Source organism: Brucella haematophila, assembly GCF_005938105.1.
In the GTDB taxonomy this organism is placed as follows: Bacteria; Pseudomonadota; Alphaproteobacteria; order Rhizobiales; family Rhizobiaceae; genus Brucella; species Brucella haematophila.
Genome location: NZ_VCPE01000006.1, coordinates 1 through 222,204, shown reverse-complemented (window position 1 = coordinate 222,204; position 222,204 = coordinate 1). Strand labels below are relative to the sequence as shown.

Here is a 222,204-nt window from a genome sequence, read left to right as displayed (position 1 = left end):
GGATTGACGCCCCTCCGCGCCGTTTTCTTACAAGCACTCCCTAAAACCTTGATTTCCCTGACAGTGTCAGGCGTTCTGACATTGTCAGGATATTCTACTGTTGCGCCTATCCAAAACAGGCGGACGGTTAGTAGTGAGCAAAATCGACAATTCAGATCGCTTTGATGATTTTGACGGCCTCACCATTTTCGAGATCCTTGAAGAACTCATAGGTGAGGATCAGGCCCTCAAACTGTGCCGGGAACACGGTGGGCGCACCGTCTACATTCCGTATAAAGCCGGGGACGATCATTGGCTTGTGCTTGCGATTGGCAGAAGCGCTGCGGATGCGATCATCAGTTACTTTTGCACCGGCAAAAGCGGAGTACGTCTTACGCTTCCTATGGGCGAGAATAAAAAAGGTGTGAGACTTTTCGCCACCGTCAGCCGTATGACGGATGAAGGATATGCGGCTGGGCGGATCGCAGTTGCCCTGCGTGTGCACGAGCGCACAGTTTATCGGCTGCGCAAGAGAATTACAGCGGCGCGCTGCAAGATGCTCGGTGTCCCCGTGCAGCGGATGCTACGAGAAGGTCTGTCGGCGGAAGAAATCGCAGCGAAGCTGCATATTCCGCTTGCCGGTATCAAACCGGTTATCGCGGAAGTCGAACGGCGCAATAATCCGGTTTCGTTGGCGGTGGTGCAATGAGCGGCGGCGCAATCATCCAGTGGGCGCAACTTTTGCCAGCCGGGCCGCATATCGATGCGCGTGACGGGCGTTCGTGGGCTTACGATCATGCAACCGTCATTGCGGCGTTTCGAGCCAATTCCGGTCCGCTGGCGGTCGATTACGAACATGCGCAGGATCTTCTTGCACCCAAGGGAACGCCCGCGCCCGCTGCGGGCTGGATCGTCGCCATGGAAGAACGCGATGGCTCACTATGGGGACATATCGAATGGACAGAGCGGGCCGCGCAACTCATTGCCGCGAAAGCCTATCGCTATCTTTCTCCAAGCATCCGTCATGACGCAGAACGCCGGATTACGGGCCTGAACGGGGCCGCTCTGGTCAACCGTCCAGCGCTTTATCTGGAACCGCTCGACATGGCGAACCGCGACGAGGACGCCGCCCGCATCGGACTTTCCATTGCCAGCCGTGCGCAAGCGTATCAGCACGAACAGACGGCTTTGGGCCGCTCAATTACCATTTCGCAGGCCGTGGCAGCGGTTATGTCCGATCCGTCCAGCTTGTCCGAAACCGACTGATTTTAAACAGGAGAAACCGCATGAACCGCCCCTTTCCAGTGAGTGCTACCTTAACCGCAATCGCCATTGGCTATAAAAATCCGAATGCAGGCATGATTCACAGCGGCGTGCTGCCGCCCGTTCCGGTCATGTCCGAACGCTTTTCATGGCTGACCTATCCGATCGCCCAGGCATTTACTGTTCCCGAATTGCAGGTAGGCCGCAAAGGTCGCGTCAATCAGGTTGAGTTCTCGACTGAACCGAACGAAGGCACGGTTCGGCATTATGGTCTGGATGATGTTATTCCCATCACCGATATAGACGAGGCGAAAAAGGCGCGGGAAACCAAACGCAGCACCTATGATCCTGAAGCTGCCGCGACTGAAGGATTGTCCCGCCTGATTGAACTGGGCCGCGAAGTTCGCGCCGCCCGGATCGTCCAGAAGCCGGATAACTACGATGCGCAACGGCGTATAGAGCTTTCCGGTGAACAGAAATTCTCCAACTTCGAGAAATCCGACCCGTTTGCCATGCTTAACGACGCGATGAACAAGCCGCTTGTTTACCGGGCAAACACGGTGTCGATGGGGCAGGAGGTCTGGGAGGTCATCAAGCGCCACCCGCGTCTGATCAAGGCTGCGAAAGGTGGCTTGACGGAAGACGGCGCAATCAGCCGCGAACAGTTTGCTGAACTCTTGGAGATCGATCCGAAGCGGCTGCTTATCGGCATTTCCATGGAGAACGCAGCCGCCAAGGGCCAGCCGGTCAATCTGGTGAAGGTGTGGGGCAACTCCATCCAGTTGCTTTATGTCGATACCTCCAAGGCATCGCCGGAAGACAATATTCTGACGTGGGGCTTTACGGCGGAATATGAAACCCGGATTGCCGGTTCAGTTCCCGCGCCGGAAGTCGGCCTGAAAGGCGGCGCTCGCATCCGCGTCGGTGAAATGGTGGAAGAAGTCGTTTGCGCCAAGTCGCTCGGCTGCATCATCCAGAACGTCATCTAACGGCTTGTCGCCCGGAATTGCGGGCGGCGCTTCCTCTTTTCTCATTGATCGGATACCGCCATGGATGTTTCGCTTCTGATCCGGCTTGTTGACCAATTCACCGGCCCTGCACAGAAAGTGCGGGGATCGCTGGAAAACATCGGCGCAGGCATAAAGAAGTTCGGAGACGGCTTCTCCGGTGCCATTAAGGACGGCTTCCAGATTGAAAACCTTGAACAAGCGACAAAGAATGCAGAAGCAAAGCTGACACAGGCGCGCAGCAAGCTCCTCGGTGCATTCGGTCAGGCGCTTGCTATCGGCGCGCCGGTCATCAAGGCAGCGCAGTTTGACCAGTCCATGAAGGGACTTGAGAAAGTCCTCAATGATTTGCCGGTCGAACGTGTCCAACAGTTGCGCAAATTCGCACTGGACACGAGCGCTCTTATCCCGGTCGCCGCAAAGGACATTCTTGAACTTATGTCGGAAGCCGCGCAGGGCGGCGTTCCGCAAGAGGAACTCGAAGCGTTCTCGACCTATGTGGCGAAAGCTGCTGTCGCCTTCGATATGGCAGGTCAGGAGATCGGGGAACGGTTCGCCAAGCTTCGCAACGTCTACAAGCTCAATCAGGAAGGCATTGAGGACCTTGGCGATGCCACAAACCATCTATCGAACAATATGGCCGCAAAGGCCAACGAAATCACTGATTTTACCAATCGGGCGAATGCCGCTGCGGGTACGCTGAAGTTATCCGCCGTCCAGATGGCTGCTATCGGTACAGCAATGGTTGCAGCCGGTTCCGTTCCCGAAACGGCGGCGCGTGGTATGGTTGCCTTCTCCACCCGCGTTCTGGCGGGTGGCAAGAAAATCGACGCCGCATTTGAAAGCATGGGGGTTTCGCGAGAGAAACTTCTGGATGATATCCAGAATGAAGGTCCAACGGCGCTTCTGAAATTCTTCGAAACACTGGCGGAAAAGGGCGACGAAGGCAAGGCCGCGCTCAAGGATATCGTCGGTCAGGACTATTTCAAGGATTTCGCCAAGCTGATCGACAACCCGCAGCTTCTGGCAAAGGCTCTGCAACTGGTCGCCAATCAAAGCGACTATGCCGGATCAGCGACCGAGGAAGCCGCCAAACAGGCAGAGGGCGCAGTCAAAAAATGGGAGTTGCTGGTCAATAAGCTCAATCGCGGTGCTATCATCATTGGTGACAAGCTGTTGCCGACACTGGTTGAGTTGGCCGAAAGCGTGGGCGGTGTTATTGATCGGTTCTCCGCCTTTGCCGACGCAAATCCCGGCCTTGTCAAGAAAATCGTTTCAACCGTTGCGGCTTTGATGGGGCTTTCGATTGCTGGAAAGGTACTTGGTTTTGCCTTTGCCGGAATGCGGGTTGGCCTCTTACCGCTGTTGGGCTTCTTCCTCAAGTTCAACAGCGCTGGACGCAATGTCGCCAAGGGTTGGCTTCTCATGCGTCTTGGTGCAGAGGGAGCGCGAAGGGTGTTCGGGCTGTTCGCCGCTTCCGCTCGTATAGTTGCAGCCGGGCTGCGTGGGATTGCTTCAGGGGCCGCTCAAGCTGCTCGCCAGATAATTTCTACGCAAGGACGTGCTCGCACGATGGCGACCGCGCTTCGCCGCGTCATGGCCGGTTCGTGGATGCTGTCCATGGGCTTCCAGATACTTGACGATCTCGGACGCACCCCGGAAGAACGCCTTGAACAATTGCGCAAGAATGCCGAGCGCTGGCAGAAGTTTGAACAGGACGTAGAGAAAAGCTGGTTCGGGCAGATGTGGCAGGGCGTGAAAGACCAGGCCAATGCCATGATGGGGCTTGAACAAGGCGTCATCCCTGCCGAGGCGCTTGCCGCTTGGGGCAAAGCCAAAGGGCAGCAATTCTATAATCTTGCCGGTGACTGGATCGACCAGTTGGCGGCGGGCCTGTCGGCATCGTGGCAGAAGATACGGGATTGGTTCACACAGAAAATCGAAGAACTGAAATCCCTGTTTACCTTCGATATGAAGATCAATTGGCCTGAGCCTCCAGCATGGTTGACCTATTTGATGGGGCTTGCCGGTAAAGGCGCAGAGACGATCAAGGGAGCGCTTACGCCGGACGCCGTCACGCCCTATGTGCCGAAGCCTTATAGCGGCCCGGATAGCCTGTCTTCCGTCCTTACAAACGGCAATATCGTCACGCTGGGCGACGATCAGTTGCGGCAGACGATAAGTGCGGAGATTGTCGATAAGCGACCACCACAGCAGACCATAAACAATAGCTTTGTCATTAACGGTGCTGCCGATCCTAAAGCAGTGGCAAACAAGGTGCTTGGACGCATCGGGCAATCCATCAGCAGCGGCAGAGCGGGCGCGCTGCATGGAGGAACTGAATAATGATGGCGGCATCTGAGAACGTGAAAGACCAACCGGTCACTGTTCCTGAGTTGATAGGCTTCTATACCGAGGTTCTGAACGGCATCAGCGCCAGTGATAAAACACTGGTGCGGGCGTTCCGCGACACGAGCAATCTTACCGCGGAACAGCGGGACGCATACGCTCAATGGCTCGATGCGCGGAACGCCTTCCTTCAGGACATTATCCAGCTTGCTATGGAACGGCACATCTTCGAGGTGGATAACAGGAATTAGCAAAGGAGATTGCTCCGGCTCTTTTGCTGATAGCGCGATGGGAAAAGCGCGACTGGCGGCGGCGGCTTTATGTACGGGAAGCCGCCGCCGCATTATTATTGATACAACCTGTCGTGGATTTGAGAGACTGAATAACGGCCCATGTCGGATTGGTTGCGCTCTCTTTGGCGAATTTATCCGGCAGGCTAAAAGTGGCTTCCGCCAGATGCGATTTAAAGATTACGTAAATGGTCTTTTAGAGACCTTTTAAACCGATGCACAAAAAACGGTTGCTGTAAAAACCAACGTCAAAAATCTCAAAACGAGCGTCACGCTACACCGCAAAATGCTTTACAGATGGCGACAGCAGTAACGCGTGCCCGAAACTTAGGTTCGATATGCTGGAAGGAGACGATGGTAGCGGAGGTCCGTCGCAATAACGTTAGCCGCAGCGAAATTATTGATTTGATTGCTTTTTCGCCGACGTCTGGAAGGCACGGTTGGAAGATTTTCCCACCGAGTTACAGGCATACGCCCGCAAGATTTACAGAAGGCCGCGTTTAGCGGCCTTTTTCATGCGCCTGCGCTGAAATTCTCGGCTGGTCTGAAATCGACGTTCGCGTTGGTTTCGACTTTGCCGACCTGACCACAGAATTTTTTGACAACGCGGCGATTTACCCCGCAAAGCAAGGCCGCTTGATGGCGGTCGGTGAGTTCCGGGGTGAGACGGTTATAGCGACGATTTTCGTCCTACTTGGAACTGAGGCGCTTTCGGTAATTTCTATGCGCCGCGCCAGCCGGAAGGAAAGGAAGTTATATGACGAACAATAAGCGAAAGGCGATCCGACCGCTGACAGATGCGGAGGAAGCGGAAATTCAAAGGGAAATCGCCTCTAACCCCGACGCGCCGGAATTGACGGATGAACAGGCCACGCAGCGCACGACGTTCGCGGAGGCGGTTCGGCGCACGCGAGGCCCCGGCAAGAAAGCCCCGAAAAAGCGGTCACGCTCCGGCTCGCCCCCGACGTCGTAGAAGCCTTGAGGCAGACGTGAAAGCGGCGCAGGAAGGCGCGGAAGCGCTGGCGGCTCGGAATACCGAGCTTGCAGCCAAAGCCAAGGCCCCAAAATCCGGCCCGGCTGTCGATATCGAAGCGATCAAGGCGAAAGCAGTGCGGAGGTCGAAGAGCATTCAAATCCACTTGTTATTGCAACATGCTTTGAGCATGTTCTCGGTATGGGCAAATACATCTACGACATTCGCGACTGCGATGTGACCGACAGAGTTTCGTTGCAAACGTTCCGTCAAAAGCGGGAACAATGGAGTACATGGCTTGACGATGATCCAGATCACGCCATCTGGAACGTCATCCATACTCTTGTCTGGAGAGACACAAATTTTGCAGCCATTAGTAAACTGGCTCTCGAAAATCCGACAGGGCCACTGCATACCACGCTTATCGGAGAAACACTCGTCAGTGGACATGTCACGATGCAGGTCATGGCACTCCGACGCCTTATTGATCGTCGTAAGGACGTTATTTCCCTGCCTCGATTGATTACTGACCTCAAAGCTAATTGGCAGTTATTGACCCGCGAGAATTTCGTTTGTTTCGACGGGTTGCCCTATGACTATGAAGCAGCGGCACGAGAGTTTTGGAAGGATAAGAAGCCGGAAGGCGCTATATGGGTGGATACGACCGGCCCCTGGCGTACGGAACATCGGAGAGATTGCATCGCCACTTTGATCGCCTTGCTGGTATTTCTCCGACCGACCGTAAAAGGCACGATGTTCTTCCGAAAACGCTGATTGCAACGGTTGAACGTTGGTTGCTCAATAGCCGAGCAATGGATGTAGCGGAATGGAGCCACGTACATGTAGCGCATGCAGCAAACGCGCAAAACCGTGAAGCGATTGCCCATGTGCAAGTAACAAATAACACTATTACGGCTGCTATCCGGGAAATTGCTCGTGTTACCGAAGCGATATCCGGTGAAATTCTATACATAGGAGGGCGATTAGGCGCATTAATGCCGATTGCGCAGTACGATATCTTTGATCGTTTGGAACGCCCCATTGCTTCAACGCCAATTCGCAAAGTGGCGGAAGAAGCATGGGATGCAAAGACACAGGAATGGGACGAGGCCGTCCGCGATGTGGCAGACGATCTTTTGAAATAAACGGTCTAGAAGACCTGAAAAATCCGCTTCGTTTTATCGATTGCGGCACGATTATTACTCCGGCGGGCCAGCCGCCGGAGACGTGTGGTGTTGGTTAAGCCAGTCCGCGAATTTTATCGAGCTTGGCTTCCGCATTCCGCTGACGCGCGACTTGGGCCAGTTCGGAAGGAACAACCCGACGACCAACCGGCCAAAACGAAATTCCTGCCAGTTTGAACGATTGAAGGCCGAACGGGATGCCGATGATCGTCATGCAGTTGAATACTCCTGCCACCAGATAGGTTAAGAATAGCACGATCCCAAACGTGCAGGCCCAAATAATGTTGGCGATGAACCCAATCGTACCTGTTGCCGCCGTCGTTGCAGATAGCTTTTTAGCGTCTAGCTCACGTACATGCACGACGTCTTTTCCAAATGGAAAAGCCGACATTTTAGCCATTTCAATAGCCGCACGGGAAATCGGCAGACCAATTATACTGATCGCAAACAAAACTGCGCCAATCAGCCAAAGGAACGCGATAAAGGCTCCCCCAAAAACAAACCATATAACATTGCCAGCAAAACGCATTTTATACCCCCTAATTTTGCAGTGAGTGACGTTCACTCCGCAAGCTGAGCTTTAGCGTATCCGCGTTTTGGTAGTCCAGTTGTGGTGCGATCAAATTCACATCTATTGCGTGCGATATTCTTAACGTCAAAGGGCTGTTTGTAGACGCCATTTCCCAAGCAATATTGCCGCGCCTTCTTTTGCTGCAATTTGAGCCGTTAACGAACCGTATTTCTCGCCAACAATTTCAACCCAATTTCGGAGTGTCGGCGGCAAGCTTTTTGGAAAAATATCAGCATCATTTGAGTTATGTTATTGAAGGACGTTTTAAAATGTGTTTATAGATCCATTTTATTGCTTGTTTTCGAAGTAATATATTGGAGATTATTTATACATTAACTTGAACCTCAGTATGGTTCCAGTGGTTATTCGGTCATTTTTATTGACTTTAATCGGCTTGTTGCTATCTTAATGCGCAAGGCCGACCAGTGCCCCTGTTTGATGGACTTAGAAACAATCAAGTTGTTCGTCAGGGAACGCACATGCCTACGTCCGAGCCTAATTTCCTTACCGCACGCGCAGTTTGCACGATGCCGGACGCTCCGCGCCGTTACGGGGGTGCGGCATGACCGTTCGTCTTATTCCTGCCACTCACCGCAAGCGTGAAGAACTGGATAAGCAAGCGGTGCGGCTCTTCGCGCAGGTGAAGCCGTACACCTATGCTTCTGTTCGTGGGTATCTGCTAGCGGAAGGGTTAGGCATGGGCGCGGATCATACCGAAGCCAACCGTTATGCTGATGAGGCCATGGCTTATATCCGCCGCCGTATCGAACAGATCGCGGCTATTACGATCTATGATCCCGATGCACGCATTAACTTCTGGAACCATTTTCACGAAGCCACGGGAGCGAACCGTTGAAAACGTTCATGGATCACATGGACGATGAAATCGTTCGTGACGACAAACAGAAAGCGCCATCGCCAAAAGGCGGTGACGCTGATGTGCGATTGATGCTCTTCATGCGAGCTTTCAAGGCCGGTCTGGTTTGCAGCGAGAAAGACCAGAAAGGCGCTATCGAAATCCTCGCTAATGCTTGCATCTACATTTCACGCTGCCGTAACGGCGTCAACGCTCGCGATAAGTTTGAAGCTCTTTGCAAGCGCTATTTCCCCGACGCCGACCGGGAATTGACCGACCATACCTATAATGAATGGCTGGAAGAGCGCGGTCTAATGACGGTCGAAGAAACCGGCGAACGCCTCAATATTACGCCAGAACAGCGCGAAAAACATCAACTTTGGCTTCTCGGCGCTCGCGGTGAAACGCAGGAACAGCGTTACGCCCGCCGCGCGGAGCGCGCGGCGGCGCGTGAAGTAGCGCGCAAGGCTCGGAAGAAGGTCACCGTTACAAGTATCGCCAAGGAACTCGGCGTAACGCGCATGACTGTCCATCGGTGGATAAAGACCGGAAAGCTAAAGGTCGAAAACGGTGAGACTACTCCCGGTTACACTCTTGTTTCCGTATATAATAAGGAGGAAGCGAAAAGTGTAACATCGGGTAGTCTCAATCAGTCTCAGCCTTGGATCGTCCTCGGCATTAGCCGCGCTACCTATTTCCGCAAGAAGCGCGCCGAAGGCGGACGGCTTCAAAGCCGTCCCGCCGATAATATCGCGCAGATTGATAAGACCGTCGCTGCGGCGATAGAGCCGAACGTTCTTCGGCCTGATTTCAATCTCTCTACAATCCGGTCCATTGTCATCATTGATGGCGTTGCAACCATCGTTGCTTCGCAGCAGCTTGCCGTTAGCTCTTCGCACTCGGCTTCGCCCGACATTCTGGCGAGGTCTTGCGGATGACTTTCCAGCGCCACTTCGCCCGCCATTACACGCCCCCCTGCAAAACGATCTTTTGCGGCCCCCGGAAGGGCGCGGGCAACACGGCCCCGGTTTTCGAGCGTATTTCCGATTTTGTAATCTCCGTTTTGTTTGAGGTTTATGCGCAGTGAGAACACCACAAAGATCGCCCGAAGTTAGCTTCATTTATCGCAAGTGTTGCGCGAGTAACCTCGCACTAGGCGCATGGGTCGAGGCTGTTAATGAGCCGCCAATTGGTCGCGGCGATGTTCTCGACGTTCCGTTGTCGACTTCTATAACGTGGCAGCGCGAAATCGGCGTTGCTCGCCACGAAGCCAGCCACGCGGTTACGGCCCACGTCCTTGGGGTATCGATTGCCTCAGTAAGCATCGACGTTCCCGCGCTAATCTCATATGTCCGCCCCTCCGACGACGCCGCCAAGCGCGTCGCGTTGGCGGTCGCGGGTCCAATCGCGGATGATTTGCTTGCAGGCGTCAAGCCCGGAACGGGCGTTGTAGAAATTCGAACTACCATGCGGCGTATCCGTTCTTGTCGTTTCGGGGCCTGTGATAGTTGCGCCGCTGCATTCGACGCATTGATTGCCGCTGGTGGAGCGCAGGCGTCTGACCGCGATGTATTCCGCATCATTCGCCGCATTGAGCGGCGCGTGATTGCTTTCCTCGAAAATCCCAAAACCCAAATCGCGGTTTCCGCACTTGCATCTGCCTTAATGGAAAAAGGTGTTCTGGATGGGGAAACCGCTCACGAAATTATTCGCGCAGCCGGACCGGCTGCGTTGGAGATTTAGAAAGATATTCGATGCCTGATCCTCATTTCAAACAACGCCGTGATGCAATCCGGGCAGAGGCAATTACTAATGCACTTCTGCATCGCGCCGATCCTGAAAATCACCCGCTGACTACAGAAGGCGCTCGCGACTTCGTAGGTTATTCACTTGTAGAGTTGGCGCGCGATACGCTGGAAAATGGCGGTGTTTCTACAAGAGGCATGTCGCGGCAAGAAATTGCCGAGGCAGCTATGCAGGTTCGCAGTAGCGGAATGCATACCGCCGATGCCTTCCCGACTATCTTGACGAACGTGCTGAACAAGTCGCTTCGCTCCGGTTACGAAGCCGCTCCGCAGACCTTCCGTCCGCTCTCCAAGGTCAGCTATATTCCCGATTTCAAAGAAGTGGCCCGCGTGCAGCTTAGTGAGGCACCAACGCTTGAGGCAGTCGGCGAACACGGCCAGTTTAAGCACGGCGATATGGGCGAGGCTTCCGAACGGTTCCACGTCGAGACTTTCGGTAAAATCGTATCGCTGACCCGGCAGACCATTATCAATGACGATATCGGGGCTTTCACCCGCATTCCGCGCGCCTTCGGCGTGCAGGCTGCACAGCTTGAAAGCGATGTGGTTTGGGCGCAGATCATCGGTAATCCAACGATGGGCGACGGGCTTCCCCTGTTCCATTCCAAGCATAAAAATCTTCTCGCAACGGACTGGATCAGCAAATCCAGCTTTTCGGAAGCTTTCCTTCGGATGGGGTTGCAGACGGGAACGGACGAAGCCACGTTCTTGAATTTCGCGCCTGTCTTTCTTATTGTGCCGAAGGCATTGCAGACGGATGCGGAAACCTTTCTTGAGCTATTCTATCCGGCAGGCCAACAAGACGCGGTTCCACCATCATTCCGCAACATCACGGTCATTTCCGAGGCACGACTTGATCAGGGTATCGAGCGCTTTGGTATCGCTGGAAGCGAAAAGGCTTTTTACTTCTCAGCCTCGCCATCTGCCGTCGATCTGGTCGAAGTTGCATATCTCGACGGCCAGCAAGGCGTTTTCACCGAAACTCGCACGGGCTTCGAAGTTGACGGCATAGAAATCAAATGCCGCCTCGACATTGGTGCGAAAGCCATCGACTGGCGAGGCTTCTCCAGAAATTCAGGACGTTAATCAATGGCCGCGCCTATGAGCGCGGCCTTCAAATTCATGAGGTCAAGAATGCTTGATACCATCAAAAAAATCATCAAAGGCGGCGACGCTCAGACGTCGGAAACACTGAAAGCCGCGCTTGCCAAAATCGACCTAGCTAAGTTGCAGTCCGATCTTGACGCTGCACGTGGTGAAAGGGCGCGGCTTCTTCTTGAGGGAACGGACGCCGATATTCAGACCGCTGAACAGAAAATCGACGCGGCCCGGATCGCTCTTGATCGCGGGCGAGCGGCTTCGGAAGAAATCACAGCCCGCATTGGCAAGGCGGAACAGAATGAAGCCGAAGATGCGTTTCAAGCCGAACGCGCAGCCGTCGAAAAAAAGGCAGATGACGCAGCCAAAAATCTCGCAAAGGTCTACCCGGAAGCCTCGAAAGTCATCATCCAAGCTCTCGAACTGCTCATGCAAGCACAGGCGGAAGTTGACAACTTCAACAGCCGTTGCATCGCGCGCGAGCGCGCCGATGACCGTATTGACGACGTCGAAAACCGTGCCTGGGGCGAAACGGACTGGCGGCGGTATCCGCAATACGGCGTGATTGCCAATACCAGTCTTCGTCCAACGCCGACGACGCCCGGCTTCGGTTCGGGACGCCAGCAACATAATCGTTAGTATAAGGCCGCGCCATTCGCGCGGCCCCTTTGATAGGGGGCCAACATGGCCAATCTTACATCTTCACTTCTCGTTCGGCTTGTCGATGGCATTTCCAAGCCAGCGGCAAAAGCGGCGACCGCCATGCGCGGTATTGGGAAGGCTGCGACCGACATAAACGGTATGCAGTCCCGTTTGCACTCGGCGATTGAGCGTAACAATAAGGCGCTCGACAACGCGCGTGGTCGCCTGTTTGATGCCGGTGCCGCACTTTATACACTCAAGGCGGCGCTTTCCGCGCCATATGATGCAGCGGTAAATCTTGAAACGCAGCTTGAGGATATCGGCCAGAAGGCCAATATTCCGCAAGAGCGTCTTGGCGCGCTTGGCAAGCAGCTTCGCCAAGTTGCTCGCGACACCAATCAGGCAACGTCGAAGATGGCGCAGGGTATGGATACCCTCGTCGGCTTCGGCGCAAATGAAAATGATGCGCTCGGCCTTCTCAAGCCTATTGGTCGGGCCGCGACCGCCTACCGCGCGGAAGTCGATGATCTTGCCAATGCGGGTTATGCCGCCCTTACAAATCTTCAAGTACCCGCAACGGACTTCGGCAAGGCGCTCGACGCCATGGCGCAGGCCGGTAAGGAAGGCGCTTTCGAACTTCGCGACATGGCGCAGTATTTCCCGTCGCTCGGCGCTGCATATGGAGCGCTCCAGCAAAAGGGTGTTCCCGCTGTTGCTGACCTTGCGGCGGCATTGCAGATTGCCCGCAAAGGTGCCGGTGAAAGCTCGGAAGCGGCTACCAATCTTGGCAACGTCCTTCAAAAGATCAACGCTCCGCAGACCCGCAAAGCTTTTAAAAAGATGGGCGTTGACCTTGAGAAGTCGATGAAACAGGCGGCGGCAAAAGGCATGACGCCTATTGAAGCCATTGCCGAAATCACCAACCGGACGCTTAAAGGCGATCTCGGCAAGCTCGGCGATCTTTTCCAAGATAGCGAGGTTCAAAAGGCGCTTCGTCCTCTTATCCAGAATATCGCGGAGTACCGCCGTATCCGCGCCGAAGCGATGAAGGCGCAAGGCGTCGTTGAAGAAGATTATCAGCGCCGCCTCAAGACGTCTCGCGGCTTCGCGGATCGCCTTCGCGCGACCATTGAAAACCTCAATGCCTCGCTTGGCGTCGCTCTTCTTCCAGCCTTAAACGATATCGCCGACAAGGTTTCCGAAGTGGCGAACAAGCTCGCCGCCTTCGCCGAAGCCAATCCGAAGCTGACGCGCTCTATCGTAATGGTGACGTCATCGCTGATCGGTATGCGCATCGCTCTTACGGGCCTGCAATTCCTTGGCCTGATGGGTAAAGGCGGTGCGCTATCTGTGGCATCCCTTGCCATCGGCAGTATCGGGAAGGCAAGTAGCCTTACGGGGCGCATACTATCGGGTACGCTTGGCAAGGCAGTAACAAGGGTTTCCGGGTACTTCGGCACACTTGCCTTTCGTTCAAGGCTCGCTACGGCGGCAACTGGCAAAGCGCCGGGCGTATTCGCCCGGCTTGCTGATGCTGGTATCGTTGCCGGTCGCGGCCTTCTTCGGATGCTCAATCCGCTCAATCTCCTGCGCGGTGGCTTCTCTATCCTTCGTGGGGCAGCGGTAGTCCTTCGCGGCGCTCTGATGTTTACCGGCGTCGGGGCTGTCCTAGCCGGGATCGCGGCGGAGGGCACGCTGATCTACAACAATTGGGAAGGTTTGAAATCCTTCTTCGTTGGTGTCGGCGAAGGCTTCATGAAGGCTCTTGAGCCGGTAAAGCCGATCATCGAACCCATCGCGAAGTTTTCGACCGATATCTTCAATTCGATTAGTAATCTCCTTGGACCGTTGGGCGCGACAAACGCCGAATGGAAGTCATGGGGTGAAACTGTCGGCGGCGTCGTAGGCGGCGCTGTTTCAACCATTATCGACAAGATCAGCACACTTGTAGGCTGGTTGCGTCAAGGCGTTGAAGCGGCAGGCAAGCTTATGTCTGCTTTGTCCGGGCCTATCGGTCCTAGCGGCCTTCCTTATACCGTTACTGGTGGCTCCGATGGTTCTGGCGGCGTCAATACGCCTTCCTACATGGGCGGGGCTATCGTACCGGACGGCAAGCGTGCAAAGGGCGGGCCAATCTCCGCCGGTAGTTCATATCTTGTCGGCGAGGAAGGTGCGGAAATCATTACGCCTAGCCGGAATGGCTACGTCCATCCGAACGGCCAAGCGCCCGCATTTGCAGGTCGGGGCGGAAACGCGGTGACAGTCACCAATCACAACACGTTCAGCATCAGCGGTGTCGGAAACAACCTGCGGCAAGTTGCCGAAGAAGTCGGGCGTTACCTAAACGATATGACCGCTACCGGACTGCGCGGCATTCACGCGGATTGGGATTAGCAATGACGATTGTCGATGACCTCAAGGCGTTGCAGCCGACTATATATCAACATGCGCTAGATGAATTTCAGAAAGCCATGGACGCCGGATTAACTTCGGAAGCCGAAATTCAGCGGGAAACGGGGTTCATGGATCGCGTCGCCAGTCGCGCGGCTTACTATTTTTACGAATTTGTCTCCCGCGATCCTGCGGACTTCAAAAGCGGCGCTGGTCACGGTTTCGTCTACGCGTGGTGCATGGCCGAACGTGAAACGCTTCGGCGAGCCGTAGCAGCGATTTCGAAACCAGACGCCAAGGGGCGAGAGGTCGAAATTCTGCAAGCACTGCTAGAAGACGGTCGCGTAGACGATGCGGTCAAGCAAACCGCGCCACTAGTCACCGCTACTGGCAATGTCGTCACGCTTCCTAGGAAACGGGTCACAGACCAATAAACGGAAGGCCCGCTTTATGCGGGCCTTTTTATGCTCGTTTCATCCGGTCAATGCTTTCGGCAAGATCGGGGAATACTTCACCGAAAGGCCGGAAGGCTTTCAATTTTGCCGTGTCGCTTGACGCCTAGGTGCGTCCCATTTCGAAATGCTGATAGCTTAACGCCTCAAGCGGCATAGACGCCATCGTTATTCTGCCCCCATCTTCATAGCCCACTCGGAATGCCTGTTCATATCGATCAGGACCTACAAGCCAAAGGAACGGCGGCTTGCGCTTGCGCAAAGCCGCAACCTTCTTGAAGGCATTCTTGGACGCATTCTTTTCATCGTGCAATTCATGCGGGTTCCACGCAAAATGCTTCATATATTCGGCCAAAGCATCAATTTCTTTCCGCGACTTCTTCACTTCGCAGGCGATGTACTCGTCCATGGTGTCGGGGTTCTTAGTCACAATCACATCAAAAGCCCAATCTCCTGCGGATTGCGTTCCTATATATTCTCGCGGCCAGCCAAGGTCGAAATGAAGGCGAGCCAGAAAGCCGAGCGTGATTACTGGCTCAATCCATAATGTGAATGTCCGTGGCGAAGCTTTTTTGCTGCCAGACCAGAAAAATTGTTCGGATGCACCGCTACGGGCTGCGCGATATTTCCCTGCTCCGATGTGGGTTACAAGCTGGCCGTTCCACGCTCGGATAAAATCAGCCATGTCGGTTTCTGACAGCCGCACGGATCGCGGATCAAAGCCGCTTGGCTGAAATCCGCCACCGTTTCCGGTGCAGAAATGCGGGATGAGCGCTTCGGTAAGAAGGTTCTGAAAAGAAAGTGAGGTGTCCGTTTTCAAATCGGCTTACTTTCGAAGTACGCGGCTTTCCCTGTCGCTCAGCCATTTCTTTCCATCTTTTTCGCTAGTCCACGGGTTGCCGAATTCCCGTTGATCGGGAATAGGCTCGCCAGCCTTAATAGCGGTGCGCACGGCACGGCGCTCGCGCCGATGCTCAGCTTCTTTAAAGGGCTTGTCGCTATCGGCGGTGGTTATGCCCGTGATAGGCGTCTTCTTTCTGGAACGGCTCATCGTCATTATCCCTAAGCTGTTGCGAAGCTAACGGGTTGCGATGAAGGCATCAAGCGCGCGTTCGCGGCAGTTTGTCAGGGGAATATAACATGCCCTTTGGCATCAGTTTCCGGTGAATATCCCTGGTTTCTGTATTGCAACACGACGCAAGGGGAGGTTGAAATAACCTGTACGCGGAAGTCAAGGGAGGGCAAAGTGGCGGGGTATAAAGAAAAAGCGCTTATTTTATGTAAAACTTATCCATCACCAAGTAGCAAGTATGTCGAATTATCTTGCGTTGCGGCAGCGCTCGAAAGTGGCGAGCTAATACGTTTATTTCCTGTTCCGTTTCGCTTGTTGAAGGACGACGCCAAATTTGCAAAGTGGCAGTGGGTTGAAGCTCGAATTGAACATTCAAAAGATGGTCGCCCGGAAAGTCACTATATTAAAATCGATACGATAGAGGTGAGAGATAAAATAGGCACTGAGAACTTCTGGCAAAAGAGACGGGATATATTAAGCAAGCTCCCAACCTTTGCCTCACCGGAAGAATTGGAAGCCAAAAGGTTGAAAACCAATCACAGTCTTGGCTTAATAAAACCAGAGAAAATAATAGACCTCTTGATTAAGCCATGCTCGGCTGAATGGGGAAAAGAAAATATTGAAAAACTTATGCAGGCGGAAAAGCAAGCGTCATTCTTTGAAGAAGAAAGACATATTCCTAGCAATATTCTTGAAAAGATACCGTTCGATTTTTATTACACATATAAATGCTCGGAAAGTGATAGAATTTATAAATCTAAAATAATTGACTGGGAGGCTGGTGCTTCTTATTTAAAATTCAAAAAATTGTATGGCGACATTTGGATTGAGAAATTCAAGCAAAAATATCTATACGAATTTCAAGAAAAAGACATTTACTTTATTATGGGAAATCACAACAGATTTAGGCACCAATGGATGATAATAAGCCTAATTTATCCTCCAAATACGCAGCCAAAACCGCAGACTATGGATTTGTTTGCTTAATTATTCAGCGGCGACTAGGCAGTAAGTAGGTAAGAAAGCGAGGTTTCTTTCATATTTCGCAGGGTCGTCGCCGTATAGGTCGAATGACGAAACACCGTAATCGACAAGCTTTTCAGCAATGATCGTGCGGTGACAAGTTTTAGGATCGCGCTCAAAGCACAACATACAGGTTATTTTTTTTGAAGCTGTCAACGAAAGCTCGGCAACTTTCTCCTTGGCTGCATCAGTTTCAATGTGATTTGTATAGATTTTGCGGAATTCATCAAATCGACCCGCACGGGCAGCATCTCTGCCCGGTTTGGGGTCCCCTAATCCCTGATAAGAATGATACTCAATACCCGCTTGCTCTAGACGTTCTCTAAGTACGTTTTTCGAGAAGCCCTTCTTGCGAGAAAGCGGTAATGCTCTAACGTCAGCAAGCACTTGTACGCCTACGACCTGAAGGGTTCGCACAAATTTTTCGATATCTGTGCCTTCATATCCGATGGTGTAAATTGTGCTCATGGTAGGTATCCTTTTCTGTGAAAACACCACAGTATGGTTAACATACCCTTATACAGTCCGGGGCAAACAACAATCCGTTAACTTTTTTTGCTCTGCTATCCGTGACAACTGAGGCGATAGCGCCACACTGTGAACGACGCTTTTTTAATCAGCTAATAATGAACGGACTAACTTGTTGTAATAGTGCGTCATCCGAAATGAGCGAGAAAATTCAAAATCCAGCCGGCTTTTACGGCGTATACAAAACTCTTTGATGCGCGAGTTACGATCCCTGCGAAATAGGCCGTTGGATTGGGTCGGCTTGCATGTACGATGAATACTGAGCCACCGCTAAGCCCGTCCGGTTCAAACGACATATTTTCCAATGGACGCAGCGTGATAACTGCTTGGTCATTTGAAGGGCGGTCGAGTTGAACAATCACCTTTGCCTTCACGGTGCCAATGTGGCTGGCGTCCATGTCGTAATTCTGAAGCTCAGTTGGAAAGCCGCTTACCTGTGCAAATGCGAACTCGTCGTAAGGCGCGTCTGGAGGGGCTACTCCAACGTTATAAAATCTTGACTGCAATCGTGGTAGTGATTTGCATGGTTCCGTGAAATCGAACGCGCAAAGATCGTGAAAATCACCATCATTAATCTCAATAAAATGCTTAGCCCCGCCTGAAGTAATTACATTCCCATCAGGACATAGCATTCCTATCTTAGAAAGTTCTAGTCCGTTGATTTGGTGACGAGTGCATACGACAAAATATTTATCGTGCCAATGCAGGCAGGTTGCAGAGCCGATTAGACTAATGGGGTAAGTTTCGTGGCCGGTTAGCACGACCAGATTAGTAGAGAATGCTGCTAATGCACTATCCAAAGCGCTGATAGGTACAAGAACGCCATTAACTTTAGTGCTATAATGAAACAAGCGATCTTTAATATTCTTCATATTTATCTGCGTAAGCGCTTCGCTGAGTGGTCCGTTCAGGAAAGGGGAGAACCGGGTGTTCGCCAGCTTCTTCTTATCCTAGTGGCCCGCCAGCGGGAGATTAATTCGTTTGGTTTCGCCGTCTGAATAAGTGATAGCGACGTAAGATTGCGGACGGAATTCCAGTGTAGCGAGTACCTTGCCCGCTTTCTGCAATGCGTCTTCGACATTGTCGGTATGGAACCGACAGGCAAAATAGCCGCCCCCGATTTCATGGCCGTCGAGACTTGCGGTATCCGCCATTGCCTCTTCCAAGGCATCTTCGAGAGGATAGAGATCGAACGTTTCACCGGATGCGCCGAAGGCGTCATCTGAAAGCTTTATATTGACGACAATAGTACCGGGGACTGGCTGCGCGGTGCCCTCGTTGGCAAATACAGATGCGCCCAAGAGAGAAGCAATAAATACAACGATAGATCGAAACATTTCGAAGCCTTGCTTATATGATAATGTTGTTCGAGCGGGTTAAATCGAAGATTACTACCACGATCCGCCCTCTACTTTTCCAGTAAGTAGGTCTACAGAGAACGGATACAATTTATCGTCCCTTGGATCAAAAGCTTCGCCTATAAGCGTATTGCCTTCAATTGATACATACTCAATTCCATCCCATGAGATGCGGCCACTTTTCCAAAGTATGCCGCTTTTAGTATGGGCGCTAACTTCAATGTCATCTGCAACGATCATAGCCTCAAGAGGCTTGTGATACCCCATCCAAGCGATAGGGCCGGGTAACATCTCAACTAATGTTTGAGATAACACATTGATTTTATAAGCATTCCCGTCAGCAAGAACAAATACCGCAGTTTCTCCTAATTCAGGATAAACGCCTGTTGCCATGGCCCAAGTACAATATCCGGGGTCAAAATTTCCAGTCCAAGTCTTGCTGTTTGAAGTCGTGAACTCGAAAACGATACCTTCGCGGAAACTACCGGGTTTAGGAAAACTCACTGCGATGTCGCCATATGCCGGTAATCCCGAAAGTCGCTTGAATGAAAACAAGTCAAAAATCCTCCACTGCGGGCTTGACTTTATAGAGAAAAATTAGAGTACGCTTTGCGCTTTTTCCTTTTTTACCTGGAGCGCAGACATGCCAAGCAATGAATTTCATATGCCCTCGGAGGTTCACAACACCAGCGCTTCGTTGCCGCAGACCTACCAAAACGCAAAGAACGCACTCGCGGAATGCGTTCAAATCGATGAATGCGTTTCGTGGGGTGACAAGGCGGCGGCGCTGGCTTCTTACGCCAAGCAAGCGAACGATGATGAAATGATGAAGATGGCAACCCGTATTCGGGATCGCGCCATTCGTCGCGCCGGGGAACTGCTCAAGCAAATTGAGCCAGCAAAAGGCGGCGACCGTAAGTCCGATGAATATCAAAGGGCGGACGCCCGCCCATTGGTTTCTCGCCAGCAAGTGGCGGCAGATGCTGGTATGTCTCCGCATCAGGCAAAGCAGGCCGTCCGCGTGGCGAATGTCCCACAGTCGGATTTTGAACGTCAGGTCGAAAGCGCCAACCCGCCAACGGTTACGAAACTGGCGGAACAAGGCAAGAAGGCCGCGCCGAAGCCTATCATCGACTTGAAGGGCCGCGATCCGAACGAATTCAATCAGTCGCTGCATTTCATTGCGGAGTTTGAAGACTACGCGAAGACGCTTTCCGCCTTTGATCTTGAAACGATCCTTCCGGGCCTGATCGCCGAAGAAGCTGCACGCGTTCGCGTAGCAATCGCCAAGATCGATGCAATTCATGATCGCATTGCTACAAGGATTTAGCCCATGTCTGAGAAAAGCATTCGTTTGAAGATGCATAGGAAAGACAATGATAATCTTTTAATCATTGCCCGCGAATATGTTTATGCCCTTGATTTACATGGCAAACCACCGGAGCGTTAGGCATCGCTTCAAAAGAAGCGATGCGGGTTAGAAGCCGCAAGATCACAGGGCGCTGACTGCGCCGCCGATTTCGATTGGGGCGGCTTTTATATGGTCGGGCGTAACGTGGGGCTTTCGTGCCGCCGTGTCCTGTGCACGGTCTTCTAACCCGTTAAGCCCGACCGCCAGTTTAGAAGCTGTCGGTCGGTTCTCAAACACAGGGAGCCGAACCATGACCAATATCGATCAAGTCAATTCCACGTCTGATACCGCCGCCAGCCTATGGGGCGTGTATGAGGCAATTTATGATGAGCTTGAAGTGCTTACCAATCCCGCGTTGACTACAGACAGCGCAGTAATTGCCAGCCTTGCAGACCAAGCACATTGTGTTCTTGTCGCTCTATCATACGCACGGCCTCTATCAAATAGCAGCGCGGCGGCGCTTCTGCGCGCCGCGAAAATCCTAGCTGAAAATGCTGCTGAATACGCCGACCCTGCCGAAGCCGCTGAATGTGGCGCGGCTCATGGGCGCTGCATGAAGACGGCAATAGCTTTTGTCGAGAGGCAAGCCGCTTGAATATGAATGCCGCTGCGGAACAATCAAGACCGCAGCGGCACGCTAACAAGAATAACAAGCACGGCGCAAATTTGCGCATCCTCAGGACTTACCCTTTTAACTCATAATCGGGGCCGGGATTGGCTTGGAAACGCCTCAAAATATCATGATTTCAATGGATTATGAATACAAAAACTGATGCGTGTTTCGCTGTTAACGCAGGAGTTGACCCGGTAAGATTTTGCCTCCTGCTATGGTTGATGGAGGGAATTTGAAGATGAGTGTTCGCCGCGCAGCCCTTTATGCTCGTTTCAGTACAGAATTGCAGTCTGATCGCTCCGTTGACGATCAAATCGCCCTTTGCAGGAATTTTGCAGAGCGAGGTGGTTTTGAAGTCGTTCGAACATATGATGACCGCGCCAAATCTGGCGCGTCTATGATCGAACGCGATGGCCTCCTGCGGCTTCTCGCGGACGCAAAGAACAACCAGTTTGACGTTGTAATTGTCGAAGCGCTTGATCGCGTTTCGCGCGATCAGGAAGACATGGCTGCAATCTATAAGCGGCTCAAGTTTCTCGGTATCGATATCATCGCGGTCCATGACGGCAAGGCCGACACCATTCAAATCGGTATCCGTGGCCTGATCGGCGCAATTTATCTTGAAGACCTCAAGCACAAGGTTCGGCGCGGTATGTCTGGCCGTGTTCGCGACGGCTTATCGGCAGGCGGCAAGGCGTTCGGCTATAAGCCGGTTCTCGGCAAGCCGGGCGAATTGGTCATTGACGAAGACGAAGCCGCTGTCGTTCGGCGCATATTCAGGGAGTATGCGTTGGGTAGAACGCCTCGGCAGATCGCGATTGATTTGAACCGCGACGGTATTGTCCCGCCGCGAGGCGCGGTTTGGAACGCTTCGACGCTTAACGGCTCGAAAGCGCGCCAGAATGGCATGTTGCGCAATCCCATCTATTACGGCGAACTGATTTGGAACCGCGTTACGATGGTCCGCGATCCTGAAACGGGCAAGCGCGTGAGCCGGAACAATCCCGAAAGCGAATGGCAGCGTAAGAGCGTACCAGCTTTGCGGATTGTTGATGAGGAAACGGCGGCAAAGGTGCAGGCCCGTATAGAGGAACGCACGTTTAATATGTCACCGGAGCGCGCGCCGAAGCGTCCGCGAATGCTGTCTGGTCTTCTCAAATGCGGAAAGTGCGGTGGCGGCATGACGCTTGACGGCTACAACCGGGGCCGAATGCGTGTCCGATGCGTCCGCACGCGCGAGACAGGCGCTTGCGATCATAAGCGCAAATATCACCTTGAGGACATTGAGGCCGGTACGGTCGAAATGCTGCGCCAGCAATTTTCAAAGCCTGAATTGCTTCAAGCCTATCTAGACGCCTTTCTTCAAGATCGGCGGCAGAAGGCCGCCGAAATCAACAACACGCGTTCTATCTTGGAAAAACGACTAGCGCGTCTTGAAAGCGAGTTGGAGCGCGCGATTGACCTCTGCATCAAAGGTGTCTTGTCGGAAGACAAGTTGATGGAGCGCAAGAAAGAAATCGATCCAGAGATTGTTCGCATCAAGGCTGATTTGTCGATGCAGCCACCGCCGCCGAAGATTGACGTGCATCCCGCGACGATTGCGGCGTTGCGCGGCGATATGGAAGAACTTGGGCGTATTTTGACGAAAGGGCCGGTGGAAATAACCGAAGCCGTTGTCCAGACGCTACGCAGCGTTGTGGATAGCGTCGTCGTTTATCCAACCGAACCGCGTACAGCGCCGGTAGTTCAAGTGCGTGGAAAACTCGCGCGACTGCTTGGAGAAGACATAGAAAACGGCTTTCTTCCGAAAGCGGCTAACAAAATGGTAGCGGAGGCCCGTTCTGTTCGAACTCCCCACTCGCTACCACACCAAAAACAAAGGATTTCGCACAAGATCGGCCGGTTTTACGCTTGATAATGCCAGAAAACAAAAAAAAGCCCCGCTCGGCGGTTAACCGAGCGGGGCTTTCTCTATTCTTTCTCTCGCGATTTTACAAAGCGCATAAGGCGGTCGGTCAGAATGTCGGTAATCCACATTGCAATGACGCCGACAATGAAGGCCGCTGCGTTGTTCGTGGCCTCGGGTGCGCCATCGGTTGGCATAGGCCAATTCATCATGCGGGCGTAGTGGATGATCGGCTCGGTTAGATATGCCGCAGCAAGTGCGCCACATATCGGCGAGAAGACGACTTCCCGAATTTTGAACTGCTTTCGGGATAGCGCCCGCAGAAAGCCGCCTGCCGTGCCCGCGACGATAAAGTTAGGGTTGAGGCCGAGGTTCGTAAGGAATTCATGAAGCGACATTGCACCATTCTTTCCGGGCGGCATTGCTGCCCTTAACTTCGATCCTCGTTTGTGCCGTGTCGCTCTTGCTCGACGAGATCGGCAGCCAGACTGTGCAAACTGCGTCCGTGTCCACATCTTGCTTAATCCCTTGTCCACTCGTCATCGAGCATCCCGCCGCGAGCATCACGCTCGGCAGAAGCACGAGCATCGGCAGCGCGGCCGATCCTTTCGATTTCCTTTTCATAGCTGTCCGCCTTGCCCCTTAAGTCTTCGGCGGATTGCACCTTTTTGCCCGCAGAAAACGCTTTGTAGAAAAGGGCGGCTATTGCAGCCGCCCCCGTTAGAATGCCGAGAAGGATCGTAGACATTGGCGCTACGCCTTCGGAATGAGTTTTGGACTGATAAGGTCGGTAATCTTATCGTCCGTCAGCTTGAAGAAGCCGACCGCATCGGGAACCGACTGCCGAACGTATTTGGTCGCGGCCAATAGTGCCGGGTTACTTCGGTCGACCGGCTTCCCGACCAGCTTGCTTTCAAGGTGCCCTATTGCCAGCCGTGCAGCGTTTTCGAGTGCCGATTGAAGCGCCTCGCGGTGCTTCGCCTCGATTGCGATGCCGGTCCAATCGGTAAACCGCTTGATCGCGTAGCCCACGCCGACGGCGATAGCAGCCGACACGAGGTTAAAGAGAAGCGGGTTCACGCTTTCGAAAAAGCCCGGCGGCGAAGAAGCCGCCTCGGCCGTCGCAACGGCCGGGAGCGCGAGAGCAAGAGCCGCAACCGCGCACACTGCCACACCGATCATAGAGAAAAATCTCATTCCGAATTCTCCTTCGGTTAGAGGATTGCTTTGACGGCGGCGCGGAATGCGTCGCCGACCTTGGCGGCCGTGTTGAGCGAAGGCTCAAACGGCAAGATCGCAATGTCCCATTTCCCCCGCTGCTGAATGCCAAGCGTGCGCTGCACTTCGGCATGCGAGAGCACGGTCGACGGGGTAACCGGGATCGAATAGCGGCGACAAAGGTCGGCCACGGCTTTAATCGCCGCCTCCCATTGCTGCCGGGTGATTGGATATTTGCCAGCGTTGAACGGCTTCTCGACCGCACCGGCCATGCCGCAGAGCGACAGGCCAATCGAGCCGCTATTACAATTCAGTGTGTGAGCGGCGTAGCCGGACGAAACCGGCGCTTGGTTTGCAGCGATCGACGGGTCGCCCTTCACCGGATTGCCGTCGCCTTCGATAAGCACATGATAATGAGCCTTATCGACCGCGCTCGCCTTGTTTGCCCCGGCGGTCCAATGGACGATGACACGTTGCATCTGCGCCCAAGGGAGCCATTCTTCCGGCAAAAAGCGAACCGCAGGGCTTGGCGCTGCGGCTCCCTTGCCCGCGAGGGCTGTAAGTGCCGCATCGATTGCGGTTAGCGTCTTTGGGCCGATCAAGCCGTCAGCCGCGCCCGGATTGTAGCCGAGCGAAGCCAACCGCCGCTGAATAGTCAGCACGGTAGTCATGCGATTTCCTTTCGGTGGGGAAGCCGCCGAAGCGGCGGCGCTTAAGCGATATTGCTGTCGGGATTGCCTGACAGGGACGGCGTGCCTGCCTGCCCGCTATTCGATGTTGAAGACGACGGCGGTGCGGCCCGACCGCCGGAGCGGCTTTTATTGGAGGACTTGCGCTTGTCCTTCCCCGCGTCGCCTTGCGGTTGTTTGACGTCGAGGCGGGTCACCCAACCCGTCGAGCGCGAAAAGTCATGATTGACGGTGTCAATGCGATACGTTCCGTCAATTCCGGGACGCGAACCGCTTAGATTGACCGTTCCCTCGGGCTGCGCATCGGCATTGCCGTCGATCGTGATCGAGCCTTCGCCCTTGGCGCGCTCGCTGTCCGCCTTTCGGCTTTCTGACAAGCGCTTGGCTTCGGCAGCATCTCCGGCCGGGTAACGGCTGGTGAACTCGGCCTCGGCCTTTTCGTCCTCAATCTCGACTTCTTCCGTTTTCCACGTGCCGGATTTGGCGTCGTACCAACGGGTTTTAGTTTTCGAGTATCGAGGGCGGCCGGTGACGGGGGCGATATCCCAAGCGATAAGATTGTCGCCGTAGGCCGCGTTGATGACAGCGAGCGGTTTCCCGCTGGCTGACTTGCCGCCGTTGCGTTTGGCGAGGATCGCAACGTCATTCGAGATTTTGAAAGTCCCGCCGACTTCACGCGCGAGACGTTCGCCAAAATGAATGAAGCTTTCCGATTGCATCGCCCAATAGGGCCGCACGATCGAGGCGAGTTCTTCGTCGACGCGAACGCTTTCGATCCCGCCGAGCTTTGCCGCCTCGCCGAAAACGTCGCCGAGCTTCTTTTCGTCCCAATGCTTTTCTTGCTGTTGCTTTGCCTTCCCCTGCGCGTCGAAGCCTTTTCCGCTGATCGACAGAACTCGGCCCTCGCTCCGCGAGCCTTTAGAACGGACTTCATCAACGACGCCACGAAAGACAACGCCTGCGCCTTTCCCGACCGTGCCAAGCGAAACAGAGATAGAAACGCCTTCGCTCGGGAGGAGGATCTTCCCGTCCGCGTCGTCAAGGTCGATGCGAACCGTGTCACTCGATGCACCCGCTTTATCCGAAATATTCAGATTAAGGAGCCGGGGCATTAGGGCGCTGGAAATGTCGCGCCCGTCGACGATGACAACGCACTCTGTTTTTTTGCTCGTTGTCATTCGATCAATCCCAAAGATGAACGGTGTCTCGTTCCTTCGTCTGCAATTCAGGCGCATCGATCGGGAACAGAATTTCGGTTCCGACCGGCAAGAAGGGGCCGAGGTCGGCAATGCCAGGGTTCAAGTCGAGAACGCGCTCAACAAAGCCGGTGGGCTGCCTTTTGAAGCGTCGCCAAACAAGAAGGGGAAGCGTGATAGCTTCCCCTTTGACGACGATCGTTTCCGCGTTGCCTTGGTAACTCATGCCAGCATCCCTATTACCGATGCGAAATAGTCTGCATCTTGTGGAGCATCGCCCCGCAGCAAACTGATTTCGACGTTGATTTGCTGCCCGACGCCCTTCGCCGAAAGGTAGGAACCTTGTTCCTTAACGCCCGTCACACCAAACCAGCCGAGTGGCTTCCCATCGCCTCGCATGAGGTATTGAGGAATGCCGCTTTTTCGAATGGCGTGAAGCTGGTCGAGCTTTTCAAGCCCGCCGAGCTTTTCGGGGAACAGTACGGCCGAGAACGAAAAGCTTTCGGTAGCTTCACCGACAAATTCGAGCGGCGGTCGTCGGCCCATGACCGGCTTTTCGACGTAGTCGCCGCCGTTCTCGCTATCGGTGCCGATGGGATTGAGCGGCCAAATCTCAAATGACAATGCGCCGAGAAGGAAAAGCATTATTCAACCCCTATATCAGCGTGAAGCCCCGAGATTGACGACGTATCAAGGCGCGGTGAAATCACCGGGCTAAGCGTCGTCGCCATCTTTTGCTTGATGCGCGCCATGAATGCATCAATTTGCTGCTCGGCGGCCGAAAGTTCGGTCGATAGCGCGGCGTTGTATCCGTCCATCGTTTGCTTGGCGGCCGCCGCAGCCTCGGCAGGCTGCGCCTGCGGTATTGCCGCATTGATTTGCTGGTCGAGCATCGAACGCTCGGTCTGCAAATTATCCCGCTCTATATTCGGCATGTCCCGCATGGCCGGGTGGGTGTTTTTCTCGATTTGCGCAAGTCGGGCGTCGATTTCCGCTTGGCGGGCTTGCCATTCGGAAATGTCATGTGTCCGGCCTTCCTCGGCGGTTGCTTCCGGGCCGACCCGCTGACTACCGCCGACCTTCGACGGGTTGATGCCGGTCTTGCTTTCGATCCATGCGTCAATGCCGCTCGTGAGGCCCCAAAGATTGCCCTCGGGGTCAACAGCGTCGAGCACTTCCTTGATGGTCCAGGCGGTGCCGATGATACCGGCACCCTTGGCAGCTTTGCCAAGAAGCGAGCTTCCCTTCGATGCTGCGCCAGCACCCGCCGCTGCACCTGCGGCAGCCGCTCCGGCTCCGGTAGCGCCAGCGACCCCGGAGATACCCATCGCAGCACCGGCAACACCAAGCGCGCCGCGCCCGATCTTCGTCACCAACAACAGCATTGCGAGAAGGGACGTGAAAAACGAAATCACGCCTCCGCCGACAAGAGCGATCGGCCCGAGCACACCCGCAATCATCAGGGCGTATGTCCCGAATTCGAGGAGCTTCGGGTTTGACTGTGCGAGCGACTTCAAACCGTCAGCGGCAAGTTTGAAGGCTTCGGACGCGGTTTTCAGGACGCCGCTTTCCGCAATCGACACAAATAGATTTTCGACCGACGCTTCGAACTCGGCCCAATCTCCGACGATGCCTTTCATCATCGTTTTAGCCATGCGGTCGGTTGCGCCCTTGGCGTTCTTCTCGACGTCGGAAAGAGCCTTGTCGAGGTCGCCCGCGAGAAGCGTAATCAGACGGGAACCCTGTCGAGCATCGAAGATGCGTGCAATGTCGCCAAGGTCGGCACCCTTTTCGCGCAGGGCGCGAATGAAGCCGAAGAAGTCCACTTCCGAACCGGCGGCCGTGAGAACGTCCGTAATCGTTTCGGCGAGCTTAGACTTGTCGACGGCCGTGCCGTCGCCGCCGATGATTTCGGCAAGCTTGGCCGAGAGCTTGCTCAAAGATGTATTTAGGCTCGGATCGTTGAGAACTTGCTCAATCTGTTTCGAGAATGAGCTTGCATCAATGCCGTCGATTGCAAGCGAGGAAACCACGTCTTGAGCGCTAATCTGTCGTCCGCCCTTTACGAACTTGTCAATGTCCACATTCAGGCGGCCAAGAGCTTGCAGCATTGGCTTTGTCGGCCGGACCATGCGGACGAGCGCGGATCGCATTGCGACGCCCGCCTCGCTTGCGCGGATGCCGTTTCGAGCCATAACCATCGAAGCCGCCGCGACTTGTTCGATTGACAGTCCCGCAGCGGCGGCCATCGGGCCGACGTACTTGAATGTTTCGCCCATCATGCGGACGTCGGTGTTCGAGTTCGACGCGGAATAGGCGAGGGCGTCGTTCACGCGGGTCAGGCTGTCCGATGCTTGCTCGACCGTCTTCATTGGAAGGCGCATCGCGGTCAGAATGTTCGTCGCGATATCGGAACTTTCCTTGATCGCTATATCGCCAGCCAGCGCGAGGTTAAGCATGCCCTTCATGGAACCCATGATCTGGTCATACTTGAACCCGGCTCGGCCGAGTTCGTAAGCGCCTTTCATGATTTCCGAATTTGTGGCCGGGAAAAGCTCGTTGAGTTCCTTCGCGTAGCTTTGGATAGATTTGCGCTGTTCATCCGTTATGTCGGTAACAGCTTGCAGAGCGTTCGACGTCTTTTCGAAGTCATAAACGGCGCGCGCGCCAAAGAACGTCAAGAAACCAGCGGGCATTGAAAGCCCGGTGGTCATGCTGTGAAGGTTCCGCTTTAGGATTTGCGTTTGCTTGCCAACGTCGGAAACCATCGTACTGACCGCCCCGCCAATGGCGAGGCGACGCGCGTTTGTGCTGTCAACGGCATTGCCGATGCCCCGAATTGAGTTCGCGGCGGCGCGAGCGGGACCGGCAACGGCATCGATCAGCCGAACAGTGAGAACGGAAGTAAGATTTGCCATTTAGATACGCCTCGGGGGTAGTTTCGATGCCGTTTCAAGCCAGTCGAGAAGTTCACCGACAGGAAGGTCGAGAAAGAACGTCAGGGGCGTGTTGGTAGCGTTGGCAACGAGAGCTATTGCTCGACGCCATTCGTCGCCGCCCCACGCCCCGGAGCTTCCCCCGTGTTGAGCGCCTTCGCAGCGATATCTTGAAGGTCGGCGACGTCCAGTTCCTCGGCGGCTTCACCGATCCCTGTCAAACGGCCGACGATGGCAACCATTGCCGTATAGACGCGGCTGTCTGGCGGCGTCATCTTCGATGCGATCTTGTCGAAATCAGGCTCGGAACCGGAAAGCTCTGCGGCCACCTGAGCGTTGTTGATTTCTTGGACCGCCTTCGCATTCGACGAATAGAAGCGCATCAGGTGAGCGACGTCGTCACCGATAACGACCATGTCGCCGCCTTTCGGCCTGCGGATCGTAACCGACGACACAGTCGAGCCGTTGATTTCGATCGGGTATTGGAGCGTGTGCTTTGTCATTTGGGAACCTGAAACAGAAAAAAAGGCCCGCATGAGAGCGGGCCGGGGGAGGGAAGCTATTCAGCGGTTACCCGCCGTTGCTGATACGCAGGATATTGTTGAAGTCCGGATCGGGATCGACGCCACCTTGTCGAAGCGTGTTTGTGAAGAAATCCCAATAGAATTCCTCCTTGCCGTCGAAGAAAACTTCGTAGTGCAGCACTTCGTTGATGGAATAATCATGCCCCATCGTTTCGCCGCGCTTGAACGCTTCGGGCGCAACCTTGGAAAGGCGTCCTTCCATGATTGCTTTTGCTTCCAGCGCGTCGCCCGTCTTTTTATCTCGCACGACGCCGTAGGCAGTGAATACCTTCCGCTTTGTCGTTCCGAGGCCGAAGTCCCGCAGGAGAGGAGCGTCCCATCCCTTGAGCTTGAACGTCGGTTCGAGCTTCTGGACGCCGACGGCAAATTCGACGCCAACCTTGCCACCGCCCGGCGTGTGATCGACGAGCGTCTCCTGCAAGTCGGGGAGCTTCAATTCATCAAGAGTGAGGAATTTCGAGTTCTTCGGATCGTGGTCGCCGACGAAAAGGTTCGCAGCCTCCATGATATAAATGTTCGACATTGGTGATTTCTCCGAAATCGAGGAACAAGAGGGAGCAACGGCGGCCTAAGCCGCCGCGCGAACCGGGTTAAGCTGCAACGTCGAGGCTCGTAAGCAGGTCGTCGAGGAGGGCATCAAGCGCCGGGCGATAGCGCGCCGACTGAATGCCGATGTAGCGCAGGACGGGCGGCTCCTCCGCCTGAAACGCCACAGTGAAGCGGCCAAGGCGAAGCTGTTCCGGGCTGTTCGCGTTCTTATTGAAGCCGACGCGGAAGCCGAGGAGGTCGCCGGTAGCCTGAATGTCGCGAAGTCCGCCCTTCATCGTTGCGAGAATGTCTTCGATAGTCCCGCGATCGATGTTGCGTCGGCCGAGGAAATAGCGAAGCGTCTTGATGAACATCAGGTGGATATAATCGCGGCCGCGCACCTGATTGTAGAAACGCCAAAGCGTATCTTCGGAACAAGTGTCCGTGCCGACGTAGACATATCCACCGTCGGCGATAGCGCCGTCGGAACTTTCGCCCCGGACGATAACGCCGATGTTCTTCGCCAAAAGCTGCTGACCTTCCGTCGCCCCGTCGAGGATCGAAAACTCAATCGGCCGCGACGGCCCGACGATCCCGTAAATCGGCTGGTTGGCCCACGAATGGAACGGCCGACCTTGGAACTCGTGATCCCGGCGAACTGCAACACCGATAATTGCAGGCGAGGCGGGAACGACGACGACTTCGCCTTCGTCGTTCATGTACTTGACGCCGCTATCAACCGGAATGATGCGTTCCGATTGGATGCTTGCCCGCCAAGCAAAAGCCGCCATCTGATCGGTCGACGGGCCGTCAACGACGGCCACGGCGAGAAGCCGGTCGAGAAGCGTCGGCAGGCCCGCAATAATTGCGTTGCTCGCCGTATCCACGGTTGCAGTGAGGGCGGCATTCTCGCCTGCGGTCGAAGTCACTTCCAACGTAGGGGCCGAGGTGTAGCCCGTTCCGCCGTTGGTGATGGTGACGGCAGTAATTGCGCCACCTGCGCCAATCGCCGAGACTTCGGCAGTGAAGCCGCTCCCACCGCCGCCCGTCGCGGTGACTGCATCTCCTACAACATAGCCGGTTCCTGCCGTGCCGACGGTCACGCCGCTGACGATGCCTGTCATCTGCGAAGTAAACCCGGGAACGCAGATAAGGCGTGGCGTAAGGCCAAGCTCTGCGCCTGCGTTAAGAAGCGCATACATGCCGGTACGGCTATTGATGTCGCCTCGCAGGTTGACGATCGTATCGGTGGCGTTTGCGCCAGCTTCGACACGAACGCCGATGATGGTTGCCGAGGCCTGAAACTCGCCAAGCTGCTGATTGATAAGCTCGACGGCAATGGGGCCGGTGCCCGTCTTGCCCATCTTCGCCAACATGGCCACGTCATCAGAATAGAACTGCACGACGCGGTTTAGTGGGAATGCGGTAGGGTCGGCATCGGGAGCCGTGAAGGGCATACCGACAATCGACATGTCGGTTAGAATAGCGGGCCGTGGCTCATTATCGACGCGAGTAATCGACAGGCCGAAAGTTGGATCGCTCATGCTCAAGTCTCCTTTGTGAGCAATGCAAAAACAAAAAAGCCCGGCGCGATGGCCGGGCTTTCGGGCATAAAAAAAACCGCCTCAAGGGCGGTCGTTGGGAACAGAAAAGCCGCCCGGAGGCGGCTCGTTTTCTAAGTGCGGATTAACCCAAGAGCGTATCCCGTCAGGACAATGACGGAGGCCAGAACGCCACGCCCTTCCAGTCGCAATCGTTCGCGCACGTAGGTTAGATTTCTGCGCTTCTTTTTGCCTTTTGCAGTCCAGACCGTCGCGCCGGGTTTGAAGGTCCAGTCGAGCCAGCCTGTTTCGGCGATGTCAAAAGTTCGCACATTTTCATTAGCCAAGTACGTGCGATAAAGCGCGTGTTGGTCAATGTAGTAACGTCTTTGGTTACGGTCGAGGTATTCGCCGACTTCATCAAAGAAAGACGCGCCCTTGGGATCGGCATAGACCATTGCTCCGAGAACCTGCATTCCTTCGCGTTCGAAGTCAGTCTTTCCCTTCTGATTGCCAAGCCGGAGGTATAGCCCTACTTCGGCGTCACGTCTGGCAGGAATTGGTTGCATGACCAAACTGTCAATGTCGAGGACAACAATCGGTCGGCAGTAGTTCCGAAGAAGTGACGGAAGGTAGAAGAAACGCAGCGATTGATAAAAAACCACGGCCTCGTTTTCTGTCATTTCTGCTGTAGCGCGAGGGTTCTCGACCACTTCAACAACCAAGCGGGCAATTTCAGATGCTGCAAATCGAGCAAGAAAGGGCGTAACGACGTCCTTTTCTATCTGCCTTGCACGCTTCGGAAGCCCCGGCCCCGGCGCAGGTGACACAACCAAATGAACATTGTGACCCGCCGCAAGTGCTGACTTTGCAAAACCAACTGCATGTTTTCGAAAGTAATGTTCGTCCGACGCAGCCATAACAATAGGCAACGCCGATGCGAAGTTTGACCCGTCCATGAAAGCCCCCAATAAGCAAAGCTTAAATAACTGCGGCCACTTCACATTTCAATCGAAAACAGAGCCTATTCGACTAAAGCTTAGAAGCTTCCAGCCAGAAATTATCCCGCTGTTCTTCGGTCCATTGCATAGCAAGCCGCACCGTTTCGGTTAACGGGTGGGTACGGTAGAAAGTGTCCGCGCCAACGACGAGCATTTCCGCGTTAAACCGGTCTTGTTCAGTCGGCAACGCATCGATGATCGCTTGCAAAGCCTGCGGGACCGCCCCCGATTTCATGGCTGCGAGGGCTTCTGCGTTCGTTATAATTCCAGCGACCGCCAGTTGCTGGAAGAATTGACGGCGGCTTATTTCCTCCGGCACGTTATCCGCAGCCTGCCGGATGATTTCAGAGCCTGTCCAAGTTGCTCCATAGACTGTTCCACCGGGGCCGAACGTAAAACCGAAATCATTATCAATCCCCACAAGATTGTAGTCAGCAATCTGTGAATGCTGATAGTCATCCGTCATCGAGATAACGCGGTTCTCATCGTCGAGAGCGATATAAAACGCGTGCGGATATTCTTTCGCTAAGTCGAACCAGTCCGCGCCGTTGACATCCCGGAAAATCAATACGGGTTGCTTCTGATCGGGGGCGAAAACTGGCTCCCCTTCTTCATTCACACCTATCTGTTCGCCGGGAATGTCGATAACTTCCCGCGAGGCAACCATTTTGCCGAAGTTCTTCATTAGAAACCTCCAAAGGCCCGCCATCCCTGATAGGGAATGTGGACCTGTAATTGACGCGCATAGAACGTATACTGATCACCGCTATTACGTCCCGCTGCCGTGAAGACATATCCGCTTGGCGCACTCCAGGTTGTGTCCTTTGCCATTACATTTGACACATATCCGGCAAAGCGAGTGTCGGTTACGCACCCATTCTTTCGGTCGTCGGCGAAGGCAGCCGCGCGGCTTTCAATTTGATTTATGATCGCCTGCGCGGTCCATCCCCCCACGTTTCCGGCTGTGCCCGCAGAATTTGCGTAATTCACGCTAAAGTTTGCGGGGTTCCAAACAAAATAATTGCCAGCGTCACCATCTGCGCCGCTGCCGCCCCAAACCCAAGTAGGCTGCCCGCCTTGGCCGCTCCAGTTAAAGTTGGCAACGCCGCCGCCAACCTTTCTTGGGTATGCGCGCCCGGCCATATTACCGCTTACAATAGTGTTCACGAGAGCAGTAATGGCAGTTTTGATGTTGCCCCATGTCGTTTTGAACGGGGTCGAACTGCCGGCGAGTACCCCCGCGAAAAAGTCCCCATCATCAGGCGTAGCCTTGCCATTCGCTCCGGCTAATGCGGCACCAACGGTTGCGGTCGTTGTCAGGGCGGGCAATTGAGCAGTAGGCACCTTGCCGGTGCTGTCGAGGCTGGCAACCCCGTCCGCCTTTCCCTTGTCGACCATTCCGAGCGCATCGATATTGGAACGGCCTTGCGCTTTTTCGGCTAAGCTAAAGGACTGCGCAGCGTCAACCCGGACGCGGACGCCCAAGGCGTTGCCGACAGTGGTCGCAAACTCCGGGTCATTGCCGAGCGCGTCGGCAAGCTCTTTCAGCGTATCGAGCGCAGCCCCGGAACCATTGATAAGGTCGTCAACCGCCGTTTTGATTGCCTGCGCAACCTCTTCGGCGGTCATGCCGTCCGTGATCCCGTAGCCGCCGAGCGTTGTCGGCTTTTCCTCCAACTCGGCGAATTTGTGCTTGTGATTGCTAAACGAAGTCTCGAATGCCTTGATCTTGGCATCGATCGCCGTGAATGAGGTCGCAATTTTAGCGACCTCATTCATCTGAATGCCGGATGGAGACGGCAAAGGCCAATTGTAGTTTGCCGTGTTGGCCATTTATCACACCTTTGAAAGTAACATGCGAACCGCCGACAACTCCGGCCGCGCCGCAGGCGTGCCGGTAATCGTAATCAACGTGCGCGCATCGAGGAGGGCCGCCGCGTAGGCGGATCGGATAAAGGTTTGCTCGACGAGGCCGTCGCCGAGTTGGGTTGCACTTGAAACCGGAATGTTCGGGTAGTCGCCCGGCATTCCAATCTGGACCGTCGCGGAGGAACCGGCAGGCAAGCGGGCGTCGAGCGTCACCAACACTTTGTTTGTGTCGGCGGCGTCTATTGCTCGCGTTGCATAGTTCGCGGTTGTCTGTAACTCGCCCTCGATAATCTGGATATCGGGGAACAAGAACGGCGTTATGCGTTCGGTTCCGCGCAAGACGGCCTCGACTTGGATATCCTCATTCTGGATATACTCGTCGAACCGGATCGTTTGCGATGGTGCCGAAGTGATTACTTCGCCGCTTGGTCGGCGGAGCCGGATCGAGATATCGACCGAAGGGTCGGGGTATTCGACGCCTGCACGAATAATCACGTCCGACATTTTGTTCGCCTTGAATGTGCCGATCGGGACAACCCGTTCGACAGGATCAAAGCGACAGCCGAGCATTTCAAACCAAAGATCGGCCTCGTTGTGAACCGTCCAAGTCGAAGCGTTCGACGATGAAAGCAGCACTCCAACCGTAAACGGTTGCTCTGAAATGACCGCGTTCGTGTCGAGGTCGATCTTGCCAATCTCAGCCACAAACAACGAATGCTCCGCGTCGTCCGTTAGCGCCACGAATGAAAATTCCCGGCCACCTTGGATGAAAACCGGGAAGTTGAAACGTGCCGTAAAGACTTCGCCTTCGACAAGGTCAGTACCGGGAACGAACGCCTCGGCAAGAACGGTTTGCGTCGGCATGCCGACCTCAACCGTTCGAAGCTGCACCGCAATCGAGTTGCTTCGCGAACCCACTTTTGCGCACATCAGTCGGATGCCCGACAAGCACCACGATTGAGCGAGCGTAAAAGTCTGCGCAAGCGGGTCGTGCCCGCCGCCGCCATCGCTGCCGCCCTCTCTGCGGATCGGCGTCGAGTTATTCGCCGCAACATTCGTTACGTTGGTGACATTCGTCACGTTATTGATGACGGTGTTATTGACGACGGGTTGGGGCATCGTGTCCGTCGTCGTTTCGAGCGACGACGTAAGGCGATACTCCTCAACCGTGATCGAACCGCGTCCGACATAGGTGCAACCGGCTTCCGTTCCGACCGAGCCTTCAAAGTAAATGGACTTCGAACCGGCCGGAATGTTCGGCGGCGTTGTGAAATGCCCCGTAATTACGCCGTCCTCATCGGCAGGCCCCGACACGGTAGGCACAACGGGCACGCCATCGAACTCGACGAGCACCAAAGTTTCATTTTCGATGAAGCCTTCCAGCCGGAAGTTAACGTCTCGCTGCCGGATGAATTCGGCATTGACGACGCGCTCGCTGACTTTCTCGACCCTTTGCTCAAGCGAGATGCCGCTAATGAATTCACCTTCGCCAGCTTCAAAAGCCTGTGTTTCCGGCGACGTCCAGACCGTCTGCTTGTCGGTCCAAATGTCGGTTGAAGGCTCGACGCTCGCGCGCCCTGGCATCGGAGTGAACGTCTGATATGGATTGATCTTCATCGCCTTGCTTCGCCGTGGCTGGCGAATGACAGCGACTTCGGAGAAATCCAAATGACGGATACCAACGAATGCCGGAAATTCGTGCATGCGAGCGTAAATCGGCAAGGTCATCTTGCCGCCGAAAACGGCCGCCGTCTGCGCGATGCCTTGATCCCGCATGGCGTCATTGCGAAGCGGATCGACGAACAGGCCACGCTTTGCGCCAACATCGCGAGCGGAGACGTCGTTCTTAAGACGTTCCTGCGCAACGAGGTCGTACACGTCGAGCAACATCGTTCTAATGTCCTGAATTTCGCTGTAAGGCACATTCCGGACGCCGGTAACCTCGACGAGGGGCTTTTGACCCCAATCGTTCGAAATCCGGGCGAGTTCGATCATGCTGTCCGACACAATCGGAGGGCGGGGGCGAGACACCGCAGAAGTGCCCGTCACGTAAACCATAGACCCGGTCATATCCATGCAAACAGCGTCTATGCGAGGCAGCTTGTATGCATAGTCTATAAGAACATTCGTATCCTTGGCGGCCCCGGTCACCGTGACACTGTCGCGGGTGACTTCGTCCGGCTGGATATTCTCGTTGTACCGATATTTGACCGTATAAGTCGTTCCGGGCGCGGGTTCCACGCCGGAAGGCGACCAGTCAATTTGCCCTTGCGAAAGCAGCCAGCTTGCGGGCGAGGTATAGACCGTACTGCCCTGTTTGATTTCAAGGATCGCAGTGACCGACGGGTGTTCCAGCGGATCGACGACGCCGGAGTACGGCCCGTGAAGGACGCTTTCGGTGACCTCCTTTTCCACTGTTACCCGACGAACACTCGAAATCGGTGCCTTGGATACCTTGAACGTCTGCGTTCCGCCGGTCGCCTCGGTAAAAGGGTGCGGCTCGGCGTCAACGTTGCGAAGGTCCGGCTTTTCCTCAACATCAAACGGATATGATTGTCGCCGCACGATGCGGCGGCCGTTCACGTAGGCCGTTCCTTCTGAAACGGAGAACCCCTGTTTTCCGTCCGGCTTTGGGCCGAGCGCAGTAATCAGGAAGCCGTTGAAGACATACGACCCGTTGCTCTCGCGCGAATAGCCTTCGATCGCCTTGTAGATTTCCGAAAAGTCGATGTTTGTTGACGTCGTGAGGATAACGCCGTCCCGGACCTGATAAACCGAAACAAGCGGCTCGGGGTCGCCGTCCTGCGAATGTCCCCAAAGGACCGTAATTTCAATCCGGCTCGGACCTTCCTCCATGTAGGCTTCCGTGCCGGGGATCGAACCTTTCAAATCCACGTCGACCACATCGGTTACGAGGACTTGCGAGCTTCTGACACCGATCGTCAGGTCGCCTTTGTTTGGAAGAACAAAGGTCGCGGCAGGCACGTCGTGGACGATACCTTCGATGTAAATCGGGCAGGCCGGGAGGCGCACGCGAATATGGTCGTCATCCTCAATTTCGACGACGGGGTCTTGACCATCCATGACGCGGCCGTCTTGAAGGATATAATCAAACCCGCGCCGCATGTGATCGATATTCATCGACTGCATTTCGTTCAAGTCGGTCGATTGAAGATAGATACCCTTCTTGTCGCGGCCGACGTCCTGAAACGCGATTGCGTGGCGACGTAACGCGCGATCAAACCGATCACCGTAACCGGCGCGCTTAATGATGCTGCTCATGGCACCTCACATTGTCAGAACGAAAGTGAATGTCTGGCCGATCGAGCCATCGCGAATGATTGGCGAGAAGCGATCGACCTCGATCATTTTCCCAAGATCGACGACGTTGGCGACGGGGATATACATCTCACCGGCGGGCACGCTCTCGGCCAATTTTGTGCCGACATACATGCCCGTTTCGCGCAACGTGTTTGTGCTGGCGTCGTCGAGGTCGAGTTGAAACCGGATGAAGATGAACCCGGTCGGTTCGGAGCTTTGGGAAAACTTCGCACCGTCTGCCATGACGATTTCGCCGTTGGGATCGGGCACCACGAAATACTTGTCGCGGGTTCTCGTCATGCCGACTGCATTTTCGAGGCCGGTCAGGATTGACCATGCGGCGTCTTGAGCCGCTTGCTCTTCCGGCGTTGTCGGGCGGGGCTGGTCATCCCATTCCGGCAGGCCCTCGCCGACGGCGAGAAAGAGCGTCATGTCGTAGAGCGCTTTCGCCAATGCGACGCGCCCATCTTGGGTAAAGACAGCCATTATTCTGATCCTGTTTGGACACGCGGCACCGGAGCGCCGAAAGGTTGATGAACAAACGGCGCATTCTGGAATGCGACCGTTGCGCGGTTGCGGTACTCGACCCGAACCGCCGCCAGCGATGCGAAACGCGCTGAAAGCTGGCTCACTGGAATGATTGATTTGACGGTGCGAACCGTCTCAATGTGTTGGACGTCTTTGACGTCGACACGCCCGCCCGTCGGGACAATGACTTGCTTGCGGTGATTGACGCGGATCGAAATCACCGGGCCGCCGGGTTCCTTGCGGGTGCCGGACCATGTGTTCAGTCCAGCCCCGCCGTTGAGCCGGTGCTCATTGAGCCGAAATGCGCGAACGTCCCATCCCGCAGTCAGGCGCGCGAACTCGGAGCGTAAGGGCTTCGAAGATTGAACAAGCTGCGTTGTCGGCCGCAAGAATTGAGTGTTGGTCGGTTCAAACGGGAGGTGGACTTGAAACCACCACCATTTGCGCGCCGTCGCCGGAAACTCCTCAATATCACCGTCGTGATTTATCCAGCGTAATGCCTTGTGGATCGCTGCGGGCGTTCCAATAATTCGCTGCCATTGGATACCTTCGCGAATGACGTCCCGCAGGTTGGGGATGAACTCGGCGACCTCTGACAAGCCATACTCCGCGACGAGATACGGAATAACACTGTCGATTGGATGAAACTTGAACCCGCGCAATTCGACGATGCCGGGCGACAGTTCCGGGGTTCGGTCAAGAGCCTCCGAGAATGCCGTTTCCAGCGCCGTCGCATTGCCCGGAAGCAATGCGATACGTTCGATCATCAGTAATCGCGCCCCATGTAGTTGAGTTTTATCTCGCCTATGGCGATTGCAGTGCCGGGCGCTGCGACGAGAGGGGCGCTCGGACTAAGCATTTCCACACGCTGAACGCCTGCCATATGCAAGCGCGCCTCAACCCAAGACGGCACGAGGTCGAAGCCGATCCCGGTTTCCGTTGTCCAAGCCTTCCGCAGAGCATCTTGAAGCGGCGTCAAATCCGCGAGCGGAGCCGACGGAAGTAGCCAAACATTCGCCTCAATGTCCGTCCGGTTCTGGACAGCCGCTTCGACGACAACCGTATCGTTTAACGGCCGCACGTCGTCGCTCGTGACGATCGTCCGAACCGCGTCAAGCATAGCAGCATCGGGAATGCCGTCGTTTTCGCGGGATAGAATGGCGACGTGAATAATCGGCCAGAAATCCTCACGATAGACGGCAACGTCCCGGATACGAACGTCGGCGCGTCTGGCCGCCGCTTTATACCAGTTCGCACCCCCCGCAGGTGAACGGGCTTGGATGGCGAGAACTGTCCGGCTGCGGAAAGCTTCGTCGTCTTCCCCTTCCAATTTCTCGACATCGTAGAACGCCGCAAGGTGTTCAAGGTCCGCACCCGTTGCAAACGCCAAGAGGTTTGCCCGGGCTGCATCATTGACGCGAGCACGGACAAGGATTTCCCGGAATGCCGCAACTTGCAGCAACTTATTTGAAAGCGCGCTTTTCAGCGCGAGCGTAGGTTCGATTGCAGGAAACAAACGAATTAGCTCATCCTGCATGTCGGCAAGTATTTGCTCGAACTCAATCGGTTCGATCACGTCCGGCGACGGGTAACTTTCGAGATTGATTGTCATATCAAAACAAGCCCCCGGCCCACGGCCCCACTAATGGTTAAATGCTTCGGGCTGCCCGACGAGAAATTGCCGATCAGCGCGAGGGGGCGATAGTCGCCCTCAATACGAACTTGGAACTCGCCGCTCCGGTTTACGGAGAGCGGCGTAATCCTCGCGATCTTAAAGCGAGGCTCCCACTGGTCGATTGCTGACGTCACCGCCGCAAAGAACCGGACTATCGTTTCGGTTGTGAGATTTTCGCCCATCAATGGCGGGACGATCGAACCGTACCACTCACGCATGACGCGCTCACCGAAGAATGTGGATAGAAAATCACCGATGCATTGCTCGACATGCGCCCAACCTTCGATGACTTCCCCGGTTTGGCGATCGATATCGATGCCAAGGGCAGAGTTAAGCGACATGGCAATCCCTCCGGCTACTTTCCGGCCTTTCGCCGTTGCTTCTTCGGTTCTGGCCCGGTGTCAGGCGGCGCTAGCATGATCGAGCCGAGCGCAAGTTCGTAGGCAGCTTGGTCGTCGGAAAGTTCGAGCTTTCCGTTTTCTGGCCGTCGCTGCCCGGCAACCCATTCGCCCGCACGTTCGGTAACGAGGTAGTTTCTTTTCATCGGTGTTTCTCCTAGTTGGCCGGGCCGCTAGTTCTTGCCCCGCCTTTCTCAACCCCGCCGTGAATATGGTCGGAACCGATATTCTTTTCGTCGTGCTCGATCTTTCCGCCCGTGGTGTTCAAACCGTCGGCTGAAATTTTATGAGTGACGCCTCCGATGGAAAACGTTGCCCCGGATGCTTTGAACGAAACGGAAAAACCGCCGATTGTGAGCAACAGTTCGTCGCCGCGAAGTTCGATCCGCGCATCGCCGAACGTCAGTACGTTTTCGTTGCCCTTTTCGCTTGGCGACTTATTGCTGTTGCTCCACGTCATCGGGACGGCAAGCCCTTGCCGGAAATCGCCCGATCCGCTTAGGACAGTCATTTGCTGGCCGACCGTGGGCGGCGCGTGAACCTTCAAGCCGCCTGCAATTTGCGCATATGGGATGGGAGGCGAGAGCATCGGCTCTTTGTCGCTCCCGCCAAGGCGAACGCGAACCGTCCCGGATTTTGGATCAACTTCCGCGACCGGGCCTTGCTTGACCATGCCGTCGAAGCGCCGCTCTATTTCTGCGGTCCGTCGTAGCACTTCGACGAGGAGCTTATCCAATCTCATTGTGGCTCCTCCGGCCCGTCGACTTCGACGGCCTTTTGCTCGTCGACGGTAAAGCCGTCTGACATATCAACGGCGGCGAGAGGAACAATCTCGGCTATTCCAACGGGCTTGCTCCCGATGATACCCGTCTCATCGTTGGCAAGGCCAAGCTGTCCGCGCGCGATTTCCCAAGGTAAGTAATCACCGCCTGAAATCTCCGCTTCGATGATCTTGGCGAGCTTCGCTAAATCCGGATCGGATTTCATGGCGTCGAGCACCTTCACCCATACGCCGGAGGGCTTTTCGCCCGGCGTTGGCTCGTTAATATGGTCAATCACATAGATAAACTGGCGGGCGGCGTATCGGACGCCGTTTGCATCGTCCGCGCCTCGTCGGCTTGAAATTGAATGAACCTTAGTGACGAGGGTCCGCCAAATGTCGCCCCAAACGCCACCATCGGCCGATAAGGCTTTTGCGATCTGGTAGCCGATTATTCCGACAGTAGTTTCAAGACCAGCGTCGGTTGCCGGGATAGTTGCGACTTCCGTCGCTTCGCCGTCCGCAACATCGACGGAAGCCTTTTGCGTAACTGCCGTTTCGATCACTAGTTCAAGTTTATGGTCGCCCGCGCGCAGGTCGCGCCCCGTTATGTCGACGTTGTCGTCGTCGGTCGTGACGACAATAACGTTCCGCTCCTTGTCTTTGGCGACAAGATTGACCGGATTTATCTTGCTGTCGAAAACCAGTTCCTCGGCAAAGGTGCGCCCACGTAATGCGCGAACCGTGGCGATACGGATAACGAGGGCTACGAGGCTCATTTGTTTCTATCCAGTACAAGAGAGACGATAACGTCGCCACGGTCGGAACTTTCCGGCGCGCGGGATACTTCATAAGGCGGCTCATTTGGCCGCTCGATTAGGAGAATTTGATCGCCTTCGCGAAGCTCGTATTTCAACGCTTCATAGATCGAAGGATCGAACCATATGGCCGCCTCACGCTGTGAAAGTCGCGTTGAAGTGTTGATCTTCGTGCCGCGCCGCGAACCGTCAAAAGGTGCGGTTTCCGGCGTCAATGAGACGACGACGAAAACTTCAACAATTCGACGATCGGGATCGGGAGAAGGTTCGCTATAATCGCTTTGAATGCGAGGTGTGACCCGAACAAATTCCCCAAGCTCACGCTGCACCGCCCGTAAGGCGGTGCGCGCTGCGATGCTGTTGAGGCGCATTGCGGCTAGGTCCGCTTGCCCTTCAAGAGCACCTTCGGCCGCGTGCAGTATTGAAGCGCGTTCATCTGCGTATCAAGATTGCGACCTTTGCCATTCTGCATTTGCCACTGTCGGTTATAAAGGCGCTGGCCCATGTTGTTGACCGTATCCTCGTAATCCGCAGGCGCGTAGGCTGTTTTGAACAAGCCAGGCACCCCAACCGGGAACAGGTGACAGCTATCGGCGTCGATAAAGGTCGTAGAACCAACCGAGCCGCGATAGTTTTCCCAAACGATGCCGCCGAACTCAAAAATGCCGTAGCTTGAACGGTTCGGGCCGATATAACCGTCGCGCAGGATTTGCGCTTCAGACCAGCCTTTATAAGTTTCGCGAACTTCACGATGCGACAGAAGGTCATCGAAGAAGTTGTCACCCACAAAAGCATGTATTCCAGTGAATGGGACACCGCCAAGACTGTCGGCCGATCGACGGACGACGGACGCACATTTCTTGCGAAGAATGCCTTCTCCCGGGTTCGCTGCATCGAGATCGAAATCGATTGCAGCCGACTGCTGAACACCGAATTCGGTAAACAGGTTCAATGTTGAACCGTCGGCATAAGTTACGATGCCCTGTACGGCCCCCATGCGCGCGAATTCTTCGGTCGCTGCCATACTGTTGACGTGCGTTACCTGTCGCTGCCCAACCTTCTGCATGACGGTCATCAAGGCGCGCTCTTGGCCGAAAGCGCGGACATTTTGCACTTCTTCGGCGTAAATTGCGTCGTTAATTTCGAAGTGTGGAATAATCAGCGAGCGAAGGTCGCGCTTTTCCTTGGCAATAGTCGTGCCCGGTCCACCGCGAGGAGTTGGCGGGACGATAACCAGAATATCGCCCTTCTTCTCGATGGCGATTGTGGTCGTATCGACGCTTTCGACCCCAAACAGACCCATTTCGCCGATGCGACCGGGTACAAATTTCAGTTCGTTGATGGCGTCGGTCAGGCTCGTCGTCGAAAACGCCGCGTCGTTAAAGATTTCCAACATTTAAGTTGTCTCCAAATTTTCGGAATGTGGTGCGTTGCTGCGGCGGGATGCGCTAGCGAACAATGATGCCGAGGGCGGCGAGAGTGGAAATTGCGGCGGCCTTTTTCTCCGCGACAATTTCGTCCGGCCAAGCGAGGCAATGAGTATTCACCTCGGCGTCACGGCGGAGCGCCGCAATCTTGACGGTTTCGCCCTCGCCAGTGAGGGCCGGATAGATTGCGATGGCGGCGGGCTTTTCACTCCCGTCGTCCCCGTCCGGATTGTAGGCAACTGCCTGATAATCCCCGGCCTCAACGCCGACGATCACCTCAAAGCGGTCACCTGCGGCAAATGCAGTGCCACCGGCCGCGATAGTGAACTTGACCTCCTTATTGAAGGCGGTGCCTACCGTGGCATTGCCGATGTTGACGCCTTTCGGGTCCTCGACTGCAAAGGCTGTGTCCGAAGTCGCGATCACGACATAGGTGCCATTCTTGGCCTTGGACGAAACTGGGGTGCTCGCCATAGTCAGAGTGCCGTTACCGGCATTTTCGGCGCCTGCGACAACCGTTGCGGTTACGTCGGTCGCCATCGCGAGAAACGCCAAGATCGTTCCCGCCTCAATGGCTTGTTCCGCAGCGACCGTCACGTTTTCGCGCGAGCGGTGGCCGTTGGCCTCGCTCAAGATAAATTCGCCCGCGTGGCGGGGTTCGATGAACACTTTCGACATTGTTCAATCTCCAATGAAAGCGATTTTGGAAGAAGTGGGAGGGCGCTTGAATGCGCCCCGCGATCACATGCGGGCGTTGAGCTTGCTTGTGACTTCACCCCACGCGGCTTTTGTCTTTTCCGCCTTGTTCGGCTGTTTGTCGGCCTTGGGGTCATACACTACGAGACCACCGACGGCTTCATGCGAACGCTGCCCTTCGATATCGGCGTCGTTGTCGGGTTCTGGTTTGGAGGCTTCCAACCCGGACAGCACGCCTTTTGCCGTTTCCGCCGAAAGGTCCGTCGTAAATGCGAGGTGCATTGCCGAGGTTTCGCGACCCTTGGCTTCCGGCAGGTTGAGAATGGCCTGAATGCGGGTCCGCTCGGCGGTCGCTCCCGCCTTTTCTCCGGCCGTCTGCCCCTCGGTCCGGGCGGCTGCTACGGCGGCATCGTGATCCGCGCGAGCGATCATTGGTTCATTCATGGTATTGCTCCTGAATTTGGAGGTTGTGGAGGGGGATCGCCCGTCCAGTTCTTTGATGACCGCCTCGAAATTGCCGATGCGATCCGCCATTCCGGCCGCAACTGCGGCCGATCCGATAAGCACGTCGCCGCCGCCAAACTTGGCAATGACGTCGTCGGGCTTGACGCCTCGGCCATCTGCGACCGTGGCGATGAAGACTTCGGCGAGCGCATCAATCGTGCGCTGAATGCGCGCTCGCCCTTCATCTGTTGAAAGGTCCGTTCGCTTCCCGGGGGATTGAGAAGAAATGAACTCGATCCGTCCGGCCTCGGCGTCCTTTTTGCTGGTGTCCTGCAAGGCTGCGCGAACACCAATCGAGCCGAGCAAAGCAGTGTCGGCGATTACGATTTCAGTCGAATTTGACGCGAGCCAATAACCCGCCGAGGCGGCGGAACCGCCGACATAGGCGACAATTGGTTTTATTGCCTTTCCCGCCCGGATTGCCTTTGCGAGTTCGTCGACGTTGGTCACCGATCCGCCCGGCGTGTCGTAGGACATGACAATCGCCCGGATCGACGGGTCATCGAGCGACGCTTGAAGATCACGCCGCAAGACGTCGTAGGAGGTCGCGCCAGATATTGCCGTAAAAAGATTTGCACGGCTGACAAGAGGTCCACGAACGTCAAGGATTGCAACCGGTCCGCGACGGGTAAGGCGTTCGGCGGTCGGGACGTGCTCGGCACGATAAGCCTCAAGGGCATCAATCGAGACGTCATTTTCGCGGGCGGCAACGGAGAGGACGAGTTCCAGCCCTTCGGCTGTGATCGCCCACGGCTCCGCAAGCGCCGCCCGAAGGGCGCGCGTTGCTGGCATAGTGATTTTCCTTGTGATTTAACGGCGGCGAGAGCCGCCGACGATTGCGAAACGACGGTTCAAAGGTCGAAGGCCGTTAAGCTCGCGGCATTCATCCTCCGCCCTTTGCATTTCTTGCCGCAGCAACGCGAGGTTGCCTTGCAGAACAGAAGTTTGAACCTCCTGTTCGTTATCGCCGTGCCGGAAGCGCACCCGTTGGGCGGTGCCTCCGGCAAGCCTGTCGAAATAGGCTTGCCGAAGTGCTTTTGCTCTCGCGCAAGGATCATCCCAATCAATGGCGACAGGTCCGATTTTTTCGACCATTATTTTTCGTCCTCAGTTACGAGTTTGTCGCCGAGCGGATCGGGCGTCATGGTATCGCCGTCAGGGAGTTTAAGCACCTTGCGCTTGGCGTCTTCGCGCGCCCGTTGATCGTAAACGTCTTCCCAATCGACCCCGAGGTCGTTGCAAATCATTTCGTCGGAGGCGACGCCCATGCGCTTGTAAATCTCGTGCGCCTTGGCCGATTTGAGGTCGTCAGCTTGTGGCTTGGGTGGCCCGCGCCAGTCTGCGGAACAGGCTTCGGCCCGTTGCGCGCGAAATGCGCGCGGTCCACCGGGGAAGGGGATTGTTCCTCGTTCAATTTCTTCCTCAAGCCATGCCTCATAGACATGCTGTAAGAAACGGCCGCAGATATTTGCCCGCCGCGAAAGCGTGATGGGCCATTTTTCCGCCGTGGACATGCGCACCGACGAGTATGTCGCCCCGGTGTAATCTCCCGTGAGAGTTTCCACGGTCATGCCGAGGCAAGCCGCAATTTCCCGCAGTAGAAACTTGGTGAAAGCCTCGTATGTGTCGTTCGGGTGCTCCGAACGGTTCATTTTGAGACTTTCGCCCGGGAACAGGTGAGCGATACGCCCGCCGACCCCGAGGTCGATTTTCGTCTGATTGTACCAAGCTTGTTTGAAACCGAATAAAGTTTCGGCCTGGCTGCTACCAGAGGCGGCTTGCTCCGTCGGGTCTTGCAATGCCTGCAAGAGTGCGTCCGTGGGAGCCTCACTCTCGACAGTCGCGGCAAAAATAGACTGGATCAGCGCCGCGGTGAGCGTGGCGTCCGCAAGCTGGTCATACTGGCGAAGGACGCGAAGGATCGGGGCAAAGGGAGTTATGCCGCGAATTTGTCCCGGCGCGCCTTGGTAGATATGAAAAACCTGCGGTCGCCCCGCCCCATCGCGCGCGGCAATATCGACGGTGTGCCGAAACACCCCGTCGCGCATGAAGCGATATGAGAGCGGAAAGCCGAAGTCGTCCGTTTTTACGCCCTGATAGAGTTTGGACAACGGTTCTGTGTCCTGCACCAATCGGTGTGGAAGAACCAATTGAACCTTTGTTCGGGACTGCGAAATGCTTCGACGAATGGACGGGAGCAATCCCGTCGCTTCGCCATAAGCGTACCACGTCTTAAGCTCCATTGCCGTAAGCTCGCCCATAGTGTGCTTGCCTGCGGCGTCGCACTCGACGGGGTTTTCGCTCCACAAAATCCAGCGGCGTTCGACGATACTCGTCCACTCGTTGGCTTGATTTTCATCCCAACCGAGCGCGATGCGATCGGGCCGAGGCGACAGTCGTAGCCCCGTTCCGATCGTGCTTGCGACGGCCTGCTCAATCGCTCCGGCAATCCAGCCGGAGTTATGAAGGGCATCAATCGCCCGAGCCGCAGCCTCAAGATAAGATTTCGCGACGTCGTCCCGAGCATCCCGAAGTGCAGGACGCCAAGCGAACAATGCCGCAGCGCCACCGCTTCCCGGGGAGCGAAAATACTCGGCCGAATGCTGTGGTGACGTCTGCGGAACAGCACCCATAATGGTCCCGTCCGTGCCGACGCGAATGCGCGGTTTCGTTTGTGCGTTCATCATCACAACCCGTTAAATCGAGCCGCGATTGAAGCGATACGGTCGAACTTCGACCCTTTCGTCTCTTGCGGCTGTCCATTTGCATCGGGAACCGCAATTTGCGGTTCCGCTCGATCGTCGTCGTCACGTCGTCGAGCATTCGGGCCGAGGCGGTGCGCATTGAGTTGGTAACCGGCGGCGGCGGCCAGTGCCTCGCAGTCAAGCAAGTGGTTTTCGCGCGATCGCTGCACCCAAACCGGCGTGCCGGAGGGCGAAGTTGTTCGAGCTTCACTTACAATTTGCTGGCAATAGTCGTCCGTGGTTTTGGAGTGGAGATACCACGCACCTAGTGCGGGCCTGCCTTCCTCGGTTAAATGAGGATAGCGAAGCCGCTCATGCACCCAACTTTTCCAATGGTCCGTATCGAGGAGGTGCAGCGTCAAGCCGTACTTTGCCGACTTGCCGTCCGGTTTGACCTCGATTTTCGACTGAATGATCGGCTTTGACTGTGTGCGCCGTCCCTTTGTCGGGAAGACGAAACGTGGGAACCGCCTTGCAAACTCATAGACGCGATGTTCCGGCACGGCGAATTTCTTGCCGGGCCGGAAGCCGCTGTCGACGAATGCGAGCCTTATCGGCAGGCCGTCGATCGGCTGCGTTAGGAGTTCGGCAAGATCGTCCCAAACGTCTTGCTGCGAAGTTTCGCCCCAAAGGTCGCCGCTATCGACAAGCCAAGAGGTCGCGCGCGGCCCCCAAGCTCGAATGACGAACGGCAGGCGGTTTTTCTGGACGTCGACACCGGCCGTCAAGAAAATGGTTTGATCCGGCAATGTCCGGGGAAGATACGGGGCCTTGAGCCTCGCAACTTCTTCCCATTCCGGCACATCGCCGCCGCCCGGTGTGAATACCTCGCCGAAACCCGCGTTAACTGCGGTCTGAACTTTGGAACTATCGCCCGAGGCGAGCGCCTTCAAATATGCTTCGGCGCGCTCCCCGAAGGAAACGAACGGCGACGCAAGACCAGAAACCCAAAACGAAAGCGTTGTCGTGTCGGGCGGATCGCCGAAAACGTTGCCGTCCTCGTCAACCGTCTGGCCCGGCGCGACAAACACGCCGGTCGCGTTCATTTCGGCCTTGTCGCTTTCTTCGATCACGCATCCGTTGCGCGGACATTCGAGAAAGGCTTCGCGGCGAGCTTGCGCCGGGGTCGCCGTCTTCGGCCACGACAGGCATTTGAAACGTGGAACGAACCATTCCCGGCAATGGGGGCAACGCCAAGACCAATGATGGCGCGTGCCCTCTTGCCAAAGTTTCCAGATTGGCGACGCGACGTCATCCGGCGGCGCGACCTTCCAGAATTCAAGGCCGGTTTCCTCGTCCATTTCCGTTTCAACCATTCCTTGGGAGGGCGTGGACGTGATGCCGGTCATGAAATCGGCGTAGGTAATGCCGCGAGCCTCGACGAGGCCGAGGGGATCGCCCTGGCCTTTGATGTTCGCGAGCATTTCGTCGTACTCGTCGACGAGAGCCAGACCGGCAGGATCGGACTTGAGGGCGGTTGAAGAACCGGCGTGAGCGAGGCGGACAGTCACGCCCGCGACCCGCTTCAAGGTTTTCTTCATCCGTTTGCCGCGCGACAGTTTCGCCTTGAGCTTCGGAGCTTCGTCGAAAAGGCCCATGAGGCGCGGTTCGAACTGGTCAGTCAGAAAGTCTTTGCTCGGCCCGACGTAAAGGATCGGTACCGGCCGCGTGTCGCAGCGGTAGCCGATGACGTCGAGAATGCTTTCGGTCTTTCCGCTTTGCGCACCTGTTACGAGGACGTTGCGCGTATAGCGATGGTCGTCGAAACCTCGCGTGAACGGCACGGCATAAGGCGTAAGAAATGGGTCGCGCTCACCCGGCTTGCCGGAAGTTGGAGGATAGACCCGGTTATCAGCGCCCCATTTGTCAGGCGTCGTCTTCTCTGTCGGTTCCCAAAGGATCGCGGCCAGATCGTAGAGCCTCGCTTGCCTCCCGGAACTTGTTTTGTGATCGAGCAAACGCGCCATTTAGACCCTTCTCAATCTCATCCCGGAGCTTCACATCACGCGTCACCGACGCGGGAAGCCCTGCCAGTTCGGCCCGGAGCGTTGCTAAAATGCTGGATGAAACGGCCTCGACGTCGTCCATTTCGACGAGACGGCCTTCCTCTTTGGCGATGCGGAGTTCAACTTCGCGCTGTCGCGCTGCTTTCAAGCCGTTGTCCGCTGCCGATTTTGTTGAGCGCCGCTCCTCGTCTTTGAGAGAGCGGACGTAGCCTTGCACCACTTCGACGAGCGGGTACTTGCCTTTGACCGCAGTCGGGACATAGCCATTCGCCGCCAACTGCCGGAGCCATTGCGTCGTAACTCCCAAGAGGGAAGCCGCTCCACTGGCGGAAATCACTTCATCGCCAGTCAAAGCAAAGACGCGCGTCGCCGGAGGGGTGACGGTCGGTTTTTTCGCCATTGCGAATGTTCCTTCGGGTGCAAAGCAAACCGCGATTTTCGATAGCTGAAAAACGCTCAAATTCGGGGCTGCGGCGGCACCGCATGCCTTGGGGGTAGGGTACGGTCCCTAAAGGGGTGGGGGTGCCTCGCCTCGGAGGCGGTCACCCACACGCACGGCCGCCCTGCCGATACCGATTTGACCATCGCGAAAGAACGCGCGTGTACGGTCAAATTTGAGGCTTTCGACTGATCGGGGTTAGGAGAGCTTGAAAAGGCGCATGAGTTCATGCTCGACGCGGGTCATGACGAACCCACTGACCATGCGCCACTTCTCGGCAGTCGGGTCTTTGACGACCTCTCGGGCGATGTTGGGACCGAACAGCGGTTCGAGCGGTCCGCGCCCTTTGCCTTCACGCTTGAACACCCTGCCGTCATACGCGGGGACGATAAAGGTCGACTTGAAAACTCGGCGCTTTTTCCATGGGGCAGCGCTCACACCTTTCTTGCCTTGTCGGGCATTGAACAGGTTGAGGTTTGTTTCCCCGCCTTCCGCTTCCAATTTGTATTCGAGCTTGTTCGGGTGCGCTCGAATGGTTTTGACGGCCTTGTTAATCAGGCCGTACTTGATCCCGGTTTGAGCGACCAGCGAACGCTTGACTTGCGTGCGGGCTTGGTCGCCACCGCGATTGAGTGCTCGGGCGAATACACGTTTTGCATCACGTTCGCCGATTGCTTCCAGCGCCTTGCCGTATCGTTTGAATACGCCGTCCGTGGTGATGACGATGCCTGCCATATTTTCACCCGATCAAAACCCGGCATGAAAAAACGCGCGTTGCCGACAAGGCATAACGCGCGCTCGCATGCGGATTTAAAATTAAAGATTTTCTATTTTAACGATGGATCAGAATAACAATACTAGATCGCTCGTCTCTCCGGGAGACTTGTCGTCTCCCGTCGCCTCGCTCTCGTCAGTGCTCTACGATCCGCGTGCGACCCCATCGTCTTAACGCGAGAGAAAGAGCGATTTTGTCTCACTCGTCAATAGAAAAAATCCGTAACAGATCGTACTGTTTCGTACCGGACAAGAATGGTTCGTATTAAGTTGTAGTCTTTTCAACCACTTCGTACTCAGACGGACATGTGAAAATAATTTTGTCCGGCATGCGTGTCCGGTAGCTTTTCAGGCTCATTCTGCCGGACACGGTGTTAACGTTATGAATTTAAAAGGGTAACTGACGCGCCGGACAATGGAGTGTCCGGCATTCCTGCCGTTTCTGTCCGGTTGAATGCGCATTTTGTCCGGCTGCAAGGCGCATGTGTCCGGCAGCCCCTTACTTATCAACGACTTACCAGTCGCCATTAGCAGCAGGTGATTTGCCTGATAAAAAAGTAAGAAAAAATCTAACTTTGCTGTTGCGAAGTTAGATAAAATCTGTCAAACCATAACCACAGACAGCGATTTTATAGCCAAGCCAGTTAGATAGAAAACCATGCCGACAGTATCAGAAGTGAGCACAAACCACCTCGAAGCTATCGAGCTTCGCTTGTCACACGAACGCGCCCGGGTCAGTGACGCAAGGACCGAGACAGAACGGGCTTGGCGGGAACATAACGTCCGAATGATCGAGCGGGAACGCGAAGGCGAAATAGCCTTCCTCGCCAAACACGGGATCATAATCGAAGACACCCCGCTAATGACGATCGATGAAATCCTAGCCGAATTAGATGCATTCGATGGGCTTTGAGCCTTTCAGTTTCCCGTCTCTTTCCCTCCAGTCAGGGGCGGGTTTCTCAAATGCTCAACAACGAGGATCTTCGACATGCAAGCCAAAATGAAAAAGCAAATTAAGTCATTCATCGCAGAGCTTGAGAAGCGCACCGAAACTTTTAGCGCTGCCGTCGATGAAATGCGCGACGAGTACGAAAACAAGTCGGAGCGTTGGCAGGACAGCGAGAAGGGCGAGGCCGCCTTGGAGGATATCGACAATTGCGAGAATGTTTACAGCGAAGTCGAAAACCTCTTGGAGAGCTTAAGGGCGCTGGTCGACGAGTAGGCGACGAAACGAGCGAGTTGGGAGACACCCGAAATGAAAACGATAAAAGTCCACCCTAAGCTTTTGCACCTTTGTGCCGTCAAGGTTGAATACGCCGCAGATATGTCGCGCGAGGAAACCGCCGCACTTATGAACTGGTGCGATTGCCAGACCGAAAGCCTTTGGGATCACATGTCCTTGCAAGAAATTCTCAACGTATATCGCGTTAGCGCCGAGTGGGACACTTGGGAAGATTGGGCGCAGGATGACCCGCAAGACGCCCGCTATATGTGGAACAAGGCCGTAATCGATCCTGAAAACAAGATGAAGATTGACGCCTAAGCCTTCCGGTTTCCGACTTTTTCCCGGCGTTGGGAATAAGTCGGTTTCCCGAATGCTTAACCACCACACGAGGCATTATCATGCAGATTTTTGAAGTAGAGTTGCCGGGGGTAAACCAGCGCCGAGAAGCGCTTAAGCGCCCACTGCCGGAAGCCCAAATTGAAACGCTCCGCGAGGCGAGCACCGCTTATCAAGCGCGGTGCCCGTTCACCGTCGGCGATATTGTCACCCCGAAGCCGACGTCGATCTATGACCACAAAGGCATTCCGCATGTGGTGCTTGAAGTCGCTCCGGTTGCGATCCGGAACTTTGAGCCGGGGAATTGCTATGCTCATTCCTTCGGTACTCGCCTTGATATTCGCGTCGGCGTCCTAATGGGCGGCGAGGTGGTCGCCTTCTGGCAAGAAAGCTGGCAGCACCAACTTTACACGCCGGCCGAATAGCGGCTCGGCACCCGCACCCTAATCCCTTTTGCTTCCTGTCGATCGAGCGCGCGTTTCAGCGCCACGGCGAAGCTATGTCTAATCGGAGCTTGGCATCATGTGCGAACTCGCAATTACAGCCATAGAACATTTCAGGGCCAAAGGCCCGACGATCCGGCGCGTTTATAACCTGCCGCTCGACCTTCACGCCCGCTTGCTCAACTACATGGCCGCAACGGGCATCGACACGGAAGTCGAAGCCGTCCGCCGCCTTTTGTCCGACGAGCTCAACAACCACGAAACGCCCGATCAAGCTTTTTCCCGGTTGGCCTTGATGCATGCGGACGAGGCGGCAATCGCGGCTTGCGGCCATCCGCATGTTGAGGGCTTTCGCTGGTCCGATAACCGGGACGAGTTTGCGATCTTCTTGCGCAACGGCCGAGTTCTTCAATACATCGATGGATTTGCCCGTATCGACAATCTGCCAGTGAGGGCAGTTCTATGACTACGGGCAAAGCAACACCTGGCCCTTGGTCACAAGGCAAACTTCTATCCACGGCCACAACGCGGCGGTGGACGAAGGAAGTGCGCGACGAAGTGCAGGCTTCGGAAAGAGTTCGCGTTTTCGCGAATTTTAGGGCGGCCGACGAGGGGCGCGGCCGCGAACTGGTAGCGGTATTTCAGCGGCCGGAAGACGCGGCGCTCGGCGCGGCCGCTCCTGAATTGCTCGATGCCGTCTATCTGGCTTTGCCGTTTGTCGAGGATGCGCTTGAAAGCCCTGTGTTCACACGGGGTGTGGTCAAAAAAGCCGTCGCGCAGTTGCGCGCGGCTATCGAGAAAGCGGAGGGGAAGTAATGTCCTTTAAGCTGTCGAAGGCCAAGATGAAGTGCCCGAAATGGATGAAGAGAGCGGACTTTGATCGCATCCTCCAGATGGACACGGAAGAAGCGCTCGACGAGGTTGAGCGGCTCAAGAACGAAATACGCGAATACAAGCGTAAATGGCGCGAAGAAAACCGGGAGAAGTACCGCGAATATAAACGCGAGTATGTCCGCCAATGGCGCAAGAAAAACCCGAAAAAGGCTAAGGAAATAGACAAGCGAAAGCAGGATAAAATAAGGGGCGATCCCGTACTACTCGAAAGGGCGAGGCAGCTTCGCCGCGAAAGTAGAGCGCGCACCGGAATATACACAAACAAAAACGAGCGGGCAATAAGAATGCGCCGATACTACCGCAACAAGTCTTTGAAGATGGCGCGGGAGAAGCCAAACGAATTGCGAGCGCTTATCCGTCCGATGGTCCCCGGATATCTCGACCCATCGGCAAAGATGGATGTGATCGCGGCGGTTATGGAAATGGCCCTCAAGAACAGGGTCGAGTTCAATAAGCTGAATGAAGCCGTCAAAGCGGCAGTGACCGCCTACAACCGCCAGTTCGACCACTTCAAGAACGTCTCTATCGACGCCCCGATAGCCGGGACCGACGGCCTTACGCGCGCCGACTTGCTCGATAGCGAAACGTTCCATTTTTAGGAGGACGTTGAATGTCCCATATCAAGACGGAATACCGGGGCCACACGATCGCTTATGGCGAAAACTCCGACGAATGGCATTGTTTGGACGTCAACTTTGCAAGTGCGAGCTTGCTGAAAGTGAAGAGCCGCATCGACAAAATGTATCTCGACATGCGCAAGCAATCGGCGGTCGACGTCTTTGAAATGTCGAAAGGCGGCGTCAACAGCATGCCTGTTCTTACGCCTTCGCTGATCGTGGATTTTGTTAAGACAAAGCTCGAAAAGAGCTTTTACGGGCGCGATGCCGAACCTGTTGAAAAACATATCGTCGCCGTCGCTGCACAACGCGCGCATTCGACGAAAGTGGCTCGCCGGGAAGCCAATATCAACGAATTGATGCCTTCCACACCGGCAGCCGAAAGGGCTTGGGGCGAATACCTTATCGCATGCGAAGGGCTTCGCGCCGCTCACGCTAAAGCGGAGCGCGCCTACCGAGCAATTCCCCGCGTTTCGTTGGAAGACGTTGCCGCGTTGAAGGCAATCAAAGACAGCCAAAAGGATGCCGACAATGAATAGAACCGAACGCCTTTTGAAGCTCATTCGCGCCATTGAAGACGGCCGCCGTCACACCTCGGACAGCCTTGCATCGCTTTTGCAGGTCACGCCCCGGACGATCTATCGGGATATCGCGTATTTGCGCCGCCAAGGTTGGAGCATCCCCGGCGGTGCTGGCTTTGGTTACGTGTTCAACGGCCGCGCGAAAGTGAAGGGCTATCGCGCTCCAATCAGACAGCCGGAGGCAAGAGTATGAAGACTATCGAGCAAATCATTCGTGACGATATCGGGCATGGCGGGCCGCAACTTCCTTCCGACGAGCACGAGCAAAGAATTGATAGCATCCTTGGGCAGATGAATTGCGCGGAATTGCTGACACGCATTAGCAATGCAGTCGCAGAAATAAGAGGCGGGTCCGGCATGCGCTTGGTTTATTCCGGCCCGGAGAGTGCGCTCTGTAGTTCAATGAAAGGGGCCACACCTGCCACGGTTTTCTATACGAACTATCGCGGGGAAACTTCGGAGCGAACAATTACGCCTATCCGGCCTTGGTTTGGTTCGACAGAATGGCACCCGGAACCGCAATGGCTCTTGCGGGCCTACGATCACAACAAGGGCGCGGAACGTGATTTCGCTCTCAAGGATTTCGGCGGACAGGAGCTATCCGCTGCGCGTGCGCTGTCGTTGGAGGATTGGCAGCTTGATCAACTCCTCACCGGCGTCAAATCGCAGGTCAATCATAACGGATGGGAAGAGCCTTACGTCCGCAATCGGCTTCGATTTGAGTTAGAGCGCATCTTGTCGGCTCCGCCCCGCGCTGCACCAGCTTCGGAGGGCGCGGATTGAGCAACCTTGCCGAAGCCAACAAGGCACTCAATCGGATGCGTCGGGCGCACGAGAGAAATACCGGGTGCCGCTTAACGCCGCAAATGATCGCCGGTCTATCCATCACAACAATCGGACAAATGTGGGCGGAAGACGATCCCACCGAACAATCAGGAGGCGAGCAATGTCTCAAATAGAAATCGCTTTTGAGGCTTTGCGCCGAGCGAATTCCCGCGAAATAGTCGGCGCAGGTGCTACATTGCACGAGGCTTGTCAAAAGGCTTTAGCTAGGCTCGGCCAAGTAGGGCTATAGGAAATTGACGGCGGTGAAATCTATCCGCCTATTAGAACTTCAACGTCCGGGGCGTCACGCAATGACCAATTGGTTCTTCAAAAAGCGCATGGAATGGATCGACGAGAGTTTGCGGTTATTCGGGAGGGTCAGCACTTGGCATCTCGAACAAAAGTTCGAACTAAGCAGAACGCAAGCGCGAAATGACTTAAGTCTATTCCGGTCACGCTATTTGTGGAAAGTGGATCATAGCCGGTCATCAAGTTTGGAATTGTTTCGTGCCTCGCACATGAATGTGCGTTGGGACGATGGGAAGCCGTTTTTGGAACCCAAAGCCGCAACTCCTCGCGTGTCCGAATAATCGATTGAACGCGCCTTGTTTACGATTTAGCCTTCTCCCGACTTTGAAGCGGGAGAGGGCAATTGAAGAAATCTGAAAAGCTTGCAGTCGCTGCCGGTATATTCGGGGCATTCGTGTGCGTTGGGCTGAATTATTGGCTCGGGTCCGAAGTCTGGCCTTGGTATGTGCACGCTGTCTTATGGGGCATTTCGGCGCTTTCTGCTTACAAAGCGCTCGTCGGGTTCGCCGTCACCGACCGCTTAATCGACAATTGAACAGCGGGGAAAACCTGCGTTATTCCGCCGCTTGTTTCGTTTCGTGAACTCGCCGCTAATTGACGTTTTCCAAATTTTGTTCTCATGATGTTCTCATGCAGATTGAGACATTAGGAGACGCCTACACGCACAGCGTCCGCATTAGACTGCGGTGCGCGTGGGGCAAAAGAGACGCAATGAAGTCGGTTCGCGAATGCTTGTTTAGCGCGGAACTTGATGTGCAAACGCTCGTCTGCACGCGCGGTAGGGACATGCCCCTAACCTTTTTGCAGGATCGCATGAAGTGCCCGTCCTGCGGATCAAGGCGGGTTCGGCTCATGTTCGACTTCCCGAGTAATTCGGGTGCCGGGGCGGTTGCCGCTCCACTGTCGAAGTCGGCGAGAGGATACTAAACGGGGGTAATTATGATTGAGGTTCTTCTTGCGGCGGCCGTCATGACCAGCGCGCCGCAGGCATTGGACGGCGACACATTCGTCATTGATGGTGAGCACGTCCGCATTGCGAATATCGATGCACCGGAAACCCGCAACGCGAAATGCGATGCCGAGCGACGCCTCGGGCGCGTCGCCAAGCGCCGGTTGCAGGAATTGCTTGCATCACCGGGTTTTGAAATGGAACGGGGCGACCCGAAGTCCGGCCGCATCAAGGATCGCTACGGCCGCACACTGGCGACGGCCTACGTCGAAGGCGTTGACGTCGGGTCGATCTTAATAGAGGAAGAACTTGCCCGCCCGTGGCGTGGCAAACGTGAACCGTGGTGCGCAAAATGAATTTGTTTATTGATTTAATCACGTTCGAAAGAGAGAGCGCACAAAACCCATTTGAAGAAGCACGAGCTTTAGGCATCAAATGGGCCTCGTCCGAACAGCAGCTTATAGCGGAACAAATCAAGCTGACGGGCTGCACATTGCCAGACGGTCTAACGGAAGCCAATTTCCCGAACTGGCTTAGACGTGGCAGGTGAGGCTATTCGTTCGGGTCTTTTCCCTGAATGCCGACGAACAATCCCCGCGAAACATCGTTGATCGCTCGGGCGGCCTCTACGGCCGTCCAACCAGCCTTTTCCGCTTGTTCGATGATATCGACAACAGCCCCCGCGACAGCTTCCTGACAATCGATGTTGCGGTCAGGATATTTACCCTCATGTTTTGGACCGGGCACGGAATTCAAATGAAATGGCATATCGACGGCTCCCTCATTGAAGATGGAAGGTAGGGCGTCGAAATTAGCCGTCCAGTAGGCCGCCCGTCTCGATGGGCTGCATAGTGTCTTCGCCCTGATAGCGGCTCGAATTGACGTTCGTGGAAACGCGCCAAGCCTGCAAGTTGTCGTCATTCGCAGGCTTCAATAGATCGACGCGCGGCTCGGCGAGCCAAGCGCGCCAGTCGCTTTCCTGCAAAATGACGGGCATGCGGGTGTGAATTTTCTGCATGAACGGGTTCGCATCGCACGTGATTATTGTGCAGCTTGTTACTTCCTCGCCGGTTTCGCGATCCTTCCAGCGGTCGTGTAGTCCGGCAAACGTCAACGGTCGCCCATCCTTGGCGGAGATAAACCACGGCAAGCGTGCTTCTTTCGGTCCCGACCATTCGAAAAAGCCCGATGCTGGTATCAAACAGCGCGTGCTTTTCAGGGCCGTCCGGAACATTGGCTTGCTTGCAATATCTTCCGACCTCGCATTGAACGTTGTTGGGACGCTTTTCAAATCCTTCGACCACCACGACGGCACAAGCCACCAGCGCATTTCTGAATAGGCCAGGTGCTTGCCAGCTTGCGTGATAACGCCGACTTGCGTCGTCGGGGCGATGTTATATCGAGGCTGTATATTCTGGGGCGTGGTCGCCGTGAGGTTATACATCGCATAGATTTCGGCCCACGTGTAAGTTTGCGTGAAACGACCGCACATGGAATTGTCTCCCCATCTATGGTGCTAAGATTTCAATAAGCGCCTTCGCTCGAATGACAGACGGGTGCATACTGGCATTCGCATCGACCATATCCAGCAAATCGCGGACTATGCCGAATAATTCCTCGTACTGGACGACGCGGAAACCAGCGTCGTCAAGATCGTTGATGACCTTGCTTGCGAGCGTGTGCGGCGCGGAAGTCAGGCCCTCAAGGGCTTTGACAACCACCTCGCGCGAATTGCCGGGCATAATCATGTTCAATCTCCCCGAAGCCCAAGCTTGCCCGCGATCGTCTTGAAGTGAGCGCGGGTAAGCGCTTCCGCTGTGTCCTGATCGACATGAAAGGCAATCGGCTTTTCGCGATCCTCGTCGTCGAGGTCGTAAACGGAAAACGCTTCGCCTCTCTCTTTCTCGACGTCGTACGGCGCTTCCACGCCGTTGTGCTCCATGCACCATTCACCATTACGGCGCTGACGGATTTTCATGGCAATCTCACCTCAAACGAGTTCGTCGATCGTAACCTTAAGCGCTTCCGCGATTTTCTTCATCGCGTCGAGAGAGCCTTCCCGGGCACCCTTTTCAATCTGCGACAAGTAGGCGGCACTGATACCGGCAGCCTCGGCGAGCGCCTTAGCGCTCAAGCCGCGATAGTCGCGCCAGACCTTTATTTTGTTCTCGCCGTCAATCATGCGGTTGACGAACTCGGCCGGGATCAGTTCTTCTTCTCCGGCAGCGAGCTTTTCGCGGAAAGTGCGGGCGGCTGCAATGTCTTCGCGATCCTCGAAAGCCTCAAGCAGCTTATCGTAATCGGCCTTGGGGAGAACTGCCATTTCCTCCCCCTGCGGCGTCTTGATGATTTGAACGTTCATTTCCGTTCTCCTTATTCGTATGCGCCGCCACGCGGCGCGATCTTAATTACTTCGAGAATGCGCCCGTCTTCTGTGAAGATGACGCGCCAGTCGCCAACCCGCAGGCGAAGCAATCCTTCGCCGCCCTTGAGCGCCTTGACGTTATTCGCAAGGCTTGCCGGATCGGCTGCATACTGTTCAATCTTCGACCGGATCAGCTTCGCCGTGTTGGCTGGCATCTTGATCAAGGTCTTAGTTGCTTCGCGGGAGTAAGTGATCTGTTTCATGAGTTGAAGTTAGCAATATGCTAATCGAAGTGCAATATAAAAATTAGCTAATAGCAAATAAAATGAAAGCCCCGACTTAGCGGGGCTTTCTTAATATGGCTCAAATCCGAAAGAGCGAGAAGGGGGCAATGAAGGAGTTCAGGAGTGATTGACTGATTTCCAGCCTCCGGCAAATCTCCCGCTGACTAACGCCCGCACGATGCATCCCTATCGCGGCCGCCTTGGCATATGGCCGCTTCTGAAACACGCGCACAGGGCAGGCCGCTTTTCGTGCGCGACGAATGAAAATTAGATTTGGCTGTGTCATCGGCGCGGAACCTCAATTCGATCGCGGTCCAATCCTTGGGAAATGGTGGAGAGAGCCTTGTCGCGGAGCCTGTAGGCGGTGGCACGTGACCAGCCCTTGTCATCGACAGCGTTCCCAAAGCGGTAGCGGGTGCACTTGCACCGCAACCAGAGTTGCAGCACGCGGGCAGCGCCGTCGTTGCCTTTGAGGTAAATCGTTGGCCAATGGATCGCCTTTTCGAGAAGCGAAACGCGGGCAGGTGAAAGCATCCGCTTGCGGGAAGGGATGACATTCTCCGGGTCGAGCTTTTCGAGAATGCCGTTACGGTCGTCAGCCGGGCCGGTACGCCCGGCGCTGGCAATCGACCATTTCGCAGCATCGACGAGGACTTCCCCGACAAGTTTCGGGGTCCAAACATCATCATAGTGTGTCAATCGTTCCCCCATAGTACGCCCGCTTCTTCGACGGCCGCCATGTTGACGTTGCTTGGTTCTGTGGGTGTGATCGGCTGGCGTGTGTCTTCCTGCTTATGGAAGCGCCGCTTTGCCTTCGGAGTTAGCCAGACGTGTGGGCTATCGCGGGCGATAAGCCCCTTGTGGAACAGCCGCTCTCCACGGCGGCCGAGTTCCTTCCGGCGAGCGTCAAGCTTCCGCTGACGTGTCTTCTCGTCGTCGTTCTTCTCGGCGGCATATTCGAAATCGAGCTTGTCGAAAGCTTCGATTACCTTTTGCCAATGGACAATGCGGACGTCGACCGGCAGGCCCATTGACGGCGGCGCATCGGTGCCGTGTTCGGTTAGCGCGTTCTGGATCGCGGACAGGAGAACATTTTCCTTGTCGGAAATGTTCGGCCGCTTCTCCGGTGCCTCGTCTGATCCTTCGCCCTTCGGCGTGACGACGACGCAAGACGTAATCGGGTCGCCGTCCTCGTCTTTTCCGATCTTGAGCTGAGATAGGGCAAATCGGAACGTGATCCCGTCTTCACCTTCCTTGTTCTTCTGCAAGAACACTTCGCGGATTTGCCGCCCATCTTCGTCGTGCAACCCATCGGCCAAACGGACAATGAGAGCGTTTTCGAGGTTGGCAATAAGCGAGGAGTGACCGCGTACCTTCGTGCCGTCCGCATTCATGTGGTGCACAAACAGGACGTGGCAGTTCAAGGCTTCTGAAATGCGGCGTCCGCGTTCCAACACCGAACCGACGTCTTTGCCGTCATTCTCATTCGCGCCGACCGTCGCCGTCGCCCAAGTGTCGATGACGACCAGCTCAAGCGGTGCATCGAAGGTTGACGCCCAATACTTGGCTTCTTCAATGAACTCGTTTGTCTGGTCGTCGTTCTGGTACAGGTTGAGCCGGGCGGGCATAAATACGAACGGCAGATTGTCCGAAGCAACAAGGCCGTGCCATTGGCGATATGCCTTGATGCGCTTTCGGAGGCCCTTTTGACCTTCACCCGCCTGATAGATCACGCCGCCACGACGAGACTTGCGGCCCATCCAGTTAATACCGCGAGCGACTGCCATAGCCGCGTCAAGTATCAAGAATGTTTTCCCGCTCTTTGACGCGCCAGACACGATCGACACTTCCCCGCGAGTGAGAATGCCCTTGATTAGATACTCGTGCTCTTGGGCCGGAGCGTCGAAAGCATCCCACGGAACCGCGTTGAACTTCGATTTGAAGGCCGGGGGCGTGAATTTGGGAGCCTTGGCCGCGATCTGGTAAAGCTCCTCGACAGTGTGACCGTCATCAAGCCAGTCGACGACGTCTTCTTTTTTCTTGTTGTCCGTCAATTGGACGACGCGGACTTCCGAAGCCTTCCCAAGCAGGGATGCTGCCACGCTAGTTGCATGGTCGATACCGACGAACTTCGGGCGGCCGTCATCATGAAAAAGTGGTTCGTTTGTCTTTTGGTGCCGTGCTTGCGGATCGTCATCCGCGAGCACGACAACGCGGGCACCCTTAAGATAGTCGCTAAGTTCCGCGATCCATTTCCCGGCACCGCGCGCATTTGTCGTTGCAGGAACCCCAAGGTCGAGCAGCTTGTCGGCCGCCTTCTCGCCTTCGACGACAAAAACAACATGCTTCTTTTCAAGCGCCTTCAATAGCTCGGGCAAGCGATAGGGGACCTGCCGAACGTCTTTCGTCGACCAGTTCCAGCCTCCGCCCTTCGAAGGGTCCGGGCGGCGCTGCCGGTATGTTTTCTCCGGCTTGCCGTCTTTCCCTACTTCGCCGTTCTCAAGCCGTACAACTTGGAAAAGCAGAACGCCTTTCTCGTCGACATAATCCCACGTCTTGACCGGCTTCATGTTCTCGTCATTGCGGCGAGAATTGCCATTGTCCGGCGCATAGTCACGGTTGCTGGACGACGCTCTGTCGTCGACGTGGAAGCCTTTCTCGCGCAGCCAGTCGACAGCCTCCCGGCCCTTGCGGCCGGTTTCTCTTTCTATGAGTGCGAGAACGCCGCCTCCGGTGTTTTCGCCGTGATCGAACCAAGTGCCCTTTTCAAGATCAATCGAAACTGATCCCTTGTTCCCGAAGCGAAGCTCGCTCGTTGTTGAAAGGTGCTTGTTTGGCTCGCCGAGGAGTTCGCGGGCAACCTCACCGGCAAAGCCTGCAAACTTATCGCCATTGTCAGCCATCGAAAGCCGCCCCTATTGTTCTGAATTGTCGATTTGATTGTCTGATTGCTGGTCGGCGAACCCGGTTTGACCGGGTTTTGCTCTAGCTTTCGCGACGGGAGCGAGGACTTTCGCAACGTCTTCTTTGACCGGGATAATCGTCGATATGAGATCGGCAATGTCGGAAAAAACGTCAGCTTTCGCGATCTGGTCGGGACACGGCTTGTCACGCATTCCGTTTCTGACAAGCGCCTTTTGTACCCCGTATATCCGATCCGCCTCGCTTGATGCCGTCTGCAACATGGTCCAAAGACCGGCGCGCTTTCGGCTCATAGTCAGAACCTCAAATCGGCTTGCTTGTGCTCGAAAAGCGGCGTCGTGTGAGCCGGGTTCACTTGCGGCGCGATTGCATTGCACGCGAATAGCCAGCCCGCGATTGCGTCCGAAGCGTTGTCGTCCTGCGGATCGAAGCCGAGCGCTTCCATAGCTCGCATAATTTCTTCCTTTGCTTTTCCGGTGGTCGGCTTCCGGCCAAGGATGAAATAGCGGATCGCGGATTGTGCCATTTCGCGATAGTCGAAAACCTTCTCATGATAGGCCGTCGCTGCCATCGTCCACGGTAAGCACTGCAAAAGACGCGTCGTCTTGTGGTTCGTCTTGCCTTTCATTGCACCGGAGAAAACCGGCGTTTCAGCAATGATGACGTTCGGGCGGTAGGTTTCGATTAGTTCGCGGATGAAGAGTTGGGAGTGAGCGACTATTGCGACCGGCGGAGCTTCCTCGGGGGCAAGGCGCTTTGAACCGTACTCCGGTTCTTCACCGGGGCGGCCTGCACACCAACCGGTGCGGGTTGCGACATCGAGAAACAAAATCATTCGTTGGGGGAGATTACGCATCTTCGGAAATCTCCTGCGAATAGACATAGTCGAAATGAACCGGGCAGATGACGGCAATGCCGTTCAAACCGACAATGTGCGGGGTGCGTTCGACGGCCACTCGCGTGCCGTCTGCAATCTCGTTCGTCTGGATGCGGTGGCCTTTTAAGCAACCGTCTTCGGCGAGCTTCTCGAAAACGTCGTCGAAGCTCTCGGCCTCGGTTTCCAACGTGAATGAAATGTACTTGTAGGGATCACGGCGCGAAGGGACGACCGTCGTCACTGAAAGACGCTGTATCGGCATGGCAGTTTCCTTGTGGTGGTTTTGGTAAAGCAAAGGCCGGGCAATGGATGCCCGGCCCGTAATCGGCGGCCGGTGCCTACAACGCGGGGAGTGTAGGAGCGGAGGCACCGGCCTTGATGTGCGCAGCCCGGTTGCAGAGGGCGCGCACTATCAATCTAATTCACGGTGGCGAGCGTAAGCGGAGCCTTGGCCTTTTTCGGAGTTTCATCCTCGGCAGGGCGTTTGCCGTCGACGATATTGGCCATGGTCGAAATGATGTCATCGAACATATCGACGTCGTCGAAGTAGCCCATCTTGTCGGCAAGCTCGATTACGCCGCGAAGGGTCGCTTGCCGCTTTGTGGTTTCCATCTTGGCGAGGCCGAGAATGAAACGGAAAGCCTTTCGGTCCATACCGTGACGATCGAGAGCGTTCTTGACGATAGAACCGGCAGCCCCGTTATGCTCGGAAGCTTCTGCGGTTTCGCTCATGAACTGGTTTACTACGCGGCGCAGTTCTTCGGAGGAAATCGACGACTTGCTCGACGTAACGTCGGCTTTCTTTGCGCGTTTTGCCATGCTGCATGCTCCTTGGTTTCAGTCGGCGTTAAACGGCGACAGGCTGCGGAATATCCGAGGGCCACGCTTCCCCAACGGGCCATTCGGGATGAATGCCGCTGACAGGTTTACGGTTCTCGGATACGAGTTTGAGGGTTTGAGCATCAAGGACGGCAGGCTCCGGGCGTTCAACGCCCGCAGGCCAAGCCACACCATCCGGCCATATCGCGGAAAACCGCGACATGATCTTGTCGTAAGTTCCGGCGCGCATATCGGCACGGTCAATCGTGTGGGAGAACGTGCGATAGCCGGAAACAATCTCGTCAAGCTTCGTCTGTGTGCACCCGGTGGCTTTCCGGTATGCATCCATCGTAGCTCGAATGTTTGTTCGGAAGAGGTCGAGGTAATTCATGCACCATTTGTTAAGTTAGAAATTATCTAACTGCAAGAGGGGACATCATCAAAACTGTCAGTAGATAGAAAATGATTGATTTATGCGAAAAATGTTTTATTTGTCGAACTTAGACAGAATAAAAATAGAAAATTTCTAAGGGTTCAACCGTAAATATGGGTTCTGCGTAATGAGCGATGTTCTACGGAAGCGCGTCCAAGGCCGTCTTGATGCCCTCGGCATCAACGCATTTGAGGCTGCCAAACGCGGCGGACTGACAAGGAATTTTTTCTATGAGCTGTTCCGTCTTGAAAATGGAAAATACAAAAAAGACCGCTTCAACCTTAAGCACCTTGACGCGGCCGCTTTTGCGCTTGATTGCGATCCTGAATATCTAACTCTTGAGCAGCGGACGCCACGACGCGGTGGCACACCTGACGGAACGAAGATTTCAGGTATCGCCGAAGCTGGCGCGTTGCGGTCACCGGGGGCAGGAATTCCCAAAGGTCTGACGGTTGCGATTGAACCGGACCCTCGATATCCGATCGAAGCTCAACAAATCTTTCAGGTTCGCGGGGGGCATGCTGCCGGGTTGAACATTCCAAGCGAAGCGTTCGTCGTGGTGGCCAGTGCCGATGCACTAAGGGACGCAGGGCGCGAACTGATCGCGGGCGACGTCGTCGTCGTGTCCCGCACGGCTGTCGAGGACAAGGCGGAAATTACAATCCGAAAAGTAGCTTTTGACGCGATGGGCATGCGCTTCGACGCGTATCCAGACGACGGCGCAATCGATCCTTTACACGCCTCGGATGGTGGGATCGTGCTCGGCCTTGTTCTGCAAGCAATCGTGGTTTTCTAAAATCTCGCGCGCGTACGTGCGTATAATTATTTATATAATTAATTAGGGACAGGGGGTATTAAACCCCCTGTCCCATTTTTATTAATTCAAAAATTATCTAACCAAATGATTTCTATTAATTAAAAATCATCCTGACAAAAAGTTAGAAATTTTCCAACTTTATGGATTGCCTACCGCAAAAAGTTAGATTATTTCTATCTTCGTAAACGAATGGTTACGACAGTATCAGGAAGCATCATGCCAATCCCCACCGAAATAATTGGCCCTTTCAAACCAACAGGTCACAGACACGGTTCGTTTACGACGTTCCTCGATTGACCTGCGACCGATTGGCGTTCGTTGGAAATATCTTCCTTGGCATATTTCAAGGAATTCAACGGCTTAATCATACCGCGATAGGGAAATAGGAAAGTTATCCTCACCCCGCGCCGCTCGTGTCAAAACCGATCCTTAAGGAACCAAGATTTCCTTTCGAAGGGTTAACGAAAGCAGGCAACAAAATGACAACGATTGTGAATGCAACAGGCGCAGTGAGGACGTCCCTCGTAAGCATAATCAAGCGCCAAATGATTGATACCATTATCGAAAGCAATGTCGAACCTTCGAATTTCGATGACGTGCTTTCCGCCCTACGGAAGGCGAATTTTGGCGAACCTGCTATCGCTGCATTGGCGGCGGAAGTTGCGCAGGCGGCGCAAGAGGAAATCGGGGCAGGGCAAGCACAATGACGATCGAACGGATCAACGTGAAGACAAGTGCCGAATGGCATGCTCGCAGGTCGCGAGACGTCACGGCGTCAGTCGTCGGGGCATTGTTTGGTGAACATGAATTCGTAACGCCTTATGCTCTTTGGGCGTTCAAGTCCGGCAGGGTTACAGCGGACCCGGAGGAAACCCCGGCCATGCTTCGCGGCCAGCTATTGGAGCCTGTCGCGGTCAAGCTACTGCGGCGTCTACGGCCGAGTTGGAAGATCAAGCATAACACCAATCCCGGTGACTACTGGCGGGATAGCGAAGTTCGTCTCGGAGCTACGCCCGACGTTATCGCGGTCGATAAGAAGCGCGGACAAGGCATTGTTCAAATCAAGTCTGTCGAGCAGGGCGTCTTTCGTCGGAAATGGCTCGCTGGCGGTGATTTACCCGAACCGCCGTTCTGGATCGCAATGCAAGCGGTCGTCGAAGCTTATTTGACCGGCAGCAAATGGGCTGCGGTTGCTCCGATTGTTGTCGGCCATGGTGTGGATATGCCGATTATCGATATTCCCATCCTCGACGGCGCAGTAGACCGCATCCGCGAAAGGTGCGGGGCATTTTGGGAACTAGTCGAAAGCGGCACGGAAGTCGTGCCGGATTACAGCCTCGACGCTGACCTTCTCGAGCGAATGTATGCGAGAGAGGAAGGCGAGGAAATCGACCTCACGAGGGACAATCAGATTTATGAACTGATTGCAGAACGTTACCGCCTGAAAGCGGACGCTACAGAGGTTGAGCGAAAGATTTCGGCAGTCGAAGCCGAGATTAAGCACAAGATGCAAGGCGCATCGATTGCGCATCTTGCGGGTGGGAAGAAAGTCACTTGGCTAACTCAAAAGCGTGCCGGGTATTTCGCTCCGCCCAAGGAATTCCGCGTCCTGCGAACCCCTCCGCCTGACGCGTGAAGTGGACCGGCGGCTAAAGGCTGCAACCCAACGTCGCCGGTCCTGATGCACCCCTGAACCACCACGAACAGGAGGCACCATTCGCTATGGTAGCTGAAACGAATGAACGCGCCGTTATCGGCGGTAACAATCCCCCTATAAAAGAAGCGCTCGCGGATCAATACAAAGAATTGGTCGACCTGATTGAGCCAATCGCGGAACGCGCCAATGCGCATCCGCGAAAGATCGAAAGTGACGAAGACCTCGGGCCACTCGGCGAAATCGTTCTTGACGCTAAGGCCCTGTCGAAGCGCATCGAAACGGCCCGCAAGGTTGAGAAGGAACCTTTTGTCAAAGGTGGCCGCGAAGTCGACCAGTTTTTCCATCCGCTGACTGATCGCCTCGACCGTATCGTCGACGTGTTTGAAGCGCTCGCGTCGTCGTATCAGCGCGATAAGGCGGATGCCGAACGCCGTCGGGCTGCCGAGGAAGCCGCACGCCTGCGAGCCGAGGAGGAGCGCAAGCTCAAGGAAGCCCAAGAGGTTAAGCGAGAAAGCACGGCCGAACGCAAAAAGGACGAGGCGGCAAGTCTCGGCCATCAAGCGACCAGTGCGGAACATCGCACGGCAGCGAGCGCGGCCGAGTTGACGAAGGTTCGCACCGGCAACGGTGTCACCGCCTCGGCAACCACGAAATGGGCTTTCCGCATTGTCGACCTCGCAGCGGTCGACCTCAACAGCCTGAAAGATTTCTTCCGTGTCGAGGATATCGAGAAGGCCATTCGGTCGAAGGTCGCCATTCATAAGGGCAACACAAAAATCCCAGGCGTCGACGTCTTCGAAGACGTGAAAGCGACATTCCGCTGATCGCCGGCTAACCCATTCAACCGGCACAGCCGGAAAGAGAAATCCAATGAAGTATCTTGTTATCGACACTGAAACGACGGGCTTGTTCGACTTCAAACGACCAGCCGATGCCGAAGGACAGCCACGCCTTGCGCACTTGGCAATGATTTGGGCCGACGCCGAAGGCAACGAGATTGACCGTCAGGACATTTATGTCCGCCCGAACGGCTGGACAATGCCGCAGGGGGAAGGTTCTGCGGGTGCCGTCAACGGTTTGACGGACGAGTTCTTGCACGCGAACGGTGCGGATATCGGCGTCGTTCTCGAACAGTATCGCGACGAAATCCTCCGGGGCTTGATACTGGTCGCCTACAATGCACAGTACGACCTTAAGGTTATGCGCGGCGAAATGCGCCGGGCTGGCGTTCCGGACCTTTTCGAGCAGACGAAAAACGTCTGCGTAATGCGCCCCATGATGAAGATTTGCAGAATTCCGAATGCAAATCGCGGCGGCTTCAAATTCCCTAATCTTGGCGAGGCACTGGCCCATTTCGGCCACGAACTTAACGGCGCGCACCAAGCAATGAACGATGCCGAAGGCGCGCGCATCCTCTTGGGCGAACTCTTGCGCATCGGAGAGTTGCCGACGCCTGCGGTTCATTACGCCAAGGAAAAGGCAGTCGAAAAGCTCCCGAAATCTCGCCGGAAGGCCAGTGCGTCGGGCTTCCTCGGCAGCTTCTAAATCCGGCGCGGTAGCCGGAGGCCCGGCGAATAGTCGCCGATCAAATTGTCGCAGCGAAGTCCGGGCCACTTTTCAACCACCACAGAAGGAAACGTCCAATGTCAGGACAGGAAGTAATCACAGCGGACGGGGAAATTATCACTGCGCCGACGTCATCGGAGCAAATGAGCCTCGCCATCGGTCTAACCAAAGCTGAAATCGATCAGCAGATAGCAACTGCCAAGCTATATCCGCGCCTTGTCAGTCGTGTAACGCAGAACATTCTTTCCCTCGTCACCATCGACGAGCACTCGGCAGAAGAATGTAGTTATGCTTTGCCGCGAGGCGGGAAGCCAATCGTAGGCCCAAGCATCCGTCTCGCGGAGATTATCGCGGGGCAGTGGGGCAATTGTCGTGTTGGTGCTCGTGTGGTGCATGTTGATCGAGTTGAAAAGTTCGTCGAGGCGGAAGGCATATTCCACGATCTCGAAACGAACACCGCAACCACCGCCCGCGTTCGTCGTCGCATCAGCAATAAAAACGGCGGCCTGCTTACCGATGACATGATTATCGTTACCGGGAACGCCGCATGTTCGATTGCAAAACGCAACGCAATCCTTGGAGGCGTGCCGAAAGCCGTCTGGCGCAAAGCTTATGACGAAGCGGAAAAAGTCGTAAAGGGTGACGTCAAAACGCTGGCCGAGCGCCGGGAAAATATCTTCAAAGCGTTTGCAGCGTTCGGCGTAAAGCCCGAACAGATTTTCGCTTCACTCGGTATCGCGGGCGAGGACGATATCACGCTCGAACATATCCCTACACTCACCGGCATGCGTTCCGCTCTTAAAAGCGGTGAAGCAACGGTCGAGGAAATGTTCGGCGGACAATCGAAAACCGACGGCGAAAAGAAGTCGACCAGCCAGAAAATGAGCGACTTCGCCAAGGGCGGAAACGGGCAGGAAAAGAAGAAGGAAAAGGCCGGGTCCGACGAAGGCAAAAAAGTCGAAACGAAACCGGCAGCCGAGAAAACGGCCGACAAGTCCAAGCAGGAAACATCTGGCGACGAGGACGCCGAAATCCTTCCTCCGACGTCTGACGATATCGAAATCGCACGCGACAAGGGGCATGACGCATTCCACAACGGTATGCCCCGCGAAACATGCCCGCGCGAATTCAATGCGAAGGGCCGCGAGGAGGAGCGGAACGCTTGGCTTGAAGGCTATGACGCCGCAGCCGAGGAAGAAGCGGAGGCACGCAATTGACCAGCGACCGCACCCACTACGCAAAGCTTATGGATAAGTGGCGCGAAGCCGAAGCCCTAGCGGAACTCATTCGACAGTTTGCCGACGACGGCGGCCGCCACAGGCTCAAGGTCAAAGTTGAGCACCCGGACCCCGTCGTAGCGGGCAACGCCGAGCGCGTCATCAACGATATGATGAAGAACAACGGTTTTGGCGTGACCGTGCAAAAGGCTCTCGAAAGGGTTGAGCGCAAGCGCGACGACGCCCGAGAGGAGTTTTTGCAGGAGGCGGGGGCCGGATATCTCGCGCCATCAACGGCGGAACGCAAGCTCGGCGATTTGCTCCGCGAGCCGCGACCACCGAAGAAATAGTCGAGCTTAGAACCGGCGTGCGGCGACTACTGCAATGGTCGTCGCAAGCGCCCCGATATCCCTAACCACCACTTTAAGGGACTGACATGCTTATTCGCGTTTTTGATTTTGAAACCACCGGCTTCCCTCCCGGGGCCGGAATTGTCGAGGCGGGTTGGACGGACCTATTTGTCGATGTCGGCAAGGCCGAAGTTGGAGGCACTACCTCCATGCTCGTCAATCCCTTCGAGGCTGCACCGCAGCTTGAAATGTCGATTGGCGCTCTTTCCACTCACCATATCGAAAAATCGGACCTCGTCGGAGCGCCACCTCCCGAGGTGGCCCGCCGAACGCTTTCGGACGGAGCCGACGCCTTCGCCGCGCATAACATAGAATTCGATCAGCAATTCTTTACCGGCGGCGGTCGGCCGATGATCTGCACCTATAAGGCTGCGCTTCATCTTTGGCCCGATGCTGAAAAGCATCAAAACCAGTTCTTGCGCTATCTGCATAACCTGCCGGTTGATCGCAAGATTGCCGAAATGTCTCACCGCGCAGGCCCGGACAGCCACGTAACCGCGCATCTTCTGAAATTCATCATCGACCAAGGCGTCGAGGTCGACACGCTGATCAATTGGACGCAAGGCGAGAAGCCTCTGCGCCTCTTGAAGACTATTCCTTTCGGCGAGCACCGGGGGAAGCCATTCAAAGAGGTCCCGAGCAATTATCTGCAATGGATTGTCCGAAAAATTACGGACAAGCCGGACCTCGTTCATACCGCCCGCGTCCACCTGAAAGATCGGGGGGAAATGTAATGGATATGAGCGAACTCAACAGCAAGATCGGAAGCCGTATTCGCGCGTTCCGTATTCTGCGCGGACTGTCGGCCGACGATCTGGCCGAAGTGATTGACGTCAAGAAAAACTCGATCACGCGGATTGAGGCAGGTCGTCTTGCGATTACGGCCGCGCAATTAGTGCTCGTTGCACAGAAGCTTTCGACAACGTCTTCGGTTCTGACTGGCGAACAGCCTGCAACAGAAGGGGGCGAGGTATGAGCAGTAAATATCTCGTTGCCGACCTCTTTTGCGGAGCTGGCGGTTCGTCAACTGGCGCGGCGCAAGCATTCAACGAACTTGGCATAGAAATGGAACTCGTTTGCCTAAATCATTGGGAAACGGCGATTGAAACACATCGTCGGAACCATGAGCATGCGCGCCATTACATTCAAGACATAGCCGTCGCGCGTCCTGCGGAGATTGTTCCAGAAGGCTATCTTGACCTCCTTATGGCCTCGCCAACGTGCACCTACCATTCAGTGGCGCGCGGCGGGAAGCCGACAAGCGATCAGCAGCGTTCCGACCCTTGGCACATAATCACTTGGTTGACCGAACTACGGGTTAAGCGGCTGATTATTGAAAACGTTTGGGAGTTCTGCGGTTGGGGGCCTGTCGACCCCGAAACTGGAAAGCCGATCAAGGAACGTAAGGGCGAATACTTTTATGCTTGGATTGAAACAATCAAGCGGCTTGGCTTTGATCCAGAGTGGCGAAAGTTAAACGCTGCCGATTTCGGAGACGCGACCACACGTCAGCGATTTATTCTTATGGCGCGCTCGGACGGCTATCGAGTTCGTTGGCCGATGCCCACTCATAAGAAGCGTCAGGAAGCGAAATCAGAGCTTTTCGAAAATGCTCGGCCTTGGCGTCCAGCCCGGGAGATAATTGACTGGTCGATCAAGGGACGCTCAATTTTCAACCGCAAGAAGCCGCTCGCTCCTAAGACACTCGCGCGCATTTATGCGGGCGCGATCAAACATCGATGGCCACAGCCTTTCGTCGTCGTTTTGCGCAACCACATGGCAGCGCAAGGCATCGATATTCCTCTCCCGACGATCACGGCAACGGGGCAACACATTGGTATTGCCGAGCCGGTCATCGTAAATATGAAAGGAAAATCCAAGTCATCGGGCGTGGCTGACCCACTGCCAACTCAAACAGCGCATGCGCCTCACCTATATGCAGCCGAGGCTATTGTCTTATCGCAGCATAACAGCGGATCGCCGCGCACGACCCATGATCTCTTACCTACCGTCACGACAGGCGGGGCAGGGACAAGCGAGCGCCCGGGGTGCGCCCGGCCGATGCTGGTCGAGCCGTTCGTCCTCTCACAGGCAAGCTGCGGTTCGCCTCGTTCCGTCAATGAACCCCTTCCCACCTCTACAACTGGCGGGAGAGGCGGCGCTCACACTCTTATTGCGCCGTTTTATGGTTCTGGCTCTGGCGAAACGTGCACCAATACCACCGAACCGTTGCCAACGGTTACGACGAAGGATCGTTTCGGCATAGTCGTCCCGGTGACGCATAGCCAAGGCGGCAACGGTAGCCGATCTGTCGAAGAACCGTTGCAAACGGTAACCACGGCTAAGGGCGGGGAATTTGCTGTTGTTTTGCCGGTCACTCATGACGGCGGGTTAAATCGCGTTCAAGGCGTAAGCCAGCCTTTACCAACGATTACGGGAGCAAATCGCGGAGAGCTAGCCGTCGTCGAGAGCATTTCTTGCGACAGCGGCGAGCTTAGGGGCGAACTCGAATTCGATATCCTTTTTCGGATGCTTGAACCGCACGAACTCGCCTTGGCGATGGGGTTTGAAAACTATGAGTTCGCAGGAACAAAAACGCAGAAGGTGAAGCAAATCGGGAATGCTGTTTCCGTCCGCAAGCTGAAAGCATGTGTTCACGCACTCATGTCCGATGAAGCCCCTGACAAATCAATCCTATCAGACCCCGATTTTATGGAGGCGGCAGAATGAAGTTGTCACCCCAACAAGACCAAGCCATCAAGGCGGTTTCTACCTGGCTCAAAGACCCGGGCGCTAAACAGGTGTTCTATCTCGCCGGCTATGCTGGAACAGGCAAGACGACGCTCGCGCGTCGGCTCGCCGAGGATATCGGCCGGGTTTGCTTCGGTGCCTTTACCGGAAAGGCGGCTCTCGTCCTGCGTTCGAAGGGCTGCGAGGATGCGAGCACGCTTCACAGCCTGATTTACAAGATCGAGAACCCGAATAGCCCGATCCCCCGTTTTGTCAAAAACTATGACAGTGCTGTTCGCTTCTCCGACCTCGTAATCGTCGACGAAGTTTCGATGGTTGGCGAAGAACTCGGCCGCGATCTTCTGTCGTTCGGAACGCGCGTTCTTGTTCTCGGCGATCCTGCACAGCTTCCGCCGGTCAAGGGCGAGGGGTTTTTCACCGCAGGCGATCCAGACTTCATGCTTACGGAAGTTCATCGGCAGGCGGCCGACAATCCAATTATCGCTATGTCGATGAAGGTCCGCCAACGGGAATTCCTCGACTTCGGCGCGTTTGGCGATAGCCGCGTCATTCGTCGGGAAGAACTGGAAACCGATAGCGTTCTCGCTGCCGATCAAATCCTCGTTGGCAAGAACAGCACTCGCCGCAACTTCAATCAGCGCCTGCGAGAGTTGAAGGGTATGAAGGGCGATTTCATGGTCAACGACCGTGTTGTTTGCCTGAAAAACAATCGGGAAATGGGCCTCTTGAACGGCGGCATATGGAACGTTGACAAGGTGCTACGGCAGTCTCGCGACACAACAACGATGTACGTCTCGCCGCTTGATAGCGGCATGACGAAACAGCCGGTCGAGGTCATCACGCATCACGCTTGGACGCGCGGGCAGGAGCGTGACCTCCATTGGAAGGAAGCTCGCCGTTTCCAGCCTTTTGATTACGCCTATGCGCTCACCTGCCACAAGTCGCAGGGCAGCCAGTGGGATAACGTCATGGTCTTTGACGAGGGCGGAATTTTCCCGGAACCCGAGCGCTGGCTCTACACGGCGATCACTCGCGCCGCCGAGAAAGTGACGGTCGTTCAATGAAAGACCTTCTCGAATTCATGGGCGAGCATCCCGTTCTGACGTGGTTTCTCGCGTGGGGCCTTTGGCCCATCTGCACGGCGATAGCAACGATTGTTGCGACCCCCTTCCGCTATGCGTTTCTCGCCTACAACCGGCGACTAAGGCACCTGAATATTCGTGCTCATGGCTGGCCTACATCGCCTTTGATGGATGCAGACGGCGACGTCGTACACCCGCCAGCACCAAATCAGGGGCGCGAAGACACATGAAAACGGACGGGATTGTTCTCCGAGTGGTTGGCACATTCGGGGTTTGTCGGTGCGCTTTGATCGTGAGCGCAGAGTTCATTCATCGGGATTGGACGGTCGCCCTTGTGATTGCGGGCATGACGGCGGCGTCGCTCTTGGTCCTTTGGACCGAATAAAAGTTTCACCGAATTCAGACGAAGCCGCTCGCAGACGCGGGCTTCGCACGAGGAAAAATCATGGCTGGTACTAACGTTGTAATTTTGCGCGGTCGCGTGGGGAATGACCCGGAAGTGAAGCGCTTCAACGACGGCAACGAGATTGCCGAATTTTCACTCGCAACGTCAAAAACTTGGAAGGACCGGGACGGAAACCGGAAAGAAAAAACCGAATGGCACAAGATTAAGGTCAGCAATAAAGGCTTGATCGAGATCGTTCGGAAGTACGTCAACAAAGGATCGAGCGTCTGCGTTTCGGGTTCCCTCGAATATCGAAAATGGGAGAAAGACGGCGAAACGCGCACCATGGCCGAGGTGGTTGTCGGGCCTTTCAACGGTCATCTTGACCTTGCAGGGGACCGCACAGATGGCGGCGACCGGAGTTCACGCAATTACGATGATGATCGCGGTTCAAGATCGTCCGGTCGGTATTCAAACGACGACAGGGGGCAATCCTCCGGCGGCTACGGCGGCGGGTTCTCGCGCGATCTGGACGACGAAATCCCATTCGCTCCGGAATGGAGATAGGGCATGTCGGACCCAACACAGGGGCGCATCAATTGTTGCGTCCCATTCTGCACGCGCACGCGGCACAATCGGGACAACACGTCGGAATGGATATGCGGAACCCATTGGCGACTTGTTCCGCAACACCTGAAACGCCGGAAGTTCAAGCTCTTTCGCCGATACAAGCGTCTTTTCGGCAATAGCTCATTTTGGTGCTTCGAAGCCGGTAGCCAGAAAAGAATTCAGGCCGTTCGCCTCGATCGCCTTTGCGGGATCGCATGGGATCGATGCAAGGCCGCAGCCATTGAAAGGGCCGTAGGGCTATGACCGTAGATGTAAACAAAATTGCCGCCGAAGCGGTGCGGACGGCCAACGATATTGAAGCCGTTCTTCAAGGCCGCGATACGGCGGCCTCGTATATGGCGCTTGCAATGGTAATCGGTGCGGCCGAAGCAAAAGCCGAAGAGCCTGACCTCCACGGCCTCATGCGCATCATAGCGCAGCAAGCCTTTTACACGTTCCTTGACGCAAGAAAGGGCGCGCGAAATGGATAACCGGCGCGAACAGGGCGACGTAAGGCTCACGACGAGGGGCGAAAAAGGCGACGTGCATATTCAGTTTGAGACTGACGACGGAACGCTCCGCTTCGGAGTGTCCGCTCAAGGTGCAACGAATTTCGGCGTCCAGCTTATCAAGGCGGCTCAAGATGCGGAGCGAGACAATGGCTAGAAGAGAAGTTCTATTTTTCTGTAGTTATTGCGGTGATGACAATCCTACATGCACGGATCAAGCGCCGTGCGCGGACTGCCTAGCAGTTTGTAACGTCTTCGAAGTCGAAATGGATGGTGCGGTTTATAAACGTGTACTCGCGCCGGGACGTGAAAGCTCTACCGAATGGCAATCCAAGCTAACTCGATTGCTCATACCACTTTCAGGGAAGCGCCCTTTAAGTAGGTCGAGGTTTGACGCTCTCGCGAAACTGGCCGGGGCGGCCTTCCTTACAGGGAGGCGCAAAAATGGCTGATCTTCCTATCCTTTTCAGCGCGCCCATGGTGCGCGCGATCCTCCGGGAAATCGAAAATCCGGGCACCGGCAAGACGCAGACGCGGCGGGTGCTCACCGCCGATTGCGATGGGCCTCCTGCAATTGTCGACGAAGGTGTGATAATTGCATACGACGATGGCTATAGAGAGTATCGTTGGCCGAATACAAAGGCAGTCGGCGACCGGCTTTATGTCCGCGAAGCGTGGCGCGTTTCGCGCATGCACGACCAAGTAGCACCCCGCGATCTGAAACCGCGCACGATGACGGTTTTCTTTGAAGCGGGCGGCTCTATCGCAAATCAGGATGCCCCCGGCGACTGGAAGCCCGCTGTTTGGCCGGAAATCGGAGAACGGCCGGATTGGGCCGGGAAGTTCCGGCAGGCGATGCATATGCCCCGGTGGGCCAGCCGGATCACCCTTGAAGTGACGGGCGTCAAAGTCGAGCGGTTGCAGGATTGCAGCCGCGAGGATGCAATCGCCGAAGGCATCGAACAGTCTTGCCCGGAAGTCGATCCATGGCTCTGGAAAGACTACGGGTCAGAATTGGATTTTGACGATCCGGTACTTTCGTATGCCAGCCTTTGGGATAGCATAAATGGCCCCGGCGCGTGGGAAGCTAATCCTTGGGTTGCTGCCTATATTTTTCGCCCGATCCTCGGAAACATCGATCAGATTGCGAGGGCAGCATGAACTTTGACGACGATTGCCGTGACGGCATCCTGTTTCGCTTTTGGATCAGAGCCGCAAGCTTTCCCGGCGGTTTTCCTTCCGATCTCATGAGAGCGCTTAAAGACTGCGTGACGCCGGAGGATTATCGACGGGCGCTTACAGAGCTTGCAAAGTCGAAAGGCGTCAATCTCCCTCCGCACGAACCGGCCTCGAAGATAATCGAAATGGCCGGAGAAACAGTGAAGGAACTTCGCGACGCGCTCCTCCTCGTCCTCGACGGGACAGAAGCCCACGACTTTCCGTCTGACTTCGGCATTTCAGAAAAGGAGGGGCGTAGACTGCGCAAGTTGGCGGGGCTGCCCGAATGACCCGATCGGATTTATTTGGCCCTGTGCCTCGCAAGCCCCGCGTCGTTCGAATGCATGCCGTCGACCATGGCGAAGCGCCCGGCTTAATGCCGGGCTGGCGCACTGCACAGGGCGGGCATTTCAAATGCTCGCGGTGCGGACATGATGCGGGATGGCAGTTCGATCTAACAGCAACCGAAATCCGGCGGGGATTGCCTTGCCCTGTTTGTGAGAAAACCGGCGATGTTTGAAATGAAAAAGTCGAATATTTTGCAAAGCTGTCAGGATGAAACATGCGGCGGGCTGGAAAAGTCCGCAAGAAAACGCAAAGGTAAAAAAGGCAGCGGGAAGGAAATTGACCCGAAGCTATTATCCCTCGTTTCCATCTTCGCAAAAGTAGATGCTCGCGAGGACTGCAAAAACACTGAAACCAATGCCAATCTCAAGGATGAAACGCCTTGCACGACCAAACCACCACAATCCGGCGGGCAGCGATCTACGCCCGCTACTCGACAGACATGCAGAGAGAGCGTTCAATTGACGATCAGGTGGCACTATGTCGAGAGTACGCCCGCAAGAACGGGCTTCGCATAATTCAGACTTATAACGACCGCGCTCAAACGAGCGCGTCGCTTGTCGGACGTGAGGGCATAATGAACCTCATTGACGACGCCAAGGCCCGCAAATTCGACGTCGTTATCGTCGAAGCCTTGGACCGAATTTCTCGCGACCAAGAAGATTTGGCAGGAGTTTTTAAGCGCCTGTCTTTTGCCAACGTTGAAATCATCGCCGTGCATGAGGGTGTTGCCGACGCGGTACAGGTCGGTATTCGCGGCCTTCTCGGGTCGATGTTCCTATCTGACCTTAAGCACAAGGTTCGCCGTGGCATGGCTGGCGTCGTTAACGACGGCCGCGTCGCAGGTGGGAACGCCTACGGCTACGACGTGGTGCTCGGTAAACCGGGCGAGCGCACAATTAACGAGGAACAGGCAGCGGTCATTCGCCGCATTTTCCGCGAATACGTCGGAGGCGCTTCGCCGCGTGACATTGCCGGTCGGCTAAACTCGGAGGGTGTTCCGCCTCCGCGCGGTTCGAAATGGAATGCAAGCACGATCAACGGCAGCAAGAACCGCTCTTACGGCATATTGGTGAATGCGCTCTACAACGGTCAAATCGTTTGGAACCGCGTGCATATGGTCCGCGACCCGGACACCGGGAAGCGCGTCAGCCGGTTCAATCCTGAAAGCGAATGGAAGATTGCCGAAGCGCCGCATCTGGCGATTGTCGATCGGGAAACCTACGACGCCGCACAAGCTCGAAAGGCGGATCGCACTAAGCTGGTTGAGCAAGGCGCATCGACAAAGAAGGCGAAGCGCCTTCTATCCGGGCTGTTGCGTTGCTCGATTTGCGGTGCGGGTATGGCTTCCGTCGGCTTCAACGGTGGCAGGCTGCGGGTGCAGTGTTCGCAGAACCGCGAAAGCGGTTCTTGCGACAACAATCGCAAGTACAACGCCGAGCGCATCGAACACGCGGTCGTCACCGGCATTCTGTCTAAGTTGGAAGATGAAGAAGCGGCCGAACGCTATATCCGCGATTATGTCGCAGAGCGACGCGCAAACATCGACAACGCAACGCGCTCGGCTTCACAAATCGAGGCGAAGCTCGCCAAGGTGGCAGGAGAGCAAGAGCGGCTGATTACGCTTTTCCAAACCGGAGTGCTCGACCTTGATCGAGTTAAGCCGCGATTGACGCAATTGGAAGATCAGCGGAAGGCGCTGGAAGATGAAGCCGCATCGGCACGCGAAGCGGTGCCGGTTATCGAATTGCACCCGGCGGCCGTCGAGCGGTTTATCAAGCTGCTTTCGCGCGCCAAGGCTGAATATGAAAACTATGAAATGTTGAAAGACCCGGAGAAAATCGAGGCGATGCGGGAACTGATTTCTCACGTCATCGTGAGCGATAGCGCCGCGAACGGTTACGAACTCGACGTCTTCACATACCTGTCAGCACTTACGGGAGATTATGCACCCGGTGGTTTGGGGGGTGCGTTGGTAGCGGAGGAGGGATTCGAACCCCCGACACAAGGATTATGATTCCTCTGCTCTAACCTACTGAGCTACTCCGCCACGCGTCGCTTTGCAGAACTTTTTATCGTCACCGTTTCCGGTGGGACAAAGCATTGTTCCTGCAAGGAATGGCGGCGGTATATGTGGGGAATGAAAACCTGTCAAGCACTCTTCGCACAGGTTTCGTCTTGTTTTCCATCATTTGCACCGATAAGGAACTGTGCATAAGCAAAGGCATAGTTTCATGGCACCTCGTATTGCGGTTTTGGGTTGCGGCTATTGGGGCGGCAACCACATTCGTACCCTGAAGAGCCTCGGCGCCCTTCAGGCAGTCTCCGACGCCAATCCGGCAAATGCCGAACGATTCGCTTCCGAATTCGGCGTTCCCAATGTTCCGGTCGATGAATTGTTCACCCGTCCAGACGTCGACGCTATCGTTCTGGCCCTGCCTGCACAGTTCCACGCGCAATATGCGACCGAAGCTGTGAAGAACGGCAAGGACGTTCTCGTCGAAAAGCCCATCGCGCTCGATGTCGCATCGGCGGAAGCGGAAGTGAAAGCGGCGCGCGAAAACGGCCGCATCTTCATGGTCGGGCATGTTCTGCGTTTCCATCCGGCTTTCGAGAAGCTTCTCGACATGGTCAAGAGCGGTGAACTCGGCGAAGTCCGCTATGTTCATTCGCATCGCGTCGGTCTCGGCAAGTTCCATGCGCAGTTCGATGCACTGTGGGATCTCGCGCCGCACGACCTGTCGATGATTCTCGCTATCACCGGCGAAGAGCCAAGCGCTATTCGCGGCGAAGGCACGGCCATCATCGATCATCTGAACGATTTTGCACATGTTCACTTGGAATTTCCGAGCGGCATTCGCGGACATCTTTTTGCCTCGCGGCTCAATGCATATCGCGAACGTCGCCTCAGCGTGACCGGCACCAAGGGCATGGCTGTTTTCGATGACGGCGAACCATGGGACCGCAAGCTTGCTCTCTATAAGCACGAAGTCTGGCGGGAAAACGATCAGTGGGCTTTCAAGTTCGTAGACCCGATCTATATACCGGTCGAGGAAGGCATGCCGCTCACCCGCGAGTTGCAGCATTTCATGCATTGCATCGAAACGCGCGAGACGCCGCGGACCGATGGCAAGGAAGCGATCAATGTTCTGCGGATTCTGACCGAAGGCTCCGTGAAGCATAACAAGTAAGATGTCGCGGACGGAGCTTACGTTTCGTCAAGCGGTGTTACAGCATTCGCAAAACTTTGAACGCCCCGGCCATGGCAGGGCGGGGCGCAAGCGAATAAACAGGTGCCAAGGATTCGCACGTGGTTCGTGCGAGGCCAACTCTATGGAGCCAACATGCAGTTTATTGATCTTGGAGCGCAGCGCGCGCGTATCGAAGACCGTCTCAATGCCGCCATTTCCAAGGTTGTTGCGGAAGGCCGCTATATTCTCGGGCCTGAAGTGGCAGAGTTCGAAAAGAAGCTCGGTGAATATCTGGGCGTCGAACATGTGATCGCCTGCGCCAACGGCACCGACGCCCTGCAGATGCCTCTCATGGCACGCGGCATCGGCACTGGCGATGCAGTTTTCGTTCCGTCCTTCACCTTCGCCGCGACTGCGGAAGTTGTAGCACTTGTCGGCGCGGAGCCAGTTTTCGTCGATGTCGACGCAACCAGCTACAATATGAATGTCGAGCAGCTTGAAGCTGCCATTGCCGCTATCCGCAAGGAAGGCCGCTTGCAGCCGAAGGCAATCATTCCGGTCGATCTGTTCGGCCTTGCTGCCGACTATAATCGCATCACCGCGATTGCCGAGCGCGAAGGTCTGTTCGTCATCGAAGACGCCGCACAGTCCATCGGTGGCAAGCGCGACAACGTCATGTGCGGTGCTTTCGGCCATGTCGGTGCGACCAGCTTCTACCCGGCCAAGCCGCTTGGCTGCTATGGCGACGGCGGTGCAATGTTCACCAATGATGCCGAGCTTGCCAACACGCTGCGCTCCGTGCTGTTCCATGGCAAGGGCGAAACGCAGTACGACAATGTTCGCATTGGTCTCAACTCGCGCCTCGATACGATCCAGGCCGCTGTTCTTCTGGAAAAGCTTGCAATCCTCGAAGACGAAATGGAAGCGCGCGACCGTATCGCCAAGCGTTACAATGAAGCGCTGAAGGATGTGGTGAAGGTTCCGGCCTTGCCTGCCGGTAACCGTTCCGCCTGGGCGCAATATTCCATCGAAAGCGAGAACCGCGACGGGCTGAAGGCGCATCTTCAGGCCGAGGGCGTGCCGTCGGTGATCTATTATGTGAAGCCGCTGCACCAGCAGACAGCATATAAGCACTATCCGGTTGCACCGGGCGGCCTGCCGGTCTCGGAAGCTTTGCCATCGCGTATTCTGAGCCTGCCGATGCATCCGTATCTCTCGGAAGCCGATCAAGACAAGATCATCGGCGCCATCCGTGGTTTCCACGGTAAGAAGGCCTGATCTGGTCAGTTCAGTTGAAGAAAAACCCGGCGAAAGCCGGGTTTTTTATTTGCCTGATTTTGCCAGGCTTCTTTCGACGCGTTTGGCGACGAAGCGGGCAATCGCTGGTCCCGCAAAGAGCACCACGAAGAAACGGCTCGTCTGCATGGCAATGATGAAGGGCAGGTCGACATTGGTCGATGCGGCGATAATAGCAACCGTGTCTGCGCCGCCCGGGCTTGTCGCCAGATAGGCGGTGAGGGGATCGAGATCGAGCATGTGGCCAAGCGCCATGCCGAACAGGCCGCAGACGGCGATCAGGATCAGCGTCGAGGCCAGCACGGCGGGAAAGGCCCGCGCTGCATGGGCAATGATCGCACGCGAGAAACCAAGCCCGATACGCCAGCCAATCAGCGTATAGCTGATCGCCAGCAGCCATGGCGGCAGGTCGATGGTCATGACGCCGGTATCCTGAAGGATCGCGCCCAGCACCAAGGGCACCAGCATGGCGCCCGTTGGAATGCGCGAGATCTGTCCCAGAAGCGCACCAGCAATGACGAGAAGCAGCGTCGCGCCAAGACTGGACGGGTTGAGGGGTGGAAACCAGTCCATAGCGGTTGGCGTTGCCATTTCCACGCCCGCGCCAAGGCGCACGACGAGCGATGCGGTGGTCGCGACCAGCACCACGCGCAGATATTGCATGAACGCGACGAGCCGCGCATCCGCTCCGAAGGATTCCGCCATCAGGGTCATTGCGGTGGCAGCACCCGGAGAAGAACCCCAGACGGCGGTTGTGCCGGGCAGGACGCGGAACCGCGCCAGCAGATAGCCAATCAGCGTGCTGGAAAACAGCACGAAGAGCATCGAGATCAGGATGATCGGCAGATGCCGCCCCATATTGGAGAAGAACTCAGGCGTGATCGCACGGGCAATCAACAGGCCGACCACGGCCTGTGCAAGTGTCGAAAGCTGGCTGTGAACGCGCAAGGTGCTCTCGCCAGCCGCCATCATAATGCCGCCGATCATCGCGCCCAGCAGCAATGCTGCCGGAAGATGCAGCAGCTCCCCGACAACAATCAAAACAGCCGACACCATCAGAAGCAGGCCCCACTGGACCGGCTTGGGCGTCTTGCTGAAATTGAACTTGCTTGGGGCTGGTTTAAGCCCGGAGGGGGCGGATTTCTGCATTGCACGTCTTCCCTACATGCGGGTGCGGCAGGATGCAAACCAAGTTTTTATGTCGCTGCTATGGATGTGGCCTGTTGGTTGTTATTTGCCAACCCGGCTTCTTAGACACGCAAAGGCACCACCCTTATCATTACAGTTGCATTCTTCGCCATGCCGGGCTGCAACGAGCAATTTCCTGCGCGCCGGTGCTCACGTACCCAAAAGTACGCTCCGCTCCGGTGCTCGAAAATCACTCGTTTCGCCACGGCCTGACCAATTTGCAACTGTAGTGTTACAAAGAAGGGCAGTGCCTTGAAAATCGCAATCGTTTCGCCGTTGATCAGCCGATCATTGCGCGACGCTGATTGGCCGGGCGCTCGACGACTTCGCGTGGCGCCTTGCCGCCGTCACGCTCTTCCAGTGCTTCGGCCTTGGAAAGCTCGATCTCGGCGACCGCCAGTTCTGCTTCGGCCGCTTCCTTCTGCGACATCAGATCGCCGATCGAACCGAACAGGTTGTCACGCCGCTGGCGTGCAGCCTTGGCGAAGGTCGGATAGGCAAAATGATTGATGTCGGTGATGCCGGCTTTCTTTTCTTCCGACAGGATCTGGGCGTCGAGTTCTCCAGCCATTCGCTCGAACTCGCCGATCATCAGGTCAAGCTGGCCCAGTTGACGGCGCTTTTCCTTCACCTGGAACAGTTTCAGCCTGACTAGGCTTTCACGTGGCTTCATACGCAATACTCCTTGAACACCAACCAGCTTCCATGTGTTGGGGCGTTCCCCCCTGAGTCTAGAAAACGGTTCGATCCTGCTTATCGGATCGGCGCTCTAAACCAATTCATTCGAAACATGCTCTCTTCGACCCTCGTTTCACGCGGTCGGACCATGTTTTATTAACAAGTGTGAATAAGCAAAATGCGCCCGTTCACACCGCGAATCCCCCGCGAATCCAGCCCCAAAGAGGGAAAGCGTCGCGGCCGTTGTCGGAAATCACCCCTCGTAGCGAAACAAAAAGTTAAGATTTCACCCGTTTGGTAACCATTCCTTTACCGGCGAGGTTAATCATACGCGTTAGGACTTAAGGCTCGGTAAACCTAATGTGGTTTTTGAGCAACAGGTGAAACCTAGAGTCGGATGAATCGCTTAGCGAGAATTCTTAAAGTGATGCTTTAGAGTCATGGGAAAGTGAATCTCCTTATGATTCAGATCGCTACGAGAATTTTCTAAACAGGGCATAAATATGCTTGCCAACCAGAATCATATTTTGTTAACCATTTGCTGGCACCTTCATACAGAGGCAACGACGGTTCCGTGTGCCGCCTTGAGGGACATCTGGTCGGCTGCGGAAAGGGGATAAGAGATGCGCGTCCTTTTGATTGAAGACGACAGTGCTATCGCACAGAGCATTGAGCTGATGCTCAAGTCCGAGAGTTTCAATGTCTACACGACCGATCTGGGCGAGGAAGGCATCGATCTCGGCAAGCTTTATGACTACGACATCATCCTGCTGGATTTGAATCTGCCGGATATGTCTGGTTACGAAGTTCTTCGTACGTTGCGCCTTTCCAAGGTGAAGACGCCGATCCTGATCCTCTCCGGCATGGCTGGCATTGAGGACAAGGTTCGCGGCCTTGGCTTCGGCGCTGACGACTACATGACCAAGCCTTTCCACAAGGATGAGCTGATCGCGCGTATTCATGCGATCGTTCGTCGCTCGAAGGGCCATGCACAGTCGGTCATCACCACCGGTGATCTGATCGTCAATCTGGACGCAAAGACGGTGGAAGTTTCCGGCCAGCGCGTTCACCTGACGGGCAAGGAATACCAGATGCTCGAGCTTCTGAGCTTGCGCAAGGGTACGACGCTCACCAAGGAAATGTTCCTCAACCACCTTTATGGCGGTATGGACGAGCCGGAACTGAAGATCATCGACGTCTTCATCTGCAAGCTGCGCAAGAAGCTTGACGCAGTTTCCGGTAGCCAGAGCTACATTGAAACCGTCTGGGGCCGCGGCTACGTGCTGCGCGAGCCGGATGCCGAGCTGCGCGAAAGCGCCTGATCGGTCCGGACCTTACGGTCACCGAATAAAAAAGCTCCGCTTCGGCGGAGCTTTTTTCTTTTCGGTGGCTAGAGGGTCAGATGGTTTTGTCGCGACGTATCGCCAAACCCGTATCAGGCCAGGCGCGGACGCCTTGGCTGCTCACTGCTCATCAAGGCGGTGAATTGTTCGGTGAGATAGGCGCGGTCGAAGGGCTTCAATACATAGCCATCCGCGCCGGAGCGTTTGGCACGCATGATACGCGTGACGTCGAGTTCATAAAGGCAAATGATAATGCGCGGATGCTGGCCATCGGGCAGCGCGCGCAGTTCGGGAATGACTTCGAGGGCGGTCATGTCCGGCAGGTCGAAGTCGAGAAGGATGATATCCGGCATCCGCGATGCGCAACTGTCGAGCGCGTCATGTCCGGTTGAGACTTCGGCAAATTCTGCGATGGAATCGGACAGAATACGGCGCGCGACTTTGCGGATGACGGATGAATCGTCAACCAGCAGGCAATAGCCGGCCATTGCTTGGTCTCCCATCGAACTTCCCCCAGAAAGGCAGCGGGCTGCTGCCTGAAACTCCTCACATCATACGGTCTTCGCCTGCTGTCATCATCTCAGCAGAAGCGCGGGAGAACCCGCGCTCCAAATTCACTCACTCGGCAGAGAATACGATATCTTCTGCCGTCGCGTGAATAGAAATCGTCATGCCAGCTTCTTCGGCGAGCAGCAGCGTATAATAAGGCTGCACGGAATGCGCATCGATCGGCTCTTCCGGAGTGGCCCCTGAATGCAGCTCCAGGAACTTTGGCGGAACGCGCAGCATGCGGCCCTTGACCGTGATGACAAAGCGCGGCTCGGTATCGCCGCCTTCCAGACGCACGGCAAGCGAGCCGCCGCGCGGGATTGCGCCATTGGCGATCAGCAGCATGTTGAGCAGCAGCTTCACCTTGTTCTTGGGCAGAAGCACGCGCGTGCCTTCCCAGGTCAGTTCCGGCTTCTCGTTCTTGAAATATTCGGTGGCGACGGTCTGCGCGTCGCCTGTATCGATCTGCACGCCTGCCGAACCGGCAGCGCCGAAGGCAATGCGGGCGAACTGGAGACGGGCCGAGGCGTTGCGTGCGCTCGACTTGATCAGCGCCATCGCATCTTCGTCTGCGCCGCCTTCTTCCAGCAGTTCAAGACCGTTATTGATCGCGCCAACCGGCGAGATGATGTCATGACAGATCCTGCTGCACAGAAGCGCACCGAGGTCGAGTGCGGACAGGGTAACGGGTAGTGGCATGGCGCTTTCTCCGGAACGCGGATGGACCCGGCTCCGCGGCGCTTCGGCCGGACGGTCGCGTCCTGATCGGTTAACGAAACCGCCCGTAAAACCTGTGGTTCAACGCGCGGCATGAAGATGGGCGAATCGCCCTGAATGTCGGTTTAACTGGATACACGCCACACTAGAAAGCCGCAACAAAGCTGTCTTTTTTGAGATCAGCTTATCAATGGAAGCGCGTTGATGAAGAAGGGAGATTTTCGCCTTTGTAACGCCAATTTCCGCTCATAAAGGTTTGGACAATAAATTAGCGTTTACAATATGCGCGATTCGACGCGAAAGCCCGGAAGAGGCGGCGTCATGCTTTTAACAGGGCGTCAGACAGAGAAGCGGTAGCCAGAAGGAAATAAAAATGGCCATACCATCCCTGTCGCAAACCAGTTTCCGCAATACGGCGTATTTTATCGCGTTTCTTGCGGCACTGATTGTCTCCATCCTCGCTCTGCCGCATCAGGCACGGGCGCAGAACACATACACCGCCGAGGAAATCGTCGATTCCGGTCATCGGTTCTTTGGCTCGGCGTCGGGCGGGCTTGCCAGCGCCGTCGAGAAAGCGTTCCAGAGCTTCGGCCTGCCGAACGGCTATGTTCTTGGTGAAGAAGGTTCCGGCGCGTTCATCGGCGGTCTGACCTATGGCGAAGGCACGCTTTATACGAAGAATGCCGGTGACCATAAGACTTACTGGCAGGGCCCCTCGCTCGGCTGGGATTTCGGCGGTCAGGGCTCACGCGTCATGATGCTCGTCTATAATCTGGACGATATCCAGAACCTCTACGGTCGTTATGCGGGCGTTGCCGGTTCGGCTTATGTCGTTGCAGGCGTCGGGTTCAACGTGCTGAAGCGCGAAAACATCGTGCTCGTACCGATCCGCACCGGCGTTGGCGCAAGGCTTGGCGTGAATATCGGCTATCTGAAGGTTTCCGCTGCCCCGACCTGGAACCCGTTCTAGGTCGTTGTGAATTTTGGTTGCGCGAAGGCTGTTCTGCACTCGGAAATTGTTTCGGTGCAAGAAAGCCTTTTGCGCATTCCAGACCTATGCGCTACCATCAGTTGATGGTTCTGTTTGGCTGCAAAAAGCTCAACTTCGTGTGAAACCTTGATCCAGTCGGCACTCTTCTTCCTGCTTGGCGTTCTTGTGACGGTTTTCGTCCTGATCCTGCTCGGGCCATCGGTCTGGCGGCGCGCTTTCTTTCTGGCGCGACGGCAGGTTCAGGCCGAGCTGCCGATCACGCTTGCTGAAATCCGCGCTGACAAGGATGGATTACGCGCGGAATTTGCCGTGGCGATCAGCAAGCTGGAACAGCAGTTGAAACGGGAACGCCAGAAGGCAGCCGAACAGGCGGTCGTGCTGGGGCGTCAATATGAAGAGCTGAAGCGCATTCCGTTGCTTGAGGAAAGCCAGTCCACCATCGAGAAGAAACTGGCCGACCGGGATCAGACGCTGTCGGAGGCCAAGTCGTCGCAAGAGACAGCGTCGGAAAAGTCCGAAATCCTGCAAGCCGAGCTTGAACGTATTCAAAGCCATTACACTGCGCTGGAAGGGCTTGCGGATACGCTGCGTATCGAGATAAGCGCTAATGAGGCTGAACGTGGCCGCTTGTCGAGCGAGATAACCGAAATGCGCCGTGACCGTAAGGAAGCAACTGCCCGCTATAACGAGCTTTCAACGCAGCTCACCTCGGCGCAGACTGAATTGAAGAGCGAGAAACGCCGGAACGGCGATTTGCAGCAGAAGCTGGAAAAGCTGATTTCTGAACTGTCCGACGCACAGGAAAAGCTGGAACGTTTTTCGCGCGGCGGTGCTGTCGCTGTTTCGCTGTCCGATCAGGATCAGGCGGAAATCATGCACCAGAATGCTGCGCTTCGCGAGGAAATGGCGGAGCTTGCTGCCCGCATGGTTGCTGCAACCGCAGAAAAGGAAGGCCCCGATTCGCCTATTCACGGCATTCTGCAAGCCGCAGAGACGGCGGCAGGTGGCACAAGCGGGAAGAACGGCAAGGCCGTTTCCAAAAGTCTCGCCAGCCGTATTCAGGAATTGCCGAAAGGCTGATTGTTCTCCGATCCCATCAATCATGATTCGCGAAACCGCCGACCAGATGGCGATCCGGTCGGCGCTTCAGTTTCCTGCCGGCTTTATCAGCCGTTGGTAATCACATCAGACCAATCGGGGTGACGCGTTGCCTGCGCATGCATGAAGCTGCAGCGCGGAATGATTTTCCAGCCATTGCGGCGCGCATCAAGAATGGCGTTCTTGGCCAGTGCTTGTGCCGCGCCCTTGCCGCGCATGGATTCCGGTACGCGGGTATGATCGACGGAAATGAGCGAAGGCCCCAGCTTGGTGTAGGTCATTTCGGCTTCGCTGCCATCCAGCGACGCCACATAGCGCCCGCCATCGGAACTGTCTTCCTTGCGAATCTCGATATTTCCGCTCATGCCATCCTCCAGATTGAACACATACAGTCTTCAACATAGGAATGATTTGCGCAAACAAAAACCGGCCCAGAGGGCCGGTTTTCAATTTGTCAGATCAATGGGCTGAATCGGTCGAATGATTGAACGACAGTTCAACCCGGCACGATCCATCAGTGCCGATATTGCTGAATTCTGGTCGTCCGGAGACCGGCGAGACCATGCTCATCGATCGAGGACTGCCAGCCAAGGAACTCTTCCACCGTCAATGTGTAACGCTGGCATGCCTCCTCAAGGCTCAGAAGTCCGCCGCGAACAGCAGCGACAACTTCGGCCTTGCGGCGGATGACCCAGCGCCTTGTATTGGCGGGGGGAAGGTCCGCAATGGTCAGCGGGCTGCCATCGGGACCAATTACATATTTTATACGCGGTCTTACCAGATCGGTCATTGTACTCTCTACACAACACTCAAGGACCTAATCGAGTGTGAGACTAGCGCCACAGCTTTAAAAATTACCTAAACTGCCGGTAACACTCTGGTAACACTTGAAAAATTTTCGAAGAAAAATGAATGGCCCGACGACATTTGGGCGTTTTTCGGTGAATTTCACGGTGAAGTGTGCGGGTCAGGTCGCAATTCGACCAATGTTTATTATGCGACACCTTGGCAAATTGCCGCAGTTTCGCCTATATAGGCCCTAGAAATCTGAATTTTGAGAAGCAGGGCGCATGCCCGGAAGCTGGAATCAATCATGAGCCTGAACAGCCTCGATCTGCCGGGAAAGCCGGAAGACACGCGCGTTGTCGTCGCCATGTCGGGCGGCGTCGATTCATCTGTTGTGGCCGGGATTCTCAAACGTGAAGGTTACGACGTCGTCGGCGTGACGCTGCAGCTTTATGATCATGGCGCAGCGGTTCATCGCGCCGGCTCCTGTTGTGCAGGACAGGATATTGAAGACGCCCGCCGCGTTTCGGAAAGCCTCGGCATTCCCCATTACGTTCTCGATTACGAAGCGCGTTTCCGCGAAGCCGTGATCGACCCGTTCGCGAATTCCTATGTCAGCGGTGAGACGCCGATCCCATGCGTTTCCTGCAACCAGACGGTCAAGTTTGCCGATCTTCTCCAGACAGCGCGCGATCTTGGCGCGGATGCTCTGGCGACGGGTCACTATATTCGCAGCCGTGCCAATGGTGCGCATCGCTCGCTCTATCGTCCGGTCGATACCGACCGTGACCAGAGCTATTTCCTTTTCGCGACCACGCAGGAGCAGATTGATTATCTGCGCTTCCCGCTTGGCCATCTGCCAAAGGCGCAGGTGCGTGAAATCGCTGAGGAAATGGGCCTGACGGTCGCCAAGAAGCAGGATAGCCAGGATATCTGCTTCGTGCCGCAGGGCAAATATTCCGACATCATCTCCCGGCTGAAGCCGGAAGCTGCCAATCCGGGTGATATCGTTCATATCGACGGTCGCACGCTTGGCCGCCATGACGGTATTGTGCATTACACGGTCGGCCAGCGTCGCGGTATCGGCGTGGCCACCGGTGAGCCGCTTTATGTGGTGCATCTCGATGCCGCCAATGCACGCGTCATCGTCGGCCCGCGTGAGGCGCTGGAAACGCACAAGGTGTTCCTGCGCGATATCAACTGGCTGGGCGATGGCCCAATCGGCGATCTGCCGGAAGGCGGAATGGAAGTTTTCGCAAAGGTTCGCTCCACGCGCCCGCCGCGTCCGGCAGTGCTGCGCCATGCCGATGGCAAGACCTGGGTTGAACTGGTGGATGGCGAAAGCGGCATTGCGCCCGGACAGGCTTGCGTGCTCTATTCCGACGAAAGCAATACGGCGCGCGTTTTTGGCGGCGGTTTCATCGGCCGTTCCGAACGCGAACCGCAGGCGGAAGAAATGCTGCGCCGTCTGGTGGCGAGCACGGCGAACGCTTCGGCGGCCTGAGCCGGGGTCAGAGATTAAAACAAATCATAGGCGGGTGTTTGCACCCGCCTATTTTTTTGCCTGCAACATTACCCAGTCCCGGAATGCGGCCACGATGGGGCGTTCCAGCGCCGTTGCCGGATAGACCAGATGATAAGCGAAACCCTTGGCAACTTCCTGACAGAAGGGCGCGACCAGAGTGCCGTCCTCCATCTCGCGCGCCACAAGAGACCGGCGCACCAATGCAAAGCCATGCCCGGCTTTCGCTGTTTCAATAGCGCCATTACTGTCGAGAAAGATCGGCCCGTTGGATGCGTCGATGGTGCTCAGACCCGCCGCCTCCAGCCATAGACGCCAGTCATGCCGATGCTCGTCATGGAGCAGGGTGAAGTTTGCAAGCAATGCAGGATCGCGATCCTTGCCCGTCAAAAGGGCAGGGCTGCACACCGGCGTCAGGTCGTCATCGATCAGTCTCTCGCTTTCCAGCCCGGGATAGATTCCGAAGCCATGGCGTATCGCAACGTCTATACCGTCGCGCTCAAGATCGACAATGCGGTTGGATGGGCTGATGCGCAGATCGACCTGCGGGTACAGGGCTTCAAAAAGCGAGAGCCGCGGCGTCAGCCACTGGATGGCGAAGCTTGGCGTGCAACTGATCGTCAGTATGGGCAGCGCACGGGTTTTGAGCTGCGCCGTTGCCTCGCGCATGGTGCGGAATGCCGTGCGCAAAGCGGCAAAATACTGTTCGCCATCCGGTGTCAGGATAAGACGGCGCGGCTTGCGCGTGAACAGCGTGATGCCAAGTGACATTTCCAGTTCGCGCACCTGAAGGCTGACAGCGCCGGGTGTTACATTCAGTTCCTGTGCCGCCAATGTTACGCTGCCGCGCCGGGCTGTGGCTTCAAACGCGCGCAGTCCGTTGAGGGAGGGGAGTGGTGCATGCATGGTTTAGTTTTACTCACTCATCCTGCGAGAAACACTCGTTTGCCAAGGGTTGAATTTAAAAGCGATAAACGGGAAGTCAATCCGGCCCTGTTCGCCTAGTCTGGCTTTGAGCAGAGCCTCATTATTGAAATTCGGGAGCGCTGGCGATGACGACGCAAAAGGTGATGGGTTGGAAAGAATGGGGCATGTTGCTCGTGCTTTCCGTGCTCTGGGGCGGGTCATTCTTCTTCAACGGCATTGCGGTCCGGGAACTACCGCCATTCAGCATTGTCACGCTGCGCGTCGCCCTGGCGGTGCTCGCCCTGATGGTGCTAATCCGTCTGATGGGCCTGTCCATGCCGAAGGACCGGCACATCTGGGCTGCCTTTTTCGGTATGGGATTTCTCAACAATCTGCTGCCATTTTGTCTCATCGTCTACGGCCAGACGCAGATTGCCAGCGGGCTTGCTTCCATCCTCAATGCGACGACGCCGCTGTTCGGTGTGATTGTTGCGCATTTTCTCACTGCGGACGAAAAAATCACCCGCAACAAGATCGCTGGTGTGCTGATCGGTTTCTGCGGTGTGGCGATCATGATCGGGCCTGATGCCATTGGTGGACTTGGCCATAATCTCTGGCCGCAGCTTGCTGTTCTCTGCGCTGCGCTCTCTTATGCTTTCGCCGGTATTTTCGGACGCCGGTTCAAGGCAATGGGCGTCGCGCCGCTGATCACGGCCACCGGTCAGGTGACGGCAACGACGGTCATGCTCATTCCGGTCGCCCTGATCGTGGATCACCCGTGGACGCTGGCTGCGCCAAGTGCCGCCACCTGGGGTGCGCTGGCCGGAATCGCGCTGCTCTCAACTGCGCTTGCCTATGTGCTCTTCTTCCGCATCCTCTCGACGGCGGGCGCTGTGAATTTGATGCTGGTGACGTTTCTCATCCCGGTCAGTGCGATCCTGCTCGGCGTGCTGTTTCTGGGCGAGACCCTGCAAGCCAAGCACTTTATCGGCATGGCAATGATTGCCGCCGGGCTGGCGGCCATTGACGGGCGGCTGATCGCTGCGCTTTTACCGTTTGCTGGGAGCACATCCCGAAAAGTGTGAAACGGTTTTCGGACAAGATGTGCGGAAAAAATAGCAAAGCGAAGTCTACTGAAACCGGCTGAAGCGCGACAGGGCGATGCCGGAGGCGGTAGCAACATTCAGGCTATCGAATTCCTTCGACATGGGAATGCGGGCTGTCTGGAGCCGCTCCAGAAGCCGCTGCGGCAGTCCTTCGCCTTCGGTGCCAAGCAACAGCGCCTGACGATCATGCCCGGTTGCCTGATAGATGCTGGTTTCTGACGATGGGCTGAGCGCCAGCACGTTGAAGTTTGCATCCTGCAAGGCGGCGAGAATCTCATCAATGCGTCCGCCGTGGAAATAGGGCACTTTCAGCGTCGCGCCGACAGAGACGCGAATGGCCTTGCGATAAAGCGGATCGCAGCAGGTTTCGTCCATCAGCACGCAATCGGCCTCGAAGGCGGCAGCGTTGCGGAAGATGGAACCGACATTGTCATGATTGGATATGCCGCACAGCACTGTGACGAGCGATTGTTGCGGGAGCGCGGCCAGCAAGTCAGCCAATTCCGGCTGGGGCTTGCGGCGTCCGACGGCAAGAATGCCGCGATGCACATGAAAGCCAGCGACAGCATCCATGACGGTTTGCGACACGCAATAGACCGGGGTGCCTGTGGGGATCTGCTGTAGCTGTTCCGTCAGCCCTTCGAGCCGATTTTCCAGCACGAGCAACGATTCTGTCTCAAAACGCGCAGTGGAGGAGAACAGGACATTGATGACGACTTTGCCCTCGGCGATGAAACGCTTCTGACGTCCGACGAGGTCTTTTTCGCGAATGTCACGATAGGGGGAAAGGCGGTCGTCGTCCGGATCGTCAATGCGTTGGAGACAGCCGTGCAAATGATCTTCTGATTTCATTGCACGGCTGTAACCTCATGCTTAAGCGATGGCTAGTACCGGCTGTTCCTGCCGGCGCGGTGTCGGACTCATATAGAGACTTGAGAGCGTCGACAACATCAACTCGATATGCGGTGACGAAACCATATAGTAGATGGTCTGGGCATCGCGACGGGTCGAAACGAGGTCGAGAGCCCGCAATTTGGCCAGATGCTGCGACAAAGCCGACTGACTGAGGTCAATCGCCTTGGCGAGCGCGCCAACTGACATTTCATTGTGGAGCAGCTTGCATAAAATCAATAGTCGCTTGTTGTTTGCGAGTGCTGAAAGAAAATCTGCTGCCTGATCTGCGTTTTCTGTTAAATCACAAAAAGTATGTTCTTGGTTCATTTGCTGTCATACCCCCGTAAGACCGCTGGTAGTTTCAAATGACGGCCCCTTTTTGGGACACGCAGATCAAATTTAAAGGCTGCCATTTCGTTTGAAAAGGCCTTGCTTAAATGCGCCCGTGTTTAAATCGCGCAAATTTGTCCCAAAAAGACAGTGAATTTGTTTCAGTGGGGCGCGGCGGTCATTTTTGACAGTTCGGAGCGTATTTTTGCGACCGTGTCGCAGCGCTGCGAAAAGGAGAGTCGCACCATCTCATTGCCAGCCGCAATGTCGATACCGTCGGGGTCTATCCCGGCCACCTTCAATGGCTTTGCTGCTGTGCCGATCGTTTCGGCGACAAGGGCAGCAATCGCATCTTCTCCGCTTTCTATGACGCTATCAAGAAACGGCTGTTCGTTGGGAGCTAGACTTTCGGATATGTCGGCGGGACAGATCAGGTCGTCCGATGTGAGATTGAAGGCTTTGCCGAAGCCGCCGTTCAAACTGGCGCCCGAAACATGCAGGCGGAAAAACGCGAAGTCGCCGAGATCGACATAAAGTGCGCCTTTCGGATTGTGGTTCAGATAACGGCGGCGAATACGCGGATAGTCGTCGGCTGTCCGCTCGACCTTGGCGGCTTCGCAGTGAAGGGTGATGCGCGGATGAGCAAGCGGATCACCCTTGCCGGGTTCGCCAAGCAAGAGTGAACAGGCGGGGTTGGCGAGCAGGCCTGGCGTGTGGGCCGCCAGTCCCGAAACCAGAATGAGCGGTGTGCCGTCCATATCCGTGGCGGTGGCCACGCGGCTTGCCAGCGGATGTCCGGTTTTGGCGTCCAGTACAGCAAGGGCGCCATAGCGCGCCGTGCGCATCAGTGTCTTGGCCATCTGAATGGCTTCCGGCGTTGTGGGCCTGATAGGGGATTCGGTCTGGTCTTTAGGCTTGGTCATCGGGTCGCCGTAAATATGAGTGCAGTAATCCAGTTATTAGCCGAGTTTTTGCGAATGAAACAGGGGCCGGTCGCTGATATTGCCCGCAATTCTGGCGATTCCAGAAGCGCTATGCGATGATTGCATGACGCCATGTGAAAATTCACGCAAATAATATTATGATTTGACCGCTCTTAGCGCAATTTTCCGCAATATGGGGTTCTGGAGAAATTAAAATCTAAAAATAAGGGTGGTAAACGCATAAGAATGTGAACTGGTTCTAACAATTGCGCTTGCAAAGTAGGGAACCAAGCGTTTCGATAGGCCAAGCTGCGGGCAATGGGGCGCGCGCGGCAGACTTTTCCGTGGAGGCGGACAATAAAATGAAAATGTACAAAACACTCCTGGCTGCAACCGCGCTGGTGGCTCTTATGAGCGGTGCTGCTTCGGCAAAGACTTTTGTGTATTGCTCTCCGGCATCGCCTGAAGGTTTCGATCCGGCGGCATATACGGGCGGTGACACGTTCGATGCGTCTGCGCATCCGGTTTACAATCGTCTTGCCGAATTCGAGAACGGAACGACCAAGGTTGTGCCGGGTCTCGCTGAAAGCTGGGACGTTTCCAGCGACGGTCTGGAATACACCTTCCATCTGCGCAAGGGCGTGAAGTTCCATTCGAACGACTATTTCACGCCGACCCGTGACTTCAACGCGGACGATGTGATCTTCTCGTTTGATCGCATGCGCAACAAGGACAATCCTTGGCACGAATATACCGCAGGCATCACCTACGAGTATTTCGACAGCATGGAAATGGGTTCGCTGATCAAGGACATCACCAAGGTTGACGATTATACCGTCAAGTTTGTGCTGAACCGTCCGGAAGCACCGTTCCTCGCCAATATCTCGATGCCTTTCGCTTCGATCATTTCGAAGGAATATACCGATAAGCTCGCTGCCGACGGCAAGAAGGACGACCTCAATCAGGTTCCGGTCGGCACTGGCCCGTTCCAGTTCGTTGCTTATCAGAAGGACGCCGTCGTTCGCTTCAAGGCCAACCCGGACTATTGGGGCGGCAAGCCGAAGATCGACGATCTCGTCTTCGCAATCACGACCGATCCGGCTGTGCGCGCGCAGAAGCTCAAGGCTGGCGAATGCCACCTGATGTCCTATCCGGCTCCGGCAGATATCAAGGGCCTGCAGGCTGACACCAACCTCAAGGTTGACGAGCAGGCTGGTCTGAACGTGGCGTACTTTGCGTACAACACGCTGAAGGCACCTTACGACAAGCCGGAAGTCCGCAAGGCGCTGAACCAGGCCATCAACAAGCAGGCCATCGTCGATGCCGTGTTCCAGGGTCAGGGTCAGGTTGCCAAGAACCCGATCCCGCCGACAATGTGGGGCTATAACGACAAGGTCGAGGACGACAAGTACGATCCGGAAGCTGCCAAGAAGGCTCTCGAAGCCGCTGGCGTCAAGGACCTGAAGATGAAGCTGTGGGCCATGCCTGTCAGCCGTCCGTACATGCCGAACGCACGTCGTACCGCTGAACTCATGCAGTCCGATCTGGCCAAGGTTGGCGTCAGCGCTGAAATCGTTTCGATGGAATGGGGCGAATACCTCAAGAAGTCGTCCGACAAGGACCGCGACGGTTCCGTCATCCTCGGCTGGACCGGCGACAATGGCGATCCGGACAACTTCATGGGTACGCTTCTCGGCTGCGCTGGCGTTGGCAACAACAACCGCGCTCAGTGGTGCTACAAGCCGTTCGAAGATCTGATCCAGAAGGCCAAGATCTCGACCAGCCAGGAAGAGCGCACCAAGCTTTATGAAGAAGCGCAGGTGGTGTTCAAGGAGCAGGCTCCTTGGAATACGCTCGCTCACTCGACGGTCTTCGTTCCGATGTCGGCCAAGGTAACGGGCTTCAAGCAGAGCCCGCTCGGCGATTATCGCTTCGAGGAAGTCGACATTTCCGAGTAAAGTCTAACAACACCAGCGGCCGGGTGTGGAGGGTTCCTCCGCACCCGGTCGGAGTTTTTGTATGTTTCGTTTTATATTAAACAAACTCCTCTATCTGGTGCCGACCTTTATCGGCATCACGATCGTTGCTTTCGCTTTCGTCCGGGTCCTGCCCGGCGATCCCGTCCTGCTGATGGCAGGCGAGCGCGGCGTCAGCCCGGAACGCCATGCTGAACTGATGGCGCAGCTCGGCTTTGACCGCCCCATCTGGCAGCAATATCTGGATTATGTCTGGAACCTGCTGCACGGCGATTTCGGTCAGTCTCTGGTGACCAAGAAGCCCGTTCTCGTTGAGTTTTTCGCGCTGTTTCCGGCAACCGTAGAGCTGTCGATCTGCGCAATCATTCTGGCGATCTGCCTTGGTATTCCCGCTGGCGTCATCGCCGCGGTCAAGCGCGGTTCATGGTTCGATCAGGGCCTTATGGGCATTTCGCTGGTTGGCTACTCGATGCCGATTTTCTGGTGGGCGCTTCTGCTCATCATCTTCTTCTCCGGCATCTTGCAGTGGACGCCGGTTTCGGGCCGCATTTCGCTCCTGTATTTCTTCCCCCCCGTCACAGGCTTCATGCTGATCGACAGTCTGTTGTCTGGGCAGAAGGGGGCTTTTGCATCGGCTGCTTCGCATCTCGTCCTGCCGACCATCGTGCTCGCGACCATTCCGCTTGCGGTCATTGCGCGTCAGACACGTTCGGCAATGCTGGAAGTGCTGGGTGAGGACTATGTACGCACCGCCCGCGCCAAGGGTCTGCCGACCCGCCGCGTCGTGGGTATTCACGCGCTGCGTAACGCCATGATCCCCGTTATCACGACGATCGGCTTGCAGGTCGGCGTGCTGATGGCCGGTGCAATCCTGACGGAGACCATCTTCTCCTGGCCTGGCATCGGTAAATGGATGCTCGATTCCATTTTCCGCCGCGATTATCCGGTCGTGCAGAGCGGTCTGCTGTTGATTGCTGCCATCATCATGGTGGTCAATCTGGTGGTCGATCTGCTGTACGGCCTGATCAATCCGCGTATCCGGCATAAGTGAGGGTATCATGACACACTCAGCTATTCAGCCGGAAGCCGCAAACGACATCGGCAAGATGCGTGCACTGAAGGACTTCTGGTTCTATTTCAGCGTCAATCGCGGCGCGGTTATCGGTCTCTACGTCTTTATCGCAATCATTCTGGTGGCGCTTCTGGCGCCGCTCATTGCGCCCCACGACCCAACGGAACAGTTCCGCGAATTCGTGAAGGTTCCGCCATTCTGGGAAACCGGTGGTTCGACCCAGTTCCTGCTTGGAACGGATGCGGTCGGGCGTGATATTCTGTCCCGCCTGATCTATGGCGCGCAATATTCGCTGCTCGTCGGCTTCGTCATCGTTATCATTTCGATGTGCCTTGGCATTACCATCGGCCTGATCACCGGCTATTTCGGTGGCGGTGTCGATACGGTCTTCATGCGCATCATGGATGTGATCCTGGCTTTCCCGTCGCTGCTGCTGGCGCTGGTTCTGGTTGCAATTCTCGGACCGGGCCTCATCAATGCCGTGCTTGCCATCACGCTTGTTTTGCTGCCGCATTTTTCGCGTCTGACCCGTGCCGCCGTCATGGCGGAAAAGGAACGCGAATATGTGACGGCGGCCAAGCTTGCCGGTGCAAGCAGGCTGCGCCTGATGTTCAAGACCATTCTGCCCAACTGTCTCGCGCCGCTTGTGGTGCAGGCCACGATGTCGTTTTCCAACGCCATCCTCGACGTGGCGGCTCTGGGCTTCCTCGGCATGGGCGCACAGCCGCCGACGCCAGAATGGGGCACCATGCTGGCCGAAGCGCGCGAGTTCATCCTCAGCGCCTGGTGGATCGTGACCTTCCCGGGTCTGGCAATCCTGATCACTGTTCTCGCCATCAATCTGATCGGCGACGGTCTGCGCGATGCGCTCGACCCGAAACTCAAGAGGAGCTGATCGATGGCTTTGCTTGAAATCAAGAACCTTACGGTTTCGTTCGATACTTCGACTGGTCCTTTCAAGGCGGTCGATGGCATCGATATCACGGTCGACAAGGGCGAAGTTCTGGCTATCGTCGGCGAGTCCGGTTCGGGCAAGTCGGTCGGCATGCTCGCGGTGATGGGCCTTCTGCCCAAGACCGCAACCGTGACGGCAGACAAAATGTCGTTTGACGGCAAGGATTTGCGCACGCTTTCCAGTTCCGAACGCCGCCAGATCATCGGTCGCGACATTTCGATGATCTTTCAGGAGCCTGTGGCAAGTCTCAATCCGTGCTTCACGGTCGGCTACCAGCTTGAAGAAGCGCTCAGGCAGCATATGGGCATGAACGGTTCGGCGAGCCGTGCCCGCGCTATCGAGCTTCTCGAACTGGTCGGCATTCGTGATGCTTCTGAACGTCTCGGCAGCTTCCCGCATCAGATGTCGGGCGGCCAGTGCCAGCGCGTGATGATTGCTATCGCGATTGCCTGCAATCCGAAGCTTCTGATCGCTGACGAGCCGACCACGGCTCTCGACGTGACGATCCAGAAGCAGATCCTCGATCTCCTGATGCGGCTCCAGGTGGAGCATGGCATGGGCCTGATCATGATCACCCACGATATGGGTGTCGTCGCCGAAACGGCGGATCGGGTCATCGTGCAGTATAAGGGCCACAAGATGGAAGACGCCGACGTGCTGTCGTTGTTCTCCGCGCCGAAAAGTCCTTACACGCGCGCGCTTCTGTCGGCTTTGCCGGAGAATGCGACCGGCGACCGTCTGCCGACGGTGTCCGATTTCGTCTTTGACAATAGCAGTGCAGGAGAAGCGTGATGAGCGAGGTCGTTCTCGAAGCGCGCGATATCAAGCGCGACTATCATGTCGGCGGCGGCCTGTTCGGCAAGCCAAAGGTGGTTCACGCCGTCAAGGGCGTCAGCTTCAAGCTGGAAAAGGGCAAGACGCTGGCAATCGTCGGCGAATCCGGTTGCGGCAAGTCCACGCTGGCCCGCATCCTGACCATGATCGATCCACAGACCTCTGGCGATCTGAAGATCGGCGGCCAGGATGTGAACATTGCTCGTGACGGGCTGACGGCTGACATGCGCCAGAAGGTGCAGATCGTGTTCCAGAACCCTTACGGTTCGCTCAATCCGCGCCAGAAAATCGGCGACGTGCTGGCCGAGCCGCTGCTGCTGAACACGAACATGTCGGCTGAAGAGCGGCGTGCCAAGGCAATGCAGATGCTGTTGAAGGTTGGTCTCGGTCGCGAGCACTTCAACCGTTATCCGCATATGTTCTCCGGCGGTCAGCGCCAGCGTATCGCCATTGCGCGCGCGCTGATGCTCAATCCGAAGCTGCTGATTCTCGACGAGCCGGTGTCCGCACTCGATCTGTCGGTACAGGCGCAGGTTCTCAACCTGTTGTCCGACTTGCAGGAAGAGTTCGGCCTGACCTATGTCTTCATCAGCCACGACCTTTCGGTGGTGCGCTATATCGCCGATGAGGTGATGGTGATGTATTTCGGTGAGGTGGTTGAATACGGGTCGCGTGACGACGTGTTCAACAATCCGCAGCACGATTATACGAAAAAGCTGTTTGCCGCGACGCCGCGTGCGGATGTCGATGCTATCCGCGCCCGTGTTGAAGCACGTGCCGCTGCCAGACAGGCTGCGCAGGCTTAACGGGCGACTGCCAATCCAGAATTGAAAACGCCGCCTTTTTGAGGCGGCGTTTTTGTCTTTTACCCAGCGCGTTGCTGGTGCCAGGCGAGTGCCCGGACGATATCGTCTGCCGCAACCTTGCCGACGATGTTTCCATTCTCGACAATGCCGACATCGCCGTTACTGTCGGCAACGGCATTCATCAGTTCACGCACCAGCGTTTCACGGCGTGCCGTTGCCGCAAAGGGGCGCGGGGCGGCGTTACGGTCGAACGGCGTCATGATATCGCCTGCGCGCAGCACGCCGAGCGGGTTCATATGCGCGACGAAATCGGCGACATACTGATCGGCGGGCTGCAACAGGATTTGCTGCGGCGTTCCGCATTGCACGATGCGTCCGCCTTCCATGATCGCGATGCGATTGCCGATTTTCATGGCTTCATCGAGATCGTGGCTCACAAAAACGATGGTTTTCTTCAGTCGCGACTGGAAGGCCAGAAGTTCGTCCTGCAACCTTGTGCGGATCAGAGGATCCAATGCCGAGAACGGCTCGTCCATCAGCAGGATTGGCGCGCCGGTGGCAAAGGCGCGGGCGAGGCCGACACGCTGCTGCATACCGCCGGAGAGTTCGCCGACCTTGCGCTTGGCCCAGTCCTGAAGGCCGACCAGTTCAAGCTGCTGGCGGGCCTTGTTGATGCGTTCTTCCTTGCCCATGCCGGAGATTTCCAGCCCGAAGGCCACATTCTCCTCGACGGTGCGCCACGGCAGCAGACCAAATTGCTGGAACACCATCGAAACGAGTTCGGTGCGCAAATGGCGAAGCGTGTTGCGATCCGCTTTGCCGACATCGATGCCACGGTCGCCGTCCTGCACCGTGACGCGACCGCGCGAGATCGGGTTGAGCCGGTTGATGGCGCGCAACAGCGTGGACTTGCCGGAACCGGACAGGCCCATCAGAACAAGGATTTCGCCTTCTTCAATGTCGAGCGTGCAATTATGGACGCCAAGCACATGACCGGTTTCGGCCTGAATCTTGGATCGCGTTGCGCCGCCATCGGCCAGCGCCAGCGCATTGTCCGTGTTCTTGCCGAAAATGATGCAGACGTCTTCGAGTGCGATAATGGTCATCCGCAATCTCCTGACTTTTGTTTGAGCATGATTCGAACCGAAAACCGGTTCCCACTTTTCGGGGTCATGCTATTTTTCCCTGCCAGCGCGGAAGATGCGGTCGAGCACGATGGCGACCACGACGATGACAAGGCCTGCCTCGAAGCCGAGCGCGGTGTTGACGGAGTTCAGCGCGCGAACGACTGGAACGCCAAGGCCGTCGGCACCGACAAGGGCCGCGATGACCACCATCGAAAGCGACAGCATGATCGTCTGGGTCAGGCCCGCCAGAATTTGCGGCATGGCATAGGGCAGTTCGATCTTCCAGAGAAGCTGGGATCGCGAAGCGCCGAAGGCTTCACCTGCCTCGATCAGCGAGGAGGGGGTGGATGAAACGCCAAGATGCGTCAGGCGCACCGGCGCGGGCAGAACGAAAATGGCCGTGGCAAGCAGGCCGGGCACCATGCCGATGCCGAAGAATACAATGGCCGGGATCAGATAGACGAAGGTTGGCAGCGTCTGCATCAAATCGAGCACGGGGCGCATGGCGGCATAAAGGGTGGGGCGATGGGCTGCGGCAATGCCGAGCGGAACGCCGATGGCCATGCAGAGAACGCAGGATGAAAGCACCAGCGTCAGCGTTTCCAGCGTCCGGTCCCAGTAACCCTGATTGAGAATGAACAGAAAGCCCAGGACCGTCAGAACGACCACAGAAATGCGCCGCTGGATAAACCAGGCAATCACCGCGAATATGGCGATCAGGAGCAGGGGATGGGGCAGTTTCAGGACGAAGAGCAGGGCGTCGATCATGCTTTGCATGACTGCTGCCAGCAGATCGAAAAAGCCGCCCATATTGTTCGTCAGCCAGTCCACGACCGTTTTTGCAGTCGGTCCAACCGGGATTTTATAGTCCGTCAGCCAGTTCAACGATGAAGTCTCCTGCTGCGTTTTTTGATGGAAAGGATACGGCTACCCGCAAATAACGAGGCCGCGGGTTTAGCCGCGGCCTGCGAGTGCTGCGCGTCAGAGGCCGAGGGCCGATTTGACAGCAGGCAGACCTTCCTTGCCGTCAACGGTCGTCACGCCGGCGAGCCACGTGTCGAGCACAGCCGGATTTGCCTTGAGCCAGTCGGTTGCCGCCTTTGCAGGCTCCTGACCGTCATCGAGAATCTTGCCCATGATCTCGTTTTCGAGATCGAGGTTGAATTCAAGATTGGTCAGGAACTTGCCAACATTCGGGCATTCCTGCGTGTAGCCCTTGCGCACATTGGTCTCGACCTTGGCGCCGCCGAGATTCGGGCCGAAGAAGTCATCGCCGCCGGTGAGATAGGTGATCTCGAAGCGCTTGTTCATCGGATGTGGTTCCCAGGCAAGGAACACGATCGGCTCCTTGCTTTTGACGGCGCGCGCGACCTGCGCAAGCATGCCCTGTTCGGAGGATTCCGCCAGTTCGAACGACTTCAGGCCGAAGGCGTCCTTGTTGATCATGTCGAGGATCAGACGATTGCCGTCATTGCCCGGCTCGATGCCGTAAATCTTGCCGCCGAGCTTGTCCTTGAAGGTTGCAATATCTTTGAAGTCCTTGAGGCCTTCATTGGCGGCATATGTCGGCACGGCAAGCGTGTATTTCGCGCCGGTCAGATTGGTGCGCAGCGTCTCGACGCTCTTGTCATCCAGATAAGGCTTGAGATCGGCGCTCATGGAAGGGTTCCAGTAGCCGAGGAAGACATCAATGTCCTTCTTGCTCAGCGACGCATAGGTCACCGGCACGGAAAGAACCTTGATATCGGTCTTGTAGCCGAGGCCTTTGAGAATTTCGGTCGCAACCGCAGTTGTCGACGTGATGTCGGTCCAGCCGACATCGGAGAAGCGCACCGTCGAGCAGCTTTTCGGTTCTTCCGCAAAGCTGGCGCCGGGTGCTGCAAGCATTGCCGTTCCCGTGGCAAGCGCAGCAAAGGCAAGCGTATAGGTCAGTTTCATTGTTCTCTCCATTTCCGGGCCGTTTTGACGGTTTGCTTATTTTTCCGGTTCCGGCTTTAGCAAACACCAAAGATTGCGCCGTTCAAGTACCACAGCGGCGAAAATATTCTCGATTGCGACGTCTGTCTCTTTTGTCGTGATGAGAATGAAAAATATCCCGCACTTTTTCTGGAACGGCTCGAAGTTGCGCCATGTTACGGATCGGCCCCCCGGTTTCAACCCTGCCACGCCAAAATGCCGGATAAAATCAGTTGGATGAGCGATCCCGGTTGTCGAAAAGACAAGCGCACTCTATTTGAAAGGGAACAACGTTTCTTGCTCACGCCTTTTCGGGAAACGACGTTCTTTGCGGATGGATCGGCGCGTGAGCGAAAATGGTTCGAAGCCCCGGAATTGCGGGCCAAATGAAGGATGATCGATAGTGTGGAATGCAGTGCGGGCCGTTTTCTCCTTCCTAGGTCGTATGATTGCGGGTCTGGCCCGGCTGATAGCCATTCCGCTGGCCGCTTTGTGGCGGCTTTATCTTAAGTTCGGAATATTGTGGAAAGCCATAATTGGCGTCGTCGTGGTCGGTCTCGCCGCGCTCTATATCTATTTTATCTGGCAGACTCAGGTCTGGACCAATTTCGATCCGGACTATCCGGCAAAGTATAGCTATCAGACCGCCAAGACGCCCGGCGAGGAATTAAGTTCGCAGTCCGCACCCGCCGCGCCAGCACAAGCCCCGGAACCGGCACCATCCACCGGGACCGCGACCGGATCGGGCAATGACCAGCCGTCTTCCGAAACGCCGCAAACTGAACAGCCGGTTCAGGCGGCACAAATTCCGTCAACGGCGCGCAAGTGCTCGCGTTCGGCGATTGCCGAGGTTGCCGCAGACCTCACCGATTTCAATGTGAACCAGAATGCGTGGATTTCCTCCATGCTGCTCTACAAGGCCGGTTTCTTCGGTCTCGACTGGGATCGCACGCCGTTCCTCGACAACAAGGCCTCGTTCCAGCGTGGTATCAATGCCGCCGTGCGTCGTACGGCGATTGAACTGGTGGACAATATCGGCCGTCTGCGCGGCACATCGCAGATCGATGGCGATCTGCAAAAGGCGCGTGGCAATTTGCAGTTTGCCGAGGATTCCTGGTATTTCGGTCTGAGCCCGTTCGGTCCGAAGACCCCGACGCCAAGCTATTATCGTTCGGCAATCAAGGATCTGCGTTCGTTCAATACGCGCCTTGAAAACTGTCAGGCCACGTTTGATGCCCGCGCCGACAATCTGATCCAGTTTGTCGACCGTATCGCCAGCGATCTGGGTTCCACCTCGGCGATCCTCAAGGACCGCGCGGAAAACTATCATAATGGCTGGTTCGATACCCGTGCGGATGACCGCTTCTGGTTCGCCTATGGTCAGCTCTACGCCTATTACGGCCTGCTCCGCTCGGCGCATTCCGATTTCCGCGGCGTGCTGGCTGAAAAGCACCTCGACGGCGTGTGGGACGAGATGGAAAAGCAGATGCGCTCGGCGCTCGACATGCAGCCTTTCATCGTTTCCAACGGCAGCCCGGATGCGTGGTTTACACCGTCGCATCTGACCACGATGGGCTTCTATATCCTGCGCGTCCGTTCCAATCTGGTCGACGTGAAGCAGGTTCTGGAGCGCTGACGGGCAATGGAACTGCCTCCGATTTTGCGACAGGCGGTGGATGCCGCGCTTGAGGGCGTGGCATTGGCCGATCTCAAGCGCGCCTCCGATCTTCTGTCGCGCCGCTATCGCGCCGAGACGCGGGACGGTCGCCTGCATATTTCCGACGATCTGGCCGCGAAAGCCTATCTTGCGGCGCGGTTGCCTGCCACTTATGCGGCAGTCCGCGCAAGCCTCGACAGTGCTGCGGAAGTTTGCCCGGATTTCGCGCCGCAATCGATGCTGGATGTTGGCGCTGGGCCAGGTACAGCGCTTTGGGCAGCCCGTGGATGCTGGCCATCGCTTGAAAACGCCACGATGATCGAAGCAAGCCCGGCCATCCGCGCCGTGGGTAGCAGTCTGGCCACACAGAGCGGTCTGGCATCGCTCGACTGGCGCGCCGGTGATGTGGTGAAGGAAAAGCTCGATTTTCCGCAAGCCGATCTCGTCACCATTGCCTATGTGCTGGATGAACTGGCCCCTGATGACCGGCGCAAGCTGGTTGCGCAGCTTTGGGCGTCCGCGCGGCAGATGTTCGTGATTGTCGAGCCGGGCACGCCTGCGGGCTGGCAGCGCATTCTAGATGCACGCACGGCGCTGATCGGGCTGGGTGCAACGATTGCCGCGCCTTGCCCGCATCAGCTGGACTGCCCGCTGGTCGCACCGGACTGGTGCCATTTCTCGCGCCGCGTTGCCCGTTCGCGCATTCACCGCATGACCAAGGATGCGGAAGTGCCGTGGGAGGATGAGAAGTTTATCTATCTCGCCGCCGTGCGTGAACCGTCCGATGCCGTTGAAGCGCGGGTCGTTGCCCCGACGAGAGTTGGCGGCGGCAAAGTTTCGGTTAAACTCTGCAAGGATGACGGCAGCGCGGAAGAACGCCTGCTGACCAAGCGCGACGGGGACCTGTTCCGCTGGGCGCGCCGTGCCGACTGGGGCGATGCCTTGTTGAGAGATTGAGTTGGAACCAAAGCGATGAAGATCAGTCTGGTCCAGTTACGTCTGCTGCAAGCTGTCGCCGAAACCGGCAGCGTTGGTGCCGCGGCGCGCCAGCTGGGTCTGACGCAATCAGGAGCCAGTCAGGCGATTGCGACGCTGGAAAAGATACTGGGCCTTGATGTGCTGGCGCGCAAACGTGACGGCGCAACCCTGACCGCCTTTGGCCAGTCGATCCTCGATGATGCCAGGACCGCTCTTGCGGCGGTGGACCGGATAGAGCTGCAAGCGCGAAGCAGTGCTTCAGCGGGCCCCGAACGGCTCCGTATCGCGGCCATTCCAAGCCAGCTCGAATATGTTTTGCCCGGTTTGCGGAAAGTTTTTCAGCGGCTCTATCCGGGTATTGAACTCAGCGCGTTCGAGGGCGGACATGATGTCGTGAGCCAGTGGGTGCGGGACGGCATTGCCGATCTTGGCATAACCTCGCTGCCCGCGCCGGAGCTGGAAGCGTGCGACATCGGTCAGGAGGAGCTTGTTGTGGTGGGACGCAGCGACGATCCATTCATGCGGCACGACAGGGTCGCCGTCGAAACCCTGCGGGATCGCCAGCTGATTGCCGCCGCAGGTTGTGAGATGATCATCGACCGTATCATTCATGGCGATGGTAAAACCTGCAGCGAGCAGGTACGCACCCGTGATGTGGCCACCGTGCTGGAAATGGTGCGGCATGGTATTGGCACCACGCTTTTATCGGAGATCAGCCTGCCGGGTGCGGACCTGCACGGATTGCGGGCGCTTCGCCTCAATCCGCCGACCTTTCGCACTGTCTATATCGTTTTTCGGGCTGACAGCCGGGTCCGACATCTGGTCGAACGGTTCTGCGATGTGGCGCAGGATGCCAAAAGCAAAGCGGCATAAGAAACTCTAATATCTCATATCTCGCTTATCCGTGGTGTCCGTCACGGGGAAGAGTGCAATAGTCCGGCTCTTCTTCGATTATCCCGCAGCGAGCACACATGACCGCCATTGCCGACAACAATCCGACACTTTCGACATCCGATACCATACGCGGTCTGGCCTGGGGGCTTTCCGGGGTTCTGGTATGGTCCGGATCGTTCGTTCTGACGCGTTTCGGGTTCAAGACCGCGCTTACGCCTTTCGACATCATCGCTTTGCGTTTTGGTGTGGCGGGGCTGGTGCTGTTGCCGGTCGTTGTCCTGAAGGGCTTTGGCTTTCGGCAGCTTGGGCTGCCGGGCTTTGTGCTGCTGGTTTCCGGCGCAGGCGCACCCTATGCCCTGATGACCGCCTATGGTCTGCAATTTGCCCCGGCATCCCATGCGGCAGCGCTCATTCCGGGCATCATGACGGTGCTCGTGGCCATTCTGGGCGTGGTGCTTCTGGGAGAACGTCTTGCATTGTCGCGCTGGCTCGGGGTGGGTCTGATCCTGATCGGCAGCATGTTGATCGCCGGGCTGTCGCAACTGGGTGGGCAGGAAATGATCGGACACATCGCCTTCTTTGCAGCGGCGCTCATCTGGGCGATCTATGTCATGGTGTTTCGCAGCAAGGGGATGGACGGGCTGCATGCGACGGCGATTTCAGCGGTCGCCTCGGCCCTGTTCTATCTGCCGATCTATGCGCTTTTTCTGCCCAAGGGGGTTGGTGCAACATCCTGGGGCGACATCACCCTGCAAGGGTTTTATCAGGGCGTTCTCACATCGGCCTTCGGCGTCTTTGCCTTCAACCGTGCCGTAGTGCTGCTGGGGACGGCGGCAGGGGCTGCACTTTCGGCGCTGATCCCCGTCATTACGCTGGTTCTTGCCCTTGTCCTGCTTGGCGAAGTGCCGGGCTTGGCCGACACGCTCGCCGCCCTCCTGATCAGTGTCGGTGTGCTGGCACTGAACAGGAAGGGCAAGAAGCCGGTCGCGTCATGAAGCCTGCAGAACGACGCGCGGGGCAGGGCGGTTGATGATGAATACCATCGCCGCCGCAGCAAGACACATGGCGCCAGCCAGAACGAGCGCTGGCGTATAGCTGTCGTAGTCGGTGCGGACGAAGCCCGCAAAACCGGCGGCAGCAGCAGCGCCGATCTGGTGGCCGGTGAACACCCAGCCAAAGACCAGGCCGGCCTTTTCCGGGCCGAAACGTTCGGCTGCAAGCTTCACTGTCGGTGGTACGGTTGCGACCCAGTCCAGACCGTAGAAGACGGCGAACAGCGCCAGTTCATAAACCGAGAAGTCTGTGAAGGTCAGATAGATCAGCGACAGGCCGCGCAACGCATAGAACCAGAACAACAGCCAGCGATTGTCGAAGCGGTCGGACAGCCAGCCGGACATGATCGTGCCGATCAGGTCGAATGCGCCGATGACCGCGAGGATACCGGCTGCGCCGACCGGCGCGATGCCGTAGTCACCGCAAAGCGTGATCCAGTGGGTCTGGATGAGGCCGTTGGTCGAGAAACCGCAGACGAAGAAGGTCAGGAACAGCACCCAGAAAGTGGAGGTCGAAGACGCTTCACGCAGGGTCACCAGCGGCGAGGCAAGCATGGCGCCAAAGCTCTTCTTCGGTTCAGGTGCTGGCAGCGGAGCCGTGCGGCCATAGGGCTTCAGGCCGATATCTGCCGGGTGATCGCGCATCAAGGCGAGAACCAGCAACAGCGCAACGGTCAGGAATCCGATGACGATGGTGAGCGACGTGCGCCAGCCAATGGTCTGGCTGACACTGGCGAGGATCGGCATGAATACCAGCTGGCCGGTGGCATTGCTGGCGGTCATCATGCCGACCACAAGGCCACGGCGCTTTTCAAACCAGCGGGCGGCAACCGTTGCACCCAGCACGAGCGCGGTCATGCCGGTGCCGACACCGATCACGACGCCCCAGAGGCCCACCATCTGCCATTCCTCCGTCATGAAGATGGAGCCGAGCAGGCCGCTGGCGATCAGGATCAGCGCTGCGGTCACAACGCGGCGCAGGCCGAACTGGTTCATGAAGGCGGCCGCAAACGGTCCCATCAGGCCGAACAGAACCAGACGAAGCGCCATGGCAAACGAGATATCGGCGTTGGTCCAGCCGAATTCGCGCTGGAGCGGTTCGATCAATATGCCTGCCGAACCCATGGCAGCAGCCGTTGCCAGCATGGTCAGGAAGGTGATGGCGGCGACAACCCATCCGTAATGGATGTTTCTCTGTTCGAGAACGCGTGCGAGGCGGGCAGATATCATCTTGAGCGCTTTCGGTTAGGACCATTTTTACAAAAATGGCCACGGATAGGAAGGCGAGCTTCTTTGCGCGTAGCCGCAGAAGCGCGCTCCGTCATTGTTTCCAGTCAAGTCAGTTCAGTTTGGGGATCGCGTCCGGCTGGGCTTCAGAGTGCCTGAAGCAGCGCCTGCAACTGTTCGACCCCGTCATTTCCAAGTTTTTCTTCGATTTCTTCCTGGGCTTTATCCCAGAGCGGACCGCCACGGGCGAGAAGCTCCCGGCCTGTGTCGGTCAATCTGATATTGGTTTCGCGATGGTCTTCACCCTGGCCGGGTTCAACCAGTCCCATGCGCTGCAACACCTTGGCGTTGCGCCCCATCGTGGAGCGATCAAGCTCCGCCGTGCGCGCCAGTTCGGTGATAGACAGCGTTCCCGCGCGGTCAAGCCGGCGCAGCAGGCTGAACTGTGCGACATTGATGCCAAGCGGCGCCAATGCCTCGTCATAGATGGCCGAGGTTTTACGCGATGCCTGACGCAGAAGGATGCAGAAACAAGAATGTGCCATAATGCGGGTATATACCCGCAAATGAATTCTGGCAAGCATTCATTGCTGGAACAGGAAGGTTCCTGTCAGCGTGGCGATGGCCATGAGAGGCCTTTTATACCGCGATATGCGCGGTTTCCTTGACTTCTTCCATGACGGCATAGGTGTGCGATTCCCGCACGCCCGGCAGAGAAAGAAGCGCTTCCGACAGGAAACGGCGATAATGATCCATGTCGGAAACGCGGGCCTTGACGAGATAGTCGAAGCCGCCTGCCACCATATGGCATTCGAGAACGTCTGGATTGTTGCGCGTGAAAGTCGCGAAGGTCTCGAAGACTTCCGGCGTCGTGCGGTCGAGTTTGATCTCGATGAAAACCAGCATGGCGCGGTCGAGCATCTTGGGTGATAGCCGCGCCGAATAGCCCAGAATATAGCCTTCCCGGGTCAGGCGCTTGACGCGTTCCGCAGTCGCTGTCTGCGAGAGATTGATGCGATCGGCAAGCTCGGTATTGGTCAGGCGCCCGTTCTCCTGAAGGGCCTGTAGGATGTTCCTGTCCATGGCATCAAGGTTCTTCATGCGTGTGTCCCCAACTGGTCGCCTGTTTGCGGCGACTCTTTTCTTCATGCGTTCATTCTGAATTAAGTCACGGGAATGAATCTGAAATCCGCGCTGGGCGCAAGACGAAACTTGTTCAGAAGGCTGACAAATTTGCGGGGACTGGTGCCGCCTGTCCCAAATACGAACAGGCGGCCCCGAATCAATTACTAGTTGCCAAGGGCATACAACCCATGGTAGTGGTTGGCCATACTGAAAGTCTTATTACACGTATAAATTTAGTCATTTGGGGGGCGAGGAGCCTCGTTGTGATCAGGCAAGGCACCCCGCTTCCTTGTCTGTATGTCCTCATTAAGGACAGGGAAAAGTCCGGACCTTCTGTGGTGTCCGGACTTTTCTTTTTCCGTTCCGAAGAGTTAGCATAATTCTGACAGGTACAGGCCTGACAACAATGACAGGGTCGGCTCATCGGGGCCGGTATCGTGCCTTGCAGCGAAAAATGCGGAGCCGCAATTTTCCGGTTGCAAGGTGCTGGGCAGAGCGCTAACACTAGCGCCCATGAACATTTCGCACATTCGCATCAACGGTTGGTGGTGGGCTCGCTAAAAGCGGCCACGCAGGCGTTTGCGCATATGCGTTCAGGAGACAGGGCCGCTGGGATTATCCGGGCGGCCTTTTTGTTTGGCTGCCCGAATGGGACCGAAGCCCGGAATTATTCGAAAACGAAAGCAATTGGGATTAGCCGACCATGAATGCGAAGATAGCGGATAGCGAGATATTTCAGCACGAAACGGCTGGCGGCATTGTCGTCGAGCGCGTGCGCCATCTCACTGCGTATAAGGGCGCCATCGAAACCTATATCGATGTGCTCAATGAAAGACGCGGTGCGGTGTTCTCGTCCAACTACGAATATCCGGGCCGTTATACGCGATGGGATACGGCAATCGTCGATCCGCCGGTGGTGATCACCTCGCGCCAGCGCACGATGCGCATCGAAGCCCTGAACGCCCGTGGCGTCATCCTGCTGCGCCCCATTCTCGATACCGTGCAGGCCTTGGCCGAAGTGACGGTGGATACGTCCACGCAAGACTGCATCGAGCTGACCATTGCGGAGCCGACTGGCACGTTTACTGAAGAAGAGCGTTCGCGCATGCCTTCGGTGTTCACGGTGCTGCGCGCCATTGTCGGGCTGTTCTTCTCGGAAGAAGATGCCAATCTCGGCCTTTACGGTGCCTTCGGTTACGATCTGGCGTTCCAGTTTGACCCGATCCAGTACAAGCTCAAGCGCCCGGAAACCCAGCGCGATCTGGTGCTGTTCATTCCCGACGAGATCTTCGTCGCCGACCACTATGCAGCACGCGCCTGGGTCGATCGTTATGAATTCACCTGCGGCGGTTCCTCGACGCATGGTCTTGCACGGGCAACGCCTGCCGAGGCGTTCAAGCCTTCGGAACGTACATTGCCGCGTGGCGATCATAATCCGGGCGAATATGCCAAGCTGGTCGAGCGCGCCAAGGATAGCTTCAAGCGCGGCGATCTGTTCGAGGTCGTGCCGGGTCAGACCTTCTATGAGCGTTGCCACACCGCACCGTCGGAAATCTTCCGTCGCCTGAAGACGATCAACCCGTCGCCATATTCCTTCTTCATCAATCTGGGCGAGAACGAATATCTGGTTGGCGCATCGCCGGAAATGTTCGTGCGCGTCAATGGCCGCCGCATCGAAACCTGCCCGATCTCGGGCACGATCAAGCGCGGCGAGGATGCGATTTCGGATTCGGAGCAGATCCTGAAGCTGCTCAATTCCAAGAAGGACGAATCCGAACTGACCATGTGTTCGGATGTCGACCGCAACGACAAGAGCCGGGTCTGCGAGCCGGGTTCGGTGCGGGTGATCGGTCGCCGCCAGATCGAAATGTATTCGCGCCTGATCCATACGGTCGATCACATTGAAGGTCGCCTGCGCGACGGCATGGATGCTTTCGATGGTTTCCTCAGCCATGCATGGGCTGTGACGGTGACCGGCGCGCCGAAATTGTGGGCGATGCGTTTCCTTGAGGAAAACGAGCGCAGCCCGCGTGCATGGTATGGCGGCGCCATCGGCATGATGCATTTCAACGGCGACATGAATACAGGTCTCACCCTGCGCACTATCCGCATCAAGGATGGCGTGGCTGAAATCCGCGCCGGTGCAACGCTGCTGTTTGATTCCAACCCGGAAGAGGAAGAGGCGGAAACCGAGCTGAAGGCTTCGGCGATGATCGCGGCTGTGCGTGAGGCGCAGAAGAGCAATCATGTTGCTGAAGAACGTGTGGCCGCCAAGGTGGGCGAGGGTATCTCGGTCCTGCTCGTGGATCACGAAGATTCCTTCGTGCATACGCTGGCCAATTATTTCCGCCAGACGGGTGCAACGGTTTCGACGGTGCGCTCGCCGGTTGCCGACGATATTTTCGACCGCGTCAATCCTGATCTCGTGGTGCTTTCGCCGGGGCCAGGTTCGCCGCAGGATTTCGACTGCAAGGCAACCATCGACAAGGCGCGCAAGCGCGAACTGCCGATCTTCGGCGTCTGTCTCGGCCTTCAGGCTCTGGCAGAAGCCTATGGCGGCACGTTGCGCCAGTTGCGCATTCCGATGCACGGCAAGCCGTCGCGCATTCGCGTGTCGAAGCCGGAACGCATTTTCTCCGGTCTGCCGAAGGAAGTGACCGTTGGACGCTACCATTCGATCTTTGCCGATCCGGAACGTCTGCCGGATGATTTCCTCGTCACGGCGGAAACCGAAGACGGTGTGATCATGGCTTTCGAACATAAGAAGGAGCCGGTGGCGGCTGTTCAGTTCCACCCAGAATCGATCATGACGCTCGGTCATAATGCCGGTATGCGGATGATCGAGAATGTGGTGACGCATCTGGCGGGCAAACACAAAAAAGCGCGCCGCAGCAACTACTGAAAAGGCGCTTCATCGCGTTAATATCCAGCCGGTCGCAGTCACCCTGCGGCCGGTTTTGTTTTGGGATTTCGGCTGCACGTTTTCACTGCTTGCTCTGGCAACGCATTTGCAACTGTAATGCCTTGCATTTGCAGGAAAAATTAAATGCGATAACTGAAAAAACAGGGGTACGAACTTCGATTGTTCTGGGGTATAGAGCGGTTTCAAAAATGCAGTTGCATAGGACTGACCGGCTCTGAAATCTTATTTCAGGCCAAAGCCGGTGCGCATGAGCCCAATATGCATGAGCCTGAATTGATCAAGGTCCGGTTTTTGGGCCTGTCTCGGGCAGTAATTAGATAAATCAAAGGTTCGTCATGGACGCGAGTGCAAGAGTTCGGCGGCTGGCCGCATGGTCGATTCCCATTGCCTTTGGGGTGATGGGGCTGAAATACGTGGCTTATATGCTCACCGGCTCCGTAGCGCTCTATTCCGATGCGCTCGAATCCATCGTCAATGTCATCGCGGCAGTGGGCGCCTGGTGGGCGATCAGCGTGAGCTATAAGCCCGCCGATGAAAATCACCCGTTCGGTCATCACAAGGCGGAATATATCTCGGCCGTTGTCGAAGGCGTGCTGATTACTGTCGCGGCGCTGCTGATCTTCCGCGAGGCTTGGTTTGCCTTGCAGACCCCGCGCCAGCTTGAAGAACCATGGCTTGGCCTCGGCATCAATACGGTGGCCGCTGTCATCAATGGCGTCTGGGCTACGCTCCTGATCCGTACCGGGCGCGCGGCACGGTCTCCGGCGCTGGAAGCCGACGGCAAGCACATCATGACCGACGTATTTACGTCGCTGGGCGTGCTGGTCGGTCTGGTGGGTGCTGTCGTTACTGGCTGGGCAATCCTCGATCCGCTGCTCGCTATTGTCGTGGCGCTGAATATTCTGTGGCAGGGCTGGCACGTGATCAACTCGTCGGTGCAGGGCTTGATGGATATCGGCGTCGAGCCTGCCGAGGAAATGCGCATTCGCGATGTCATTTCGTCCAATGCAGCAGGCGCCATTGAGGTGCACGACCTGAAAACCCGCATTGCCGGGCGCGTCACCTTCATCGAGTTTCATCTGGTTGTGGCAGCCGAAATGAGCGTCGGCGATGCGCATGTGATCTGCGACCGCATTGAAGATGCGCTGAAAGAACAGATCGGCAGCGCCCGCGTCGTCATCCATGTTGAACCGGAAGACGAGGCGAAATTGCCTTTGGGTACAAGTGCTGTGCCATTTGCCTGATTGAAATACCGTGCTGACCGAAGCAACTGGCGTAAATGCATCTTGCATCGGTCAAATCGCGCGTGTAAAAGCTTGGCCATGATGACGAAGAACGCAACATCTCTGGGACATTCGGCTGCCGCCACTGGCGCGCGCGTCGATGTTTGCGTTCTCAACTCGCTTCTTACCCTCGGCCTTAGCGGCGATCGCCGGGCTCGTTGAAGGAGCGTCCGGCGGTCGAAAACGGTCCCGCTGGCCTGTGCTCCTTTTCAGAAAACCCTTATAATCGATCATGAATATCCGTGCTTGACGGGCTTTAATGCCGTCCAGAAGCCGGGAGGAAACGAGAAATGAACCAGTCCGTTATTACGCCGCAATCCGTCGCCGACGCCGACCGTAAAGGCATGCGGGATGCAGCCACCAAATATTCGCCATTCCCGGCTCCCAAGCTCGATGACCGCACCTGGCCATCCAAGCGCATCGAAAAGGCACCGATATGGTGCTCGGTCGATCTGCGCGACGGCAATCAGGCTTTGATCGACCCGATGGGTCACGACCGCAAGGAGCGCATGTTCCGCTTGCTGGTCGATATGGGTTTCCCGGAAATCGAAATTGGTTTCCCGTCGGCCTCGCAGACGGATTTCGACTTCTGTCGCTGGGCGATTGAACAGGGCAATGTGCCGGACGAGCTGGATTTGCAGGTGCTGGTGCAGTGCCGTCCTGAACTGATCACCCGTACGTTCGAAGCTTTGGAAGGCGCAAAGACGCCGATCATCCACTTCTACAATTCCACCAGTGAATTGCAGCGCCGCGTGGTTTTCGCCAAGGATGTTGGCGGGATCAAGCAGATCGCGACCGATGCGGCCAAGATGATCATGGATATGGCAGCCAAAGCAGGTGGCGGCTATCGCTTCCAGTATTCGCCGGAAAGCTTTACCGGCACCGAGCTGGATGTGGCGCTGGAAATCTGCAATGCGGTCATCGAGATCGTGAAGCCGACGGCGGACAACAAGCTGATCGTCAATCTGCCGTCTACGGTGGAAATGAACACGCCGAATGTCTATGCCGACCAGATCGAATGGATGTGCCGCAATCTCGACAATCGCGAAAACCTGATCATTTCGTTGCACCCGCATAATGACCGCGGTACGGGCATCGCTGCGACGGAACTGGGCCTGATGGCCGGTGCCGATCGTGTAGAAGGCACCTTGTTTGGCAATGGCGAACGCACCGGCAATGTGGACGTGGTGACGCTGGCGCTGAACATGTACACGCAGGGCATCGATCCCGAGCTGGATTGCACGGACATCAATCGCATGAAGGATGTCTATGAATATTCGAACCAGCTGAAGATCGCAGAGCGTCACCCCTATGTCGGCGAGCTGGTCTATACCGCTTTCTCCGGCTCGCATCAGGATGCGATCAACAAGGGGATGAAGGCGCGCAAGTCGGCCAATTCGCCGGTTTGGGAAGTGCCTTATCTGCCGATTGACCCGCAGGACGTTGGCCGCTCCTACGAAGCGATCATCCGCATCAATTCGCAGTCGGGCAAGGGCGGCATCGCCTATATCCTGCAGGCCGATTACGGCTTGAACCTGCCGCGCAATCTGCAGGTCGAGTTCCGCGAAATCATCCAGCAGATCACCGACGACGAAGGCAAGGAATTGCCGTCCAAGCGCATTCACGAAGAGTTCCAGAAGCTCTATGTGACGCAGCCGAATGCCCGCATCAAGTTCGTGGATCACCACACCATCCCGGATCCAGAACAGAAGGGTCGCCGCATTCTCACCGCCGAAATCACCGATAACGGTGTGACCAAGAATATCGAAGGCAAGGGTACCGGTCCGATTGACGGCTTTGTTGACGCGCTGTCCAAATATCTCGGCGTGAAGATGTCGGTCGTGGATTATTCCGAACATTCGCTCCAGCAGGGTTCGGATGCATCGGCTATTTCCTATGTTGAAATGGCGCATCCGGGCGGCAAGCTGTTCGGTGCCGGCATCAACGACAATATCGTCAGCGCATCGCTGGAAGCCATCGTATCGGCGGCCAACCGGGTGATCGGTCAGTAATTGCGCAGACTATTGAACAAAAAAGGCGGCACGCTGTGCCGCCTTTTTCATTTGTACAGTTCCTGCTCGGATATCTTGAAAATGCGCTCGCTTGCATCTTCGATGCCGTGCTGTTCCCACAGGCAATGCCAGCCGCCATCCGGCTTACGGTCGATGTTGAAGAGATTGTAGCGGGCAGGCGGCTTGTGGCCGCCATAGTTCTGGCTGGCCGACGGGACGCAGATCACCGGCACGTTGCCGTTCGGTCCATCGATTTCATATTTCGTCGCCAGATGCGTGTGGCCGTGAATGACCAGCTCCGCGCCATGCTTGCGGATGACCTTTTGAAAACGGCGGATGCCATAAAGCCGCTTGTGCGTCGGCGTTGCACCGTGGATCGGCGGATGATGGATCATCACCACCCGGAAAAGCCCACGTGCACCTGCCTCATCAAGTGTGGCGGCGAGTCGTTTGGCTTGCGCGGAGCGGAAGTCGCCGCTTGCCATGAAAGGTGCCGTGGCGCGGGCTGACGAAACGCCGATCATCGCAACATCATCGCGCACACGCATATACGGAAACTGCGGGCGCTTGCCCTTGTTGTCGATGCCATCGCCTCGCATCCACGGTTCCCATTTGCGGCAGGACCGGTCGAGCGCGCCCGGAACATAGGCATCGTGATTGCCGGGCACGACCGAGACGTCATCCGGGTTACCCAGTTTCGACAGCCAGTCGGCGGCGATATCTATTTCCAGATTGAGAGCCAGATTGACCAGATCGCCAGTGACGGCAATGTGATTGGGCGCTTGCGCCAGCATATCGGCTACAAGTTTATCGAGTACCGTCCCATGCATTGCACCCTTGCGGTTGCGCAGCCAGTTGATATAACCGGTGATACGCTTCGAGGCCAATTCGCGATATCTCACACGCGGCAGTGGCGAAAGGTGGATATCGGAGATGTGAGCGAGGCGAAACATAAGGCCCGTTTACTGGATAATTTCTAAAATAGAAACCGTGTTTAGCGACTTTTTGTTGATGCGATTGCTGCATTGATAACTGCATATAATGTTTGCTGGAGAGTCGGAATGCGCTTTCGTCATTTTATATTTCATTCATATTTTCTTTTGCGGCGCCCCATGACACTTGGGGTAAGGGCAATTGTGTATGATGAAAAGATTAACTCTGTTTTTTTAGTAAGACATACTTACGTGCCGGGATGGCAGTTACCGGGCGGCGGTGTAGATAGTGGGGAGACTTTTCAGCAGGCGCTAGAAAAAGAACTGCGGGAAGAGGGTAATATTGTCCTGAAAGGCCGTCCCCAACTTCTTGCGCTTTACAAGAATGCCCATGCTTCGCCACGGGATCATGTCGCGCTCTACGTATGCCGTTCTTTTGAACAACTTGCGCCGAAGATGCCGGATAGAGAAATTGCCGAGAGCGGTTTCTTTCCGCTCGACGATCTTCCGGAAGGGACCACAGCTTCAACCAAGCGGCGTTTGCAGGAAGCCCTGTATGATCTGGAGCCGCTGCCGATGTGGTAATACCACTTGTGCCCGGCGGTTTTGTTTAACGCCGGCTGGAGATACTCTGTAATACTTTGGTATAAAGGGCGCAGGATGCGCCCTTTAAAATAGTCTCAAATTAGAAACGGTAGGTGATACCGGTGCCGATCAGCCACGGATTGAGCTTGGCTTTGCCGCTCAGTTCCTGTCCGCCGACTGTGACGTCGAACTTTGGTTCGAGGAACAGCTTCTTCACGTCGAAGTTCAGGCCCCAATGTTCGTCGATCATGTAGTCGACACCGAACTGGAGCGCGCCGCCAAACGTGTTCTTGACCTTCAGATAGTCGGCGCTGCCTGCATCCTGATTGTAGAAGATGGTGTAATTGACGCCTGCACCAACATAAGGCTTGAACGCGCCGAAATTGGTGAAGTGATATTGCAGGGTCAGGGTGGGCGGCAGAATCCAGGTCTTGCCGACCTTGCCCAGACTGCTGATGGAGCCTGCGCCGTTGATATTGGCATAGGTCGTGCCGAGAATGAGTTCGGCAGCGATATTGTCGGTGAAGTAATAGGTAATATCGAGTTCCGGTGTGATCGACTTCGAATAGTCGAGGTCGGAACCGGGAACACCATTCACATGGCCCTTGTTTTCCGCAATCACCCCAAGGGCGCGCACGCGGATCTGCCACGGTGAAAGCGCTTCTGGCACCGCCTGAATTTCAGAGGCTGGCTGGGCGACCACGGTGTCGGCAGCAAAGGCGGCCGGGGCGGCAAATGTCAGCGCGGTTGCTGCGAGCAGCCCTTTCGCAAAACGGTTCATCAAATCTCTCCTTAGTCACAGTGCAGTCTTGGGTGTCGTCCTGGGGGATACATCCAATCTGAACTGCGTTGCCTCGCGCCCCATTGATCGAGATCAAAGGGGCGCGAGAGAATGAGAGAGTGCTGATATTAGAAGCCGCACTGTTGCAGGAAAAGCGCAGTCGGGAGGGTTAGCTCTTTGGAAAACGATCCCTGTCATGCGGGGCGGCGAAGTCGATTTCCGGCCCCATGGGTACAACGCCGGTTGGGTTGATCGTCTTGTGGCTGCGGTAATAATGGCCCTTGATATGTTCCATATTCACCGTCGAGGCCACGCCCGGCACTTGATAAAGCTCACGCGTATAGTTCCACAGGTTCGTATAATCGGCGATCCGGCGCAGATTGCATTTGAAATGGCCAACATAGACCGGGTCGAAGCGCAACAGCGTCGTGAACAGACGCCAATCCGCTTCCGTCAGGCGGTCGCCGGTCAGATAACTCTGGCGGGACAGGCGCTCCTCCAATGTGTCGAGCGCGGCGAACAACTGCTTGAACGCTTCTTCATAAGCATCCTGCTCTGTGGCAAAGCCAGCGCGATAAACGCCATTGTTGATATTGGGATAGATGAAATCGTTGAGCGCATCGATCTCAGCCGCCAGCGCTTCCGGATAAAAGTCGAGTGACGCATCGCCGAATTCATTGAAGGCCGTGTTGAGCATGCGGATGATTTCTGACGATTCGTTGGAAACGATCGTCTGGCGCTGCTTGTCCCACAGGACCGGCACGGTGACGCGACCGGAATAGTTAGGATCGGCGCGCGTATAGATTTCATAAAGGCGCTTGGAGCCGTACAAATCATCACCGGTGCTACCGGTGGTGCCGTAAAAGGTCCAGCCTTCTTCCACCATCAGAAAATCGACGACGGAAACCGAGATGACATCTTCCAGCTTCTTCAGCGCGCGGAAAATCAGCGTGCGATGCGCCCATGGGCATGCATAGGAAACATAGAGATGATAGCGACCCGGCTCGGCCTTGAAACCGCCTTCGCCAGTCGGACCGGCACTGCCGTCCGCGGTTACCCAGTTACGGAATTGCGATTTCGAGCGTTCAAAGCGGCCTTTTGTGCTCTTGGTGTCGTACCAGACATCCTGCCACTTGCCATCGACCAGAAGTCCCATGTGATTTCTCCTTTTGGCAGCTAAGCATTTCCAGCAAAAGTGCGAAGCGGTTTTGCGTGGGATAATGCGTTGAACAAATAGATCGAAACGGCGGCATTTACAGCATCTCAACTCGTAAACAGTGCGTCACGTTGCCAAAAAGAGAAGTTGAAACTGCCATTTTGAAAAAAATGGTTTTACCTCTGCTCAATTTGGTGTAATGGGAGTTCCAATTTGCGATCATCCAATGTTCGATCGCCCGGGAGACACGTAATGGAAATGCTTTTCATCCGACGATGAAACTTGGACCGCACTGCCAGCGCGGAATGCATTCCATTGACCTGACGGTCCCTGAAGTCTCCAATTGTGATCTTAAGCCCATGCAGCAGCTTGAACTGACCTACGCGCAGGAATGCCCGGCGCACGACATTGAAATCGAAGCCATCAATGCCGAGGCTTTCGGACCGGGACGCTTTACCCGTGCCGCCCATTTCATCCGTGAAGGCGGCCCGCATGATCTGAGCCTTTCCTTCGTTGCCCTTATGGGTGGCATAGTGGTGGGTTCCGTGCGGCTGACGTCGGTTGTGATCGGCAAGACGCCAGCACTGTTGCTGGGGCCGCTTGCCGTGCGGCCTGAATGGAAGAAGCGGGGCATTGGCGGCACACTGATGCGCCAGTCGCTGGAAGCGGCGACGAAGGCGGGACACAAGCTGGTCATTCTGGTGGGTGACGAACCTTATTATGGTCCGTTCGGCTTCAAGATGGTGCCGCACGGCTCCATGGTTATGCCAGCGCCGGTCGATCCGCGCCGGATGCTCGCCTGCGAACTGACAGCCGGTGCCGCAAGTGGCGTCAGCGGCATTGTGCGTCACGCCAACCGGGCCTGATTTTCAGTTTAATCTTTGATTTGTGGGAACGTTTGCTTTTCCCCTCATCCTGAGGAGCCGTCGAAGACGGCGCATCATCCTGAGATTTTTGAAGGATCGAAGGAGAGGGGAAACCAGCGCGTGCCTCGTCCTTCGACACGGTGCTTCGCACCTGCTCAGGATGAGGGGTGAGGTGCGCGAGGGCGGATTACCGCCCTTCGCGATACCACATGCCGCCGAAGACCAGGAGCAGGGCAGCGAGCGCCAGGAAGCCGGAGAACAACGGCAGACGGTTCACGCTTTTGAGCTGCGTATCGGTGGTTTCACGCAGGCCGATCCAGTCATTGCCGCTGGCTGTGCGATTGGCGGCAACTGCTGTGATCGACGGAACCCGCACGGCGCTGTCGGCACTTGCACGCACGCGATGGACTGAACCGCCGGTCGCTTCGGCAATAGGTTTCAGGCGATCTACGGTTGAAATGCTGTCGCCAAACTCCGGTGCATCGACGGGCCCGACATGGGCCAATGTTTCCAGATCGCCGTTCCTGATCCGGAAGACGCCAATCTCGTCGGTTTGCAGCGAACCGTCGAACAGGCCCGGCTTGCTCTGTGCGAGATTGACCTGCAACGTCTTGCCAGCAGGCGTTGTGACGGTCGCGGTGCCCGGATTATCGCCCATCGTTTGACGGTGAATGCTCAAAGTGCGGCCATTGCCTGCAGCGGTGAGCGCTTCTTCTTCCAGTTCCGGTTCCTGCATCAGCCAGTGAGCGATGCGCCGATAGAGCGCTGCATAGGGGCCGCCGCCTTCAAAGCCGCGTGCCCATAGCCAGCCCTGATCGGACAGGAACATGCCGACGCGGCCTTTCCCGACGCGATTGAGCACCAGAAGCGGCTTGTTGTCGGCACCGCTCATCACCGTTTCGCCCTGCGGCGCGGTAATATCGATGGTACGGAACCAGCGACTCCAACGGGGCGGCTCCTGTTCGCTGCCGTCGAGGCCACGTGTGACCGGATGGCGTTTGCCGAGATCGGTCAGGCGCGGATAGAACGCCTTTTCGGTCACCGTTCCGGTCGGCATGGCGGGCAGGGCGTTATAGAGCGGCGTGCGGGCAATCGACATTTCGCCTGCATATTCCGGCCCGGCTGCGACCAGCAGCGCGCCGCCATTTTCCACATATTGCGCGATGTAATCGTAATAGAGCAGCGGCAGCACGTCGCGATGCTGGTAGCGATCCAGAATAATGAGATCGAACTCGTTGACCTTGTCCACGAACAGTTCACGCGTCGGGAAGGCGATCAGCGACAATTCATTGATCGGCGTGCCATCCTGCTTTTCCGGCGGGCGCAAAATGGTGAAGTGGACGAGATCCACGGCAGCGTCGGATTTCAGCAGATTGCGCCAGGTGCGTTCGCCATTATGCGGCTCGCCCGAGACGAGCAGCACGCGCAGATTTTCGCGAATACCGTCGACGGTTGCAACTGCACGGTTGTTGGCGTCAGTCACTTCACCCGGAATTGCGGGCGTGGCAATTTCAACGATATTCACACCGGCGCGCGGCAAGGTGATGGTGACAGATGTTTCCTGTCCCACCTGCGCCTGTTCCTGCGAAACCGCCTCGCCATTGACGCGGATTTCCACCGGCGCAGGGCTGCCGAGGCTTTTGCCTTCATCGATGACCGTGAACGACATTTCCAGCGGCTTGCCGCTGATGCCGTAGCGCGGGGCCTTGTTGAAGCGGATACGGCGGTCGAATTCGTCCGGCTTGCCTGTCACCAGCCCATGCAATGGCGCGTCGAAGCCCAGCGCATTCTTGTTGGCGGGCGTATCATGCACCTGTCCGTCGGTGATCATGATCGCGCCCGCAACACGGGTTGGCGGCACGTCGAGCAGCGCCCGCGCCAGCGGCCCGAAAAGCCGCGTCGCATAGCCATCCTCGTTTTCGTCCGGCTTGCCGGTTTCCACCACGCGCGTTTCAAATTGCGGCATGGTGGCAAGCTGATCCTGCACAGCTTTCAATGCGGCGTCAGTGTCGGCGCGGCGGTTTCCGAGTTCCTGGCTCTGGCTGCGGTCCACCACGACGGCGACGACGCTTTTCAGCGGCTCGCGCTCTTCATTGATCACGACCGGGTTGAAGAGAGCCAAGGCAAGAGCTGCGGCGGCCAGAAGACGGATCAACCCGCCGCGCATGCGCAAGGCGACAGTTGCCAGAACCAGCAATGCCAGCGGCACGAGAATGCCGATGAGCCACGGCGTCGAGAGGAACGGTTCGAATTCGATATTCATGCCCGCCTCCTAACGCCGTAAGTTCCTATCTTTACGGACTGCAACGCTTCCCCGTCATCCTGAGGTGCGGAGCGAAGCCAAGCCTCGAAGGACGAGGGCAGATGCGCCGTGCGTTTTTTCCCCACCCTTCGATCCTTCGACAAGCTCAGGATGATGCGCCGTCTTTGACGGCTCCTCAGGATGAGGGAAAAAGGGAAACGGGACTGGGCGATGACATGGTTGCAAAACATCATGCTCTAATTCCCCAGCCGTTCGAGCAGGGCCGGAACATGGACCTGATCGGACTTGTAATTGCCGGTGAGCATGTACATCACGATATTGACGCCGCCACGAATGGCATAGATGCGCTGCATCGGGTCGTTCGGCACGGTGGGGAGAAGGGGATTGCCCTGATCATCCACGGCCCATGCGCCTGCCAGATCATTGGCGGTGATCATGATCGGCGTCACACCGTCGCCGGTTCTAACCGGGCGGTCACGCGGCGAGGCATTGGGTGCTGTCGCTTCCACCCAGAGCGGGCTTCCCTCATAGCGCCCCGGGAAATCCGGCATGATGAAGAAGGACTTCGTCAGGACGTGATCGTCGGGCACCGGTTCAAGCGGCGGCACATTCATGTCGTCGAGAATGGCGCGCAGGCGCTGATTGGCTGGCGAGACCGATGGATCAAGGCTCGCGCCCGACTGCAACTGGTCGCGCGTGTCGAACAGCACTGTGCCGCCCTGCTGCATATAGGCGTCCACCTTGGCAATGGCTTCAGGGCTTGGCATCGGCGCATTCGGGTCTATCGGCCAATAGATCAGCGGATAGAAGGCCAGCTCATCCTTGGACGGGTCAACGCCGATCGGGTCGCCCGGTTCCAGCGCCGTCTTGTCGGTCAGCGCAAAGGTCAGCCCTTTCAGACCGGCCTTGCTGATATTGTCGGTCTCGGCACTGCCGGTGATGATATAGGCAAGATGGGTCTGCGAAACCGAGCCAATGATCGCTTCATCGCCGGGCTTGCTGTCGTCATAAATTTTAGGCGGCTGCGGCGATGGTGCTTGCGCAAAGGCGCGGTCAGCACTGACTGATAGGGGGGCGAACAGTGCGCCGCCTGCGAGAAGAACGGCGATGGCAGCCGTTTTGGCGCGTACCTTCATGCGGCGGCGGAACGCGCCGCGTAGCCAGAGCATCAGCAGGGAATCGAGCGCCAGAAGCATGGCGGCAGCGGCAAAGAACGGCCCAGCCAGCGATATTGATTGATCTGCCGTATAGGAGACGGGCGTGACGCCGACTGAGAGGGTCGGCTGGCGGATCGGCTCCAGCTTGGTGTTGCTGTCGGCGAAAATGTTGAGTGCTTTCAAACCGTCCTCATTGCCGTAGAAACCGGGCGGCGTGTTGATGCTGACACTGGCCGCTCTGTTGCGCTCGACGATCAGCGGCTTGGCCTCCGAGGTCGGCGGCGTCAGCGCGCCGGCGGCTGAAAGCAGCTGGAACGGCGGCAGCGAAACGGCATCCTGATTGTCCTGCGCGCCGGTGCGCTGCGACAGCGACACGATGCGCCGCAGCATTTCCACGAAGGAGCCGGAAATCGGCAGACTCGACCATGTGGCGTCTGGTGAAATATGGAACAGCACGATATTGCCGCGACCACGCTGCTGACCCGTGACCAATGGAGTGCCGTCCTGAAGGATGGCATAGGCCTTGTCGTTGAGATCGAAAGACGGTTCGGCCAGCACCTGACGGTTGACGTTGACATCGTCCGGGATCGGCAGTCCGGCAAAAGGACCCTTTTCCGGGAATGCGCGCAGCTTTTGCGGTTCAGACCAGGACAAGGTGCCGCCAAGCGCACGCTCGCCCTTGCGCAACCTTACCGGAAGCAGCGGATCATTGTCGCTCGCGCCCGCCAGACGCGGACCGGCAAAGCGGACCAGCGTGCCGCCTTCTTCCACCCATGCGGAAATCCGCTCTGCGACAGGTGGCGGCAAGTTGCCGATATCGGCCATGATGAGAATGGACGGCTTGGCGTCCAGCAGTTCCGGGACCGACTGAAGCAGATCCGCGGAACGCGGTTCGATCAGATTGGCGTAAGGCGTCAGGGCGCGCTTGATGTAATGCAGCGGTGACAGAAGCGGCTGCGCCAGATCGCCGTCGCCGCTGGCAATCAGGCCAATGGTGCGCCGCTCGGACCCGGCATCGATCAGATGCGTTGCACCCGCCTGTTCTACACCGTCGATGCGGATCAGGCGGAAATCGTTGCGCAGCTCGACCGGCAGATTGAAACGCGCCGTGCCTTCGGGGCTACCCAGTGCAAAGGACAGTGGCGCTTCGGCGATGCGGCGTCCCTTGTCGTCATAGGCTGCCGCCGTCAGGCTGCGCGGCATGGTCACGCCTTCCGGGCGGATCGCGGTGGCTTCGAGGCTGTCGGCCTTGTTATCCACCCCGATCAGCGCAAGGGTGCGGTCAAGATTGGCACCATACCAGAGAACATTTGCCAGATGGCCGGTCTTGTCCAATGCGGCAAAGGTCTCTTCGTCGGCGGGGGACGCCAGCCCGTCATTCATGAAGGCAAGGCGAATTTTGACACCATCCGACAAGGCGGAAGCCAGTCGCTCCATCGTCGCCTTGCGGTCGACAGGGATCGGGCGCGGCTGCATGGCTTGTAGCCGTTCCGTTGCGCGGGTGCCGTCATAGGGGCCGATTTCCGCATTGGCGGGTTCGGCGGTGCCAAGTATGTAAATCTGCGCGTTGGACCCTTCGGCGTCATCGATCAGCTTTTCGGCGGCGTTGACGCGTTGCTGCCAGTCTTCGGCAGCGGCCCAGCCATTATCCACCACAATGGCCAGTGGCTCCTGACCGGTCAGCGCGACAGGACGCGGGTTCCAGATCGGCGCTGCCAGCGCCATGATCACGAGTGCGGCGATTAGCAGACGCAGAAGCGTCATCCACCACGGGCTTTTCGAGGGCACTTCTTCGCGTTTGAAAACCTGCGCCAGAATGCGCAGCGGCGGAAAGGTTTCTTCCTGCGGGCGCGGCGGCGTCATGCGCAGCAGCCACCAGATCACCGGCAGGGCGACCAGACCGGCGAGGATCAGCGGCGAACCAAAGGCAAGCGGCAGAAAATTCATGCGCTGGCCCCCGTTGCGCCCAATGCCCCGGTTGCACTTAGTGCATTATGCAGGCGCGCCAGCGCTTCCGCCGCCGGGCGGTCGGTGCGATGCACGGAATAGCTCCAGCCGAGCCGCTTGCAGAAGTCCGACAGGGTTTCGCGCCGGGCCGTGTAAAGACGGCGATAATCCTCGGCATAGGTTTCGGCGCGACCGGCAACCAGCGTTGCGCCCGTCTCGGGATCGCGAAATTCGGTGCGGCCGGAATAAGGGAAGGTTTCTTCTGCGGGATCGGCAACTTCGACCAGATGCGCACGCACACCACGCTGCGCAAGCCGGTCGAGAAGTTCTGTCAGCTCATCGAACGGGTGCAGAAAATCGGAGACAAGCACGACTTCCGAAAAACGGCGGATCTGGGTGATATCCGGCAATGCGCTTTCAGGCGCGTCATGCATGAGGGCACCTGCAAGACGCTCCGCGCCATTGCGGGCGGCAAAGGGCGGGATCAGTGCCGGAAAGGCGATGCGCTCGCCGGAGCGCGACAGGATTTCCGCCAGCGCCAGCGTCAGCACCAGCGCGCGGGCTTCCTTGGAAACAGGCGACATTTGCGAGCGGTAGAGCATGGAGGGCGAGAAATCGCACCACAGCCACACGGTATGGGCCGATTCCCATTCGCGGTCGCGAACATAGGTATGATCGTCGCGGGCAGAACGCCGCCAGTCGATGCGCGAAAGCTGCTCGCCCTGCACATAGGGGCGGAACTGCCAGAAATTCTCGCCGGGGCCGCGCTTGCGCCGTCCGTGCCAGCCATTCATGACAGTATTGACGACACGCTGGGCTTCAACCAGCAGATCAGGGATCGCCGCTGCCCGCGCACGTGCGCGAGCCAGCGTATCCTTGCGATCTGCGGTGGAAACTTGCGTGCCGATGACCATCAGACAGCAGCCTTTACCAGATTGGCGATGACATCGCGGATGTGCATGCCATCGGCGCGGGCGGCGAAATTGAGCGCCATGCGATGTTGCAGCACCGGTTCGGCCAGCGCCTTCACATCGTCCACCGAAGGGGCGAGGCGGCCATCATAAAGCGCACGGGCGCGGGCGCAGAGCATCAGCGCCTGACTGGCGCGGGGACCGGGGCCCCAGGCGATATGCTGCCTGGCATGATCATTGTCGGCATCGGGGCGCGCGGAGCGTACCAGCTTCAGGATCGCTTCGACGACGCTTTCCGAAACCGGCATACGGCGCACCAGTGTCTGCATCTGCTTCAGACGTTCAGCATCGAGAATCTCATAAGGCTTCGCCTCGGCGACGCCTGTGGTTTCGAGAAGAATACGGCGCTCGGCGTCGAGTTCCGGATAGAGAATATCGATCTGCATCAGGAAACGGTCGAGCTGGGCTTCCGGCAGTGGATAGGTGCCTTCCTGTTCCAGCGGGTTCTGCGTTGCGAGAACGTGGAATGGCGCGGGCAAATCGTAACGCTGGCCAGCGACTGTGACATGATATTCCTGCATGGCCTGCAACAGTGCGGACTGGGTGCGCGGGCTGGCGCGGTTGATTTCGTCGGCCATCAGAAGCTGTGCGAAAATCGGCCCCTTGAGATAGCGGAACGAGCGGCGACCGTCGGCGTCCTGCTCCATGACTTCGGAGCCGATGATGTCGGAAGGCATCAGATCAGGCGTGAACTGGATGCGCTGGCCGGAGAGGCCGAGCACCACGCCCAGCGTTTCCACCAACTTGGTCTTGGCAAGGCCGGGCACGCCGACCAGCAGCGCATGGCCGCCTGCCAGAATGGCGACGAGCGTGCGCTCGATCACACTTTCTTGTCCGAAAATGACTGTGCCGACGCCCTCCTTGATGCGGGCAATATCTGCGAGCGCCCGTTCGGCTTCCGCAACAATCTGCTCGGAGTTGGCGGTTTCAGGCGTGATGACGACGCTCATGGTACCTCGCAATATGTGACCGCTCTGGCGGACGTGCCTTATAAATCGCATATAATGCTGACAAGCCGCGAAACGGTGACTATTTCATGACTTCCATCATATTAAGCACATTCGAACAGGAATAACCGAGTCGGATGACAAAGAGCACCCCAAACGACAAAGATGCGGGAAAACTTGCGTCACAAAGTTCGATGCAAAATGCCGGGACGACGGGCGGTCTGGAAGCCCTGATCGCGCGCGCTCATGCCGATGCGCAAAGCGGGCCGTCTACGAAAGAGCGCGGCATTCCGCCCGTCGAACGGTGGAATCCCGATTTCTGCGGCGACCTCGACATGGAGATCAGGGCCGACGGCACCTGGTTCTATATGGGGACGCCGATTGGTCGCAAACAGCTGGTGCGCCTGTTTTCCACTGTGTTGCGCAAGGACGAGGACGGCAAGACCTATCTCGTCACACCCGTCGAAAAAGTCGGCATCCGGGTTGAAGATGCGCCTTTCATTGCCGTTGAAATGCAGGTTTCCGGTGAGGGCGCGGCACAGACGCTGACCTTCCGCACCAATGTTGGTGATGTGGTGGAAGTCGATGCGGAGCATCCGTTGCGGTTCGTCGTTGAAGTGGAAAGTGACGGATTGAAACCCTATGTGCTTGTTCGCGGGCGTCTGGAGGCGCTGGTGACGCGCTCTGTGATGTATGATCTGGTCGGGCTTGGCGAGGAAATCGAGATCGACGGCGTGACGATGTTTGCCGTGCGGTCCGGCGGCGCCGTCTTCCCGATCATGCCAGCGGATGCGCTGGAAGCAGCCCAGAAATGATGGTGTACTGATGGAACGTGGCCTGAAATCCCTTTCGGCTTTTTCCGCCGGTGATTTTGCCAATCGCGTTCGCGACTGGCAGCCGGATCACAGCGAGATTACCGGCGACCATTCGCTCAATCCTGACTTCACGCAAGCCATGGTGACGTCACAGATGCGCGACGCGGCTGTGCTGGTGCCTGTGGTGGATCGCGGTCCTGATGCGACGGTGCTTCTCACCCAGCGCACCGATACGTTGCGAAAACATTCGGGCCAGATCGCGTTTCCGGGCGGGGCTATCGATCCGGGCGACGGCACGGCGGAACATGCAGCGCTTCGCGAGGCCAATGAGGAAATCGGTCTCGCCGCCGAGCGCGCCGAAATTATCGGCAATCTGCCGCGCTATCTGACCGGCAGCGGCTTTTCGATCACGCCGGTTCTGGCTGTAGTCAAGACACCGTTCGACCTGCATCCGAACCCGGATGAGGTGGCCGATATTTTCGAGGTGCCATTGTCTTTCCTGATGAATCCGGCCAATCACCGGCGCGAAAGCAGGGTGCTCAATGGCAAGGAACGATTTTACTACGCCATGCCCTATCACGAGCGATTCATCTGGGGGATTACCGCCGGAATCATTCGCGGACTTTATGAAAGGCTCTACGTTTGAGCGACAATGTGAACATTTCCGACACGGCGAGCTGGTTGAAGTCGAAGTCTCTGCAGGCGCTGTTCAAGGCCTTGAACCGTGATGGCGGGGAAGCGCGCGTGGTCGGCGGTGCGGTGCGCAACACATTGCTGGGCACTGCTGTCAGCGACGTCGATCTTGCCACCACGCATGTGCCGCAGGAAACGGTTCGATTGGCCGAGGAAGCAGGGTTCAAGCCTGTCCCGACCGGTATCGAACACGGCACGATCACCGTTGTCGTGCAGGGGCATGCCTATGAAGTGACGACCTTGCGCAAGGATGTCGAGACCGATGGCCGCCATGCCAAGGTTGCCTTTGGAACCGACTGGAAAACCGATGCCGAGCGGCGCGATTTCACCATCAATGCGCTCTATGCGACGGCGGATGGCACGATCATCGATCATGTCGGCGGGCTGGCCGATATTGAAACCCGGACACTGCGTTTCATCGGCGACGCCGAACAGCGCATCCGCGAGGACTACCTGCGGATCCTGCGCTTTTTCCGCTTCTTCGCGTGGTATGGCTCCGGGCGTCCGGAAGCCGAAGGCCTGCGCGCCAGCGCAAGGCTGAAGGATGGGATCGAGCAGCTATCCGCCGAACGCGTGTGGTCGGAATTGAAGAAGCTGCTGTCCGCTCCTGATCCGTCGCGCGCCCTTTTGTGGATGCGACAGGGCGGTGTGTTGAACCTCGTCCTGCCTGAAAGCGAAAAATGGGGCATCGACGCCATTCATGGCCTGGTGCGTTCGGAAGGCGATCTTGGCTGGTCGCCCGATCCGCTGCTGCGGCTTGAGAGCATCGTGCCGCCCGATGCGGTGCGTATGGAAGAAATGGGCAAGCGCCTGAAAATGTCCAATGCCGAGCGGGCGCGGCTGGAGGCCTGGTCGCGGGCGGATGCGGTGAAGCCGGAGCTGTCCGAACAGGCCTTGAAGAAAGTCATTTATCGTGGCAGCAAACAGGCGGTGTTGGACCGGATCAAGCTTGCCTATGCGGCGGCGCGTGCCGATGCGGCTGGCAGCGATGACGCGATGATCCGCGCTGGCGGCTTTTCGCGTTTGCTCGAAACAGCGGAACATTATGAAGCCCCCGTCTTTCCCGTGACGGGCGGTGATCTTCTGGCGCTCGGCGTGGAAAAAGGTCCGGGTCTGGGTGTGGCGCTGCGGTCGCTAGAAACTTTCTGGATCGACTCCGGTTTTAGCCTTGACCGGGCCACGCTTCTGGAGAAACTTGATCGCGATAAAATGAACAGCTGACCGCTTGTGTGCAAAATTCAGCCGTAGTTTCATCAGTTTATGGCTGGGAATCTTTTCAGCGCCGATTTGAAAGAGCATGAAATGTCCAATCCCGATACATCGATCCAAGATAAGGCAGCCTCTGATCCGAAACAGAAATTGGGCACTGAAGGTCTGGCCGCAATGGACCGCCCGAGCAAAATCACCCGGTTTTTCATGGGGATCGTCTCCTGGGCGGAAAGCCTTAATCTGAAATATGCCAAGCTCGGCAATCCGCCTGTTTATGACAATGCGACCTTCCCGTGGGCGGCAGAAATTGAAAAGGAATGGCCCGCCATTCGCAAGGAGCTGGACACGATCCTGCTGCGCCAGAGCGAGCTGCCGTCCTTTCAGGATATTTCGACCGATGTGAAGACGATTTCCACCGATAATCGCTGGAAGACATTCTTCCTGCTCGGCTTCGGCGTGAAGTCGGAGCAGAATATCAAGACCTGCCCGGAAACCTGGCGCATCGTGAACAAGATTCCGGGCCTGACCACGGCAATGTTCTCGATCTTCGAACCGGGCAAGCATCTGCCGCCGCATCGCGGCCCTTATAATGGCGTGCTGCGGCTGCATCTCGGCCTCATCGTGCCGGAGCCGAATGAAAAGCTGGCCATTCGCGTGGACAAGCAGGTCTGCCATTGGCATGAAGGCAAGGTTCTGATCTTCGACGACGCCTATGAGCATGAGGCATGGAACCACAGCGACAAGACGCGCGTGGTTCTGTTTGTCGACTTTGTGAAGCCGCTGAAATTCCCGGCCCGTTTCGTCAACTGGTGCCTGATGAACCTCGCGATCTTCACGCCCTTCATCAAGGAAGGGCTGGACAACCACAATGAGTGGGAAAAGAAGTTCTACGCAGAAGCCGAGAAGCTCCGCAATCAGCCAAAGGCCTGATGCCGGTTTGACTTTCGCCATGTGCGATCTTACATGCAGGTGAGAGGGCCAAACGGCCCTCAGACCTTCCCACCTCTGAAAGAGGAATTGTTGATGCTGGAGATTGTTGGAAGCCTTTAATCGTTCCGAACAAGAACTGTGATGACGGACGCTGAGCGCGTCTGATCGGGCAGTTGTTCAGGGACGGGAACGGCATTGGCCGTGGATAGCTGTGCGCTGTCCGCGAGTGCTGATGCTTGTCATGGTTTCCATCCAGGCATGAACAACAATGAATATCTCACGTATTGAACAGCGCGTGTTGCACGTGCTGGCGCAAGGCGGCCTTATCCGCCATTTGCGCGAAGACGGACGCGTCTGCGAAATCGAATGCTATACCCGCGAGGGTTACCTGCTCGCCGATTGTACAATGGCTGTGTTCCAGCAATTGCGGCGCAAACGGCTGATCGAATCCCGATCAGGCAGTCCCTATCGGATTTCGCTCAAAGGGCGCGAAAATGTTCGCGCTCAGCTCAATAACCGTTGAGGGAGGGCGTCATGCATCTTCGCAAGGAAAAGCCCGATGATATCGCTGCAATCCGTCATCTGACGGATGAAGCATTCAGCACGGTTCCCTATAGTAACCAGAGGGAAGGGGAGATCGTCGACGCACTTCGTGCAGCCTCGGCGCTCACCTTGTCGCTGGTTGCCGTGGACGGGGACACGGTTCTCGGTCATGTGGCCTTTTCGCCGGTTCAGATCGGCGGGGAGGACAAGGGTTGGTATGCGCTTGGTCCCATCTCGGTTCAGCCCGAAAGGCAAGGCGAGGGGATCGGTGGAGCACTCGTCCGTGAAGGTCTTGCTCTATTGCAGGCTGACGGCGCGAAAGGCTGTGTTCTAGTGGGCGATCCCGGTTATTACGGACGGTTCGGCTTCAAAGCCGATCCGCGGCTGAGAATGCCGGGTATAACTGCGGAATATGTCCAGTGTCTGGCTTTCGGGCCGGACATGCCGCAAGGCGACATCACACATCACCCCGCCTTTGGCGTATAAAAAAGGGCCGGTTATCCGGCCCTTTCTTTTTCGCAATTCTGCTGGAAATGCTTTACGGCCATTTCACCACGGGTGGCATGGACGACAGAATGGAGTTCACATTGCCGCCGGTCTTCAGGCCGAAGATGGTGCCGCGATCATAGAGCAGGTTGAACTCGACATAGCGGCCACGGCGCACGAGCTGTTCGTCGCGGTCGGCCTGCGTCCAGTCCTGATTGAAGTTCTGGCGCACCAGATGCGGATAGACGACGGAAAAACCGCGCCCCACATCGCGCGTATAGGCGAAATCGGCATCCCAGCCGCCATTCTCATCCGATGAATGCAGCCAGTCATAGAAGATGCCACCGGTGCCGCGCGGTTCATTGCGATGCGGCAGGAAGAAATACTCGTCGCACCAGTCCTTCACGCGCTGATAGTCGACAACATTCTTGTGCTTTTCGCAGATGAAGCGGAAAGCCTTGTGAAAGGCGAGCGTGTCGGCATCTTCCTGTGTGCGCCGGCGATCCAGAACCGGTGTCAGGTCGGCGCCACCGCCGAACCACTGGCGGCTCGTCACGACCATGCGCGTGTTCATATGCACGGCTGGCACATTCGGGTTTTGCGGATGCGCGATCAGCGAAATTCCGCTTGCCCAATAACGCGGATCTTCTTCCGCGCCGGGTATCTGCTTGCGGAATTCCGGCGAGAATTCGCCATAGACGGTGGAGACGTGAACGCCGACCTTCTCGAAAACGCGCCCGTGCATGATCGACATGACACCGCCGCCGCCTTTGCCTTCTTCCTTCAGCCAGGGCGTGCGCACGAAGCGGCCCGGATCGCGGTCGGACAGGGGGCCTTGCAGCTCGTCTTCAAGCTGCTCGAAGCTTGAGCAGATGCGGTCGCGCAGTTCCTCGAACCAGCGTTGCGCCGCCTGCTTCTTTTCCTCGATATCGTGGGGGATGATAGCGGGAATTTCGTCGCGTTGCATTGGTTGTTTCCTCTCGGCGCAATCTGCCGGATAAAAGCGTGCAGCCAAGGTTAAATGGCAAGGTGAAATAGGCTTTGCTATATCTGCTGGCTTAGCAAGTTCCGCCCCGCGCGCATAGGGCGAAGACCGGCTTCGACAGTTTGGTGAAATCGCTCTCCCCAAGAAAAGACTCGTCTTTGCAAAACCGCTACCCTATCTTTTGTGATCAAGGGGCTGGATGCGCGTGTTTCCAGCCAGCCGGGAGGCAATCGCATGACAGCAGCACCGCCCCGTCCTCCGCTCGAAGGCTTGCGCAAGCAGCTTGAGAAGAGCCGCGCTCAAAACAGCGCCAAGAAAAGCCGGTTGCCGCGCGACGGTTTCATCCGCGAAACATTCACCCTGCCGCGTCAGGCAGCACGCGAAAAAGCGCGGGAATGGTTCGACACATTTCCCAAATCCGCCTACTGGACCGAGATTGAAAGCTGGTGCGAGCGCCCCGACGATGTGATCGAATTCACCATGCGTCGGCTGCCAACGGCAGATTGAAGATCTGATTCAACATCTGCCGCCAACTGCTTGAAACAGGATTCAAATTGGATCGCAATAAAAGGCACCCAATATCGGCCGTATTGGGTGCCATTCATCTTGAGTCGTTATACCGTTACGACCTTATTCAGCAGCAGTTTGCGGTGCTTTTTCCCATGCGTCCCACTTGCCGATGATGCTGTCGGCATAGGCCTTGCCGACCCGGTAAGCATTGGTCGTGGCCAGAGGGAAACCGCCCGACTTTGCGCCGAGGGAATCAATGGCGGTCTGGTCCTTGCCCTGCCGGTCGAAATTGGAAGACGTGCGCAGGATGGCGATGCGGTTGAAATCCACCTTGCCCGCATCCGCAGCGCGCTTGAGCGCTGTCAGCGTGGCGTTATCTTCCATCTGCGAGGTGCAGTAATCGGCCTTGCCGTCGGTCAGAAGCTTGGCCCAATCGCTCATCGCTTCACCAAGCTTTGCACCATGCCAGTAGGTGTCACCGGACGCCGTATCGCAAATGGTGACTTTTGGCGCCCCGATGGCAGCTTCCTGTGTGTAGTGCTTGCGATATGCTTTCGCGTCGTCGCCATCGAGAAGGGCGACATCCTTCGTGGTGGCCAGCGCATAATCGGCCAGCTTGCCGTTCAGTTCAAAGACTTCCGTGCCCGCAGCCCATTTTGGCTTTTCGCCGGGCTTGGCCGCACCAAGGCCAAAGAAGTCCGTGCTCCAGCCTTCCGGGGCCTCACGGATATCGATGCGGTGGCTGAGATTGGCGTCGATGACGTATTTTGCCCAATGGGCCGAGCCGAGCGTGCCGTGCTGCGGATCGACGCCCGCAATGCCCGCAATCAGAAAATAGGTGTGGCTGAGGTCGAGCTTGTCGCTGAGCGCCATGGCTGCCGTGGAGCTTGCCGCATTGGCAAAACCCATGGCCGTCGTCATATGGCAAAGGCCCGCAGCAGTGCAGTCGATTTCCGGATATTCAGGGCTTAAGCCGGGCAGCTTGATCTTCTGCGTGAAGTTTTCCCCTTCCAGCCATGGCTTGGCTTCCTCACCAAACATGGTGATGACCATGACCTTGGGCGCCAGACGTTCGGCGCCCTTGGCGGCTTCCTGAGCAAAGGCCGGAGCAGCGGCCAGCAGCGAAAGGGTGGATGCCGCAAGAACGGCGGTGCGGGCAGACAGTTTCATGGAATGAAGCGCGCCTTTCGAACCGGAAATGGGGGGACGATGCGCGGCGATCCGGTCAATCCGCGACGCATGTTGAGGGCAATTCGAGTACTGATTCCGCCAAGACGCCTATGGTCTTGTTAGTTCACGCATTATCCGACGCAAAACCGCTTCGCACTTTTGCTGGAAATGCTTTTGAATAAGAATCACTTTCGCTTCTCATCTGGCGCAAAGCTTCCCCTGCCGTCATGGCGACCGAAACTGCAAGATTGAGGGAGCGGGTGCCGGGAACCATCGGGATCAGCAGGCGCGCATCGGCGCTGTCGTGGACTGCATCCGGCACACCGGAGGATTCACGCCCGAACAGGAGAATGTCATTCCCTTGAAAACGGTAGTCGGTATAGGGGATTGCAGCCTTGGTGGAGAGCAGTACGATGCGGCGTCCAGCTTGTTTGCGCCAGTCTTCGAAATGGTTCCAGTCGGCGTGTCGCGTCAGCGCGGCCTGTGCCAGATAATCCATGCCCGCACGCTTCAGGGAGCGGTCGGAAATGTCGAAACCCGCAGGCTCGATCAGGTCTACGGCAAAGCCGAGACATGCAGCCATGCGCAGAATTGTTCCCGTGTTGCCGGGAATGTCGGGCTGGTAAAGGGCGACGCGCAGATCCATATGAAGCGGGTAACGCGAAATGCCCGTCGTCGCAAGACTGCATATCGGGTGCGGTTCATGCGTCAACATCCCGTTGCGGATAGTTCTTACTAATCCCGTAGGATTGCAAAAAAGTTTCCTGTTTTGTTCCGGCCATGGCTTGGCAATTGCACAAGGCCCGCCTAAAAGGAGCGCCATGTTTAAGTGGTTCGAAAACCGACTCAATGCCTATCCCGAAGAGCCGCCGCAGGAACCTCCGCGCGGTCTGGTCGCGTTTTGCCTTTATTATACCCGCGGCGCTTGGCCGTGGATTATCGGCATGGCGATTTTCACCACCCTGATTGCAATCATCGAAGTGTCGCTGTTTGCCTTCATGGGCAATATTGTGGACTGGCTTTCCAACCAGTCGCGCGAGACGTTTCTGAGCAATGAAGGCTGGCGGCTGGCATTGATTGCCGGTGTCGTTCTGGTTGGCCTGCCGGGCGTGGTGCTGGTGCACTCGCTGGTGATCCATCAGACGCTGCTCGGCAATTATCCGATGCGCGTGCGCTGGCTGATGCACCGTTACCTGATCCGCCAGTCGATGGCGTTTTTCCAGGACGAATTTGCCGGGCGCATTTCAACCAAACTGATGCAGACCGCTCTTGCCGTTCGCGAAACGGTGATGAAGCTGCTCGACGTTCTGAACTATGTCATCGTCTATTTTGCGGGCACGCTGTTCATCGCGGCCTCCGCCGATCTGCGGTTGATGATCCCGTTCCTCGTCTGGCTCGTGGTCTATATGTTCCTGCTGCGCTTCTTCATTCCGCGCTTGCGGGTGATTTCGGAACAGCAGGCCGATGCGCGCTCGACCATGACGGGCCGCATCGTCGACAGCTACACCAATATTGCGACCGTCAAGCTATTCTCGCATTCGAGCCGCGAAGAATCCTATGTGCGAGAAAGCCTTGATGGTTTCCTCGGCACGGTGCATCGCCAGATGCGCCTCGTGACGATGTTCCACTTCACGCTCTACGTGTCGAACTGCCTGCTGCTGTTTGCTGTTGGTGTAATCGGTATCGGCCTCTGGATGCAGGAAGCTGTCACGGTGGGCGCGGTTGCCGTCGGCATCGGCCTTGTGCTGCGCCTCAACGGCATGTCGCAGTGGATCATGTGGGAAATGTCGGCGCTGTTCGAGAATATCGGCACGGTGGAAGATGGTATCACCACGATTGCGCGTGCACATGAAGTGGTGGATGTGCCCAATGCTCCGGCCCTGCATGTGACCAAGGGTGAACTGGATTTCGACAAGGTCGGGTTCCACTACGGCAAGGGCAAAGGCGTTCTGGAAAACCTGACGCTGAAGATACCGCCGGGCCAGAAAGTCGGTCTTGTCGGGCGTTCCGGTGCAGGCAAGTCCACGCTGGTCAATCTGCTGCTGCGCTTCTACGATCTGGAGAAGGGTCGCATTCTGATCGACGGGCAGGACATTTCGAAAGTGTCGCAAGACTCTCTGCGCGCCAATATCGGCATGGTCACGCAGGACACGTCGCTTCTGCACCGCACTGTCCGCGAAAACATCATGTATGGCAGGCCCGATGCGACCGAGGAAATGTTGCAGCAGGCGATCCGTCTTGCGCAGGCAGACCAGTTCGTTCCGCTCCTCACCGATCCGAAGGGACGGCGCGGACTGGACGCACATGTCGGCGAGCGCGGCGTCAAGCTGTCCGGTGGTCAGCGCCAGCGTATCGCCATTGCGCGCGTGATGCTGAAAGATGCGCCGATCCTCATTCTCGACGAGGCGACATCCGCGCTCGATTCGGAAGTGGAAGCGGCCATTCAGGACAGCCTCAATACGCTGATGGAAGGCAAGACGGTTATTGCGATTGCACACCGTCTGTCCACCATTGCCGCGCTTGATCGCCTGATCGTCATGGACAAAGGGCGGATCGTCGAAGACGGCACGCATGAGGAACTTGTTGCGCTCGGCGGCATTTATGCAAGTCTATGGGCACGTCAATCCGGCGGGTTCCTCGGCTTCGAAGACAATTCCGAGGATGCGCTGGTCAAGTAAGGAAAACGCTATTGATGAAAGCGGTCTACAGCCTGTTCGAACGTTGGGTTGATCCCTTCCGTGAACCGGACAATCTGAGACCGCCTTCAACCACCATGGCTTTCCTCTGGCATTATGCGCGGCAGGCCAAATGGCCGCTTGCCGCAGCGCTTGCGGCAGGCGGGCTTCTGCCGCTGGTGGAAGCAGCGCTGTTCTATTTCACCGGGCGTCTGGTCGATATTCTGGATCAGGCTGGCAGAGGCACCATAGAACGCAGCTGGTCTGCGCTCATCGAGGCTGCCGGGCCTGAGCTTCTCTTCATGGGCTTCACAGTTCTGGTGATCCGGCTGGTCGTCACCGCGGCAACGACCTTGCTGGAAGACCAGACCATGTCGCCCGGCTTCTACAACATGATCCGCTGGCAGGCGAATTCCTATGTGCTGCGCCAGTCCTATGCCTTTTTCCAGAATGATTTCGCGGGGCGTATCGCCACAAAGGTCTGGCAGGCCGGGCAGGCGGCGGGCGATCTGATCGAAAGTCTCATCCAGTCCGTCTGGTTCATGACGATCTACAGCGTCACCACGCTGTTTCTGGTCGGTCGGCTCGACTGGCGGCTGGCCGCTGCGGTCATCATCTGGATTATCGCTTTCGGCTTCATCGCATGGCGCTTTCTGCCGCGAATCCGCAAGAATGCAGAAGCTTCCGCCGAAGCGGGTTCTATGATCAACGGGCGGATCGTCGACAGCTATTCCAACATTCAAACCATCAAGCTCAACACTGCAGATGATGACGAGCGCTATCTGCGCGATGGTTTCGAACGCTATCTCGCGGCGATCCTGCCTTTCATGCGGTCGTTGACCGGTGTGCGTGTGTCGCTGACGGCCTTGTCCGGCCTGATGATCGTGAGCGTTGCGGCGATCGCCATCGATCTGTGGACGAAGGACGCGATCACCGTTGGTCAGGTGTCATTCACGCTCGGTCTCGTGCTGCGTCTCAACATGCTGCTTGGACGCCTCATGATGCAGCTCAACGGTATGCTGCGCCAGTTGGGTCTGATCGAAAATTCGATGCGCCTCGTCTCTGCACCACTCGGCCTTGAAGACCGGCCGGGCGCAAAGCCGCTGGTGGTTCGCGATGCGCGCATCGATGTGCGCGACGTGACATTCCATTACGGCAAGGGCGCGGGCGTTCTCCAGAACATCAATCTGACGGTACGGGGTGGCGAGCGCGTGGGGCTGGTCGGCCATTCCGGGGCAGGCAAGACCACGCTCGTCAACCTGATCCTGCGCCTCTACGATGTCGAAAAGGGCTCCATCGCGGTGGATGGGCAGGATATACGCGACGTCACGCAGACCTCGCTCCGCCACGCCTTTGCGGTCGTCAGTCAGGAAACCGCGCTTTTACATCGCTCGCTGCGCGATAATATCATGCTCGCCCGCGACGATGCCACCGACGAGGAATTGCAGAAGGCTACCCGGCAGGCAGAGGCTGACGGCTTCATCGCCAATCTCGAAGATTTTCAGGGTCGCAAGTCGTTCGATGCCTTTGTGGGCGAACGCGGCGTGAAACTGTCGGGCGGGCAGCGTCAGCGCATCGCCATTGCACGCGCCGTTTTGAAAGATGCGCCCATTCTGATTCTCGATGAGGCGACCTCGGCGCTCGATTCGGAAGTCGAAGCGTCGATACAGGAAAATCTGAAGCGACTCATGGAAGGAAAGACGGTGATTGCGATTGCGCATCGTCTGTCGACCATTGCCGCGCTCGACCGTCTGGTGGTCATGGACCAGGGCCGGATCGTCGAAGAGGGCACGCATGAGGAACTTATCGCCAAAGGCGGTATCTATGCTGGCCTCTGGGCACGCCAGTCTGGCGGGTTTCTCGCAGAGAACGGCGAAAACTGAAAACTTCAGGTCATCCGGGCCGGTCTTTAGCCTTGGCCGCAGCTTTGCTGTGTATCCATCAAATTAATCAAGCAAATCCGCCTGCGACATCGTGCCGTCCTAAGGGCTTGGTGTCTGGACAAGCGTTTTTTACGCGCATAAACCGGATAGTGAGATGGAGGGAATTTCGTCCTGCGAGCACTTGCGGGATAACTTTTGCGCAGGTGCAAAAGCGGACGAGGGGAGAGTTCAATTGAACATGCAGATTAAAAGGGAGTTGGCACGTGAGCGCACACGACACGGCTGAGCCGACACGGCGTGATTTTCTCTATATTGCGACGGGAATGGCCGGTGTGGTCGGTGTTGGCGGACTGGCATGGCCGTTTATCGACCAGATGCGTCCAGACGCTTCGACACTCGCAGCCGCTTCCATCGAAGTCGACGTTTCTTCTCTCGCAGAAGGCGCGTCCCTGACCGTCAAATGGCGCGGCAAGCCGGTATTCATCCGCAACCGTTCCGCCAAGGAAGTGGAAGAAGGCAAGAGCGCGGCTCTCGGTGATCTCAAGGATCCGGTCGCCCGCAATGCCAACCTTCCATCCGACGCACAGGCGACCGACGTTGCCCGCTCGGCAGGTGAAGGCAAGGAAAACTGGCTCATCATGATCGGCGTTTGCACCCATCTGGGTTGCGTGCCGCTTGGTGAATCCGGCGCATTCGGCGGCTGGTTCTGCCCATGCCATGGCTCGACCTATGACACTGCGGGTCGTATCCGCAGCGGCCCGGCACCGGAAAACATGCACATTCCGCAATATGCGTTCACTTCCGATACGGTCATCAGGATCGGCTAAAACAGGTCTTGGGGAGAGAAGACATGAGTGGTGGACACTCCACATATACGCCGAAGACCGGCATCGAAAAATGGGTGGACGAACGGCTTCCCTTGCCGCGTCTGGTCTATGATTCCTTCGTGGCCTATCCAACGCCGCGTAACCTGAACTACATGTACACCTTCGGTGGCATTTTGAGCTTCATGCTCATCGCGCAGATTCTGACCGGCATCGTTCTGGCGATGCACTATGCTGCGGATACGGGCATTGCGTTCAATTCCGTCGAAAAGATCATGCGCGACGTCAACTCCGGCTGGCTTCTGCGCTACATGCACTCCAACGGTGCATCCTTCTTCTTCATCGCCGTTTACCTGCATATTGCACGCGGTCTCTACTACGGCTCCTACAAGGCGCCGCGCGAGCTTCTGTGGATTCTCGGCGTGGTGATCTTCCTTCTCATGATGGCGACTGCCTTCATGGGCTATGTGCTGCCGTGGGGCCAGATGTCCTTCTGGGGCGCAACGGTTATCACCGGCTTCTTCACGGCCTTCCCGGTCATAGGCGAGCCGATACAGCAGCTTCTCCTTGGCGGCTTTGCGGTCGACAATCCGACGCTGAACCGTTTCTTCTCGCTGCACTATCTGCTGCCGTTCATGATTGCGGGCGTCGTCATCCTGCACGTCTGGGCGCTGCATGTGACCGGCCAGACCAACCCGACCGGCATTGAAGTGAAGTCGAAGACCGACACGGTTTCGTTCACGCCTTATGCGACCATCAAGGACGCTTTCGGCGCGCTCGTCTTCTTCGTGTTCTTCGCCTATTTCGTCTTCTACATGCCGAACTTCCTCGGCCACCCGGATAACTATATCCCGGCCGACTCGCTCAAGACGCCTGCTCACATCGTTCCTGAATGGTACTTCCTGCCGTTCTACGCGATGCTGCGCGCCATCACCTTCAACATCGGCCCGATCGACTCGAAGCTCGGCGGCGTTCTGACCATGTTCGGTTCGATCGCCATCCTCTTCGTGGTGCCTTGGCTCGATACGTCGAAGGTTCGTTCGGCTGTCTATCGCCCGTGGTTCAAGCTGTTCTTCTGGCTCTTCGTGATCAACGCCATCTTCCTTGGATGGCTGGGTTCGCGTCCTGCCGAAGGCTCCTATGTCTTCATGGCGCAGCTCGGTACGCTTTACTATTTCGCTTTCTTCATCGTCATCATGCCGGTTCTCGGCCTGATCGAGACGCCGAAGCGTCTGCCCAACTCGATTACCGAGGCTGTGCTGGCGAAGAGCGAAGGCAAGGCCGAGATTGCCCCCGTGGAAATCAAGGGCTGAACCAGCGAGAGATATGAAGGACGTAACGATGAAAAACATCCTCAAGAGCTTCGCTGCCTTTGGTATCGCTCCGCTGGTCGCACTTGGTCTTTCCATGAGCGGTGCCTTCGCTGAGGAGGGCGGCAATGCGGCGGAACCGACGCATTTCCCGATCCATCATCCAAAGCAGGAAAAGTGGAGCTTTGCCGGCCCGTTCGGCACCTATGACAAGGGGCAGCTGCAGCGTGGTCTGAAGGTCTATAAGGAAGTATGCTCGGCATGCCATTCCATGAACCTGGTGGCCTTCCGCACGCTGGAAGACCTCGGCTATTCGCCGGAACAGGTGAAGGCGCTGGCTGCCGAATATGAAGTGCAGGACGGCCCGAATGGCGAAGGTGAAATGTTCACCCGCAAGGCGTTGCCGACCGACCATTTCCCGGCGCCATTCCCAAATGCTGCTGCTGCTGCGGCTGCAAACAATGGCGCGGCTCCGCCTGACTTTTCGCTGATCGCCAAGGCGCGCGCAGTGGAACGCGGCTTCCCGCAGTTCATCTTCGACATCTTCACGCAATATGCCGAAGGTGGCCCGGATTATATTCACGCGCTTCTGACCGGCTTTGATGAGCAGCCGCCAGCGGGCATGCAGATTGCCGAAGGTACGCACTACAATCCGTACTTCATTTCGGCAAAGGCGCTTGCCATGGCCAAGCCGCTGAACGACGGTCAGGTTACCTATGATGATGGTTCGCCGCAGACGGTGGACCAGTATTCGCGCGACGTCGCGGCGTTTCTGATGTGGGCCGCAGAGCCGCATCTGGAACAGCGCAAGCGCACCGGCTTCCGGGTGATTGTGTTCCTGATTCTCTTTGCGGGTCTGGCCTATATCGCCAAGCGGTCGATCTGGTCTGACGTGAAGCACTGAGCTATCAGCTGATCTTTGAAAAGAGGGCGCCCGAAAAGGCGCCCTTTTTGTTTGTGGGGTGCTGATTTACAGTCGATAGCGGCCAGACCCGCCGCCCGAGCTGCCGTTTTGCTCGCTCATGCGCGAATAAGCTTGGCGTGGCTGCGATATCGTGATTGAAAAGGGATAACAGCCAGAGGCGTCTTGGTCGCCTTGCCGGGCGCGTTGACGAGGAAGGGATGCAGGTCACGGGGCCGCTCTCCAGTCGAGGCGTTCCGTCGTTGCTGAAAGTTCAAATTGAAAGGACCGACAATGGAATCCGGGCTCAAAGCCACCTTGAAGGATGCCATCAGAACCATTCCGGATTATCCCAAACCCGGCGTGCAGTTCCGCGACGTAACGACCCTGATGGGCGACGCGCAGGCATTCCGCCGCTCGGTCGACGAACTGGTCTATCCTTTTGCCGGTAACAAGGTGGATAAGGTTGCAGGCATTGAAGCCCGCGGCTTCATTCTTGGCGGCGCCATTGCGCACCAGATTTCCGCCGGTTTCGTGCCGATCCGCAAGAAGGGCAAGCTGCCGCGCGATACGGTGCGCATTGCCTACAGCCTTGAATATGGCATCGACGAAATGGAGATGCACCGCGACGCAATCGACAAGGGCGAGCGCATCATCCTCGTCGACGATCTGATCGCCACCGGCGGCACGGCGGAAGCCGCTGCCAAGCTGTTGTTGCAGATGGGGGCGAATATCGTTGCCGCCTGCTTCATCATCGATCTGCCGGACCTTGGCGGACGCAAGAAGCTGGAAGCGCTTGGCGTGCCCGTGCGCACGCTGGTTTCCTTCGAAGGCGACTGAGGACGAAGTTTTACAAAAAGGATACTGCGTTGACTTTGACGATCGGGTTTCTGATATTCCCATCCATTCAGCAACTCGATCTGACAGGTCCTTATGAAGTTTTCTCGTCGGCAGACGGAGCGCACGTTCACCTGATCTGGAAAGACCGGAACCCGGTTTTATCTTCATCGGGTCTCACATTTGTACCGACGACGACATTCGATGATTGTCCTCCGCTGGATGTTATCTGCATCCCAGGTGGAGGCGTGCAGCCACTACTGACTGACGCGGTCGTGCTGGATTTTGTGCGCGAGCAGGCGCGCAATGCACGCTATGTCACCTCTATCTGCACCGGAGCATTGGTTCTCGGTGCGGCAGGGCTTCTCGCGGGACGACGGGCAACCACGCACTGGAATGCGATGGATTTTCTTGAGCATTTCGGTGCGATACCGACCAAAGGACGCGTCGTGCAGGACGGCAATATCATCACGGCAGGTGGCGTCACGTCGGGGATCGACTTTGGACTGTCTATTCTCGAAGAGCTATTCGGGCGGGCGGAAGCGGAAACCGTGCAACTGACACTGGAATACGCGCCTGCACCTCCATTTCATTCCGGAACGCCCGATCAGGCGCGACCTGAAATTCTGGCGCTTGGACGCGAACGCCTCGCCGCATCCAGAGCGGCGAGAGAGGCGATTTTCGCCAAATGGCCAAAGCAATGATTGGCCCTACTGGCTTATGGCAGCTTGACCATGGCCGCGTTTTCGAACGACAGCACTTCCTCGCCATTCTGGTTGAAGGCGCGGCTGCTCATCGCCAGCATCGACCAGCCCGGGCGCGAAGCGAGCGGGCGCAGCGCATGGACGGTGCGCTTATAGGTGATGGTATCTCCGGCATAGACCGGCTTTGACCATTTCAGGTTTTCGAAGCCGGGCGAGGGACCGAAAGTCGGCGGCGTCTCGCCGCGCTTGAGCGCGTCCTTGGTTGCCTGCACGATGGAAGCGACATTCAGCTTCATGAACACCGCTGTCGTGTGCCAGCCAGAGGCGCACAGTCCGCCGAACAGGCTGTTCTTTGCAGCTTCAGCATCGAGATGAAACGGTTGCGGATCATATTTCGTGGCAAAGTCGATGATCTCTTCGGCGGTGAAAGTGTAGCTGCCGATGTCCAGTTCCCGACCGAGATTGTCTTCAAGATAGCTCATCATACACCCGCCTTGGCTTCGGCTTGCTGCGCCGCGTCGTAGTTACGGCGTCCCATCATGCAGGGATGCTGCATTTCGCACACGGTTTCACCGCGCTGATTGACCAGTGCGTGATGCAGGGTGACGAGACCGATTTCCGGGCGGCTCTTGGAAAGGCGGCGGTCGATGACCGTGGTAACACCGCTCAGCGTGTCGCCAGCGAGAACCGGGCGCTTCCAGCGGGTGAATTCGACGCCGGGGCCGCCTTGCGATGTGGAGTTGGTGAGAAAGGCGTCGCAAACGAGACGCATGATCAGCGATACGGTCTGCCAGCCTGAGGCGGCAAGACCGCCAAGCACACTGGCCTTGCCTGCTTCTTCATCGAGGTGGAAGGGCTGCGGATCGAATGCGCTTGCGAATTCGATGATCTCTTCCTTGTTGATCGTGCGCGGACCGAAAGGGATTTTCAGTCCCGGCACCATATCCTCATAGGCGTATTTCAGCTGGGGCTTGCTCACCCTCTATCTCCTCCAAACCGGTTTCCGGAAATGCTCTAAATATGCAAAGGCCGCCGGGATACGGCGGCCTGATCGTATCAGGTGTTGAAGCGGAAAAGCATCACATCGCCGTCATGGACGATGTATTCTTTGCCTTCGTCTCTCGCCTTGCCTGCTTCCTTGGCACCGACTTCGCCGTTGTATTTGACGTAGTCTTCATAGGCGATGGTCTGGGCGCGAATGAAGCCGCGCTCGAAATCGGTGTGGATCACGCCGGCAGCGCCGGGAGCCTTGGTTCCGCGACGGATGGTCCAGGCGCGGGTTTCCTTTGGTCCGGCGGTGAAATAGGTGATGAGGTCGAGAAGCTTGTAACCGGCGCGGATCAGGCGGTCGAGTCCCGGTTCCTCAAGGTCCATGCTCTCCAGATATTCCTTGGCTTCCTCATCAGGAAGTTGGGCAACTTCCGCTTCGATGGCGGCGGAGATGATGACCGTCTGTGCGCCCTGTTCCTCGGCCATCTTTTCGACGGCAGCGCTGTATGCGTTGCCCTTGGCGGCATCGCCTTCAGCGACGTTGCAGACATAGAGCACAGGCTTGGAGGTCAGAAGGTTCAGACCCTTCAGCGTCAGCAGGTCTTCTGCTGAGATATCCTTCAGCATCAGGCGAACCGGCTGGCCGTTCTGGAGCAGTTCAAGCGCTGCTTCCATCACCGGCAGAATGGTGAGGGCTTCCTTGTCCTTGCCGGTGGCGCGCTTGCGGATCTGCACGATACGGCGCTCGATGCTTTCAAGGTCCGACAGCATCAGTTCGGTTTCAACCGTCTGCGCGTCCGATACGGGATCGATACGGCCTTCGACATGGGTGATGTCGTCATCTTCGAAGCAGCGCAGCACATGCACGATGGCGTCCACTTCGCGGATATTGGCGAGGAACTGGTTGCCGAGGCCTTCGCCCTTCGAGGCGCCGCGGACAAGGCCCGCAATGTCTACGAAGTTGATGCGGGTCGGGATGATTTCCTTTGACCCGGCGATCTTGGCGATCCCGTTCTGGCGCGGGTCCGGAACCGCCACTTCGCCGGTGTTCGGCTCGATGGTGCAGAACGGATAGTTTGCAGCCTGTGCGGCGGCCGTTTTGGTCAGCGCGTTGAAAAGCGTCGACTTGCCAACATTTGGCAGACCGACGATGCCGCATTTGAAACCCATGATCGTACCTGTCAGACTAGAGCATTTCCAGCAAAAGTGCGAAGCGGTTTTGCGTTGGAAATGCGGTGATAACAAACAACTAGAGCGGTTCGAATGATTCTATCTTAACCAGAACCGCTCTAGAATAGAATTACCGTCGCTATGCGACATTGAGGTGTGAAGCGTCAAGAGGCGGCGGCGTCGCGCCCTTTGGAACGGCTTATTTTTACGCATTCTCCCACGCAAAACCGCTTCGCACTTTTGCTGGAAATGCTTTAGTCTTTCTTGCCCAGCAGCTTTTTCAGCATTTCAGCCATAGGGCCGCTTTCTGGAATGGCCGGTTTCTTCTGGTTCTGCCGCGCCTGACGAATATGGCTCTGCGCCTTTGGCGGAGCCTTCTCCAATTGCGCGGGATCGGCCTTGAAACCGCTCGGCCGCTGATTGCCGTCGCCCATGGCGAGCGCAATGCGGTTCATGAAGCTGTTATCGTCGCCCGGCTTGGCAAGCAGGCCTACATTGTCGGCGACAGCGCCCAGAAGCGTATCCAGCCATTCATTGTCGGCCTTGGCGAAGTCGCCGAGGACATAATTATGCACGAGTTCCTTCGCGCCCGGATGGCCGATGCCAAGCCGCATGCGGCGATAATTCTGGCCGCCGGGGAAGGACTGCACATGCGCGTCGATGGATTTGATGCCGTTATGGCCGCCGGAGCCGCCGCCGGTCTTGATGCGCAGCTTGCCCGGAATAAGGTCAAGTTCGTCATAGATGACGACGAGGTCGGCAGAGGTGAGCTTGTAAAAGCGCATGGCCTCGCCGATGGACTGGCCCGAGAGATTCATGAACGTCTGCGGCTTGATCAGCAGCACTTTTTCGCCGTCAATCACGCCATCGGCGATCTCGGCCTGAAACTTCTTCTGCCAGTTGGAAAAGCGATGGCGGCGGAATATTTCATCCGCCGCCATGAAACCGATATTATGCCGGTTATGCGCATATTTGGGGCCCGGATTGCCAAGACCTGCGATGAGCAGCATGGTTCAGAGCCCCCAAAATGCGGAAAGCGATTATTCGCCGTCCTTGGCTTCTTCTTCAGCGCCTTCAGCAGCAGCTTCGTCCGACTTCAGGCCGGCAGGAGCAGCAATGGTGGCGATGGTGAAGTCGCGGTCCTGAATGGCAGCAGACACGCCCTTCGGCAGCTTGATTGCCGAAATGTGGACGGAGTCACCGATTTCAAGGCCGGTCAGGTCGAATTCGAGCGCTTCCGGAATTGCATTGGCCGGAACGATCAGTTCAACGTCGTGACGAACGATGTTGAGAACGCCGCCGCGCTTGATGCCCGGTGCAGCTTCTTCGTTCTTGAAGTGAACAGGAACGTTCACGTGAACGACCGACTTTGCGGAAACGCGCAGGAAGTCGACATGCTGCGGGAAGTCGCGGACTGGGTCCATCTGGTAGTCCTTCGGGAGGACCTGAATCTTCTTGCCGTCTACTTCGACCGTGGCAACCGTGGTCTTAAAACCACCGCCATGAATCTTGTAGTAGATCTCCTTGTAGGAGACGGCGATTGCGAGGGGCTCCTGCTTGTCGCCATAGATGACTGCAGGAATCTGGCCGTTGCGACGCAGTTCGCGGGAGGACCCCTTACCAACCCGGGTACGCAGATCGGCCTTGAGCACGTAAGATTCGCTCATGGCATTTCCTTTCAAAGTTATTGGAGTGTCGCTCGTTGTAATTTTTGCGCCTGATCTTGACCGAAAACCGGTTTCCACTTTTCGGGATCATGCTTCAACAAACGACATGAAACAGCCCGTATCGTCTGTCACAAGGTGAAAGACCGGACCGCCCCATTCCGCGTTGCCTCCAAGGGTGTCTACGCGGATGGCGGTGGCTATAGACCATAGCGTGCGGCAGCGCAAGTTTTTTGGCCTGCCAGCGATTGCCGCGCCCGGCATCTGTGGGCATTTCTCATAACCGGTGGCATTGGCTGCGTCAAAGATGTTAAGCGAATGCCTGATCGACCGCTGGCCTGGCCGTGCGAGTCGTCTGTTCCTGTCATTTTCAATCAAGGAGGCGAGATGCAGGTCGGTATCGACATGGGTGCTGTTGCTGGAAGCGGTTCTGCCTCGGCAGCGGCGCTTGGCGGTGGCAAGCAGGCCATGCTTGATCTTGAGGAGCTTCTCGCCACGCGTCTGCTCGTGCAGGGTAATTCCGGCTCCGGCAAGTCGCATCTTTTGCGCCGCCTGCTGGAACAGAGCGCGCAATGGGTGCAGCAGTGCATTGTCGACCCGGAAGGGGACTTTGTCACGCTGGCCGATCTTTACGGCCATGTCGTCGTTGATGCTGCCCGCACCGAAGCCGAACTGACCCGCATCGCCGGACGTATCCGTCAGCACCGTGTTTCGGTGGTGCTTAATCTGGAAGGTCTCGATGTTGAGCAGCAAATGCGCTCGGCAGCGGCTTTCCTTGGCGGACTTTTCGACGCCGAACGCGACTACTGGTATCCGATGCTTGTGGTGGTGGATGAGGCGCAGCTTTTTGCGCCTGCCGCCGCTGGCGAAGTGTCCGACGAAGCGCGCAAGCTATCGCTCGGCGCGATGACCAATCTCATGTGTCGCGGGCGCAAGCGCGGACTGGCGGGTGTTATTGCCACGCAGCGTCTGGCCAAGCTTGCCAAAAACGTGGCTGCCGAGGCCTCCAACTTTCTGATGGGCCGCACCTTTCTCGATATCGACATGGCGCGCGCCGCCGATCTGCTCGGTATGGAGCGCAAGCAGGCGGAAATGTTCCGCGATCTGGAGCGCGGGCATTTTGTTGCACTTGGACCGGCACTGTCGCGACGCCCGCTGCCGATCCGCATCGGCAAAGTGGAAACTTCCGCGCGTTCGTCATCGCCGAAGCTGATGCCGCTGCCCGATGCGCCGGAAGATGCGCTCGATCTGATCTTTACACCTGCGCCGCAGGAAATCCGCACCGTCGTGCGCCGGACGCCTCCACCACCGCCGCCGCCATCCACGGCGGAAATTCTGGCGCAAGTGGCCAAGCCGAAGCCCGAGGCAGAGCCGGTCGAAGCGCCGCTCTTTCCGGGTATCGTTGAAGCGGAACGCGACGAGCTTCTCGATAAGGTCATGCGTGAGATCGTGGATGACCCGGAAGCTTCGTTCCGGTCTGTGGCCGTTCTCTATCAGGACTTTCTGGTGCGCTGCCGCATTCACCGCGTTCCGGGCGAACCACTGGCTTTGCCAGCCTTCCGCCGGCGGCTGGCGGTGGCGCAGGCCAGCATTGAAAGCGATGTGGCGAGCGGCGAAACGTGGCAGCAGGCGCTGTCACTGTCGGAAACCCTCACAGATGATGTGCAAGGTGTGTTCCTGATCGTCGCACAGGCGGCGGTAACCGGTGCGCCTTGCCCGTCCGATGCGGCGCTGGCGCGCGCCTATGGCACGCACTCGTTCAGCCGCGCCCGGCGTCTGCTGACGTATTTCGAGGAGCGTGGGCTTCTCGTTGTCCGGAATGATTTCAAGGGAATGCGCATTGTCAATTTCCCCGATCTTGCCTGCGAAACGGCACCGGGTGATCCCAACGCTCCGGACGATCTGGCGGAAGAGGGCGCAGCTGCCGAGTAGGGCCAAGTTGTTGCCTGTGAAAACTGTCATGAACCTGTAATGATCCTCGCCGACAGCTTGCGAGACGGATCATTCAGGGCAGTAGCGTGACAGAGCCAGTAAAGCAGCCAGGTTTCAGAGAACTCTTCACGACTTTCGGCAAAGTGGGTCTGCTGTCGTTCGGCGGTCCCGCTGCCCAGATCGCCATGCTGCAACGCATCATCGTGGATGAGAAGAAATGGATGGATCAGGAACGACTGATCCATGCGCTGAACTTCTGCATGTTATTGCCCGGGCCGGAAGCCATGCAGCTTGCGACCTATTCGGGCTGGGCTGTCAAAGGCTGGCGCGGCGGCCTGCTGGCAGGGCTTCTGTTCGTGTTGCCCGGCGCTGTCGTGATGCTCGCGCTCTCCGCGCTTTATATTGCATTCGGGCATGTGGAGATGGTGGCAGGCCTGCTGTTTGGCCTCAAGGCGGCGGTGCTGGCTGTGGTGTTCGAAGCGCTTTACCGCATGGCGAAACGCACGCTTGCTGCCGGTTTTTCCTATGCAGTGGCGATTGCAGCATTTATTGCCATTGCGCTTTTGAAGCTGCCGTTTCCGCTCGTCGTTCTGCTGGCGGCGATGGCAGGCGGCTTGCGCCATATCCTTCAGGGCAGCGGGGCGGGCGCTGGTTTGGGCGAGGCGACGCCCGGCGCTTTGCGCGAGTTCACGCAGCAAGCGCTGGTCTGGGGCGGGCTTTGGCTCGCACCGCTCGTTCTTCTCTATGTGGCTTTCAGCGGCGCTCATGTCTTCGTGCAGGAGGCGGCGTTCTTCTCAAAGCTCGCTGCGGTGACCTTCGGTGGCGCCTATGCCGCGCTGTCCTATACGGCGCAACAGGCGGTCGAGCATTTCGGCTGGATGAAGCCAGGCGAAATGCTGACCGGGCTGGGGCTGGCCGAAACCACGCCGGGACCGCTGATCCTCGTGCTGGTTTTCGTCGGCTTCGTGGGGGCTGCGAACCTGTCGGGCATGCCGCCAATTCTGGGCGGCCTCGTTGGCGGCATCATTGCCCTGTGGTTTACCTTCGTGCCGTGTTTTCTATGGATTTTGGCGGGCGCGCCGTTTGTGGAACGGCTGCGTCAGGTGCGCTGGCTTTCGGCCATGCTGAGCGGCATCACGGCGGCGGTCGTGGGCGTGATCGCCAATCTGGCGCTGTGGTTCTCGCTGCATGTGCTGTTTGCGCAGGTGCTGGATAAGGCGGTGGGGCCGTTCAGCGTGCCCTTGCCAGTCTGGAGCACAATAGACAATGCCGCCGTCCTGATCGCAGGCGCGGCGGCATTGTTGCTTGTCGTTCTGAGGCTCAACATGCCGCTTGTGCTGTTGCTCGCGGCATGCCTCGGAATTGTGATCCGCTTGATATTTTAGTCGAACAGGCTCGAGACGGATTCTTCCGCTGCCGTACGTGCAATGGCTTCGCCGATCAGATCGGAGATAGAGAGCACGCGGATATTCGGTGCATCGTTGATCGCGGTGGTCGGCTGGATGGAATCGGTGATCACCAGTTCCTTCAGCTTCGAAGAGGCGATACGGGCAACGGCGCCGCCGGACAGAACGCCATGCGTGATGTAAGCGGTGACGCTGTTCGCGCCCTTGGCCAGCAGGGCTTCGGCTGCGTTGCAGAGCGTGCCGCCGGAATCAACGATATCGTCGAACAGCAGGCAGTCTTTGCCAGCCACTTCACCGATGACGTTCATGACTTCCGATTCACCCGGACGTTCGCGGCGCTTGTCCACGATGGCGAGCTGCGCGTCGATGCGTTTGGCCAGCGAGCGGGCGCGAACCACGCCGCCGACGTCCGGCGATACGACCATGCAGTTGCCGGTTGCGTAATTGGCCTTCACGTCACGCGCAATAACCGGAACGGCATAGAGATTGTCGGTCGGGATATCGAAGAAGCCCTGAATCTGACCGGCATGAAGATCAAGGGTCAGAACGCGGTTTGCACCGGCTTCAGTGATGAGGTTGGAAACCAGCTTGGCAGAGATCGGCGTGCGCGGGCCGGGCTTGCGGTCCTGACGGGCATAGCCGAAATAGGGCAGCACGGCGGTGATGCGGCGCGCCGACGAACGACGGAAGGCGTCGATCATGATGAGCAGTTCCATCAGGTGATCGTTTGCCGGATAGGAAGTCGATTGCAGAACGAACACGTCTTCGCCGCGTACGTTTTCCTGGATCTCTACGAAGATCTCCTGATCGGCGAAGCGGCGAACGCTAGCCTTGCCGAGCGGGATGTTGAGATATTTAGCAACGGATTCGGCAAGTGCCCGGTTGGAGTTGCCTGCGAAAAGTTTCATTCTTTTTGCCTCTGAGCCGATGCGATAGGTTTGCGGTTTCGTTCTGTCGCAAAAAGTCCGTATAACGGACGTAATCTTGTTTCGCGCATGGACCGCAACGATGCGGGGCCCAGCAACGTCATCCTTTAAAAACTTTAAAGCCGCGTACTTTTGGCCGGTCAGGTTAAGTACAGCAGCTTACAAGGTTTTCTCGAATGTGGGGCCTATTGCAAAGAGTCACCGTCATTGCAAGGCCCGACTGTTCACAATTGTTGAAAAAGGCCGGATTTCCGGCCTTTCCGCGTGTCAAAAAGCGGGGATTCAGTAAGGGATTTCAGTTCCTTGCTGAAAATGCTCACAGTTTATGCGCGATTTGCCGCAAGCCAGGTAGAATATTCCTGCATGGTGCGGTCGGCGATGGCCTGCATCGTGGCGGGCTGCACCACGCTCCATGAGTCTGCCGCTGCACCTTGCACTTTCTCCTGCCCCTGAATGCGGTGCAACCGGTTGCCGGAAGCGTCCAGCACATCCCAGACATAGAGCACGGTCGTCTGGTTGTCTTCCGAGAGAACCGAGAAATACCCCTTCATGACATAGGCAGCACTCGTGTCATTGGCGCCTGCCAGCTCCACGCCCTTGGCCTTGGCATCGTCATTCATGCGATGCGTCAGCGGGGTCACGACATTGACGGGCGCGCCGACAATGGGCGCAATGTGCAACTTGCCCGGTTTCAGCGTCGCTGTGCGCCCCGCCGTGGTCGCAGGTGTTGTGGTTCCGGGGGTCGTCACAGCGCCCGGCGTCGTTGCCTGACCGTTAGCCGGTTGCCCGACAGCCTGACTAGAAGCTTGGCTTGTGTTTTGGCCAGAGCCCTGCACGTTCAGTGCGGATTCGGTGCTGTTGCAGGCAGCGAGCGCTCCGGCAAGCAACAGCATCATCGAAATATGTGCCTTGTTCATGTTCGGCTTCATGCTCCTGAAAACGCATAGTCCTGAAAATACAGGCGGTTCTCACGTCAGGCCGATTTATCGCCGATCGTGGGCCGTTTGACAATGATGTCAGGCGATAAGCATATCAAGAGAGTGGCGGGATAATGGCTGAGCGGCACCATTTGTTGTGAGGTATGTCTGTCCGAGCGTCATTGCAGCGCCGCTGTCGGAATCCATGATGATCATATGCGCGAAGAGCGTCATATCCGGCTGAATGCTCTCCGGATTGCCCGCATAGAACATTTGCGGGTCCATCCATGACGGTGTGAAGCGCGCGCCGACCGAGTAGCCGCAGGCATTCAGGCGGTGGCGTGTCAGCCCGTGTGCCTCCATGGTGCGGGCATGGGCGTCGAATACATCACCGAATGTTGAAGCCGGTGTCATCGCCGCCTCGACGGCTTCCAGCGCTTCGCGGGCCGCGTCGTAGAGCTTGACGTGATGTTCCGTCGGCTGACCGATCAGGATCGTGCGCATCATGGGCGCGTGATAATGGCGGAACACACCCGACCATTCGAGCGTGAGCTGGTCATTGGCATCGAGCGTGCGGCGACCGGATTTATAGCGGCAGAGCAGGGCGTCTTCGCCGGAACCGATGATATATTCATTGGCCGGATAGTCGCCGTCGCCGGCGAAATTGGCGCTCATCATCGCGGCCAGAATATCGGCTTCGCTTGCACCTGCGCGGGTGGTCTTCAGCGCGGCGTCGAGCGCGTCGTCACCCAGCTGCGCCGCGCGCCTGGCATAGGCGATTTCCGCCGGGCTTTTCAACAGGCGCAAGCGGTCCACCATGCCGGACGCATCGAACAATTTGGCAAAGCTCTGCAATTGCTCGTCGAGCCTGCGGGCATTCGCACCGGTGAGGCCGTGGGTTTGGTATTCGATGCCGATACGGCTGCCGAGCAGGTCAAGCTCGGTCAGGATAGTGCGCAGGTCCGCTGCCGGATTGGCATTGTCGCGGTCGGTCCAGACAACGATGTTCTCGATATTCGAGGTTTGGCGCGCCTGGCGCAAATCCGCCGAGCGCGTCATCAGCACCATCGAACCGTCGGCCTTCACCACAAGGCACTGGAAGAAGCAGAAGCCGAACGTGTCATAGCCCGTCAGCCAGTACATGCTTTCCTGTGCGAACAGCAGGAGAGCATCGAGCTTTTCCTCCTCCATCTTCAAGATCAGACGGTCGCGGCGTGCGGCGAATTCTTCCGGCTCGAAGTGAAGGGCCATGCGGTTCTCCTCAAATGGAATCTTTGGCAGCGACGATAGCAATGGCTGCAATCTGGCGTCCGTAATCTGGCTCTTTGCGGTGGGTGGTACGCCGGTAGGAATAGAACTGGTCTTCATCGGCATAGGTGCACTGGCGAAGGGAGCTGGCCTGTACGCCAGCCTTGGTCAGACGGTCGGTGATGAAGGTCCACAGATCGAAAAGCTTGTGATCAGGCTTGTCCGAGGCGCGGAAATAGCGCGCATAGGCGGGGTCCTTGCTAAGGAATTCTGCATAGAATTCCGGTCCGACTTCATAATTGTCGGGACCGATTGTCGGTCCAAGAACCGCAACGATGTTCTCACGCTTTGCGCCAAGACCGATCATGGCGTCGATGGTGTTTTCCAGCACACCGCTGAATGCGCCGCGCCAGCCCGCATGGGCGGAACCGATGACACCGGCCTCATGATCGGCAAACAGAACGGGACCGCAATCGGCAGACAGCGCGCCGAGCGCAATGCCCGGAACAGTCGTCACCATGGCATCGGCCTTGGGGCGTGGCGAATCGAAAGGCGCGGTCACATGCAGCACATCGGGCGAATGAACCTGATGCACGGTCAAAAGATGATCCGGCGCAACGCCAAGCGATTCTGCCACCCGGCGGCGGTTTTCCGCGACATGTTCGGCCACGTCATCCGATCCGGCACCGACATTCAGCCCGGCATAGATACCGTCCGAAACGCCGCCTTTGCGCGTGAAAAAGCCGTGCGCAATGCGCTTCCCGGCCTGACCGGCGGGCTTGTCGAGCAGAGGCGAGCGGAGCGGTTGCGGCGTGTCAGTCATGATGTATTGGCCTTGTTAGACCGAGCATGATCCGGAAAAATGGGAACCGGTTTTCCGAAAAGATCATGCTCAGACGAGTGGATCGGGATGGTGGGGGAGGCAGGTTGTCTTGTCAATTGCAGCTTTTTGAAGAGCAAATGACGGTCAGGCTGTCTCGAAAGGAATGAGACGGGTGTCGCGGTCGCTGAATGCCAGCACCTTGAACAAGGTGCCCATCTGATCGGGCGCTGCCAAACGCTCCACATCCTGCCGGATCTTTTCCTGAAAGGTGGAATCGCGCCCGGTGCCCAGACGGCCTGCGCGGTCAAGCAGCCCCATAGTCAGCAAAAATTCGCCTTGCGTCATGGCGCCGGTCTTGCAGCCAGTGGCGCGTGCAGCCTGCCCAAGAATGTCGAAATCGACATGGCTGGTCAGATCGGCAACGCCTGGATGGGCAAAAACATCGTCATAGGCGTGTTTGAGCATGGCTTGCAGCGTGTCGCCAAAGCCGGATTGCAGATGGCCATAATCGATGTTGAGTGCTGCGCCGCGCGTTTTTGCAATACGTTGCGCGATCTCCTGCAACAGTGCAGTGCGTGCCGGGGCCGCCTCGAAGATTGTGCCTTCGGGCGTCTGTGCATGGTCTTCCGGCAAAAGCGCCGGGTCGATCCCGCCCGCACCGCTGACGAAATGGAACTGATCCTGATCATCAAGCCCTATCAGCCGCTCCACGAAACGCCCATTGGACTTGACGAACTGGCGGAACGGGATGGCGTCGAACAGCTCATTCGATACGAGGATCAGCGGTACATCAGGCGTATCGGCGTCAACATCTGCAAAGCGTTCGAACCAGGTGACGGATACGCCCAAATCCGCCAGCTTTTGCTTCTGTTTCTCGACAAGGCGCGCGCTGGTCTCGACCATGGCGACACGCAGGCCCGGCAGCATTTGCGGCGCAAGCTTGCTGATCGTGCGCAGCATATCGCACATCAGCGTGCCGCGTCCGGGGCCGATTTCGCACAGCAGCGTGTTGGCAGGGCGACCAAGCGCGTCCCATTCCGCGACGCACCAGATGCCAATCAACTCGCCGAACATCTGGCTGACTTCAGGTGCGGTTATGAAATCGCCCTCGCGGCCAAAAGGTTCGCGTGTCGTGTAATAGCCGGATTCGCGGTCGCCCAGACAGGCGGCCATGTAATCGGCGACGCTGATCGGCCCCGTTGTGCCGATCAGCCGTTTCAGCCGGTCTTTCAGTGTCGTCTCAGGCATCTTTGGCAGCTGCGCGGTTGGCGCGCCACATGGCCCACAGGCCAATCAGCACCATCGGCACCGAAAGCACCATGCCCATGGTCAGCCAGCCACCGACCAGATAGCCGAGCTGTGCATCCGGCTCGCGGAAGAACTCGACCGCGATGCGGCTGAGGCCATAGCCGGTCACAAACGCGCCTGCGATGAATCCGGGCTTCTTCAGCTTGCGACCGACCCAGACCAGCAGGAACAAGACGAAGAACAGGACGAAACCTTCGAGGAAGGCTTCGTAAAGCTGGCTTGGATGGCGCGGCAGCGGTCCGCCATTCGGGAAATAGACAGCCCAAGGCGCATCGCTGACACGGCCCCAGAGTTCGGAATTGATGAAGTTTGCAACGCGCACCACGCCAAGACCGACCGGCACACCGGCAGCGACCACATCGAACATGCTCCAGACCTTGATGCCGCGGGAGCGGGCAAACAGGATCATGGCGATGGTGGTGCCGAGAATACCGCCATGGAACGACATGCCGCCGTCCCAGACCGCGGGAATGGCAATCGGATTGGAGATATAATAGGAGAAATTATAGAAGAGCACATAGCCGATGCGACCGCCCAGCACGACGCCGAGTGCTGCCCAGATGACGAAGTCGTCGAGGGCTTCGGGCGCCATGGGCGGCTGGTTATGCGCCCAGAGGCGATGGCTGCGCAGAAGCTTCTTGCCATACCACCACGCAAACATGATGCCGACGACATAGCCGAGCCCGTACCAGTGCACGGCCAGCGGTCCGATGGAAAAGATCACCGGGTCAATGTTCGGAAAGGCGAGGGCCGAAGCGGGCAGCAACGTCTCTATCATGAAATCACTCCATTTTGTGACGGAACATGCTGGACGAACCGGCAACGGTCAAGCTGTCCTGCTCCATGTCTGTAATTGCTTTCCAACACGATCACTTTCTATAGCTGCGCTTGCATCGGAACTGAGACGGCCCTATTTCCATTTTATGTTTTCAACAGGTCTCTCCTGGAAATAAGGAACGATTGCCATGACCAGCGGACAAAACCGGGTTCTCGATGAACTCGCCAAGCTTGTGACGGATGCGGCAGGCGCTGCGCAAGGCGTGCGCCGTGAAGTGGAAACGGCCCTGCGTTCGCAAAGCGAGCGCGTGCTCAACACGCTCGATGTGGTGCAGCGCGAAGACTTCGAAGCGGTGCGTGAAATGGCCATCAAGGCCCGCGCTGAAAATAGTGCGCTGCTGGCAAGAATCGAAGCACTTGAAGCACGTCTTGCCAGATTCGAAGGTGATTCCGATGCCAAACCGGCAAAATCGGCCTCCTCATCGGCAAAATCCAAAAATAATTCCTGATTATTTATTAACAGGCCGCGGGCGGTAAAAACCCTTGTCTTAGAGTCGCTTAAGGCAATGCTCGCGGCCAGCCCCTTTCATGTTTCCACATGCTTTCATGTCTCTTTTCTGAAAAGGGACTGGCGTTCAGATTCAGCATCAATAGACTGAAAACACTACATGATTCGAAGTGTGGTCATGTAGGCGGCGGCGAGGGGCTGTAGTTCTAGTTTTCGCGTCTTCAGGCTGCTTTCCAGTATCAGTTGCGTATGTGCGTGTGCCATTGAGGCGCTTGCATGCTGTTTGGCATGCCGGTTCCTCGACCGATCAATTCGTGCCTGTTTTTCTGCGCTTGGTTCTTGCGCGGTGGCGGGTGCGGGCGAGCAATTCTTGCGCGCCGGGAATTTGAGACATCCGGCTTGAGGGTGTCTCACAGAACAGGAAACGGACATGAGCCTTCTTGAGCTTGAATTCGCACGCGAGGCGCATCCGGTGGATGTGATCGAGCAGGTTGCGCATTCAAACGACTGGACATTCGAGCGGACTGGCGACGATGAAATCGCAATTTCGGTTGCGGGCAACTGGACTGACTATCACATCTCATTTTCCTGGATGGAAGATTTCGAGGCGCTGCATCTGGCTTGCGCATTCGACATCAAGGTGGCGGAGCCGCGTGTAAACGAGGTGATGCGCCTGCTTTCGCTGATCAACGAAAAGCTTCTTATGGGGCATTTCGATCTCTGGCAGCAGGAAGGCGCCATCATGTACCGCCAGTCGCTTTTGCTGGCAGGCGGTGCAGAGCCGACGAGCCGTCAGGTGGAAGTGCTGCTTGCCGCAGCGCTCGAAGCTTGCGAAACCTATTTCCAGGCCTTCCAGTTCGTGGTCTGGTCGGGTGTCAGTGCGCGCGAGTCGCTGGAAAGCGTCGTGTTCGAAACAGTCGGACGCGCCTGATCAGGGTCAACAGATAACCCGGCGGGACAAGCGCCGGGTTATGCATGGAATGACGAAAGCGGACGGATATGAGCGAAGACGCAACAATCACCTGGGCTGATTTCGAAAAGGTCGATATCCGTACGGGTACGATTGTGGAAGCGGTGCCCTTTCCGGAAGCGCGCAAGCCTGCCTACAAGCTGAAGATCGATTTCGGCGAGAAGATCGGCGTGAAAAAGTCTTCCGCACAGATCACCAAACATTATCAGGCGGAAGAGCTGATCGGCCGTCAGGTGCTGGCCGTGGTGAATTTTCCGCCGCGCCAGATCGGCCCGTTCATGTCGGAAGTGCTGACGCTGGGCCTGCCGGACGAAGCTGGCGAAGTCGTCCTCGCCGCCATCGACAAGAAAGTGCCAAACGGCGGCAAGCTCTATTAGAGCGCAATAATTTCACGATTAAAAACACGCGCCGTCGCTCCCTCTCCTGAGGAGGTTCCTGAGCTTGCGAAGGAACCGTCTCGAAGGACGAGGGGATTGGGTGCGTTTTTCCTCCCCCTTCGACAAGCTCAGGGTGAAAGAACGGCGTCAGTCCCTTGTTACGCCGGAATGTGAATGATGGCGCGAAGGCCACCGATCGGGGCGTCTGCCAGTGTAATGTCGCCGCCATGGCTGCGGGCAATATCGAGCGCGATGGCAAGGCCAAGACCGCCTGTGCCGCCCGAATCCTGCGTTCTGGCTTCATCCAGCCGCACGAAGGGCTTGAACACATCTTCGCGCCGATCCTCGGGAATGCCCGGTCCGTCGTCGTCCACCACGACTTTCAGCCAGCCGTCCTCATGTGAAATCGAAAGCTCGACATTCTGCGCATGGCGGAAAGCGTTGGACACCAGATTGCTGACCAAACGCGAGAAGGCGTTGGGGCGGACATGGATTTCACTGTCACCGTCGATGGAATATTTGAACCCGCGCTCGCGCAGGCGCGCTTCGTTTTCAAGCTTCTCGCACAGGCGCTTCACATCATAGCTTGCGGTTTCTTCCGCACCTTCGCCGCGCGCAAAGGCCAGATAACCCTCCAGCATGGTCTGCATATCGGCGATATCCTGATTGAGCGGCTCGACGTCAATCGAGTGCCCAGCCAGCGCCAATTGCAGTTTGAAGCGGGTGAGAATGGTCCGCAGATCGTGGCTGACGCCCGACAACATCGCCGTGCGCTGCTCGATCTGGCGCTCGATACGTGAACGCATCTGGATGAAGGCGATACCAGCCTTGCGCACTTCTTCCGCACCATGCGGCTTGAAACCTTCCGGCATAGAACGGCCCTTGCCGAAACTCTCGGCGGCGTCTGCCAGTTGCTGGATCGGCTTGATCTGGTTGCGCAGGAAGGCAATGGCGATAATGAGAAGCACAAGCGCGGTGCCGACCATCCAGGTCAGGAAGATGCCGGTATTGGACGCATAAGCCTGACTGCGGCGGGCGAAGACGCGCAGCACCTTGTCGTCGAGCTTGATGCGAATTTCGATCAGGTCGGAATCGCCCACCGTATCGACCCAGAAGGGCCGATTGATCTGGCGGGTGATCTCTTCGCTGAGGAAGTAATCCAGAATGGCGAAGAACGGCTTCGGCCCCGGTGCGGGCAGGGGATCGGGCGGCAGGATCGAGATATTGAGCGCCAGACGCTGCTGCGCGAGGCGGATCAGATTGTCGTAACCCGGTTCCTGCGGATAGGTTTCGAGAATGTCGATGATTGCCGAAATATCGCGCACGACAGCCGTCGAAAGCCGCTCGGTCACCATCTGCCAGTGCCGTTCCATGAACACATAAGCGATCACGGATTGCAGCAGGACCATCGGGGCGATGATGATGATAAGCGACCGCGCATAGAGGCCTTTCGGCATCCGGCGCGCCAGCCAGCGCGAGAGATTTTTCCAGAGCGTCATCGTCTCAGAACGTCCCAAACAGCGGCCGGTTGCGTCAAATCACAACTATTCGATGCTGAGCTTGTAGCCGATGCCACGCACAGTCTGGAGCCAGACCGGGTTGGCTGGGTCCTGCTCGATCTTGCGGCGGAGACGGTTGATCTGAACATCGATAGTGCGCTCGCCGACATCGCCGTCCTGTCCGGTCAATTCATGACGTGGAATGGTTTCTCCCGCGCGTTCCGCGAAGATTGCCATAATGTCCTGCTCGCGATCCGTGAGTTTGATGGTTTCGGTGCCCTTCTTCAATTCACGGCGTGGAATGAAGAATGTGTAAGGCCCGAACACGATCTGCTCGATCTTGGGCTGGGCAGGCGGTGCGCCACGGCGCAGAATATTGTTGATGCGCAGCGTCAGCTCGCGCGGATCGAACGGCTTGGGCAGATAATCGTCTGCGCCTGCCGACAGGCCGTCGATGCGGTTGTCGGTTTCCGACAGCGCGGTCAGCATCAGGATCGGTACATTCTTTTGTTCGCGCAGCGAGCGGGTCAGCGACACGCCGGTCTCGCCGGGCATCATTACGTCGAGAATCAGAAGGTCGAAGTCGATGCCTTCCAGCTTGCGGCGCGCTTCGGCAGCGCTTCCGGCAATGGTGACGCGGAAGCCGCTATTGGTCAGATATTGCGAAAGCAGGCTGCGGATTCGCGTGTCGTCATCGACAACGAGCAGATGCGGGGCGTCATCCGAGAGTGTTTTTTGTTCTTCTGCGGTCATGGCGTCTTTCGATCCCATTCAGTTTCTGTTCGCTGACGACACAGGGCCGTCGAACGCGCATATTATCGACTGGAATGTGGCACGTCTATTCGCTGTGTTTGCGTATATGTTTTTACACAAGCACTTAGTACTAACCGTCGTAACACTTGGTAGCCTGCCGGTTCTTCCTATCAAGACGGCTCTGTGCTGGAAAAAGCGTCGATCTGCGCACGGCGTTCCGGATTGACCATATTGTACAGGAAGCGTTCGATGACAGCGCGGTCCTGCGGGGCGCATCCCTCAAGGGCGCGGGCAATGCGATGCGACTGCGGCAAGGCGAGGGCGAGCGTCAGCTGGCGTCCGCTTTTCGTGGGGTAAAGCTTGCGGTGGCGGCGGTCGTGCAGGCCGGTTGCCTGAACCACATGGCCAGTATCGATCAGCTGCTTGAGAACGCGCGACAGGCTTTGCTTGGTGATGCGCAGAACTTCCAGAAGTTCGGCAACCGTCATGCCGGGCTTACGATTGATGAAGTAGAGCACGCGGTGATGCGCGCGGCCAAAGCTGATCTTTTCGAGAATGAGATCGGGGTCCGCGGTGAAATCGCGATAAGAAAAGAACAAGAGTTCGATAACGTTGAGATCGGCCGCCTCCTCGGCTGTCAACGGATTGCTTATATAATTCATGTCGTTCGTCGAATTCACATCGATGCTCCGTACTGCTGCGATAAATATGTCAGCATTATTGACATAATTCAACCGCCCAGATAATTTTCGATAAGCGTGAGCTGGCTTTTTGGAACAATGTTTACGCTGGCGCATGCTGGAGGAGAGATAATTACGCGACCGGGGTTTTCGATCACTGCTGTTAAGGCGGTGAAAGAAACGCTGCGACCGCAAAGTCCCGCGGATTGGGAGGATTATTTTTTGTCCATGCGTGCTCCATTAGAGTTTTGCGCAAAATCTTTGCCCAAGCTCTAAGCATTTCGCACCAAAAGGCCAGTATTCGCGCGGAAAAAGGCGCCTGTTTTGCCGGTAATATCGATTTAACCGGTGAAATGGGAATGCGGAGACGTTTGCCCGAGCAGAATCTGCCCTGAGACAGCGCCGCAAGGAAAACATTTAGGAGCAAGAAAATGGCTGCGATTCCATTCGATCAAAGGGACGGATATATCTGGTTGGACGGTGCATTCGTCGACTGGAAAGATGCAAAGATTCATGTCCTCACCCATGGCCTGCATTATGCAAGCACGGTTTTTGAGGGCGAGCGCGCTTATGGCGGCGAGATCTTCAAGCTGAACGAACATACCGAGCGCCTGCATGAATCTGCGCGGCTTCTTGGCTTTGCATTGCCTTACAGCGTGGCAGAGATCAACGAAGCCTGCCGGGCGCTGATCAAGAAGATGGGCTATGTCGATGCCTATGTGCGCCCGTTTGCCTGGCGCGGCTCGGACTCGCTCGGTGTTTCGGCGCAGAACAACCGGATTCACGTGGCAATTGCCTGCTGGGAATGGCCGAGCTATTTCTCGCCGGAAGAAAAGATGAAGGGCATTCGCCTCGACATCGCCGAATATTGCCGCCCGGACCCGCGCACGGCGCCGTCGAAGTCCAAGGCATCTGGCCTTTACATGATCTGCACGATCTCCAAGCATGCGGCCGAAGCCAAGGGCTATGCTGATGCACTGATGCTCGACTGGCGTGGCCAGGTTGCGGAAGCAACCGGTGCCAATGTGTTCTTCGTCAAGGACGGTGTGCTGCATACGCCGAAGCCGGATTGTTTCCTCGACGGCATCACCCGCCGCACGATCATCGATCTGGCCAAGCGTCGCGGCATCGAGGTCATCGAGCGTGCGATCATGCCGGAAGAAATGGCGGATTTCTCCGAATGCTTCCTGTGCGGCACGGCTGCCGAAGTTACACCCGTTTCGGAGATAGGTCAGTACCGGTTCAAGCCGGCTGAGATCACCAGCATATTAATGGATGCTTATACAGCGGAAGTGCAGCCAAAGCGCGAAGCGGCTGAGTGACTGGGTTTTGAACAGAAAAAGAGCGGCTTTCGGGCCGCTTTTTAGTTACTTTACTGCTTATTGTTTGACATTGTGAAGTTTCGGCTCAAGATTTTCATGCCGGAATCGCGTTGTTCCGGTATTGGAGCGGCCTCTGATCTGATCCTGTCAAATCGACGCTCTAATAATTGATCAGGCGCGCAAATATTCCGAAACCGTTCATTCTTTTCGGAATGCGCTCTAACAGAAATGGGGTGACGATTATGGAATCTCTATTGCCTATCATTCTCCAGCTGGTTGCCGGTGCTGTCGGTGGCAATATCGCTGGTGCCGTCAAGAACATCAGCCTTGGGACAACGGGTAACACCGTGGCTGGCGGTATTGGCGGTGTCATCCTCGGCCAGCTTCTTCCGATGCTCTCCGGCGGTGGTGTGGATTCGATGTTGAACGGCGCAATCGGCCAGCTTGCTGGCGGTGGCGTGGGCGGTATCGTTCTGACTGCAATCGTGGGGCTGATCAAGAATTCAATGGCCAGCAAGGCCTGAGGAATGCATTTGATGACCTGATGGAAACATCGGGTCGAGCAAGGATGCAAATTGAATAACAACCTGGAGCGCGCGCCAGTTTGCGTTCTGGGCAGATGCACAGTTTTCAGAGCCAACCGGTAAGACGAACTGTTTGAGAGGGATAAACGGACGGCCTGGCGCCGTCCGTTTTTTTGTAGTCTCATCCGGTGAGCGAGAAACGCGGCACAATGTGGTCGTGATCGGCCGTGGCGGTAGACCGTGAGGCTTGAGGGATTTTAGACCCTTTCCGTATGCGGCCAAGGCCACTATGTGTGGAACGACACAGGCGGCGGTTCGCGCGATCTTCGCCGATCTATATATGCGATGGAGTATCCAGCATGGGCCAGCTACAGGCGATTATCGTCCCCGTCACCCCGTTCCAGCAGAACTGCACCATTCTTTTCGACGGCGAGACCAAGAAGGGCGTTGTCATCGATCCGGGCGGCGATCTGCCGAAGATCGAGGAGGCGATCCAATCGCAAGGCATCGATGTGGAAGCCATCTGGATCACCCATGGCCATATCGACCATGCGGGCGCTGCGGCTGATCTGAAGGACAAGCTCGGCGTCGAGATTATCGGGCCGCATGTCGACGACCAGTTCCTGCTCGATAGTCTTGTGATGACAGGTCTCAAATATGGAATTGTCGACGGCGTGCGCAATGTGACGCCGGATCGCTGGCTGGAAGAGGGCGACAAGGTCACTGTCGCCGGGCATAGCTTCGACGTGTTCCATTGCCCCGGTCATTCGCCCGGTCATGTTGTCTTCTACAGTCCCGAAGCGCGTTTCGCGATTGTCGGCGATGTGCTGTTCAACGGTTCTGTCGGTCGCACCGATTTGCCGGGCGGCGACCATGATGCGCTGATCCGTTCGATCCGCGAGAAGCTTTTGCCGCTCGGCGACGATATCGGCTTTATCTGCGGCCACGGCCCGGGCGGACGGTTCGGCGAGGAACGCCGCAACAATCCATTCCTCATCGGAATGGCGTGAAAGATACAAAAAAGCCGCCCATTGGGCGGCTTTTTCATTTTCGATTGTGCGCTGAGAGCGGTCCCGGTTAAAGCGGAATCGTGGAACCGCTCTAACTATTTGTCTTAACGCAAAACCGCTACGCACTTTTGCTGGAAATGCTCTAGTTGGCGGTGCAGAAATGGTCGCGACCGTCATAACCGCGATAGGTGCCGGTATTCGGGTTGAACGACCGGTAACGGTCCGAACAATAATTGTACCAGCTGCGGCTCCACGGCTCAAAGCCTGCCTGACGGTAATAGGTTACCTGACGCGGCGGCGGAGGGGCCGGATAATATGCAGGCGGCGGGGGCGGTGCATCGTAAATCGGGGCTGGCTGCACATAGGTCGGCTGCGGCTGGCTCAGCGCGCTGCCGATCAGAGCGCCCGCTGCAAGACCAATCACACCGGCTGCAACGGCGTCACCATTGCCACGATGATGATGACGGCCCCAGTCACCGCCGCGATCCCAGCCCGGACGGCCCCATGAATCTGCCGAAGCGGAAGCAAGAGGAGCAGCAATCGCTGCCAGGGATGCAACGGCCAGAATGGTTGTCTTTGCAAATCGGTTCATTGTTCGCTCCTTTAGAAGCTTGACTGCAATTCCTCTGGTGCGGCACCTCAAAAGAGCCAGCACCAATCATGTATAATGGATTAACTCTCTCGACATGAATGGAGGCTGAACAATGGTGAAATAGGGCGCGAAGCCCTCAATCCCCGGTAAAATACGCGCAGTGTCTGTAACAATTCGGGGGCGGGATTTAAGGCGCGTTTGCCAATGTGCGGGGTGGGGCATGCCGTTCGCACAATGCTTTCAGTTAGTTGCGCTGACCGCTCTGATTTGCCTGCGAGGATAGTCTCGGGATGAGAGTTGGCTGGACTGCCAATGCGGCACGCTCAATGTGTTTGCGGAAATTCGGGCAATAAAAAACCCCGGTGTGAACCGGGGTCATAATTGGTATTCAGAACAATCAGCCGGTAACGGTGATGTTCACGGCCTTAGGGCCCTTGCCGCGACGATCCGGTTCCGTCTCGTAGGAAACCTTCTGATTGTCTGCGAGGCCCGTCAGGCCCGAAGCCTGGACGGCAGAGATGTGCACGAAGATATCCGCGCCGCCATCATCCGGCTTGATGAAACCAAAGCCTTTTTCGGTATTGAAGAATTTGACCAGTCCGGTCTGTGCCATTGGATCCGTTCCTTTTCCTTGGCGCCACCGTTTCTTTCGAAACGATGGAATTATATCTTCTGCCGAGCGCACCACACACCCGACAGAGGGTCATGCAGGCAGTTCTCGACTTAGGGAAGGAACCGATCATTGCCTGGGTATCCCCAGACCCGGAACTTATAGCGGCCCCGGCACGCCGTTCTTCCAGTCTTCCATTTGTTCGCTAAATGCCCGAACGAGTGGAGACTGATCTATGACGCGAATTTTGGCAAGCGAATTCTTTGCGCCCATGATCTTTTGTTATCTTTGAACCGGATTGGTCGCCAATTTTTCCGATTATTTCTAGAATTTCTATAGCTATATACCGAAATAGAACAGGCTATCCTTGATATATAAGAGATCTTTTAGAGATGCCGCCTGTTTAAACGCGCGGATTTAATTGAATAGATTAATAGAGCACGCGGTCGTGGCGGGCACAAAGATGGTTGCCCCTTTGGGTGGCAGCTAGTGGTCTGATTCCAACATTTGCATCCCTGGGTTCCAAGCGCTGAGCAAATGTTGGAATCTAAAAGACCACTAGGAAGTATATGTATCTAGTGGATTTTTCGAATTTGACGTTTGAAACAGCATCTATTTCAGCCGGGATTCAAACGTCAAATTCAATCCACTAGCGGTTGCGCGAGACAATGCATGCGCCGCCGGCTGCGCGCAACTTGCTACAAATACCATCGGCTTCTGCCCTGCTATTGGCGCCAATCCGCACCGCATAGATGCCGCGCCGCCCCATCGGGGTGCGAATGCGGCTGATGACGGGGTCGTGCCCGCTCAGTACGGATGCGAATTGCTTGCGCAGCCGGCTCCATTGATTCACTGCCGCGCTGCGACGGAAATTGCCAGCGACCTGTATACCCCATGGCTTTGGTTTGACACGCGACATAGGAATCGTCGCCGAGCGAATGATCGGCAGGCGGCGGCAGGCCTCGGCAAAGGAGCGCCCCGAATCAAGCGGCCGGGTCTGTACCTCCTTGCCGGACGCAAAGTCGTCTGCGGGAGCGCCGGTGATATCGAGCACATAATCCTCGGTTTCAAGCGGCAGGAAGCCGCCCGAACGCATCCAGCTTGAGACGCGGCCCGCGCCCGCATTATAGGCAGCGGCGGCCAGACCCCAATTGCCGAAGGCCTGTTTGAGATCGAACAGAAAACTGGCGGAGGCGGGGATGGCCTGCTCGATGTCGAACGGGTCGGCGAGACCTCGCTCTTTCGCCGTATAGGGCATGAACTGGGCAATGCCCTGTGCACCAACCGGGCTGACGGCCTGATGATCGAACCGGCTTTCCTTCCAGATCAGGCGGGCGAAGAAATCCTTCGGTATGCCGTGCCTGATGGCGCTGGTCTCGATCAGTTGACAGATGCGGTTAACGCCCGGCACCTTCTTTTCCGGTGGCAGGGGCGGTGCCGATATGCGCGGATCGGGTTCGCTATAACTTGTCGGTGCAGTTTCTGCATCGGCAGGCATGATTGAAAGCGGGACGATCAGGAACGATGCCGCCAGAAAAGTTCCGAAACGCCGCATGTCGTCTTTCTGTTCGCTTTTGCCCCATAGCCAGACCCGGATTGTTCGGGCTGCACACTTTATTGCAGAGTAACGCAACTTGGCGACTTGTCGAGAGACGCGCCCGCTAATCTTCCCATTTAAATCTTGCCGTTCGGAGCAACTGCTCCATTCTAGATGAGGCAAAGACGGATATCGGTTTCTGGAGAGGAGGAAACATGGTGAGGGGTTTGTCGTGGACCGGTTTGATTGCCGGTATGATGTTGTTGACCGGCTGTGTGGCGGAAGGCGGACCTGATCACAGGCCGTCGCCGATCCGGCCCGGTAATCCGGGCCATGTGCAGGCCTGTCCGATGATTTATTCACCCGTCTGCGGCGAGCGCCGGGGTGTCCGCCAGACCTTCGGCAATGCATGTTCCGCACGGGCTGAGGGGTTCCGCGTGGTGTCGAACGGTCAGTGTAGCGGTCGCCCGGGCAATGGCTGGAACGGTCCCGGCGTCGGTCCGGCCCGTCCGCCACAGCATGGGACGCGGCCCGGTATGGGCGCGTGTACACGAGAATATGCGCCTGTTTGCGCAAGGCGCGGCAGTGAACGGCGCACCTTCTCCAATCGCTGCGAGGCGGAACGCGCAGGTTTCCGCGTTTCGGGCAGCGGTCGTTGTTGAGCTGAACGGGGAGGCGGATCAGCGTTTCAGCGGCTCCGCCTCTCTATACCGCAAGGCGTCAACGAGCAGCGCGAAGGCCGGGGAGGATTGTCTCCGGCTTGGATAATAGAGATGAAAGCCCGGAAAGGGCGGGCACCAGTCTTCCAGCACGCGCACCAGCGTGCCATCGGCCAGACCGTCCTGCATGTAGTCTTCCGGCAGGCTGGCGAGGCCGAACCCGGCCTTGGCGGCTTCGACAATCATGGGTGGGGAATTGAGAATGAGCTGGCCTTCGACGCGCACCTTGAGTTCGCGCCCGTTCTTCTCGAATTCCCACGCGTAAAGCCCGCCATAGGTGAGCAGTCGCAGATTGATGCAACGATGCGCGGTCAGTTCCTGCGGGGTGCGCGGGGCCGGGTGATTTTTGAAATAGGACGGCGCGCCGACCACGGCCATGCGCATGTCAGGACCGATGGGCACGGCGATCATGTCCTGTGCGATCTGCTCGCCAAGGCGAATACCGGCGTCATACCGGTCGGCTACGATGTCGCGAAGCCCGGAATCGATGGCCACTTCGACGTGAATATCCGGATAGTCCGGCAGAAGGCGTTCCAGTACCGGCCACAGAATGGACTGCGCCGCATGATCGGAGGTGGTGATGCGAATGGTTCCGGCAGGCTTGTCGCGCAACTCGCTCAAGGCGTCGAGTTCGGTTTCGATCTCCTCGAAGCGCGGGCCAATGGTGCGCAGCAGCCTTTCGCCAGCCTCTGTCGGCGAGACGCTGCGGGTGGTGCGGGTCAGGAGGCGCAGCCCAAGCCGCTCCTCCAGCCCGCGCATTGTGTGGCTCAGCGCCGATTGGGAAACGCCGAGCTTTGCCGCCGCACGGGTGAAACTGCCCTCGCGGGCAATGGCCAGAAAAGCCAGCAGATCGTGAATATTGTCGCGCCGCATTGATGAATCCGTCTCATGAGTTCATGCCGATTATAGTGTCTAATCATCGGGGACAGAAGTTTTTAAGTTTGCCGCGATTTCAGGCGGGTAAGAAAGGAAACATATCATGCAAATCAAGCGCATCGGGTCTCAGCCTTCGACCAAGGGTTCCGCCGATTATTTCACCGGCACCGTTCGCCTCGACATGCCGTTCAGCACCACAGCACCGGCGCGCGTCGGCGGCGCTACCGTGTCGTTCGAACCGGGCGCGCGCACGGCCTGGCACACGCATCCATTGGGCCAGACGGTGATTGTTACCGCTGGCCTTGGCTGGGCGCAGCGCGAAGGCGGCCCGGTCGAGGAAATCCGTCCCGGAGATATCGTCTGGTTCGAACCGGGCGAAAGGCATTGGCACGGCGCGACGGCCACCACAGCCATGACCCATATTGCCATAGCGGAAGCGCTCGACGGCAAGGTCGTGGACTGGCTGGAACATGTCAGCGACGAAGATTATCGCGTATAAGGATATTGACCATGAAAAAGAGATTATTGGGCCGCAGCGGCCTTGAGGTTTCAGCCATTGGCCTTGGCTGCATGGGGCTTAGTTACGGTTATGGTCCCGCCGTGGACAGGCCACAGGCTGTCGGGCTGATCAGAGCCGCCTTCGACAAGGGCGTGACTTTTTTCGATACGGCTGAAGCTTACGGGCCTTATGTCAATGAGGATGTTCTGGGCGAGGCGCTGGCGCCGATCCGCGACCGGGTGGTGATTGCCACCAAATTCGGCTTCGAATTCGATGATAAAGGTGGCCAGAGCGGCATGAACAGCCGTCCCGAGCACATCCGTGCTGTCGCGGAAGCATCGCTGAAGCGGCTCAAGACGGATGTGATCGACCTTTTCTACCAGCATCGCGTCGACCCGGCGACACCCATCGAGGATGTGGCCGGAACGGTTCGTGATCTGATCAAGGAAGGTAAGGTGAAGCACTTCGGCCTTTCCGAAGCCGGTCCGCAAACCATCCGGCGCGCCCATGCCGTTCAGCCAGTCACAGCACTGCAAAGCGAATATTCGCTGTGGTGGCGCGAGCCGGAACGGGAAATTCTGCCGCTTCTGGAAGAACTGGGCATCGGCTTTGTTCCGTTCAGCCCGCTCGGCAAAGGATTTCTGACCGGAGCCATCGACAGCAAAACGAGCTTTGCTGCCAATGATTTCCGCAATGTTGTGCCTCGTTTTTCAACGGAAGCGCGGGATGCCAATCAGGCGCTGGTCGACCTGCTCGGCCAGATTGCGGAAGCCAAAGACGTCACGCGTGCCCAGATCGCGATTGCGTGGTTGCTGGCGCAGAAGCCATGGATCGTGCCCATTCCCGGTACGACCAAGCTGCATCGTCTGGAAGAGAATCTCGGCGCGGCCAATGTGGAACTGAATGCCGACGATCTGAACCGCATCGAAGCAGCGCTTTCCGACATCACCGTGCAGGGCGACCGCTATCCGGCGCATTTGCAGCAGCGTGTCGATCGGTAAAGACGTTTAAAAGGAGCTAAGACCATGCAGGGAATTCAGGACAAGGTTGTTGTCATCACCGGTGCAAGCAGTGGTCTGGGGGAAGCCTCGGCGCGGCGGCTGGCCGAAGGCGGAGCCAAGCTTGTGCTCGGCGCGCGGCGCCTCGACAGGCTACAGGCGCTGGCCAATGAGCTGAAACTGGGCGAGGGCGCGGTTCTGCATACGGATGTGACCGACCGCATTCAAGTGCAGCGTCTGGTCGATCAGGCCGTGAAACTGCACGGCCGTGTCGATGTGCTCATCAACAATGCCGGGCTGATGCCGCATTCACTGCTCGAAATGGGCAAGGTGGATGACTGGGATCGCATGATCGACGTCAATATCAAGGGCGTGCTCTATGGTATCGCTGCCGCTCTGCCGCATATGCGCAAGCAGAAGAGTGGCCACATCATCAATGTCTCGTCAGTGGCGGGGCATAAGGTGGGGCCGGGCGGCGCCGTCTATTCGGCAACCAAACATGCGGTGCGGGTCATTTCCGAAGGACTGCGTCAGGAAGTGAAGCCCTACAACATCCGCACGACGATCATATCGCCGGGTGCGGTGGCGACGGAGCTTCCCAACAGCGTCACGGACCCGCAGCAGGCCGAACGCGTGAAAGCACTTTACGACAATGTGGCTATTCCTGCGGATTCTTTCGCGTCTACAGTGGTTTTCGCGATGAGCCAGCCGGACAATGTGGACATCAACGAAATCCTGTTCCGTCCAACTGCGCAGGAATATTGATCGAAAACGAAAACGAAAACGGGTCCTGCATTTTTGGTGCAGGACCCGTTTCTTATCTTCCCGGACGACCGGTCTTGCCGGGTCTCCGTTTCTTGCGGGATACTTCCGCCGGGTCTTCATAAGAACCGATACCGGCGCGCTCGCGGCGGACTGCCGCTTCTCCACCAGTCGGAACCTCCGTCCGCTTCACGGTCATTTCATCCAGCGTATTCTTGCGGAACTTCGTTTCCGGTGCTGCGGGCAGGGGGCCTTCGTGGCGTGGCTTTGCCATGTCCGTGCCTGGTCCCATATTGTCGAGCGACGGCTTCTGGAATAGCGATTTGCCGCCGGTGTCATCCACAGTGCGATGCGCCTTGCGCCCGGCATTATGGCGGCCCTTGGTGCGTCCCGTAACCGGGCTTTCCAGTTCCACTTCGCGCGCCAGCGGATCGTCGGCAATGGCCAGTTCGGTCTCGCGCAGGCGTTTGATCTCGTCGCGTAGCCGTGCGGCCTTTTCGAAGTCGAGATCGGCGGCGGAGTCGCGCATCTGCTTTTCCAGATATTCCAGATGGGCCTGTAGATTGTTGCCCATCATGCCGCCTTCTTCGGCAAAGCCTGAAATGTCGGCGCGGACATGGTCGCGTTCGTAGACCGAGTTCAGAATGTCCGAAATATTCTTCTTCACCGAAGCCGGTGTGATGCCATGCTCTTCGTTATAGGCGACCTGCTTTTCGCGGCGGCGGCTGGTTTCGTCCATAGCGCGCTGCATCGAGCCGGTAATATTGTCGGCGTAGAGAATAACCTTGCCGTCCACGTTACGAGCGGCACGGCCAATGGTCTGGACCAGTGAGGTTTCGGACCGCAGGAAGCCTTCCTTGTCGGCATCGAGAATGGCCACAAAGCCGCATTCTGGAATGTCGAGACCTTCACGCAGCAGGTTGATACCCACCAGCACGTCGAATGCGCCAAGGCGCAGATCGCGGATAATCTCGATACGCTCCAGCGTGTCGATATCCGAGTGCATGTAGCGCACACGCACGCCCTGTTCGTGCAGATATTCGGTCAGGTCTTCCGCCATGCGCTTGGTCAAAACCGTGACCAGCGTGCGGTAACCCTTCTTCGCCGTGTCGCGGATTTCGCCGAGCACGTCATCGACCTGCGTCTTGGCGGGGCGAATTTCCACCGGCGGATCGATAAGGCCGGTCGGACGAATAACCTGTTCGGCAAAAACGCCGCCCGCTTCTTCCATTTCCCAGCCGCCCGGCGTCGCCGAAACGGCAATGGTCTGCGGACGCATGGCGTCCCATTCCTCGAAGCGGAGCGGACGGTTGTCCATGCAGGACGGCAGACGGAAGCCATATTCGGCCAGCGTCGCCTTGCGCCTGAAGTCGCCGCGATACATGCCGCCGATCTGCGGCACGGTGACGTGGCTTTCGTCGATGAAAACCAGTGCATTGTCCGGAATATATTCGAACAGCGTCGGCGGCGGTTCGCCGGGATTGCGACCGGTCAGATAACGTGAATAGTTTTCGATGCCGGCGCAGGAGCCGGTTGCTTCCAGCATTTCAAGATCGAAAGTCGTGCGCTGTTCCAGCCGCTGTGCTTCCAGCAGACGCCCGGCATTGTTCAGCTCGACAAGGCGATGCTTCAGCTCTTCCTTGATCGACTTGATGGCTTGGTTCAGCGTCGGGCGCGGCGTGACATAGTGCGAATTCGCGTAGATCTTGACCGATTTCAGGTCGCCGGTCTTGTGGCCGGTGAGGGGGTCGAATTCGGTGATGGTCTCGATTTCGTCGCCGAACAGCGAAATACGCCAAGCCCGATCTTCCAAGTGGGCCGGGAAAAGCTCAATCGTATCGCCGCGCACGCGGAACGAGCCGCGCACGAAATTGATATCCTGCCGCTTATATTGCTGGGCCACGAGATCGGCGAGCAATTGCCGCTGGTCGAGCCGGTCGCCGATCTTCATTTCGAAGGTCATGGCCGTATAGGTTTCAACCGAACCGATACCGTAGATGCACGAGACCGAAGCGACGATGATCACGTCGTCGCGTTCGAGAAGCGCACGCGTGGCCGAGTGGCGCATACGGTCGATCTGCTCGTTGATCGAGGATTCTTTCTCGATATAGGTGTCCGAGCGCGGCACATAGGCTTCCGGCTGGTAGTAGTCGTAATAGGAGACGAAATACTCGACCGCATTGTTCGGGAAGAAGCTCTTGAACTCGCCGTAAAGCTGCGCCGCCAGCGTCTTGTTGGGCGCAAGGATCAGGGCCGGGCGCTGGGTTTCCTGAATGACCTTTGCCATGGTGAAGGTCTTGCCGGAGCCGGTGACGCCGAGCAGCACCTGCGTGCGGTCGTCATTGGTCAGCCCTTCGACCAGATCATGGATGGCCGTCGGCTGGTCGCCGGACGGTTCAAACGGCGTTTCCATCTCGATAGAAATGCCGCCTTCGGATTTTTCCGGGCGGGCCGGGCGGTGCGGCGTCCAGAGCTGACCGTTCTTGAACAGCGGATTGCCGGATTCGATCAGATCGGACAGCGCCTTGACGGTTGCTGTCGCACCCGACGCATTGAGCCCGGCAGCATCTTCCAGACTGATATCCAGCCCGGCAACCGGATTGAGGCCTGCGGCTGCGCGCTCCTTCGCGGAAGCCGCGCCGCCCATCGACGTGCCGCGACCGCTGCGCGTTGCTTCCTTGCTGCGTTCGGGAATCTTCTTCGGCGTCTTGGCTGATTTCGAGGCCTTGGCGGCAGGCTTTGTCGCTTCGTCGCCAATCTCCTTCGCCCAGTCGGCGATGGAGCCGCTGAGCGGCGCGCCCGAGTATTCGGCCTGAGGCTTTTCGCCGAAACCGTCAGAATGAGGCATTTCGCCAAAGCCGTCGGCCGTGTCGTGCGAATCCTGCGTGTATTTGTTCTTGGAAGAAGCCATGTCGCTAATATGGAATTTCGCCATGCAAATGAAAAGAGCATGGCAGTAGAATCCCACTTGTTGCCGGTTTCTGCCGGTCGGCTCCTGACAGAAGGTTGTCAGGAAGTCGGGCAATCGCGAACTGTTGATGGGAGGATATATGCCTCCTTATTGAAACTGCGATAAGAGCAGGGTGCGATGCCGCATGTTTTTCATGATGAGTTTGTCTCATAATCCGGCAGAATCATTTGTGTTTAAAGGATTGATTGATGAGCGTTGCAGATAAGCCCAAAGGCGAACTGACCTTGCGCGTTCCGGCCATGCCGAAGGACGCCAATTCGGCATTCGATATTTTTGGTGGCTGGGTCATGTCGCAGATGGACTCGGCCTCCGGTATTCGCGCGGAAGAACGCGCGCGCGGACGCGTTGTCACAGCAGCCGTGCGCGAGATGTCCTTTGCCAAGCCGGTGAAGATCGGCGACGTCTTGTGCGTCTATACGGAGATCACCAAGGTTGGTCGCACCTCGATCACCTTGCGTGTCGAGGCCTGGGCGCAGCGCGCATCCCAGCAGCGCATGGAACTGGTGACGCATGGCGAATTCGTCATGGTGGCGCTGGACAAGGACGGCAAGCCGTCTCCGGTTCCGGCAGAATAGGCGATTGCTTCTTCTGTGTTGGAAAGGCCCGGTTTCGACCGGGCTTTTTATTTGCAGGCGCGATAGCCGCTTCGGCGCTGCATCAGATCGAAGTGAAAATGGTTTGCATGTTCCGGGTTGTAGCCCGGTCCGAGCACAGTAGTGAAATAATCGCAGGCGTCGGAACGAACGCTGTTGAGCAGGCCTTTTTCGCGGAAGGCGAAGAAGCCGGGTCTGCGAACCGAAATGTCCTTACCATTGTTCAGCTTGATCCGGGTTACGTCGATGGCGTTGCCGCGCGAATGTTCGGACATTTTCGCACCACGGCGATGGTTCATCGTGCGGCAGGAATAGCCCCCCGCATTATAGATCGTGTTGATGCCCGACAGATAGCGCAGGCGCGCGGCGGGTTGCAGATCGCCCTTGATCCAGCGGGCAAAAGTCTCCGTCACCTGACAGTTCAGCGTTGCCGCCGGTTTGAAGGCGATGGAACCGCTGTTGAAGCCCGACACTTCAATCGGATTGTCGATATTGCAGGATGCGCTGCGATGGATCGGCGGCTTTTCCTTGAAAACCACGCCCAATCGCTTCAGCCGCGTGCGGCAAGCTGCTTCCGAATTCGACATGGTGTAGATGTTTTCAGCCGCCGTGACCGGGTTCTGGACCGGCGCAGTGAAGCCGTAATCGCCTGCATATTGCGGCTCGCTTCGCGGTGCGGGCTGGGCGGTGTGGTTTTCTTCTTCCTCCGCCAGTCCGACGACACGATCCTGCTGAGGCGCAGGTGTCATGGGAGCTTCGGGTAGGGGCGAACTCGCCACCGGCGCGGGTTCCATCGGTACATCGGCCACCGGGGCAGCAGGCATCGGGGCGCTGGCCACATCGGTGCTGGGCACCATGATATCCGAATTTCCGACATCGGCTTGCGGACGCGGTGGGCGCTCGCCTGAACAGCCAGCGGCCAGTATCAGCAAGAGCACGGAAGCCGCCGGACCAAGACGGCGCAATCGCGAACGCGCATGATCGTGATCTATGATGGCGGACAACGCAAAACCCATGTCCTTGCCTTCTGCTCGTGGGGCCTTTCCGGTGAGAATCCGGCGTTTCCTGTATCCTATGAGAGAAGCGTAAAGGAAGAGTCAGTGCCCGCGTTAAGCGCTGTGGCGTAATCTGGGCAATGAGAGGGCTGGCCTGTGATGCTCTCTATGTTTTGATCGCCGACTTAGTTTTTTCGCACCGCGTCACGCAAAACCATTTCGCACTTTTGCCGGAAATGCTCTATCGCTTAGCCTGTGGTTCAGGGCCAAACCGCAAATAAGACCATCCTCCCGGTCCCAAAAGTTTCACCCATGTCAGCACTGATTTCGCCAAGCATCCTGCCGATCCTGCTTCTGGTCGGCTCAAATATTTTCATGACCTTTGCATGGTACGGCCATCTGAAATTCACCAATACGCCGCTGGTTATAGTGATTTTCATCAGCTGGGGCATCGCGCTGATCGAATATTGTCTCGCAGTTCCGGCCAACCGTATCGGGCACGAAGTCTATTCGGCGGCCCAGCTCAAGACGATACAGGAAGTGATCACGCTGGTGATCTTCAGCCTGTTCTCGGTCTTCTATCTGAAGGAAGCCTTCACCTGGCACCACCTGCTGGGCTTTGCCTTCATCGCGGGCGGCGCAGCGCTGATCTTCAAGGCGTAGAGCTTAATTAGCCGGTTCCGTCGCAGGAACCGGTTCATCCCTGCGGTTCCAGAACATCGGGACAAGTTCGACGGCCAGCATGGCCGCAAACAGCATCCCGCAGCCGATGAAACCGATGAAGCTCAGCCGTTCACCGAGGAAGATCGCGCCGAACATGGCCGCGAACAGCGCTTCCGAAGACAGGAAGATCGCAGCTTGCGCCGAGGTCGTATAACGCTGGCCAATGGCTTGCAGCGTGAAGGCGACGCCCGAGGATAACACGCCGGTGAACAGGATTTCCTTCCATGTCAGGGCGATGGCGTCCCAGTTGAAGCCTTCGAGCAGCGATGCCCCGGCCAGTCCGATAATGGCTGCGATGGCAAACTGAACGCAGCTCAGCATGATCGGGCGTCCGGCGCGGTTGGCGCGGCCGATCAGCAGCACCTGCAAGGCCCAGAATGTTGCGCCGCAGATCACCAGCCAGTCGCCGGTCTTGAGCGCGGTCAGTTCTCCACCTGACAACAGGAAAATCCCGGCCAGACAGAAGGCGGCGCTTGGCCAGACGACCGGATGCGGCCAAGTGCGGAACAAAAGCACACCCAGAACCGGTACCATCACGACATAAAGACCGGTCAGAAAACCGGCATTGGTAACCGAGGTGGTGATAAGGCCGATTTGTTGCAGCAGCAATCCGGTGAAGAGCACGGCGCCAACGACAATGAAATATCTATAGTCGGAAGACTTCAAACGGGCAGGTGCACGACGGCCTTCGGCAAGCGCCCATGGCAGCACGGTCAGCGCGGCAATGGCAGAGCGAATGCCGATAAACAGGAATGGTCCGATGCTGGCCATGGCGGTCGACTGGGCGACGAAACCCATGCCCCAGATCACGCCAGCCAGAAGCAGGACAAAATTGGCTTGCGTGCGCGTCATTATGGCCTCGGATTGCAAAGAAGAAGGTCCGGGTCCATTTGGTCGCCGGAAATTGCCTCACCTATAGGCAAAAGCCGGGTGGGGCGGCAAGGGGCGTCTGCTTTCTGCGACATCGCTGCAGATGCAGCTCTAAAACACGTTCTTTGTCCGGAGATTTGACAGGGACGGTTTTTTCCGCGTGAAAAGATCGTCAAAACTGCTATAGTTCCGCAAATTAGTCGTTTGAACGGTTCCGAAACGGATGTTTCGGTGACCGTTTTCTTTTTGTGTATCGGGGGGTGTTGCAGCTCCCGGAGGGCACCTTGCAGCGAGGTTTCGCTGGCGAGGTGCGGCGGGCAACCAAACTACCGGCGCGTTGAGTTCTTGGAAAGAGACGGGCGCCGGGCGAAGGAAAGGACTGGGTATGGAAAAGTTCCCTATGACCCCTCGCGGTTTCGAAAAGCTCAAGGAAGAGCTCCGCTGGCGTCAGCAAAACGAGCGTCCTCGGATCATCGAGGCTATCGCTGAAGCGCGTGCCCATGGCGATCTGTCGGAAAACGCCGAATATCACGCTGCCAAGGAAGCCCAGAGCCTCAATGAAGGCCGTATCAACGAGTTGGAAGATGTCGTTGCGCGCGCCGAAGTGATTGACGTTACCAAGCTGAGTGGCGACCGAATCAAGTTCGGCGCGACGGTCACACTGATCGACGAAGACACCGAAGAAGAGAAGGTCTATCAGATCGTCGGCGATCAGGAAGCCGATGTGAAGGAAGGCCGCATTTCGATTTCGTCGCCAATCGCGCGTGCCATGATCGGCAAGACCGAAGGTGATACGATCGAGGTCAATGCACCGGGCGGATCGCGTTCCTACGAGATCGTTACCCTGAAATTCGTCTGATTGCTGTGCTCCATTCAAACCAGGTTCCCGTTCAAAGCGTCGAGGTTGTCGCTCCCAACTTCAAGCAGCGCCTTTCCGGCGTGACCTCGACGATTGTGCAGCTCATTCCTTTGCAGCGTGCAAAGGGGCTGAACATTGCCACAATGGGACCGGGTTTGCCGGACAGCCTGCCGCATCTGGGATGGGGCGCGCTTTTGTCGTTCTGGTCAGCGCCCAAAAAGCGGCGCTTCCGGATCTGGCATGCGCGGCGCAATATTGAAATGCTCGCCGGTATTTTCATGCGTCATGTTCTGCGTATGAAACTTCGACTGGTGTTTACCTCGGCGGCGCAGCGCAATCACAAGCCTTTCACCAAATGGCTCATTCGCCGCATGAATGCGGTCATTGCCACCAGCGGGCGTTCGGGCAGCTTTCTGGAAGTGCCGCATGAGGTCATCATGCACGGCATCGATCTGGAGCGCTTTCATCCGCCGGTCGGCGAGGAAGATGCGTTTTCCGCGTCCGGCCTGCCGGGCAAATATGCAATCGGTTGTTTCGGGCGTGTGCGGCATTCCAAGGGCACCGATCTCTTTGTCGATGCGATGATTGCGCTTCTGCCGAAATATCCGGAATGGACGGCGATCATTACCGGACGAACCACGGCGGAACACCAATCCTTTGAGGATGGCCTCAAGGCGAAGATTGCCGCCGCCGGTTTGCAGGACCGTATTCTCATTCTCGGTGAAGTTCCCGATATTCGGGTCTGGTATCGCCGCCTGACGCTTTATGTTGCGCCGTCGCGCAATGAGGGTTTTGGCCTGACGCCGCTCGAAGCCATGGCGTCGAAGACAGCCGTGGTGGCAAGCGATGCTGGCGCTTATTCCGAAATGATCGTGGAAGGGACCGGCAGTTTCGTTCCCGCCGGAGATGGCGAAGCCTTGCGCAAGGCCATAGAGTCTTATCTCGCAGACCCGGCAATGGCCGAGCGTGATGGCGAAACCGCACTTGCACATGTGCGCGCCAATTTCCCGCTCGAAAAGGAAGCCGCTGCAATCAGTGGTGTCTATGAGCGCGTATTCGCCGGGCGTGTCTGATCCAAAAGTCGCCATGCCGGTCTGCAAATGGCAATTTCTGCGCTTCCGGTGCTCACGTACCCAAATGTACGCTGCGCTCCGGTTCTCGAAATCACCATTTTCGCCGCCGCCTGACGATTTTTGATTCAGACACTAAAGGTCGCGGTGTTCAGAGAATCATCAGCGGTTCGTCCTTGACCGGACGAATGGTCAGCGCGGTGCGGACAGAGTCCACATTCGGCGCTGCGGTCAGTTCCTCGATGACGAAGGTCTGGAACGTGTTCAGATCGCGCGCAACGCAATGAAGCAGGAAGTCGGACTCGCCCGAAACCATCCATGCGCGGCGTACCAGCGGCCACTGCTTGGTTTTCTCAGCAAAAGCCTTCAGATCGGCATCAGCCTGACGGTGCAGGCCGACCGAGCAGAACGCGACCAGATCCTGTCCAAGCGCATTGCCGTTGAGAATGGCGCGATAGCCCCGAATGACGCCGCTTTCCTCGAGTTTACGGACCCGGCGAAGGCACGGAGGAGCCGAAATGCCAACCCGTTCGGCCAGCTCGACATTGGTGATGCGCCCGTTGTTCTGGAGCTCCCGCAGGATTTTCCAATCGATTTCGTCCAGATCGGCCTTGATCGGCATGCATGACTCCGCGCGCAAGGAAATTTCATTCGAGCGTAATTATAGAATATACGGCGCCGTCGCGGCGCAATCTAATCATGCTAATATCAAATGAATCCGTGGCGTGTAAACCGTCTAAAGCTCTGTCAACGCACCCAAAAAGCGCGTGTGAACAGGATATATACGGTCACAAGCTCCAGTCGTCCTGCCAGCATCAGGAAGGACAGGACCCAGAGAGCCGGGTCATGGATGGTGGAAAAATTGCCAACCGGACCGATTGTTTCACCAAGGCCGGGGCCAATATTGGACAGGGCGGTCAGTGCACCGGTGAAGGCCGATACGAAGTCGAGGCCGAGTGACGCCAGAAGCACCGCGCCAATCACCAGCGAAGCACAATAGAGGAAAAGATACAGGAGCACGTTCTGGGCGATCTCGCCCGAAATCTCCGATGAACCGTAGCGCATCTTGGTGACCGCATGCGGCACGATGAGGCGGGAAAGGCTGGCCTGTGTCAGGCTCCACAGGATGATGAGGCGGTTCATCTTGATACCGCCGGATGTAGAACCCGCGCAGCTTCCGAGAAACGAAGCGAGAAAGAAAATGCCAAGGGCAGGCGGGCCCCAGAGCGAATAGTCTTCCGTCGCATAGCCAGTGGTCGTGATGACGGACACGAAGTGGAACGAGGCCGAAATCAGTGCATCGCCAAAGGGCACGTTTGAGCCGAGCCGCAAGACAATGGCCAGGATGAGGCTGAAACCAATGACGATGGTGAAGAACAGTTTGACCTGCGGATCGGCCAGCGATTCCAGCCGCTTGGGCATGAAAGCCTTGATATAGAGCACGAAGGGCAGGGCGGAGAGCATCATGAATATTGTCGCGACGACCAGCAGCAGGCGGTTGCCGTGGTAAAAACCGATCGAGTTGTCATGCGTCGAAAAGCCAGCCGTGGCCACGGTCGTCAGACCGTGATTGATGGCGTCGAACATGCTCATTCCGACCATGAAATAGCTGATGATGCAGGCAGCCGTCAGGCTCAGATAGGCAAGAATAATGCCCAGCGCGATCTGGTTCATGCGGGGCAGAATCTTTTCCGACTTGTCGGAATTTTCCATGTGGAAGAGCGCGAGACCGCCAGCACGCAGCGATGGAAGCATCAGAAGCGCCAAGCCGATGAAGCCGATGCCCCCGATCCAGCAGAGAAGAGAGCGCCAGAGCAGAATGCCGCGCTGCATATTGTCGAGGCCGGTCAGCGCGGTTGCGCCGGTGGAGGTCACGCCGGACATAGCTTCGAAAAAGGCAGTGGCGTAACTGATCGGCAGATGCGAGAAATAAAGCGGTACCGAGCCGAGGAAAGCTGCGGTCAGCCAGATGCAGACTGTCAGCAGAAAGCCGAGGCGCGGCGTGAAGCGGGTCGTCTGGTTCTGCGTCGCAAACAGGATCAACGCGGAAAGCGCGCCGGTGGCTGCGGCCGAACGCACGAAGATCAGCCAGTCGTCGCTGCCGTCGCGCAAGTCGATTGCGGCAGGCAGGAGCATGGCGACCGCCATGATGAGGCCGAAGCGCGCGCAGATATTAGCGACTGTCTTATAAATGGCGGTCGTCTCCGGCCGTTTGTGAAGCGATTTGCGGACAGTTGGGCGTTGTTTTTCCTGTCTGTTTAACGTGAGATTGACCCGGTCGCAATGCGGGGAGGCGCTTCCGATCCCTCAAGTGTCACAAGCTGTGGCTAAAGCGCAGCAAATGCCCGTCAAACCTTGCAAACGGAAATGGGCAGACCTACCTTGGCCATAATAACAGGGCACAGATATGCCGGGTGCGAAAGCGATTCCGGTACGACAAGCGCCCGTTGCTTTAAATCGATTTTAGGACCGGAGAGGAACCTCATGTCTCAGCGTCATGCGCCCGTCATTGTCATTGGCTCAGGTCCTGCTGGTTACACCGCCGCGATTTACGCAGCGCGCGCCATGTTGAAGCCCATCGTCATTGCTGGTTTGCAGCAGGGCGGTCAGTTGATGATCACCACCGATGTGGAGAATTATCCGGGCTATGCCGAACCGGTGCAGGGTCCATGGATGATGGAACAGATGGCCAAGCAGGCAGAACATGTCGGCGCGGAAATCGTTCATGACATCATCACCGAGGTTGAAACCACGGTGCGTCCGTTCCGCCTGAAGGCCGATTCCGGCGCGGTCTATACCTGTGACGCGCTGATCATCGCGACGGGCGCGCAGGCCAAGTGGCTTGGCCTCGACAGCGAACAGACCTTCATGGGCGGCGGCGTTTCGGCTTGCGCCACCTGCGATGGCTTCTTCTATCGCGGCAAGGATGTGGTTGTGGTCGGCGGCGGCAATACGGCTGTCGAAGAAGCGCTTTACCTGTCGCATATCGCCAAGAGCGTGACCGTTGTGCATCGCCGCGACGGTTTCCGCGCGGAAAAGATCATGCAGGATCGTCTCCTGTCGCGGGCCAATGTCAGCGTGGTCTGGAACAGCGTGATCGACGAAATTCTGGGCACTGAGGCCAAGCCGCCAATGGGCGCGACCGTTACCGGCGTGCGTTTGAAGAATGTTGTGACGGGTGAGACCAAGGAAGTCGACACGCATGGCGTTTTTGTCGCCATCGGCCATGCGCCTGCCGTGTCGCTGTTCGAAGGCAAGCTGAAGCAGAAGCCAAACGGCTATCTGTGGACCGCGCCCGATTCCACCGCCACCGATGTTCCGGGTATTTATGCCGCTGGCGACGTCACCGACGATATTTACCGGCAGGCTGTGACCGCCGCCGGTATGGGCTGCATGGCAGCGCTCGAAGCCGAGCGCTGGCTGGCCGCACAGGAACCGCTGCACGAAGCGGCGGAGTAACGAGGGGGAAATCGTGGTCGCACCGCTCGACTGGGATAAACTGCGCATTTTTCATGCTGCGGCAGAAGCTGGGTCGTTCACCCATGCCGCGCAGACATTGCATTTGTCGCAATCGGCTATTTCGCGTCAGGTCAGTGCGCTGGAACAGGATGTCGGCGTGCCGCTGTTCCACCGCCACGCGCGCGGGCTGATTCTGACGGAACAGGGCGAAACGCTTTATCGCACGGCGCATGACGTGTTGATGAAGCTGGAAAATGTTCGCTCCAAACTGGCCGAAAGCAAGGAAAAGCCGACGGGACGTTTGCGCGTCACCACAACGGTAGGCCTTGGCTCCGGCTGGCTGATCGAGCGTATCCAGGAATTCGTTGAGCTTTATCCGGATATCCAGCTTCAGCTGATCCTCGATAATGAGGAACTGGATCTGACCATGCGTCACGCAGACTGCGCCTTGCGTCTGCGCCAACCGCAGCAGCCGGACCTGATTCAGCGCCGCCTGTTCACGGTGCATATGCATCTTTACGCATCGGCAGGCTATGTCTCGAAATATGGCAAGCTGAACTCGATCGATGAGATCGACCAGCATCGTATCGTGACATTCGGCGAACCGGCACCAAGCTATCTGACCGGTTTAAACTGGCTGGAAGTTGCAGGCCGCACCGATGGCAGCACGCGCATTCCTGCCTTGCAGGTCAATAATCTTCTGTCGGTGCGCCGCGCCGTACAGCGGGGCGTCGGCATTGCCGTGCTGCCGGATTATATGGCCGACAAGGAATCCGGTCTGGTGCAGCTCGTGCCGGAACTGGAGGAAATTCCGTCCTTCGATACGTTCTTCTGCTACCCGGAAGCATTGAAGAATTCCGCCAAACTGCATGCGTTCAGAGACTTCCTGTTCTCCAAGGCGTGCAACTGGACCTATTGATCCCATCCGTATGAAAACGCAAAGGCCGCGCTGGTGCACCCAGCGCGGCCTTTGTTTATGGTGTGTCTGGGCGAGGTGCTTGCCAGCCATTAAGGCAGGGCCGCTTCCTACGCTCCCTCATCCTGAGGAGTCGCCGAAGGCGGCGTCTCGAAGGGCGAGGGAGCCTTAGCGCCGCTCCGCGCCTCAGGGCGGGGCGGAAGGCGCTTGCGCTGTTACTTGCGCGGAAGGAGACGCTGCACGTCCTTGGCGGTGTCGGCGAGCACGTCTTCCGGGGTGGCGGACTGTTCGACCAGACGGGAGAGACCGTCAACGATGGTCTGCGTCACCTTCACGCCGTTGGAGCCGGGGAAGGCATACCAAGGCACCATGATCGACATCTGGCTGAGACCAGCCTTGAAGAGCGGGTTTTCTTCGTAGAATTTGCCGAGATATTCATCCGACTTGGCGGCCAGATCGTTGTTCGGCACGTAGCCGGTGCCCGGAACCACAACCGAAGCGCCGTAAGGGCCAGCAGCGAACTTGGCGAATTTCCACGCGGCATCGACCTTCGACTGGTCTTCGGTGAGGATCACAACCGCATTGCCGCCCGTCGGCAGACGACCCTTTTCCGGGTTGATGAGCGGGATCTTTGCGGTGCGCATATCAAATTTGTCGCCGACATTCTTGATCGTGTTGCGCAATGCGCCGGTGGTCTGGAAGGCAAAGCCCACCTTGCCAGCGGCAAAAGCCTGTTCGCCAGCTGCCTTGGTCAGAACCGGCATGCCGCCTTCCTTGACCATGCGGTCAACGAGCTTCAGCGCTGCAAGGCCTTCCGGTCCGTCGAAGGCGACCTTCTTTTCGTCTTCGGTCAGCATGGTACCGCCTGCGCCGAACAGAAGTGCCGAGAACATCCAGTCGTCGCCCTGCCAGCGGAAGTCGATGCCTTCATTGCCGTTGCCGAGCGCCTTGATCTTGCCGCCGAGCGCGATCACTTCGTCCCAGGTGGTGGGCGGCGTGTCGGGGTTACCACCGGCTGCACGCACGAGATCGGCATTGTAGTACATGATCGGGTTGGAGGTTGCGAAAGCAAGGCCAACCTGACGGTCGCCGACGCGGGCAAGCTTGAGGATATGATCGGTGAAGCCCTGGGCTTCCATATCCTTTTCCTTGTCGACCAGCGGCTTCATGTCGACGCCGATATTACGTTCGGCAAGAACGCGCAGACGGTTGAGGCCGGTGAAGGTGATGTCCGGCATTTCCGACGTGCCAGCCTGACGCATGATCGTCTGGATGCCTTCCTCATAGGTGGCGGAAGGGCTGACGAAGTTGATCTTGATGTCCGGATTTTCTTCCATGAACTTCTTGGAGATGTCGGCCATGACATCCTTGAAGAAGCCGGGCATCGGATAATGCACGTTGAGGGTGGTGTCGGCAAAGGCTGGCGAGCCAAGGCCGGTGGCGAGGGTCAGGGTAGCGAGGGCACCAAGTGCGCTTGCAAGGCGTTTCATGATCAACTCCTGTGAGTGGGATAGGCGTAAGAGGTCAGCCTTTGAGGCCGGTAAGGGTGATGCCCTCGATGAAGCGGCGCTGGGCGGCAAGGAATGCCAGCAGCAGGGGCAAGGTGATGATGAGCGTCGCGGCCATCAGTGCGCCGTAGTCGTCACCGGCTTCTGCAGCGCGGAAGTAGAGCAGGCCGAGCGGCGGCGTGGCGCGTTCCATCCCGTTGACGACGATCAGCGGCCAGAACAGGTCGTTCCAGTGTGCGACCACGGAAAAGATGGAGAAGGCGGTGATGGCGGGCCATGCGTTCGGCACGATCACACGCATGACGATGCCTGCTTCCGACATGCCGTCGAGGCGGGCGGCGCTGATGAGATCATCGGGCATGGCGCGGAAGAATTGCAGGAACAGGAATATGCCGAACACCGAGATGAAGAACGGTGCGCTGAGTGCAAAATAGCTGTTCAGAACGCCAAGCTGGTTAAAGCCGACATAGAAAGGCAGTGCAGTTGCGTGGATCGGAACCAGCAGCCCCAGCATGACGAGAACCATCATGGCGCGCTGGCCGCGAAAGTTGAGTTTCGCCATGGCATAGGCGCATGGAATGGCGATCACGACCTGCACCACCAGCACCAGTCCGCAGACGATGACGCCGTTGAACAGCAGCAGCCCCATGGGCACGCGGGTGAGGGCTTTGGTGACATTGTCCCAAAGCGCCCAGTTATGCGGGATCAGCGACAGCGACGACGAGAAAATGTCCTGCTGCGACTTGGCTGCGGTGGACAGCATGAAGATGTAGGGTGCGAGGAAAAGCAGCGCGCCAAAGGAGAGAAGACCGAGGCGAAACGAACGGGCGAGTGACATGGGAGGTCTCCTCAATAATGCGTGCGGCGGTCCAGCACACGGAACTGGAGCAGCATCAGGACAATCAGCACGGCGAGGAAAATCACGGTCATGGCCGAGGCGTAACCGACGCGGAGGAAGACGAAACCTTCCTGATAGATGGTCCAGAGCAGGACTTCGGTAGCCTTGTTCGGACCGCCTTCGGTGAGCGTTTTGACGGTTTCGAAAACCTTGACGGCATTGATGATGCTGATCGTTGTGACAAACAGCGTCGTCGGTCCAAGCAAGGGCCAGGTGACAAGGCGGAAGCGTTCCCAGCTGCTTTTCACGCCATCCACTTCAGCAGCAGAATAAAGCTCGCGCGGAATGGCAGTGAGGCCAGCCAGAAACAGCACCATGTTGAAGCCGACGCTTTGCCAGACGCCGATCAGCGCAAGGCTGATCAGTGCCGTATCGCTTGAACCAAGCCAGTTGGGGCCGGTAATGCCGATCATGCCGAGCAGCGCATTGACGGGGCCAAGCGTGGGATGGAGCAGATATTGCCAGACAGTCGCCATGGCAACGAGCAGCGAGGCAACTGGCAGAAAATACACGGTGCGGAAGAATGACTTTCCGCGCACTTCACCTTCAATGAGGATCGCGACGCCAAGGCCGAGAAACACTGAAGCCGGTGCGACAATAGCCGTATAAATCGCTGTGTTCTTCAAGGAAATGAGGAAGGTCCGGTCGCTGAACAGCTCGACATAGTTGTCGAGGCCGATGAATTCGAAACCGGCATAGCCAAGCTCAAAATTGGTAAAGCTCCAGAAGACAACAGCTGCGGTCGGCAGAAGGATCAGAAGCACTGTCAGGAGAATGGCTGGCGAAGCGAGTTTCCAGGCCAGTCGCTCTTCGCGCCGCTGCGCGTTTTTGGCGGCAGTGCGGGCGCTGATTGCGCCGGGCCGGGCAAGGGCGATGTCAGACATGAGCCACTGCCTTTTCCACCGGAGCGATGGTCACAACATTCCCGGCGGGCTGGCGCAGACGTGCGCCGTCATCCCCAAAGAGATAGGCGTTATCTGCATCGAAATGCAGGCCAACTGGCAATCCGGGCGCGATATGGTCAGCCTTGACCGGATCGAGCTTGACGATCAGTTCCTGCACCGAGCCTGGCGCTTTCACATAGACGAGCACTTCGGAACCGAGAAACTCGATGCGTGACACTGTCCCGGTGATTCCGGTCTTGTCATGCGGCAGCAGCCGGAAATGTTCCGGGCGAATGCCGACGCGGATCGTTGTGCCCGCATAGGCAGCGACGTTCTGAAGAATGGGACGGCCAGCGAAATGAACGCTGCCCTGATCGCTGACGAGAGCGTCCAGAATGTTGATGCGCGGCGTGCCAATGAACTGGGCCACCTCGATATGGCGCGGGTCGTTATAGATCGCGGTCGGCGTATCGATTTGCAGCAGCTTGCCGCCCATCATGACAGCCACACGGTCGGCCATGCTGAGCGCTTCAGCCTGATCATGCGTTACATAGATCGTCGGAACACCGGCGCGGCGATGCAGATCGACGATCTCGGCGCGGGTATGAACGCGCAGATTGGCATCGAGATTGGACAGCGGTTCATCCATAAGGAAAACGCCGGGCTGGCGCACAAGTGCACGAGCAAGCGCGACGCGCTGGCGCTGGCCGCCCGACATCTGGCCGGGCTTGCGGTCGAGAAGATGATCGATTTTCAGGCTGGCGGCTGTGGTTTTCACCTGCTTCTGGATCGCGGCGCGCTTGGCGCGCTGGCCGGGAACCAACGGTCCAACGAAGGGCAGGCGTTCAGCCGTGGTCATATCGCGCATGGCCAGCGGTACGGCGATGTTCTGCGCCGCGGTCAGATGCGGGTACAAAGCGTAGGATTGGAAGACCATCGCGATATTGCGGTCGGCTGGATGCGCGCCAGTGATGTCGCGGCCTGCAAGAGAAACATCGCCTTCGTCGGCATGATCAAGACCGGCAAGAATACGCAAAAGCGTACTCTTTCCGCAGCCCGACGGGCCAACGAGGGCGATGAATTCGCCCTCCGCCACGTCGATGCTGATGCCGTCCAGAATGCGGTTGCCGCCATAGGACTTCCCGATATCGCGAATGGCCAGCGTGCTCATTGGCTTGCCTCTTCGCTGACCTTTTCGCCGTCGCCGCTATGATGCGGATAGACTTCATGCACCACGTCGTCGATCACGTAAGGCGTCAGTTCTTCAATGCGGACGATAGTGCTCGTCGCCGTTTCGCCGAGTTCGTGCACGACAGCGCCGAGAATACGCTCGCCCGGCAGGTCGCGTTCCATGGCCCCGACGATAAAGGCTGCGGCGGGTCCCCAGACATAGCTGGTGCCGAAAGCTTCGCCCTTCCATGCGCGGTGCAGGTGGCCGCTGGCGTGAAGCTGCACGTTATATTGCGCGAAGAGATCATAGAGACGTTGGCGTGCCACCGGGCGAATGCCCCAATAGCCGCTGTCGCCTTCTTCCGGATCATCGACAAAGAGCGGCTTATGCGCGAAGACGGCGACCGGTTTGCCGTCGGCGTTTTCCAGCACGTTTTCCAACCACTGGAACTGTTCTTCCTCTTCCTCACTGCCGGTGCCGATGATCAGGCTATTGAGGCCGACGATCAGCCATTCGCCGAGATCCTTGGCCCAGCGGTCGGGGCCGATATGGCGCTGCCAGCGCGCAAGGCGCTCGGCATTGACCGGCTGGTGGCTTTCCGGCAGATGGCCGATGTCGTGATTGCCGGGCACACTGAGAACCGGAGCGGAGAGCTGTTCGAAACAGCTGCGGCAGAATTCGAGATCGGCTTCGATATCGGCGCCGTCAACGGCAAGATCGCCGGTATGAATGATGAGGTCCGGCTTCTGCTGCTCGACCCAAGCCACCAGCGGTTCCCAGTTCGGGTTGAAATGCGTCTTGATCGGGCTGAGATGGGTGTCGGTGATTTGAACGATCCGCATGGGCGCGCTCCCTCGTGGCTTGTGAGATGATCGCAGCGGAGCCGTTCAGAGCATTCCTTAGACAAATAAGTATATTTGGCGTCGAGATAATGGCTCTTAACAACACCTTAGAGCTCGGTTTGATGTCATCGATCCGAAACGCACTCTAAAGGCCGCGTTTGCCGCTGCTTACTTGCTTATGCAGCGGCTTCTGCGGGGGCTTGTATGCCTCTTGTGTGACAGTCCTGATGCGCCACGATGACAGTTGGGTGACATCTTCTGTGGGGAATCAGCGGAAGATGATTTGCTGATTTTGCAGGCAGTTCGGTTGTATCAATGCCTGTTCCGTAGGCGCTCAAATTTGAGCGTGCACCGCTTCCTGGCGAGTGTTTACCATCTAACTAATTGATTTTAAAATAAATAATTTCACGTTTGAGCTATGCAGTAAACGCATGGCTGCATTGCGCTAAAGTTGCATTGCAAAAATCATGAGCAGGGAGCATATAACACTCATCTCAGCGCCGCGTTTCCTCCTCCCATTTGCGCGGGCTGAGTGTTCCCCTCTGGAGGTTTGCCTCAAAGGCACCTTCAAAACTCAAAGCCAGACATTTGTCTGGCTTTTTTTTTGGCTTTTCGCTTGTTTCTTGGCCGTGATGGCTAACCCGAACAAACTACAAATAGCGGTTACGTGCCAGCTGTCTGTTCTGACAGGGGCCTCCGCGATTTGCATTCAAAGTGTAGATACGAAAAAAGGGGCCGTGAGGCCCCTTTGTCATTCATCGTTTCGAAGTGATTAGCGCAAGCTAGCGCAGAAGCGCTGAATGCGGTTGCAGGCTTCTTCGAGCAGCTCGTCGGACGTTGCATAGGAAATGCGGAAGTTCGGTCCGAGGCCGAAAGCCGAACCGTGAACCACGGCAACGCCTTCTGCTTCAAGCAGCTCGGTGACGAAATCTTCGTCGGTTTCGATAACCTTGCCAGCTTCGGTCTTCTTGCCGATCAGGCCAGCGCAAGACGGGTAGACGTAGAACGCGCCTTCTGGCGTCGGGCACTGGATGCCCTTGGCCTGATTGAGCATCGATACGACCAGATCGCGACGAGCCTGGAAGATTTCCTTGTTCTTCGGGATGAAGTCCTGCGTGCCGTTGAGTGCTTCAACTGCTGCCCACTGGGCAATCGAGCAGGCGCCGGAGGTCTGCTGACCCTGCACCATGTCCATGGCCTTGATAAGCTGCAGCGGGCCAGCGGCGTAACCAATGCGCCAGCCGGTCATGGCATAGGCCTTGGAAACGCCGTTCATGGTCAAGGTGCGATCATAAAGCGACGGCTCGACCTGGGCAGGCGTCGTGAAGACGAAGTCGCCATAGACGAGGTGCTCATACATGTCGTCGGTCAGGATCCAGACCTGCGGGTGACGCACGAGAACGTCCGTCAGTGCCTTCAGCTCGGCTTCCGTATAGGCAGCACCCGTCGGGTTGGACGGCGAGTTGAAGATCAGCCACTTGGTCTTCGGCGTGATGGCCTTTTCCAGATCGGCAGCGGTCAGCTTGAAATTGTCTTCGATCTTGGTGTTGACGATGACAGGCGTGCCGCCAGTCAGAGCCACCATTTCCGGATAGCTGACCCAGTAAGGCGCAGGCACGATGACTTCGTCGCCAGCGTTCAGCGTGGCCATGAAAGCGTTGAACAGGATCTGCTTGCCGCCCGTGCCGACGATCACCTGATCCGGCGTGTAGTCGAGGCCGTTTTCACGCTTGAACTTGGCGGCGATGGCCTTGCGCAGCTCAAGGATACCGGCAACAGGCGTGTACTTCGTTTCGCCGCGATTGATCGCGTCGATGGCGGCCTGCTTGATGTTATCCGGCGTGTCGAAATCGGGTTCGCCCGCGCCGAGACCGATCACGTCCTTGCCTTTGGCTTTCAGTTCGCGTGCTTTCTGGCTGACCGCGATGGTCGCAGATGGCTTTACACGGGAAAGGGCGTCGGCGAGAAATGCCATGATAGATCTCCATAAATGGCAGGCTCTGTTAACCGCACTGGGAACGGTGCAGTTTTGCGGATTTTCTATGTCGCATCGGCACGGGAATCGCAACAGATGGATTGGCATTTCGCCCGCATTTCGGGGTTTTCTCGAAATTGTGTTGCGAAAAGTGCCAGATACATCAGTCTTGCTGACATAATATCTCAACGAAACTGATTGGACATGCCGTGATCGCAGGCAGAGATAGTGCTGCGAAACAGGAGACATCCATGCTGACCATCTACGGACAACCCGATTCAGGAAACTGCTACAAGCCCCGCCTGCTGCTTGCCCTGCTGGGCAAGCCATTTCGCCACGTGACCGTTTCGTCGCGGGACGGCTCTACGCGCAAGCCGGACTATCTGACCAAGAATCCCAATGGCAAGGTGCCTTTGCTCGAACTGGATGACGGACGCCTGCTGGCGGAATCGAACGCCATGCTTCTTTATCTGGCTGAGGGAACGCCGTTTCTGCCCGCTGACGCCTATGAGCGCGGGCTGGCCTATCAGTGGTTGTTTTTCGAACAATATAGCCACGAGCCCTTCGTGGCGGTCAGCCGTGCATTGCGGCTTTATCCGGAACGGGCGCAACTGGCGACGCCGGAACGTCTGGCCGCGTTGCTGGAAGGTGGTAACAAGGCGCTTGGCGTTATGGAAACGCAGCTCGAAAAGACGCCTTATCTGGTCGGTGATGTTTATACGGTCGCCGATATCGCGCTCTATGCCTATACGCATGAGGCGCATCTGGGCGGCTTTGATATGCAGCAATATCCGGCGATCCAGGCCTGGCTTAAGCGCGTTGCGGCGTATCCGGGGCATGTGTCGCTTGACTGGCTGCCTTGAGAGTTTTCAAACAGTACAAATGATTAGAGCGCCGATCAAATCGGCGCTCCAATATTTTGAGCCACATTCAGGCAAAGCCGGATGGAACATCCAGCCGCAGAATGTATTAGGCTGCGACGAGGTTGTCTGCAGACGAACGGCCCGAACGGCGATCCTGCACGATCTCGTAAGAGACCTTCTGACCTTCGTTGAGCGTGGCAAGGCCAGCGCGCTGAACGGCAGAGATGTGAACGAAAATGTCCGTGCCGCCCTGGTCAGGCTGAATGAAGCCGAAACCCTTGGTCGTGTTGAACCACTTAACTGTTCCCGTAGCCATGGGAATGTCCTTTGTAACGATAGTAATTTTTAGTCCGCATGCTCCGCACACGTCCCTGTGGATCGAATTTATGGACAGGAGATCGTCAGGAAGCACGGCAGGCCGCACGGGTCTCAAAGTCACTCGACCGAAAAATCGATTGCCGGACTATATGCGACAAAGTTGACCAGCACAAGAGAGCTAGAATGCGTGTCTGGCTGTGATTTTGCTAAAAAAATCGCAGCGTTAACGTCAACGGAAGGTAATTTTTATCTAAAACACCACCTTTTCCGCGATTGCGTGCAGTAACTGTGCTTTGCAGAAAATGTCATGAGCCTCGTATTTAGGGAGTAACCGTTCGACCCTGTCAGAAAGACGGGCTCGGAAAAGTAGGCTTCTGGACGGCAGGGTATCGCGTTTCTTTGACTTTTGCGTGATATGCATAATGCGCATGTTGTGAATTGCCCGCGATTTCGTCACAGGGATTCGCGAACGGGCATGTGGTGAGGCAAAGTATGACGTCTGAACCGGAACAGAAGCAGCCGAAGCGCAGTGCGCCGAAAAAGAGCCGCAAGCGCGGGAAGTCCCAGCGCACGGGCATCAAAGGCTTGCTCACCCGTCAGCCGGTCCGCGACGGCAACGATCTGTTCTCGCAGCTCTCCATGATGACCGGCGCCTTCTGGAGTTCGCCGGTGCGCACCGCGCTGATTGCGCTTGGAACCGGCATTTTTGTGCTGATCGTGCTGATTGCCATCGGGCAGGTTGCGATCAACCGCTGGAACGAGCCGTTTTACGACGCGCTGGCACGCAAGGATTTGCAGGCCTTCTTCCATCAGTTGATGGTCTTCTTCGGTATTGCTGGCAGCCTGCTGGTGCTCAATGTCGCGCAGACATGGCTGAACCAGATGTTCAAGCTGAAGATGCGCGAGGGGCTGGCTCGGGATCTGGTCGGTCAATGGCTGGCACCGGGGCGGGCGTTCCGGCTGGCCAATGCGGGCGAAATCGGCATCAATCCAGACCAGCGTTTGCATGAAGATGCCCGGCATCTGGCCGAAACCTCCTGCGATCTCGGCATCAATCTGTTGCAATCGACAGTCATTCTGGTGAGTTTCGTCGGTGTGCTCTGGTCGCTTTCGAGCGGCTTCATTTTTCATGTCGGCGGCTACAGCTTCCCGATCCCGGGCTACATGGTCTGGGCGGTGATCATCTATGCCGCTTCCGCATCGTGGCTGACATGGATCGTCGGGCGCAACCTCGTCAATATCAATGCCAACCGCTATGCGCGCGAGGCGGATTTCCGTGCCTCGCTGATGCGGGTCAACGAGCATCTGGATGCCGTCACCCTTTCGCGCGGTGAAGCCGACGAGCGCCGCCGTCTCGATCTGGATATCGATGCCGTGCTGGCCGCGATCCGCAAGATCGTCTACGCGACCACGCGATTGACCTGGGTGACTGCCGGGTATGGCTGGCTCACCATCGTTGCGCCTATTCTCGTTGCCGCGCCGATCTATTTCTCCGGTGGACTGACCTTCGGCGGTCTGATGATGGCGGTCGGCGCTTTTACGCAGGTGCACAGTTCGCTGCGCTGGTTCGTGGATAATTTTGGCGCTATTGCCGACTGGCGCGCGACATTGCTTCGTGTTGCCACGTTCCGGCAGGCGATCCTGCGCATGGATGAGCTGGGTCGTCTCGACCGTCAAGTCGATCTGGCCGTCAACGAGGACGACAGAATCAGCCTCGACGACGTGTCGATTGCAGCACCTGATATCTGTCTGCGATTGTCGAAAGGCACCTTTGCGGTCAAGCCGGGTGATCGGGTGCTGGTGACCGGCGGCACAGAAACCCAACGCACTTTGCTGTTCAGGGCGCTGGGCGGCCTGTGGCCATGGGGCGATGGGCGTATCGGTATGCCAGCCAATGACGGCGTCGCCTTCATGCCGCGCGCGCCCTATTTGCCGCCGGGCACGCTGAAGAGCGTGATCGTCTATCCGTTCGATCTGAAGAAGTTCGCGCCAGAAGCGCTGGAAGGGGTGTTGCAGCGCGCCGGGCTAGCGCGGCTTATCGGCAGTCTCGATCACGTCACGCGCTGGGAGCGGGTGCTGACCGATGACGAGCGGCAATGCCTCGCCTTCGCCCGACTCATTTTGCAGGAGCCGCAATGGATCATCATTGATGGCGCGCTGGATGGGCTCGACGCCGAAGCTTATGATCGCATTCGGGACATTTTGAACAATGAGCTGAAGCAAGCTGCGGTAATCCACCTAGGCAAGCCACATCTGCATAACGGGCTTTTCTCCCGGCAGGTCAATCTGGAAGAAGACCCCGATGGAAAGCCGCTGGAAATTCCCGCTTTAAAGAGCGCATAAAAAAGCCGCCGGATCGCTCCGGCGGCTTTTTCTTTGTCTGTAAAGCCGATTATGCGCGGAAGTAATCCTGCAACGGACGCACTTCCAGCGAACCAGCCTTCAGCGCCGCGATGGCTTCGGCCGCAGATTCTGCGCCTGCCATGGTGGTGTAGTAAGGCAGCTTCTGCATCAGTGTTGCGCGGCGGATCGACTTGGAGTCGGACACGGCGCTGGCACTGTCGGTCGTGTTGAAGACCAGATGGATCTGACGGTTGCGGATCGCATCTTCCACATGCGGACGGCCTTCGATGACCTTGTTGATCTTGATCGCCTCGACGCCGTTGTCAGCGAGGAAACGCTGCGTGCCGCCGGTTGCCATGACGCGGAAGCCGAGGCTTGCGAGCTTGCGCACAGGCGCCAGAACGCGTTCCTTGTCTTCGTCGCGTACCGACACGAACACCGTGCCTTCACGCGGCAGTTCCACGCCAGCACCAAGCTGCGCCTTGGCGAAAGCCAGTGCGTAGTCGTAGTCGAGGCCCATGACTTCGCCTGTCGAGCGCATTTCCGGTCCGAGCAGCGTATCGACGCCCGGGAAGCGGGCGAACGGGAACACGGCTTCCTTGACCGCAATGTGCGGGCGCGAAGGTGCCTGCGGCTTGCCGCCGTAAGCGCCGAGCGCGTCTTCAAGGCTTTCGCCAGCCATGATGCGGGCAGCGACCTTGGCAATCGGGGTGCCGATGGTCTTGGCAACGAACGGAACCGTACGCGAAGCGCGTGGGTTGACTTCGAGGATGAAGATTTCGCCGTCCTTGATCGCGAACTGGACGTTCATCAGGCCGCCGACATTGAGCGCCTTGGCCAGTGCTTCCGTCTGACGTTCGAGTTCAGCAACGGTTTCAGCCGAGAGCGAGTGAACCGGCAGCGAGCAAGCGCTGTCGCCCGAGTGAATACCGGCTTCTTCAATATGCTCCATGATGCCCGAGACAAAGCTGTCCTTGCCATCGCAGAGGCAGTCGACGTCCACTTCGATAGCCTGGGTCAGGTAGGTATCGAACAGAAGCGGGTTCTTGCCGAGCAGCGTGTTGATCTGGCCGGTCTTGTCGTTCGGATACTTCGCCTTGATGTCTTCCGGGACCAGTTCCGGCACGGTGTCGAGCAGATAGGCTTGCAGCGTGCGCTCGTCATGGATGATCTGCATGGCGCGGCCACCCAGAACATAAGACGGGCGAACGACCAGCGGGAAGCCGAGGTCGGCAGCGACGAGGCGGGCCTGTTCGACCGAATAGGCAATGCCGTTCTTCGGCTGGTTCAGGTCGAGCTTGACCAGAAGCTTCTGGAAGCGGTCGCGATCTTCCGCAAGGTCGATGGCGTCCGGCGAGGTGCCGAGGATCGGGATGCCAGCCTTTTCAAGTGCATTGGCGAGCTTGAGCGGGGTCTGGCCACCGAACTGGACGATCACGCCGTGCAGCGTGCCCTTTTCTTTTTCAACGCGCAGGATTTCCAGCACGTCTTCCGCCGTCAGCGGTTCGAAATAGAGACGATCCGAGGTGTCATAATCGGTCGAAACCGTTTCCGGGTTGCAGTTGATCATGATGGCTTCGTAATCGGCATCGCCGAGCGCGAAGGCCGCATGGCAGCAGCAATAATCGAACTCGATGCCCTGACCAATACGGTTTGGGCCGCCGCCGAGAATGACGACCTTCTTGCGATCCGAAACTTCGGCTTCCGAACGCGGCTGGCCGACGAAGGGCGTTTCATAGGTCGAGTACATGTAAGCGGTCGGCGAAGCGAATTCGGCAGCGCAGGTATCGATACGCTTGTAGACCGGATGCACGTCGAGATCGGCGCGCAGCTTGGCCACGTCCGTCGCTTCCTTGTTCGTCAGGCTGGCAAGGCGGGCGTCGGAGAAGCCCATTGCCTTCAGCATGCGCAGGTTTTCAGCGTCCTGCGGCAGGCCGTGTTCGCGGATGCGCGCTTCGGTCGAAACGATGGCTTCGATCTGTTCAAGGAACCACGGGTCGATCTTGGAGGCGTCATGCACCTGCTCGACGGTCAGGCCGAGGCGCATGGCCTGCGCGACCATGCGCAGACGATCCGGCGTCGGCGTGCCGATGGCAGCGCGGATAGCGTTCTTCTCGTCGCCTTCTTCAATGTTCGGAATGGCGATTTCGTCAAGGCCGGTCAGGCCGGTCTCAAGACCGCGCAGCGCCTTCTGCAAGCTTTCCTGGAAGGTACGGCCAATGGCCATTACTTCACCGACCGACTTCATGGCGGTGGTCAGGATCGGCGAGGAGCCGGGGAACTTTTCGAATGCAAAGCGCGGGATCTTGGTGACGACATAGTCGATCGACGGTTCGAACGAGGCTGGCGTTGCGCCGCCGGTGATGTCGTTGTCCAGTTCGTCCAGCGTGTAGCCGACGGCGAGCTTGGCCGCGACCTTGGCAATCGGGAAGCCGGTTGCCTTGGAAGCCAGAGCCGAGGAACGCGAGACGCGCGGGTTCATTTCGATGACGATCATGCGGCCATTGGCCGGGTTGATCGCGAACTGCACGTTGGAGCCGCCGGTTTCGACGCCGATCTCGCGCAGCACCGCAATCGAGGCGTTACGCATGATCTGGTATTCTTTGTCGGTCAGCGTCAGTGCTGGCGCCACGGTGATCGAGTCGCCGGTGTGCACGCCCATCGGATCGAGATTTTCGATCGAGCAGATGATGATGCAGTTGTCCGCCTTGTCGCGGACGACTTCCATTTCATATTCTTTCCAGCCCAGAACCGACTCTTCGATCAGAACTTCGGTCGTCGGCGATGCGTCCAGACCGCGCTCGATGATTTCGAAGAATTCCTGACGGTTATAGGCAATGCCGCCGCCGGTGCCGCCGAGCGTGAAGCTCGGGCGGATGATGGCCGGAAGGCCGACAAAGTCGAGCGCCTGCGCTGCCTTGGCAAGCGCATGCGTCATGTAGCGCTGCTTGCGGTCAACTTCGCCGAGCTGCCATTCGGTTTCGAGCTTGTCGAGCGCCTTGTCGAGGTCGCTGCCGGTGTACTGGGTCTTGACTTCCGCGCGCTTGGCTTCGTGACGCTTGCGGTCCTCGTCCTTGATTTCCGTCGCATTGGCGAGCATGGAATCAGGCGTATCGAGGCCGATCTTTTCCATGGCTTCACGGAACAGCGCGCGATCTTCCGCCTTGTCGATGGCCTCGGCATTGGCGCCAATCATCTCGACATTGTAGCGCTCCAGCACGCCCATGCGGCGCAGCGACAATGCGGTGTTCAGCGCGGTCTGGCCGCCCATGGTCGGCAAAAGCGCGTCCGGGCGTTCCTTGGCGATGATCTTGGCGACGACTTCCGGCGTGATCGGCTCGATATAGGTCGCGTCGGCCAGATCGGGATCGGTCATGATCGTGGCCGGGTTGGAGTTGACGAGGATGATGCGGTAGCCTTCCTCTTTCAACGCCTTACAGGCCTGAGTGCCCGAATAGTCGAACTCGCAAGCCTGGCCGATGACAATGGGGCCCGCGCCGATAATCAGGATCGATTTGATATCTGTACGTTTCGGCATGGGCGCTCATCCTATCTTCTTCGCGCGCATGATCTTATCCGAAAACCGGTTCCCATTTTCGGGATCATGCTCTTGTTTTACGCATGCCTTTGTCTCGAAACCAGTTCCCACTTTCGAGTGACATGCTGCTTAGCCTGCCAGAAAAGCCCGCACGGTTTTCCGGCGGGTTGGCAGCGTATGAATTCTGTGGGCTAAGCGGGCCTTATAGGCAATGATGACCCAAAGCGGAACCCCACAAATACGCTTATTTCAAAGAAAATGCGGGCATTCACGAAAAATCTTAGCCGAGCGCAGTTTTCTTGTGCGGTGACGCACCGGTGCGGTAACGCTCCAGCGCTGCTTTCTGGCTCGACCGGCTGACCGGGAGCAGTGTTCCGTCGCGTGCTTTGACGCTGAGCGCGCCATTCACGCGCTGCAATTCCTCGACATGAGTGTCTGCCACCCAATGCGAGCGGTGGATCTGTAAACCCGGCGTTTCGCCGATTTCTTTTACTGCATCGGAAAAGCGGATCAGGATGAGTTCCTTGCCCCGGCTGGTGACGACCTGCGTGTAATGATCGTCCGCCGACAAACGCAGCAGCGGGCCGCGATTGCCCGGTTGCAGGCGATTGAGCAGAGCGGGAGCTTCGGGGCTTTTGTTCGAAACGGTTTCGATGTCTTTGCGAACTGTCAGATAGGCAAGGATACAGAAGAGCGCGCTGAGCGGCAGCGAAACCGCCATGTTGCCGAGGAGCGTTTTGAAGGACGGGGTTCTGATCAAGAAACCGTAGTCGACGAGGCCGACCCAAAGGCCAATGGGAATCGCCGCCAGAAGCGCGCCTGTCATCATGCGCGCAAAGGTGCTGGCGACCCACGGTTTCAGCAGGGAATCCGCCAGAACAGCGAACAAGATGGCGGTAGACCAGCCGCCAAACTGGATCAGCAGCCAATAGAAAAAGCGGATGGCGACGGGCATCGAACCCGTGCCCAGTGCAGCCGTTATCGTGAAGATCAGCACCACCACAAGAAACGTCATCCAGAGGCGAAGCGCGCGCAAAATGACCGTCATTTCACGAAGCGCGAATTGCACAATGCCGCCAGCCACGAAGTTTTCCTGCATTCCACGTCATTCCAATTGAGCCGAGCGCAGTGTTGTCGAAGGAAGGTCGAAATTCAACCGGAGCATTGCCATGAATTTCGAGCCGCTTCTCCACGCACCGCTTGCTGTCCAGCTACACGTCGCCACTGTCATACCCGCCGCCTTGCTGGGTACCTTCATTCTCCTGCGCCGCAAGGGCACGCGCCTGCACAAATATCTCGGGCGCATATGGATGACGTTGATGGTTGTCACCGCGATGACGAGCTTTTTCATACACCAGATCAACCTGTTCTGGGGTTTCAGCCCGATACATATCCTGTCTGTGCTGGTCATCGCCGGATGCATCCGGGCAGTGATCGCTGCGCGTCAGGGCGAGATCGGCCTGCATCGCAAAATTGTGCGACAGGTCTATTTTCTTGGCACTGTCGGGGCTGGGCTCTTTGCCTTCCTGCCGGGGCGCATCATGCATGCGGTTGCATTTCCGGATGCGGGCACTTTCCACCTCGCCACAGGCGCGGCGGTGATTGTCTTGGTCCTGTTTGGCAGCTCATTTCTAAGGCACAAGTTTCGCGCCATCCGATAGGAAAATTCCCGAAAGCAAATATTGCGGGCGAGTCTCCGTTTGTGATGAGGCTTGCCATTTACTTTTTATATTGCGGTGGCAACTCTTTATGCGACAATTATACGAGATTGATTGATGCGCCGCGCAGGGTTGCTGCGGCCGGTGTTGAGGGAGTGGGCGTATGCGCTGGCAAGGTCGTAGGCAGAGTGACAATGTGGAAGACCAGCGTGGCGGCGGTGGCGATGCAGGCGGACAAGGCGGTGGTTTTGGCGGTGGCGGACCGGGCTTCAAGGTCGTGCGTGGCGGCGGGCTTTCCGGCATTCTCATTTTGATCGTGATGTTCTTTGTGCTGCGCGCCTTCGGTATCGATCCTATACCGATTCTGTTTGGCGATGGCGGCATGGGCTCGTCCGTGCAGACGCAACAGCAGCAGTCCAGCGGCCGCACGGCTGCCGAGGGCGGGGCAGTCGCCAATGACGAGATGACCCAGTTTGCCCGCACGGTGCTTGCTGAAACAGAAGACGTCTGGAGCGGTATTTTCCAGTCGCGCGGCCAGACCTATACGAAGCCGACCATGGTTCTTTTCACCGGGCAGGTGCGTTCGGCTTGCGGTTTTGCCTCTGCTGCGTCGGGGCCATTCTACTGCCCCGGCGACCGCAAGCTCTACATCGATTTGAGCTTCTATGACGAACTGGCGAATCGTTTCGGCGCGTCGGGTAACTTTGCGCAGGCCTATGTGCTGGCGCATGAAGTCGGGCACCATGTCCAGAACCTGCTCGGCATTCTTCCGAAGTTCAACCAGATGCGCCAGCAGATGAACGAAGTGCAGGCCAACCAGATGTCGGTTCGCGTCGAGCTTCAGGCCGACTGCTTTGCCGGTATCTGGGGTTATTACACCCAGCAGAAGGGTATTCTGGAAGCGGGCGATCTTGAAGATGCGCTCAATGCTGCCCACCAGATCGGCGACGATACGTTGCAGCGTCGCAGTCAGGGTTACGTCGTGCCGGAAAGCTTCAACCATGGCACATCGGCGCAGCGCGCCAAGTGGTTCAAGCGCGGCTTCGATACCGGCAAGCTCGAATCCTGCGATACATTTAGCGGCGACATCTAAGCCGCTCTGATCACTTCATAAAAGGCGGCTTCGGCCGCCTTTTTCTATGCAAGCCGTGCGATGGTTCGAATCATTTTCGTCGACCCGTATCAAGCAGGCTTGTCGTAGAATAATTTTCCCTATAAAGGTTTCGCGTCGGCGCGGCCCTTATCCAAATCATGCGTGACGCTCAACTTTGAGCGGCGATGACGCGCGATCCTTTCCAACAATCAAAACATAATGCTTCCTGCGGCAAATCCGCGTGAGCATATTCAGGTGTTCCAATGCTTGACCCCAAATTCGTAAGGCGGGGCCTTTGGCTGGTCTTCATGACGCTGTTTCTCGATATTATCGGGATCGCGATCATCATGCCGGTTCTGCCAGCCTATCTGGAAGAACTGACCGGCGCAGATGTTAGCGCGGCTGCTGTCGATGGTGGCTGGCTGCTGCTGGTCTATGCGGCGATGCAGTTTCTGTTCGCGCCGTTGATCGGCAATCTCAGCGATCGTTTCGGACGGCGGCCCGTTCTGCTGGCCTCCATTCTGACCTTTGCGATCGACAATCTCATTTGCGCGCTCGCAACCTCATTCTGGATGCTGTTCGTTGGCCGTGTGCTGGCGGGCATCAGTGGCGCAAGTTTTGCGACCGCATCGGCCTATATTGCGGATGTCAGCGATGACAGCAATCGCGCGCGCAATTTCGGCCTGATTGGCATTGCCTTCGGTGTGGGCTTTGCGCTCGGGCCGGTTCTGGGTGGCCTTCTGGGCGAATTCGGCCCGCGTGTTCCGTTCTATGGCGCGGCGTTGCTGTCTTTCATCAATTTCGTGCTGGCATACTTCCTGCTGCCGGAAACGCTGTCCCTGCAAAACAGGCGCAGCTTCCAGATCGGACGTGCCAATCCGCTTGGTGCGCTGAAGCAGATGCGCAGTTATCCCGGTGTTGGCTGGGTGATGGTCGTCTTCTTCCTGTACTGGCTGGCACATGCGGTCTATCCGTCGGTCTGGGCCTTTGTCGGCGCCTATCGTTACAATTGGAGCGAAGCGGAGATTGGTCTGTCGCTCGGCATGTTCGGTATCGGCACTGCGGTGGTGATGGCGCTGGTGCTGCCGCGTGCGCTGCCGCTTCTGGGCGAACGGCGAACGGCTATCACCGGCGTGCTCTTCGCTGGCTTCGGCCTGACAGGCTATGCCATCGCGTGGGAAGGCTGGATGGTCTATGCGGTCATCTTTCTGACGGCACTGGAAGGGCTCGCCGATCCGCCGCTGCGCAGTATCGCTGCGGGCAAGGTGCCGCCTTCCGCGCAAGGCGAGTTGCAGGGCGCGCTGACCAGCGTTTCGAGTATCACGACGATTATCGGGCCACTTCTTTTTACGCAGCTCTTCAGCCATTTTACCGGAGCGAACGCACCGTTTGATTTTGCCGGCATGCCCTATGCAGTCGCGGCGGGGCTGATCTTCATCGCGCTGGTCGTGGTGGTGGCAAGGGTCCGCCCAAAGCCAAAGCCGAAGATGGCGGATGTTTAGAAGCTATAAAAGCGCATCAAAAAAGCCGGGGTGTTTGCCCCGGCTTTTTATTTGCTAACCATTTGTTCTTACGCATTATCCTACGCAAAACCGCTTCGCACTTTTGCTGGAAATGCTCTAACCGCAAAATCTCAGATTTAGATTCACGCAGCCTGTTCGCGTTCCGGCAAAAGGGCTTCGCCCTTCTTCTCGCGGATGAGGTTGATGAACCGGCGGAAGAGATAGTGCGAATCCTGTGGGCCGGGCGAAGCTTCCGGATGGTGCTGGACCGAGAAGACCGGCTTGCCGATGACGCGCAAACCGCAATTGGTGCCGTCGAAAAGCGAGACGTGGGTTTCTTCAACATTGTCCGGCAGCGATTCAGAATCGACCGCAAAGCCGTGGTTCATGGAAACGATTTCCACCTTGCCGGTCGTGTAATCCTTGACCGGATGGTTTGCGCCATGATGGCCCTGATGCATCTTCTCGGTGCGGCCACCGAGTGCCAGCGCCAGCATCTGGTGTCCAAGGCAGATGCCGAAAACCGGCAGGCCGCTGTCAACCAGCTTGGCAATGGTCGGTACGGCATATGCGCCGGTGGCTGCCGGATCGCCGGGGCCGTTCGACAGGAATACGCCGTCAGGGTTGTAGGCCAGCACGTCGTCGGCGGTCGCCGTTGCGGGCAGGACCGTAACCTTTGCGCCAAGGCCTGCAAGCAGACGCAGAATGTTGCGCTTCACGCCGAAATCGAGCGCGACCACGTGATATTGTGGGTTGTCGAGTTCGCCGAAGCTTTCGCCCTTGATCCAGGGCGTCTCGTTCCAGACCTGGCTCTGGCCGATGGTAACATCCTTGGCGAGATCGAGATTTTCCAGACCGCTCCAACCGGCAGCGCGAGCCTTCAAGGCGTCGATGTCGAACTTGCCGTTCGGGTCATGCGCGATGACAGCATTCTGCGCGCCGCGTTCGCGGATCAGTGCGGTGAGGGCGCGGGTGTCGATGCCTGCAAGCGCGATGACGCCGCGTGCCTTCAGCCATGCGTCGAGGTCTTCGCTGGAGCGATAATTCGACGGTGCGGTGATATCGGCCTTGAAGATCGCGCCGACTGCGCCGTGGCGGTTGGCTGGTGTCAGGTCTTCGATATCTTCGACATTGGTGCCGACATTGCCGATATGCGGGAAGGTGAAGGTGACGATCTGTCCGGCATAGGACGGATCGGTCAGGATTTCTTCGTAACCGGTGAGCGCCGTGTTGAAGACAACTTCCGCTTCGATTGCGCCGGTCGCGCCGAGGCCCTTGCCTTCGATCACGGTGCCGTCAGCAAGAACCAGAACGGCGGTTCGCTTTTCGGTTGTCCAGGGTGCGGTTTTCGGGGTCGTTTCGGTCATATGTGCACTCCTGTTTAACTTGCAGCACTTAAATCCGTGCCACGTTTAATGTTTTAGCTTTTCCGTACAGGCTCATGTTCCATCCCTCCAGCTTCACCCCTGTAACCGGGTGAATGGCTTGAAAGACGGAGCGTCAATGGTCATATACGCGCCAACAGGCGACGGGGTCATATATGCGCCAAAAGGCAGCGGGGATTTCAAATCTCCCACTGCGAGCATGTACCGATGTCCTGCTAAGCCTTGATCAATAGAGAAACTTGATCGCTGGGTCAATCGTCCGAGCGTGCTCATTCGGGAAATAATCGCGATAATTATCGCATTATTGTTCTCCGGGCGGGTAGTTCGGACAGCTCGTGACTGCGCGCGATTGCTTTATGGGTCACGTTGCGAGTAAGAAGAAACAAACACCGTCAGGAGACATTCGATGCTTCGCCAGGAGATTTCCCAGGCCCTCACAACCGCGCTCAAGGCGCAGGAAAAGCGCCGCACGTCGACGCTGCGCCTTATTCTGGCTGCCGTGAAGGACCGCGATATCGCCAACCGCACCGCTGGCAAGGACCCGGTCGGAGACGAGGAATTGCTGGGTATTCTCGGCAAGATGGTCAAGCAGCGCGAAGAATCAGCGCGCATCTACGAAGAAGGCAGCCGCATCGAGTTGGCCGACGCCGAGCGCGAGGAAATTGTCATTATCTCCGAGTTTCTGCCGCAGCAGATGACTGATGAAGAAGTGAAGAAGGCTTGCGAGGACGTTATTGCTGAAATCGGCGCGCAAGGTCTGCGCGATATGGGCAAGTGCATGGCCATCCTGAAGGAGCGCTATGCAGGCAAGATGGATTTCACCAAGGCAAGCGCGCTGGTGAAATCGCTTCTGCAGTAAAACCCTGTTCTGACACAAAATGAAGAAGGCCCCGCCAAGAGCGGGGCCTTCTTGTTTCGTCAGCCATGCAGATGTTATGCCGGGCAATCAAAATCAGTCAGCGAGATCGATTGTCATGGCTACTGCTCTGCTCATTATTGATGTTCAAAACGATATTGTGGCCGGGATGGGCACGCCTGAGCGTCAGCCTGTGATTGACCGCGCTCTGGATGATGTTGTTGTCCGATTGAGCGCCGTGAAGGCAAGGGCACATGCTGCCGGGATTCCGGTTATCCTCGTGCAGCACGACGGCGGACCGGGCGATGTGCTCGAAAAGGGCACGCGGGGTTGGGCGATTCGGGACGAGCTTTCCCCTCTGGCAAACGACATCGTGGTTGAAAAGACCAGTTGCGATTCATTCCATGAAACGGAGCTTCAGGACCGGCTGCATGAGCTGGCGATAACGCATCTGGTTATTGGCGGTTGCCAGACGGAATATTGTATCGATACCACAGTTCGCCGTGCGATATCGCTCGGCTATGATGTGACATTGATTGCAGACGGGCACACGACAGGCGATACGGCGAGCTTGCAGTTCGCCGATATCGTTGCCCATCACAATGAAACGCTCAACGGGTTCCGGGCAGGAAGCACTCGTGGCCGAACCGCCAACGCTGCCGATATTGTGTTTTAACCACGTTAGTTCTGCTTGACGGTCTTGAGGCGCGTTTCGCTCAGGAGGCCCTGTTCTTCCAAAACCGGATAGGCCATGGAAGCCAGAAGCGAATTGATCTGCTTCAGATCGCGGATCGTATCGAGATGGATGGTGCTGGTCTCGATACTGCGGGTTGATCCTTCGCGCAGACGCGAGAAGTGGCGCAGACTTGTCTGCTTTTCAAGTTCGCGCAGGCGATCCTTTTCCTGAACGAGCTGGCGTGCCGTGCGTCCATCACGCGAGACAACCACGTTGAACGCCAGATGCGCATTGGCCAGAACCATCGCGTGGAAGTGGCTGAGTTCTTCCCAGCCTTCCTCGGTAAATTCCAGCTTGTGATCCATCTTCTTCTGCACATGCGCCAGCATGTTGCGCACGATGATGTCGCCCACCTGTTCGAGCTTCACGCAAGCGCCGAGCAGTTCCTGCATCCGCAACGCTTCGAATTCGCTCAGATCCTGTGAGGCAAGCCGGGTGAGATAAAGCTTGATCGCCGCATGTTTCTTGTCCACGCGGTCATCGAGAGCGGCCAGTTCGTTGATGCGGGCCTGATCCGGCTTTTCATAGAGATCGATGATGCGGCGTAGCATGACCTCGACCGTATCGCAGACGCCCACCACTTCGCGGGTGGCATTGGCCAGCGCCTGCGATGGGCGGTTAAGCACGCCCGTATCAAGGGCGCTATATTCTTCCATTTCCAGCGGCTGTGCCGGTGCCGGGGTCTTGTCGGCATTGATCTTGACGAGTGCTTCGGTGGTGCGCAGCACCAGCCCGGAAAGCGGGATGCCCGCCAGCATGACGATCACGTTGAACAGAATATGCGCATTGACCACCTGCGATACGGGATCGGCGCCAAGGAACGCAATCGACGGCTTGAAGGTTTCATAGAGCACCAGCATGACCAGCGAGCCTGCGCCGCGCATCAGGAGATTGCCGAGCGGCACAACGCGGGTTTCAGGCGGGGCATTGCGGGTGAGGATCGGCGCGATGATCGAGGAGCCGAGATTGACGCCGAGCACCATGACCACGGCCAGTTCCGGATGGATGAGGCCGCGCGATGCGAACGTGGTCAGCAAAATGACGGCTGCAACGCTGGAATGGAACAGCCATGTCATCAGTGCGGCCAGCAGATAGGTGGTGATCGGATCGCTCGACAGATAGTCGACGATCACCGGCAGAAGTTCGCTCTGGCGTAACGGTTCGGTGGCCTGTCCGGTCATTTCCAGCGACATGATCAGGAGGCCGATGCCGACGAGAATGCGCCCGATCTGCCGCCAGTCGCGGCGCTCGGTGGTCATGAAAATGCCGGTGCCGATCACAAGGCAGAGCGGAACGAGAATGGTCAGGTCATAGCTCAGGATTTTGACGACCAGAGCCGAGCCGAGTTCGCCGCCGCGCACGGCCATCAGGCCTGCGACACCGCTGACGAAGCCCGATCCCACGAAGGAGCCGACCAGAAGCGTCACAGCGGTTGAGCTTTGCAGGGCGACGGCAAGCACCAGACCGAAGGCGACCGATAAAAGCGGGTTCTGCATCTGGTTGCGCAAGCGTCTGCGCAGGCGGTCGCCATAGGCGCGCTCTACCCCGGTTCGCACCATGCGGGTTGCCCATAGAAGGAGAGCGACAGCGCCAGCAAGGTGCAAAAGGACCAATGAACCATTCACGGTGAAATCCCTTCGGGTTGGTGTTCAAGATTGGAAGCTAGAATTATCTCCATAAAGCGAAGAAAATATGTTCCGGCTAATTAAATATCCAAGAGATATGGGCTTATTCGCGCCTAAAATCAACATCTCTTAATCGAATGTGAAAGTTATATGACAGTTTTGTGACAGAGACATGGTTGTGAAACGCCCGTCAAAGAGTCCGGGCAGAAGACTGTGATTAGCGGGGAGGGTGAAGCAAGTGCGATGGACGCCGGGGTCGGTGGTGCTTATATATCGAACCTGTTTGCAAACACCGAAGACATCGCCGTGCCTGGAACCTTCTGGTTCACGGGCATATTGATGTTCAGGATCGATCTGGAAGTGACACCCGCAATGCGTTTCCCACCCTCCTTTCTTGATGAGATCAGAGATCGCGTGCCGATCTCGACGCTGATCGGAGCGCGGGTTTCGTTCGACCGGAAAAAGAGCAATCCGCCGAAGGGTGATTTCTGGGCCTGTTGTCCCTTCCACGGCGAAAACACGCCGAGCTTCCACTGCGAAGACCGCAAGGGACGTTATCACTGTTTCGGCTGCGGCGTGACTGGCGATCACTTCAAGTTTCTGACTGAGCTGGAAGGTCTGAGCTTTCCCGAAGCCGTGGAGCGCGTGGCCGATATGGCGGGCGTGCCGATGCCAGCGCGCGATCCTGAAATGGAAAAGCGCGAGGCGCAGCGCGCAACGCTTTATGATGTCATGGAACTGGCGACGCAGTTCTTTGAGGCGCAGTTGCAGAGTGCAGCTGGCGCCAAGGCGCGCGCCTATCTGCGCGACCGTGGGCTTTCCAGCGCAACGCAGCAGGCATTCCGCATGGGCTATGCACCGGAATCGCGCAATGCCCTGAAAGAGTTTCTGGCAGGCAAGGGCGTATCGCGCGAGCAGATCGAGGCTTGCGGTCTCGTGGTGCATGGCGAGGGCGTTGCCGTTTCCTATGACCGCTTCCGTGATCGCGTGATGTTTCCGATCGAGGATCTGCGCGGGCGCATCATCGCCTTCGGCGGTCGTGCGCTTTCTGCGGATGCACCTGCCAAATATCTGAACTCGCCGGAAACCGAGCTCTTCCACAAGGGGCGGGTGCTTTATAATGGCCTGCGCGCTCGCAAGGCCTGTCAGCCGCAAAATGGCGAGCCGGCCAAGCCGATCATCGCCGTCGAAGGCTATATGGATGTGATCGCGCTGGCGCAGGCAGGTATTCATCATGTTGTGGCGCCGCTCGGTACGGCGCTGACCGAAGAGCAGCTCGAACTTCTCTGGCGCATCAGCCCGGAACCCGTCCTGTGCTTCGATGGTGACGGCGCGGGACTTCGCGCCGCCTATCGTGCTGCCGATCTTGGTCTGCCGACCTTGCAGCCGGGTAAGTCGCTGCGCTTTGCGCTTCTGCCGGAAGGGCAGGACCCGGACGATCTGGTCAAGGCGGAAGGTCCGGCGGCGTTTCATGGCGTTCTGCGTGACGCCAGACCGCTTGTCGACATGATCTGGACGCGCGAAACCATTGGCGGTGTGTTCGATACACCGGAACGGCGTGCCGAACTGGAAGCGCGTCTGCGGGAAATCACCAGCCGCATCGCCAATGAGGATATTCGCCGCCATTACGGTCAGGATATGCGTGAGCGCGCCCAGGCATTTTTCGGGCAGGGGCGGCAGCAGGGCGGCCAGCGCAATGGGTCGTTCAACCGGCGTAACGATAACGGGCGCGGACGCGGTGGCCCCGGCATGGGCGGCGGTGGACGTCTTGCAATCTCCGACAGTCTTGTTCGTTCCACACTGGTGAAAGGCGGGCGTCCGGGTGCAGGCACCCACGCGCCCTTGCGGGAAACGGCAATTGTGCTGACACTGCTCAATCATCCGCGTCTGATCGAGGAAGATTTTGAGAAGATTGCCGGGCTTGATCTGGCGCATGATGCGTTGAAGACGCTGCATCTCGCCATGCTGGACGTTCTGGCCTCCGACCATGTGGATAATGGCGACGCCATGCGCCATGCGCTGGCCAATGCGGGGCATCGCGAGCTGATCGAAACACTGGAACAGGCAGTAAAGGGCGCAAGGCTCTGGACTGCAACCGCACTGGCGGCGGAAGATGACGCACGCGAAGCATTGCGTCAGGCGCTTCACTTGCATCAGCGCGCCCGCACACTACATAAGGAACTGCGAGCCGTTGAGGCCGCACTGGAAACCGATGAGACGGGCGAACTTTATGCGCGCCTCATTGATATACAAAATCAGATTTTAAAGGCAGATGCGACTGAAGCCCTGATCGACGGGTTCGGTCTGTCGTCCGGCCGCTCACCCGGCGGCTTCTGATTCGGCAGGCCGAATCACTTTATTGAAAAGTGCCGGGAATACGGGTTGCAGACGGCCAATGGCGCTCTAATTAGCCCGCGGATAGGCCGCGACAACAAATGATTCGCTTTTTGAGGGCGAATCAGGTGAGTCGCTCTTGACGTATGGCGTAAATGACGGAATCACGACAGTTCGAACAAGGATAGAACGGATAGCGATGATGTTCCGACACCTCTGCTCCGTGTGAAGCGAGATGCGGAACAAGGGCAAAAAACCGTTGCGATGACGTGAGGTCACCGGATCTGCCCACAGAAAATCGATCACGATGGAGCCTGATACCGAGGGCAGGGTTAATCCGCCATTAACGGCAAATCAGCTACTCGCAGAATCAACCGGCGGCTTGCAGTCTCGCAAAACCGTTCGGACACTCTATATATCTTAAAAGCGACCGGGGTCGCCTGGAGAAGAACATATGGCAACGAAGGTTAAGGAAAACGAAGAAGCCGAAGTCGAGCGCGAAGGTGCTGCCGACGGTCCGCTTCTCGACCTTTCTGACGATGCTGTCAAGAAGATGATCAAGGTCGCGAAGAAGCGTGGCTATGTGACCATGGACGAGCTGAACGCCGTTCTTCCTTCCGAGGAAGTGACGTCGGAACAGATCGAAGACACCATGGCCATGCTTTCCGACATGGGCATCAACGTCGTTGAAGACGACGAGCAAGACAACGATCGCGAAGAAAACAACAACGACGACGACGCGGAAGAAGGTGGCGATCTTGTCGAGGCTGGCGGCACTGCCGTTGCCACCACGACGACCAAGAAAGAGCCGACCGACCGTACCGACGATCCTGTGCGCATGTATCTGCGCGAAATGGGTTCGGTGGAGCTTCTGTCGCGCGAAGGCGAAATCGCCATCGCAAAGCGCATCGAAGCCGGTCGCGAAACGATGATTGCCGGGCTGTGCGAAAGCCCGCTGACCTTCCAGGCCATCATCATCTGGCGCGATCAGTTGAATGAATCCAACATTCTCCTGCGCGAAATCATCGACCTCGAAACCACCTATGCCGGTCCGGAAGCCAAGCAGGCCCCGGTGATCGAGCGTGTGGAAGAAGAACGCCCGCGCGACGACAAGCCTGCGCGCCGTTCGCGTGACGACGACGACATCACCAATGTCGGCGGCGACATGCCGGTGGAAGAGGAAGAAGAGGACGAAGACGAAGCCAACCTGTCGCTGGCGGCTATGGAAGCCGAACTGCGCCCGCAGGTCATGGAAACGCTCGACCTCATCGCCGATACCTACAAGAAGCTGCGCAAGCTGCAGGATCAGCAGGTTGAGGGCCGTCTGGCCGCGACCGGCGAACTCTCCTCCAGCCAGGAACGCCGCTACAAGGAACTGAAAGACGAGCTGATCACTGCCGTGAAGTCGCTCTCTCTCAACCAGAACCGTATCGAACAGCTGGTCGAACAGCTTTACGATATCAACAAGCGTCTGGTTCAGAACGAAGGCAAGCTTCTGCGTCTGGCTGAATCCTTCGGCGTGCGTCGCGATGAGTTCCTCAAGGAATATCAGGGCCACGAACTCGATCCGAACTGGGTTGAGCGCGTCGGTCTGCTGTCGGCCCGCGGCTGGAAGGATTTCGCCACCAAGGAAGTGGGCACGATTGCCCGCCTGCGCAGCGAAATTCAGAACCTCGCCACTGAAACCGCGATTTCGATCGGCGAATTCCGTCGCATCGTCAATCAGGTGCAGAAGGGCGAACGCGAAGCCAGCATCGCCAAGAAGGAAATGGTCGAGGCCAATCTGCGTCTCGTGATTTCCATCGCCAAGAAGTACACGAACCGTGGTCTTCAGTTCCTCGATCTCATTCAGGAAGGCAATATTGGCCTCATGAAGGCGGTCGACAAGTTCGAATACCGTCGCGGTTACAAGTTCTCGACCTATGCGACCTGGTGGATTCGTCAGGCGATCACCCGTTCGATTGCCGATCAGGCGCGCACCATCCGTATTCCGGTGCACATGATCGAAACGATCAACAAGATCGTCCGCACGTCGCGCCAGATGCTGCACGAAATCGGTCGCGAGCCAACGCCGGAAGAACTGGCGGAAAAGCTTGCCATGCCGCTCGAAAAAGTGCGCAAGGTGCTGAAGATCGCCAAGGAGCCGATCTCTCTCGAAACGCCGGTTGGCGATGAGGAAGATTCACATCTGGGCGATTTCATCGAGGACAAGAACGCGCTTCTGCCGATCGACGCCGCCATTCAGGCGAACTTGCGCGATACGACGACCCGTGTTCTGGCTTCGCTGACGCCACGTGAAGAACGCGTTCTGCGTATGCGCTTCGGTATCGGTATGAACACCGACCACACGCTCGAAGAAGTCGGCCAGCAGTTCTCGGTTACCCGCGAACGTATCCGTCAGATCGAAGCGAAGGCACTGCGCAAGCTCAAGCATCCGAGCCGTTCGCGCAAGCTGCGTTCGTTCCTCGATTCTTAAAAAGGGGAGCACCATGTCGTTTTTGAAGCGCCTGTTTGGCGGCGGTGGCGAAGCCGCTGAGAAATCAGCGGAGCCGAAAGAGGCCGGTCGTACCGAGCACAAGGATTTTCTGATCGTGGCCACGCCTTACAGCGAGGGCGGTCAGTATCAGGTGTGCGGTGTGATCTCCAAGACGATCAATGGTGAGCTGAAGGAATACCGCTTCGTTCGCGCCGACCGTTGTCCCGGCATCGAGGATGCCGCCAGCATTGCGCTGAACAAGGGTCGCCAGATCGTTGACGAGCAGGGCGAGCATATCTTCCGCTAATCGTCTCCATTTCAAATGAAAGCGCCGCGCATGGACCCATGCGCGGCGCTTTTTATTGGTTTGTCCCGCCGACCGGATCAGTGCGGATGGCACACAAAGGCAACCATTCTGCGCACGATTGGCAAAAGCATCAGCAGAACCGGGAAAGCCACGATCCACGAAACCACCCATGAGCTCATCCAGTTGGATGCGAGTTCGGGATGGGAAAAACCGAGGCTTTTTGCCGTGGCGATGAGGGAGACCACGAGCGTCATCAGCATCGAAAGAATGAGCGGCATGACGATAGAAGCGTAACGCGCTGGCAGCTTCCTGCGACGCGGCGTGTCAGAATTTGACATGATAGTACCTGAAATTCAGAGCGGAAAGCGGAAGACAACAATCAGTGCATCGACGGCCGTTTCCGGTCGGTTGATGCGTTGCCTGACGTTAGACGCTTACGATCATTGGGATGACCCTTGTGACTTAGCCCACGCAGGCGGGGCTTTCAATAGTCAATTAGCAGTACTCATCAGCGGCGGTCAGGGCGGCGATTTGTCCACGCCATTCCCGACATAATTCCGTTATAGGCTCAATCATGACCGACAAACCCTTCTGGAAAACCAAAAAGCTCAATCAGCTGACCCGCAGCGAGTGGGAAAGCCTGTGCGACGGTTGTGGCCAGTGCTGTCTGCATAAGTTGCTGGACGATGATACCGACGAGATTTACTGGACGAGCGTGGCCTGCACGCTGCTCAACCCTGAAACCTGTCAGTGCCGTGATTATCCGAACCGTAGAGCCACCGTGCCGGATTGTGTATTCCTGACGCCAAAAATCGTCGATGAAGTGAACTGGCTGCCGGTAACTTGCGCCTATCGCCTCGTCGCCGAAGGCTCCGACCTTTATTGGTGGCATCCGCTGGTTTCCGGTTCACGGGACACTGTGCATGAGGCGGGGATTTCCGTGCGCGGCAAGGTAACCGCCTTCGATCACGACATGGAAGACGAAGAAGATTATCTCGATCACATGGTTATGCCTGATCGAGACGCGCTCTAATTTATAACATTGCTTAAATTTAATTATTTGGCTCAAAGAGAAAGAATATCTTTCTATTTCTCTTAATTGTTTGAATTTCATGTCTTTTTTAGAGTGCCTTCCGCGCGCGTTGTCTTTGCTGAATGGCAGATGAACGGCAGCTTTCTTTTTCGTTCATCTTCCGGGGGCTAATGATCGGGTGTCTCAGGCGGAGGGCCTGACACTCAATTGGAAGAGGTTCAACATGTCCGCTATTTCGCTCAAGTCGTTTGCCGTTACCGCTGCACTCGGTCTTGCCGCCGTCTTTACGGTCGGCGCATCGGCGAATGCCGCGTCTCCGATGACGGCGCCGGCTGTCAGCACCGCAGCGCACGGCGCTGTTGTTAATGTCGATTATCGCGGTCGCCCGCATCATGGACGCCCGGTCTATCGCGGTCCTGCTTGCTCGGTTGAAGCTGCCAAGATGAAGGCAAATCGCATGGGCATTCGCAATGCGCGTGTCGTGTATCGCGGCAAATCCGTTCAGGTGCGCGGCTATCGCCATGGCCGTCCGAGCGGCGTCGTATTCGCCAATGCACGCGGCTGCCCGATCATCCGCTAATCGAACGCAATGAACAAAAGCCGGGCTGATTCATTCAGCCCGGCTTTTTCATGTCGGAAGCAGTCGAACAAAAAAGGGGCGCAATGCGCCCCTTTTTTGCAGAATCGATATTGTCGTTATTCCTTGATCTCGAAGACGACATTGACCGAAACGTTGAAGCTGTTTTCGCCAGCTGCGACAGGAACTGAATCCTCCGGAGCGGCCGCAGCCATCGTCTTGAACTGGCCGCGTGCGATTGGCATCGGCATGGGCGGACGGCCCTGTTCGGTGATCTCGATGACGCGCCCAAGACCGACGCCAGCGGCATCGGCAAGCGTCTTCGCCTTGGCGACAGCATCGGCCACAGCGCGCTTGCGGGCTTCATTGATGGTCGCGGACGGGTTGTCGTTGACGAAGTTAAGATCGCCGCCCTGATTGACGCCAAGCGTGATCGACTGATCGAGCACTTCACCGACCTTGGCAAGATCGCGGACGCGCACGGTCAGGCTGTTGGAAACCGCATAGCTTGTTATGCTCGGCTCCTTGAGGCCGTTTTTGTCATCGGGATACACATAACGCGGCTGAATATTGATGCCGCCAGTCTGGAGATCGCGTTCCTCGATGCCCGCCTTTTTCATGGCGTCCAGAACCTTGGTCATGGCCTCGTTATTGGCGGTCATGGCTTCGCGTGCGGTCTTGGCCTCGCGCAGAACGGTGAGATTGAGAATCGCCATGTCGGGTGCGGCGGTCGTGGTGCCTTCACCGGTCACGGCGATGCGTGCAGGCTGTCTCGACATCTGGTTCTCCTGGGCTGCGGCGGGCAGGGCCAGGGCGCCTGCAAGCATGATTGCCGAAAAAGAGGCTGCAATAAGAGTGGTAGCGCGGTTTTTCATGAAATCTCCTGTAGAGAATGTTGAGGCAGCTTATTGAGAGCGCTCCGATTTGGCCGGTTCGCTTTGTCGTTGAAATCGTTTTGTTTCTTAAGTTCCCTCTCATGCGCGTCGCCATGATATAAGAATAGAAATGCCGGCTTAATGCAACCGAGAGCTTCGAATCCTGACTGTCGTGGCTTCTGACGCCATGCATCGCAATCGAATATGTGCGCATTAGGGCGACTGGCAGATTTGACAGTTGTATCTTCCGTTTCTTTAGGGTAGGTCCAGTGTTGCGTGGGGCCTGTAGCTCAATTGGTTAGAGCCGGCGGCTCATAACCGCTTGGTTGGGGGTTCGAGTCCCTCCGGGCCCACCATTCTCTTTAAAAGCAATGTAGCGTGTCGCTCGTTCCTGACATTTTGACGCTGGTTTTTAGACAAAATCATAATTTCTAAGCGGGTCTTTAGGGAACGTTTGAGGGGCCTTTAAGCCCCTCTTATTATTCCAAGGGCGAGCGAGACGCTCAACCCGAAATAATCACCTCGTTGACTGACTTTCCCTTCCCACCGCCAGCCGTGTAGCTAAGCGACACCGTGTCGATCTGGAACGAACGGAAGATCGATCGGATTTCGGGCACATCATTGATCGATAGAATGAAGCGGCCCGATAGACGACCTAAGCGTTCGGCCATGATTTCGTACTGATCGCGGTTGAACAGTTCCTTGCCGTAATAGTCCTCTGTGCCCCAATAAGGCGGGTCTATATAAAAGAGCGTCTCAGGCCGGTCGTATCGGTCAACAAACGGCAACCAGTCCAGGTTCTCGATGACCACCCCCGATAACCGCTCATGAACGTCCTGCAGTAGTGGAGCCAGTGTTGTGAGGTTGAAGCGCGAACCCCGCTCACGGTCGATACCAAAAGTGCGGCCAGCCACCTTGCCGCCAAAGGTCAGCCGTTGGAGATAGAGAAAACGAGCAGCACGCTCCAAATCGGTAAGCGTCGTCGGGTCGCTTGCCTTCAGCCTTTCGAACTCGCGGCGGCTCGTGATCTGGAAGCGCAACGTGTCCATGAACTGCGGATAATGGCGCTGAAGTATACGAAACAGGTTTGCCACATCGCCTGATCGATCATTGATGAACTCGGCTCGTGGTACCAAACCACGGCGAAAGAACACGCCACCCATACCGACAAACGGTTCGGCATAAAGTTTGTGCGGCACTGCATTGATCTGTTCGCAGATACGTCGAGCGAGTTGCTTCTTCCCGCCAATATAGGCTGCTGGCGGTGAAACAGGATCGATAGAGGTGAAATTAGCTTGGAAGTTCATGTATACGGATTTCCGAGAATCAGCCACAAGCCAAATGCCCGGAACGGGCACGGATGCGGCGGTTATCTCAACCTACTGTCGGGCGGGTTATCTTTGACCGGATGCTCCCGCCGCCACGAATTGACGTGGCCGTCCCTACTTTGGCTTACCGCCGATAAGTCCTAACTCTGCGCGTAGCAGCAAATCACGATCCCGCAGGCTCAAATCTCCCACCGGCTTCATACCGGTCAGATCAGGCCAGTAATCACCAGCACCCAGCCTCCAAAGGTGGCGCATCGGCAGGCTGTTCACGACATTGCTGTCGGGGGGATACATTTCGATCGCTGCGGCATCTGGCCCAAAATGCTTATTCTTGAGCGCCTGCAGTTCGTCCCACGTGATTGAGCCATCATGCTCAACGGACAGCAGGCCGCGCGCTTCGTCCAGGTGCACCGCAAGTACAGCGCTCATTCTTTCGCCCCTATATATAATGTGTCGCTCATCACTCTTTCCCCTTTTCAGGCGCTTCAAGCTCGATGCTGGTTGTGTAGGTGTCATCGAAACGATGTTCGACGCTGGCGGCGCGCCACTCGCCATCGAATTCCTTGCGAAAGCCAACGGCATTAATCGGTGCGTCTGCCATTACATCCGGTCGCCCAGCCATAGTCAGTGAACCTTGGCCGGTCGCTCGCGCCAGTCGCCCGCCTTCAGCTTCAGCCGCTTTCTTCGCTTCAGCTTGCGAAGCAAAAACCGTACGTAAGCGCCGGGTTGGTCCCTCCAGGCCGGTGGTATGCTCCTCATAGATCGTCTTGTTGCGGCGACGGTCGTACCAGCCCGCAGCCGCCTTGCCGTATTTCGGGCGCGGCTCGACCGAAAACTCACCTTCGGAACAATCGCCCTTCGTGATGGTGATTGGCGGCAAGCTGCCGCGCTTCAGGAACAGAAAGGTGTTGTCCTTGATGGTAAAGAGCGCGCCGGTGCGATCGGCAAGGCGGGTCAGGAAATCGGCGGCTGACTGCCCGGTCCGCGCAATATAGTCCAGCTTAGTGTTTGCAATCTCAGGGCTGACTTTGGCCTTGTAGCCGTGACGCTTCGCGAGCTGCTCAACGATCGCGCCAACTGTCTCGCCGTCGAAATGTTCCGAGAGCGGTTCCTTCACGTCAGCGCGCAACTCTGCCGACTTGCAGGAGAAGGTCAGGCGTTCGCCGTCGCTGCCAAAATTATAGCTGGCGCGTTCAAAGACAAAGGTGCCCATCTTCCAGGTGCCGACACCTTTGAAACCGAACCGGATTTCAATCTTCGCGCCCTTCTGCGGGATCTCGATTTCATTGCCGACATCGTCAAAAACCAGCTCCAGGGTGTCCGCACTCTGTCCCGGTTCGTCGCGAATGGTAGCGGATACGAGACGCTGGTAAAATGCATCGTGAACAACCTTGCCCTCGATGCTGACTTCGATAAACGGATGCGATCGCTCCATCAGCTCCAAAGCCTCACAGTCTTGATTTCGGTGGAAATGGTCATTTGCGGCATGGAAATGACGGTGCCGCGTGGAAGGACGAGGCCAAGCCGCGCCAGCCCCGGATTGGCCGCATAGGTGGCTTCCAGATATCCCTTGAGCTTGGCGACCTGGACGCGGTCACCGGTCCACCGAATAAGATAATCATAGCAGGCAAGATCAAGCGTCACGTCTTCCAGATCGACCGTGACAGTTCCGGCAGGGATCAGGCGCACAGTCATCCAAATAGCCCCACTGGTTTGCCGTCACCGGAAAACGGCGCAACCTCGATCGAGAACTCGATCTTTCGACCGAAGCCCTGCCGGTTGATCAGAGATTGCGTGTCCTGGACATTGAGAATGACGACGCGACCAAACAAGGTCGCCGCCATGGAAAGACCGGTCGCCCAGCCGAGCATCAGAACAGGCTGCGCAGCAGCCTGCGTGACGCGGATTGCCTCGTATTCGGCTCGACCTCCCATTTCGTCGGGGAAAAGCAGGCCGGTGATCGCCAGACGGTCATCGCCATAGCCAGTAAATTGGCGACCGGGACGCCCGCCAAAGCGGCTTATCGACGGCCATAGCGCCTCGGTAGTCCGCTCGATCTGCTGGAAGTTCAATGGCGCGATCTCAAACATATGAGGTCCAAGCGCGAGCAACGGAGTGCCCATTTATTCGGTTCCTCCGTGCAAAGCCCCAGATTTGCCGCTCATCAGTTGCGCGCCACGTCGGCCAAACTCGGCCCCTGCGGCCTTCACGGCTGCCTGTGGGTCGGAAACACCGGTAATGTGGATCGGACCTACATTCAGATTTGGCGTCTGTCCGTTGACCACGGTAATCGTCTGATCGACCTTGGCGTCACCGAGCGGATTGCTAACGCTTGAAAGCGGGGTCTCACCGCTACCAATTCCGGGAGGCATAAGCGCCCCCGCGCTGGAGTTCACGGCATCCTTGACCACATTGACGCCCTTACCGGCGATTCCCATAAGGTAAGTCAGCCACTCCGGCGGCGTCGGCCAGTTAATGTTCAGATTGAAATTCAACAATCCGCCAAGCCAAGCGATCTTCTCCTGAAACCATGCGTCGATGGACTGCCATAGGGACTTCAAACCGTCCCACAACGAATTCATCCAGCTAACGCCAACATCGTAGAACTGCTTGGCCTTGGCCTGTCCCCAGGCCGAGAGGGCCTCGGCGGGGACAACGCCTTGCTCCAGTCCCATCATGGCATTGGCGCGATCCTTCACGCCCTGCCACATCTGGCCGAACCAGCTCTTTTCGACACCCTGTTCGAACTTGTTCCAGCCCTCAGCATTCTTGCGGAGCTGTTCGAGGCGTTCTTCTGGCGTCCGCCCTATGTCATCAAGGATTTCAAAACCCATGGACAGCATCCATGCACCAGCCATGACGCGGCGCAGGCCGGTCGCCATGGTCCGCGCGCGGCCTTGCGTGGCGATAATCTGACGGCTGGCCTGCGCCGCACCCGATGCGATCCCGCGCATGCCTGCCGCGACAACGCGCGACGCAGAAGCAAACAGGCCGAACGTCCGAAGGGCGGCAACGGCACCCAACCGCATCAGAAGCCATCCCTTGGCGACATTGCGGCCTGCGTTGTTGAATTTCAGGAAGAAGCCAAGCAGTGGAAGAATGCCTGCACGCATACCCGCAAAGACGACGCCCAGCACCTTGCCCGCGATCGAAAGGCCCATGATAGCGGCAATTGCCATCACAATGTATTTGGTCAGTTCGGGATTGGCTGCTGACCACTCGGCAAACCGATCAACGATCGCACCGACTTGTGTCGCCAGTTCAAGCAAGGTCGGCAAAAGCTGATCGCCGATGACGATAGCGCCTCGGTTCAGCTTATTAACCAGCAAATCCCACTGCTTGACTGCGCCTTCAGCCTGTTTGTTGGCTTCCTCGGTTGCCGATCCGGCGTAGGCGCTCTTGTCGGCGACCAGTTGCATCGCCTCCGCCAGAAGCTTCGGGTTATCAATCAGCTTGGCGAAGTCCTTGACATAGTCCTGGCCAACGATGTCCTTCAGCGCCGCTTTGCCTTCATCGCCCTTGGACGCGAGCAGTTCAAAGAACTTCAATATCGCGCCAACGCCATCCTTCTGGATATCGGAGAGCAGCTTCTCGCGAGAAACGCCTATGTCATCAAAGGCGGCATTGATGCGTTTCCCACCGGCAAGAACACGCGTGGCAAACGCATTGAGGCCGCGCCCGGCTGTTTCTGGAACAGAGCCTGCGGCAATCATCGCCGTACCGAACGCGGCGGTATCGACCGCGTTCAGCTTTAATATACCGGCAGCGGCGGCGGCGCGGTTGGTAAAGTTGGTAATCTCTTCGGCCTTCGCCGCCATATTGTTCGACAGATGGTTGGTGGCGTCGCCGAGTTCCTCAATCCCTTCCTGGTTGAGTTTGTAGACGTTGCGAAGCTTGGCAAACCGCTCACCGATTACCCCTCCGGCCATGTCAAAAGCGACAGAGGCCCTGGCGACATAGGTCGAAAAGGCTTCAAGCTCATCCTTCGGTACACCGCCCTGGGCGGCTTCCGACATGAGATCAAGCAGGTCTTTCGCGGCGATGGGAATAAGCGCGCTCGTGTCCAACGCGAACTTGCGCAGCTGTCGGACACGATCGATGGGCAAGTCATTGAGGACTTTTTCCAGCCCCTTCATGGACTGGTCAAACTGTGCCGCTTTGATGACGGGCGCGCCAATGGCGAGCGCCTGGCCGAATGCGCCGAGCAACTTGCCACGCGCCTGGGACAGCTTGGTTTGGGCGTTTTTTGTCGCGGCCTCGATGTTGTCGATCGAGAACCCGGACTTCAGCGCATCGGACGCGCCGCTTTTGAAGCGGTTGATGCCGGAACCGATGTTGTCCAGCGCCCCACGCACTTTCTGCGCGGGGCCGCTCACCTGATCGATCAACCGGATTAGAAGTGAAACATCCATATCATTCGTCCGGTTTCGCGCCACGGCCAGTCAGGCGCGGGATTTCCGCCCGATAGGCCAGCATTTCAGCCCAGGAGAGCTGGTCTATGTCGTCTGGTCGCCAGCGGAAGCAGGCAGCGCAGTCCGCTCCGAACTCGAAGACGCGAAAGAGCGGAGTGCCGGAAAAAAATCGAGAAAGCCTTCCGCAAACTTCATGAGGTCAAGCGGGTCGATCTCGTCAATGAACTCAGGTTTTTCGCTGCACATGCTGGCGATAATGGAGGTCAGCTCATCCAGCGTTGACTTGACGAACAAGGCGCTGATCACATCGACGGCAAGCTTGGCAACGTCCACGTTGTCCTTGTCGATCTTGACCGCCGAAGGCTCCTGATCGCCGATAATGCCCTTCAGGACATCCGCACCGAGTAGGACGGCGAGCCGCTTGACGTGAATCGTACGTGGGCGGCGCATCGTGACGGTATCGCGGGAGGCTTCCTTGCCGTCCTCACCCTTCACGGGCACCGGGAAGTCGAGCTTGATTTTTACCTCAAGTTTTGGCGTGGTCTTGGTCAACTCGTTTCTCCATTAACCGAACAGAACGCGGCGGCGCGCAGTGTTGTACGGCTGGAAATTCCAGATATCCCAGCCGCCCTTCTTGAATGAGAAACGATGCATGATCTGGTTGTCCCAATACTCGGTATAGGTCCAGATGCCGTTGATCTCGTGGTCATAGCCGGTTGCCTTGCCGCCCGACATTTCTTCGCCTTCGACCTTGCTCAAGCGCCCCTGCACATCGATGGCGTGCTCGTGCTCCTTTCCGTCTTCTTCGGAAACGACGAGCTTGCGGCCCGTGAAGGGATAACGGATGCCAGGAGCGCCGCCGAACAACGCGATAGTTTCCGGCGTGTGGCTCTTGATCTTGAAGGGCATGGTGAATGCCTTGACGCCGAGGCCGGTGATATTGATCGCCATGTCGCTGCCGCCTGGCTGGAATTCTTCGGTGTTTTCTTCCAGCGTCGGCAGCTTCATGGTCTCGATATCGAGCGCCAGATTGGTGTTGTCGTTCACATAGAGCGTAAAGCCCCGGATGATGCGCAAAGTCATGGGTAGCTCCCGTTAGGCCGCGACCACGTCGCTAATATTGACGGAGAAAGAGACCGAGGTCTGGCGCTGAATTTCGGCGGCGAGGCTGTCGAAATAAGCTTCATTGCGGCGCGAGCCGAAAATCAGGTCTTCAAGTGGTGGGGCTTCCTCGGCGTCGAACTCGACGCGAAGCTTGCCGTCGCGCAAGCTGGCGTTCGTATTTGTCGACCGCTCCCAGAATGCGCGACCACCGAGGATCGCACCGGCCACGGTCAGTTCGTCAAGGAACTCCTGCAGCGTGCGGATGACGGCCGTCTGTTGATTGCCGCTGAGAAGTGACCCGGTTTGGGGTGATATTTCCATTTAGAATTGACCCATGTTTGAACCTTCCCTCGTTTGTTTTTCAGCG

General features: G+C 57.1%; 237 protein-coding genes, 2 tRNA genes and 2 pseudogenes. 117 read left to right on the top strand and 124 right to left on the bottom strand.

Annotation, left to right across the window (positions count from 1 at the left end; genetic code table 11):
- The first annotated feature begins 133 nt into the window (after positions 1-133).
- From FGI60_RS12135 to FGI60_RS12095, 9 genes and pseudogenes are all read left to right on the top strand, one after another.
- A complete protein-coding gene (locus tag FGI60_RS12135) occupies positions 134-688 on the top strand; it encodes a hypothetical protein (RefSeq protein ID WP_138785388.1) in 555 nt (184 codons plus the stop codon).
- Positions 685-1,245 carry a phage protease gene (locus tag FGI60_RS12130; RefSeq protein ID WP_138785387.1) on the top strand — a complete coding sequence of 187 codons (561 nt, stop codon included), beginning with the start codon at positions 685-687 and terminating at the stop codon, positions 1,243-1,245. The genes FGI60_RS12135 and FGI60_RS12130 overlap by 4 nt, the downstream gene beginning before the upstream one ends.
- A 20-nt stretch (positions 1,246-1,265) precedes the next feature.
- Positions 1,266-2,231, top strand: coding sequence for a capsid protein (locus FGI60_RS12125; protein ID WP_138785386.1), 966 nt, complete (start codon positions 1,266-1,268; stop codon positions 2,229-2,231).
- A gap of 60 nt (positions 2,232-2,291) precedes the next feature.
- Positions 2,292-4,595, top strand: a complete 2,304-nt coding sequence (locus tag FGI60_RS12120) for a phage tail tape measure protein (RefSeq protein ID WP_138785385.1) — start codon at positions 2,292-2,294, stop codon at positions 4,593-4,595.
- On the top strand, positions 4,595-4,849 hold the full coding sequence (locus FGI60_RS12115; protein ID WP_138785384.1) for a hypothetical protein: 255 nt from the start codon (positions 4,595-4,597) through the stop codon (positions 4,847-4,849). The genes FGI60_RS12120 and FGI60_RS12115 overlap by 1 nt, the downstream gene beginning before the upstream one ends.
- A 570-nt stretch (positions 4,850-5,419) precedes the next feature.
- A complete protein-coding gene (locus tag FGI60_RS12110) occupies positions 5,420-5,659 on the top strand; it encodes a BrnT family toxin (protein WP_138785455.1) in 240 nt (79 codons plus the stop codon).
- Between the two features lie 174 nt (positions 5,660-5,833).
- Positions 5,834-5,881: pseudogene (locus tag FGI60_RS26815) on the top strand (hypothetical protein); the annotation flags it as partial.
- Positions 5,882-6,062: 181 nt separating this feature from the next.
- Positions 6,063-6,635, top strand: coding sequence for a hypothetical protein (locus FGI60_RS12100; RefSeq protein ID WP_138785383.1), 573 nt, complete (start codon positions 6,063-6,065; stop codon positions 6,633-6,635).
- Positions 6,636-6,673: 38 nt separating this feature from the next.
- Complete coding sequence (locus FGI60_RS12095) at positions 6,674-7,006, top strand: hypothetical protein (protein ID WP_138785382.1); 333 nt, start codon at positions 6,674-6,676, stop codon at positions 7,004-7,006.
- Between the two features lie 94 nt (positions 7,007-7,100).
- Here FGI60_RS12095 and FGI60_RS12090 read toward each other — a convergent pair whose 3' ends face one another.
- On the bottom strand, positions 7,101-7,574 hold the full coding sequence (locus FGI60_RS12090; protein ID WP_138785381.1) for a YccF family protein: 474 nt from the start codon (positions 7,572-7,574) through the stop codon (positions 7,101-7,103).
- A 604-nt stretch (positions 7,575-8,178) separates the two neighbouring features.
- Here FGI60_RS12090 and FGI60_RS12085 point away from each other — a divergent pair.
- From FGI60_RS12085 to FGI60_RS12055, 7 genes are all read left to right on the top strand, one after another.
- A complete protein-coding gene (locus FGI60_RS12085; protein WP_138785380.1) occupies positions 8,179-8,472 on the top strand; it encodes a hypothetical protein in 294 nt (97 codons plus the stop codon).
- Positions 8,469-9,410, top strand: coding sequence for a helix-turn-helix domain-containing protein (locus tag FGI60_RS12080; RefSeq protein WP_138785379.1), 942 nt, complete (start codon positions 8,469-8,471; stop codon positions 9,408-9,410). Before FGI60_RS12085 ends, FGI60_RS12080 begins: the two co-directional genes overlap by 4 nt.
- A gap of 145 nt (positions 9,411-9,555) precedes the next feature.
- Positions 9,556-10,215, top strand: coding sequence for a zinc metalloprotease (locus FGI60_RS12075; RefSeq protein ID WP_138785378.1), 660 nt, complete (start codon positions 9,556-9,558; stop codon positions 10,213-10,215).
- Between the two features lie 11 nt (positions 10,216-10,226).
- The gene (locus FGI60_RS12070) at positions 10,227-11,363 is read left to right on the top strand and encodes a phage major capsid protein (RefSeq protein WP_138785377.1); all 1,137 of its coding nucleotides are present in this window, start codon (positions 10,227-10,229) and stop codon (positions 11,361-11,363) included.
- 48 nt (positions 11,364-11,411) lie between these two features.
- A complete protein-coding gene (locus FGI60_RS12065; RefSeq protein WP_138785376.1) occupies positions 11,412-12,014 on the top strand; it encodes a hypothetical protein in 603 nt (200 codons plus the stop codon).
- A gap of 45 nt (positions 12,015-12,059) precedes the next feature.
- Entirely contained in the window at positions 12,060-14,411 is a 2,352-nt protein-coding gene (locus FGI60_RS12060) for a phage tail tape measure protein (RefSeq protein WP_235889795.1), read from the top strand.
- A gap of 2 nt (positions 14,412-14,413) precedes the next feature.
- Complete coding sequence (locus FGI60_RS12055; RefSeq protein WP_138785375.1) at positions 14,414-14,842, top strand: hypothetical protein; 429 nt, start codon at positions 14,414-14,416, stop codon at positions 14,840-14,842.
- Positions 14,843-14,966: 124 nt separating this feature from the next.
- Here FGI60_RS12055 and FGI60_RS12050 read toward each other — a convergent pair whose 3' ends face one another.
- Positions 14,967-15,680, bottom strand: coding sequence for a hypothetical protein (locus tag FGI60_RS12050; protein WP_138785374.1), 714 nt, complete (start codon positions 15,678-15,680; stop codon positions 14,967-14,969).
- 6 nt (positions 15,681-15,686) lie between these two features.
- Positions 15,687-15,911 (bottom strand): hypothetical protein, encoded by a 225-nt coding sequence (locus tag FGI60_RS12045; protein ID WP_171058759.1) that lies wholly within the window; start codon positions 15,909-15,911, stop codon positions 15,687-15,689.
- A gap of 195 nt (positions 15,912-16,106) precedes the next feature.
- Between FGI60_RS12045 and FGI60_RS12040 the strand changes: the two genes are divergently transcribed.
- On the top strand, positions 16,107-16,919 hold the full coding sequence (locus FGI60_RS12040; RefSeq protein WP_138785373.1) for a hypothetical protein: 813 nt from the start codon (positions 16,107-16,109) through the stop codon (positions 16,917-16,919).
- Here FGI60_RS12040 and FGI60_RS12035 read toward each other — a convergent pair whose 3' ends face one another.
- The 4 genes from FGI60_RS12035 to FGI60_RS12020 form a co-directional block, all read right to left on the bottom strand.
- Entirely contained in the window at positions 16,920-17,423 is a 504-nt protein-coding gene (locus FGI60_RS12035) for a DUF488 domain-containing protein (protein ID WP_114216272.1), read from the bottom strand.
- A gap of 188 nt (positions 17,424-17,611) precedes the next feature.
- On the bottom strand, positions 17,612-18,355 hold the full coding sequence (locus tag FGI60_RS12030; RefSeq protein ID WP_138785372.1) for a hypothetical protein: 744 nt from the start codon (positions 18,353-18,355) through the stop codon (positions 17,612-17,614).
- 78 nt (positions 18,356-18,433) lie between these two features.
- A complete protein-coding gene (locus FGI60_RS12025) occupies positions 18,434-18,820 on the bottom strand; it encodes a hypothetical protein (RefSeq protein ID WP_138785371.1) in 387 nt (128 codons plus the stop codon).
- A gap of 54 nt (positions 18,821-18,874) precedes the next feature.
- Positions 18,875-19,396 (bottom strand): hypothetical protein, encoded by a 522-nt coding sequence (locus FGI60_RS12020; RefSeq protein WP_138785370.1) that lies wholly within the window; start codon positions 19,394-19,396, stop codon positions 18,875-18,877.
- Positions 19,397-19,484: 88 nt separating this feature from the next.
- Between FGI60_RS12020 and FGI60_RS12015 the strand changes: the two genes are divergently transcribed.
- From FGI60_RS12015 to FGI60_RS12005, 3 genes are all read left to right on the top strand, one after another.
- The gene (locus tag FGI60_RS12015) at positions 19,485-20,171 is read left to right on the top strand and encodes a hypothetical protein (protein WP_138785369.1); all 687 of its coding nucleotides are present in this window, start codon (positions 19,485-19,487) and stop codon (positions 20,169-20,171) included.
- Between the two features lie 331 nt (positions 20,172-20,502).
- The gene (locus tag FGI60_RS12010) at positions 20,503-20,847 is read left to right on the top strand and encodes a hypothetical protein (protein ID WP_138785368.1); all 345 of its coding nucleotides are present in this window, start codon (positions 20,503-20,505) and stop codon (positions 20,845-20,847) included.
- Between the two features lie 256 nt (positions 20,848-21,103).
- On the top strand, positions 21,104-22,780 hold the full coding sequence (locus FGI60_RS12005; protein ID WP_171058758.1) for a recombinase family protein: 1,677 nt from the start codon (positions 21,104-21,106) through the stop codon (positions 22,778-22,780).
- Between the two features lie 56 nt (positions 22,781-22,836).
- Here FGI60_RS12005 and FGI60_RS12000 read toward each other — a convergent pair whose 3' ends face one another.
- The 31 genes from FGI60_RS12000 to FGI60_RS11850 all read right to left on the bottom strand — a co-directional run bounded on the left by FGI60_RS12000 (position 22,837) and on the right by FGI60_RS11850 (position 50,384).
- On the bottom strand, positions 22,837-23,169 hold the full coding sequence (locus FGI60_RS12000; RefSeq protein ID WP_138785366.1) for a hypothetical protein: 333 nt from the start codon (positions 23,167-23,169) through the stop codon (positions 22,837-22,839).
- A 122-nt stretch (positions 23,170-23,291) separates the two neighbouring features.
- Entirely contained in the window at positions 23,292-23,519 is a 228-nt protein-coding gene (locus tag FGI60_RS11995; RefSeq protein ID WP_138785365.1) for a hypothetical protein, read from the bottom strand.
- A gap of 5 nt (positions 23,520-23,524) precedes the next feature.
- A complete protein-coding gene (locus FGI60_RS11990) occupies positions 23,525-23,968 on the bottom strand; it encodes a hypothetical protein (RefSeq protein ID WP_138785364.1) in 444 nt (147 codons plus the stop codon).
- Between the two features lie 17 nt (positions 23,969-23,985).
- The gene (locus tag FGI60_RS11985; protein ID WP_138785363.1) at positions 23,986-24,660 is read right to left on the bottom strand and encodes a peptidoglycan recognition protein family protein; all 675 of its coding nucleotides are present in this window, start codon (positions 24,658-24,660) and stop codon (positions 23,986-23,988) included.
- A 41-nt stretch (positions 24,661-24,701) separates the two neighbouring features.
- Positions 24,702-25,856, bottom strand: a complete 1,155-nt coding sequence (locus FGI60_RS11980) for a phage late control D family protein (RefSeq protein WP_171058757.1) — start codon at positions 25,854-25,856, stop codon at positions 24,702-24,704.
- 4 nt (positions 25,857-25,860) lie between these two features.
- Positions 25,861-26,100: a tail protein X gene (locus tag FGI60_RS11975; RefSeq protein WP_138785361.1), complete on the bottom strand. Its 240-nt coding sequence runs from the start codon at positions 26,098-26,100 to the stop codon at positions 25,861-25,863.
- Positions 26,097-26,519: a phage tail protein gene (locus tag FGI60_RS11970; RefSeq protein WP_138785360.1), complete on the bottom strand. Its 423-nt coding sequence runs from the start codon at positions 26,517-26,519 to the stop codon at positions 26,097-26,099. The genes FGI60_RS11975 and FGI60_RS11970 overlap by 4 nt, the downstream gene beginning before the upstream one ends.
- Complete coding sequence (locus FGI60_RS11965; RefSeq protein WP_138785359.1) at positions 26,519-28,792, bottom strand: phage tail tape measure protein; 2,274 nt, start codon at positions 28,790-28,792, stop codon at positions 26,519-26,521. Before FGI60_RS11965 ends, FGI60_RS11970 begins: the two co-directional genes overlap by 1 nt.
- A gap of 113 nt (positions 28,793-28,905) precedes the next feature.
- The gene (locus tag FGI60_RS11960; RefSeq protein WP_171058756.1) at positions 28,906-29,313 is read right to left on the bottom strand and encodes a phage tail assembly protein; all 408 of its coding nucleotides are present in this window, start codon (positions 29,311-29,313) and stop codon (positions 28,906-28,908) included.
- A gap of 67 nt (positions 29,314-29,380) precedes the next feature.
- On the bottom strand, positions 29,381-29,917 hold the full coding sequence (locus FGI60_RS11955; RefSeq protein ID WP_138785357.1) for a phage major tail tube protein: 537 nt from the start codon (positions 29,915-29,917) through the stop codon (positions 29,381-29,383).
- A gap of 67 nt (positions 29,918-29,984) precedes the next feature.
- Entirely contained in the window at positions 29,985-31,466 is a 1,482-nt protein-coding gene (locus FGI60_RS11950; protein ID WP_138785356.1) for a phage tail sheath protein, read from the bottom strand.
- A gap of 131 nt (positions 31,467-31,597) precedes the next feature.
- A complete protein-coding gene (locus tag FGI60_RS11945) occupies positions 31,598-32,422 on the bottom strand; it encodes a hypothetical protein (RefSeq protein WP_138785355.1) in 825 nt (274 codons plus the stop codon).
- Positions 32,423-32,495: 73 nt separating this feature from the next.
- A complete protein-coding gene (locus FGI60_RS11940; RefSeq protein ID WP_138785354.1) occupies positions 32,496-33,149 on the bottom strand; it encodes a hypothetical protein in 654 nt (217 codons plus the stop codon).
- Entirely contained in the window at positions 33,149-34,297 is a 1,149-nt protein-coding gene (locus FGI60_RS11935) for a DEAD/DEAH box helicase family protein (protein ID WP_138785353.1), read from the bottom strand. The genes FGI60_RS11940 and FGI60_RS11935 overlap by 1 nt, the downstream gene beginning before the upstream one ends.
- Before the next feature lie 3 nt (positions 34,298-34,300).
- Positions 34,301-37,615, bottom strand: coding sequence for a DUF4815 domain-containing protein (locus FGI60_RS11930; RefSeq protein WP_138785352.1), 3,315 nt, complete (start codon positions 37,613-37,615; stop codon positions 34,301-34,303).
- Positions 37,616-37,621: 6 nt separating this feature from the next.
- On the bottom strand, positions 37,622-38,140 hold the full coding sequence (locus FGI60_RS11925) for a hypothetical protein (RefSeq protein WP_138785351.1): 519 nt from the start codon (positions 38,138-38,140) through the stop codon (positions 37,622-37,624).
- The gene (locus tag FGI60_RS11920) at positions 38,140-38,949 is read right to left on the bottom strand and encodes a phage tail protein (RefSeq protein WP_138785350.1); all 810 of its coding nucleotides are present in this window, start codon (positions 38,947-38,949) and stop codon (positions 38,140-38,142) included. Before FGI60_RS11920 ends, FGI60_RS11925 begins: the two co-directional genes overlap by 1 nt.
- Positions 38,949-39,794, bottom strand: a complete 846-nt coding sequence (locus FGI60_RS11915) for a baseplate assembly protein (protein ID WP_138785349.1) — start codon at positions 39,792-39,794, stop codon at positions 38,949-38,951. Before FGI60_RS11915 ends, FGI60_RS11920 begins: the two co-directional genes overlap by 1 nt.
- Positions 39,791-40,198 (bottom strand): GPW/gp25 family protein, encoded by a 408-nt coding sequence (locus FGI60_RS11910; protein ID WP_006472982.1) that lies wholly within the window; start codon positions 40,196-40,198, stop codon positions 39,791-39,793. The genes FGI60_RS11915 and FGI60_RS11910 overlap by 4 nt, the downstream gene beginning before the upstream one ends.
- 14 nt (positions 40,199-40,212) lie before the next feature.
- A complete protein-coding gene (locus FGI60_RS11905; protein ID WP_006472981.1) occupies positions 40,213-40,401 on the bottom strand; it encodes a hypothetical protein in 189 nt (62 codons plus the stop codon).
- Between the two features lie 11 nt (positions 40,402-40,412).
- The gene (locus FGI60_RS11900; protein WP_006472980.1) at positions 40,413-40,997 is read right to left on the bottom strand and encodes a phage baseplate assembly protein V; all 585 of its coding nucleotides are present in this window, start codon (positions 40,995-40,997) and stop codon (positions 40,413-40,415) included.
- Entirely contained in the window at positions 40,994-41,794 is an 801-nt protein-coding gene (locus FGI60_RS11895) for a hypothetical protein (protein WP_138785348.1), read from the bottom strand. Before FGI60_RS11895 ends, FGI60_RS11900 begins: the two co-directional genes overlap by 4 nt.
- The gene (locus tag FGI60_RS11890; protein ID WP_138785347.1) at positions 41,791-42,204 is read right to left on the bottom strand and encodes a hypothetical protein; all 414 of its coding nucleotides are present in this window, start codon (positions 42,202-42,204) and stop codon (positions 41,791-41,793) included. The genes FGI60_RS11895 and FGI60_RS11890 overlap by 4 nt, the downstream gene beginning before the upstream one ends.
- A gap of 5 nt (positions 42,205-42,209) precedes the next feature.
- Entirely contained in the window at positions 42,210-43,229 is a 1,020-nt protein-coding gene (locus tag FGI60_RS11885) for a major capsid protein (protein WP_138785346.1), read from the bottom strand.
- A gap of 52 nt (positions 43,230-43,281) precedes the next feature.
- Positions 43,282-43,938 (bottom strand): head decoration protein, encoded by a 657-nt coding sequence (locus tag FGI60_RS11880; protein ID WP_138785345.1) that lies wholly within the window; start codon positions 43,936-43,938, stop codon positions 43,282-43,284.
- 63 nt (positions 43,939-44,001) lie between these two features.
- A complete protein-coding gene (locus FGI60_RS11875) occupies positions 44,002-45,252 on the bottom strand; it encodes a S49 family peptidase (RefSeq protein ID WP_138785344.1) in 1,251 nt (416 codons plus the stop codon).
- Positions 45,253-45,270: 18 nt separating this feature from the next.
- Positions 45,271-45,555, bottom strand: a complete 285-nt coding sequence (locus FGI60_RS11870) for a hypothetical protein (protein WP_138785343.1) — start codon at positions 45,553-45,555, stop codon at positions 45,271-45,273.
- The gene (locus FGI60_RS11865) at positions 45,555-47,147 is read right to left on the bottom strand and encodes a phage portal protein (protein ID WP_235889794.1); all 1,593 of its coding nucleotides are present in this window, start codon (positions 47,145-47,147) and stop codon (positions 45,555-45,557) included. The genes FGI60_RS11870 and FGI60_RS11865 overlap by 1 nt, the downstream gene beginning before the upstream one ends.
- Positions 47,147-49,171 (bottom strand): terminase gpA endonuclease subunit, encoded by a 2,025-nt coding sequence (locus FGI60_RS11860; RefSeq protein ID WP_138785342.1) that lies wholly within the window; start codon positions 49,169-49,171, stop codon positions 47,147-47,149. The genes FGI60_RS11865 and FGI60_RS11860 overlap by 1 nt, the downstream gene beginning before the upstream one ends.
- A complete protein-coding gene (locus tag FGI60_RS11855; protein WP_138785341.1) occupies positions 49,071-49,610 on the bottom strand; it encodes a hypothetical protein in 540 nt (179 codons plus the stop codon). Before FGI60_RS11855 ends, FGI60_RS11860 begins: the two co-directional genes overlap by 101 nt.
- A 237-nt stretch (positions 49,611-49,847) precedes the next feature.
- Complete coding sequence (locus FGI60_RS11850; protein ID WP_138785340.1) at positions 49,848-50,384, bottom strand: phage tail protein; 537 nt, start codon at positions 50,382-50,384, stop codon at positions 49,848-49,850.
- Between the two features lie 1,027 nt (positions 50,385-51,411).
- Here FGI60_RS11850 and FGI60_RS11845 point away from each other — a divergent pair.
- The 12 genes from FGI60_RS11845 to FGI60_RS11785 all read left to right on the top strand — a co-directional run bounded on the left by FGI60_RS11845 (position 51,412) and on the right by FGI60_RS11785 (position 57,152).
- A complete protein-coding gene (locus FGI60_RS11845) occupies positions 51,412-51,645 on the top strand; it encodes a hypothetical protein (RefSeq protein WP_138785339.1) in 234 nt (77 codons plus the stop codon).
- A gap of 33 nt (positions 51,646-51,678) precedes the next feature.
- The gene (locus FGI60_RS11840) at positions 51,679-51,966 is read left to right on the top strand and encodes a hypothetical protein (protein ID WP_138785338.1); all 288 of its coding nucleotides are present in this window, start codon (positions 51,679-51,681) and stop codon (positions 51,964-51,966) included.
- 80 nt (positions 51,967-52,046) lie between these two features.
- On the top strand, positions 52,047-52,409 hold the full coding sequence (locus tag FGI60_RS11835) for a hypothetical protein (protein ID WP_138785337.1): 363 nt from the start codon (positions 52,047-52,049) through the stop codon (positions 52,407-52,409).
- A gap of 97 nt (positions 52,410-52,506) precedes the next feature.
- On the top strand, positions 52,507-52,893 hold the full coding sequence (locus FGI60_RS11830; RefSeq protein ID WP_138785336.1) for a hypothetical protein: 387 nt from the start codon (positions 52,507-52,509) through the stop codon (positions 52,891-52,893).
- A gap of 80 nt (positions 52,894-52,973) precedes the next feature.
- Entirely contained in the window at positions 52,974-53,243 is a 270-nt protein-coding gene (locus FGI60_RS11825) for a hypothetical protein (protein WP_138785335.1), read from the top strand.
- Complete coding sequence (locus FGI60_RS11820; RefSeq protein ID WP_138785334.1) at positions 53,243-53,920, top strand: hypothetical protein; 678 nt, start codon at positions 53,243-53,245, stop codon at positions 53,918-53,920. Before FGI60_RS11825 ends, FGI60_RS11820 begins: the two co-directional genes overlap by 1 nt.
- Positions 53,921-53,931: 11 nt before the next feature.
- A complete protein-coding gene (locus tag FGI60_RS11815; RefSeq protein ID WP_138785333.1) occupies positions 53,932-54,477 on the top strand; it encodes a hypothetical protein in 546 nt (181 codons plus the stop codon).
- The gene (locus tag FGI60_RS11810; RefSeq protein WP_171058755.1) at positions 54,470-54,712 is read left to right on the top strand and encodes an HTH domain-containing protein; all 243 of its coding nucleotides are present in this window, start codon (positions 54,470-54,472) and stop codon (positions 54,710-54,712) included. The genes FGI60_RS11815 and FGI60_RS11810 overlap by 8 nt, the downstream gene beginning before the upstream one ends.
- Positions 54,709-55,302, top strand: a complete 594-nt coding sequence (locus tag FGI60_RS26415; RefSeq protein WP_210238438.1) for a hypothetical protein — start codon at positions 54,709-54,711, stop codon at positions 55,300-55,302. Before FGI60_RS11810 ends, FGI60_RS26415 begins: the two co-directional genes overlap by 4 nt.
- A gap of 694 nt (positions 55,303-55,996) precedes the next feature.
- Positions 55,997-56,188 (top strand): hypothetical protein, encoded by a 192-nt coding sequence (locus FGI60_RS11800; RefSeq protein WP_138785331.1) that lies wholly within the window; start codon positions 55,997-55,999, stop codon positions 56,186-56,188.
- Positions 56,189-56,592: 404 nt separating this feature from the next.
- Entirely contained in the window at positions 56,593-56,958 is a 366-nt protein-coding gene (locus FGI60_RS11790; protein WP_138785329.1) for a thermonuclease family protein, read from the top strand.
- The gene (locus tag FGI60_RS11785) at positions 56,955-57,152 is read left to right on the top strand and encodes a hypothetical protein (RefSeq protein WP_138785328.1); all 198 of its coding nucleotides are present in this window, start codon (positions 56,955-56,957) and stop codon (positions 57,150-57,152) included. The genes FGI60_RS11790 and FGI60_RS11785 overlap by 4 nt, the downstream gene beginning before the upstream one ends.
- A gap of 2 nt (positions 57,153-57,154) precedes the next feature.
- On the opposite strand, the gene FGI60_RS11780 is transcribed toward FGI60_RS11785, so the two are convergent.
- The 13 genes from FGI60_RS11780 to FGI60_RS11720 all read right to left on the bottom strand — a co-directional run bounded on the left by FGI60_RS11780 (position 57,155) and on the right by FGI60_RS11720 (position 64,218).
- Complete coding sequence (locus tag FGI60_RS11780; protein ID WP_138785327.1) at positions 57,155-57,370, bottom strand: hypothetical protein; 216 nt, start codon at positions 57,368-57,370, stop codon at positions 57,155-57,157.
- Between the two features lie 43 nt (positions 57,371-57,413).
- Positions 57,414-58,094 (bottom strand): SOS response-associated peptidase, encoded by a 681-nt coding sequence (locus tag FGI60_RS11775; protein WP_138785326.1) that lies wholly within the window; start codon positions 58,092-58,094, stop codon positions 57,414-57,416.
- 16 nt (positions 58,095-58,110) lie between these two features.
- Positions 58,111-58,350 (bottom strand): hypothetical protein, encoded by a 240-nt coding sequence (locus FGI60_RS11770; RefSeq protein ID WP_138785325.1) that lies wholly within the window; start codon positions 58,348-58,350, stop codon positions 58,111-58,113.
- 2 nt (positions 58,351-58,352) lie between these two features.
- Positions 58,353-58,580: a hypothetical protein gene (locus FGI60_RS11765; protein WP_006471876.1), complete on the bottom strand. Its 228-nt coding sequence runs from the start codon at positions 58,578-58,580 to the stop codon at positions 58,353-58,355.
- A 12-nt stretch (positions 58,581-58,592) separates the two neighbouring features.
- Positions 58,593-58,964 (bottom strand): helix-turn-helix domain-containing protein, encoded by a 372-nt coding sequence (locus FGI60_RS11760; protein ID WP_138785324.1) that lies wholly within the window; start codon positions 58,962-58,964, stop codon positions 58,593-58,595.
- An 11-nt stretch (positions 58,965-58,975) separates the two neighbouring features.
- A complete protein-coding gene (locus tag FGI60_RS11755; protein WP_036565277.1) occupies positions 58,976-59,230 on the bottom strand; it encodes a type II toxin-antitoxin system RelE family toxin in 255 nt (84 codons plus the stop codon).
- 303 nt (positions 59,231-59,533) lie between these two features.
- Complete coding sequence (locus tag FGI60_RS11750; RefSeq protein ID WP_235889793.1) at positions 59,534-59,950, bottom strand: hypothetical protein; 417 nt, start codon at positions 59,948-59,950, stop codon at positions 59,534-59,536.
- Positions 59,947-62,154 carry an AAA family ATPase gene (locus FGI60_RS11745; protein ID WP_138785322.1) on the bottom strand — a complete coding sequence of 736 codons (2,208 nt, stop codon included), beginning with the start codon at positions 62,152-62,154 and terminating at the stop codon, positions 59,947-59,949. Before FGI60_RS11745 ends, FGI60_RS11750 begins: the two co-directional genes overlap by 4 nt.
- 12 nt (positions 62,155-62,166) lie before the next feature.
- Positions 62,167-62,466: a hypothetical protein gene (locus FGI60_RS11740; RefSeq protein WP_006471871.1), complete on the bottom strand. Its 300-nt coding sequence runs from the start codon at positions 62,464-62,466 to the stop codon at positions 62,167-62,169.
- A gap of 2 nt (positions 62,467-62,468) precedes the next feature.
- A complete protein-coding gene (locus FGI60_RS11735; RefSeq protein WP_138785321.1) occupies positions 62,469-63,029 on the bottom strand; it encodes a RuvC family protein in 561 nt (186 codons plus the stop codon).
- The gene (locus tag FGI60_RS11730) at positions 63,022-63,312 is read right to left on the bottom strand and encodes a hypothetical protein (protein ID WP_006471869.1); all 291 of its coding nucleotides are present in this window, start codon (positions 63,310-63,312) and stop codon (positions 63,022-63,024) included. Before FGI60_RS11730 ends, FGI60_RS11735 begins: the two co-directional genes overlap by 8 nt.
- Positions 63,313-63,467: 155 nt before the next feature.
- Complete coding sequence (locus FGI60_RS11725; RefSeq protein ID WP_138785320.1) at positions 63,468-63,869, bottom strand: hypothetical protein; 402 nt, start codon at positions 63,867-63,869, stop codon at positions 63,468-63,470.
- A 28-nt stretch (positions 63,870-63,897) separates the two neighbouring features.
- Positions 63,898-64,218, bottom strand: coding sequence for a hypothetical protein (locus FGI60_RS11720; RefSeq protein WP_006471867.1), 321 nt, complete (start codon positions 64,216-64,218; stop codon positions 63,898-63,900).
- A gap of 211 nt (positions 64,219-64,429) precedes the next feature.
- Here FGI60_RS11720 and FGI60_RS11715 point away from each other — a divergent pair, with 211 nt between their 5' ends.
- From FGI60_RS11715 to FGI60_RS26810, 19 genes and pseudogenes are all read left to right on the top strand, one after another.
- Positions 64,430-65,098, top strand: coding sequence for a helix-turn-helix domain-containing protein (locus tag FGI60_RS11715; RefSeq protein WP_006471866.1), 669 nt, complete (start codon positions 64,430-64,432; stop codon positions 65,096-65,098).
- Positions 65,099-65,598: 500 nt separating this feature from the next.
- Positions 65,599-65,826 carry a hypothetical protein gene (locus tag FGI60_RS11710; RefSeq protein WP_138785319.1) on the top strand — a complete coding sequence of 76 codons (228 nt, stop codon included), beginning with the start codon at positions 65,599-65,601 and terminating at the stop codon, positions 65,824-65,826.
- On the top strand, positions 65,823-66,755 hold the full coding sequence (locus tag FGI60_RS11705) for a YqaJ viral recombinase family nuclease (RefSeq protein WP_138785318.1): 933 nt from the start codon (positions 65,823-65,825) through the stop codon (positions 66,753-66,755). Before FGI60_RS11710 ends, FGI60_RS11705 begins: the two co-directional genes overlap by 4 nt.
- Positions 66,756-66,841: 86 nt before the next feature.
- Positions 66,842-67,600: a hypothetical protein gene (locus FGI60_RS11700; RefSeq protein WP_138785317.1), complete on the top strand. Its 759-nt coding sequence runs from the start codon at positions 66,842-66,844 to the stop codon at positions 67,598-67,600.
- A gap of 46 nt (positions 67,601-67,646) precedes the next feature.
- The gene (locus tag FGI60_RS11695) at positions 67,647-68,321 is read left to right on the top strand and encodes a 3'-5' exonuclease (RefSeq protein ID WP_138785316.1); all 675 of its coding nucleotides are present in this window, start codon (positions 67,647-67,649) and stop codon (positions 68,319-68,321) included.
- Between the two features lie 98 nt (positions 68,322-68,419).
- The gene (locus tag FGI60_RS11690) at positions 68,420-69,559 is read left to right on the top strand and encodes a hypothetical protein (protein WP_006473384.1); all 1,140 of its coding nucleotides are present in this window, start codon (positions 68,420-68,422) and stop codon (positions 69,557-69,559) included.
- Positions 69,556-69,909, top strand: a complete 354-nt coding sequence (locus FGI60_RS11685) for a hypothetical protein (RefSeq protein ID WP_138785315.1) — start codon at positions 69,556-69,558, stop codon at positions 69,907-69,909. The genes FGI60_RS11690 and FGI60_RS11685 overlap by 4 nt, the downstream gene beginning before the upstream one ends.
- A gap of 86 nt (positions 69,910-69,995) precedes the next feature.
- The gene (locus FGI60_RS11680) at positions 69,996-70,703 is read left to right on the top strand and encodes a 3'-5' exonuclease (protein ID WP_138785314.1); all 708 of its coding nucleotides are present in this window, start codon (positions 69,996-69,998) and stop codon (positions 70,701-70,703) included.
- Positions 70,703-70,945 carry a helix-turn-helix domain-containing protein gene (locus FGI60_RS11675; RefSeq protein WP_006473378.1) on the top strand — a complete coding sequence of 81 codons (243 nt, stop codon included), beginning with the start codon at positions 70,703-70,705 and terminating at the stop codon, positions 70,943-70,945. Before FGI60_RS11680 ends, FGI60_RS11675 begins: the two co-directional genes overlap by 1 nt.
- Positions 70,942-72,699, top strand: a complete 1,758-nt coding sequence (locus tag FGI60_RS11670) for a DNA cytosine methyltransferase (protein WP_138785313.1) — start codon at positions 70,942-70,944, stop codon at positions 72,697-72,699. The genes FGI60_RS11675 and FGI60_RS11670 overlap by 4 nt, the downstream gene beginning before the upstream one ends.
- The gene (locus FGI60_RS11665) at positions 72,696-73,784 is read left to right on the top strand and encodes an ATP-dependent DNA helicase (protein ID WP_138785312.1); all 1,089 of its coding nucleotides are present in this window, start codon (positions 72,696-72,698) and stop codon (positions 73,782-73,784) included. The genes FGI60_RS11670 and FGI60_RS11665 overlap by 4 nt, the downstream gene beginning before the upstream one ends.
- The gene (locus tag FGI60_RS11660) at positions 73,781-74,032 is read left to right on the top strand and encodes a hypothetical protein (RefSeq protein ID WP_006473402.1); all 252 of its coding nucleotides are present in this window, start codon (positions 73,781-73,783) and stop codon (positions 74,030-74,032) included. The genes FGI60_RS11665 and FGI60_RS11660 overlap by 4 nt, the downstream gene beginning before the upstream one ends.
- A 215-nt stretch (positions 74,033-74,247) precedes the next feature.
- Positions 74,248-74,754, top strand: coding sequence for a single-stranded DNA-binding protein (gene ssb, locus FGI60_RS11655; protein ID WP_006473403.1), 507 nt, complete (start codon positions 74,248-74,250; stop codon positions 74,752-74,754).
- A 302-nt stretch (positions 74,755-75,056) separates the two neighbouring features.
- The gene (locus FGI60_RS11645) at positions 75,057-75,287 is read left to right on the top strand and encodes a hypothetical protein (protein ID WP_138785310.1); all 231 of its coding nucleotides are present in this window, start codon (positions 75,057-75,059) and stop codon (positions 75,285-75,287) included.
- Positions 75,280-75,462, top strand: a complete 183-nt coding sequence (locus FGI60_RS11640) for a hypothetical protein (RefSeq protein ID WP_138785309.1) — start codon at positions 75,280-75,282, stop codon at positions 75,460-75,462. The genes FGI60_RS11645 and FGI60_RS11640 overlap by 8 nt, the downstream gene beginning before the upstream one ends.
- A 287-nt stretch (positions 75,463-75,749) precedes the next feature.
- Positions 75,750-76,466, top strand: a complete 717-nt coding sequence (locus FGI60_RS11635) for a hypothetical protein (protein WP_138785308.1) — start codon at positions 75,750-75,752, stop codon at positions 76,464-76,466.
- Entirely contained in the window at positions 76,463-76,813 is a 351-nt protein-coding gene (locus tag FGI60_RS11630; protein WP_006473407.1) for a hypothetical protein, read from the top strand. Before FGI60_RS11635 ends, FGI60_RS11630 begins: the two co-directional genes overlap by 4 nt.
- Before the next feature lie 222 nt (positions 76,814-77,035).
- A complete protein-coding gene (locus tag FGI60_RS11620; protein ID WP_138785306.1) occupies positions 77,036-77,386 on the top strand; it encodes a hypothetical protein in 351 nt (116 codons plus the stop codon).
- Positions 77,311-78,327 (top strand): annotated as a pseudogene (locus tag FGI60_RS26810) (recombinase family protein); the annotation flags it as partial. The gene FGI60_RS11620 and the pseudogene FGI60_RS26810, both read left to right, overlap by 76 nt.
- Positions 78,328-78,435: 108 nt before the next feature.
- Here the strand turns inward: FGI60_RS26810 and FGI60_RS26525 are convergent.
- Together FGI60_RS26525 and FGI60_RS11605 are read right to left on the bottom strand one after the other, a co-directional pair.
- Positions 78,436-78,738, bottom strand: a complete 303-nt coding sequence (locus FGI60_RS26525) for a hypothetical protein (RefSeq protein WP_235889791.1) — start codon at positions 78,736-78,738, stop codon at positions 78,436-78,438.
- 103 nt (positions 78,739-78,841) lie between these two features.
- Positions 78,842-78,918, bottom strand: a tRNA-Met gene (locus FGI60_RS11605).
- A 184-nt stretch (positions 78,919-79,102) separates the two neighbouring features.
- Here FGI60_RS11605 and FGI60_RS11595 point away from each other — a divergent pair.
- Both FGI60_RS11595 and FGI60_RS11590 read left to right on the top strand, forming a co-directional pair.
- Positions 79,103-80,059, top strand: coding sequence for a Gfo/Idh/MocA family protein (locus FGI60_RS11595; protein ID WP_138785305.1), 957 nt, complete (start codon positions 79,103-79,105; stop codon positions 80,057-80,059).
- A 153-nt stretch (positions 80,060-80,212) separates the two neighbouring features.
- A complete protein-coding gene (locus FGI60_RS11590; RefSeq protein WP_138785304.1) occupies positions 80,213-81,337 on the top strand; it encodes a DegT/DnrJ/EryC1/StrS family aminotransferase in 1,125 nt (374 codons plus the stop codon).
- A gap of 45 nt (positions 81,338-81,382) precedes the next feature.
- Here FGI60_RS11590 and FGI60_RS11585 read toward each other — a convergent pair whose 3' ends face one another.
- Both FGI60_RS11585 and FGI60_RS11575 read right to left on the bottom strand, forming a co-directional pair.
- Positions 81,383-82,504 (bottom strand): AbrB family transcriptional regulator, encoded by a 1,122-nt coding sequence (locus FGI60_RS11585; RefSeq protein ID WP_138785303.1) that lies wholly within the window; start codon positions 82,502-82,504, stop codon positions 81,383-81,385.
- Positions 82,505-82,823: 319 nt separating this feature from the next.
- Complete coding sequence (locus FGI60_RS11575) at positions 82,824-83,216, bottom strand: flagellar export protein FliJ (protein ID WP_078338800.1); 393 nt, start codon at positions 83,214-83,216, stop codon at positions 82,824-82,826.
- Between the two features lie 628 nt (positions 83,217-83,844).
- Between FGI60_RS11575 and ctrA the strand changes: the two genes are divergently transcribed.
- A complete protein-coding gene (gene ctrA, locus FGI60_RS11570; protein ID WP_078338799.1) occupies positions 83,845-84,543 on the top strand; it encodes a response regulator transcription factor CtrA in 699 nt (232 codons plus the stop codon).
- 113 nt (positions 84,544-84,656) lie between these two features.
- Here the strand turns inward: ctrA and FGI60_RS11565 are convergent, their stop codons facing one another.
- Together FGI60_RS11565 and chpT are read right to left on the bottom strand one after the other, a co-directional pair.
- Positions 84,657-85,067: a response regulator gene (locus FGI60_RS11565; protein WP_138785301.1), complete on the bottom strand. Its 411-nt coding sequence runs from the start codon at positions 85,065-85,067 to the stop codon at positions 84,657-84,659.
- Positions 85,068-85,182: 115 nt separating this feature from the next.
- On the bottom strand, positions 85,183-85,812 hold the full coding sequence (gene chpT / locus FGI60_RS11560) for a histidine phosphotransferase ChpT (protein WP_109369542.1): 630 nt from the start codon (positions 85,810-85,812) through the stop codon (positions 85,183-85,185).
- A 391-nt stretch (positions 85,813-86,203) separates the two neighbouring features.
- On the opposite strand from chpT, the gene FGI60_RS11555 reads away from it, so the two are divergent.
- Positions 86,204-86,800 (top strand): DUF1134 domain-containing protein, encoded by a 597-nt coding sequence (locus FGI60_RS11555; protein WP_138785300.1) that lies wholly within the window; start codon positions 86,204-86,206, stop codon positions 86,798-86,800.
- A gap of 171 nt (positions 86,801-86,971) precedes the next feature.
- On the top strand, positions 86,972-87,901 hold the full coding sequence (locus tag FGI60_RS11550; protein ID WP_171058762.1) for a hypothetical protein: 930 nt from the start codon (positions 86,972-86,974) through the stop codon (positions 87,899-87,901).
- Positions 87,902-87,987: 86 nt separating this feature from the next.
- Here FGI60_RS11550 and FGI60_RS11545 read toward each other — a convergent pair whose 3' ends face one another.
- Both FGI60_RS11545 and sciP read right to left on the bottom strand, forming a co-directional pair.
- Positions 87,988-88,284, bottom strand: coding sequence for a GNAT family N-acetyltransferase (locus FGI60_RS11545; RefSeq protein WP_078338875.1), 297 nt, complete (start codon positions 88,282-88,284; stop codon positions 87,988-87,990).
- A 149-nt stretch (positions 88,285-88,433) separates the two neighbouring features.
- Positions 88,434-88,709 (bottom strand): CtrA inhibitor SciP, encoded by a 276-nt coding sequence (sciP, locus tag FGI60_RS11540; protein WP_010659559.1) that lies wholly within the window; start codon positions 88,707-88,709, stop codon positions 88,434-88,436.
- A 303-nt stretch (positions 88,710-89,012) separates the two neighbouring features.
- Here sciP and mnmA point away from each other — a divergent pair, with 303 nt between their 5' ends.
- Positions 89,013-90,209: a tRNA 2-thiouridine(34) synthase MnmA gene (gene mnmA, locus FGI60_RS11535; RefSeq protein ID WP_171058754.1), complete on the top strand. Its 1,197-nt coding sequence runs from the start codon at positions 89,013-89,015 to the stop codon at positions 90,207-90,209.
- A 48-nt stretch (positions 90,210-90,257) separates the two neighbouring features.
- Here mnmA and gcvA read toward each other — a convergent pair whose 3' ends face one another.
- Complete coding sequence (gene gcvA / locus FGI60_RS11530) at positions 90,258-91,133, bottom strand: transcriptional regulator GcvA (protein WP_138785298.1); 876 nt, start codon at positions 91,131-91,133, stop codon at positions 90,258-90,260.
- 146 nt (positions 91,134-91,279) lie between these two features.
- Here gcvA and FGI60_RS11525 point away from each other — a divergent pair, with 146 nt between their 5' ends.
- Positions 91,280-92,218, top strand: coding sequence for a DMT family transporter (locus tag FGI60_RS11525; RefSeq protein ID WP_138785297.1), 939 nt, complete (start codon positions 91,280-91,282; stop codon positions 92,216-92,218).
- A gap of 45 nt (positions 92,219-92,263) precedes the next feature.
- Here the strand turns inward: FGI60_RS11525 and FGI60_RS11520 are convergent, their stop codons facing one another.
- The 3 genes from FGI60_RS11520 to FGI60_RS11510 all read right to left on the bottom strand — a co-directional run bounded on the left by FGI60_RS11520 (position 92,264) and on the right by FGI60_RS11510 (position 94,386).
- Complete coding sequence (locus FGI60_RS11520) at positions 92,264-93,091, bottom strand: TrmH family RNA methyltransferase (protein WP_138785296.1); 828 nt, start codon at positions 93,089-93,091, stop codon at positions 92,264-92,266.
- Positions 93,092-93,112: 21 nt separating this feature from the next.
- Entirely contained in the window at positions 93,113-93,460 is a 348-nt protein-coding gene (locus tag FGI60_RS11515) for an ArsR/SmtB family transcription factor (protein ID WP_078338792.1), read from the bottom strand.
- A 164-nt stretch (positions 93,461-93,624) separates the two neighbouring features.
- Positions 93,625-94,386 carry a HugZ family pyridoxamine 5'-phosphate oxidase gene (locus FGI60_RS11510; protein ID WP_138785295.1) on the bottom strand — a complete coding sequence of 254 codons (762 nt, stop codon included), beginning with the start codon at positions 94,384-94,386 and terminating at the stop codon, positions 93,625-93,627.
- Between the two features lie 362 nt (positions 94,387-94,748).
- Between FGI60_RS11510 and FGI60_RS11505 the strand changes: the two genes are divergently transcribed.
- From FGI60_RS11505 to FGI60_RS11485, 5 genes are all read left to right on the top strand, one after another.
- Positions 94,749-96,344, top strand: coding sequence for an ABC transporter substrate-binding protein (locus FGI60_RS11505; RefSeq protein WP_138785294.1), 1,596 nt, complete (start codon positions 94,749-94,751; stop codon positions 96,342-96,344).
- Positions 96,345-96,405: 61 nt separating this feature from the next.
- Positions 96,406-97,413 (top strand): ABC transporter permease subunit, encoded by a 1,008-nt coding sequence (locus tag FGI60_RS11500; protein WP_138785293.1) that lies wholly within the window; start codon positions 96,406-96,408, stop codon positions 97,411-97,413.
- Positions 97,414-97,420: 7 nt separating this feature from the next.
- A complete protein-coding gene (locus FGI60_RS11495; protein ID WP_138785292.1) occupies positions 97,421-98,329 on the top strand; it encodes an ABC transporter permease subunit in 909 nt (302 codons plus the stop codon).
- Between the two features lie 3 nt (positions 98,330-98,332).
- Positions 98,333-99,181 carry an ABC transporter ATP-binding protein gene (locus tag FGI60_RS11490; protein ID WP_138785291.1) on the top strand — a complete coding sequence of 283 codons (849 nt, stop codon included), beginning with the start codon at positions 98,333-98,335 and terminating at the stop codon, positions 99,179-99,181.
- Positions 99,181-100,029, top strand: a complete 849-nt coding sequence (locus FGI60_RS11485) for a dipeptide ABC transporter ATP-binding protein (protein WP_138785290.1) — start codon at positions 99,181-99,183, stop codon at positions 100,027-100,029. The genes FGI60_RS11490 and FGI60_RS11485 overlap by 1 nt, the downstream gene beginning before the upstream one ends.
- Before the next feature lie 59 nt (positions 100,030-100,088).
- Here FGI60_RS11485 and choV read toward each other — a convergent pair whose 3' ends face one another.
- The 3 genes from choV to FGI60_RS11470 form a co-directional block, all read right to left on the bottom strand.
- The gene (gene choV / locus FGI60_RS11480) at positions 100,089-101,135 is read right to left on the bottom strand and encodes a choline ABC transporter ATP-binding protein (RefSeq protein ID WP_138785289.1); all 1,047 of its coding nucleotides are present in this window, start codon (positions 101,133-101,135) and stop codon (positions 100,089-100,091) included.
- A gap of 69 nt (positions 101,136-101,204) precedes the next feature.
- Complete coding sequence (choW, locus tag FGI60_RS11475) at positions 101,205-102,041, bottom strand: choline ABC transporter permease subunit (protein WP_138785288.1); 837 nt, start codon at positions 102,039-102,041, stop codon at positions 101,205-101,207.
- A 96-nt stretch (positions 102,042-102,137) separates the two neighbouring features.
- Positions 102,138-103,106: a choline ABC transporter substrate-binding protein gene (locus tag FGI60_RS11470; RefSeq protein WP_138785287.1), complete on the bottom strand. Its 969-nt coding sequence runs from the start codon at positions 103,104-103,106 to the stop codon at positions 102,138-102,140.
- 451 nt (positions 103,107-103,557) lie between these two features.
- Here FGI60_RS11470 and FGI60_RS11465 point away from each other — a divergent pair, with 451 nt between their 5' ends.
- From FGI60_RS11465 to FGI60_RS11450, 4 genes are all read left to right on the top strand, one after another.
- Entirely contained in the window at positions 103,558-104,748 is a 1,191-nt protein-coding gene (locus FGI60_RS11465; RefSeq protein ID WP_138785450.1) for a DUF2333 family protein, read from the top strand.
- 6 nt (positions 104,749-104,754) lie between these two features.
- Complete coding sequence (locus tag FGI60_RS11460) at positions 104,755-105,726, top strand: small ribosomal subunit Rsm22 family protein (RefSeq protein WP_138785286.1); 972 nt, start codon at positions 104,755-104,757, stop codon at positions 105,724-105,726.
- Between the two features lie 15 nt (positions 105,727-105,741).
- Positions 105,742-106,620: a LysR family transcriptional regulator gene (locus tag FGI60_RS11455; protein ID WP_138785285.1), complete on the top strand. Its 879-nt coding sequence runs from the start codon at positions 105,742-105,744 to the stop codon at positions 106,618-106,620.
- Between the two features lie 98 nt (positions 106,621-106,718).
- Positions 106,719-107,636, top strand: coding sequence for a DMT family transporter (locus FGI60_RS11450; protein WP_138785284.1), 918 nt, complete (start codon positions 106,719-106,721; stop codon positions 107,634-107,636).
- Here FGI60_RS11450 and FGI60_RS11445 read toward each other — a convergent pair.
- From FGI60_RS11445 to FGI60_RS11435, 3 genes are all read right to left on the bottom strand, one after another.
- The gene (locus FGI60_RS11445; RefSeq protein WP_138785283.1) at positions 107,631-108,923 is read right to left on the bottom strand and encodes an MFS transporter; all 1,293 of its coding nucleotides are present in this window, start codon (positions 108,921-108,923) and stop codon (positions 107,631-107,633) included. The genes FGI60_RS11450 and FGI60_RS11445 overlap by 6 nt on opposite strands.
- A gap of 143 nt (positions 108,924-109,066) precedes the next feature.
- The gene (locus FGI60_RS11440) at positions 109,067-109,465 is read right to left on the bottom strand and encodes a MarR family winged helix-turn-helix transcriptional regulator (RefSeq protein WP_138785282.1); all 399 of its coding nucleotides are present in this window, start codon (positions 109,463-109,465) and stop codon (positions 109,067-109,069) included.
- A 94-nt stretch (positions 109,466-109,559) separates the two neighbouring features.
- Positions 109,560-110,021, bottom strand: a complete 462-nt coding sequence (locus FGI60_RS11435) for an Lrp/AsnC ligand binding domain-containing protein (RefSeq protein WP_078338776.1) — start codon at positions 110,019-110,021, stop codon at positions 109,560-109,562.
- A 727-nt stretch (positions 110,022-110,748) separates the two neighbouring features.
- Between FGI60_RS11435 and FGI60_RS11430 the strand changes: the two genes are divergently transcribed.
- The 3 genes from FGI60_RS11430 (at position 110,749) to leuA (ending at position 116,263) form a co-directional block, all read left to right on the top strand.
- Positions 110,749-112,947 (top strand): anthranilate synthase component I, encoded by a 2,199-nt coding sequence (locus FGI60_RS11430; RefSeq protein WP_138785281.1) that lies wholly within the window; start codon positions 110,749-110,751, stop codon positions 112,945-112,947.
- Between the two features lie 356 nt (positions 112,948-113,303).
- Complete coding sequence (locus FGI60_RS11425) at positions 113,304-114,212, top strand: cation diffusion facilitator family transporter (RefSeq protein WP_138785280.1); 909 nt, start codon at positions 113,304-113,306, stop codon at positions 114,210-114,212.
- A 329-nt stretch (positions 114,213-114,541) separates the two neighbouring features.
- Entirely contained in the window at positions 114,542-116,263 is a 1,722-nt protein-coding gene (gene leuA, locus FGI60_RS11420; RefSeq protein WP_138785279.1) for a 2-isopropylmalate synthase, read from the top strand.
- Positions 116,264-116,310: 47 nt separating this feature from the next.
- Here the strand turns inward: leuA and FGI60_RS11415 are convergent, their stop codons facing one another.
- Entirely contained in the window at positions 116,311-117,216 is a 906-nt protein-coding gene (locus FGI60_RS11415) for a metallophosphoesterase family protein (protein ID WP_138785278.1), read from the bottom strand.
- A 108-nt stretch (positions 117,217-117,324) separates the two neighbouring features.
- On the opposite strand from FGI60_RS11415, the gene FGI60_RS11410 reads away from it, so the two are divergent.
- A complete protein-coding gene (locus tag FGI60_RS11410; protein WP_138785277.1) occupies positions 117,325-117,780 on the top strand; it encodes an NUDIX domain-containing protein in 456 nt (151 codons plus the stop codon).
- 100 nt (positions 117,781-117,880) lie between these two features.
- Here FGI60_RS11410 and FGI60_RS11405 read toward each other — a convergent pair whose 3' ends face one another.
- Both FGI60_RS11405 and FGI60_RS11400 read right to left on the bottom strand, forming a co-directional pair.
- Positions 117,881-118,561 carry an OmpW/AlkL family protein gene (locus FGI60_RS11405; protein ID WP_138785276.1) on the bottom strand — a complete coding sequence of 227 codons (681 nt, stop codon included), beginning with the start codon at positions 118,559-118,561 and terminating at the stop codon, positions 117,881-117,883.
- 169 nt (positions 118,562-118,730) lie between these two features.
- Positions 118,731-119,717, bottom strand: a complete 987-nt coding sequence (locus FGI60_RS11400; RefSeq protein ID WP_138785275.1) for a glutathione S-transferase family protein — start codon at positions 119,715-119,717, stop codon at positions 118,731-118,733.
- Positions 119,718-120,076: 359 nt separating this feature from the next.
- Here FGI60_RS11400 and FGI60_RS11395 point away from each other — a divergent pair, with 359 nt between their 5' ends.
- Positions 120,077-120,583: a GNAT family N-acetyltransferase gene (locus tag FGI60_RS11395; RefSeq protein WP_138785274.1), complete on the top strand. Its 507-nt coding sequence runs from the start codon at positions 120,077-120,079 to the stop codon at positions 120,581-120,583.
- A 187-nt stretch (positions 120,584-120,770) separates the two neighbouring features.
- On the opposite strand, the gene FGI60_RS11390 is transcribed toward FGI60_RS11395, so the two are convergent.
- The 4 genes from FGI60_RS11390 to FGI60_RS11375 all read right to left on the bottom strand — a co-directional run bounded on the left by FGI60_RS11390 (position 120,771) and on the right by FGI60_RS11375 (position 127,871).
- Positions 120,771-122,846, bottom strand: a complete 2,076-nt coding sequence (locus FGI60_RS11390; protein WP_138785273.1) for a hypothetical protein — start codon at positions 122,844-122,846, stop codon at positions 120,771-120,773.
- Between the two features lie 236 nt (positions 122,847-123,082).
- Positions 123,083-125,950 carry a DUF4159 domain-containing protein gene (locus tag FGI60_RS11385; protein WP_138785272.1) on the bottom strand — a complete coding sequence of 956 codons (2,868 nt, stop codon included), beginning with the start codon at positions 125,948-125,950 and terminating at the stop codon, positions 123,083-123,085.
- Entirely contained in the window at positions 125,947-126,864 is a 918-nt protein-coding gene (locus FGI60_RS11380; protein ID WP_138785271.1) for a DUF58 domain-containing protein, read from the bottom strand. Before FGI60_RS11380 ends, FGI60_RS11385 begins: the two co-directional genes overlap by 4 nt.
- Entirely contained in the window at positions 126,864-127,871 is a 1,008-nt protein-coding gene (locus tag FGI60_RS11375) for an AAA family ATPase (protein ID WP_138785270.1), read from the bottom strand. Before FGI60_RS11375 ends, FGI60_RS11380 begins: the two co-directional genes overlap by 1 nt.
- 134 nt (positions 127,872-128,005) lie before the next feature.
- Between FGI60_RS11375 and FGI60_RS11370 the strand changes: the two genes are divergently transcribed.
- From FGI60_RS11370 to FGI60_RS11345, 6 genes are all read left to right on the top strand, one after another.
- Entirely contained in the window at positions 128,006-128,683 is a 678-nt protein-coding gene (locus tag FGI60_RS11370) for a DUF1285 domain-containing protein (RefSeq protein ID WP_138785269.1), read from the top strand.
- 10 nt (positions 128,684-128,693) lie between these two features.
- On the top strand, positions 128,694-129,329 hold the full coding sequence (locus tag FGI60_RS11365; RefSeq protein ID WP_138785268.1) for a CoA pyrophosphatase: 636 nt from the start codon (positions 128,694-128,696) through the stop codon (positions 129,327-129,329).
- On the top strand, positions 129,326-130,597 hold the full coding sequence (locus FGI60_RS11360) for a CCA tRNA nucleotidyltransferase (protein WP_138785267.1): 1,272 nt from the start codon (positions 129,326-129,328) through the stop codon (positions 130,595-130,597). Before FGI60_RS11365 ends, FGI60_RS11360 begins: the two co-directional genes overlap by 4 nt.
- Before the next feature lie 81 nt (positions 130,598-130,678).
- Positions 130,679-131,515: an aspartyl/asparaginyl beta-hydroxylase domain-containing protein gene (locus FGI60_RS11355; RefSeq protein ID WP_138785266.1), complete on the top strand. Its 837-nt coding sequence runs from the start codon at positions 130,679-130,681 to the stop codon at positions 131,513-131,515.
- A gap of 268 nt (positions 131,516-131,783) precedes the next feature.
- Positions 131,784-132,038, top strand: a complete 255-nt coding sequence (locus tag FGI60_RS11350) for a YjhX family toxin (protein WP_078338761.1) — start codon at positions 131,784-131,786, stop codon at positions 132,036-132,038.
- An 11-nt stretch (positions 132,039-132,049) separates the two neighbouring features.
- Positions 132,050-132,544, top strand: a complete 495-nt coding sequence (locus FGI60_RS11345; RefSeq protein WP_138785265.1) for a GNAT family N-acetyltransferase — start codon at positions 132,050-132,052, stop codon at positions 132,542-132,544.
- Positions 132,545-132,596: 52 nt separating this feature from the next.
- On the opposite strand, the gene hemF is transcribed toward FGI60_RS11345, so the two are convergent.
- Positions 132,597-133,511, bottom strand: coding sequence for an oxygen-dependent coproporphyrinogen oxidase (hemF, locus tag FGI60_RS11340; RefSeq protein ID WP_138785264.1), 915 nt, complete (start codon positions 133,509-133,511; stop codon positions 132,597-132,599).
- A 252-nt stretch (positions 133,512-133,763) separates the two neighbouring features.
- On the opposite strand from hemF, the gene FGI60_RS11335 reads away from it, so the two are divergent.
- Positions 133,764-134,036 carry a hypothetical protein gene (locus FGI60_RS11335; RefSeq protein ID WP_078338758.1) on the top strand — a complete coding sequence of 91 codons (273 nt, stop codon included), beginning with the start codon at positions 133,764-133,766 and terminating at the stop codon, positions 134,034-134,036.
- A gap of 123 nt (positions 134,037-134,159) precedes the next feature.
- Here FGI60_RS11335 and FGI60_RS11330 read toward each other — a convergent pair whose 3' ends face one another.
- Together FGI60_RS11330 and FGI60_RS11325 are read right to left on the bottom strand one after the other, a co-directional pair.
- On the bottom strand, positions 134,160-135,209 hold the full coding sequence (locus FGI60_RS11330; RefSeq protein ID WP_138785263.1) for a purine-nucleoside phosphorylase: 1,050 nt from the start codon (positions 135,207-135,209) through the stop codon (positions 134,160-134,162).
- Between the two features lie 124 nt (positions 135,210-135,333).
- Complete coding sequence (locus FGI60_RS11325; RefSeq protein WP_138785449.1) at positions 135,334-135,855, bottom strand: tRNA (cytidine(34)-2'-O)-methyltransferase; 522 nt, start codon at positions 135,853-135,855, stop codon at positions 135,334-135,336.
- A 175-nt stretch (positions 135,856-136,030) separates the two neighbouring features.
- Here FGI60_RS11325 and FGI60_RS11320 point away from each other — a divergent pair, with 175 nt between their 5' ends.
- The 7 genes from FGI60_RS11320 (at position 136,031) to FGI60_RS11285 (ending at position 144,343) form a co-directional block, all read left to right on the top strand.
- A complete protein-coding gene (locus tag FGI60_RS11320; protein WP_138785262.1) occupies positions 136,031-137,887 on the top strand; it encodes an ABC transporter ATP-binding protein in 1,857 nt (618 codons plus the stop codon).
- Positions 137,888-137,901: 14 nt separating this feature from the next.
- Positions 137,902-139,767 (top strand): ABC transporter ATP-binding protein, encoded by a 1,866-nt coding sequence (locus tag FGI60_RS11315; RefSeq protein ID WP_138785261.1) that lies wholly within the window; start codon positions 137,902-137,904, stop codon positions 139,765-139,767.
- 263 nt (positions 139,768-140,030) lie between these two features.
- Positions 140,031-140,594, top strand: a complete 564-nt coding sequence (gene petA, locus FGI60_RS11305) for a ubiquinol-cytochrome c reductase iron-sulfur subunit (RefSeq protein WP_078338755.1) — start codon at positions 140,031-140,033, stop codon at positions 140,592-140,594.
- 23 nt (positions 140,595-140,617) lie between these two features.
- Positions 140,618-141,904, top strand: coding sequence for a cytochrome b (locus FGI60_RS11300; RefSeq protein ID WP_138785260.1), 1,287 nt, complete (start codon positions 140,618-140,620; stop codon positions 141,902-141,904).
- A 28-nt stretch (positions 141,905-141,932) separates the two neighbouring features.
- The gene (locus FGI60_RS11295; RefSeq protein WP_171058753.1) at positions 141,933-142,805 is read left to right on the top strand and encodes a cytochrome c1; all 873 of its coding nucleotides are present in this window, start codon (positions 141,933-141,935) and stop codon (positions 142,803-142,805) included.
- A gap of 291 nt (positions 142,806-143,096) precedes the next feature.
- Positions 143,097-143,642 carry an adenine phosphoribosyltransferase gene (locus FGI60_RS11290; protein ID WP_138785258.1) on the top strand — a complete coding sequence of 182 codons (546 nt, stop codon included), beginning with the start codon at positions 143,097-143,099 and terminating at the stop codon, positions 143,640-143,642.
- 29 nt (positions 143,643-143,671) lie between these two features.
- Positions 143,672-144,343, top strand: coding sequence for a DJ-1/PfpI family protein (locus FGI60_RS11285; protein ID WP_138785257.1), 672 nt, complete (start codon positions 143,672-143,674; stop codon positions 144,341-144,343).
- 14 nt (positions 144,344-144,357) lie between these two features.
- On the opposite strand, the gene FGI60_RS11280 is transcribed toward FGI60_RS11285, so the two are convergent.
- The 5 genes from FGI60_RS11280 to FGI60_RS11260 all read right to left on the bottom strand — a co-directional run bounded on the left by FGI60_RS11280 (position 144,358) and on the right by FGI60_RS11260 (position 148,170).
- A complete protein-coding gene (locus tag FGI60_RS11280; protein ID WP_078338750.1) occupies positions 144,358-144,825 on the bottom strand; it encodes a MaoC family dehydratase in 468 nt (155 codons plus the stop codon).
- A complete protein-coding gene (locus tag FGI60_RS11275) occupies positions 144,825-145,322 on the bottom strand; it encodes a MaoC family dehydratase (protein ID WP_138785256.1) in 498 nt (165 codons plus the stop codon). Before FGI60_RS11275 ends, FGI60_RS11280 begins: the two co-directional genes overlap by 1 nt.
- A gap of 77 nt (positions 145,323-145,399) precedes the next feature.
- On the bottom strand, positions 145,400-146,503 hold the full coding sequence (gene ychF, locus FGI60_RS11270) for a redox-regulated ATPase YchF (protein WP_138785255.1): 1,104 nt from the start codon (positions 146,501-146,503) through the stop codon (positions 145,400-145,402).
- Positions 146,504-146,757: 254 nt separating this feature from the next.
- Positions 146,758-147,513, bottom strand: a complete 756-nt coding sequence (gene pth / locus FGI60_RS11265) for an aminoacyl-tRNA hydrolase (protein ID WP_138785254.1) — start codon at positions 147,511-147,513, stop codon at positions 146,758-146,760.
- Positions 147,514-147,543: 30 nt separating this feature from the next.
- Positions 147,544-148,170, bottom strand: a complete 627-nt coding sequence (locus FGI60_RS11260; RefSeq protein WP_078338746.1) for a 50S ribosomal protein L25/general stress protein Ctc — start codon at positions 148,168-148,170, stop codon at positions 147,544-147,546.
- Between the two features lie 384 nt (positions 148,171-148,554).
- Here FGI60_RS11260 and FGI60_RS11250 point away from each other — a divergent pair, with 384 nt between their 5' ends.
- On the top strand, positions 148,555-150,099 hold the full coding sequence (locus tag FGI60_RS11250; RefSeq protein ID WP_138785253.1) for an ATP-binding protein: 1,545 nt from the start codon (positions 148,555-148,557) through the stop codon (positions 150,097-150,099).
- Between the two features lie 86 nt (positions 150,100-150,185).
- Entirely contained in the window at positions 150,186-151,484 is a 1,299-nt protein-coding gene (gene chrA, locus FGI60_RS11245) for a chromate efflux transporter (RefSeq protein WP_138785252.1), read from the top strand.
- Here the strand turns inward: chrA and FGI60_RS11240 are convergent.
- The 6 genes from FGI60_RS11240 to lgt all read right to left on the bottom strand — a co-directional run bounded on the left by FGI60_RS11240 (position 151,481) and on the right by lgt (position 157,505).
- Positions 151,481-152,413 (bottom strand): ribose-phosphate pyrophosphokinase, encoded by a 933-nt coding sequence (locus FGI60_RS11240; protein WP_138785251.1) that lies wholly within the window; start codon positions 152,411-152,413, stop codon positions 151,481-151,483. The two genes, chrA and FGI60_RS11240, sit on opposite strands and share 4 nt — an antisense overlap.
- Positions 152,414-152,754: 341 nt before the next feature.
- On the bottom strand, positions 152,755-153,360 hold the full coding sequence (locus tag FGI60_RS11235) for a hypothetical protein (RefSeq protein ID WP_138785250.1): 606 nt from the start codon (positions 153,358-153,360) through the stop codon (positions 152,755-152,757).
- Positions 153,361-153,447: 87 nt separating this feature from the next.
- Positions 153,448-154,599 carry a M24 family metallopeptidase gene (locus FGI60_RS11230; RefSeq protein ID WP_138785249.1) on the bottom strand — a complete coding sequence of 384 codons (1,152 nt, stop codon included), beginning with the start codon at positions 154,597-154,599 and terminating at the stop codon, positions 153,448-153,450.
- 10 nt (positions 154,600-154,609) lie between these two features.
- Positions 154,610-155,419: a peptidoglycan editing factor PgeF gene (pgeF, locus tag FGI60_RS11225; RefSeq protein WP_138785248.1), complete on the bottom strand. Its 810-nt coding sequence runs from the start codon at positions 155,417-155,419 to the stop codon at positions 154,610-154,612.
- Between the two features lie 144 nt (positions 155,420-155,563).
- Positions 155,564-156,667 carry a class I SAM-dependent methyltransferase gene (locus FGI60_RS11215; protein ID WP_138785247.1) on the bottom strand — a complete coding sequence of 368 codons (1,104 nt, stop codon included), beginning with the start codon at positions 156,665-156,667 and terminating at the stop codon, positions 155,564-155,566.
- Positions 156,660-157,505, bottom strand: coding sequence for a prolipoprotein diacylglyceryl transferase (lgt, locus tag FGI60_RS11210; RefSeq protein ID WP_138785246.1), 846 nt, complete (start codon positions 157,503-157,505; stop codon positions 156,660-156,662). The genes FGI60_RS11215 and lgt overlap by 8 nt, the downstream gene beginning before the upstream one ends.
- Positions 157,506-157,692: 187 nt before the next feature.
- Here lgt and FGI60_RS11205 point away from each other — a divergent pair, with 187 nt between their 5' ends.
- From FGI60_RS11205 to FGI60_RS11195, 3 genes are all read left to right on the top strand, one after another.
- Entirely contained in the window at positions 157,693-158,013 is a 321-nt protein-coding gene (locus tag FGI60_RS11205) for an accessory factor UbiK family protein (protein ID WP_078338737.1), read from the top strand.
- A 429-nt stretch (positions 158,014-158,442) separates the two neighbouring features.
- Entirely contained in the window at positions 158,443-158,943 is a 501-nt protein-coding gene (locus tag FGI60_RS11200) for a type III secretion system chaperone family protein (protein WP_078338736.1), read from the top strand.
- A gap of 68 nt (positions 158,944-159,011) precedes the next feature.
- Entirely contained in the window at positions 159,012-159,359 is a 348-nt protein-coding gene (locus tag FGI60_RS11195; RefSeq protein WP_078338735.1) for a tRNA-binding protein, read from the top strand.
- A gap of 158 nt (positions 159,360-159,517) precedes the next feature.
- On the opposite strand, the gene FGI60_RS11190 is transcribed toward FGI60_RS11195, so the two are convergent.
- From FGI60_RS11190 to FGI60_RS11180, 3 genes are all read right to left on the bottom strand, one after another.
- The gene (locus FGI60_RS11190) at positions 159,518-160,858 is read right to left on the bottom strand and encodes an ATP-binding protein (protein ID WP_138785245.1); all 1,341 of its coding nucleotides are present in this window, start codon (positions 160,856-160,858) and stop codon (positions 159,518-159,520) included.
- 45 nt (positions 160,859-160,903) lie between these two features.
- A complete protein-coding gene (locus FGI60_RS11185; protein WP_078338733.1) occupies positions 160,904-161,611 on the bottom strand; it encodes a response regulator in 708 nt (235 codons plus the stop codon).
- A 170-nt stretch (positions 161,612-161,781) separates the two neighbouring features.
- A complete protein-coding gene (locus FGI60_RS11180) occupies positions 161,782-162,291 on the bottom strand; it encodes a MarR family winged helix-turn-helix transcriptional regulator (protein WP_151591923.1) in 510 nt (169 codons plus the stop codon).
- 431 nt (positions 162,292-162,722) lie between these two features.
- On the opposite strand from FGI60_RS11180, the gene FGI60_RS11175 reads away from it, so the two are divergent.
- The 3 genes from FGI60_RS11175 to FGI60_RS11165 all read left to right on the top strand — a co-directional run bounded on the left by FGI60_RS11175 (position 162,723) and on the right by FGI60_RS11165 (position 165,147).
- The gene (locus FGI60_RS11175; protein ID WP_138785244.1) at positions 162,723-163,613 is read left to right on the top strand and encodes a branched-chain amino acid aminotransferase; all 891 of its coding nucleotides are present in this window, start codon (positions 162,723-162,725) and stop codon (positions 163,611-163,613) included.
- A gap of 242 nt (positions 163,614-163,855) precedes the next feature.
- Positions 163,856-164,137, top strand: coding sequence for a hypothetical protein (locus FGI60_RS11170; protein WP_078338731.1), 282 nt, complete (start codon positions 163,856-163,858; stop codon positions 164,135-164,137).
- A 359-nt stretch (positions 164,138-164,496) separates the two neighbouring features.
- Positions 164,497-165,147 carry an MBL fold metallo-hydrolase gene (locus FGI60_RS11165; protein WP_138785243.1) on the top strand — a complete coding sequence of 217 codons (651 nt, stop codon included), beginning with the start codon at positions 164,497-164,499 and terminating at the stop codon, positions 165,145-165,147.
- 142 nt (positions 165,148-165,289) lie between these two features.
- Here the strand turns inward: FGI60_RS11165 and FGI60_RS11160 are convergent, their stop codons facing one another.
- The 3 genes from FGI60_RS11160 to FGI60_RS11150 all read right to left on the bottom strand — a co-directional run bounded on the left by FGI60_RS11160 (position 165,290) and on the right by FGI60_RS11150 (position 167,847).
- Complete coding sequence (locus tag FGI60_RS11160; RefSeq protein WP_078338729.1) at positions 165,290-165,739, bottom strand: BA14K family protein; 450 nt, start codon at positions 165,737-165,739, stop codon at positions 165,290-165,292.
- Positions 165,740-166,136: 397 nt separating this feature from the next.
- Entirely contained in the window at positions 166,137-166,352 is a 216-nt protein-coding gene (locus tag FGI60_RS11155; protein ID WP_010659637.1) for a cold-shock protein, read from the bottom strand.
- Between the two features lie 646 nt (positions 166,353-166,998).
- Entirely contained in the window at positions 166,999-167,847 is an 849-nt protein-coding gene (locus FGI60_RS11150; RefSeq protein ID WP_138785448.1) for a transglycosylase SLT domain-containing protein, read from the bottom strand.
- Between the two features lie 254 nt (positions 167,848-168,101).
- On the opposite strand from FGI60_RS11150, the gene FGI60_RS11145 reads away from it, so the two are divergent.
- Positions 168,102-168,548, top strand: coding sequence for a Kazal-type serine protease inhibitor family protein (locus FGI60_RS11145; protein ID WP_138785242.1), 447 nt, complete (start codon positions 168,102-168,104; stop codon positions 168,546-168,548).
- A gap of 18 nt (positions 168,549-168,566) precedes the next feature.
- Here the strand turns inward: FGI60_RS11145 and FGI60_RS11140 are convergent, their stop codons facing one another.
- Positions 168,567-169,478 carry a LysR family transcriptional regulator gene (locus tag FGI60_RS11140; RefSeq protein ID WP_138785241.1) on the bottom strand — a complete coding sequence of 304 codons (912 nt, stop codon included), beginning with the start codon at positions 169,476-169,478 and terminating at the stop codon, positions 168,567-168,569.
- Positions 169,479-169,584: 106 nt separating this feature from the next.
- Between FGI60_RS11140 and FGI60_RS11135 the strand changes: the two genes are divergently transcribed.
- Genes FGI60_RS11135 through FGI60_RS11125 form a run of 3 tightly spaced genes read left to right on the top strand, consistent with a single transcriptional unit; the run spans position 169,585 to position 171,743 of the window.
- Positions 169,585-169,980, top strand: coding sequence for a (R)-mandelonitrile lyase (locus tag FGI60_RS11135; protein WP_138785240.1), 396 nt, complete (start codon positions 169,585-169,587; stop codon positions 169,978-169,980).
- An 11-nt stretch (positions 169,981-169,991) separates the two neighbouring features.
- Positions 169,992-170,981, top strand: coding sequence for an aldo/keto reductase (locus FGI60_RS11130; protein WP_138785239.1), 990 nt, complete (start codon positions 169,992-169,994; stop codon positions 170,979-170,981).
- Between the two features lie 24 nt (positions 170,982-171,005).
- On the top strand, positions 171,006-171,743 hold the full coding sequence (locus FGI60_RS11125; protein ID WP_138785238.1) for an SDR family oxidoreductase: 738 nt from the start codon (positions 171,006-171,008) through the stop codon (positions 171,741-171,743).
- A gap of 52 nt (positions 171,744-171,795) precedes the next feature.
- On the opposite strand, the gene uvrB is transcribed toward FGI60_RS11125, so the two are convergent.
- Entirely contained in the window at positions 171,796-174,651 is a 2,856-nt protein-coding gene (gene uvrB, locus FGI60_RS11120; RefSeq protein ID WP_138785237.1) for an excinuclease ABC subunit UvrB, read from the bottom strand.
- Positions 174,652-174,899: 248 nt separating this feature from the next.
- Between uvrB and FGI60_RS11115 the strand changes: the two genes are divergently transcribed.
- Entirely contained in the window at positions 174,900-175,286 is a 387-nt protein-coding gene (locus tag FGI60_RS11115) for an acyl-CoA thioesterase (RefSeq protein WP_138785236.1), read from the top strand.
- Positions 175,287-175,333: 47 nt separating this feature from the next.
- On the opposite strand, the gene FGI60_RS11110 is transcribed toward FGI60_RS11115, so the two are convergent.
- Positions 175,334-176,320: an extensin-like domain-containing protein gene (locus FGI60_RS11110; protein ID WP_138785235.1), complete on the bottom strand. Its 987-nt coding sequence runs from the start codon at positions 176,318-176,320 to the stop codon at positions 175,334-175,336.
- Between the two features lie 291 nt (positions 176,321-176,611).
- On the opposite strand from FGI60_RS11110, the gene FGI60_RS11105 reads away from it, so the two are divergent.
- Positions 176,612-176,962 (top strand): DMT family protein, encoded by a 351-nt coding sequence (locus tag FGI60_RS11105; RefSeq protein ID WP_078338719.1) that lies wholly within the window; start codon positions 176,612-176,614, stop codon positions 176,960-176,962.
- Positions 176,963-176,965: 3 nt separating this feature from the next.
- Here the strand turns inward: FGI60_RS11105 and FGI60_RS11100 are convergent, their stop codons facing one another.
- Positions 176,966-177,874 (bottom strand): DMT family transporter, encoded by a 909-nt coding sequence (locus FGI60_RS11100; RefSeq protein WP_138785234.1) that lies wholly within the window; start codon positions 177,872-177,874, stop codon positions 176,966-176,968.
- Between the two features lie 403 nt (positions 177,875-178,277).
- Here FGI60_RS11100 and greA point away from each other — a divergent pair, with 403 nt between their 5' ends.
- Positions 178,278-178,751 carry a transcription elongation factor GreA gene (greA, locus tag FGI60_RS11095; protein ID WP_078338718.1) on the top strand — a complete coding sequence of 158 codons (474 nt, stop codon included), beginning with the start codon at positions 178,278-178,280 and terminating at the stop codon, positions 178,749-178,751.
- A gap of 5 nt (positions 178,752-178,756) precedes the next feature.
- A complete protein-coding gene (locus tag FGI60_RS11090; protein ID WP_138785233.1) occupies positions 178,757-179,824 on the top strand; it encodes a glycosyltransferase family 4 protein in 1,068 nt (355 codons plus the stop codon).
- 148 nt (positions 179,825-179,972) lie between these two features.
- On the opposite strand, the gene FGI60_RS11085 is transcribed toward FGI60_RS11090, so the two are convergent.
- Both FGI60_RS11085 and FGI60_RS11080 read right to left on the bottom strand, forming a co-directional pair.
- On the bottom strand, positions 179,973-180,443 hold the full coding sequence (locus tag FGI60_RS11085; protein WP_095447076.1) for an Lrp/AsnC family transcriptional regulator: 471 nt from the start codon (positions 180,441-180,443) through the stop codon (positions 179,973-179,975).
- A gap of 125 nt (positions 180,444-180,568) precedes the next feature.
- Complete coding sequence (locus FGI60_RS11080; protein ID WP_138785232.1) at positions 180,569-181,969, bottom strand: TrkH family potassium uptake protein; 1,401 nt, start codon at positions 181,967-181,969, stop codon at positions 180,569-180,571.
- Between the two features lie 336 nt (positions 181,970-182,305).
- Between FGI60_RS11080 and trxB the strand changes: the two genes are divergently transcribed.
- Positions 182,306-183,280: a thioredoxin-disulfide reductase gene (gene trxB / locus FGI60_RS11075; protein ID WP_138785231.1), complete on the top strand. Its 975-nt coding sequence runs from the start codon at positions 182,306-182,308 to the stop codon at positions 183,278-183,280.
- A gap of 13 nt (positions 183,281-183,293) precedes the next feature.
- Entirely contained in the window at positions 183,294-184,199 is a 906-nt protein-coding gene (locus FGI60_RS11070; protein ID WP_138785230.1) for a LysR family transcriptional regulator, read from the top strand.
- Between the two features lie 212 nt (positions 184,200-184,411).
- Here FGI60_RS11070 and FGI60_RS11065 read toward each other — a convergent pair whose 3' ends face one another.
- The 6 genes from FGI60_RS11065 to FGI60_RS11040 form a co-directional block, all read right to left on the bottom strand.
- A complete protein-coding gene (locus FGI60_RS11065; RefSeq protein WP_138785229.1) occupies positions 184,412-185,686 on the bottom strand; it encodes an ABC transporter substrate-binding protein in 1,275 nt (424 codons plus the stop codon).
- Between the two features lie 34 nt (positions 185,687-185,720).
- Entirely contained in the window at positions 185,721-186,542 is an 822-nt protein-coding gene (locus FGI60_RS11060; protein WP_138785228.1) for a carbohydrate ABC transporter permease, read from the bottom strand.
- 11 nt (positions 186,543-186,553) lie between these two features.
- Positions 186,554-187,486, bottom strand: coding sequence for a carbohydrate ABC transporter permease (locus FGI60_RS11055; RefSeq protein WP_113533526.1), 933 nt, complete (start codon positions 187,484-187,486; stop codon positions 186,554-186,556).
- On the bottom strand, positions 187,479-188,657 hold the full coding sequence (locus FGI60_RS11050; protein WP_078338711.1) for an ABC transporter ATP-binding protein: 1,179 nt from the start codon (positions 188,655-188,657) through the stop codon (positions 187,479-187,481). Before FGI60_RS11050 ends, FGI60_RS11055 begins: the two co-directional genes overlap by 8 nt.
- On the bottom strand, positions 188,654-189,499 hold the full coding sequence (locus FGI60_RS11045) for a metallophosphoesterase family protein (RefSeq protein ID WP_138785227.1): 846 nt from the start codon (positions 189,497-189,499) through the stop codon (positions 188,654-188,656). The genes FGI60_RS11050 and FGI60_RS11045 overlap by 4 nt, the downstream gene beginning before the upstream one ends.
- Before the next feature lie 772 nt (positions 189,500-190,271).
- Positions 190,272-191,474, bottom strand: a complete 1,203-nt coding sequence (locus FGI60_RS11040; RefSeq protein WP_138785226.1) for a pyridoxal phosphate-dependent aminotransferase — start codon at positions 191,472-191,474, stop codon at positions 190,272-190,274.
- Positions 191,475-191,725: 251 nt separating this feature from the next.
- On the opposite strand from FGI60_RS11040, the gene FGI60_RS11035 reads away from it, so the two are divergent.
- On the top strand, positions 191,726-192,337 hold the full coding sequence (locus FGI60_RS11035; protein WP_138785225.1) for a glutathione S-transferase family protein: 612 nt from the start codon (positions 191,726-191,728) through the stop codon (positions 192,335-192,337).
- A gap of 106 nt (positions 192,338-192,443) precedes the next feature.
- Here FGI60_RS11035 and FGI60_RS11030 read toward each other — a convergent pair whose 3' ends face one another.
- Positions 192,444-192,653 (bottom strand): cold-shock protein, encoded by a 210-nt coding sequence (locus FGI60_RS11030; RefSeq protein WP_078338706.1) that lies wholly within the window; start codon positions 192,651-192,653, stop codon positions 192,444-192,446.
- Positions 192,654-193,147: 494 nt separating this feature from the next.
- Here FGI60_RS11030 and FGI60_RS11025 point away from each other — a divergent pair, with 494 nt between their 5' ends.
- Positions 193,148-194,998, top strand: coding sequence for an ABC transporter ATP-binding protein/permease (locus FGI60_RS11025; protein ID WP_138785224.1), 1,851 nt, complete (start codon positions 193,148-193,150; stop codon positions 194,996-194,998).
- Between the two features lie 49 nt (positions 194,999-195,047).
- On the opposite strand, the gene carB is transcribed toward FGI60_RS11025, so the two are convergent.
- The gene (carB, locus tag FGI60_RS11020; protein WP_138785223.1) at positions 195,048-198,536 is read right to left on the bottom strand and encodes a carbamoyl-phosphate synthase large subunit; all 3,489 of its coding nucleotides are present in this window, start codon (positions 198,534-198,536) and stop codon (positions 195,048-195,050) included.
- 280 nt (positions 198,537-198,816) lie between these two features.
- Complete coding sequence (locus FGI60_RS11015; protein ID WP_138785222.1) at positions 198,817-199,635, bottom strand: LytTR family DNA-binding domain-containing protein; 819 nt, start codon at positions 199,633-199,635, stop codon at positions 198,817-198,819.
- A gap of 70 nt (positions 199,636-199,705) precedes the next feature.
- Here FGI60_RS11015 and FGI60_RS11010 point away from each other — a divergent pair, with 70 nt between their 5' ends.
- The 3 genes from FGI60_RS11010 (at position 199,706) to FGI60_RS11000 (ending at position 202,789) form a co-directional block, all read left to right on the top strand.
- A complete protein-coding gene (locus FGI60_RS11010) occupies positions 199,706-200,197 on the top strand; it encodes a DUF2306 domain-containing protein (RefSeq protein WP_138785221.1) in 492 nt (163 codons plus the stop codon).
- Positions 200,198-200,357: 160 nt separating this feature from the next.
- Positions 200,358-201,287, top strand: coding sequence for a KPN_02809 family neutral zinc metallopeptidase (ypfJ, locus tag FGI60_RS11005; RefSeq protein WP_138785220.1), 930 nt, complete (start codon positions 200,358-200,360; stop codon positions 201,285-201,287).
- A gap of 263 nt (positions 201,288-201,550) precedes the next feature.
- Positions 201,551-202,789 carry a TCR/Tet family MFS transporter gene (locus FGI60_RS11000; protein ID WP_138785219.1) on the top strand — a complete coding sequence of 413 codons (1,239 nt, stop codon included), beginning with the start codon at positions 201,551-201,553 and terminating at the stop codon, positions 202,787-202,789.
- Between the two features lie 143 nt (positions 202,790-202,932).
- Here the strand turns inward: FGI60_RS11000 and carA are convergent, their stop codons facing one another.
- The gene (gene carA, locus FGI60_RS10995) at positions 202,933-204,156 is read right to left on the bottom strand and encodes a glutamine-hydrolyzing carbamoyl-phosphate synthase small subunit (RefSeq protein ID WP_138785218.1); all 1,224 of its coding nucleotides are present in this window, start codon (positions 204,154-204,156) and stop codon (positions 202,933-202,935) included.
- 424 nt (positions 204,157-204,580) lie between these two features.
- On the opposite strand from carA, the gene FGI60_RS10990 reads away from it, so the two are divergent.
- Both FGI60_RS10990 and FGI60_RS10985 read left to right on the top strand, forming a co-directional pair.
- The gene (locus tag FGI60_RS10990) at positions 204,581-205,033 is read left to right on the top strand and encodes a GatB/YqeY domain-containing protein (RefSeq protein ID WP_138785217.1); all 453 of its coding nucleotides are present in this window, start codon (positions 204,581-204,583) and stop codon (positions 205,031-205,033) included.
- Between the two features lie 115 nt (positions 205,034-205,148).
- Positions 205,149-205,706 carry a cysteine hydrolase family protein gene (locus tag FGI60_RS10985; RefSeq protein ID WP_138785216.1) on the top strand — a complete coding sequence of 186 codons (558 nt, stop codon included), beginning with the start codon at positions 205,149-205,151 and terminating at the stop codon, positions 205,704-205,706.
- Positions 205,707-205,711: 5 nt separating this feature from the next.
- Here the strand turns inward: FGI60_RS10985 and FGI60_RS10980 are convergent, their stop codons facing one another.
- Positions 205,712-207,391, bottom strand: a complete 1,680-nt coding sequence (locus FGI60_RS10980; RefSeq protein ID WP_138785215.1) for a Na/Pi cotransporter family protein — start codon at positions 207,389-207,391, stop codon at positions 205,712-205,714.
- Between the two features lie 372 nt (positions 207,392-207,763).
- On the opposite strand from FGI60_RS10980, the gene dnaG reads away from it, so the two are divergent.
- The 3 genes from dnaG (at position 207,764) to FGI60_RS10965 (ending at position 212,508) form a co-directional block, all read left to right on the top strand.
- Positions 207,764-209,728: a DNA primase gene (gene dnaG, locus FGI60_RS10975; protein WP_138785447.1), complete on the top strand. Its 1,965-nt coding sequence runs from the start codon at positions 207,764-207,766 to the stop codon at positions 209,726-209,728.
- A 451-nt stretch (positions 209,729-210,179) separates the two neighbouring features.
- Positions 210,180-212,201, top strand: a complete 2,022-nt coding sequence (gene rpoD / locus FGI60_RS10970) for an RNA polymerase sigma factor RpoD (protein ID WP_138785214.1) — start codon at positions 210,180-210,182, stop codon at positions 212,199-212,201.
- A 13-nt stretch (positions 212,202-212,214) separates the two neighbouring features.
- Positions 212,215-212,508 (top strand): HlyU family transcriptional regulator, encoded by a 294-nt coding sequence (locus tag FGI60_RS10965; protein WP_078338696.1) that lies wholly within the window; start codon positions 212,215-212,217, stop codon positions 212,506-212,508.
- Positions 212,509-212,585: 77 nt separating this feature from the next.
- Here the strand turns inward: FGI60_RS10965 and FGI60_RS10960 are convergent, their stop codons facing one another.
- Positions 212,586-212,846 carry a DUF2798 domain-containing protein gene (locus FGI60_RS10960; RefSeq protein ID WP_138785213.1) on the bottom strand — a complete coding sequence of 87 codons (261 nt, stop codon included), beginning with the start codon at positions 212,844-212,846 and terminating at the stop codon, positions 212,586-212,588.
- A 236-nt stretch (positions 212,847-213,082) separates the two neighbouring features.
- Between FGI60_RS10960 and FGI60_RS10955 the strand changes: the two genes are divergently transcribed.
- Both FGI60_RS10955 and FGI60_RS10950 read left to right on the top strand, forming a co-directional pair.
- Positions 213,083-213,541, top strand: coding sequence for a YcgN family cysteine cluster protein (locus tag FGI60_RS10955; RefSeq protein ID WP_138785212.1), 459 nt, complete (start codon positions 213,083-213,085; stop codon positions 213,539-213,541).
- 223 nt (positions 213,542-213,764) lie between these two features.
- Positions 213,765-214,121, top strand: coding sequence for an antifreeze protein (locus FGI60_RS10950; RefSeq protein WP_078338693.1), 357 nt, complete (start codon positions 213,765-213,767; stop codon positions 214,119-214,121).
- Between the two features lie 116 nt (positions 214,122-214,237).
- On the opposite strand, the gene FGI60_RS10945 is transcribed toward FGI60_RS10950, so the two are convergent.
- Positions 214,238-214,993, bottom strand: a complete 756-nt coding sequence (locus FGI60_RS10945) for an SIMPL domain-containing protein (protein ID WP_138785211.1) — start codon at positions 214,991-214,993, stop codon at positions 214,238-214,240.
- Positions 214,994-215,272: 279 nt separating this feature from the next.
- Between FGI60_RS10945 and FGI60_RS10940 the strand changes: the two genes are divergently transcribed.
- Positions 215,273-215,349: transfer RNA gene (locus FGI60_RS10940), tRNA-Ile, on the top strand.
- A gap of 147 nt (positions 215,350-215,496) precedes the next feature.
- Here the strand turns inward: FGI60_RS10940 and FGI60_RS10935 are convergent.
- The 9 genes from FGI60_RS10935 to FGI60_RS10895 form a co-directional block, all read right to left on the bottom strand.
- The gene (locus FGI60_RS10935) at positions 215,497-216,300 is read right to left on the bottom strand and encodes a DNA adenine methylase (protein ID WP_138785210.1); all 804 of its coding nucleotides are present in this window, start codon (positions 216,298-216,300) and stop codon (positions 215,497-215,499) included.
- 135 nt (positions 216,301-216,435) lie between these two features.
- Positions 216,436-216,750, bottom strand: a complete 315-nt coding sequence (locus tag FGI60_RS10930; protein WP_138785209.1) for a DUF7694 domain-containing protein — start codon at positions 216,748-216,750, stop codon at positions 216,436-216,438.
- 31 nt (positions 216,751-216,781) lie between these two features.
- Positions 216,782-217,756 (bottom strand): phage late control D family protein, encoded by a 975-nt coding sequence (locus FGI60_RS10925; protein WP_138785208.1) that lies wholly within the window; start codon positions 217,754-217,756, stop codon positions 216,782-216,784.
- Entirely contained in the window at positions 217,756-218,016 is a 261-nt protein-coding gene (locus FGI60_RS10920) for a tail protein X (RefSeq protein ID WP_138785207.1), read from the bottom strand. Before FGI60_RS10920 ends, FGI60_RS10925 begins: the two co-directional genes overlap by 1 nt.
- Positions 218,013-218,444 carry a phage tail protein gene (locus FGI60_RS10915; RefSeq protein ID WP_138785206.1) on the bottom strand — a complete coding sequence of 144 codons (432 nt, stop codon included), beginning with the start codon at positions 218,442-218,444 and terminating at the stop codon, positions 218,013-218,015. Before FGI60_RS10915 ends, FGI60_RS10920 begins: the two co-directional genes overlap by 4 nt.
- Positions 218,445-220,733: a phage tail tape measure protein gene (locus tag FGI60_RS10910; RefSeq protein ID WP_138785205.1), complete on the bottom strand. Its 2,289-nt coding sequence runs from the start codon at positions 220,731-220,733 to the stop codon at positions 218,445-218,447.
- An 84-nt stretch (positions 220,734-220,817) separates the two neighbouring features.
- The gene (locus FGI60_RS10905) at positions 220,818-221,285 is read right to left on the bottom strand and encodes a hypothetical protein (protein WP_138785204.1); all 468 of its coding nucleotides are present in this window, start codon (positions 221,283-221,285) and stop codon (positions 220,818-220,820) included.
- A 12-nt stretch (positions 221,286-221,297) separates the two neighbouring features.
- A complete protein-coding gene (locus FGI60_RS10900; RefSeq protein WP_138785203.1) occupies positions 221,298-221,816 on the bottom strand; it encodes a phage major tail tube protein in 519 nt (172 codons plus the stop codon).
- 12 nt (positions 221,817-221,828) lie between these two features.
- Positions 221,829-222,158, bottom strand: a complete 330-nt coding sequence (locus FGI60_RS10895; protein WP_235889790.1) for a hypothetical protein — start codon at positions 222,156-222,158, stop codon at positions 221,829-221,831.
- Positions 222,159-222,204: the final 46 nt, after the last annotated feature.

What these genes read in the sequence shown, in the direction of transcription:
- FGI60_RS11430 (WP_138785281.1), top strand. Translation starts at nt 110,749, where the DNA reads ATGAATGCGAAGATAGCGGATAGCGAGATATTTCAGCACGAAACGGCT.
- FGI60_RS11820 (WP_138785334.1), top strand. Translation starts at nt 53,243, where the DNA reads ATGTCCTTTAAGCTGTCGAAGGCCAAGATGAAGTGCCCGAAATGGATG.
- FGI60_RS12055 (WP_138785375.1), top strand. Translation starts at nt 14,414, where the DNA reads ATGACGATTGTCGATGACCTCAAGGCGTTGCAGCCGACTATATATCAA.
- ctrA (WP_078338799.1), top strand. Translation starts at nt 83,845, where the DNA reads ATGCGCGTCCTTTTGATTGAAGACGACAGTGCTATCGCACAGAGCATT.
- FGI60_RS11635 (WP_138785308.1), top strand. Translation starts at nt 75,750, where the DNA reads ATGGCTGATCTTCCTATCCTTTTCAGCGCGCCCATGGTGCGCGCGATC.
- FGI60_RS11395 (WP_138785274.1), top strand. Translation starts at nt 120,077, where the DNA reads ATGCAGCAGCTTGAACTGACCTACGCGCAGGAATGCCCGGCGCACGAC.
- FGI60_RS11545 (WP_078338875.1), bottom strand. Translation starts at nt 88,284, where the DNA reads ATGAGCGGAAATATCGAGATTCGCAAGGAAGACAGTTCCGATGGCGGG.
- FGI60_RS11135 (WP_138785240.1), top strand. Translation starts at nt 169,585, where the DNA reads ATGCAAATCAAGCGCATCGGGTCTCAGCCTTCGACCAAGGGTTCCGCC.
- FGI60_RS11290 (WP_138785258.1), top strand. Translation starts at nt 143,097, where the DNA reads ATGGAATCCGGGCTCAAAGCCACCTTGAAGGATGCCATCAGAACCATT.
- FGI60_RS11140 (WP_138785241.1), bottom strand. Translation starts at nt 169,478, where the DNA reads ATGCGGCGCGACAATATTCACGATCTGCTGGCTTTTCTGGCCATTGCC.
- FGI60_RS11900 (WP_006472980.1), bottom strand. Translation starts at nt 40,997, where the DNA reads ATGAGATTGGATAAGCTCCTCGTCGAAGTGCTACGACGGACCGCAGAA.
- FGI60_RS11935 (WP_138785353.1), bottom strand. Translation starts at nt 34,297, where the DNA reads ATGGCCAACACGGCAAACTACAATTGGCCTTTGCCGTCTCCATCCGGC.
- FGI60_RS11505 (WP_138785294.1), top strand. Translation starts at nt 94,749, where the DNA reads ATGAAAATGTACAAAACACTCCTGGCTGCAACCGCGCTGGTGGCTCTT.
- FGI60_RS11365 (WP_138785268.1), top strand. Translation starts at nt 128,694, where the DNA reads ATGGAACGTGGCCTGAAATCCCTTTCGGCTTTTTCCGCCGGTGATTTT.
- FGI60_RS10900 (WP_138785203.1), bottom strand. Translation starts at nt 221,816, where the DNA reads ATGACTTTGCGCATCATCCGGGGCTTTACGCTCTATGTGAACGACAAC.
- FGI60_RS11725 (WP_138785320.1), bottom strand. Translation starts at nt 63,869, where the DNA reads ATGGCAAAACGCGCAAAGAAAGCCGACGTTACGTCGAGCAAGTCGTCG.
- FGI60_RS11815 (WP_138785333.1), top strand. Translation starts at nt 53,932, where the DNA reads ATGTCCCATATCAAGACGGAATACCGGGGCCACACGATCGCTTATGGC.
- FGI60_RS11595 (WP_138785305.1), top strand. Translation starts at nt 79,103, where the DNA reads ATGGCACCTCGTATTGCGGTTTTGGGTTGCGGCTATTGGGGCGGCAAC.
- FGI60_RS11035 (WP_138785225.1), top strand. Translation starts at nt 191,726, where the DNA reads ATGCTGACCATCTACGGACAACCCGATTCAGGAAACTGCTACAAGCCC.
- FGI60_RS11835 (WP_138785337.1), top strand. Translation starts at nt 52,047, where the DNA reads ATGCAGATTTTTGAAGTAGAGTTGCCGGGGGTAAACCAGCGCCGAGAA.
- FGI60_RS12115 (WP_138785384.1), top strand. Translation starts at nt 4,595, where the DNA reads ATGATGGCGGCATCTGAGAACGTGAAAGACCAACCGGTCACTGTTCCT.
- FGI60_RS11350 (WP_078338761.1), top strand. Translation starts at nt 131,784, where the DNA reads ATGAATATCTCACGTATTGAACAGCGCGTGTTGCACGTGCTGGCGCAA.
- FGI60_RS11085 (WP_095447076.1), bottom strand. Translation starts at nt 180,443, where the DNA reads ATGCCGATCAAGGCCGATCTGGACGAAATCGATTGGAAAATCCTGCGG.
- FGI60_RS11115 (WP_138785236.1), top strand. Translation starts at nt 174,900, where the DNA reads ATGAGCGTTGCAGATAAGCCCAAAGGCGAACTGACCTTGCGCGTTCCG.
- FGI60_RS10965 (WP_078338696.1), top strand. Translation starts at nt 212,215, where the DNA reads ATGTCGTTTTTGAAGCGCCTGTTTGGCGGCGGTGGCGAAGCCGCTGAG.
- FGI60_RS11390 (WP_138785273.1), bottom strand. Translation starts at nt 122,846, where the DNA reads ATGAATATCGAATTCGAACCGTTCCTCTCGACGCCGTGGCTCATCGGC.
- FGI60_RS11215 (WP_138785247.1), bottom strand. Translation starts at nt 156,667, where the DNA reads ATGCCTGAGACGACACTGAAAGACCGGCTGAAACGGCTGATCGGCACA.
- FGI60_RS11665 (WP_138785312.1), top strand. Translation starts at nt 72,696, where the DNA reads ATGAAGTTGTCACCCCAACAAGACCAAGCCATCAAGGCGGTTTCTACC.
- FGI60_RS10935 (WP_138785210.1), bottom strand. Translation starts at nt 216,300, where the DNA reads ATGAACTTCCAAGCTAATTTCACCTCTATCGATCCTGTTTCACCGCCA.
- FGI60_RS11400 (WP_138785275.1), bottom strand. Translation starts at nt 119,717, where the DNA reads ATGGGACTTCTGGTCGATGGCAAGTGGCAGGATGTCTGGTACGACACC.
- hemF (WP_138785264.1), bottom strand. Translation starts at nt 133,511, where the DNA reads ATGCAACGCGACGAAATTCCCGCTATCATCCCCCACGATATCGAGGAA.
- FGI60_RS11590 (WP_138785304.1), top strand. Translation starts at nt 80,213, where the DNA reads ATGCAGTTTATTGATCTTGGAGCGCAGCGCGCGCGTATCGAAGACCGT.
- FGI60_RS11515 (WP_078338792.1), bottom strand. Translation starts at nt 93,460, where the DNA reads ATGAACCAAGAACATACTTTTTGTGATTTAACAGAAAACGCAGATCAG.
- FGI60_RS11555 (WP_138785300.1), top strand. Translation starts at nt 86,204, where the DNA reads ATGGCCATACCATCCCTGTCGCAAACCAGTTTCCGCAATACGGCGTAT.
- FGI60_RS11520 (WP_138785296.1), bottom strand. Translation starts at nt 93,091, where the DNA reads ATGAAATCAGAAGATCATTTGCACGGCTGTCTCCAACGCATTGACGAT.
- FGI60_RS11190 (WP_138785245.1), bottom strand. Translation starts at nt 160,858, where the DNA reads ATGACGCTCTGGAAAAATCTCTCGCGCTGGCTGGCGCGCCGGATGCCG.
- FGI60_RS11875 (WP_138785344.1), bottom strand. Translation starts at nt 45,252, where the DNA reads ATGCCAGCAACGCGCGCCCTTCGGGCGGCGCTTGCGGAGCCGTGGGCG.
- FGI60_RS11585 (WP_138785303.1), bottom strand. Translation starts at nt 82,504, where the DNA reads ATGCAGAAATCCGCCCCCTCCGGGCTTAAACCAGCCCCAAGCAAGTTC.
- FGI60_RS11865 (WP_235889794.1), bottom strand. Translation starts at nt 47,147, where the DNA reads ATGATGAACGCACAAACGAAACCGCGCATTCGCGTCGGCACGGACGGG.
- FGI60_RS11925 (WP_138785351.1), bottom strand. Translation starts at nt 38,140, where the DNA reads ATGGCTGTCTTTACCCAAGATGGGCGCGTCGCATTGGCGAAAGCGCTC.
- ychF (WP_138785255.1), bottom strand. Translation starts at nt 146,503, where the DNA reads ATGGGTTTCAAATGCGGCATCGTCGGTCTGCCAAATGTTGGCAAGTCG.
- FGI60_RS11375 (WP_138785270.1), bottom strand. Translation starts at nt 127,871, where the DNA reads ATGAGCGTCGTCATCACGCCTGAAACCGCCAACTCCGAGCAGATTGTT.
- FGI60_RS12100 (WP_138785383.1), top strand. Translation starts at nt 6,063, where the DNA reads ATGGGCAAATACATCTACGACATTCGCGACTGCGATGTGACCGACAGA.
- FGI60_RS11575 (WP_078338800.1), bottom strand. Translation starts at nt 83,216, where the DNA reads ATGAAGCCACGTGAAAGCCTAGTCAGGCTGAAACTGTTCCAGGTGAAG.
- FGI60_RS11790 (WP_138785329.1), top strand. Translation starts at nt 56,593, where the DNA reads ATGATTGAGGTTCTTCTTGCGGCGGCCGTCATGACCAGCGCGCCGCAG.
- FGI60_RS10895 (WP_235889790.1), bottom strand. Translation starts at nt 222,158, where the DNA reads ATGGAAATATCACCCCAAACCGGGTCACTTCTCAGCGGCAATCAACAG.
- FGI60_RS11905 (WP_006472981.1), bottom strand. Translation starts at nt 40,401, where the DNA reads ATGAAAAGAAACTACCTCGTTACCGAACGTGCGGGCGAATGGGTTGCC.
- chpT (WP_109369542.1), bottom strand. Translation starts at nt 85,812, where the DNA reads ATGCCACTACCCGTTACCCTGTCCGCACTCGACCTCGGTGCGCTTCTG.
- FGI60_RS11930 (WP_138785352.1), bottom strand. Translation starts at nt 37,615, where the DNA reads ATGAGCAGCATCATTAAGCGCGCCGGTTACGGTGATCGGTTTGATCGC.
- lgt (WP_138785246.1), bottom strand. Translation starts at nt 157,505, where the DNA reads ATGATAGAGACGTTGCTGCCCGCTTCGGCCCTCGCCTTTCCGAACATT.
- FGI60_RS11010 (WP_138785221.1), top strand. Translation starts at nt 199,706, where the DNA reads ATGAATTTCGAGCCGCTTCTCCACGCACCGCTTGCTGTCCAGCTACAC.
- FGI60_RS11260 (WP_078338746.1), bottom strand. Translation starts at nt 148,170, where the DNA reads ATGAGCGAATCTTACGTGCTCAAGGCCGATCTGCGTACCCGGGTTGGT.
- FGI60_RS11740 (WP_006471871.1), bottom strand. Translation starts at nt 62,466, where the DNA reads ATGAGCCGAAAGCGCGCCGGTCTTTGGACCATGTTGCAGACGGCATCA.
- FGI60_RS11630 (WP_006473407.1), top strand. Translation starts at nt 76,463, where the DNA reads ATGAACTTTGACGACGATTGCCGTGACGGCATCCTGTTTCGCTTTTGG.
- FGI60_RS11890 (WP_138785347.1), bottom strand. Translation starts at nt 42,204, where the DNA reads ATGCGCCTCAACAGCATCGCAGCGCGCACCGCCTTACGGGCGGTGCAG.
- FGI60_RS11860 (WP_138785342.1), bottom strand. Translation starts at nt 49,171, where the DNA reads ATGGCGCGTTTGCTCGATCACAAAACAAGTTCCGGGAGGCAAGCGAGG.
- FGI60_RS11100 (WP_138785234.1), bottom strand. Translation starts at nt 177,874, where the DNA reads ATGACGCGCACGCAAGCCAATTTTGTCCTGCTTCTGGCTGGCGTGATC.
- FGI60_RS11965 (WP_138785359.1), bottom strand. Translation starts at nt 28,792, where the DNA reads ATGGCAAATCTTACTTCCGTTCTCACTGTTCGGCTGATCGATGCCGTT.
- greA (WP_078338718.1), top strand. Translation starts at nt 178,278, where the DNA reads ATGGAAAAGTTCCCTATGACCCCTCGCGGTTTCGAAAAGCTCAAGGAA.
- FGI60_RS12005 (WP_171058758.1), top strand. Translation starts at nt 21,104, where the DNA reads ATGAGTGTTCGCCGCGCAGCCCTTTATGCTCGTTTCAGTACAGAATTG.
- FGI60_RS11025 (WP_138785224.1), top strand. Translation starts at nt 193,148, where the DNA reads ATGACGTCTGAACCGGAACAGAAGCAGCCGAAGCGCAGTGCGCCGAAA.
- FGI60_RS11200 (WP_078338736.1), top strand. Translation starts at nt 158,443, where the DNA reads ATGAGCCTTCTTGAGCTTGAATTCGCACGCGAGGCGCATCCGGTGGAT.
- FGI60_RS11335 (WP_078338758.1), top strand. Translation starts at nt 133,764, where the DNA reads ATGACAGCAGCACCGCCCCGTCCTCCGCTCGAAGGCTTGCGCAAGCAG.
- FGI60_RS12065 (WP_138785376.1), top strand. Translation starts at nt 11,412, where the DNA reads ATGCTTGATACCATCAAAAAAATCATCAAAGGCGGCGACGCTCAGACG.
- FGI60_RS10910 (WP_138785205.1), bottom strand. Translation starts at nt 220,733, where the DNA reads ATGGATGTTTCACTTCTAATCCGGTTGATCGATCAGGTGAGCGGCCCC.
- FGI60_RS11845 (WP_138785339.1), top strand. Translation starts at nt 51,412, where the DNA reads ATGCAAGCCAAAATGAAAAAGCAAATTAAGTCATTCATCGCAGAGCTT.
- FGI60_RS12060 (WP_235889795.1), top strand. Translation starts at nt 12,060, where the DNA reads ATGGCCAATCTTACATCTTCACTTCTCGTTCGGCTTGTCGATGGCATT.
- FGI60_RS10990 (WP_138785217.1), top strand. Translation starts at nt 204,581, where the DNA reads ATGCTTCGCCAGGAGATTTCCCAGGCCCTCACAACCGCGCTCAAGGCG.
- FGI60_RS11045 (WP_138785227.1), bottom strand. Translation starts at nt 189,499, where the DNA reads ATGCGGATCGTTCAAATCACCGACACCCATCTCAGCCCGATCAAGACG.
- FGI60_RS11920 (WP_138785350.1), bottom strand. Translation starts at nt 38,949, where the DNA reads ATGATCGAACGTATCGCATTGCTTCCGGGCAATGCGACGGCGCTGGAA.
- FGI60_RS11565 (WP_138785301.1), bottom strand. Translation starts at nt 85,067, where the DNA reads ATGGGAGACCAAGCAATGGCCGGCTATTGCCTGCTGGTTGACGATTCA.
- FGI60_RS12090 (WP_138785381.1), bottom strand. Translation starts at nt 7,574, where the DNA reads ATGCGTTTTGCTGGCAATGTTATATGGTTTGTTTTTGGGGGAGCCTTT.
- ypfJ (WP_138785220.1), top strand. Translation starts at nt 200,358, where the DNA reads ATGCGCTGGCAAGGTCGTAGGCAGAGTGACAATGTGGAAGACCAGCGT.
- FGI60_RS11525 (WP_138785297.1), top strand. Translation starts at nt 91,280, where the DNA reads ATGACGACGCAAAAGGTGATGGGTTGGAAAGAATGGGGCATGTTGCTC.
- FGI60_RS11295 (WP_171058753.1), top strand. Translation starts at nt 141,933, where the DNA reads ATGAAAAACATCCTCAAGAGCTTCGCTGCCTTTGGTATCGCTCCGCTG.
- FGI60_RS11325 (WP_138785449.1), bottom strand. Translation starts at nt 135,855, where the DNA reads ATGGATCTGCGCGTCGCCCTTTACCAGCCCGACATTCCCGGCAACACG.
- FGI60_RS11145 (WP_138785242.1), top strand. Translation starts at nt 168,102, where the DNA reads ATGGTGAGGGGTTTGTCGTGGACCGGTTTGATTGCCGGTATGATGTTG.
- FGI60_RS12025 (WP_138785371.1), bottom strand. Translation starts at nt 18,820, where the DNA reads ATGTTTCGATCTATCGTTGTATTTATTGCTTCTCTCTTGGGCGCATCT.
- FGI60_RS10950 (WP_078338693.1), top strand. Translation starts at nt 213,765, where the DNA reads ATGTCCGCTATTTCGCTCAAGTCGTTTGCCGTTACCGCTGCACTCGGT.
- FGI60_RS11940 (WP_138785354.1), bottom strand. Translation starts at nt 33,149, where the DNA reads ATGAAGAACTTCGGCAAAATGGTTGCCTCGCGGGAAGTTATCGACATT.
- FGI60_RS11105 (WP_078338719.1), top strand. Translation starts at nt 176,612, where the DNA reads ATGTCAGCACTGATTTCGCCAAGCATCCTGCCGATCCTGCTTCTGGTC.
- FGI60_RS12070 (WP_138785377.1), top strand. Translation starts at nt 10,227, where the DNA reads ATGCCTGATCCTCATTTCAAACAACGCCGTGATGCAATCCGGGCAGAG.
- FGI60_RS11250 (WP_138785253.1), top strand. Translation starts at nt 148,555, where the DNA reads ATGCAGGTCGGTATCGACATGGGTGCTGTTGCTGGAAGCGGTTCTGCC.
- FGI60_RS11320 (WP_138785262.1), top strand. Translation starts at nt 136,031, where the DNA reads ATGTTTAAGTGGTTCGAAAACCGACTCAATGCCTATCCCGAAGAGCCG.
- FGI60_RS11975 (WP_138785361.1), bottom strand. Translation starts at nt 26,100, where the DNA reads ATGAGTTACCAAGGCAACGCGGAAACGATCGTCGTCAAAGGGGAAGCT.
- FGI60_RS11470 (WP_138785287.1), bottom strand. Translation starts at nt 103,106, where the DNA reads ATGGAGAGAACAATGAAACTGACCTATACGCTTGCCTTTGCTGCGCTT.
- leuA (WP_138785279.1), top strand. Translation starts at nt 114,542, where the DNA reads ATGAACCAGTCCGTTATTACGCCGCAATCCGTCGCCGACGCCGACCGT.
- FGI60_RS10955 (WP_138785212.1), top strand. Translation starts at nt 213,083, where the DNA reads ATGACCGACAAACCCTTCTGGAAAACCAAAAAGCTCAATCAGCTGACC.
- FGI60_RS11915 (WP_138785349.1), bottom strand. Translation starts at nt 39,794, where the DNA reads ATGACAATCAATCTCGAAAGTTACCCGTCGCCGGACGTGATCGAACCG.
- FGI60_RS11175 (WP_138785244.1), top strand. Translation starts at nt 162,723, where the DNA reads ATGGCTGCGATTCCATTCGATCAAAGGGACGGATATATCTGGTTGGAC.
- FGI60_RS11710 (WP_138785319.1), top strand. Translation starts at nt 65,599, where the DNA reads ATGACAACGATTGTGAATGCAACAGGCGCAGTGAGGACGTCCCTCGTA.
- FGI60_RS11445 (WP_138785283.1), bottom strand. Translation starts at nt 108,923, where the DNA reads ATGATATCTGCCCGCCTCGCACGCGTTCTCGAACAGAGAAACATCCAT.
- FGI60_RS11415 (WP_138785278.1), bottom strand. Translation starts at nt 117,216, where the DNA reads ATGTTTCGCCTCGCTCACATCTCCGATATCCACCTTTCGCCACTGCCG.
- FGI60_RS11280 (WP_078338750.1), bottom strand. Translation starts at nt 144,825, where the DNA reads ATGAGCTATCTTGAAGACAATCTCGGTCGGGAACTGGACATCGGCAGC.
- FGI60_RS11160 (WP_078338729.1), bottom strand. Translation starts at nt 165,739, where the DNA reads ATGAACCGATTTGCAAAGACAACCATTCTGGCCGTTGCATCCCTGGCA.
- FGI60_RS11460 (WP_138785286.1), top strand. Translation starts at nt 104,755, where the DNA reads ATGGAACTGCCTCCGATTTTGCGACAGGCGGTGGATGCCGCGCTTGAG.
- FGI60_RS11770 (WP_138785325.1), bottom strand. Translation starts at nt 58,350, where the DNA reads ATGATTATGCCCGGCAATTCGCGCGAGGTGGTTGTCAAAGCCCTTGAG.
- mnmA (WP_171058754.1), top strand. Translation starts at nt 89,013, where the DNA reads ATGAGCCTGAACAGCCTCGATCTGCCGGGAAAGCCGGAAGACACGCGC.
- rpoD (WP_138785214.1), top strand. Translation starts at nt 210,180, where the DNA reads ATGGCAACGAAGGTTAAGGAAAACGAAGAAGCCGAAGTCGAGCGCGAA.
- FGI60_RS12010 (WP_138785368.1), top strand. Translation starts at nt 20,503, where the DNA reads ATGACCAATATCGATCAAGTCAATTCCACGTCTGATACCGCCGCCAGC.
- FGI60_RS11870 (WP_138785343.1), bottom strand. Translation starts at nt 45,555, where the DNA reads ATGGTCGAAAAAATCGGACCTGTCGCCATTGATTGGGATGATCCTTGC.
- FGI60_RS11810 (WP_171058755.1), top strand. Translation starts at nt 54,470, where the DNA reads ATGAATAGAACCGAACGCCTTTTGAAGCTCATTCGCGCCATTGAAGAC.
- FGI60_RS12015 (WP_138785369.1), top strand. Translation starts at nt 19,485, where the DNA reads ATGCCAAGCAATGAATTTCATATGCCCTCGGAGGTTCACAACACCAGC.
- FGI60_RS11950 (WP_138785356.1), bottom strand. Translation starts at nt 31,466, where the DNA reads ATGAGCGATCCAACTTTCGGCCTGTCGATTACTCGCGTCGATAATGAG.
- FGI60_RS11695 (WP_138785316.1), top strand. Translation starts at nt 67,647, where the DNA reads ATGAAGTATCTTGTTATCGACACTGAAACGACGGGCTTGTTCGACTTC.
- FGI60_RS11850 (WP_138785340.1), bottom strand. Translation starts at nt 50,384, where the DNA reads ATGGCAGGCATCGTCATCACCACGGACGGCGTATTCAAACGATACGGC.
- uvrB (WP_138785237.1), bottom strand. Translation starts at nt 174,651, where the DNA reads ATGGCTTCTTCCAAGAACAAATACACGCAGGATTCGCACGACACGGCC.
- FGI60_RS11660 (WP_006473402.1), top strand. Translation starts at nt 73,781, where the DNA reads ATGAAAGACCTTCTCGAATTCATGGGCGAGCATCCCGTTCTGACGTGG.
- FGI60_RS11435 (WP_078338776.1), bottom strand. Translation starts at nt 110,021, where the DNA reads ATGAAGAACCTTGATGCCATGGACAGGAACATCCTACAGGCCCTTCAG.
- FGI60_RS10920 (WP_138785207.1), bottom strand. Translation starts at nt 218,016, where the DNA reads ATGACTGTGCGCCTGATCCCTGCCGGAACTGTCACGGTCGATCTGGAA.
- FGI60_RS10960 (WP_138785213.1), bottom strand. Translation starts at nt 212,846, where the DNA reads ATGTCAAATTCTGACACGCCGCGTCGCAGGAAGCTGCCAGCGCGTTAC.
- FGI60_RS11355 (WP_138785266.1), top strand. Translation starts at nt 130,679, where the DNA reads ATGTCCAATCCCGATACATCGATCCAAGATAAGGCAGCCTCTGATCCG.
- sciP (WP_010659559.1), bottom strand. Translation starts at nt 88,709, where the DNA reads ATGACCGATCTGGTAAGACCGCGTATAAAATATGTAATTGGTCCCGAT.
- FGI60_RS11050 (WP_078338711.1), bottom strand. Translation starts at nt 188,657, where the DNA reads ATGAGCACGCTGGCCATTCGCGATATCGGGAAGTCCTATGGCGGCAAC.
- FGI60_RS10915 (WP_138785206.1), bottom strand. Translation starts at nt 218,444, where the DNA reads ATGGGCACTCCGTTGCTCGCGCTTGGACCTCATATGTTTGAGATCGCG.
- FGI60_RS12095 (WP_138785382.1), top strand. Translation starts at nt 6,674, where the DNA reads ATGGATGTAGCGGAATGGAGCCACGTACATGTAGCGCATGCAGCAAAC.
- FGI60_RS11645 (WP_138785310.1), top strand. Translation starts at nt 75,057, where the DNA reads ATGACCGTAGATGTAAACAAAATTGCCGCCGAAGCGGTGCGGACGGCC.
- FGI60_RS11705 (WP_138785318.1), top strand. Translation starts at nt 65,823, where the DNA reads ATGACGATCGAACGGATCAACGTGAAGACAAGTGCCGAATGGCATGCT.
- FGI60_RS11730 (WP_006471869.1), bottom strand. Translation starts at nt 63,312, where the DNA reads ATGCCGATACAGCGTCTTTCAGTGACGACGGTCGTCCCTTCGCGCCGT.
- FGI60_RS10945 (WP_138785211.1), bottom strand. Translation starts at nt 214,993, where the DNA reads ATGAAAAACCGCGCTACCACTCTTATTGCAGCCTCTTTTTCGGCAATC.
- FGI60_RS11150 (WP_138785448.1), bottom strand. Translation starts at nt 167,847, where the DNA reads ATGCCTGCCGATGCAGAAACTGCACCGACAAGTTATAGCGAACCCGAT.
- FGI60_RS11125 (WP_138785238.1), top strand. Translation starts at nt 171,006, where the DNA reads ATGCAGGGAATTCAGGACAAGGTTGTTGTCATCACCGGTGCAAGCAGT.
- FGI60_RS11840 (WP_138785338.1), top strand. Translation starts at nt 51,679, where the DNA reads ATGAAAACGATAAAAGTCCACCCTAAGCTTTTGCACCTTTGTGCCGTC.
- FGI60_RS11315 (WP_138785261.1), top strand. Translation starts at nt 137,902, where the DNA reads ATGAAAGCGGTCTACAGCCTGTTCGAACGTTGGGTTGATCCCTTCCGT.
- carA (WP_138785218.1), bottom strand. Translation starts at nt 204,156, where the DNA reads ATGACCGAAACGACCCCGAAAACCGCACCCTGGACAACCGAAAAGCGA.
- FGI60_RS11015 (WP_138785222.1), bottom strand. Translation starts at nt 199,635, where the DNA reads ATGCAGGAAAACTTCGTGGCTGGCGGCATTGTGCAATTCGCGCTTCGT.
- FGI60_RS11230 (WP_138785249.1), bottom strand. Translation starts at nt 154,599, where the DNA reads ATGGCCCTTCACTTCGAGCCGGAAGAATTCGCCGCACGCCGCGACCGT.
- FGI60_RS11385 (WP_138785272.1), bottom strand. Translation starts at nt 125,950, where the DNA reads ATGAATTTTCTGCCGCTTGCCTTTGGTTCGCCGCTGATCCTCGCCGGT.
- FGI60_RS11440 (WP_138785282.1), bottom strand. Translation starts at nt 109,465, where the DNA reads ATGGCACATTCTTGTTTCTGCATCCTTCTGCGTCAGGCATCGCGTAAA.
- FGI60_RS11065 (WP_138785229.1), bottom strand. Translation starts at nt 185,686, where the DNA reads ATGAAACGCCTTGCAAGCGCACTTGGTGCCCTCGCTACCCTGACCCTC.
- FGI60_RS12125 (WP_138785386.1), top strand. Translation starts at nt 1,266, where the DNA reads ATGAACCGCCCCTTTCCAGTGAGTGCTACCTTAACCGCAATCGCCATT.
- FGI60_RS11720 (WP_006471867.1), bottom strand. Translation starts at nt 64,218, where the DNA reads ATGGATGCATACCGGAAAGCCACCGGGTGCACACAGACGAAGCTTGAC.
- FGI60_RS11775 (WP_138785326.1), bottom strand. Translation starts at nt 58,094, where the DNA reads ATGTGCGGTCGTTTCACGCAAACTTACACGTGGGCCGAAATCTATGCG.
- FGI60_RS12085 (WP_138785380.1), top strand. Translation starts at nt 8,179, where the DNA reads ATGACCGTTCGTCTTATTCCTGCCACTCACCGCAAGCGTGAAGAACTG.
- FGI60_RS11205 (WP_078338737.1), top strand. Translation starts at nt 157,693, where the DNA reads ATGACCAGCGGACAAAACCGGGTTCTCGATGAACTCGCCAAGCTTGTG.
- choV (WP_138785289.1), bottom strand. Translation starts at nt 101,135, where the DNA reads ATGACCATTATCGCACTCGAAGACGTCTGCATCATTTTCGGCAAGAAC.
- FGI60_RS11345 (WP_138785265.1), top strand. Translation starts at nt 132,050, where the DNA reads ATGCATCTTCGCAAGGAAAAGCCCGATGATATCGCTGCAATCCGTCAT.
- FGI60_RS11155 (WP_010659637.1), bottom strand. Translation starts at nt 166,352, where the DNA reads ATGGCACAGACCGGACTGGTCAAATTCTTCAATACCGAAAAAGGCTTT.
- FGI60_RS12045 (WP_171058759.1), bottom strand. Translation starts at nt 15,911, where the DNA reads ATGAGCCGTTCCAGAAAGAAGACGCCTATCACGGGCATAACCACCGCC.
- FGI60_RS11405 (WP_138785276.1), bottom strand. Translation starts at nt 118,561, where the DNA reads ATGAACCGTTTTGCGAAAGGGCTGCTCGCAGCAACCGCGCTGACATTT.
- FGI60_RS11960 (WP_171058756.1), bottom strand. Translation starts at nt 29,313, where the DNA reads ATGACAAAGCACACGCTCCAATACCCGATCGAAATCAACGGCTCGACT.
- FGI60_RS11945 (WP_138785355.1), bottom strand. Translation starts at nt 32,422, where the DNA reads ATGGACGGGTCAAACTTCGCATCGGCGTTGCCTATTGTTATGGCTGCG.
- FGI60_RS11670 (WP_138785313.1), top strand. Translation starts at nt 70,942, where the DNA reads ATGAGCAGTAAATATCTCGTTGCCGACCTCTTTTGCGGAGCTGGCGGT.
- FGI60_RS11640 (WP_138785309.1), top strand. Translation starts at nt 75,280, where the DNA reads ATGGATAACCGGCGCGAACAGGGCGACGTAAGGCTCACGACGAGGGGC.
- FGI60_RS11885 (WP_138785346.1), bottom strand. Translation starts at nt 43,229, where the DNA reads ATGTTGGAAATCTTTAACGACGCGGCGTTTTCGACGACGAGCCTGACC.
- FGI60_RS11170 (WP_078338731.1), top strand. Translation starts at nt 163,856, where the DNA reads ATGGAATCTCTATTGCCTATCATTCTCCAGCTGGTTGCCGGTGCTGTC.
- ssb (WP_006473403.1), top strand. Translation starts at nt 74,248, where the DNA reads ATGGCTGGTACTAACGTTGTAATTTTGCGCGGTCGCGTGGGGAATGAC.
- FGI60_RS11040 (WP_138785226.1), bottom strand. Translation starts at nt 191,474, where the DNA reads ATGGCATTTCTCGCCGACGCCCTTTCCCGTGTAAAGCCATCTGCGACC.
- FGI60_RS11970 (WP_138785360.1), bottom strand. Translation starts at nt 26,519, where the DNA reads ATGCTTTTCCTTCTCGGCGCATTGTCATTTGAGATTTGGCCGCTCAAT.
- FGI60_RS12120 (WP_138785385.1), top strand. Translation starts at nt 2,292, where the DNA reads ATGGATGTTTCGCTTCTGATCCGGCTTGTTGACCAATTCACCGGCCCT.
- FGI60_RS11000 (WP_138785219.1), top strand. Translation starts at nt 201,551, where the DNA reads ATGCTTGACCCCAAATTCGTAAGGCGGGGCCTTTGGCTGGTCTTCATG.
- FGI60_RS11380 (WP_138785271.1), bottom strand. Translation starts at nt 126,864, where the DNA reads ATGGTCATCGGCACGCAAGTTTCCACCGCAGATCGCAAGGATACGCTG.
- FGI60_RS11880 (WP_138785345.1), bottom strand. Translation starts at nt 43,938, where the DNA reads ATGTCGAAAGTGTTCATCGAACCCCGCCACGCGGGCGAATTTATCTTG.
- dnaG (WP_138785447.1), top strand. Translation starts at nt 207,764, where the DNA reads ATGCGTTTCCCACCCTCCTTTCTTGATGAGATCAGAGATCGCGTGCCG.
- FGI60_RS26415 (WP_210238438.1), top strand. Translation starts at nt 54,709, where the DNA reads ATGAAGACTATCGAGCAAATCATTCGTGACGATATCGGGCATGGCGGG.
- FGI60_RS11490 (WP_138785291.1), top strand. Translation starts at nt 98,333, where the DNA reads ATGGCTTTGCTTGAAATCAAGAACCTTACGGTTTCGTTCGATACTTCG.
- FGI60_RS11690 (WP_006473384.1), top strand. Translation starts at nt 68,420, where the DNA reads ATGTCAGGACAGGAAGTAATCACAGCGGACGGGGAAATTATCACTGCG.
- FGI60_RS11450 (WP_138785284.1), top strand. Translation starts at nt 106,719, where the DNA reads ATGACCGCCATTGCCGACAACAATCCGACACTTTCGACATCCGATACC.
- FGI60_RS11955 (WP_138785357.1), bottom strand. Translation starts at nt 29,917, where the DNA reads ATGTCGAACATTTATATCATGGAGGCTGCGAACCTTTTCGTCGGCGAC.
- FGI60_RS11675 (WP_006473378.1), top strand. Translation starts at nt 70,703, where the DNA reads ATGGATATGAGCGAACTCAACAGCAAGATCGGAAGCCGTATTCGCGCG.
- FGI60_RS11735 (WP_138785321.1), bottom strand. Translation starts at nt 63,029, where the DNA reads ATGCGTAATCTCCCCCAACGAATGATTTTGTTTCTCGATGTCGCAACC.
- FGI60_RS11485 (WP_138785290.1), top strand. Translation starts at nt 99,181, where the DNA reads ATGAGCGAGGTCGTTCTCGAAGCGCGCGATATCAAGCGCGACTATCAT.
- gcvA (WP_138785298.1), bottom strand. Translation starts at nt 91,133, where the DNA reads ATGCATGCACCACTCCCCTCCCTCAACGGACTGCGCGCGTTTGAAGCC.
- FGI60_RS11830 (WP_138785336.1), top strand. Translation starts at nt 52,507, where the DNA reads ATGTGCGAACTCGCAATTACAGCCATAGAACATTTCAGGGCCAAAGGC.
- FGI60_RS11055 (WP_113533526.1), bottom strand. Translation starts at nt 187,486, where the DNA reads ATGTCTGACATCGCCCTTGCCCGGCCCGGCGCAATCAGCGCCCGCACT.
- FGI60_RS12035 (WP_114216272.1), bottom strand. Translation starts at nt 17,423, where the DNA reads ATGAGCACAATTTACACCATCGGATATGAAGGCACAGATATCGAAAAA.
- FGI60_RS12000 (WP_138785366.1), bottom strand. Translation starts at nt 23,169, where the DNA reads ATGTCGCTTCATGAATTCCTTACGAACCTCGGCCTCAACCCTAACTTT.
- FGI60_RS11755 (WP_036565277.1), bottom strand. Translation starts at nt 59,230, where the DNA reads ATGAAACAGATCACTTACTCCCGCGAAGCAACTAAGACCTTGATCAAG.
- FGI60_RS11330 (WP_138785263.1), bottom strand. Translation starts at nt 135,209, where the DNA reads ATGAAACTGTCTGCCCGCACCGCCGTTCTTGCGGCATCCACCCTTTCG.
- pth (WP_138785254.1), bottom strand. Translation starts at nt 147,513, where the DNA reads ATGCTGCTCATCGCAGGTCTTGGCAATCCGGGCCCCAAATATGCGCAT.
- FGI60_RS11300 (WP_138785260.1), top strand. Translation starts at nt 140,618, where the DNA reads ATGAGTGGTGGACACTCCACATATACGCCGAAGACCGGCATCGAAAAA.
- FGI60_RS11985 (WP_138785363.1), bottom strand. Translation starts at nt 24,660, where the DNA reads ATGACTACCGTGCTGACTATTCAGCGGCGGTTGGCTTCGCTCGGCTAC.
- FGI60_RS11240 (WP_138785251.1), bottom strand. Translation starts at nt 152,413, where the DNA reads ATGAAACTTTTCGCAGGCAACTCCAACCGGGCACTTGCCGAATCCGTT.
- FGI60_RS11760 (WP_138785324.1), bottom strand. Translation starts at nt 58,964, where the DNA reads ATGAACGTTCAAATCATCAAGACGCCGCAGGGGGAGGAAATGGCAGTT.
- FGI60_RS11700 (WP_138785317.1), top strand. Translation starts at nt 66,842, where the DNA reads ATGGTAGCTGAAACGAATGAACGCGCCGTTATCGGCGGTAACAATCCC.
- FGI60_RS11780 (WP_138785327.1), bottom strand. Translation starts at nt 57,370, where the DNA reads ATGCCATTTCATTTGAATTCCGTGCCCGGTCCAAAACATGAGGGTAAA.
- FGI60_RS11995 (WP_138785365.1), bottom strand. Translation starts at nt 23,519, where the DNA reads ATGTCTACGATCCTTCTCGGCATTCTAACGGGGGCGGCTGCAATAGCC.
- FGI60_RS11060 (WP_138785228.1), bottom strand. Translation starts at nt 186,542, where the DNA reads ATGTCACTCGCCCGTTCGTTTCGCCTCGGTCTTCTCTCCTTTGGCGCG.
- FGI60_RS11785 (WP_138785328.1), top strand. Translation starts at nt 56,955, where the DNA reads ATGAATTTGTTTATTGATTTAATCACGTTCGAAAGAGAGAGCGCACAA.
- FGI60_RS11510 (WP_138785295.1), bottom strand. Translation starts at nt 94,386, where the DNA reads ATGACCAAGCCTAAAGACCAGACCGAATCCCCTATCAGGCCCACAACG.
- FGI60_RS11990 (WP_138785364.1), bottom strand. Translation starts at nt 23,968, where the DNA reads ATGAGATTTTTCTCTATGATCGGTGTGGCAGTGTGCGCGGTTGCGGCT.
- FGI60_RS11895 (WP_138785348.1), bottom strand. Translation starts at nt 41,794, where the DNA reads ATGAGCCTCGTAGCCCTCGTTATCCGTATCGCCACGGTTCGCGCATTA.
- FGI60_RS11715 (WP_006471866.1), top strand. Translation starts at nt 64,430, where the DNA reads ATGAGCGATGTTCTACGGAAGCGCGTCCAAGGCCGTCTTGATGCCCTC.
- FGI60_RS11500 (WP_138785293.1), top strand. Translation starts at nt 96,406, where the DNA reads ATGTTTCGTTTTATATTAAACAAACTCCTCTATCTGGTGCCGACCTTT.
- pgeF (WP_138785248.1), bottom strand. Translation starts at nt 155,419, where the DNA reads ATGACTGACACGCCGCAACCGCTCCGCTCGCCTCTGCTCGACAAGCCC.
- FGI60_RS11495 (WP_138785292.1), top strand. Translation starts at nt 97,421, where the DNA reads ATGACACACTCAGCTATTCAGCCGGAAGCCGCAAACGACATCGGCAAG.
- FGI60_RS10985 (WP_138785216.1), top strand. Translation starts at nt 205,149, where the DNA reads ATGGCTACTGCTCTGCTCATTATTGATGTTCAAAACGATATTGTGGCC.
- FGI60_RS11855 (WP_138785341.1), bottom strand. Translation starts at nt 49,610, where the DNA reads ATGGCGAAAAAACCGACCGTCACCCCTCCGGCGACGCGCGTCTTTGCT.
- FGI60_RS11465 (WP_138785450.1), top strand. Translation starts at nt 103,558, where the DNA reads ATGATTGCGGGTCTGGCCCGGCTGATAGCCATTCCGCTGGCCGCTTTG.
- FGI60_RS11745 (WP_138785322.1), bottom strand. Translation starts at nt 62,154, where the DNA reads ATGGCTGACAATGGCGATAAGTTTGCAGGCTTTGCCGGTGAGGTTGCC.
- FGI60_RS11195 (WP_078338735.1), top strand. Translation starts at nt 159,012, where the DNA reads ATGAGCGAAGACGCAACAATCACCTGGGCTGATTTCGAAAAGGTCGAT.
- FGI60_RS11455 (WP_138785285.1), top strand. Translation starts at nt 105,742, where the DNA reads ATGAAGATCAGTCTGGTCCAGTTACGTCTGCTGCAAGCTGTCGCCGAA.
- FGI60_RS10930 (WP_138785209.1), bottom strand. Translation starts at nt 216,750, where the DNA reads ATGAGCGCTGTACTTGCGGTGCACCTGGACGAAGCGCGCGGCCTGCTG.
- FGI60_RS11165 (WP_138785243.1), top strand. Translation starts at nt 164,497, where the DNA reads ATGGGCCAGCTACAGGCGATTATCGTCCCCGTCACCCCGTTCCAGCAG.
- FGI60_RS12030 (WP_138785372.1), bottom strand. Translation starts at nt 18,355, where the DNA reads ATGAAGAATATTAAAGATCGCTTGTTTCATTATAGCACTAAAGTTAAT.
- FGI60_RS11235 (WP_138785250.1), bottom strand. Translation starts at nt 153,360, where the DNA reads ATGAAGCCGAACATGAACAAGGCACATATTTCGATGATGCTGTTGCTT.
- FGI60_RS11410 (WP_138785277.1), top strand. Translation starts at nt 117,325, where the DNA reads ATGCGCTTTCGTCATTTTATATTTCATTCATATTTTCTTTTGCGGCGC.
- FGI60_RS11680 (WP_138785314.1), top strand. Translation starts at nt 69,996, where the DNA reads ATGCTTATTCGCGTTTTTGATTTTGAAACCACCGGCTTCCCTCCCGGG.
- FGI60_RS11030 (WP_078338706.1), bottom strand. Translation starts at nt 192,653, where the DNA reads ATGGCTACGGGAACAGTTAAGTGGTTCAACACGACCAAGGGTTTCGGC.
- FGI60_RS11425 (WP_138785280.1), top strand. Translation starts at nt 113,304, where the DNA reads ATGGACGCGAGTGCAAGAGTTCGGCGGCTGGCCGCATGGTCGATTCCC.
- carB (WP_138785223.1), bottom strand. Translation starts at nt 198,536, where the DNA reads ATGCCGAAACGTACAGATATCAAATCGATCCTGATTATCGGCGCGGGC.
- FGI60_RS11980 (WP_171058757.1), bottom strand. Translation starts at nt 25,856, where the DNA reads ATGACAACGAGCAAAAAAACAGAGTGCGTTGTCATCGTCGACGGGCGC.
- FGI60_RS11130 (WP_138785239.1), top strand. Translation starts at nt 169,992, where the DNA reads ATGAAAAAGAGATTATTGGGCCGCAGCGGCCTTGAGGTTTCAGCCATT.
- FGI60_RS11110 (WP_138785235.1), bottom strand. Translation starts at nt 176,320, where the DNA reads ATGGGTTTTGCGTTGTCCGCCATCATAGATCACGATCATGCGCGTTCG.
- FGI60_RS11370 (WP_138785269.1), top strand. Translation starts at nt 128,006, where the DNA reads ATGACAAAGAGCACCCCAAACGACAAAGATGCGGGAAAACTTGCGTCA.
- FGI60_RS11080 (WP_138785232.1), bottom strand. Translation starts at nt 181,969, where the DNA reads ATGGCGGTCGCCATGCTCCTGCCTGCCGCAATCGACTTGCGCGACGGC.
- FGI60_RS11910 (WP_006472982.1), bottom strand. Translation starts at nt 40,198, where the DNA reads ATGTCGCTTAACTCTGCCCTTGGCATCGATATCGATCGCCAAACCGGG.
- FGI60_RS12130 (WP_138785387.1), top strand. Translation starts at nt 685, where the DNA reads ATGAGCGGCGGCGCAATCATCCAGTGGGCGCAACTTTTGCCAGCCGGG.
- FGI60_RS11620 (WP_138785306.1), top strand. Translation starts at nt 77,036, where the DNA reads ATGTTTGAAATGAAAAAGTCGAATATTTTGCAAAGCTGTCAGGATGAA.
- FGI60_RS11185 (WP_078338733.1), bottom strand. Translation starts at nt 161,611, where the DNA reads ATGACCGCAGAAGAACAAAAAACACTCTCGGATGACGCCCCGCATCTG.
- trxB (WP_138785231.1), top strand. Translation starts at nt 182,306, where the DNA reads ATGTCTCAGCGTCATGCGCCCGTCATTGTCATTGGCTCAGGTCCTGCT.
- FGI60_RS10925 (WP_138785208.1), bottom strand. Translation starts at nt 217,756, where the DNA reads ATGGAGCGATCGCATCCGTTTATCGAAGTCAGCATCGAGGGCAAGGTT.
- FGI60_RS11765 (WP_006471876.1), bottom strand. Translation starts at nt 58,580, where the DNA reads ATGAAAATCCGTCAGCGCCGTAATGGTGAATGGTGCATGGAGCACAAC.